General features: G+C 38.5%; 211 protein-coding genes, 1 other RNA gene, 3 pseudogenes and 1 riboswitch (2 of these 216 only partly in view). Of the genes and pseudogenes, 92 read left to right on the top strand and 123 right to left on the bottom strand.

The window, feature by feature from the left end; all coding sequences use genetic code 11:
• The 5 genes in view from IGJ95_RS07490 to IGJ95_RS07470 are tightly spaced (at most 22 nt apart) and all read left to right on the top strand, a layout consistent with a single transcriptional unit that may run on beyond the window.
• Positions 1-196: the end of a carbohydrate ABC transporter permease gene (locus IGJ95_RS07490; protein WP_041684204.1), read on the top strand. It extends 692 nt beyond the left edge of the window; 196 of the gene's 888 nt are visible here — the last part of the coding sequence; its start codon lies off the left edge, out of view; its stop codon occupies positions 194-196.
• Positions 193-1,011: a carbohydrate ABC transporter permease gene (locus IGJ95_RS07485; RefSeq protein ID WP_010735390.1), complete on the top strand. Its 819-nt coding sequence runs from the start codon at positions 193-195 to the stop codon at positions 1,009-1,011. The genes IGJ95_RS07490 and IGJ95_RS07485 overlap by 4 nt, the downstream gene beginning before the upstream one ends.
• Entirely contained in the window at positions 995-2,275 is a 1,281-nt protein-coding gene (locus IGJ95_RS07480) for an MBL fold metallo-hydrolase (RefSeq protein ID WP_438761663.1), read from the top strand. Before IGJ95_RS07485 ends, IGJ95_RS07480 begins: the two co-directional genes overlap by 17 nt.
• Before the next feature lie 17 nt (positions 2,276-2,292).
• On the top strand, positions 2,293-3,576 hold the full coding sequence (locus IGJ95_RS07475; RefSeq protein ID WP_153829810.1) for an extracellular solute-binding protein: 1,284 nt from the start codon (positions 2,293-2,295) through the stop codon (positions 3,574-3,576).
• Positions 3,577-3,598: 22 nt separating this feature from the next.
• Positions 3,599-5,152 carry a bifunctional metallophosphatase/5'-nucleotidase gene (locus IGJ95_RS07470; RefSeq protein ID WP_153829811.1) on the top strand — a complete coding sequence of 518 codons (1,554 nt, stop codon included), beginning with the start codon at positions 3,599-3,601 and terminating at the stop codon, positions 5,150-5,152.
• A gap of 74 nt (positions 5,153-5,226) precedes the next feature.
• Here IGJ95_RS07470 and IGJ95_RS07465 read toward each other — a convergent pair whose 3' ends face one another.
• Complete coding sequence (locus tag IGJ95_RS07465; RefSeq protein ID WP_010735394.1) at positions 5,227-5,994, bottom strand: ankyrin repeat domain-containing protein; 768 nt, start codon at positions 5,992-5,994, stop codon at positions 5,227-5,229.
• A 463-nt stretch (positions 5,995-6,457) separates the two neighbouring features.
• Here IGJ95_RS07465 and IGJ95_RS07460 point away from each other — a divergent pair.
• The 6 genes and pseudogenes from IGJ95_RS07460 to IGJ95_RS07435 form a co-directional block, all read left to right on the top strand.
• A pseudogene (locus IGJ95_RS07460) lies at positions 6,458-7,270 on the top strand (lytic polysaccharide monooxygenase); the annotation flags it as partial.
• Positions 7,271-7,300: 30 nt separating this feature from the next.
• Complete coding sequence (locus tag IGJ95_RS07455) at positions 7,301-7,777, top strand: fibronectin type III domain-containing protein (protein WP_438762195.1); 477 nt, start codon at positions 7,301-7,303, stop codon at positions 7,775-7,777.
• Positions 7,778-7,926: 149 nt separating this feature from the next.
• Positions 7,927-8,541, top strand: a complete 615-nt coding sequence (locus tag IGJ95_RS07450) for a flavin reductase family protein (RefSeq protein WP_010735396.1) — start codon at positions 7,927-7,929, stop codon at positions 8,539-8,541.
• Between the two features lie 163 nt (positions 8,542-8,704).
• Positions 8,705-8,871: riboswitch (M-box (ykoK) riboswitch) on the top strand.
• Positions 8,872-9,190: 319 nt separating this feature from the next.
• The gene (locus tag IGJ95_RS07445) at positions 9,191-10,072 is read left to right on the top strand and encodes an LCP family protein (RefSeq protein WP_077151305.1); all 882 of its coding nucleotides are present in this window, start codon (positions 9,191-9,193) and stop codon (positions 10,070-10,072) included.
• A gap of 175 nt (positions 10,073-10,247) precedes the next feature.
• On the top strand, positions 10,248-12,281 hold the full coding sequence (pbp4, locus tag IGJ95_RS07440; protein WP_153829812.1) for a penicillin-binding protein PBP4(5): 2,034 nt from the start codon (positions 10,248-10,250) through the stop codon (positions 12,279-12,281).
• A gap of 228 nt (positions 12,282-12,509) precedes the next feature.
• The gene (locus IGJ95_RS07435) at positions 12,510-12,668 is read left to right on the top strand and encodes a hypothetical protein (protein WP_023519711.1); all 159 of its coding nucleotides are present in this window, start codon (positions 12,510-12,512) and stop codon (positions 12,666-12,668) included.
• A gap of 68 nt (positions 12,669-12,736) precedes the next feature.
• Here the strand turns inward: IGJ95_RS07435 and IGJ95_RS07430 are convergent, their stop codons facing one another.
• The 4 genes from IGJ95_RS07430 to IGJ95_RS07415 form a co-directional block, all read right to left on the bottom strand.
• Positions 12,737-13,888, bottom strand: a complete 1,152-nt coding sequence (locus IGJ95_RS07430) for a cation:proton antiporter (RefSeq protein ID WP_153829813.1) — start codon at positions 13,886-13,888, stop codon at positions 12,737-12,739.
• A gap of 175 nt (positions 13,889-14,063) precedes the next feature.
• Entirely contained in the window at positions 14,064-14,591 is a 528-nt protein-coding gene (locus IGJ95_RS07425) for a DUF308 domain-containing protein (RefSeq protein ID WP_023519710.1), read from the bottom strand.
• 69 nt (positions 14,592-14,660) lie between these two features.
• Positions 14,661-15,011: a DUF2200 domain-containing protein gene (locus IGJ95_RS07420; protein ID WP_153829814.1), complete on the bottom strand. Its 351-nt coding sequence runs from the start codon at positions 15,009-15,011 to the stop codon at positions 14,661-14,663.
• A gap of 141 nt (positions 15,012-15,152) precedes the next feature.
• Positions 15,153-16,685, bottom strand: a complete 1,533-nt coding sequence (locus tag IGJ95_RS07415; RefSeq protein WP_153829815.1) for a helix-turn-helix domain-containing protein — start codon at positions 16,683-16,685, stop codon at positions 15,153-15,155.
• 129 nt (positions 16,686-16,814) lie between these two features.
• On the opposite strand from IGJ95_RS07415, the gene IGJ95_RS07410 reads away from it, so the two are divergent.
• A complete protein-coding gene (locus IGJ95_RS07410; RefSeq protein WP_438761659.1) occupies positions 16,815-18,083 on the top strand; it encodes an LPXTG cell wall anchor domain-containing protein in 1,269 nt (422 codons plus the stop codon).
• 71 nt (positions 18,084-18,154) lie between these two features.
• Here IGJ95_RS07410 and bsh read toward each other — a convergent pair.
• From bsh to IGJ95_RS07375, 7 genes and pseudogenes are all read right to left on the bottom strand, one after another.
• Positions 18,155-19,130 (bottom strand): annotated as a pseudogene (bsh, locus tag IGJ95_RS07405) (choloylglycine hydrolase).
• A gap of 116 nt (positions 19,131-19,246) precedes the next feature.
• Complete coding sequence (locus IGJ95_RS07400; RefSeq protein WP_010735405.1) at positions 19,247-19,687, bottom strand: MarR family winged helix-turn-helix transcriptional regulator; 441 nt, start codon at positions 19,685-19,687, stop codon at positions 19,247-19,249.
• A gap of 55 nt (positions 19,688-19,742) precedes the next feature.
• Positions 19,743-20,153, bottom strand: coding sequence for an organic hydroperoxide resistance protein (locus IGJ95_RS07395; protein WP_010735406.1), 411 nt, complete (start codon positions 20,151-20,153; stop codon positions 19,743-19,745).
• A gap of 162 nt (positions 20,154-20,315) precedes the next feature.
• The gene (locus IGJ95_RS07390) at positions 20,316-21,164 is read right to left on the bottom strand and encodes a YitT family protein (protein ID WP_023519705.1); all 849 of its coding nucleotides are present in this window, start codon (positions 21,162-21,164) and stop codon (positions 20,316-20,318) included.
• Positions 21,165-21,401: 237 nt separating this feature from the next.
• Positions 21,402-21,761, bottom strand: a complete 360-nt coding sequence (locus IGJ95_RS07385) for a PaaI family thioesterase (RefSeq protein WP_010735408.1) — start codon at positions 21,759-21,761, stop codon at positions 21,402-21,404.
• 203 nt (positions 21,762-21,964) lie between these two features.
• Positions 21,965-22,156: a hypothetical protein gene (locus IGJ95_RS07380; RefSeq protein ID WP_023519704.1), complete on the bottom strand. Its 192-nt coding sequence runs from the start codon at positions 22,154-22,156 to the stop codon at positions 21,965-21,967.
• A 97-nt stretch (positions 22,157-22,253) separates the two neighbouring features.
• A complete protein-coding gene (locus IGJ95_RS07375) occupies positions 22,254-22,700 on the bottom strand; it encodes a helix-turn-helix domain-containing protein (protein WP_023519703.1) in 447 nt (148 codons plus the stop codon).
• A 135-nt stretch (positions 22,701-22,835) separates the two neighbouring features.
• Between IGJ95_RS07375 and IGJ95_RS07370 the strand changes: the two genes are divergently transcribed.
• The 26 genes from IGJ95_RS07370 to IGJ95_RS07245 all read left to right on the top strand — a co-directional run bounded on the left by IGJ95_RS07370 (position 22,836) and on the right by IGJ95_RS07245 (position 48,915).
• Complete coding sequence (locus IGJ95_RS07370; RefSeq protein WP_066025029.1) at positions 22,836-23,096, top strand: helix-turn-helix domain-containing protein; 261 nt, start codon at positions 22,836-22,838, stop codon at positions 23,094-23,096.
• A 641-nt stretch (positions 23,097-23,737) separates the two neighbouring features.
• Complete coding sequence (locus tag IGJ95_RS07365; RefSeq protein WP_194179961.1) at positions 23,738-24,151, top strand: ArpU family phage packaging/lysis transcriptional regulator; 414 nt, start codon at positions 23,738-23,740, stop codon at positions 24,149-24,151.
• 287 nt (positions 24,152-24,438) lie between these two features.
• Positions 24,439-24,672, top strand: coding sequence for a hypothetical protein (locus IGJ95_RS07360; RefSeq protein WP_023519700.1), 234 nt, complete (start codon positions 24,439-24,441; stop codon positions 24,670-24,672).
• Position 24,673: 1 nt separating this feature from the next.
• Entirely contained in the window at positions 24,674-24,946 is a 273-nt protein-coding gene (locus tag IGJ95_RS07355) for a holin (protein ID WP_010735413.1), read from the top strand.
• Positions 24,947-24,976: 30 nt separating this feature from the next.
• The gene (locus IGJ95_RS07350) at positions 24,977-25,876 is read left to right on the top strand and encodes a peptidoglycan recognition protein family protein (RefSeq protein ID WP_224434735.1); all 900 of its coding nucleotides are present in this window, start codon (positions 24,977-24,979) and stop codon (positions 25,874-25,876) included.
• 122 nt (positions 25,877-25,998) lie between these two features.
• Positions 25,999-27,000, top strand: a complete 1,002-nt coding sequence (locus IGJ95_RS07345) for an N-acetylmuramoyl-L-alanine amidase (RefSeq protein WP_010735415.1) — start codon at positions 25,999-26,001, stop codon at positions 26,998-27,000.
• A gap of 280 nt (positions 27,001-27,280) precedes the next feature.
• A complete protein-coding gene (locus IGJ95_RS07340) occupies positions 27,281-27,568 on the top strand; it encodes a transposase (RefSeq protein WP_023519698.1) in 288 nt (95 codons plus the stop codon).
• Positions 27,569-28,007: 439 nt separating this feature from the next.
• A complete protein-coding gene (gene menB, locus IGJ95_RS07335) occupies positions 28,008-28,823 on the top strand; it encodes a 1,4-dihydroxy-2-naphthoyl-CoA synthase (RefSeq protein WP_010735416.1) in 816 nt (271 codons plus the stop codon).
• Entirely contained in the window at positions 28,798-30,282 is a 1,485-nt protein-coding gene (gene menE, locus IGJ95_RS07330; RefSeq protein ID WP_438761657.1) for an o-succinylbenzoate--CoA ligase, read from the top strand. Before menB ends, menE begins: the two co-directional genes overlap by 26 nt.
• The gene (locus IGJ95_RS07325) at positions 30,263-30,577 is read left to right on the top strand and encodes a hypothetical protein (RefSeq protein ID WP_438761655.1); all 315 of its coding nucleotides are present in this window, start codon (positions 30,263-30,265) and stop codon (positions 30,575-30,577) included. The genes menE and IGJ95_RS07325 overlap by 20 nt, the downstream gene beginning before the upstream one ends.
• Positions 30,552-31,616, top strand: a complete 1,065-nt coding sequence (locus IGJ95_RS07320) for an isochorismate synthase (RefSeq protein WP_375148445.1) — start codon at positions 30,552-30,554, stop codon at positions 31,614-31,616. Before IGJ95_RS07325 ends, IGJ95_RS07320 begins: the two co-directional genes overlap by 26 nt.
• Complete coding sequence (menD, locus tag IGJ95_RS07315; protein ID WP_153829819.1) at positions 31,613-33,322, top strand: 2-succinyl-5-enolpyruvyl-6-hydroxy-3-cyclohexene-1-carboxylic-acid synthase; 1,710 nt, start codon at positions 31,613-31,615, stop codon at positions 33,320-33,322. Before IGJ95_RS07320 ends, menD begins: the two co-directional genes overlap by 4 nt.
• Positions 33,322-34,158, top strand: a complete 837-nt coding sequence (gene menH / locus IGJ95_RS07310) for a 2-succinyl-6-hydroxy-2,4-cyclohexadiene-1-carboxylate synthase (protein WP_153829820.1) — start codon at positions 33,322-33,324, stop codon at positions 34,156-34,158. The genes menD and menH overlap by 1 nt, the downstream gene beginning before the upstream one ends.
• Positions 34,149-35,261: an o-succinylbenzoate synthase gene (gene menC / locus IGJ95_RS07305; RefSeq protein WP_034691740.1), complete on the top strand. Its 1,113-nt coding sequence runs from the start codon at positions 34,149-34,151 to the stop codon at positions 35,259-35,261. Before menH ends, menC begins: the two co-directional genes overlap by 10 nt.
• 158 nt (positions 35,262-35,419) lie before the next feature.
• Positions 35,420-37,186 carry a glycoside hydrolase family 13 protein gene (locus tag IGJ95_RS07300; protein WP_438761652.1) on the top strand — a complete coding sequence of 589 codons (1,767 nt, stop codon included), beginning with the start codon at positions 35,420-35,422 and terminating at the stop codon, positions 37,184-37,186.
• 98 nt (positions 37,187-37,284) lie between these two features.
• Positions 37,285-38,544, top strand: coding sequence for an extracellular solute-binding protein (locus IGJ95_RS07295; RefSeq protein WP_438761650.1), 1,260 nt, complete (start codon positions 37,285-37,287; stop codon positions 38,542-38,544).
• A 144-nt stretch (positions 38,545-38,688) separates the two neighbouring features.
• Positions 38,689-39,987 (top strand): carbohydrate ABC transporter permease, encoded by a 1,299-nt coding sequence (locus IGJ95_RS07290; RefSeq protein WP_010735424.1) that lies wholly within the window; start codon positions 38,689-38,691, stop codon positions 39,985-39,987.
• 2 nt (positions 39,988-39,989) lie between these two features.
• The gene (locus IGJ95_RS07285; protein ID WP_010735425.1) at positions 39,990-40,841 is read left to right on the top strand and encodes a sugar ABC transporter permease; all 852 of its coding nucleotides are present in this window, start codon (positions 39,990-39,992) and stop codon (positions 40,839-40,841) included.
• A 12-nt stretch (positions 40,842-40,853) separates the two neighbouring features.
• On the top strand, positions 40,854-41,675 hold the full coding sequence (locus IGJ95_RS07280) for an integral membrane protein (RefSeq protein ID WP_023519690.1): 822 nt from the start codon (positions 40,854-40,856) through the stop codon (positions 41,673-41,675).
• A 177-nt stretch (positions 41,676-41,852) separates the two neighbouring features.
• Positions 41,853-43,019 carry an SAM-dependent methyltransferase gene (locus tag IGJ95_RS07275; protein ID WP_023519689.1) on the top strand — a complete coding sequence of 389 codons (1,167 nt, stop codon included), beginning with the start codon at positions 41,853-41,855 and terminating at the stop codon, positions 43,017-43,019.
• Positions 43,020-43,199: 180 nt separating this feature from the next.
• Positions 43,200-43,841 carry a PepSY domain-containing protein gene (locus tag IGJ95_RS07270; RefSeq protein WP_023519688.1) on the top strand — a complete coding sequence of 214 codons (642 nt, stop codon included), beginning with the start codon at positions 43,200-43,202 and terminating at the stop codon, positions 43,839-43,841.
• An 83-nt stretch (positions 43,842-43,924) separates the two neighbouring features.
• Positions 43,925-44,866, top strand: a complete 942-nt coding sequence (locus IGJ95_RS07265) for a dihydroorotate oxidase (RefSeq protein ID WP_071867076.1) — start codon at positions 43,925-43,927, stop codon at positions 44,864-44,866.
• A gap of 146 nt (positions 44,867-45,012) precedes the next feature.
• The gene (locus IGJ95_RS07260) at positions 45,013-46,470 is read left to right on the top strand and encodes an amidase (RefSeq protein ID WP_023519686.1); all 1,458 of its coding nucleotides are present in this window, start codon (positions 45,013-45,015) and stop codon (positions 46,468-46,470) included.
• A 265-nt stretch (positions 46,471-46,735) separates the two neighbouring features.
• Positions 46,736-47,425, top strand: coding sequence for a hypothetical protein (locus tag IGJ95_RS07255; protein ID WP_062805222.1), 690 nt, complete (start codon positions 46,736-46,738; stop codon positions 47,423-47,425).
• 7 nt (positions 47,426-47,432) lie between these two features.
• Positions 47,433-48,395, top strand: a complete 963-nt coding sequence (locus IGJ95_RS07250; protein ID WP_438761648.1) for a sce7725 family protein — start codon at positions 47,433-47,435, stop codon at positions 48,393-48,395.
• A 13-nt stretch (positions 48,396-48,408) separates the two neighbouring features.
• Positions 48,409-48,915, top strand: a complete 507-nt coding sequence (locus IGJ95_RS07245; RefSeq protein WP_010735433.1) for a GNAT family N-acetyltransferase — start codon at positions 48,409-48,411, stop codon at positions 48,913-48,915.
• 30 nt (positions 48,916-48,945) lie between these two features.
• Here IGJ95_RS07245 and IGJ95_RS07240 read toward each other — a convergent pair whose 3' ends face one another.
• The 3 genes from IGJ95_RS07240 to IGJ95_RS07230 form a co-directional block, all read right to left on the bottom strand.
• On the bottom strand, positions 48,946-49,506 hold the full coding sequence (locus IGJ95_RS07240) for a guanylate kinase (RefSeq protein WP_023519683.1): 561 nt from the start codon (positions 49,504-49,506) through the stop codon (positions 48,946-48,948).
• Between the two features lie 169 nt (positions 49,507-49,675).
• On the bottom strand, positions 49,676-50,857 hold the full coding sequence (locus IGJ95_RS07235; RefSeq protein ID WP_096081545.1) for a NupC/NupG family nucleoside CNT transporter: 1,182 nt from the start codon (positions 50,855-50,857) through the stop codon (positions 49,676-49,678).
• A 418-nt stretch (positions 50,858-51,275) separates the two neighbouring features.
• Positions 51,276-52,778, bottom strand: a complete 1,503-nt coding sequence (locus tag IGJ95_RS07230) for a DUF1846 domain-containing protein (RefSeq protein WP_010735436.1) — start codon at positions 52,776-52,778, stop codon at positions 51,276-51,278.
• A gap of 159 nt (positions 52,779-52,937) precedes the next feature.
• Here IGJ95_RS07230 and IGJ95_RS07225 point away from each other — a divergent pair, with 159 nt between their 5' ends.
• The 12 genes from IGJ95_RS07225 (at position 52,938) to IGJ95_RS07170 (ending at position 65,690) form a co-directional block, all read left to right on the top strand.
• Positions 52,938-53,129, top strand: coding sequence for a hypothetical protein (locus IGJ95_RS07225; RefSeq protein ID WP_010735437.1), 192 nt, complete (start codon positions 52,938-52,940; stop codon positions 53,127-53,129).
• Between the two features lie 191 nt (positions 53,130-53,320).
• A complete protein-coding gene (locus IGJ95_RS07220) occupies positions 53,321-54,199 on the top strand; it encodes a hypothetical protein (RefSeq protein WP_010735438.1) in 879 nt (292 codons plus the stop codon).
• Positions 54,199-55,275, top strand: a complete 1,077-nt coding sequence (locus IGJ95_RS07215; RefSeq protein ID WP_010735439.1) for a hypothetical protein — start codon at positions 54,199-54,201, stop codon at positions 55,273-55,275. Before IGJ95_RS07220 ends, IGJ95_RS07215 begins: the two co-directional genes overlap by 1 nt.
• Before the next feature lie 116 nt (positions 55,276-55,391).
• Positions 55,392-55,784, top strand: a complete 393-nt coding sequence (locus IGJ95_RS07210; RefSeq protein WP_153829825.1) for a DUF4430 domain-containing protein — start codon at positions 55,392-55,394, stop codon at positions 55,782-55,784.
• A 30-nt stretch (positions 55,785-55,814) separates the two neighbouring features.
• A complete protein-coding gene (locus IGJ95_RS07205) occupies positions 55,815-56,789 on the top strand; it encodes a cation diffusion facilitator family transporter (protein WP_023519677.1) in 975 nt (324 codons plus the stop codon).
• 266 nt (positions 56,790-57,055) lie between these two features.
• Entirely contained in the window at positions 57,056-57,835 is a 780-nt protein-coding gene (locus IGJ95_RS07200; RefSeq protein ID WP_010735444.1) for an AzlC family ABC transporter permease, read from the top strand.
• A complete protein-coding gene (locus IGJ95_RS07195) occupies positions 57,828-58,145 on the top strand; it encodes an AzlD domain-containing protein (protein WP_010735445.1) in 318 nt (105 codons plus the stop codon). Before IGJ95_RS07200 ends, IGJ95_RS07195 begins: the two co-directional genes overlap by 8 nt.
• A 128-nt stretch (positions 58,146-58,273) precedes the next feature.
• A complete protein-coding gene (locus IGJ95_RS07190) occupies positions 58,274-59,866 on the top strand; it encodes a polysaccharide biosynthesis protein (protein ID WP_010735446.1) in 1,593 nt (530 codons plus the stop codon).
• A gap of 263 nt (positions 59,867-60,129) precedes the next feature.
• On the top strand, positions 60,130-60,978 hold the full coding sequence (locus IGJ95_RS07185; protein ID WP_010735447.1) for a DegV family protein: 849 nt from the start codon (positions 60,130-60,132) through the stop codon (positions 60,976-60,978).
• 155 nt (positions 60,979-61,133) lie between these two features.
• A complete protein-coding gene (locus IGJ95_RS07180) occupies positions 61,134-61,613 on the top strand; it encodes a DUF6530 family protein (RefSeq protein ID WP_010735448.1) in 480 nt (159 codons plus the stop codon).
• 22 nt (positions 61,614-61,635) lie between these two features.
• Complete coding sequence (locus IGJ95_RS07175) at positions 61,636-63,873, top strand: AAA family ATPase (RefSeq protein WP_153829826.1); 2,238 nt, start codon at positions 61,636-61,638, stop codon at positions 63,871-63,873.
• 176 nt (positions 63,874-64,049) lie between these two features.
• Positions 64,050-65,690, top strand: coding sequence for a glycoside hydrolase family 13 protein (locus IGJ95_RS07170; protein WP_194179843.1), 1,641 nt, complete (start codon positions 64,050-64,052; stop codon positions 65,688-65,690).
• 64 nt (positions 65,691-65,754) lie between these two features.
• Here IGJ95_RS07170 and IGJ95_RS07165 read toward each other — a convergent pair whose 3' ends face one another.
• The 7 genes from IGJ95_RS07165 to IGJ95_RS07135 form a co-directional block, all read right to left on the bottom strand.
• A complete protein-coding gene (locus IGJ95_RS07165) occupies positions 65,755-66,303 on the bottom strand; it encodes a TIGR01440 family protein (protein WP_077151324.1) in 549 nt (182 codons plus the stop codon).
• Positions 66,304-66,319: 16 nt separating this feature from the next.
• Entirely contained in the window at positions 66,320-66,817 is a 498-nt protein-coding gene (locus IGJ95_RS07160; protein ID WP_153829828.1) for an ECF transporter S component, read from the bottom strand.
• The gene (locus tag IGJ95_RS07155; RefSeq protein ID WP_023519672.1) at positions 66,807-67,613 is read right to left on the bottom strand and encodes a bifunctional hydroxymethylpyrimidine kinase/phosphomethylpyrimidine kinase; all 807 of its coding nucleotides are present in this window, start codon (positions 67,611-67,613) and stop codon (positions 66,807-66,809) included. Before IGJ95_RS07155 ends, IGJ95_RS07160 begins: the two co-directional genes overlap by 11 nt.
• A gap of 175 nt (positions 67,614-67,788) precedes the next feature.
• A complete protein-coding gene (locus tag IGJ95_RS07150; protein ID WP_153829829.1) occupies positions 67,789-69,318 on the bottom strand; it encodes an AMP-binding protein in 1,530 nt (509 codons plus the stop codon).
• Positions 69,319-69,938: 620 nt separating this feature from the next.
• Positions 69,939-70,937 carry a tyrosine-type recombinase/integrase gene (locus IGJ95_RS07145; RefSeq protein WP_153829830.1) on the bottom strand — a complete coding sequence of 333 codons (999 nt, stop codon included), beginning with the start codon at positions 70,935-70,937 and terminating at the stop codon, positions 69,939-69,941.
• 247 nt (positions 70,938-71,184) lie between these two features.
• Positions 71,185-72,495 (bottom strand): sensor histidine kinase, encoded by a 1,311-nt coding sequence (locus IGJ95_RS07140; RefSeq protein WP_153829831.1) that lies wholly within the window; start codon positions 72,493-72,495, stop codon positions 71,185-71,187.
• 4 nt (positions 72,496-72,499) lie between these two features.
• Entirely contained in the window at positions 72,500-73,174 is a 675-nt protein-coding gene (locus tag IGJ95_RS07135; protein WP_010735458.1) for a response regulator transcription factor, read from the bottom strand.
• Positions 73,175-73,315: 141 nt separating this feature from the next.
• Here IGJ95_RS07135 and IGJ95_RS07130 point away from each other — a divergent pair, with 141 nt between their 5' ends.
• The 7 genes from IGJ95_RS07130 (at position 73,316) to IGJ95_RS07100 (ending at position 80,075) form a co-directional block, all read left to right on the top strand.
• Positions 73,316-74,041 carry a polyphosphate polymerase domain-containing protein gene (locus IGJ95_RS07130; RefSeq protein WP_194179844.1) on the top strand — a complete coding sequence of 242 codons (726 nt, stop codon included), beginning with the start codon at positions 73,316-73,318 and terminating at the stop codon, positions 74,039-74,041.
• Positions 74,031-74,705, top strand: a complete 675-nt coding sequence (locus tag IGJ95_RS07125) for a DUF4956 domain-containing protein (protein WP_438761643.1) — start codon at positions 74,031-74,033, stop codon at positions 74,703-74,705. The genes IGJ95_RS07130 and IGJ95_RS07125 overlap by 11 nt, the downstream gene beginning before the upstream one ends.
• Positions 74,706-74,718: 13 nt before the next feature.
• Complete coding sequence (locus tag IGJ95_RS07120) at positions 74,719-76,563, top strand: carbohydrate-binding domain-containing protein (RefSeq protein WP_153829834.1); 1,845 nt, start codon at positions 74,719-74,721, stop codon at positions 76,561-76,563.
• A 282-nt stretch (positions 76,564-76,845) separates the two neighbouring features.
• Entirely contained in the window at positions 76,846-77,919 is a 1,074-nt protein-coding gene (locus IGJ95_RS07115; RefSeq protein WP_010735463.1) for an ABC transporter permease, read from the top strand.
• Positions 77,920-77,926: 7 nt separating this feature from the next.
• A complete protein-coding gene (locus tag IGJ95_RS07110) occupies positions 77,927-78,607 on the top strand; it encodes an ABC transporter ATP-binding protein (protein WP_010735464.1) in 681 nt (226 codons plus the stop codon).
• An 18-nt stretch (positions 78,608-78,625) separates the two neighbouring features.
• Complete coding sequence (locus IGJ95_RS07105; RefSeq protein ID WP_010735465.1) at positions 78,626-79,237, top strand: TetR family transcriptional regulator; 612 nt, start codon at positions 78,626-78,628, stop codon at positions 79,235-79,237.
• 259 nt (positions 79,238-79,496) lie between these two features.
• On the top strand, positions 79,497-80,075 hold the full coding sequence (locus IGJ95_RS07100; protein ID WP_010735466.1) for a histidine phosphatase family protein: 579 nt from the start codon (positions 79,497-79,499) through the stop codon (positions 80,073-80,075).
• Between the two features lie 97 nt (positions 80,076-80,172).
• On the opposite strand, the gene IGJ95_RS07095 is transcribed toward IGJ95_RS07100, so the two are convergent.
• Positions 80,173-81,045, bottom strand: coding sequence for a MurR/RpiR family transcriptional regulator (locus tag IGJ95_RS07095; RefSeq protein WP_010735467.1), 873 nt, complete (start codon positions 81,043-81,045; stop codon positions 80,173-80,175).
• Positions 81,046-81,257: 212 nt separating this feature from the next.
• On the opposite strand from IGJ95_RS07095, the gene IGJ95_RS07090 reads away from it, so the two are divergent.
• The 12 genes from IGJ95_RS07090 to IGJ95_RS07035 all read left to right on the top strand — a co-directional run bounded on the left by IGJ95_RS07090 (position 81,258) and on the right by IGJ95_RS07035 (position 92,916).
• The gene (locus tag IGJ95_RS07090) at positions 81,258-82,295 is read left to right on the top strand and encodes a Gfo/Idh/MocA family oxidoreductase (RefSeq protein ID WP_010735468.1); all 1,038 of its coding nucleotides are present in this window, start codon (positions 81,258-81,260) and stop codon (positions 82,293-82,295) included.
• A gap of 215 nt (positions 82,296-82,510) precedes the next feature.
• Entirely contained in the window at positions 82,511-83,554 is a 1,044-nt protein-coding gene (locus IGJ95_RS07085; protein ID WP_023519663.1) for a LacI family DNA-binding transcriptional regulator, read from the top strand.
• A gap of 147 nt (positions 83,555-83,701) precedes the next feature.
• Complete coding sequence (locus tag IGJ95_RS07080; protein WP_010735470.1) at positions 83,702-85,036, top strand: PTS sugar transporter subunit IIC; 1,335 nt, start codon at positions 83,702-83,704, stop codon at positions 85,034-85,036.
• Positions 85,037-85,048: 12 nt separating this feature from the next.
• Positions 85,049-85,486, top strand: a complete 438-nt coding sequence (locus tag IGJ95_RS07075) for a DUF3284 domain-containing protein (protein ID WP_153829836.1) — start codon at positions 85,049-85,051, stop codon at positions 85,484-85,486.
• A 92-nt stretch (positions 85,487-85,578) separates the two neighbouring features.
• Positions 85,579-87,825 (top strand): alpha-galactosidase, encoded by a 2,247-nt coding sequence (locus IGJ95_RS07070; RefSeq protein ID WP_153829837.1) that lies wholly within the window; start codon positions 85,579-85,581, stop codon positions 87,823-87,825.
• Positions 87,822-89,870 carry a beta-galactosidase gene (locus IGJ95_RS07065; RefSeq protein ID WP_244063030.1) on the top strand — a complete coding sequence of 683 codons (2,049 nt, stop codon included), beginning with the start codon at positions 87,822-87,824 and terminating at the stop codon, positions 89,868-89,870. The genes IGJ95_RS07070 and IGJ95_RS07065 overlap by 4 nt, the downstream gene beginning before the upstream one ends.
• Before the next feature lie 83 nt (positions 89,871-89,953).
• Positions 89,954-90,247, top strand: coding sequence for a hypothetical protein (locus IGJ95_RS07060; RefSeq protein ID WP_010735475.1), 294 nt, complete (start codon positions 89,954-89,956; stop codon positions 90,245-90,247).
• Positions 90,248-90,409: 162 nt separating this feature from the next.
• Entirely contained in the window at positions 90,410-90,601 is a 192-nt protein-coding gene (locus tag IGJ95_RS07055) for a hypothetical protein (RefSeq protein WP_019724541.1), read from the top strand.
• Between the two features lie 35 nt (positions 90,602-90,636).
• Positions 90,637-90,981, top strand: a complete 345-nt coding sequence (locus IGJ95_RS07050) for a hypothetical protein (RefSeq protein ID WP_023519656.1) — start codon at positions 90,637-90,639, stop codon at positions 90,979-90,981.
• Positions 90,978-91,502: a hypothetical protein gene (locus IGJ95_RS07045; RefSeq protein ID WP_438761640.1), complete on the top strand. Its 525-nt coding sequence runs from the start codon at positions 90,978-90,980 to the stop codon at positions 91,500-91,502. Before IGJ95_RS07050 ends, IGJ95_RS07045 begins: the two co-directional genes overlap by 4 nt.
• 114 nt (positions 91,503-91,616) lie before the next feature.
• Positions 91,617-92,561, top strand: coding sequence for an L-lactate dehydrogenase (locus tag IGJ95_RS07040; protein WP_034688252.1), 945 nt, complete (start codon positions 91,617-91,619; stop codon positions 92,559-92,561).
• A gap of 115 nt (positions 92,562-92,676) precedes the next feature.
• The gene (locus IGJ95_RS07035; protein WP_023519653.1) at positions 92,677-92,916 is read left to right on the top strand and encodes a hypothetical protein; all 240 of its coding nucleotides are present in this window, start codon (positions 92,677-92,679) and stop codon (positions 92,914-92,916) included.
• Between the two features lie 75 nt (positions 92,917-92,991).
• Here the strand turns inward: IGJ95_RS07035 and IGJ95_RS07030 are convergent, their stop codons facing one another.
• Entirely contained in the window at positions 92,992-93,165 is a 174-nt protein-coding gene (locus tag IGJ95_RS07030; protein ID WP_010735481.1) for a hypothetical protein, read from the bottom strand.
• Between the two features lie 536 nt (positions 93,166-93,701).
• Positions 93,702-94,064, bottom strand: a complete 363-nt coding sequence (locus tag IGJ95_RS07025) for a helix-turn-helix domain-containing protein (protein ID WP_438761638.1) — start codon at positions 94,062-94,064, stop codon at positions 93,702-93,704.
• Positions 94,065-94,371: 307 nt separating this feature from the next.
• Between IGJ95_RS07025 and IGJ95_RS07020 the strand changes: the two genes are divergently transcribed.
• The 8 genes from IGJ95_RS07020 (at position 94,372) to IGJ95_RS06985 (ending at position 99,670) form a co-directional block, all read left to right on the top strand.
• Positions 94,372-94,614: a hypothetical protein gene (locus tag IGJ95_RS07020; protein ID WP_438761636.1), complete on the top strand. Its 243-nt coding sequence runs from the start codon at positions 94,372-94,374 to the stop codon at positions 94,612-94,614.
• A 17-nt stretch (positions 94,615-94,631) separates the two neighbouring features.
• Entirely contained in the window at positions 94,632-95,231 is a 600-nt protein-coding gene (locus tag IGJ95_RS07015; RefSeq protein WP_438761634.1) for a hypothetical protein, read from the top strand.
• Positions 95,232-95,249: 18 nt separating this feature from the next.
• A complete protein-coding gene (locus tag IGJ95_RS07010; protein ID WP_438761632.1) occupies positions 95,250-95,546 on the top strand; it encodes a hypothetical protein in 297 nt (98 codons plus the stop codon).
• Between the two features lie 56 nt (positions 95,547-95,602).
• Positions 95,603-97,021: a hypothetical protein gene (locus IGJ95_RS07005; protein WP_438761630.1), complete on the top strand. Its 1,419-nt coding sequence runs from the start codon at positions 95,603-95,605 to the stop codon at positions 97,019-97,021.
• Complete coding sequence (locus IGJ95_RS07000) at positions 97,011-97,262, top strand: hypothetical protein (RefSeq protein WP_438761628.1); 252 nt, start codon at positions 97,011-97,013, stop codon at positions 97,260-97,262. Before IGJ95_RS07005 ends, IGJ95_RS07000 begins: the two co-directional genes overlap by 11 nt.
• A gap of 102 nt (positions 97,263-97,364) precedes the next feature.
• Positions 97,365-98,054: a hypothetical protein gene (locus tag IGJ95_RS06995; protein WP_438761626.1), complete on the top strand. Its 690-nt coding sequence runs from the start codon at positions 97,365-97,367 to the stop codon at positions 98,052-98,054.
• Between the two features lie 163 nt (positions 98,055-98,217).
• Entirely contained in the window at positions 98,218-98,505 is a 288-nt protein-coding gene (locus IGJ95_RS06990; RefSeq protein ID WP_438761624.1) for a hypothetical protein, read from the top strand.
• Positions 98,506-98,509: 4 nt separating this feature from the next.
• Positions 98,510-99,670 (top strand): replication initiation factor domain-containing protein, encoded by a 1,161-nt coding sequence (locus IGJ95_RS06985; RefSeq protein ID WP_438761622.1) that lies wholly within the window; start codon positions 98,510-98,512, stop codon positions 99,668-99,670.
• Between the two features lie 370 nt (positions 99,671-100,040).
• Here IGJ95_RS06985 and IGJ95_RS06980 read toward each other — a convergent pair whose 3' ends face one another.
• Positions 100,041-102,581, bottom strand: a complete 2,541-nt coding sequence (locus tag IGJ95_RS06980; RefSeq protein WP_153829841.1) for a cation-translocating P-type ATPase — start codon at positions 102,579-102,581, stop codon at positions 100,041-100,043.
• Between the two features lie 262 nt (positions 102,582-102,843).
• Here IGJ95_RS06980 and IGJ95_RS06975 point away from each other — a divergent pair, with 262 nt between their 5' ends.
• The gene (locus tag IGJ95_RS06975; RefSeq protein ID WP_438761620.1) at positions 102,844-103,332 is read left to right on the top strand and encodes a GNAT family N-acetyltransferase; all 489 of its coding nucleotides are present in this window, start codon (positions 102,844-102,846) and stop codon (positions 103,330-103,332) included.
• 36 nt (positions 103,333-103,368) lie between these two features.
• Here IGJ95_RS06975 and IGJ95_RS06970 read toward each other — a convergent pair whose 3' ends face one another.
• Positions 103,369-103,683 carry a hypothetical protein gene (locus IGJ95_RS06970; RefSeq protein ID WP_010735484.1) on the bottom strand — a complete coding sequence of 105 codons (315 nt, stop codon included), beginning with the start codon at positions 103,681-103,683 and terminating at the stop codon, positions 103,369-103,371.
• A gap of 76 nt (positions 103,684-103,759) precedes the next feature.
• A complete protein-coding gene (locus tag IGJ95_RS06965; protein WP_023519649.1) occupies positions 103,760-105,931 on the bottom strand; it encodes a type IA DNA topoisomerase in 2,172 nt (723 codons plus the stop codon).
• A 415-nt stretch (positions 105,932-106,346) separates the two neighbouring features.
• On the opposite strand from IGJ95_RS06965, the gene IGJ95_RS06960 reads away from it, so the two are divergent.
• Positions 106,347-108,386 (top strand): RNase A-like domain-containing protein, encoded by a 2,040-nt coding sequence (locus IGJ95_RS06960; protein ID WP_438761617.1) that lies wholly within the window; start codon positions 106,347-106,349, stop codon positions 108,384-108,386.
• Here the strand turns inward: IGJ95_RS06960 and IGJ95_RS06955 are convergent.
• The 3 genes from IGJ95_RS06955 to IGJ95_RS06945 all read right to left on the bottom strand — a co-directional run bounded on the left by IGJ95_RS06955 (position 108,365) and on the right by IGJ95_RS06945 (position 109,691).
• Entirely contained in the window at positions 108,365-108,988 is a 624-nt protein-coding gene (locus tag IGJ95_RS06955) for a hypothetical protein (RefSeq protein ID WP_438761615.1), read from the bottom strand. The two genes, IGJ95_RS06960 and IGJ95_RS06955, sit on opposite strands and share 22 nt — an antisense overlap.
• An 88-nt stretch (positions 108,989-109,076) precedes the next feature.
• Positions 109,077-109,370 carry a hypothetical protein gene (locus IGJ95_RS06950; protein WP_438761613.1) on the bottom strand — a complete coding sequence of 98 codons (294 nt, stop codon included), beginning with the start codon at positions 109,368-109,370 and terminating at the stop codon, positions 109,077-109,079.
• A gap of 192 nt (positions 109,371-109,562) precedes the next feature.
• Entirely contained in the window at positions 109,563-109,691 is a 129-nt protein-coding gene (locus tag IGJ95_RS06945; RefSeq protein WP_375148437.1) for a hypothetical protein, read from the bottom strand.
• A gap of 1,458 nt (positions 109,692-111,149) precedes the next feature.
• On the opposite strand from IGJ95_RS06945, the gene IGJ95_RS06940 reads away from it, so the two are divergent.
• Positions 111,150-111,767, top strand: coding sequence for a hypothetical protein (locus IGJ95_RS06940; RefSeq protein ID WP_153829844.1), 618 nt, complete (start codon positions 111,150-111,152; stop codon positions 111,765-111,767).
• Positions 111,768-111,878: 111 nt separating this feature from the next.
• Here IGJ95_RS06940 and IGJ95_RS06935 read toward each other — a convergent pair whose 3' ends face one another.
• The 15 genes and pseudogenes from IGJ95_RS06935 to IGJ95_RS06865 all read right to left on the bottom strand — a co-directional run bounded on the left by IGJ95_RS06935 (position 111,879) and on the right by IGJ95_RS06865 (position 123,738).
• Positions 111,879-112,460: a hypothetical protein gene (locus IGJ95_RS06935; protein WP_438761611.1), complete on the bottom strand. Its 582-nt coding sequence runs from the start codon at positions 112,458-112,460 to the stop codon at positions 111,879-111,881.
• A gap of 18 nt (positions 112,461-112,478) precedes the next feature.
• Positions 112,479-113,033 carry a hypothetical protein gene (locus tag IGJ95_RS06930; protein WP_153829846.1) on the bottom strand — a complete coding sequence of 185 codons (555 nt, stop codon included), beginning with the start codon at positions 113,031-113,033 and terminating at the stop codon, positions 112,479-112,481.
• Between the two features lie 128 nt (positions 113,034-113,161).
• Entirely contained in the window at positions 113,162-113,665 is a 504-nt protein-coding gene (locus tag IGJ95_RS06925) for a hypothetical protein (protein WP_010735490.1), read from the bottom strand.
• A gap of 20 nt (positions 113,666-113,685) precedes the next feature.
• Positions 113,686-114,228, bottom strand: coding sequence for a hypothetical protein (locus tag IGJ95_RS06920; RefSeq protein ID WP_023519642.1), 543 nt, complete (start codon positions 114,226-114,228; stop codon positions 113,686-113,688).
• Between the two features lie 342 nt (positions 114,229-114,570).
• Complete coding sequence (locus IGJ95_RS06915; protein ID WP_438761609.1) at positions 114,571-115,191, bottom strand: hypothetical protein; 621 nt, start codon at positions 115,189-115,191, stop codon at positions 114,571-114,573.
• 38 nt (positions 115,192-115,229) lie between these two features.
• Positions 115,230-115,811, bottom strand: coding sequence for a hypothetical protein (locus IGJ95_RS06910; protein ID WP_153829849.1), 582 nt, complete (start codon positions 115,809-115,811; stop codon positions 115,230-115,232).
• 270 nt (positions 115,812-116,081) lie between these two features.
• Positions 116,082-116,390, bottom strand: coding sequence for a hypothetical protein (locus IGJ95_RS06905; RefSeq protein ID WP_224434721.1), 309 nt, complete (start codon positions 116,388-116,390; stop codon positions 116,082-116,084).
• Between the two features lie 623 nt (positions 116,391-117,013).
• A pseudogene (locus IGJ95_RS06900) lies at positions 117,014-117,281 on the bottom strand (Txe/YoeB family addiction module toxin).
• Entirely contained in the window at positions 117,281-117,544 is a 264-nt protein-coding gene (locus tag IGJ95_RS06895; RefSeq protein WP_010735497.1) for a type II toxin-antitoxin system Phd/YefM family antitoxin, read from the bottom strand. Before IGJ95_RS06895 ends, IGJ95_RS06900 begins: the two are co-directional and overlap by 1 nt.
• Before the next feature lie 163 nt (positions 117,545-117,707).
• Positions 117,708-118,856, bottom strand: coding sequence for an LCP family protein (locus tag IGJ95_RS06890; RefSeq protein ID WP_153829850.1), 1,149 nt, complete (start codon positions 118,854-118,856; stop codon positions 117,708-117,710).
• A gap of 114 nt (positions 118,857-118,970) precedes the next feature.
• Entirely contained in the window at positions 118,971-119,831 is an 861-nt protein-coding gene (locus IGJ95_RS06885; protein WP_153829851.1) for a shikimate dehydrogenase, read from the bottom strand.
• Positions 119,832-120,012: 181 nt separating this feature from the next.
• Entirely contained in the window at positions 120,013-120,783 is a 771-nt protein-coding gene (locus IGJ95_RS06880) for an ABC transporter ATP-binding protein (RefSeq protein ID WP_153829852.1), read from the bottom strand.
• A gap of 2 nt (positions 120,784-120,785) precedes the next feature.
• On the bottom strand, positions 120,786-121,667 hold the full coding sequence (locus IGJ95_RS06875; protein WP_019722826.1) for an ABC transporter permease: 882 nt from the start codon (positions 121,665-121,667) through the stop codon (positions 120,786-120,788).
• A complete protein-coding gene (gene trpX / locus IGJ95_RS06870; RefSeq protein ID WP_153829853.1) occupies positions 121,664-122,689 on the bottom strand; it encodes a tryptophan ABC transporter substrate-binding protein in 1,026 nt (341 codons plus the stop codon). Before trpX ends, IGJ95_RS06875 begins: the two co-directional genes overlap by 4 nt.
• Positions 122,690-123,111: 422 nt before the next feature.
• Complete coding sequence (locus tag IGJ95_RS06865) at positions 123,112-123,738, bottom strand: hypothetical protein (RefSeq protein WP_153829854.1); 627 nt, start codon at positions 123,736-123,738, stop codon at positions 123,112-123,114.
• Positions 123,739-123,930: 192 nt separating this feature from the next.
• Between IGJ95_RS06865 and efbA the strand changes: the two genes are divergently transcribed.
• Positions 123,931-125,631, top strand: a complete 1,701-nt coding sequence (efbA, locus tag IGJ95_RS06860) for a fibronectin-binding protein EfbA (protein WP_438761605.1) — start codon at positions 123,931-123,933, stop codon at positions 125,629-125,631.
• 77 nt (positions 125,632-125,708) lie between these two features.
• On the opposite strand, the gene IGJ95_RS06855 is transcribed toward efbA, so the two are convergent.
• The 24 genes from IGJ95_RS06855 to IGJ95_RS06740 form a co-directional block, all read right to left on the bottom strand.
• Positions 125,709-126,644: an ETX/MTX2 family pore-forming toxin gene (locus tag IGJ95_RS06855; RefSeq protein WP_153829856.1), complete on the bottom strand. Its 936-nt coding sequence runs from the start codon at positions 126,642-126,644 to the stop codon at positions 125,709-125,711.
• A 208-nt stretch (positions 126,645-126,852) separates the two neighbouring features.
• Positions 126,853-127,755, bottom strand: a complete 903-nt coding sequence (locus IGJ95_RS06850) for a LysR family transcriptional regulator (RefSeq protein ID WP_010735506.1) — start codon at positions 127,753-127,755, stop codon at positions 126,853-126,855.
• Positions 127,752-128,453: a carbonic anhydrase family protein gene (locus IGJ95_RS06845; RefSeq protein WP_010735507.1), complete on the bottom strand. Its 702-nt coding sequence runs from the start codon at positions 128,451-128,453 to the stop codon at positions 127,752-127,754. The genes IGJ95_RS06850 and IGJ95_RS06845 overlap by 4 nt, the downstream gene beginning before the upstream one ends.
• Positions 128,454-128,494: 41 nt before the next feature.
• A complete protein-coding gene (locus IGJ95_RS06840; protein WP_010735508.1) occupies positions 128,495-129,136 on the bottom strand; it encodes a YfbR-like 5'-deoxynucleotidase in 642 nt (213 codons plus the stop codon).
• A gap of 196 nt (positions 129,137-129,332) precedes the next feature.
• The gene (gene pyrE, locus IGJ95_RS06835; RefSeq protein ID WP_010735509.1) at positions 129,333-129,965 is read right to left on the bottom strand and encodes an orotate phosphoribosyltransferase; all 633 of its coding nucleotides are present in this window, start codon (positions 129,963-129,965) and stop codon (positions 129,333-129,335) included.
• Positions 129,966-129,968: 3 nt separating this feature from the next.
• Entirely contained in the window at positions 129,969-130,679 is a 711-nt protein-coding gene (gene pyrF / locus IGJ95_RS06830; RefSeq protein WP_010735510.1) for an orotidine-5'-phosphate decarboxylase, read from the bottom strand.
• A complete protein-coding gene (locus IGJ95_RS06825) occupies positions 130,676-131,605 on the bottom strand; it encodes a dihydroorotate dehydrogenase (protein WP_010735511.1) in 930 nt (309 codons plus the stop codon). Before IGJ95_RS06825 ends, pyrF begins: the two co-directional genes overlap by 4 nt.
• Positions 131,602-132,378 carry a dihydroorotate dehydrogenase electron transfer subunit gene (locus IGJ95_RS06820; protein ID WP_062805262.1) on the bottom strand — a complete coding sequence of 259 codons (777 nt, stop codon included), beginning with the start codon at positions 132,376-132,378 and terminating at the stop codon, positions 131,602-131,604. Before IGJ95_RS06820 ends, IGJ95_RS06825 begins: the two co-directional genes overlap by 4 nt.
• 85 nt (positions 132,379-132,463) lie before the next feature.
• Entirely contained in the window at positions 132,464-135,649 is a 3,186-nt protein-coding gene (gene carB / locus IGJ95_RS06815) for a carbamoyl-phosphate synthase large subunit (RefSeq protein ID WP_438761602.1), read from the bottom strand.
• Positions 135,649-136,728 carry a carbamoyl phosphate synthase small subunit gene (locus tag IGJ95_RS06810; protein ID WP_010735514.1) on the bottom strand — a complete coding sequence of 360 codons (1,080 nt, stop codon included), beginning with the start codon at positions 136,726-136,728 and terminating at the stop codon, positions 135,649-135,651. Before IGJ95_RS06810 ends, carB begins: the two co-directional genes overlap by 1 nt.
• A 4-nt stretch (positions 136,729-136,732) precedes the next feature.
• Entirely contained in the window at positions 136,733-138,013 is a 1,281-nt protein-coding gene (locus tag IGJ95_RS06805; RefSeq protein ID WP_010735515.1) for a dihydroorotase, read from the bottom strand.
• A 20-nt stretch (positions 138,014-138,033) separates the two neighbouring features.
• Positions 138,034-138,960: an aspartate carbamoyltransferase catalytic subunit gene (locus IGJ95_RS06800; protein ID WP_010735516.1), complete on the bottom strand. Its 927-nt coding sequence runs from the start codon at positions 138,958-138,960 to the stop codon at positions 138,034-138,036.
• Positions 138,961-138,972: 12 nt separating this feature from the next.
• Positions 138,973-140,256, bottom strand: coding sequence for a solute carrier family 23 protein (locus IGJ95_RS06795; RefSeq protein WP_010735517.1), 1,284 nt, complete (start codon positions 140,254-140,256; stop codon positions 138,973-138,975).
• Between the two features lie 14 nt (positions 140,257-140,270).
• Positions 140,271-140,810 (bottom strand): bifunctional pyr operon transcriptional regulator/uracil phosphoribosyltransferase PyrR, encoded by a 540-nt coding sequence (pyrR, locus tag IGJ95_RS06790; RefSeq protein ID WP_029594119.1) that lies wholly within the window; start codon positions 140,808-140,810, stop codon positions 140,271-140,273.
• A 240-nt stretch (positions 140,811-141,050) separates the two neighbouring features.
• Positions 141,051-141,962: an RluA family pseudouridine synthase gene (locus IGJ95_RS06785; RefSeq protein WP_077151345.1), complete on the bottom strand. Its 912-nt coding sequence runs from the start codon at positions 141,960-141,962 to the stop codon at positions 141,051-141,053.
• On the bottom strand, positions 141,959-142,423 hold the full coding sequence (gene lspA / locus IGJ95_RS06780; protein WP_153829859.1) for a signal peptidase II: 465 nt from the start codon (positions 142,421-142,423) through the stop codon (positions 141,959-141,961). Before lspA ends, IGJ95_RS06785 begins: the two co-directional genes overlap by 4 nt.
• 4 nt (positions 142,424-142,427) lie before the next feature.
• Positions 142,428-143,126: a CBS domain-containing protein gene (locus IGJ95_RS06775; RefSeq protein WP_023519620.1), complete on the bottom strand. Its 699-nt coding sequence runs from the start codon at positions 143,124-143,126 to the stop codon at positions 142,428-142,430.
• Positions 143,113-143,496, bottom strand: a complete 384-nt coding sequence (locus tag IGJ95_RS06770) for a hypothetical protein (protein ID WP_096081520.1) — start codon at positions 143,494-143,496, stop codon at positions 143,113-143,115. Before IGJ95_RS06770 ends, IGJ95_RS06775 begins: the two co-directional genes overlap by 14 nt.
• A 96-nt stretch (positions 143,497-143,592) precedes the next feature.
• On the bottom strand, positions 143,593-144,084 hold the full coding sequence (locus IGJ95_RS06765; RefSeq protein WP_438761599.1) for a DUF6773 family protein: 492 nt from the start codon (positions 144,082-144,084) through the stop codon (positions 143,593-143,595).
• Complete coding sequence (locus IGJ95_RS06760) at positions 144,071-144,265, bottom strand: helix-turn-helix transcriptional regulator (protein WP_196768995.1); 195 nt, start codon at positions 144,263-144,265, stop codon at positions 144,071-144,073. The genes IGJ95_RS06765 and IGJ95_RS06760 overlap by 14 nt, the downstream gene beginning before the upstream one ends.
• A 336-nt stretch (positions 144,266-144,601) precedes the next feature.
• A complete protein-coding gene (locus tag IGJ95_RS06755) occupies positions 144,602-145,459 on the bottom strand; it encodes a hypothetical protein (protein ID WP_010735525.1) in 858 nt (285 codons plus the stop codon).
• Positions 145,446-146,621: a hypothetical protein gene (locus IGJ95_RS06750; RefSeq protein WP_153829860.1), complete on the bottom strand. Its 1,176-nt coding sequence runs from the start codon at positions 146,619-146,621 to the stop codon at positions 145,446-145,448. Before IGJ95_RS06750 ends, IGJ95_RS06755 begins: the two co-directional genes overlap by 14 nt.
• Before the next feature lie 259 nt (positions 146,622-146,880).
• On the bottom strand, positions 146,881-154,119 hold the full coding sequence (locus tag IGJ95_RS06745; protein ID WP_438761597.1) for a QWxxN domain: 7,239 nt from the start codon (positions 154,117-154,119) through the stop codon (positions 146,881-146,883).
• Between the two features lie 257 nt (positions 154,120-154,376).
• Positions 154,377-156,047, bottom strand: coding sequence for a formate--tetrahydrofolate ligase (locus IGJ95_RS06740; RefSeq protein WP_438761595.1), 1,671 nt, complete (start codon positions 156,045-156,047; stop codon positions 154,377-154,379).
• 180 nt (positions 156,048-156,227) lie between these two features.
• Between IGJ95_RS06740 and IGJ95_RS06735 the strand changes: the two genes are divergently transcribed.
• Positions 156,228-156,440, top strand: a complete 213-nt coding sequence (locus IGJ95_RS06735) for a cold-shock protein (RefSeq protein ID WP_062805278.1) — start codon at positions 156,228-156,230, stop codon at positions 156,438-156,440.
• 108 nt (positions 156,441-156,548) lie between these two features.
• Here the strand turns inward: IGJ95_RS06735 and IGJ95_RS06730 are convergent, their stop codons facing one another.
• On the bottom strand, positions 156,549-156,986 hold the full coding sequence (locus IGJ95_RS06730; protein ID WP_010735532.1) for an EbsA family protein: 438 nt from the start codon (positions 156,984-156,986) through the stop codon (positions 156,549-156,551).
• 75 nt (positions 156,987-157,061) lie between these two features.
• Here IGJ95_RS06730 and IGJ95_RS06725 point away from each other — a divergent pair, with 75 nt between their 5' ends.
• Entirely contained in the window at positions 157,062-157,457 is a 396-nt protein-coding gene (locus IGJ95_RS06725) for a ribonuclease HI family protein (protein ID WP_010735533.1), read from the top strand.
• Between the two features lie 931 nt (positions 157,458-158,388).
• Here the strand turns inward: IGJ95_RS06725 and IGJ95_RS06720 are convergent.
• The 3 genes from IGJ95_RS06720 to alaS form a co-directional block, all read right to left on the bottom strand.
• A complete protein-coding gene (locus tag IGJ95_RS06720) occupies positions 158,389-159,528 on the bottom strand; it encodes a cation diffusion facilitator family transporter (RefSeq protein WP_010735534.1) in 1,140 nt (379 codons plus the stop codon).
• A gap of 38 nt (positions 159,529-159,566) precedes the next feature.
• On the bottom strand, positions 159,567-160,163 hold the full coding sequence (locus IGJ95_RS06715) for an ECF transporter S component (protein ID WP_065095763.1): 597 nt from the start codon (positions 160,161-160,163) through the stop codon (positions 159,567-159,569).
• Positions 160,164-160,331: 168 nt separating this feature from the next.
• Positions 160,332-162,974, bottom strand: coding sequence for an alanine--tRNA ligase (gene alaS / locus IGJ95_RS06710; RefSeq protein WP_023519610.1), 2,643 nt, complete (start codon positions 162,972-162,974; stop codon positions 160,332-160,334).
• Positions 162,975-163,333: 359 nt separating this feature from the next.
• Here alaS and IGJ95_RS06705 point away from each other — a divergent pair, with 359 nt between their 5' ends.
• A complete protein-coding gene (locus tag IGJ95_RS06705; RefSeq protein WP_153829866.1) occupies positions 163,334-163,762 on the top strand; it encodes a GNAT family N-acetyltransferase in 429 nt (142 codons plus the stop codon).
• Between the two features lie 107 nt (positions 163,763-163,869).
• Here the strand turns inward: IGJ95_RS06705 and IGJ95_RS06700 are convergent, their stop codons facing one another.
• A complete protein-coding gene (locus tag IGJ95_RS06700; RefSeq protein ID WP_010735538.1) occupies positions 163,870-165,219 on the bottom strand; it encodes a DEAD/DEAH box helicase in 1,350 nt (449 codons plus the stop codon).
• 75 nt (positions 165,220-165,294) lie between these two features.
• Positions 165,295-166,440, bottom strand: a complete 1,146-nt coding sequence (locus IGJ95_RS06695) for a VanZ family protein (protein WP_153829867.1) — start codon at positions 166,438-166,440, stop codon at positions 165,295-165,297.
• Between the two features lie 127 nt (positions 166,441-166,567).
• Here IGJ95_RS06695 and IGJ95_RS06690 point away from each other — a divergent pair, with 127 nt between their 5' ends.
• Complete coding sequence (locus IGJ95_RS06690) at positions 166,568-166,891, top strand: hypothetical protein (protein ID WP_010735540.1); 324 nt, start codon at positions 166,568-166,570, stop codon at positions 166,889-166,891.
• Between the two features lie 176 nt (positions 166,892-167,067).
• Here the strand turns inward: IGJ95_RS06690 and IGJ95_RS06685 are convergent, their stop codons facing one another.
• The 7 genes from IGJ95_RS06685 to IGJ95_RS06655 form a co-directional block, all read right to left on the bottom strand.
• Complete coding sequence (locus tag IGJ95_RS06685; RefSeq protein ID WP_077151359.1) at positions 167,068-167,742, bottom strand: HD domain-containing protein; 675 nt, start codon at positions 167,740-167,742, stop codon at positions 167,068-167,070.
• A gap of 30 nt (positions 167,743-167,772) precedes the next feature.
• Positions 167,773-169,275, bottom strand: a complete 1,503-nt coding sequence (locus IGJ95_RS06680) for a carboxypeptidase M32 (protein WP_153829868.1) — start codon at positions 169,273-169,275, stop codon at positions 167,773-167,775.
• A gap of 63 nt (positions 169,276-169,338) precedes the next feature.
• Positions 169,339-169,704, bottom strand: coding sequence for an ASCH domain-containing protein (locus tag IGJ95_RS06675; RefSeq protein WP_438761591.1), 366 nt, complete (start codon positions 169,702-169,704; stop codon positions 169,339-169,341).
• Positions 169,705-169,884: 180 nt separating this feature from the next.
• The gene (locus tag IGJ95_RS06670) at positions 169,885-171,054 is read right to left on the bottom strand and encodes a THUMP domain-containing class I SAM-dependent RNA methyltransferase (RefSeq protein WP_010735544.1); all 1,170 of its coding nucleotides are present in this window, start codon (positions 171,052-171,054) and stop codon (positions 169,885-169,887) included.
• A gap of 297 nt (positions 171,055-171,351) precedes the next feature.
• An RNA gene (gene rnpB, locus IGJ95_RS06665) (RNase P RNA component class B) lies at positions 171,352-171,723 on the bottom strand.
• An 18-nt stretch (positions 171,724-171,741) separates the two neighbouring features.
• Entirely contained in the window at positions 171,742-172,155 is a 414-nt protein-coding gene (gpsB, locus tag IGJ95_RS06660; RefSeq protein WP_010735545.1) for a cell division regulator GpsB, read from the bottom strand.
• Between the two features lie 89 nt (positions 172,156-172,244).
• Positions 172,245-172,784, bottom strand: coding sequence for a DUF1273 domain-containing protein (locus tag IGJ95_RS06655; RefSeq protein ID WP_010735546.1), 540 nt, complete (start codon positions 172,782-172,784; stop codon positions 172,245-172,247).
• Between the two features lie 64 nt (positions 172,785-172,848).
• Between IGJ95_RS06655 and recU the strand changes: the two genes are divergently transcribed.
• Positions 172,849-173,490 carry a Holliday junction resolvase RecU gene (gene recU, locus IGJ95_RS06650; RefSeq protein WP_010735547.1) on the top strand — a complete coding sequence of 214 codons (642 nt, stop codon included), beginning with the start codon at positions 172,849-172,851 and terminating at the stop codon, positions 173,488-173,490.
• Complete coding sequence (locus IGJ95_RS06645; RefSeq protein WP_096081515.1) at positions 173,480-175,870, top strand: PBP1A family penicillin-binding protein; 2,391 nt, start codon at positions 173,480-173,482, stop codon at positions 175,868-175,870. Before recU ends, IGJ95_RS06645 begins: the two co-directional genes overlap by 11 nt.
• Positions 175,871-175,957: 87 nt before the next feature.
• On the opposite strand, the gene IGJ95_RS06640 is transcribed toward IGJ95_RS06645, so the two are convergent.
• The 29 genes from IGJ95_RS06640 to IGJ95_RS06500 all read right to left on the bottom strand — a co-directional run bounded on the left by IGJ95_RS06640 (position 175,958) and on the right by IGJ95_RS06500 (position 214,763).
• Positions 175,958-176,329, bottom strand: a complete 372-nt coding sequence (locus tag IGJ95_RS06640; protein ID WP_438761589.1) for a hypothetical protein — start codon at positions 176,327-176,329, stop codon at positions 175,958-175,960.
• Positions 176,330-176,334: 5 nt separating this feature from the next.
• The gene (locus IGJ95_RS06635) at positions 176,335-176,898 is read right to left on the bottom strand and encodes a hypothetical protein (protein WP_153829870.1); all 564 of its coding nucleotides are present in this window, start codon (positions 176,896-176,898) and stop codon (positions 176,335-176,337) included.
• 24 nt (positions 176,899-176,922) lie between these two features.
• Positions 176,923-177,372, bottom strand: a complete 450-nt coding sequence (locus tag IGJ95_RS06630) for a hypothetical protein (RefSeq protein WP_371740692.1) — start codon at positions 177,370-177,372, stop codon at positions 176,923-176,925.
• Positions 177,373-177,501: 129 nt separating this feature from the next.
• Complete coding sequence (locus IGJ95_RS06625) at positions 177,502-180,462, bottom strand: InlB B-repeat-containing protein (protein WP_438761587.1); 2,961 nt, start codon at positions 180,460-180,462, stop codon at positions 177,502-177,504.
• A gap of 147 nt (positions 180,463-180,609) precedes the next feature.
• Positions 180,610-181,800 (bottom strand): hypothetical protein, encoded by a 1,191-nt coding sequence (locus tag IGJ95_RS06620; protein ID WP_153829872.1) that lies wholly within the window; start codon positions 181,798-181,800, stop codon positions 180,610-180,612.
• A gap of 74 nt (positions 181,801-181,874) precedes the next feature.
• Entirely contained in the window at positions 181,875-182,048 is a 174-nt protein-coding gene (locus IGJ95_RS06615; protein ID WP_023519596.1) for a hypothetical protein, read from the bottom strand.
• A gap of 46 nt (positions 182,049-182,094) precedes the next feature.
• Positions 182,095-182,655, bottom strand: coding sequence for a hypothetical protein (locus IGJ95_RS06610; RefSeq protein WP_023519595.1), 561 nt, complete (start codon positions 182,653-182,655; stop codon positions 182,095-182,097).
• 30 nt (positions 182,656-182,685) lie between these two features.
• Complete coding sequence (locus tag IGJ95_RS06605; protein WP_438761585.1) at positions 182,686-185,262, bottom strand: MucBP domain-containing protein; 2,577 nt, start codon at positions 185,260-185,262, stop codon at positions 182,686-182,688.
• Positions 185,263-185,282: 20 nt separating this feature from the next.
• Positions 185,283-189,647: a hypothetical protein gene (locus IGJ95_RS06600; RefSeq protein ID WP_438761583.1), complete on the bottom strand. Its 4,365-nt coding sequence runs from the start codon at positions 189,645-189,647 to the stop codon at positions 185,283-185,285.
• A 39-nt stretch (positions 189,648-189,686) separates the two neighbouring features.
• Positions 189,687-190,616 carry a hypothetical protein gene (locus IGJ95_RS06595; RefSeq protein WP_062805300.1) on the bottom strand — a complete coding sequence of 310 codons (930 nt, stop codon included), beginning with the start codon at positions 190,614-190,616 and terminating at the stop codon, positions 189,687-189,689.
• Between the two features lie 19 nt (positions 190,617-190,635).
• Positions 190,636-193,776, bottom strand: coding sequence for a lysozyme family protein (locus tag IGJ95_RS06590; RefSeq protein ID WP_438761581.1), 3,141 nt, complete (start codon positions 193,774-193,776; stop codon positions 190,636-190,638).
• Complete coding sequence (locus IGJ95_RS06585) at positions 193,769-196,078, bottom strand: VirB4-like conjugal transfer ATPase, CD1110 family (RefSeq protein WP_077151368.1); 2,310 nt, start codon at positions 196,076-196,078, stop codon at positions 193,769-193,771. Before IGJ95_RS06585 ends, IGJ95_RS06590 begins: the two co-directional genes overlap by 8 nt.
• Positions 196,020-196,370, bottom strand: coding sequence for a PrgI family protein (locus IGJ95_RS06580; protein ID WP_010735552.1), 351 nt, complete (start codon positions 196,368-196,370; stop codon positions 196,020-196,022). The genes IGJ95_RS06585 and IGJ95_RS06580 overlap by 59 nt, the downstream gene beginning before the upstream one ends.
• 15 nt (positions 196,371-196,385) lie before the next feature.
• The gene (locus IGJ95_RS06575; protein ID WP_062805304.1) at positions 196,386-197,210 is read right to left on the bottom strand and encodes a hypothetical protein; all 825 of its coding nucleotides are present in this window, start codon (positions 197,208-197,210) and stop codon (positions 196,386-196,388) included.
• Between the two features lie 29 nt (positions 197,211-197,239).
• Complete coding sequence (locus tag IGJ95_RS06570) at positions 197,240-197,476, bottom strand: hypothetical protein (protein ID WP_010735554.1); 237 nt, start codon at positions 197,474-197,476, stop codon at positions 197,240-197,242.
• Positions 197,477-197,478: 2 nt separating this feature from the next.
• Complete coding sequence (locus tag IGJ95_RS06565; protein ID WP_371740662.1) at positions 197,479-199,218, bottom strand: VirD4-like conjugal transfer protein, CD1115 family; 1,740 nt, start codon at positions 199,216-199,218, stop codon at positions 197,479-197,481.
• A gap of 35 nt (positions 199,219-199,253) precedes the next feature.
• On the bottom strand, positions 199,254-200,714 hold the full coding sequence (locus IGJ95_RS06560; RefSeq protein ID WP_096081506.1) for an HTH domain-containing protein: 1,461 nt from the start codon (positions 200,712-200,714) through the stop codon (positions 199,254-199,256).
• A gap of 324 nt (positions 200,715-201,038) precedes the next feature.
• Positions 201,039-202,391, bottom strand: a complete 1,353-nt coding sequence (locus IGJ95_RS06555; RefSeq protein ID WP_137072376.1) for a lytic polysaccharide monooxygenase — start codon at positions 202,389-202,391, stop codon at positions 201,039-201,041.
• Positions 202,392-202,652: 261 nt separating this feature from the next.
• Complete coding sequence (locus tag IGJ95_RS06550; protein ID WP_153829877.1) at positions 202,653-204,149, bottom strand: helix-turn-helix domain-containing protein; 1,497 nt, start codon at positions 204,147-204,149, stop codon at positions 202,653-202,655.
• Between the two features lie 540 nt (positions 204,150-204,689).
• The gene (locus tag IGJ95_RS06545) at positions 204,690-205,265 is read right to left on the bottom strand and encodes a hypothetical protein (RefSeq protein WP_010735561.1); all 576 of its coding nucleotides are present in this window, start codon (positions 205,263-205,265) and stop codon (positions 204,690-204,692) included.
• A 472-nt stretch (positions 205,266-205,737) separates the two neighbouring features.
• Positions 205,738-206,403, bottom strand: coding sequence for an endonuclease III (gene nth, locus IGJ95_RS06540; RefSeq protein ID WP_153829878.1), 666 nt, complete (start codon positions 206,401-206,403; stop codon positions 205,738-205,740).
• Position 206,404: 1 nt separating this feature from the next.
• On the bottom strand, positions 206,405-207,109 hold the full coding sequence (locus IGJ95_RS06535) for a DnaD domain-containing protein (RefSeq protein ID WP_153829879.1): 705 nt from the start codon (positions 207,107-207,109) through the stop codon (positions 206,405-206,407).
• Between the two features lie 237 nt (positions 207,110-207,346).
• Complete coding sequence (locus IGJ95_RS06530; protein ID WP_023519579.1) at positions 207,347-207,637, bottom strand: DUF5960 family protein; 291 nt, start codon at positions 207,635-207,637, stop codon at positions 207,347-207,349.
• 260 nt (positions 207,638-207,897) lie between these two features.
• Positions 207,898-209,250: an NADH oxidase gene (locus IGJ95_RS06525; RefSeq protein WP_010735565.1), complete on the bottom strand. Its 1,353-nt coding sequence runs from the start codon at positions 209,248-209,250 to the stop codon at positions 207,898-207,900.
• A 373-nt stretch (positions 209,251-209,623) separates the two neighbouring features.
• Positions 209,624-210,049, bottom strand: a complete 426-nt coding sequence (locus IGJ95_RS06520) for a Fur family transcriptional regulator (RefSeq protein ID WP_019724202.1) — start codon at positions 210,047-210,049, stop codon at positions 209,624-209,626.
• A 182-nt stretch (positions 210,050-210,231) separates the two neighbouring features.
• On the bottom strand, positions 210,232-211,158 hold the full coding sequence (gene cysK / locus IGJ95_RS06515) for a cysteine synthase A (RefSeq protein ID WP_010735567.1): 927 nt from the start codon (positions 211,156-211,158) through the stop codon (positions 210,232-210,234).
• 133 nt (positions 211,159-211,291) lie between these two features.
• The gene (locus tag IGJ95_RS06510; protein ID WP_019724201.1) at positions 211,292-212,161 is read right to left on the bottom strand and encodes a glucosaminidase domain-containing protein; all 870 of its coding nucleotides are present in this window, start codon (positions 212,159-212,161) and stop codon (positions 211,292-211,294) included.
• A 257-nt stretch (positions 212,162-212,418) separates the two neighbouring features.
• On the bottom strand, positions 212,419-214,413 hold the full coding sequence (gene tkt, locus IGJ95_RS06505; RefSeq protein WP_023519577.1) for a transketolase: 1,995 nt from the start codon (positions 214,411-214,413) through the stop codon (positions 212,419-212,421).
• A gap of 98 nt (positions 214,414-214,511) precedes the next feature.
• Positions 214,512-214,763, bottom strand: a complete 252-nt coding sequence (locus tag IGJ95_RS06500) for a DUF896 family protein (RefSeq protein WP_010735570.1) — start codon at positions 214,761-214,763, stop codon at positions 214,512-214,514.
• A gap of 151 nt (positions 214,764-214,914) precedes the next feature.
• Between IGJ95_RS06500 and lexA the strand changes: the two genes are divergently transcribed.
• Together lexA and IGJ95_RS06490 are read left to right on the top strand one after the other, a co-directional pair.
• Positions 214,915-215,538 carry a transcriptional repressor LexA gene (gene lexA / locus IGJ95_RS06495; RefSeq protein ID WP_010735571.1) on the top strand — a complete coding sequence of 208 codons (624 nt, stop codon included), beginning with the start codon at positions 214,915-214,917 and terminating at the stop codon, positions 215,536-215,538.
• A 176-nt stretch (positions 215,539-215,714) separates the two neighbouring features.
• Entirely contained in the window at positions 215,715-215,933 is a 219-nt protein-coding gene (locus IGJ95_RS06490; RefSeq protein WP_023519576.1) for a hypothetical protein, read from the top strand.
• 204 nt (positions 215,934-216,137) lie between these two features.
• On the opposite strand, the gene IGJ95_RS06485 is transcribed toward IGJ95_RS06490, so the two are convergent.
• The 9 genes from IGJ95_RS06485 to IGJ95_RS06445 all read right to left on the bottom strand — a co-directional run bounded on the left by IGJ95_RS06485 (position 216,138) and on the right by IGJ95_RS06445 (position 226,114).
• Positions 216,138-216,650: an adenine phosphoribosyltransferase gene (locus tag IGJ95_RS06485; protein ID WP_010735573.1), complete on the bottom strand. Its 513-nt coding sequence runs from the start codon at positions 216,648-216,650 to the stop codon at positions 216,138-216,140.
• A gap of 14 nt (positions 216,651-216,664) precedes the next feature.
• Complete coding sequence (gene recJ, locus IGJ95_RS06480) at positions 216,665-218,962, bottom strand: single-stranded-DNA-specific exonuclease RecJ (RefSeq protein ID WP_438761578.1); 2,298 nt, start codon at positions 218,960-218,962, stop codon at positions 216,665-216,667.
• Between the two features lie 234 nt (positions 218,963-219,196).
• Positions 219,197-219,631: a LapA family protein gene (locus tag IGJ95_RS06475; RefSeq protein ID WP_023519574.1), complete on the bottom strand. Its 435-nt coding sequence runs from the start codon at positions 219,629-219,631 to the stop codon at positions 219,197-219,199.
• Positions 219,632-219,640: 9 nt separating this feature from the next.
• On the bottom strand, positions 219,641-220,429 hold the full coding sequence (locus tag IGJ95_RS06470) for an SDR family NAD(P)-dependent oxidoreductase (RefSeq protein ID WP_438761576.1): 789 nt from the start codon (positions 220,427-220,429) through the stop codon (positions 219,641-219,643).
• The gene (rnz, locus tag IGJ95_RS06465) at positions 220,426-221,367 is read right to left on the bottom strand and encodes a ribonuclease Z (protein WP_023519573.1); all 942 of its coding nucleotides are present in this window, start codon (positions 221,365-221,367) and stop codon (positions 220,426-220,428) included. Before rnz ends, IGJ95_RS06470 begins: the two co-directional genes overlap by 4 nt.
• Positions 221,368-221,518: 151 nt before the next feature.
• A complete protein-coding gene (locus IGJ95_RS06460) occupies positions 221,519-222,106 on the bottom strand; it encodes a hypothetical protein (protein ID WP_062806239.1) in 588 nt (195 codons plus the stop codon).
• 264 nt (positions 222,107-222,370) lie between these two features.
• Positions 222,371-223,684, bottom strand: coding sequence for a GTPase ObgE (obgE, locus tag IGJ95_RS06455; protein ID WP_034689254.1), 1,314 nt, complete (start codon positions 223,682-223,684; stop codon positions 222,371-222,373).
• Between the two features lie 251 nt (positions 223,685-223,935).
• A complete protein-coding gene (locus IGJ95_RS06450; RefSeq protein ID WP_153830414.1) occupies positions 223,936-224,868 on the bottom strand; it encodes an alpha/beta hydrolase in 933 nt (310 codons plus the stop codon).
• A gap of 154 nt (positions 224,869-225,022) precedes the next feature.
• The gene (locus IGJ95_RS06445; protein WP_153830413.1) at positions 225,023-226,114 is read right to left on the bottom strand and encodes a DUF871 domain-containing protein; all 1,092 of its coding nucleotides are present in this window, start codon (positions 226,112-226,114) and stop codon (positions 225,023-225,025) included.
• A gap of 186 nt (positions 226,115-226,300) precedes the next feature.
• Between IGJ95_RS06445 and IGJ95_RS06440 the strand changes: the two genes are divergently transcribed.
• A complete protein-coding gene (locus IGJ95_RS06440) occupies positions 226,301-227,053 on the top strand; it encodes a peptidylprolyl isomerase (RefSeq protein ID WP_019723747.1) in 753 nt (250 codons plus the stop codon).
• A 444-nt stretch (positions 227,054-227,497) separates the two neighbouring features.
• Here the strand turns inward: IGJ95_RS06440 and fabZ are convergent, their stop codons facing one another.
• The gene (fabZ, locus tag IGJ95_RS06435; RefSeq protein ID WP_010735583.1) at positions 227,498-227,938 is read right to left on the bottom strand and encodes a 3-hydroxyacyl-ACP dehydratase FabZ; all 441 of its coding nucleotides are present in this window, start codon (positions 227,936-227,938) and stop codon (positions 227,498-227,500) included.
• 210 nt (positions 227,939-228,148) lie between these two features.
• Between fabZ and fabI the strand changes: the two genes are divergently transcribed.
• Positions 228,149-228,904: an enoyl-ACP reductase FabI gene (gene fabI / locus IGJ95_RS06430; protein WP_153830412.1), complete on the top strand. Its 756-nt coding sequence runs from the start codon at positions 228,149-228,151 to the stop codon at positions 228,902-228,904.
• Positions 228,905-228,970: 66 nt separating this feature from the next.
• On the opposite strand, the gene IGJ95_RS06425 is transcribed toward fabI, so the two are convergent.
• Positions 228,971-229,984: a branched-chain amino acid aminotransferase gene (locus IGJ95_RS06425; protein ID WP_153830411.1), complete on the bottom strand. Its 1,014-nt coding sequence runs from the start codon at positions 229,982-229,984 to the stop codon at positions 228,971-228,973.
• Between the two features lie 177 nt (positions 229,985-230,161).
• Between IGJ95_RS06425 and IGJ95_RS06420 the strand changes: the two genes are divergently transcribed.
• Positions 230,162-230,686, top strand: partial view of a mechanosensitive ion channel family protein gene (locus tag IGJ95_RS06420; protein WP_010735586.1) — the 5' portion only. 393 nt of this gene lie beyond the right edge of the window; the window shows 525 of its 918 coding nt (coding positions 1-525); it begins with the start codon at positions 230,162-230,164; its stop codon lies beyond the right edge, outside the window.

The raw sequence follows: 230,686 nt of genomic DNA, 5'->3' as shown, positions 1-230,686 counted from the left end.
AGTTTATGCACTGTTTGGTGGTCAAGCTGGAATTGCAAAAAGTGCGATGACCGCAGTATTTTACATTTATGATAAGTTCCACGTTGCAGGTAGACCAGGTCTAGCTATGGCAGCAACACTTGTTTTATTCTTGCTTATTCTAAGTATTACTTTTTTCCAACAGTTGATTTTGAAGAAAGTGGGGAGACAAAGATGAAAAAAATCGTTACATTGCTCTCACTCTTATTTTTGACACTCCTAGGAATCATTACTGTTTTTCCATTTATCTATATGATACTCGGTGGATTGATGACGTATCGGGAAGCGACAAGTATTCCACCAACTGTTATACCTGATTCCTTTCAATGGGTGAATTATTTCGCGGTATTTGAAAAAGCGCCATTTATTCAATACTTCATCAACACGTCATTTGTATCGTTAGTAACCACATTGGCAACCATTATCACTTCACTGTTGGCAGCATTTGCTTTAGCAACTTTGGAATTTCGCTACAAGAAAGTAGTGATGGTAGGATTGATTTCTCTGTTGATGATTCCATACGAGTCGATCATATTTACGAATTATAATACAATCGCACGTTTAGGCTTGTTGAACTCTTATACTGCCTTGATTTTACCGTTTTTGACGAGTATTTTTTATATTTATTATTTGACTAATTACTTGAAAAGTATTTCACGTTCCTTTTATCAAGCAGCTAAGATCGATGGCGCATCTGATATGGAATATATAAAAAAGATCCTTGTTCCTATGTCTAAGCCAGCGCTGGTCACAGTAGGAATTTTGACTTTCATTTCGAGTTGGAACTCCTTTTTATGGCCGTTATTGGTCACAAATGACAAAAGGTTTCGATTATTGAACAATGGCTTATCTGCATTTACGAGCGAAAGTGGCAGTGATGTCCACTTACAATTAGCAGCAGCCACCTTAACGGTATTACCAATTGTGCTTATTTACTTTATTTTTAGAAAAGAAATCATCCGAGGAGTGGCAAAAAATGGGATCAAAGGCTAATCAAAAAACAAGTATTACCTTTCATAGTGGGCTCATGACGATCGGTGGAACAGTCATTGAAGTTGCTTACGGGGACGATAGAATCTTTTTTGACTTTGGGACAGAATATCACCCTGAGATCAACTTACCAAATGAAGAGCTACCAACTTTACTAGATGTAGGATTTATTCCAGCAATTGGTATTTATGATCCTCGATTGACCACACAAAAGCAAGAGACTAAGTTTAAAAATACTGCAGTATTTTTATCGCATGTTCACTTGGATCATACAAAAATGATCAATTATCTTGATCCAAAAATCCCCTTATATACATTAGAGCCGACCAAAGATTTATTGGAAAGCTTAAATCGTAACGGGACATTCTTGTTGCCTTCACCTTATATAGAAGGAAATACACGAATGATCAAAACGATTGCGCCTGATCAAGATATTCGCATTGGCGAAATAACGATACGTTTGTTTCCTGTGGATCATGATGCATATGGGGCAGCAGCCTTTCTTATCGAAACACCAACTGCTTTGATTGCTTATTCAGGTGACCTTCGTCTTCATGGATTTGACCGACATTTGACAGAAGAGTTTTGTGAAGCGGCACAGAAGGTCGATGTATTGATGCTGGAAGGAGTGAGCATTAGTTTCCCAGAGAAAGAAAAGAAACATGTGACATCACCAGATAGCGAAAGAGGACTGACGGAGCAACTGGTGAAGTTGATCCAAGAAAACGAGAATCGTCAATTGACCTTCAATTTTTATCCAGCGAACATCAAACGCTGGGAAGCTTTGATCGATGCCTCCCCACGACAAGTAGTTGTGGAAGCAGAAATGGCTTTACTCTTACAAAAAGTCGCAAAACGAGAAGTCCCTTATTACTACGCTGAGAAGAAAGAGCGGATCGATACATTAGATCCACAACTTGAGTATTCTTACGATACTTTATTAGCAGATTCGACAGATTATTTTTGGCAATTTGTTGGTAAGGTTGACTCATTACAAAAAGGAGGTCTGTATATACACAGTGATGCCCAACCATTAGGCGAGTTTGATCCCCAGTACGCGATTTTTATAGCATCTTTTGAAAAGCAACAAGTGGAGTTTAAGCAGTTATCATTATCAGGTCATGCAAAACCTGCGGATCTAGCAGAAATCATCGATCGGATAAAACCAGCTATGTTGGTCCCAATCCATACGTTAAAACCTGAGAGTATGCATAATCCATATGGAAGCAGAGTATTAGTACAAAGAGGCGAAACCATTCAACTATAATTGGAGGAAAATGAAAAATGAAATGGACAACTATTAGTAAGTTTTTGGTAGCATCAGCAGCTGTAATGACTTTAGGCGCCTGTGGGAACACTGGCTCGAACGCATCTTCGTCAAGTGAAGAAATTGTCACTGATTTAACAAAAGACACGACGATCACCTTTTGGCATGCAATGAACGGTGCGCAAGAAACAGCGTTACAAAAGATGACTGATGATTTTGTTAAAGCAAACCCAACTATCAAAGTCGAATTACAAAACCAAGCCCAATATTCTGATCTACAAGCAAAGATCAACTCCACTCTTCCGTCACCAGGAGATCTACCAACCATTACTCAAGCTTATCCTGGTTGGTTATACGATGCTGCACAAGACGAGATGCTCGTTGATCTCCAACCATTGATCGATAATGACACGATTGGTTGGCAAGACCAAGAAGCGATTCGTACCTCTTTGCTGGATGGCGCCAAGATCAATGATGTCCAGTACGGTATTCCTTTTAATAAATCGACTGAAATGCTCTTTTATAACAAAGATATGTTGGAAAAATATGATGTCGCTGTACCAACGACATTCGCTGAACTCAAAGAAGCATCCCAAAAGATTTATGAAGCAACGGATGGCGAAGTTGTAGGTGCCGGCTTTGATTCTTTGAACAACTATTATACGATTGGTATGGAAAACAAAGGGGTTGAATTTAACAAAGAGTTAGATTTGACCAGTGACAAATCAAAAGAATTGATCAACTATTACGCGGAGGGTGTCAAAGATGGATACTTCCGGATGGCGGGATCAGACAACTATTTATCAGGGCCTTTTGCCAATCAAAAAGTAGCTATGTTTATCGGATCGATTGCAGGGGAAGGATATGTGAAGAAAGATACGGAAGGTGTATTTACGTATGATGTTGCTCCACGTCCTGAAAAAATCAATTTACAACAAGGAACGGATCTCTACATGTTCAGTAGTGCCACACCAGAAGAACGGACAGCAGCGTTTTTATATATGAAATTCTTATCAGAGCCAGAAAACCAATTGTATTGGGCAACCATGACTGGCTATATGCCAACGATCGAATCAGTATTAGAAAGTGATGACTACAAAAATTCATCGGAAACAAAAGTCCCACGACAGTTAGAAGAGGCAACGAAAGAATTGTTCTCGATTCCAGTCGTGGAGAATAGTGACAATGCGTTCAACGAAATACGTACGATCATGGAGAATATATTAGCTAACACAAATCAAGATACAGATCAATTGATCACAGATTCAGTACCGCAGTTAGAAGATGCTTGGAACCAATAAAAACGACTGAGAGGGTGAAATAATGGACGTGACGATCCTTGCAACAAGTGACATGCACGGCTACGTTCTGCCGACGAATTATGCCAGTGACCTAGAACAACCATTTGGTGTGGCGAAGGTAGCTGGAAAACTGAAGGAATTAAGACAAGCAGCGAGCGGTCCGGTATTCATGATTGAGAACGGTGACTTTATCCAAGGTTCGCCACTTAGTTATTTTGTTGCAAAACAACCGGAGTATTCTGTCTCGACGTTAACAAAGCTTCTAAACGGCATGAACTATGATGTAGGTGTGTTAGGTAATCATGAATTTAATTATGGCTGGAACTATTTGAATGAAGCAATCCAATCCTATGATTTCCCAATAGTCGTAGCCAATATGTTAAGGAAGAATCAACAGGAATCGGTTTTACCTCCGTATCAGATCATTGAGAAACAAGGGATCAAAGTGGCGGTCTTGGGACTAGTGACCCAGTATATCCCAAACTGGGAAAATCCTGAAACAATCAAGGATCTTCACTTTGTGTCGGCTGTGGAAACGGCCAAAAAGTACGTGCCACTATTACGTGAGTTAGCAGATTTAGTCGTCGTTGGATACCATGGTGGTTTTGAAAAAGATCTAACAACAAACGAGCCGACTGAAGCAATGACTGGTGAAAACGAAGGAAGTCAATTATTACAAGAAGTACCTGGGATCGATGCGTTAGTCACAGGGCATCAACATCGTGAAATTGCTGAAGTCGTCAATGGTGTACCAGTGATCCAACCAGGATATCGTGGGGCTTTTGTAGGAGCAATCAAACTAACTGTCAAAAAGCAAGATAATAAGTTTATCGTCTTAGACCACTCGTGTCAACTTTATCCGACGAACGAGGCATCTCCAGATCCTAGTGTTCTTGAACAAGTTGGACTAGTCTCAAAAGCATTAGATGTGTGGCTAGACCAACCAGTGGGAGAAGTGCTGGGCGATCTACGGATTATTGATCCAATGGCAGCTAGAGTCAATGAGCATCCATATATTGAATTGATCAATCGAATACAGATGGATGCGACTGGAGCAGAGATTTCAGGAACAGCCTTATTCAATAATGAAGTGACTGGTTTGCCACAATCTGTCAGTATGCGTCATATTCTTACGAATTATATTTACCCGAATACTCTGGCTGTTGTACGTGTGACGGGACAAGAACTGAAAGCAGCACTCGAACAAACGGCTGGTTACTTAATGGCAACCGATGAAGGAATTACGTTTGATCCGAAGTATATCCAGCCCAAACCTCAATATTATAACTATGATATGTATGAAGGTATCAATTACACAATTGATTTAAATCACCCCATCGGGCATCGTGTAACGCGCTTTGAAAAAGAAGGGGAACCGATTCCCTTAGATAAACCACTAGAAGTGGTGATCAATCAATATCGAGCAGTTGGTGGTGGAAATTATAAGATGTTTTCAGCGGAGAAGATCGTAAAAGAATATCCAATCGATATGACCGAATTGATTGCCGACTATTTCAAACGAAAAAAAGTGATAGATGCAAAAGTGAATCATAATTTCAACGTGATCGGCAAATAAAAATAGGATGAAAAAACTCCCTCAAATGCGTGTACACCGCATTTGAGGGAGTTTTTTCAGCGTTTATATTTATATTATGATTGAGATAGTTGTGCCAATAGCTCAGTATATCCCAGTTCTCTTGCGTAATCTTCCGCAGTTTTCCCTTGATTGTCACGTAACGTTTTGTCTGCGCCATGATTCAACAGTTCTTGAACGATTTGTTGATAGATTTCAGAACCATCACGTAAAGCAACTGCTTCAATCAACGCGGTATAACCATAATTATTTTGATGGTCGATGTCCACACGTGCGTCGGTTAACAGGAGTTTCACATTGTCTAAATGGCCCTTTTCAGCTGCTGGAATCAAGGCATTACCGCCAAAACGATTGACGATTGCTTGATTTGGTTCACGCTGTTCCAACATATAAGATAGGATCTCTGTTTTTCCTTGTGCTCCAGCGTAAAGGTAAGGGCTGTCTTGAATCGCATCTTGGATATCGATTGACGCACCATGATCGATCAGAAGTTTGGCGATCTCGACAAAATCATGATGTGTGGCAATTAGTAAAGGTGTTTCGCCTTTGTCATTTTGTTCATCGATTGAATACTCTGTTTGTAAAATATCCTCAACTTTCTTTCGATCGTTGTCTTCGACTGCGGCTAATAAACTGCCAGATGGGTAACTCACAAGCGATTCCTCCGTTTCTTCGATTAAATGATCGGTTTGTTCAGTGGTTATTTGTTCGACAGTAGAACTAGTGCTTTTCGTTTGATCAGGAACAGTCATCTGCTGTGGCTCTTCACAACCCGTTAATGAAAACAATAAAACGGCAAAGGGCACGATCAGCCAAGCTTTCATAAATACTCCCCCTTTGTATCATCATATGATGAAGCAATCGATACCGCAAATGAATGAACTTACACTAGCAAAAGAGTAAGGGGTTAGTTGTTATTATAGTTAGAGTTATAGTTTTTTTCATAAATAAGAAATAACGAAATTTTAATAGTTAAAAATTTGCTGATTTATAATAAAAAATCAAGAATATAGACGATCAATATTTTTTTCAATTATTCCAATACTAAAATACATCCATAAAATCTTGTTTAAAGAACGTTTTGTACGGTGATTCAACATTTTTTTTGTAATTTATTATTACCTTGCTTGCGGTAATAACTGGTTAGATTTAAACATATTTGTCTGTTATTCTTAGTTTAAGATAACAAAAACAAATACATAATATGAAATTTTTGAAAAAAGTTGAAGTTATCTATATTAATCGTTAATTACGGAGGGAAACATGAAAAAATAAATTTTAGGAACCATTTTATGCTCAAGTATTTTATTTGGAGCAAGTCTAGCAATTGGTGGGAATGAAGCATCTGCACACGGATATGTACAGTCTCCTATCAGTCGTGGGTACCAAGGACATTTAGACAGAGACACAAACTGGAATGTTGCTTTCCAAAAATATGGAGCGGTTATCAACGAACCTCAATCTTTAGAAGCCTTAAAAGGATACCCACAAGCTGGACCAGCTGATGGACAAATTGCATCAGCAGGTGGTTCACTTGGTGATTTCAATCTTGATCAACAAACTTCATCACTTTGGACAAAACAATCGATCGATCAAGGAGCAAACTTATTTACATGGCGCTATACTGTTGGACATGCAACAACAAAATGGCATTATTACATGACAAAAGCAGATTGGAATCCAAACGATAAATTAGAACGTTCTGATTTTGAATTGATTGGTACGATCAACAATAATGGCACACCAGCAACAACGACATCACACGCAATCAACGTACCAAGTGATCGTTTAGGTTACCATGTGATTTTAGCTGTTTGGGATGTAGCGGATACAGCTAATGCATTCTAAAACGTGATTGATGTTGATGTGAAAGGTGATTCAGCTATTCCTGTGAAACCACAAGCACCACAAAATGTACGTGCTGCAAATGTGACTGCTTCTTCTGTAGAATTAGCATGGAATGGCCAAGCCAATACTGTATCATACAACGTTTACCGTGACGGTGAATTAGTTGGTAATACAAATGATCCAGAATTTAAAGATGCAGGACTAAATGAAGAAACAACATACAACTATGAGATCGAAGCAGTTAGCCAAACTGGATTGACATCTGACAAAACAGCGATTTCAGTGACAACTAGAGCGACAACTGCTGAAGAAAAACCAACTGCTCCTAAAAACTTACATTCAATGGGCGAAACGACTTCAAGCGTGTCATTGATGTGGGGAGCTTCAACCCATACACAAGGTATCAAACAATATGATATCTATCGCAATGGTCAGTTAGTGGCTTCAACGCCATCTACTAGCTACACAGATGAAAACTTGGCTTCTGGCACAACATACTCATACGTGGTACGTGCAATCAGTACAACAGACGAAGTTTCAGATGCAAGTAACACTTTATCAGTGACAACGAAACAAGATGAAACAATCGAAGGAATCCGTGAATGGAAAGTAGGTTCAATGGCTTCACCAGAACGTTATTCTATGAATGAAGAAGTAAGACACAATGGAAGAGTCTACATAACTATTGTTCCACATTTCAACTTTGGTGATGTTACTTGGGCACCTGACCAAGCACCAACATTATTCCGATTGAAATAATCAATTTGACACTCAGCGCATGAAACTGCGCTGGGTGTTTTTTTGTGAATAAAGGTTGCAATAAGAACGTTTAGTTGACAATGAAGGAGATTGTCCGATACCATGACTATCATCAGGAATGATCATTCAACCAGAAAGTAGGAAAGCAAATGTTCAAACGAGTACCTTCAGAGTTAACAGAAAGAGAAAATTATAAACTGTTGATTGGCTCAGTTATCCCTCGCCCAGTGGCAGTGGTTGCGACAAGGTCTTCAAAAGGAGTGACCAATGTAGCACCATTTAGTTACTTCAATATCGTCAGTTCCAATCCGCCGATACTTTCTTTAGCTATCCAAAGAAAAAATGGGGAGTGGAAAGATACAGCAAAGCATCTTATCGATACAAAAGAAGCGGTGATCCATGTTCTTGACGAAAGAATACTTGTAGATGCGAATCAGACAGCTGCTAGCTTATCAAGCGAAGAAAGTGAATTGTCGTTGACCTCTTTCACTACTTCCGAATCCGATACGATCAGCGTCCCAAGAATCAATGAAGCAAGTATTGCCTTTGAAACGACACTATACCAACATGTGCCGATCAAAAAAGGCCAAGAAACAACCGCTGATTTATTTTTACTGCAAATTTCTACTTATCAAATAAGTGAAGCTGTTTATGATGAACAAACAGGCTATATCGATCCGAAACAGTTACAACCAATCAGCCGCTTAGCAGGAAACGACTACGGTAAATTAGGTGAGATCATTCGCTTGTTACGTCCGGAATAAATATCCGGCTGATAACGCAGTTTTTTCTAGTGTAAAAATGATTTAAGAATCAAACGTTAGCTCTACATTTATTAAATAAAGTTTAATTTAGTTATTTTATTCTTTTTTTTATTGATTATCAATGGGAAGAGGAATATGATAAATTTTGTGAAAATCAAATAAGTACTAACCTTGTTAGGTGAGGCTCCTATACAAACATAGGCTATTGCCCAGAAACGTCGAAAGACGCCAATGGGTCAAACAGGAATTGTCGGATTAAGGCTTTTTCCAATAGCTAAGAATACGTTCTTTACGTTGTATAGTGCTAAAACTCGGACGATGAGATGATGCTAGGTCAGAAATCTTGTTCGAAAAGGTTTCTGACCTTTTCTTATGCTTTCTTTTCCTTTTTTGCTCGCTTTGCCTAACTTGTGTCTGGACAAGAAAGGGGATGCGCTGGAACAAGCTATTTGATTTTATCAATAAAGGTATTCGTCTCACTCCAAAGAATACCGAACGAAATAAAACAGAGAGACAAACAAAAAAGGTCGACGAGTTGCAGCTCAATCGACCCAAAGACATGTAAGAGAATAAACTCTTTACTTGATTCATCATAATAGACAAAGGTCCTCGTTTCAAGTAGAAGAGTTTGAAAGGAAGAGGCAACTGAATGAAACCATTTCAGAAAATCATATTAAGTATCTTGTTAGTACTTGCAATGGTCATTGGCTTTTTTTCTTTTGAATTTATCCAAGGGTTCTCCTCAGTGAAACAATCTGCAACAGTTGAGAAAGTCAATGCACAAGATGTCCCATCGATCATCAATGTAGCATTGATTGGTTCTGATGCACGATCAAAAGAAGAAAATGGTCGTTCGGATTCTTTGATGGTCGCCCAATATGATCAAAAGACCAAACAAGCCAAATTGATTTCTATCATGAGAGATTCTTACGTCTCTATTCCTGGTTATGGAATGAATAAGATCAATGCCGCCTATTCATATGGAGGTATCGACTTATTAAACCAAACCTTACAAGATAATTTCAAATTAGAGACCCCTTACTATGCAAGTATTACGTTTCAAGATTTTATTGATTGTATCGATGAATTGTTTCCAGATGGCGTCACGATCGATGCAGAAAAAGATTTGGATTTAGATGGGGTAGCTATCAAAAAAGGAAAGCAAACAATGGACGGAAATACCTTGCTGCAATATGCTCGTTTTCGTGAAGACGAAGAAGGTGATTTTGGACGGATCCGTAGACAACAACAAGTCGTTGAGGCGGTAGCCAGTCAATTGAAAGATGTCACATCGATCATCAAATTACCCAAGGCGATCGGCAAACTTTTAGGTAGTATCCAAACCAATCTACCGGAAAGTGTACTGTTAGATTGTGGGTTAGATTTCCTAGATGACGAGAAGAAAATCGATACATTGTCCGTGCCCGTTGATAAAAGTTGGGACTTCAATGATAATACACCAGCTGGTAGTGTCTTGGAAATCGACTTGACTAAAAATCAGCAAGCGATACACGAGTTTTTGGACAAATAACCATATAACCATATTGATAAACCAGTTCCTAAAACGAACTGGTTTATTTTGATTAAAAAAAAGTTAACATAAGAACAGTACTGGTTAAGAATCATTTGGGCTGCTGTTCTATTTCCTCTTCTATGTGTTAGAATATCTTTGATTCGTACTTTTAATAAAGAGAGGTATTCAAAACATGAAGAGGAGTGGCAGACAAAAGAAAAAATCGACCGGCATCTATATCGGAGCGGGAATCGTCGTCTTGCTTGCAGCAGCTGGTGGTGGCTTCTTTTATTATCAACACGTTCAGGAACAACAAGCAGTAAAAGCTGGAGAACAAACGATTGAAGGATTTATTGACTCCCTGAATCAGGAAAATTATGAAGAAGCGGTAAAATCACTTCAAGTAGAGAAAGATAGTGATCTTACTGAACAAGATATTTTGGAAAAATATCAAAACATTTACGGTGCAGCAGAGATCAGAGGGATCAAACTCTCAGACTTATCCGTGACAAAAAAAGAGAATGATACGTATGAGTTTACGTATAAAGCTAAAATGAATACGACGCTAGGTGAATTGAAAGACTTAGCATATGAAGGAACCTTGTCCAAAGAGGGAGACCAAACCAAAATCAATTGGCAACCTAATTTGATTTTTCCGCAAATGGAAGGACAAGATAAAGTCAGCTTGAGTACAGATATAGCGTCGCGTGGCGAAATCTTGGACCGTAATAAACAGCCGTTAGCGACAACTGGGAAATTAAAACAATTAGGTGTCGTACCTGCGAAATTAGGTGAGGGTGAGGAAAAATCAGCGAATATCAAAGCAATCGCTGAAGCATTCGATTTGACGGAAGCCAGTATAGAACAAGCGATTTCTCAAGGTTGGGTCCAACCGGATTACTTTGTTCCTTTAAAAATCATTGATGGGGAAACACCAGAACTTCCCAATGGAGCAACGATCCAAGAAGTTGACGGTCGTTATTATCCACTAGGGGAAGCCGCTGCCCAATTGATTGGCTATGTAGGAGATATCACCGCAGAAGACATTGAGAAAAATCCTGAGTTGAGTAGCACAGGAAAAATCGGGCGTTCAGGCTTAGAAATGGCTTACGACAAAGAATTAAGAGGTACGAACGGCGGGAAATTAAGTGTCACAGATGAAGAAGGAAATGAAAAAGCGGTCTTACTCCAACATGAAGTAAAAAATGGACAGGATATCCAGTTGACGATCGATGCTAATGCGCAAAAAACGGCATTCGATAGCTTAGATGGAAAACCAGGTTCTACTGTGGCGACAGCCCCTAAAACTGGAGATTTGTTGGCCCTTGTCAGTTCACCTAGTTATGACCCAAATAAAATGACGAACGGTATTTCCCAAGATGATTACAAAGTATATGAAGAAGACCCAAATCGTCCATTTATCAGTCGTTTTGCGACAGGTTATGCGCCGGGTTCAACATTCAAAATGATCACCGCAGCCATCGGCTTAGATAATGGAACATTGAATCCAGATGAAGTCTTAACGATCAATGGATTGAAGTGGCAAAAAGATAGCTCTTGGGGTTCTTACCAAGTGACACGTGTCAGTGATGTACCACAAGTCAACTTGAAAAATGCTTTAGTTTATTCTGATAATATCTATATGGCACAAGAAACATTGAAAATGGGGGAAGAAGCCTTTAGAAAAGGACTGAATCAATTTATTTTTGGTGAAGATCTTGATTTACCGATCCAAATGAATCCTGCGCAGATCTCAAATGAAGACTCATTCAATTCGGAGATTTTGTTGGCAGATACAGGCTATGGGCAAGGACAATTATTGATCAATCCGATCCAACAAGCTGCGATGTATAGTGTTTTTGCAAATAATGGCAGTTTAGTTTATCCACGATTAGTTATGGATCAGGAAACTAAAGATAAGAAAAATGTGATCAGTGAATCAAGTGTCCAAACGATTTTGCCAGATTTAGTCGACGTTGTGCAAGATCCTAACGGAACTGCACATTCTTTAGCTGCTCTTGGCATTCCGCTTGCAGCAAAAACTGGCACAGCTGAAATCAAAGAAAAGCAGGATGAAAAAGGACAAGAAAACAGTTTCCTTTATGCGATCAATCCTGAAACAAATGGCTACTTGGTGATCAGCATGTTAGAAAACAGAGAAGAAGGCGATTCTGCTACTAATCGAGCGCCTGCTTTATTGCAGTATTTGAACCAAACTTACCAATAAACATAGAGTGTGAAATCGGATACAAAACCATTGGCTATTTTCCTTTTCTAGTGATCCACTAGTCTATAGAAACGAGTGTAAATAACAAGAGGAGGAGATAAGATGACTGATGTCCCAAGAGCAGTAAAAGCGGAGATGGCAGCAAGCATGTTGAAGATCTAATTTGATAATGGGGAAACAAGATATTTAAAATCACATTTAGCCAAAGAACATGCAGAAGCTTTTTCGATGAAAAATGGCAAGAGAAAGAATAGTTTATTGGCTTCACAAACAACCTGGGTAGGATCGACCATTGAAATTCAACCAGATGGCACTCTTGTTCTGAATGAAAATGATTATTACTCGCCAGAAGAGTTATGGAACGATAGCAAAGAGCATATTATTTGATCAAAAATAGAGCCTTTCTATTAGATTCGAGAAATCTAGTAGAAAGGCTCTATTTATCTGAGAACGAATCACCCATGATACACTTTTCTAGTAAAGTATTTAAGAATCAATGGAGAGATCAAAGTACTTAATAAGATTACGATCACAAGTGGAGAATAATATTTTGCTTCAATCAATTGGCTTTGTTGTCCAATTTGCAAGATGATCAGTGCCATTTCACCACGTGATATCATGCCAGCTCCTACCATAAAGGCACTATTCGTTGAGAAACCGGCTACTTTCGCCCCTAGATAACCACCACCAAGTTTAGTCAAGACTGCAACAGTTGTTAGGATCAAGATAAAAATCAATTGTTCTCCAAAGTTAGAGAAATCTACTTCTAGTCCAACACTGACAAAAAAGACTGGAATAAATACGGCATAACCTAATGCCTCGACATTATGATACACTTCTTCTTTGACCGATGTTTGACTCACCGCGATTCCTGCAAAAAATGCACCAATAACTGAACTTAGTCCGATCAAATCAGCGATGTAGGACATACCTAGACATAAAACCAAGGAAACAATGATAATCGCAGAGTTGGCATAGATTTTTCCAGCTAGTGACATCAAAAATGGGGCAATCCATTTGACTAATAAAAATATAAAAATAAAGTAGATCACTTGCTCCAATAAAAGAAGCGGTAAAGGGAGGCTGCTACCAGATTCTCCTGTCAAAAATGATAAGCTGAAACTTAACACCAACACGACAAGAATGTCATCAACTACTGAAGCACCTAAGATAGTCGAACCTTCTTTTGTGTTGACTACATGAAGTTCTTTCAATACCTCAACAGAGATACTAACAGAAGTTGCTGCGAGGATGATTCCAAAGAAGATAGCTTCATTCCTTGTGACTTGGAAAATTTCACCCGTCAACCAACCAAATAATACGGGGAGTATGATCCCTAATAAAGCAACGAACATTCCTGGTCGAAAGTATTTTTTCAAAAGAGAAAGATCGCTTTCCAGTCCAGCTAAAAACATCAATAAAATGACACCTATTTCTGAAAAATCGTGGACGAGAATATTTGGATGCACCCATCCCAGACCCGCATCACCAAGCAAGACGCCAACGAGTAGTTGACCGATCACCGCAGGTACACCAAACCTCCGTGAAAGGTGAGAGCCAATGGTTGTCGCTAACAAGATCAAACAGAGAATACCTATAAATTCCATTCTTTTCATCCTTCCTTTCTCAAAAAAGAATTTATTTTATTCGTGTCAAATGACCTACTAAACAGGATAACATAAATAACGTTATTTATGTAGTATCGTCCATTGTATGGATATATGAAAGCGCATGACAAAAAAGGCTAGGCAATTAAGCCCAACCTCGAATTTAAATAACTAATCAATTGACATACATATTTCTTACTTTAAAGTAGTTGATGATTTCAGAAATCCCCATAAAGATCAAGATACCACCAAAGATTTGGAAAAGTACCATCAAGCTTTGGAATGGATTAAATAATAAAATCAATCCGCCAATCAGTAAAATCACGCTGTATAATGACCATCCTTTTGATTTCGTATTCAAACTGATGAACAATTGAAATGCGCCATTTGCTAAAATCATCAAGCCTAAAAGAATTGGTAAGATCGAAACGATTGCTGATGCAAATAAGAACACGATCAGTCCGAAAATCAGAAAAGCAATTGCGCTGAAAAGTCCAAATCCCCAAGCACCCGTTTTTTGCTTGTTTTTATAGGCTTCAAATAAATTGATCAGACCTAATAAAACAAAATAAGCAGTGATAAGATAGCCGACAAAATTAAATACGGCAGTTGGATTGATGACTATGGCGATACCAGCAATGATATAAATAGCTGCTCGTAAAATAGCATATCTTTGAAAATTACTTCGAATAAGTTCATACATTATTATAACCTCCTTTTTTTTATTTTAACGGTTATTGTTGTTTAAACCAACTAAAAACTAGTGATTCCATTATTTTCTTAGAATTTTTTCTATTTTCTTTCCTTTAGCTAACTCATCGATCAACTTATCCAAATAACGAATTTCTTGCATCAATGGCTCTTCAATATTTTCTACTCTAACACTACAAATGACGCCAGTGATCAATTTACGGTCAGGATTCAATCTCGGTGCCTCAGCAAAGAAAGTTTTGAAGTCCTTTTCCAGTTTGATCTGTTCCTCTAATTCAGCTTGTTTATAGCCGGTCAACCAATAAACGATTTGGTCAACTTCCTCTTTTGTACGATTTTTTCGTTCTGCTTTTTTTAGATAAAGAGGATAGACAGAAGAAAAGGGCATAGTAAAAATTCGATGTTCAGTCATAAAGAAGCTCCTTTTTCCATTATTATATAATGAACTGTTCGAAAAGAATAGCTATAGTGTCAAGTCTCATGAAAGTTCAGTGAACAGGGGGATAGATAGTAAGAACGCTACAGGATACTAAGCTAATTGTTTCTGTGATGATCAATCAAAATCAGCGTAGTCACGTTCTTGTTTAATCTCAAAAATATAGGTAGCTAACTGAGCAATCATCTTTTTCCAATCATCTGGACGAACGATGCCGTTTAACAAATAAATCTTTTTGATACGCTCGGGTAGCTGGTTTAGTGGACAATCACTAATGACGATATCGCAACGCTCCATATAGTAACGTTGGATGACGATCGCTTCTTTTGAAAAGATTTGTTCAATTTTAACAATTAAATCTTTGCTGATATAAAAGTCTTTCGTGTGATTCACACCGATAATGATCGGCGGTTGCTTTTTGAATCGGTCGTAGAAATGTAGTAATTCTTCGACTACCCATGAAATATTTTCTTTTTCTAGAAAATCTGGTAAGTAATGCCAATTTTCTTGCCGGAAGTTCTCATAAAATTCAGCGACCACGGTTCTTAAGTGTTCATAGTTTTTCTGATCCTTATAAAGCAAAAAAGTTGGTAAAGGTGTATTCGGCTGTTCGCTATCCAAAAAGGTATTGTGAAGTTTATTGATCGTAAAGGACAGTGCATATAACTTTTTTTGTTTTTCAGGTAGCTCTAAAGCGAAATGCTGACTGAATGTTTCGACTAAGTTCTTGGAATAAATCAAATAAGGAAAATCGATCGCTAACAGTCTTTGATAGTGCGTCAAACTTTGTTCTTCACTATCCAATTGAGAAATCGTTAGGCGTGCTAATAAATTGAGTATGATTCGTTGTTCCCGACAAATCGGTAAATCAGGATTTAAAATATCCACATCAGGTTCAATTAGAAGATCAATATACTTAAACTGACTTAATTCTTTTTGAACATTTTCTAAAGAAGTCATGGGAAAATTATCCTGGCAAAGTTTTAAAAGAAGATACAACTTATCCAAGACGCCACCATTCATCTCATCCAATAACTCTTTCTTGAAGAAGACATGAAGAGTGTAATCGATTTTTTTTGGCTCTTCCTTGTGATAGGGAAGGGACGTATTAGCAAAAATCGTCCAATAAACATCTAGAAAACAATATTGGATTTGAACTTCACTACCAGTGATTATTTTTTTTCCTTTACTTGAAAACTTGAAGGAGATTCCATATAGAGCTAAAAATTGGTTGATTGCTTTCATTTTAGAATAGAGATATGAAGGGCTGTAATTTGTCATTTGGCTGATCGTGACCATTGAGTTGACTTTTTGTCGAAGTAAGGCAGCGATGATTTGAAAATTAGTTGATTCAAAACAATATTTACCAAATAATTCGTAATAACACTTCGCAAGGTCAGCATCGTTCAAAGAAATTTTGACAAACTTTTTGTTTTTCACTACTTCCAGATTATTTATGCCCAAAGCATGGAAGTCCTGTTCGATTTCATGAAGATATAAAAGAAAATTTGAATCAGACATCTTAAAATGGTCGGCTAGATAGTGCGTGGTGATAAAGAACTGATGCTCTGTTAAAAAAAGAAAAATCTCAAGCTTTGTTACATTTTTCTTCTTTAATAAAAACTTTTTGATTGCTTCTTGTGTTTGCATTGAAATTCCTCCGGTTGAAATTTTTACTGAAAATTTCTTTATTTTCAACAAAAAAACAGTAAATCTTCCGTCTCAATCTATATTATCTTATGTTTAACATGATAATGATATTAAATAGGAGGAATTCTCATGAAATATTTAAGTCTTCTCTTTGCTTCAGTTTTACTGAGTAGTGTTTCTGTACCAGTCGAAGCTGCACAGACAGATGAACAACCTAGCAATGATGTCGCTCAACTAGCTTCTCATTCCGTCTGGGCAAATGTGAATCAAATCAAATTTTTAGAAGAACATGTTTCAGCAAACTCTGGTATTATGAGACTTAAACTAGGAGAGACGATCACGGTGAAGGCACTGGTGACTTATTCAGGGGATATTCAACCGATTTTACAGTCTGTTGTCCAATTTGAAAACGTTGATCCAGCGTTGAAGATCGAACACGATCCAGCTTCACTTGTATTCCACAACAAACTAGCAACTTTTACGTTTAATATTACACTGACACAACCAATCAATAGACCTGCTTTATTTACCGTAAAAGTAGCAGATGGTCAACCTGAGGACAGTCATCATTTGACACAATATAGTCAACGTCAAACAGTTGAACAAAAAGCTGGAGGAACAGGGGGCTTGACTGAGCCAGATCCTAATCCAGATCCTAATCCAGATCCTAATCCTAAACCGGATAATCCAGATGAAAATCCAGACGAGACACCGGATAATCCGGATAAAAATCCCGATGTGACACCAGATAATCCCGATGAAAATCCCGATGTGACACCAGATAATCCCGATGAAAATCCCGATGTGACACCAGATAATACAGATGAAAATCCAGACGAGACACCGGATAATCCGGATGAAAATCCCGATGTGACACCAGATAATCCGGACGAGAACCCAGATGAGACACCGGATAATCCAGATGAAAATCCCGATGTGACACCAGATAATCCAGATGAGAATCCAGATGCAAAACCGGATAAACCAGAGGGGAACAATGGAAACTATGAAGGGGATAACGAGGAAGATGGAAATGGTGGACATGGTGGTGAAGAAGTGATTAAACCACAAATCCACCCTGAAGGCAGCAATCCAACGATCACAATACCTGAGCAAGTAAAACCATTGTCCCAAATTCGAAAACAATCAATTCCACATATTGATACGACAGATGTACTGGTAAATAAACAATCGTCTGAAATTGCGAAAGAAATTCTGCCAATGACAAAAATAGTTCACTCTTCAAATCAAGCAGCTAATGATAAGAACTCTGCAACAGCCACAGAGGAAGCAACGAAGCAATTACCTAAAACAGGAGAGCACAATCGCTTCTTTACATGGATGTTTGGTCTGCTGATCACAGGAATGAGTATGGTTACTTTTAGAAAAATCAACTAATGATTGTAATAGGTAAAAACGCCTTGAAACGGAATGTTTCAAGGCATTTTTGCGTAGAAAATGATTAATAATCAGTTAACATAGTGGACTTGTTCTTCTTCAATCAATGGATAGGTAAGTAATTCTGTACTATCTAAATCTTCTTTCGTCATATCGACTGCATTAATTTGGCTATTTGTGTAAGTCGTGTAGTAATAGATTCCTTTATCCACATTGCAACAAGAAGAATAGATCGTATACTCAAATTTACCATTCCCAACGTCACATAGTCCTTTTTGTTGTTCGACCGATTTTAGGATATGGAAGAATTGACTAACGCTTTCCTGTTCAGTCGTTGCTTTGACAGAATTTAATTTTGTAAATGCAACTTTGACAAAACGAGAAGCAGATGATAAATCTCCAGGTAAACCTAATCCGCCCATACCGCGAGAATAGACCGATAAATCAAGTTCATCGGAGAAATGGTTTTTAAGGGTAGTCGGTGAGACTGACCGATAGTTGTTCAAATTAAATAATTGATAGTCAAAGGTTGGATTATTTGTTAGTACACCGATTGGATTATCATAAATTTTTAATCCTTCGGCAACTGATTCAATAACAATCGATGTTTTTTGATCTGCTAATATCCAATGAAGAGGAGATAACGGTAGTTCTTCACTGAAATTGATGTTGACTAAATTGATATCCACTAATAACGTACGAGCTTCTTCCACGTTTTTACATTGACTCAATATCCAAGGAATAAATTCAAATGGTGTGATATTGGTCTTTTCGGCATCTTCGTCAAAAAAAATGGGCATTTCCAGGGAAATTCAAACCAGCCATACTCAAACCTTTTTCATTTGTTGCATCATAATAGAGGGGGTAGTTATCTACAACTGCTGCCATACCGATGATCGCATAGTGAGACTCTTGTTTTGGTGCTTTCCGATAAACAAAAGGAAAATTTCTTGGAGTGATCGTCACCTGTTCATTATAAGAAATCTCTAAATCCAAATTCCGTCCAAAATAATGATCGTTTGTTGTGTAAGTAATAGATGTACACATTATAATAACCTCCTTTGTTTAATTCTATATTAAGACGATAAAGGAAAAATTACTAATAAAATGATTCTCTTTTATTATAAACTGGTCAATCAAGCGAAAAAAACTCGGTAATGTGATTACCGAGCGTGTTGTTCTTTATTAAAATTTTTAAGCATTTTTTTAGTCAAGTAAAGTAGCATAGATAATTCTTCTTCATCTAAAGGTAAAAAATCAAGGATCTTTTCTGGAATGTCTTTTGCTTGTTCTTGCAACAAAAGTCCTTGTTCAGTTAGAGATAGGATAGATACTCGTTCATCTGAATCATCTCTTTTACGAGTGATATACTGCTTACTAGTTAATTTCTTTATTACAGGAGTCAAAGTTCCTGAATCCAAACACAAGATCTTTCCTAATTCCTTCATGGTGATTTGTTTTCTCTCCCATAAAACAAGTAAAACAAGATACTGCGTATAAGTAAGATCCAGTGGCCTCAACAAGGGCGTATAGTAACGAGTAATTTCTTTAGAGGTGGCATATAAAGGAAAGCATAATTGATTTTTTAGTAATAACTCCTCCAAATAGACCACCTCCTAATGTGCTACTTTATAGCATACTTGTTTTTTCTAAAAAAATCTAGTTCTCTACGGCTGTCAAAGTAACTTCAATATTGCCAGCTGTTGCTTTTGAATAAGGACAAACTTTATGTGCAGCTTCTAGTAATTCTTGTGTTTCTTCGATTGATAAACCTTCAACTGAACCTTCGATCTCAACGCCTAACACAAAACTCATTTCACTTTCTGCATATAGAGACACTTGAGCGCTGATTGTTGATGCACCGTCAATATTTTTTTGTGTTTTGATCAAGTCTAATGCGCTATTGAAACATGCACTGAAGCCAGCGGCAAACAATTGTTCCGGATTTGTTGCATCTTCTACACGTTTACCTGGAGCTGCAATGTTAAGCTCGAATGAGTGATCTGGACTGTGTACTTCCCCAGAACGTCCGCCAGTATTGATCATTTTTGTTGAATACATTTTTTTCATTAAAAATCACTCCTCTTTTTATATTTGATACAATTAAATTGTACACAATTTAATTAGGTAGAGCAACTAACTTGCTTTGAAAAAAGTCTACTCCTGGTTTATGAATAAAAACTAAGAGTAGACTTTTTTATAGGAATAGGTCCGTTCATTTTAATTGTGACATCATTCGATCGGATGGTACGTAAATCCACTACCCATGACTTCTGCTACACTATTGACGATGACAAAAGCATTCGGATCGATTTCTTCAATTATCGGTTTGACTTTAGAAAATTCTTGGTCAGTTACAACCATCAACAACACTTCTTTTGATAGATTACTATAACCGCCTCTAGCTTCTAGGATCGTGAACCCACGTCCAATCTCCTGACTTAAACGTGTATGGATTTCTAAAAGATGATTCTCGCTTAGAACCATGATCGATTTTTGACGATTTGTTCCTGTTTCAATGTAATTCATCACGATGGATGTAATTACGATCGACAGAATCGCATAGAGAAATTCATCAAATCCAAAAACAAATAAGGTTAAGGAAACAACGACAGCATCGGTCATCAAAAGTCCAATGGAAGTACTTAAATTGAAGTATTTTTTGAAGATAAGGGGAGGAATCGTGGTACCGCCACTAGATGAATTATTTTTGTATAAGATAGCTACACCCAAAGCAAAGATCGCACTACCGAAAATGACTGATAAGAGACGATCAGGCGTGATCATATACTCTGGGACGATCTCAATGATCGCTGGGAAGACTAAACTACCAAATAATACTTTAAAGAAAGGTTTCTTGCCTAAAAAAATCAAGGCCAAAATCAACATGATGATATTCAAAACTAGTATAACTGTTGCTCGGTTCAAACCTAAAGCTGACTCAAGTAAAATACCAAGTCCACTTACGCCACCAGCTGCAATGTGATGCGGACCTAAAAACATGTTGATACTGATAGCTAAAATAGTTAAAGCAAATACTATTTTAATGTATGTCCAAATTATATTTCTACCGTGTTTCATTTATCCACTTCCTACTATACATCTATTTCCAACTATTCTCATTATACATTAATTTTGTATAAAAGTTAACAAAGTTGAAAAAGAAAGTTAGATAAACCTAAATTTATAATGAATCGTTCAAAGCTAAAATGGGTCGAAATATTGGACACCAATCAATAAAAACAATTATGAAATGGAACAAAGCGTGTATTTTTTGATTTATGCTGACTCGTTATTTATAGAAACTATTTACAAAAGCTAATTGACCATCAAGGTGCATTGCCCTGTAGCGATTTTTAAATCATTATCTAAATAAATCGTTGCCTGCCAAAAATGAATATTTTTCCCGATTTTTTCAGGTTGTGCAACCACTCTCAAGTTACCTGTAGAGGCTTTATTCAAATGTTGGACTTGCAGATCGATACCTACAGCAAAGTGGGGGGCTTGTAAATATTCGTTAGCCCCAATGCTACAAGCCGTTTCGATCAATACAGCATTGATTCCTCCATGCAAATAGCCATAAGGTTGGTGATGCTTTTCGTCAATTGCTAAAGTCAATTGGACTTCTTTAGGTGAAACAATACACGTTTCAATCCCTAGATGATCTAATAAATTCATCCTGTTACTCCTTATTTCTTATTCTTTATTGCTACTGTCATAATTAAACTCTATTTTTATCATTCAAACACTGTTTGCGAACTATTAGGGTATTCAATTAAAAATTTTTTACTGATGAATGGAAGAACTGTCAGTTAAAATTTAATCATTTAGTTTGAATGAAACACTTGTTCTAAATCTTTTACCAGAAAAAATGCCAAAGTTCATAAAAACAAATAATGGTCTGCTTTTTTTAGTTTTTTCATTAATTTCCGGATTTCTTTTATTTCATTAGGCGTATAGCCACCAATTATCCCTTTAACCAATGCTTTTTCTTTTTCTACTCCTGCCTTTTTATGATGAAGTCTTTTTTCAAAATCAACTATTTCTTTTGAAAATTTATTTTTTTTAGGCAATCAGAAAAAAAACACCCCCTATATATACGGTTATATAACAATTATATTATTATTATTCTAAAATTGTAACCGTTCGTTTAAAAAGGGGGAGAGGGATTTAGCTGATATTTTTATTTTGTTCTTTTTGCCTTTTACTGGTAATTACTTTATGTAAATTTTCAAAGGCCTCGAATCCATATTCTTCTACGAATTCATCAATTTCTTTGAGAAGTTCTTCATTATCAAGCTTTGTTTCTAACTGTTGTTCTTCTAATTTTTTTCCTGCAAAAGAGATTACTGACTGTTGTCTTTCGCTATTAAGTTTTTCAAAGATAGAGAGTAGACGACGAGAATTTTCTTCCTCACCTTCAATAATATAACCTTTTGTCACATGAAATAACTCAGCAATTTTTTGAATAGCACCCATACGAGGTGTTTTTAATCCAGTTTCCCAATTAGAAATAGTTTGCTTGCTAACACCGACTTTTATTGCCAATTCTTCTTGCGTCATTTGTTGTTTATGCCTTAGTTCACTAATCTTCTGTCCAATAATATTTTTATCCATAATAATCCTCCGAGTTCTTACTCCAATAATATACCAGAAACTGGTCTAAATCAACATTAAGTTATACATAGTTATATAAAATTATTTACTATAACTTTAAGTTATATTAAAATATATAAATAGGAGGTGTTTTATATGTTGCAAATATCTTTGAAAGCAGCAAGAGTAAATTCAGATTTGAATCAGACTGAAGTAATTGACATTCTGCAAAATAGTTATGGTCTAAATCTTACTAAGGAACAGCTTGCTGAGTACGAGGATGATGCCACTGATGTGCCGATTTCTTTAGCAAAGAAATTTTCGGAAATTTATGGTATTTCCGATGACTATATATTTTTCGGTAACAAATCAACTTTAAGTTATATTTCGCGTGGATTAAACCAAAATAATCTTTAGTGATTCATGTGATAAACATCAATATAACCACTTAAAATTGATGAACAGCATATGACCTATTATTTGATGTGACGAATAAAATCATTTAAACCAAACGATGGTCTTTCAACATTTTAGCGTCCTTGTAATAGGTACTAATATAAACAGACACATTTAATTTTTATTAAGGAGTGAGTAAGAATGCCATTGAACTGTCGGTCTAGAAAAAAAGAAAAAACTCGGACATACAAATCTTCGGTTTATCCAACCAGATTCTGAAGGAATAAAAGCAGTAATGAGGTAATTGAAGGGAAAACCACGTTGGAAAAGAGGAGTAAAAATGGAGTCTGGATTACGTAATCTCAAAAATCCGGTCAAACAGGTCAATCATCCTAAATAGACACGAAAAGAAATAGAAAAGTATTGTGTATCCAATGATATTGGTTATGAAGATTTAATGATTGGCTAATTCGAACAATCATTAGTTTAAGTATAGTATGACAAAAAAATACTTCATACCTTACGAAACGTCTATTTATATATGAGTTGGAAAAGAAATAAAATGAAAACTCTGTGCAATTTAGTTTGTGGTTTGACTAGTAGAAGCCAAATACTTTATATCAGTAGATCTAAAAGATGAATTTTTAAAGGAGTGATTTTTTGTGATGTACCCCAAAAGAATAGATATGAAACAAACAAGATGTAATGTGAGAGAAGTTTTAAAAAATTTTCGTAAACTTGATCGGCTGGTAGGACGTGTCACAGTCGACATTCAATCTCCTCATGGAATCAATAGCTTAAAAGCAACTCTTTCTGATCAATCTTCAGAAAGGGCATCTATGCAAATGATAGCGATTGAAGCAGAAAGGAATGCAATCTTAAATGCTTTGATGGTTTTGAGTCTAACGAATCGAATGATCCTTTATTATTCTTATTTTGTTCCTGAAAGTTTTTCGAATTATAAGATTAGTCTTGAAATCGGTTATTCCGAAAGAACGATTCAGAGAAAAAAAGCAGAAGCATTGATTGAATTCGCTGAAGCATATAAGACTGGAAAACTGATTGCGTATAAATAATTTGGCGTTTTTTTGGCAGATGATTGGCGGTTCCCATCTCTTCTTTGATGCTAGTATGAATGTAAGCTTAGGAAATGGCAGAAAATAATAAGTATTTGTTTTTCTATGTAATAACAGGTGATAGATAGGTGTATCTACATTTTCAAGATGAACATGGCACATATAGTGGAATAAAGAAAATAGAGCAATCAACTTAAGTCACTATATGAAACGAAAGAAGAATCAAATGATGAAAGATACAAATACTCTCACAGAAACAAAAACGTCAAAGATAACGGAGGTAGAGAATGACGGAAGTATCAATTGGTGAATGGATGGCTGTCATAACACTTGGTGGAACGTTGATTGTAGGCGTAGCAAAATTCTATGCAATGTTTACAAAGCTCGATCATACATTGGGGAAATTAGAGAATACTATTGTTCGAGTAGAAAAAAGCCAAATCGAGTATGGCAATCGTCTCTCAATTATTGAAGAACAAATCAAATCTATTTTCAAACAAATTGGAAAGGAGGTGAAGTAGGTTGACCGAAATCTTAACGATTTCAAGTATTATCACACCACTGGTCGTCGGTGTGACAGAACTGGTGAAAGGACAAATAGGACGCAGTAAACTTTTGCCTATCAGCAACGTGGTTACTGGAATTTTGCTTAGTGGGCTGTATTCCTTCTCATTCGTTCCACAGGATCTCATTCTTTATTTATGGGCAGGAGCGATTGCTGGTTTGGCCGCAGGTGGATTATTTGATTTAGGAGATCATGTAATGAAGTTACAGGAGTCTAATAAAAGCAATTGATCGTCCAAGTTTCTTTTACCAGTAAAGGAGGTGAGGAAGATAAGACTGGAGGATCTACGAGGAGATGGACGTATTTTAGGACCGACCAATGCCAAAAGAAAGGCATCAGAAATAACTAAAATTGCGCGTCATCATTCGGCAACAACCACAGGAGATGTATGGGCGTTTCAAAACTATTGGAAGAACACATTGGGGTGGGGAACTGGTGGCTATCATGAGATTATCCTAAGAGATGGCACGGTACAATGGTGTTACTTTGATGAAGATATCACAAATGGTGTGGGGGGACATAACATACCAACCTACCATATTTGTCTTGTTGGAAATGGCTCGTTCACTAAAGAACAGGAAAAAGCATTTGACACGCGAGCAAAAGCGGCGATGCAACGTTTTGACCTATCAGTGAAGGATGTTTTGGGGCACAATGAGTTCATTGGACACTCTTCGACTATCTGTCCGGGTATTAACATGAGGATGATTCGTGATCGCTTAGGTGATGCTGAGGACTTGACACATGATGAAATCATTTTAGCTAGTCCACCCAAGGTAGTCGGAAACTATCGAGGAAAATTAGAAATATTTAATGAGCTATCTTTAGGTATATTTCGGATAGCAGGATGGTTAATACCCCAAAATGGAGCAGCCTTTTTGGATCTAGGCTATGTTTTTTGGATAGATGCCGATAATCCCTCTGTAGAAATTGGTCGTTGTCGGTCAGCAGGCATTATACGAGACGATGTGAATGTTGCTTACGGCTTACCAACTGGTTTACGGTTTGGTTTGGACGGCACACTTGACATTCAAAAACATGCAGGAAAAAAAGTATTTCCGATGTTAAGACGGACGAATGAACCAAACGGAAATATGATCAGTGGACAAACAGTTGATGTTTCTTTTCCAGAATATACTTTGACCATTCCTAAACGATAATAAAGTTTGTTTCATTGTTCATATTATAATCAAACAAAAACAATACAACAATAAATAAAATATCAAAATTTAATGAGAAAATGATTTTGTAAAATAATAAAATCAGAGAAAGGAAGATTATTATGACAATCAAAATTGAGGATTTACGAGGAGATTCACGGATTTTAGGACCAACTAATGCGAAACGAGACGTTTCAGTGGTCAAAAACATTGCACGTCACCATTCAGCAACTGAAACAGGAGATGTTTTTATCTTTCAACAATATTGGAATGGAGAACTAGGCTGGGGAACTGGCGGTTATCATGAGATTATCTTACGTGACGGAACTGTACAATGGTGCTACTTTGATGAAGATGTAACTAATGGTGTTGGTGGGCACAATACACCAACCTATCATATCTGTTTAGTAGGAAATGGTTCATTTACGGAAGCTCAAGAAGAAGCTTTCAATCAGCGTGCGAAAGCCGCAATGGAACGATTTGGTTTATCCGTTGAAAACGTCTTAGGTCATAATGAGTTTAGTGGACATGCGTCAAATATTTGTCCAGGGACAAATATGGATGCTGTCAGAGATATCCTTAATGGTGGGGATGGCAACGTTCCAGAACCGGACTATATCATGCATGATTGGAATAAAGAAATGGTCGTAGCAGCAGATGTTTTAAATGTACGCCAAGAGCCAAACACACGATCAGCAATCTTACGTCAATTAACTAGAAGTCAAGTTTTCCATTCTGCACGAGTGACGATCAACGGGGAGTTAGTGAATGGTATCAGACACTGGTATGAAGTGGATGGTAACGGCTGGGTTTCAGGATCATTAGTAGCAGAAGCATCTTCTGATAATGAATGGATTGAAAGAAAAGGCGAGGTGACTGTCGCTATTTCAGGAGGGATCAACTTACGAGGACCTTCAAGTGACAATGTAACCAATCCAACTAGTCTGCCAATACTACGTCGCGTGGATCTGGGGGAAACGTTCGAATATGACAAAATACTCGTACAAAAGAATGGCCATGCCTTTGTAAGACAGTCAATTAGTGAAGGTTATACTTGGTTGGCTATTGGTTCAACTGCTAATGGAATCGTTACTTCATACTGGGTTACTGGCATTGAAATCTAATTGCTATAATTAATAATTACGCACAGTTTTGAGAAAAGCCGAAAACTAACAGAAACAAGTAAAAAAACGAGAATTTGAAAATAAATTTTCGTTTTTTTACTTGTTTTCGAAAGATTTGCCTTTGAAACTACATCGATAACCACTATTTCTCTTATTCAAGTATAGTGAGAGTTAAGGGAAGCTCGAACATACTCTAATGGACCTCGAGTCCGTGTAAAGAAAAGTCGAATCGGAATGAATGAGTGAAAGATGTTCAATCAAATAATAAAGGAGAAGTCGCATGACCTTTATTTTTGCTTTTGACGTATCTAAAGGTAAAAGTTACAAAGTACTTTACCATAATCAACAATGTCTAACAGAAGGGAAAGTCTGTCATAATCAAGAAGAGTTCCGCCAGTTACTTGAAGAAATCACCGTACTGCCAGAAACGCCTGAAATTATTTTTGAAGCAACCGGTGTCTCCTCTCGTCCATTAGAAAAATTCTGTCAAAATAACCGGTTAGCCTATTGTCTATTAAACTTTTTGGAGAGAGATATTAGCCCTCTCATACCACCTGAAACTGAATAAGCGGTGAGAACAGAATCAACCTCTTCATTATTTATATAAAAGAGCTGTACTGCTGTGAAAGTATGTCTATCTAGGAAATAGCGATTAAAATAGTAAACGAAATAGAGGATTTTGAAAACATTCATTTGCTTGCGTAGCAATTGTTTATTATGAGTATGAATGGTAAAAGCAAAAAAATTACGTATTAGGTATATGCTAGATTATGAATATAGCCAGGGACTAATAAGAGAAGATATTTGAAGTAATCAATTACAATGAAAAATAGAAACAATAAATTCACTGAAAAAATCTAAAATCATTTATTTGAAAGTTAGATTATAAAGCTTTTCTTGCGCTTAACTCATTCAATATTCTTTGTACAGTAATTTATAAAGAAATTATCATTAAATGCTTAAAACTTGTGTATAATAAATTTAATGAATTTTAGGAGGAGATAGAAATGAGAGAATGGAAAACGATCAAGGAATACGACGAAATCTTATTTGAACAATATGGGAAGATTGCTAAGATAACAATCAATCGTCCGGAGGTCCATAATGCTTTTACACCAAAAACAGTTTTTGAGATGATCGAAGCTTTTACAATCAGTCGTGATCGTCAAGATATCGGTGTTATCATTTTGACAGGGGCTGGTGACAAAGCATTTTGTTCAGGTGGCGATCAGAAAGTTCGAGGAAATGGTGGGTATGTTGGTGAAGACCAAATTCCGCGTCTGAATGTACTAGATTTGCAACGATTGATCCGAGTCATTCCTAAGCCAGTGATTGCGATGGTAAAAGGTTGGTCGATCGGTGGTGGAAATGTCTTACAACTTGTGTGTGATATCACAATCGCAGCCGAAAATGCGAAATTCGGTCAAACAGGGCCTAACGTTGGGAGCTTCGATGGTGGCTATGGTTCTGGCTACTTGGCTCGTGTCGTAGGGCATAAAAAAGCGAAAGAAGTTTGGTTCATGACGAAGCAGTATAGTGCTGAAGAAGCGTTGGCAATGAATTGGATCAATACGGTCGTACCGCTCGAACAAGTAGAAGATGTGACGATCGAGTGGGCAGAAGAGATGTTGAAGAAAAGCCCACTAGCTCTACGAATGATCAAAGCTGCAATGAACGCAGATACAGATGGCTTAGCAGGTATCCAACAATTGGCAGGGGATGCGACGCTTTTATATTACACCATGGATGAAGCACAAGAAGGACGCGACGCATTTAAAGAAAAAAGAGAACCTGATTTTGACCAATTTCCTAAGTTCCCTTAAACCTCAACCTAATAGCTGGTTGCAAAAACAAGCAATGCTTCATCCAAATGCACCAGCCTGTCAGTGGAACGATCATCATTTGTCTTTTCGCGAGCTGACATCACACGTTCAAAGTTTTGCAGAGTATTATCATCGAATATTACCCAAAGCGAGTGAACAAGTTGCCTTGTATTGTGAAAATGATTTAGATGCCTATTTATCGATCTTGGCATTATGGGAGTTAGGAAAAGAAATCCAGTTTGTCAATACACGCTTGACGACGAATGAGATCAGTGAACAGATGGCAGATGCTGGGACATCCACTCTTATTTCTGCCAATAAATTAGCAGTCAACGAGCGCATCACTTGGTATTCATTTCCCGATCCTTCGGAATTACACGTCCTACAGCCGAAGGATTGGTTTGATGAAGGGTACGGAGAAAAGGCAATCGCGTCAATCATGTATACGTCTGGAACGACAGGTAAACCGAAAGGCGTACCGCAAACATTTGCCAATCACTATGCGAGTAGCCAAGCGACTGCGCTAAGTTTAGAAGTAGATCGTTCAGATAGCTGGATCTGCTGTGTGCCACTCTATCACATTAGTGGCTTGTCTATTTTATTACGCTCACTTGCTTTAGGCATCCAAGTGATTCTGTTGCAGGGATTCTCTCCTCAACAAGTCCATCAACTTTTAGCAAATGGAAGTGGCAACTATATTTCTTTGGTCAGCAAAATGTTGAAAGACCTTGAACCATTGATCCCAGAAAGTGGTTATGCTCCCTCATTCAAAAAAGTATTATTAGGGGGAGGGCCGGGAGAAGGACGAGTCATGCAAGCATGTATGGAAAAACAGGTGCCTGTGATGCTTTCTTATGGCATGACAGAAACCTGTTCACAGATCGTCGCCCTTTCTCCGGAGTCATTCGAAGCAAAAACCGGTTCTTCTGGTAAAGCTTTGTCTGAGGTATCGATCCGTATTCAAAAAGATAAGAAGTCAGATCAAATGGGAGAGATTTTAGTCAAAGGACCATCGATCATCGACCACTATTTGAATTGCGTCAATCCGGATTCTTGGACAGAGGATGGTTGGTTTCACACTGGCGATTGGGGGTACCTTGATGAAGAGGATTATCTTTATATTGTCAGTCGCATGAGTGAACGCATCATTTCGGGGGGAGAGAATATTTTCCCAGTTGAAATCGAGCGAGTACTTTTAACTTGCAATAAAATTGCGGAGGTCGCTGTCGTAGGGGCTTGGGATAAAACATGGGGGCAAACACCTGTTGCTTATGTGCGATTAGATGAACCACTTACTGATAGAGAAATCACTGATCTACTATCGCCATTAGCACGTTACAAGCATCCAACTAAAATCTACTGTGTCTCGGAAATTCCTAAAACGGCGACTGGAAAACCAATCAAACGTCTTTTAATCACAGAAGAAAGAGTGAATTACATTGAATATCAAATTAGATAGCTCAGTCGATGATCAGCTTTTAAAAAATCATCTTTATTTTACTTATAGCTACGAGCTTGGTGAACAAACGGTAAAAAAACTCTTGCCTCTTGTCCCATCTAAAGGAGATCGCTTTTATTGGTGTCCTCCTGATGAGGATTGTGAGCTATTAGGAATAGGAGAAAATTTATTTGATGGACAACAGGATGATATGCCCAGTGCTATCAAAAGATTTTCTCTTGAGTTTTCTAAAAGTTTTTTTAAACGTATCGAGCCAGAAGGGGAGACCTTTGCTTTTTGGAGGCTTTCCCTTTGATCCAAACAACTTAAAAGAAAAGATTTGGAGTGAGCTTGAATCTGGCTATTTCATTCTACCAAGTATTCTTTTCAAGCGAATAGGTTCAAAGACTCAAGTTGTTTTGACAATCAGAAAAGAAGCTGCAACAACCAGGAGTCTTTTAAAAGATTTTTCGTATTTAGATAGTCTTGTGAGTGAATTGTTAGAAGGCAAAGAACAATCAGCAAATGTTCTTGTGTCGTCCGAAGAGCTGGCAGTTCCAACTTTTCTACACAATGTAGATGATGCGCGCAAGGAAATCATACACAAAGCTACTTCGCTTAAAAAGGTCGTCTTAGCAAGACAATTGGCAATACACGGATCTTTCCAGTCGATCACTCAAATTCTTCATCGTTTAGCTGAACAACAACCACAGACTTATTTATTTCTTTTAGCATCGAATCAACTTGCTTTCATTGGTGCAACTCCAGAACGATTGATTCAAGGAACTAAAAGTCATTTTATGACTGCTGGGATAGCAGGTTCGGCACCTAGAGGATCTACTATGCAGGAAGACGATGAAATCGGCAAAGAACTTTTAAAAGACTCTAAAAATACACAAGAACACGGAATTGTTGCGCAACGATTAGAGGATCAATTAGCAAATATTGTCGCAGGGGATGTCGCTGTTTCTTCCCGTCGATTATTGAAAAACCGTGATATTCAACATTTAGCGATGACTTTCTCTGGAGAACGTAAACAGGGAGTCTCATTGATCGATGCGGTTGAACTGATCCATCCTTCACCGGCTTTAGGTGGTGAACCTCAAAGATTAGCGTTGCAATGGATCAAAGATCATGAACCTTTCGGTAGAGGGTTATACGGGGCACCAATCGGGTGGGTGGACCCGATCGAGGATGTCGGTGAGTTTGCTGTAGGCATCCGCTCAGGCATCTTGACTGAAACCGAAGGAATATTATATGCAGGTTGTGGTATTGTTGCGGATTCTGATTCTGAGGCAGAACGCCAAGAAACATTGCTGAAATTCCAACCAATGCTTAGAGGAGTGAAAGGATGACGAGACAACAAGAGATGACCGCTTATTTATTGGCATTCATCAAAGGAATGAAAGAAGGCGGGCTTAAAAATGTCGTGATCAGTCCTGGATCACGATCGACCCCACTTGCCTTGTTACTTCATAGAGACCCAGAGATCAATACAACAGTCAATGTTGATGAGCGATCGGCGGCATTCTTTGCATTAGGTATGGCAAAAGCATTGAAACAACCAGTCGGGGTTCTTAGTACGTCTGGTACTGCCGCAGCGAACTTCTTTCCAGCGGTTTGTGAAGCAAAAGCAACAAACATTCCTTTACTATTGCTAACAGCAGATCGTCCACCAGAAGCACGTGGCGTTGGTTCGCCACAAACGATGGACCAACAAAAGTTATTTGGTTCGCATATCAAAAAGTTTATTGAATTAGCACTTCCTGAAGCCAGTTCGGAAATGATACGGTATAGCTACTGGCATGGTGCCAATAGTGCCTATGAAGCAACACGCGTGCCTGCTGGCCCTATTCAGATCAATTTGCCTTTTAGAGAGCCATTATTGCCTGATTTAACTTTTTCTCTTGATGGATCTTTTCATCCAAAAAAACTGGTTACTCAAATTGTGTCGAAGCAAGTACCGGAGCTTGTTCCTTGGCTATCAAAAAAAGGGTTGATGATCGTCGGTAAAGAATTGACACCTGATGAGGCAAAAGCGTTACTTACTTTAGCAACAGCTTTACAATGGCCAATCATTGGCGATCCATTGGCAAATCTAGGTGCTTGTCAACAAATGAGCGATGTCTATCTTCCGCACGCAGATTTGATTTTTTCTGGACCGGTTCCTGAAACTCCTGAAGTCATTTGGCAATTTGGTAATCTTCCTGTAGCTAAAAATGTGATGCTTTATTTAAAAAAACATCACGAAACTATTTCTGACTATGTCTTGATCGATGAGGAAGAATGGCGTGATCCATTACATTTAGGAACAAGTTTTATCCAAATCGGTGTACTTGATTTCTGTAAACTAGTATCGGAAACTTTGGATGCAATACCTACGCCACCCCCTGACGAATGGTTGGTGCAATGGAAAAGAGCTTATCAAAAAGCGAGAGAAGTTATCACTAAAGAATTGTCTATCGATGAATGGAGCGAAAGCAATGCTAGTTGCCAGTTATTGCAAGCGATAAAATCAGAGGAAGCTTTATTTTTGGCAAATAGTAACGCGATCCGCTTTGTTGATCGTTTTGCTTCGCCTACTACAGAGTCATTTCCGATCTATGGGAATCGAGGGATCAACGGGATCGACGGGTTGATTTCTACTGCGGCAGGAATCGCTTTGGTAAGGAACAAGCGGATGTTTGTCTTGATCGGCGATCTTGCGCTGTTTCATGACATGAACGCGTTGGAGCTAATTCGACGTTATCACTTACCTGTTACTTTAGTCGTATTGAACAACAATGGTGGTGGAATTTTTTCTTTTCTTCCTCAAAATCAACTTTCAGAGACTGATTTTGAACCATTGTTTGGTACACCACTTGATTTAGAATTAGAGAAAGTAGCAGATTTATATAATGGTCATTATATACAACCACCTTCAAGTAAAGAGTTTGAGCAAGCGATTGAAAAAAGCCGGAATCAAGGGGATTGGACAATGATTGAAATCAGAGGGCAACAACAAGAACCTGTCCAATTATGGGAGCAGATGAAGCGTCGTTATCAGGAGGAAATAGACTGATGCCAGTTAAGACTGTACGTGGGGTGGCTTACCATTACCGTTGGTTACACCAAACTGATCCAAAACAGCCAACGGTTATTTGTTTGCATGGCTTTACCGGTAGTACACAAACGTTTATGTTTGAGAATCCTCAGTTTAATTACTTAGCCATCGATTTGATCGGTCATGGAAAAACAGCGGTTTACCTTCATCCTTACCGCTACCAACTTTCGTCACTAGTTGCTGACTTGGCGAGTTTAGTCTCATTATTAAAAATTCCTTCTTTTTATGTATTAGGCTACTCGATGGGGGCTCGAGTAGCACTTGCTTGGGCGCTCGAACGGCCACAAGGGATCAAAGGCCTCATTTTAGAAGGTGGAACTGCAGGAATTGCAGATGAACAGCAACGAAACCATCGTAAAAAAGCTGATCGAAAACTTGCTTTACGTTTATTGAGAGAGCCTTTGAGTGATTTTGTTGATGATTGGGAGAAGTTGCCACTATTCGCTTCACAACAGGCGTTATCCTTGGAACAAAAAAGCAGAGTAAGAAACGAGCGCCTTGCTCAAAATAAGCTAGGTTTAGCATTAAGTCTTTACTATATGGGAACTGGCGCGCAAAAAAATTATTGGCCAGATTTAGCGAGTATCGAATGCCCACTATTGTATCTTGTTGGTCAAAAGGATGAGAAGTTCCAAAAGATCGGTAAACAAATAACAAACATTAAAGAGATTTTTCGTTGCCAGATCCTTACGGAATGCGGGCACTGTTGTCACATCGAGCAACCTAGGCTATTTGAGACAACTGTCACTACTTGGATCAGTGAAATGGAAAGGGAGTGGACGCCATCAAAATAGTCAACATCCAACAGTACTGTTTGCGATTCCCCTTAGTGACACCTTTCAGAACGAGTTATGGTCGATTGGATACAAAGGCTTTTGATTTGTTGATCGTGGAAGATGAGTTAGGGAATCAGGGGATCGGCGAGTTAGTCGCTTTTGAACGTGCAGATTACATCGAAGAAACGATTGATATGAGTCGATCGGTATTACAAAAAGAGCTGATTCCTTGTTTATTCGAACTTGACTTCTCACATCCAGAAGAAATTTGGTCAGCTTTCAAACATACGCAAGGGAATTTTATGGCAAAATCAGCGGTCGAAACAGCGGTTTGGGATCTTTATGCTCGTCGAATAGGGCGCCCATTACAAAAGTTGTTTTCTGCCGAACAATCAGCGATTCCCGTAGGTGTCAGTATTGGTGTCCATGACAACCCGATAGATTTACTTGCGACTGCAAAAACTTATGTTGATCAAGGATACCAACGAATCAAGTTGAAAATCACTCCTGGCAATGACTTAGTGCCACTGCAAGTGTTGCGTGAACAATATCCAGAGATCCAATTGATGGCTGATGCGAATTCTGCTTATACGATCAGCGATCTGCCGTTATTCAAGAAAATGGATGCCTTGAAGCTTGCGATGATCGAACAACCTTTTCACCCTCGTGACTATGTTGACCATGCCATACTTCAAAAGGAAATCAAAACAGCAGTTTGTCTTGATGAGAATATTCGAACACTGGAAGACGTAAAAACAGCTCATGCACTGGGAAGTTGTCGAGCAATCAATTTAAAGATTCCCAGAGTCGGAGGAATCACTGAGGCTTTAAGAATCGTCGATTTTTGTCAGGAAAATGACTTGCTCGTTTGGTTAGGTGGGATGTTTGAATCCGGAGTCGGTCGAGCGATGAATCTGCATTTTGCAAGTCAAGATTGCTTTACTTTTCCAGGAGACTTGTCTGCTTTTGATCGCTATTTCTATGATGATATCGTCGAACCCAAAGCACGAATCACAAATGGACATTTGAGGATTCCTGGTCAATCAGGGATTGGTGTCACATGGCAAGAAGAGCAGTTGTTAAAGTATGCATATGATCAGAAAACCTATGTAAATAAATAGCGTCAAGAAGATGAATCACGCATGTTTTGTAAACAGTGTGCTATTCATCTTTTTTTTGCTAAAAATCTTGTTACCGATAACAACAATGTAAGCGTTGTCTTTCAGTTAGTTATCTTTTATAGTTGTTTTTGTTAACTGAAAGACAAGGGAGGACTGAAATGAATACTGCAGCAATTTATCATCGACCCGAAAGTGAATTTGCTTATTTATACAGTGATACAACGATGCGGATTCGCTTACGTACAAGTAAAGATGATGTCAAACAAGTTTCTGTGATCAGCGGAGATCCATATACGATTTTCTCAGAAAATTGGTATTTAAAAGAACAACCAATGAAAAAAGGATTAAGTACACTTCTTCATGATTACTGGGAAATCGAGTTGACGAGTGATACTAGACGATTGCAATACGGTTTTCACATCGTGGGAATTGATGGGATGGATTGTTTTTACGGAGACCAAGGAATATTCCCTTATCAAGAAGAAACATTGGCGAATGCAAACTATTATTTCCGTATGCCATATTTTCAACAAATCGATCGCTTCAAAGTACCTGAATGGGCAAAACAAACGATTTGGTATCAAATATTTCCTGAACGCTTTGCGAATGGTGATTCAACAAATGATCCTAAAGGTACGTTGCCTTGGGGAAGTAAAGACCCGGATCGAGAAGATTTCTTTGGCGGAGATCTTCAAGGGGTGATCGATCATCTCGATTACCTAGCTGATTTAGGGATCACAGGGATTTATTTCTGTCCTGTTTTTGAAGCAACCTCGAATCACAAATATGACACGATCGATTACTATGCGGTCGATCCACAATTTGGTGATAAAGAGTTATTGAAAGAGTTAATCACAAAAGCGCATGATAAAAGAATCCGAATCATGCTGGATGCTGTGTTCAATCATATGGGTAGTCATGCCCCACAATGGCAAGATGTGATCGAAAATGGCGAGAAATCCCGCTACAAAGACTGGTTCCACATCCATTCATTTCCAGTGGATGCCTATCAAATGACAGATGTTCCTGAAACAGCCGAAAATCTGGCATATGATACGTTTGCTTTTACGCCATTTATGCCTAAGCTCAATACAGCAAATCAAGAAGTACAAGATTATTTATTAGATATTGCCACGTATTGGGTCAAGGAATTTGATATCGATGGGTGGCGGTTAGATGTAGCAAATGAAGTGGATCATCATTTTTGGAAGAAATTCAGAGAAGCGGTCACTACGATCAAACCTGATATTTATATTTTAGGCGAAATCTGGCATTCTTCTCAAGCTTGGTTACAGGGCGATGAATTCCATGCGGTGATGAACTACGCCTTTATGGATTCGATCAAAGACTATTTCGTCCATAAAAAAATCACACCCACTCAAATGGTCAGTGGCATGAATCATCAGCAAATGCTTTATCGTGATCAAGTCAATGAAGGGACATTCAATTTATTGGATTCTCATGATACAGCCAGAATCTTGACTTTGTGTAAAGAGGACAAGGAACTGATGAAATCAGTGTTAGCTTTCATGTTCTTACAAAAAGGGGCGCCTTGTATCTACTACGGAACAGAAATCGGCATGACAGGTCATGATGATCCTGACTGTCGAAAATGTATGGTCTGGGAAAAGGACCAGCAAGATCTTGAATTGAAGGGGTTCGTCAAAGAATTGATCTGTGTGCGTAAACAAGTGCAACAAGTGTTGATTGAAGGGGATCTGACTTGGCGATTGGTCGACGACAAAAACGAACAAATTCACTTGACTCGTCATCTCGATCAGCAAACCATTCATGCTTATTTCAATCAAGGAACAGAATCGTATTTGGTCGATTTAGAAAATGATGTTTTGTTCAGCCAAAATTGTGACATCTTAAAAGACGGCAAAGCTGAAGTCCAAACGAATGGATTTTTGATCCTTTGTTAAGTTGTTATCGGTAACACAGAGAAAGCGTTTGCAAATCGAGCTTTTGTAAACATATAATCAAATTGTAAGAGGAATAGAATAGAATCGGAGGAAAAAAAATGAGTAAACAGTTGCTAAAAAAATTCGGGTTAGGCGCATTATCTTTAGGGTTTATCGGGGGACTTGCTGCCTGTGGTAATGGTGGTTCATCAACTGCAGCAAATGAAGAAGATGGAAAAACATTAACGATTTCTGTCGATTCTGGTTACAAAGATTATGTCAATGAGATTAAAACAAAATTTGAAGAAGACAATGACGTTAAAATCAAGTTAGTCGAAAAAGACATGTTCGAACAATTGGAATCGCTTGCGTTGGACGGTCCCGCAGGAAAAGCACCAGATGTCATGATGGCAGCTTATGACCGGATCGGAGCATTAGGACAACAAGGGCATTTGGCAGAAGTGAAATTGGGGAACGAAGCAGATTACAATGATACGGATAAAGCTCAAGTAACGTATGAGGATAAAATCTATGGGGCACCGGCAGTTATCGAGACACTAGTTTTATACTATGACAAAGATCTAGTTGACACTGCACCGACAACTTTCAAAGATTTGGAAGCGTTAGCAAAAGATGAACGTTTCAATTTTGAATCTGAAGAAGGAACGAATACAGGATTTTTAGCAAAATGGACTGATTTTTATTATTCATATGGCTTGATTTCTGGTTACGGTGGCTATGTATTTGGTGAAGATGGAACAGACCCATCTGAAATTGGGTTAAACAATGCAGGAGCAGTAGAAGGAATCACTTATGCTACAGATTGGTTCCAAAATGTTTGGCCTAAAGGAATGCAAGATATCAAGAGTGCTGGCGACTTTGTCAACCAACAGTTCATGTCAAACAAGGCAGCAGCGATTATCGATGGCCCATGGCAAGCACAAACTTATCAAGAAAACAACATCAATTATGGCGTATCAAAAATCCCAACATTGAATAATGGTGAATCTTATCAACCATTTGGTGGAGGAAAAGGTTGGGTGGTAAGTAACTACTCTAAGAATAAAGAAGTGGCTCAAAAATGGTTAGATTATGTAACCAATACAGAAAATCAAGAAAAATTCTTTGAAATGGTCAACGAAGTACCAGCCAATCAAGTGGCTCGTGAAACAGCAAAAGGCACAAATGATGAATTGACGACTGCAGTTATTGAACAATATGAAACAGCACAAGCAATGCCAAATATTCCAGAGATGGCAGAAGTTTGGACAGGCGCAGAAAACTTGATGTTTGATGCTGGTTCAGGCAGAAAAACACCAAAAGAATCGGCTGACGACGCGGTGAAGACGATCAGCGAAGCAATTGAGCAAAAATATTAATTAGATCATCAAAAAGGTTGGAGCTGTGAAGGAAATTGCTTCTCAGCTCCATGTTTTACCTTTGATGAACGTGAGATGATTTTATAGAAAAGGCGCTTCAACATACAGCACCTGTTTTTAGTATCAAGAGGGGGGAACAACACCATGCAACAAGAAGATACAGCGGTCAATGTCAAAGGCACGATGTTACGTTCGATCATTCCAGGACTGGGTCAATTTGCAAATGGTCAAGTATTTAAAGGAGTCGTATTTTTAGCACTATTTATCGGATTTATCATCCAAATGGTTTTAGGTGGTTTTCAATCCTTAATAGGTTTAGTTACCTTAGGGAGTGTCCCAATGGAAGATCACTCATTATTTATGTTGATCCAAGGAACTTTGCAATTGATTGTGACAGCCTTGTTTTTATTTTTTTATTTCATCAATCTAGTAGATGCAAAACGTGTCGCAGTCATGAGAAAAGAAGGGAAAAAGATCAATCGAACAATGAAGGAAGTCATACATAATGTGGGTGATGAAGGCTTTCCTTATCTCTTGACGCTTCCAGCGTATCTATTGATGATTTTCACGATCATCTTTCCGGTTCTAGTGACATTATTTACAGCATTTACAAACTATGATTTCCAACACATCCCACCAGCAAGTTTGATCGACTGGGTGGGAGCAGAAAACTTCTTCAGTATTTTCTTTTTAAGTTCTTATCGAAATACATTTGTTGCCGTGTTCTCTTGGACCGTCATCTGGACGCTTTGTGCAACTACTTTACAAATCACGTTAGGCGTATTTACAGCAGTGATCGCGCACCAGAAATTTATCAAATTCAAACGTGTTTTTGGAATTATTTTCCTTTTACCATGGGCAGTCCCAGCATTTATCACGATCATGAGTTTTTCAAACATCTTTAACGATAGTGTGGGAGCGATCAACACGCAAGTTATTCCATTCTTGAATAATATCCCCTTTGTAGATATTGCCTCCGTTCCTTGGAAAACTGATCCGAACTGGACAAAAGTCGCAATCATCTTGATACAAGGCTGGTTAGGTTTTCCTTACATCTATGTGATGGTCACAGGGATCTTACAATCGATTTCTGAAGATCTTTACGAAGCAGCAAAAATCGACGGTGCGAATGCTTGGCAGCGCTTCTCAAGTATCACGTTGCCAGCAATCTTTCTTGTAGCAGCACCAACGTTTATCACACAGTATACAGGGAACTTCAATAACTTCTCCATGATCTACCTCTTCAATAATGGGGGACCGGGAAGTGTCGGTGGTGGTGCAGGATCAACGGATATCTTGATTTCGTGGATCTATAAATTGACCACGGGGACCTCGCCACAGTATTCGATGGCTTCTGCGATCACGCTGATCATTTCGATGATCGTCATTGCCGTTTCTCTGTTGGTATTCAAGAAAACTAATGCGTTCAAAATGGAGGACTAGTCATGAAAAAATTTAGTACGAGTGCTAAGTTCCAACGGAGACTTTCGCATTTCTTCACTTATGTGTTTTTGATCCTATTGTCGATCATTATCATCTATCCGTTATTGATCACAGCTAGTACTGCTTTCAAACCAGGCAATATTGCTGCTTTTAGTTTGGATTTCTCCGGTGATTGGACCTTAAATAATTTTTCTCGCTTATTCAATGAAACCTTGTATGGCACGTGGTATAAAAATACGTTGATCATTTCTGTTTTAACGATGGTCATTCAAGTAACTGTTGTGACACTTGCTGGTTATACGTATAGTCGTTATCGTTTCATCGGAAGAAAATCAAGTTTGATGTTCTTTCTAGTGATCCAGATGGTACCAACGATGGCAGCATTGACCGCTTTTTATGTGATGGCCTTTCTATTAGGTGCATTGGATCGTTATTGGTTCCTGACAATGATCTATATCGGTGGGGGAATCCCAATGAACACTTGGCTGATGAAAGGATACTTCGATACAGTCCCAATCGATTTAGATGAATCAGCTAAATTGGATGGTGCAGGACACTTTAGGATTTTCTTGCAAATCGTCTTGCCATTAGTCAAACCAATGATCGCAGTCCAAGCGCTTTGGGCATTTATGGGACCATTTGGTGACTTCATGTTGGCACGTTTCCTACTTCGTACGCCTGAAAATCAAACAGTTGCAGTTGGATTACAAACCTTTATTTCTGATGTAACCAACCAACGCGTTTCTCTGTTTGCGGCGGGAGCAATCTTGATTGCTGTACCAATATGTTTATTGTTCTTCTTTTTACAAAAAAACTTTGTGACCGGACTGACATCAGGCGGGACCAAAGGTTAGGAGTCGTTTGCTATGGATAAATTCCCACTCAATTACTTTTCAAGCTTAAGAAGTCCAAAACAGTTGTTTTTAGGTAGAAAACAACTCACTTGGCCAAAATTTATCGTGATCTTTCTGTTTCTAATTTCTTTTATGGTCATGCCGATTACTTTATTTTATACGAATCAAGTCTCGGCGATCCCGATGGAACAATTCTTATCGGTGAATACGTTGATCGATCAGGAAGGGGTGGCACGCTTACGTGAACTACAACTTACGAACGGTCGCTTAACAGCTGACTCTGAGATCATTAGTGTAACAAACGATGTCATCATCGGAACAGCACTGACGCCAGAAGAAATGGCAGAAAGAGGAGCCGCAATCAATTTTGAAGAGACCAGCTGGACGATCCGTCAAGAAGAGGATGGACAAAAACGAGAATACAATATGTCATATCCCTCCTCATTTGATTTTATGAGAATGACAAGTCCAAAAGAGTTTGAACAGTTTTTAGAGAATGAATTTTATGCGAGTAATCGACCGATGATCATTTTATCTTACAGTTTGACGTTAGGTATTTTATTGTTTATCATGACTGGCTTGATTTTGTTCGGCGCTGCCTTCTTTTTATGGCTAACAAGAAAAAGCAAATTCTCTTCTATAAAAAACTTTAAAGAGAGCGCAAATTTGATGTTGAATGTTCTAGGTGTGAGTTCGATAATTGCTGGTTTTGTCGGTTTTATCCATTTTGATTTTGTCTTGATGATGGGCATCCAGTCGACCATAGCCGTTTTATTGTTACTATGGATTTTCGCTAAAACTGGCTTCAAAGATTCAAAAGCGATCCAAGTCTGATCGAATCAAAAAAATGAAGAATGTAAGAGGGAAAGCAGAAATGTCTTCCTCCTTACACTCTTTATTTTTGTGTTTCTGAAATTTTCAAAAAGCTTTTATTTATTGCCTGTAATCTGTTGATTCTTTGACGAAATAGGTATAACGTAATAGTGTAATTTTTGTTTTAGGAGGATCATTATGTTAGAAAAAACAATTTATCATCAACTATTTTCGCACTCTTTTTCACTTCCAGTAGAAGTCACGTATTGGGATGGAACGACGAAGCAGTATGGGGATACCGATAACCCTCCACAAATCAAAATCACGCTCAATGAAGAGATCCCAATCAAAGAGTTGACGAAAAATGCTTCTCTTTCTTTAGGGGAAGCTTATATGGATCATCGCATTGAAATCGAAGGGAATATCCAATCATTGATCAACGATGCTTATAGTCATACCGATAGTTTCTTGCGTAGCAAAGATTATCTGAAGTGGTTACCAAAAAAAGAGAAACACACAAAGCAACAAAATAAAGCGGATATCCATGCTCATTATGACTTAGGCAATGATTTTTATCGCTTATGGCTTGATTCAACGTTGACGTATTCTTGTGCTTATTTCAAAACTCCAGAAGATAGTCTGGAGCAAGCGCAGATCAATAAAGTCCATCATATTTTAGATAAGCTATTTATCAAAGAAGGGGAATCCCTCTTGGATATTGGTTGTGGCTGGGGAACGTTACTATTTACTGCTGCAAAAGAATATCATGTCAAAGCGACTGGTATTACTCTCAGTGAAGAACAATACAACTTCATCACCAATAAAATCAAAGAAGAGCATCTAGAAGACCAATGTCGTGTGTTTCTAATGGATTACCGTGAGTTGAAAGAGGAGACTTTCGATCATATCACCAGTGTGGGGATGTTCGAACACGTAGGGTCAGAAAATCTACCTGAATATTTCAAAGTAGTCAAAGATTTGTTGAAACCTAAAGGAACTGCTTTGATCCATGGAATCAGCCGACAACAAGGTGGTGCAACGAATGCGTGGATCAATAAATATATTTTCCCTGGCGGTTATGTACCAGGTGTGACGGAACTGATTAAGGATATCACGGAAAACGATCTACAAGTGATCGACTTAGAAAGTTTACGTCGTGATTACCAATGGACATTACAACATTGGACGCAACGTTTCCATGCGGTTCAAGAGCAGGTGACTCAGGAGATGGGTGATCGGTTCTATCGTATGTGGGATCTTTATTTACAAGCCTGTGCCGCATCTTTTGAATCGAGCAATATCGATGTGATCCAGTACTTGTTAGTCCATCCAGGGAACAATTCGATCCCAATGCATCGGAAATAATTTATTGAGTTTTGTTTTTTTATTTAAATGAAAAGAACCTGTTTTTACTTTTTTACGTAAAAACAGGTTCTTTTTTAGTTGTAAAATCAGACTATAGACTGATTTTTCATGGTATCGGCTGACAGTATTCACTCTTTTCGTTATACTGAAAATAAATACCTAATAAAAAGGAGAATTGTTATGAAATCAAAAGTTATTTTTACAGGCTTATTTTCTTTACTACTTTTGGCGGGGTGCCAGCCAAACCAAACAACTACCCCATCAAGTACGACCAATCAGTCGTCAGAAACAACTGTAACCTCTACGAACAAGTCAGAAGACTCTAGCACATCCGCTGGTTCTACTGATTCATCCTCTTCACAAACAGCAAACCCTGATATTCAAGTTTCTGCGGATCGTGCGATTGAATTATTCCAAAACAAATACCCAGATGCAGCAATCACTAGCTTAGAACTCGATAGTGATTGGGGAAGCTACTTCTACAAAATTGAAGGTGTCGATGATCAAAACGAATATTCAGTGAAAATCAATGCGATGGACGAAAAACTTGAGGCAGAGAATCCAGAGCAATTAGATCGTGACGAACAAAACGGCAAGAAAAAATCAGAAGACGGCTTAGATGTCAGCAATCTGATCTCAATCGAAGAAGCTGGGAAAATCGCGGTTGAAAAAGTTGGCGCTGGAACTGCTACAGATTGGGACCTTGATAAAGAATTAGGAACTACTTACTGGGATGTCAAAGTGAAAAATGGCAACCAAACAACAAATGTAAAAATCAATAGTCAAACAGGAGAAGTATTGTCTTCAGAAATCGATGATTGATCGAACATTCGATAAATTTTTGTTGATTTTGTTCGCTTAAATGATACACTAGAAAAAACGCTTTATTAAAAGGAGAGAATAACTTGAGCTTAACGACTACTTTCTTAAATCATTCTTTTGAAAATCCCTTGATGAACGCTTCTGGTGTCCATTGCATGACTACAGCGGAATTAGATGAACTTGCACATTCGAATGCGGGGGCGTTCATTACAAAAAGCTGTACCATCAATGAGCGAGCAGGAAACCCTGAACCTCGTTATTATGATGTGCCACTGGGGAGTATCAATTCAATGGGCTTACCAAACTTAGGTTTTTCCTATTATCTGGATTATGCATTGGCCTACGAGAAAGAGCATGGACAAGAACAACCATTGTTTTTCTCGATTGCCGGTATGAGTGCAGAGGAAAATCTGGAAATGTTGAAGTTGATCGAAGAAAGTGATTACCAAGGGATCACTGAGCTGAATCTTTCATGCCCAAATGTTCCAGGAAAACCGCAGCTAGCTTACGATTTCGAGGCAACAGCAGCTTTATTGAAAGAAGTCTTTCAAGTGTTCTCAAAACCGTTGGGAATCAAACTTCCTCCTTATTTTGATTTCGCCCACTTTGATCAAATGGCGGAAATCTTGAATCAGTACCCGATCGCCTATGTGAACTCGATCAACAGTGTGGGAAATGGCCTTTATATCGATACTGAGAGTGAAACAGTCGTCATCAAACCAAAAGATGGTTTTGGTGGACTTGGAGGCGAATATATCAAACCTACTGCGTTAGCGAATGTCCGGGCATTTTATACCCGCTTGAAACCAGAGATCAAAATCATCGGTACTGGCGGTATCCGCAATGGACAAGATGCTTTTGAACATTTATTATGCGGCGCAAGCATGTTACAGATCGGTACGGAACTTCACAAAGAGGGAGTAGCTATTTTTGATCGTATCAGTAAAGAATTAGAGACGATCATGGCGGAAAAAGGCTACCATTCAATCGACGAATTTAGAGGGAAATTACGCTCGATGTCGTAATACCTCTTTCATTCTTATAACTAGAGAAAAACACTTGAAGCATTCAGTTGCTTCAAGTGTTTTTCTATTTAGAATAAGAGACTAAGCGTAAACATTGTTGCTTTTTCTGTCATATGAGAAAATAACCGTAACTGAGGAGGGAGAGCATGAAAGATGCAACATATCTTGCGAATGGTTTAAGAACAAAGCAATTCAGCTTGGAAGAACTTTTTACAGAAACAAAGCGGAAAATCGAAAAGTTCAATCCAGAAATCAACGCATTTGTCACACTTGAAGCACTTGATTTCCAATCAAATGTAAAACGACCACAACTGGATAGTGATTCGCTACTAGCAGGAATACCATTTCCTTTAAAAATGCTAGGACAAGAAAAAAAAGGCTGGTTGGCAACTTCTGGTTCAAGGATTTTCGAAGAACACCGAGCATCCAAAAATTCAAATTATGTTCAGGCGGTAGAAAAAGCTGGCCTAGTTTCATTTGGTCAAACGAATGCACCTGAGTTTGGCTTTAAGAATATTACCGATCCACAATTATATGGCCCAGCACGAAATCCATGGAACTTGGCATACTCTCCAGGAGGATCAAGTGGCGGAGCTGCGGCGGCTGTTGCGGCTGGGATCGTTCCTATGGCAGGTGCCAGTGACGGGGGTGGTTCGATCCGTATTCCAGCCTCATTTTCTGGCTTGATCGGTTTGAAGCCATCAAGAGGAACAATGCCTGTTGGTCCAAATGCTTGGCGAGGCTGGCAAGGAGCGGCAATTGATTTCGGACTAACGATTTCCATGAGAGATACAAAAGCGTTGTTCCAAGCATTACAAGGAATCAATAGTGGGGCACCTTATCAAGTGACACCAGCCTTTTGGCAACAGCATCCAGTGAAGGAACGGTTGAAAATCGCTGTCTGTGTTGATTCACCAATCGGGTCGAAGGTAAGTGTAGATGCTCAAATTGCTGTTCAAAAAGCACTGCATTTTCTAGAACAATCAGGACATGAAACCGTTGAGATTCCTTATCCTTTAGATGGACGTACATTGATCAACTCGTATTATCAAATGAATGGTGCTGAAACGGCAGCAATGATCGAGTCGATCGAAAATGGGTTGCAGCGGAGGATAGAAAGCAACGAGCTAGAACCAATCTCATGGACATTATGGCAATACGGTAAAAAACTTACAGCAGCAGACTATGTGCATTCCTTGCACGTATGGGATCATGCAGCTGTCACGATGGAAAGCTTATTTGAGTCCTTTGATTTGTTCCTTTCGCCAACCACTGCGGATACTGCGCCTAAAATCACAGCTGACTTACAAAGTGACTTGATCCGTCAGCAGATGGCTGATGTCTCTCATTTATCGGCAGATGAAGGGTTGGCAGTCGTGTCAGCGATGTTTGAAGAGAGCTTGACGATCACTCCTTATACACAACTAGCGAACTTAACTGGGCAACCTGCAATAAGTCTACCTACACATGTCAGTGAACAAGGATTGCCACTAGGAATTCAGTTTATGGCTGCCAGAGGAAGAGAAGACTTACTCTTTCAGATTGGTGAATTATTTGAAAAACATGGTTTGTTTTATCTTCCGCCAGGAATCGAGCAAGCGTAAGAGATCAACAGAACAAATGAATCGTGCGATTTTTAATACGGAATAGCAAACAGGTAGAAGAATTTACCGTTAAGTCGATCGATCAATAAAAAACGAGTGCAATTGAAAAGACGAAAAATGTGATGTTTGAGCTGCATTTTTCGTCTTTTCTATGTTGCTTTTTTTATTGTTAGACAAGTAGCATACAAAAAAATAAAATGGTTGTTGGATTATCTTGGCTTTTCAGGTAGAATGAAAAGCGAAAGTATGTTCGGAGGTGAAGTGTATGAAAACTCCTTTAACGATCGAGCTGGAATCATCGTTGTATCATTATTGTATCGAACAGGGAGGGATCGTGGTCGAGGAAGTAACAATGCCTGAGGATCATGGAATCGTGGATACTTTAAGTTGTCTGATGAAATTTGACGGAACAAGAGAATGGCGCTGTTATGAATTGAAAGTCACAAAAGCTGATTTTCGCTCAACTGCTAAATTGTCCTTTGTCGGTCACTATAATTATTTTGTTTTACCAAAAAATTTATATGAAGAAGTTAAAAGTGAGATCCCACCAGAGATTGGTGTATTAGTTTATCGTTCGTATGCACTAGAAGAGGAAATGCCTGTTCCTGGAACTTTTATTATTGCAAAAAAAGCAATGCGCCGTGAATTAGGTGTAGCAGAAGAGGCATTGACTAATCGTTTTATGGCTTCATTGTTTAGAGAAGTCAGAAAGGCCAAACAAATGGAACGGGGAGTAAAATATTTCCCTTCAGATCAGCTGTACAAAGAATTAAAAAAACGCTCAGAAACGCAAGATCCCTTCTCAAAAGAACGCTACTATGAAAGGTTTATTGATGAAATTGAAAGTCAAGCAATCCATGATCTGCAAGAAGAAAATCGTGCCTTGCGACAAGAACAGGACTGGTTGCGCCAGCAACGTCATATTCGACGTCTGCCAACTGAACCATTGGAGTGAATAATATATGTATTATCCTTATTTACGTGGCAAACAATTCGATCTACTTGCATTAAAGGAAAGTTTGAATCGTGGACTTTTATCCACTAAGATTCAGCCAATCATCGAGCCAGTACGTGATTCGGCGACGCTAAAAAATGTTGTCGAGTTGTTTCAAAAAAAGAATCATCCGCTGATTATCATAAAGAATCCGCAAGTAGGTCAGTTCAAACTGTTCGATCAACCGATTCACACATGGGTGACCAGTGAAGATAGCTCGTTAGCAGAGGCAGAGATCATTACGCCGAGCAATTATGAAAGAATGATTGAATCACCCCCGCCATTCATTATTTTTGATAGACAACATCAACCTAGAGAAAATGCGATTTGGCAAGCTTTGATCAAAACTAATGCGACATTTTTCATTCCTGATTCTAGTCGCTTACGCATGCAATTGCCTGAGAATAAAATCATTGTCCGTGATCAATTTCAAACGAGACGGCATGTGGAAAATTATGCAGAAAAAAATGATGATTTTTTTAGCGATGATCATCTGTTCTTTCAAATGGATGGCTATCATGGGTTTTCCAATTTTACGATCGAAGGCAGTCGTTACTTCGATAAAGGATTTCCCAGTCGAGCGTTGGCCTTGCATATTACATACGTCGATGCTTATGGGAATATGCGAATCAAACACTTCGTTTCAGATACCAATGATTCCGCAAAAGATCAAGCATTGAAATTTATGGAAGCAGCCAATAAAATGTATGGTTGGTTGATGAGGAACCATCAACAAATTTATATCACGGAAGGATTACTTGAGCTTGTCAGCTTGTATCGCCAACAAAAATTCCCTGGTCTGGGAGTTTTGAAGAAATGGACATTGTTACATCATCTTGAATTAGTTAGTCAGCTCTTAGATCATCCGACAGACTGGTTACGCAGTGGTTCAAGAATAGACAAGCTATACAAATTGATCACAGATCAATAAAAGGAGCAGAGATATGTACCTTAGAAAAACTACATTAGATGATTTGCCGAGAGTGCTACAAATCATTGATCAAGCTGCAGCATACCTTGCTGAGCAAGGATTGCCTCAATGGCAAGGAGATCAAAAACCATCAAAAGAACGATTCATCGAAGACATTGAAAGGCAGGAAAGCTTCGTCTTGATTGACGAAGAAGACATCGTTGGCACTGCGGCGCTTGTTGCAGGCATTGATCCGGTCTATACAGCAATTGCCGGAAATTGGGAGGGGAGAGAGCCGTATCTTTCCATCCATCGAGTTGCTCTTGATCAAAACGTAAGAGGGAAAAGACTTGGAAAACAATTATTAGATCATTTATTGACCGTTGCCACATGTCAAGGAATCAAGGACGTTCGGATCGATACGTTTCCCACTAATCACCCAATGGAAAAAACGATATACTCGGCAGGTTTTCATTATTGTGGCATGATTGAATTTCCATTCCCACACGGAGAAAGAAAAGCCTATCAAAAATTATTGTGAAGTGCTCAAAACTAAAAGCAAGCCAACTGTTCAGCGATGATCCGCTGCATGGATGGCTTGCTTTAAATTTTCTGTTTCGATTTCTAACGTCTGATTATTTTCAAATGAGATCAAGGTAGGAATAAGTGTTAATTTTTCAAGTTCTTTTTGATCTTTTTCAAAGAGAGCAAGCCGTTGCCTGATTTTATCTGGTGAGTCTCCGCGAAGTACAAATCGTTCATACAACTTTTCTTTTGCTACTATGATGAAGACAGGGACGATACAACGACCAAATTGTTCATACAAGTGCCAAAAACCTGGGGCTGTAAGGACCGTGAAGCAGTCACCCTGTGCAAGCTTCGTTGAGATCTCTTGTTTACTTGAGCCATAATAGTGATCGGCGTACCGATCCCATTCGGCAAATTCCTGATGGACGATCATTTCTTCAAAGGTCTCTTGAGAAACAAAATGGTAATCAAGGTGATTTTTTTCATTTTTTCGTGGGGGGCGGGTCGTATACGTAATGATCTTTTGTTGTGAAGAAAAAATTGCATGAGCTAGTGTCGTCTTTCCGGAACCAGAAGGCCCAATAAATACATAACATTTATTCATAGGAAATATTCCTTTCTATAGTGACATGATCAAAGACATGTTTATAACTAATATATACCGAAAAGTGGAAATCTGTCATTTAAAATAAAAAAACTTAACCAATTTAAACAGGTCATCTGTTCAAACCAGCCAAGTTCAGTATACTTAAGACGCTAGATAAAAGATAGCTTTACAACAGTATTCCGGTAACAATTGCGCTTAAAAAGCTGACTAATGAAGCGGTGAACAAAATTTTCAATCCATGTTTTGCTACAAGATTACCTTTTTCTTCATTCAACCCTTTCATTGCCCCTGAAATGATCCCAATTGAAGAGAAGTTCGCAAATGATACTAAGAAGACTGATAAGATAGCGGTGGTACGTTCTGTAAATTCAAAAGTTCCAGTCGATAATTCAGTCATTGCTACAAACTCATTTGTCACAAGTTTTGTTGCCATGATACTACCGGCATCAACCGCTTCTTTCCAAGGAATCCCACTGATAAATGCAAATGGCGCAAAAATATACCCTAAAATCTGTTGGAATGTAATCCCAAAAATCCCGCTGAACAAGGCATTGATCATAGCAATCAAAGCAACAAAACCGATCAACATTGCAGCCACTGTGATTGCGACATGGAAACCATCTAAAATATATTCGCCTAACATTTGGAAAAATGTTTGTTCTTTGTCTTCTTCAATCACTAATTCATCTTCTTTTTCGTCTAACTCATAAGGATTGACGATCGAGGCAAGAATATATCCACCAAAAAGATTCAAAACTAAAGCAGTGATCACGTATTTTGAATCAATCAATGCCATATAGGAACCAACGATGGACATCGAAACCGTGGACATTGCGGAAACACTCATCGAGAACAGACGCTTTTCGGTTAAGAAAGGCAGTTCCTTTTTGATGGAGATAAAAACTTCTGATTGACCTAAAATCGCTGAAGCAACACCATTATAAGATTCTAATTTTCCCATTCCGTTGATTTTACTCAATCCTAAACCGACTGCTTTCATAAATAAAGGAAGAATCTTGATGTAACGCAAAATCCCAATAATTGCAGAAATAAAGACGATTGGCATCAACACATTCAAGAAGAATGGGGCACTTCCAACGTTTGCTACACCCCCAAAGACGAAATTGACACCTTCACCGGCAAATGCCAATAAGTGATCAAATAGCTTGGCTAGCATCGCAACAACCGCTGTACCAAAAGTCGTACGCAGTAAAACAAACCCAAACGCAAATTGCAAAACGAGCATGATGATCAATGGTTTGCGTTTGATGGCTTTTCGATCGCTACTGATCAAAACCGCCAACCCAAAAATCAAAAGTAAACCTATTATTCCAATAAACTGACTCAAAAAAATCACTCCTTACCAAATTCCGTTTAATTCTACATGTTATTTTTAAAGAATACGAATCTTTTGAGAGAAATTTCATGAGATTTTTAGACTAAAGCGTATACATGTAAGAGAACGGAAAGATAGATGTCTTTTAATGAATAGAAGTCACTTTGGGAAACCTAAATTGTTGATTTATCTAGCGGTTGTGGCATATACGTATATTACTTGGTAGACGAAGGTAGATGAATATTATCAGGACTTGTTAGACGAGCAACAACTTTACTTTATTTATTTTTAAAACAGGAAAGTCTGACACAGAAGCTGCTTCTCCAAAAAACAAAGGGTACCCACAAAAATTTGAGCAATTTTCATGGATACCACCTTATTTATCGAGGTAACTTCTATTTTTCTATTTTAGCCATCATCGAAGAATTATTTATTGATAATACAAGTTTTCTGAAGGGTAAACAGGCGCACTAGTGATGTCGATACCTAATTGTTTCAGGTTTTGTTCATCATTCTTATTGATCATCACAGTTGAATGTGCTTGCGCACCTTCAAGTTCTGCTAATTTTTCATAAGCAACTTGTGCTATTGGATTAGTCACTGCACTGATTGATAAAGCAATCAACACCTCATTGAGATTGAGTGTATCGATCGAAGAGTGCAATGCCTTGCTTTTAAGTCCTTGGATCGTTTCCAAGACAAGAGGCGATAACAACGGAATATCATCAGAGATATGGGCGAGATATTTGATCGCATTCAAGACAACAGCAGCCGAAGCATCCATTAATTGACTTGTCCGACCTGTAAGGATCACTTGATCAGGAAGTTCGATCGCGATCACTGCCATCGGTTCAGTACTTGCCGCTTGACTAGTTTTTGCATACTCATGAGCAGGGGTCACGACTTTACGGTCTTCTGGACGTAAACCGACTTCCTCCATGATCAATTTGATACGATTGACGGCATCTTCATCTGTCAAACCTTTTTTAAAGTCACAAGCCGTTTGGAAATAGCGTCTGATGATCTCTTGTTTCGAGGCTTCCTGTACGACTTCATCATCCGTGATACCGAAGCCTACGCGGTTGACGCCCATATCAGTAGGAGACTGGTAGACCGATTCCTTACCAGTGATTTTTTCGATGATCCGTTTAATGACTGGGAAAGTCTCTACATCACGATTGTAGTTGACTGCCACCTTATTATAGGCATCAAAATGAAAAGAATCGATCATATTGACATCTTTCAAATCGACTGTTGCTGCTTCATAAGCAATGTTCAAGGGATGTTTCAATGGAACATTCCAAACAGGGAAAGTCTCAAATTTAGAGTAACCTGCTGCATTGCCTTTTTGGCTCTCGTGATACAGTTGGTTCAAGCAGGTAGCTAATTTCCCACTACCTGGACCAGGAGCTGTCACGACAACGATTGGTTTCGTTGTTTCGATGTATTCGTTCTTGCCGAAACCATCCTCTGAAACGATTTTTTCGACATTGATCGGATAATCCTCGATTTCAGCGTGTTTATAGACTTTGATATTCCGACGCTCCAATTTATTGATAAATACTTTAGTTGCTGGTTGTCCGTTATACCGGGTGATCACTACACTATTGATCGATAATCCATATCCTCGTAATTCATCGATCAAGCGCAAGATATCCATATCATATGTGATCCCATAATCACCACGAATCTTATTCCGCTCGATGTCACCAGCATACACACAAATCAAAATCTCCGCTTGGTCACGCAACTTTTGCAATAATTTGATTTTAGCATCTTCTTCAAATCCTGGTAAGACACGTTTGGCATGCTTATCATCGACTAATTTCCCACCAAATTCCAGATACAACTTATCATAATGATGAACGCGTTCAAGGATATACGCAGATTGCTCTTCGATATACTTTTCTGAGTCAAAACCTATTTTTTTCACTTGTTTCCCTCCTTAGCTACTCTCGCATTTTTTCATTTTTTGAAGGTTTCGTCAACTATCAATTAAGTATATAAAGAAATTTCAAAGAAAAAACAAAAGAAACATGCTTGTCTCAGAAGGCATTCATTGGTATGATAGGTTTGATAAGGAAGGTGTCCTATGAAAAAAAGACAAAAAAAGAAAAACGCGTACAAACAGTATATACGCTCAATTTTTACAGGATATGAGCATATGCTAGAAGATAGTGAACTAAATGAATTAAAGTTCTCTTACTTAAATGAAGAAACATTACTTACACGAGATGAAAACCAACGCATCCATTTTACAACAAGAGATTTACCCAAAAAATAAAGCTAAGAGCGGGGAATCGCTGACCCGCTCTTTTATGTTCTCTAACTTTCAATTAATACAAGTAAAAGTAATTTTTGTTCTAAGTCAGCGCATACTTAGTAACACTTTTTTCTTAGAAAATGATACTATTGGATTACATAGAATAATTGATGGAAAATTGATGCGTTCAAAAGCAAGAGGAGGCCAGTAAGATGATAGACCCACAGACGAACGAACATTATGATGAAAACGAACAAGAGGAAGCATCTTCGTTTTACGATATCAAAGAAAAAGCAAGTATGAATCTTTCACAATTATTAGAAGATCTGCAAGCTTTTGAACAAGCTGTCCGCGAGGAGAATATTCCCGCAATCTATCAGTTATACAATGGACGCTTGAACGATGAGCTTAAAAAAAGCTCAAATGAAAATCATGAGATCGATCAGCTGTTGATGCGGAAGATCCATGACCGTTTCTTGCAAGAATTTCCCTTTATGAAACATACAGAGACCATCTCTCCGACGATGAGTTATTACCAGATCGGCACCTATTTTCATGAACGAGCAACGATTGGGATCGATGCCAGCTTACCTGAAATCTTTGTATTACCGCAAATCGATGAAGAATGGGAGAACTATGCGACGCAACAAACCCATGATTTTGATAAAAAAATCAATGAGTTAGAGGCAAAAGTGATCACTGCAAAAACAGAGATCGAGCGTTTAGAAGAGGCCATCAAAGAGATCGATCAGCAAATCACTGACTTAGATGATACGAAAGGTTTCTTGAATCGTAAAAAAATAGACGAAGAAATCCAAGCGTTAGAACAAAAGAAACAAGCACTTGAAAATGAAAAATTAGGTTGGTTGCCTTATATCGAAGAACCAGAAAAAATCCAAAAACAAAAGCAAACCTTATTACATGAAGAAAAAGCGGACCAGCTACGCGCTGCGATCGTTGAAAAAGAACAACGTCAAATCAAAAAATATTTTGGTGACATGGAAGGTTTCAGACAGTCGATCCATCGTTTCTTGATGTCGTACCTTGGCAGTGAAAACCCTGAAATAGTAGAAGAGGGAGGAGACGAGTGATGACAAAACAAGAAGATTTAGACCTACAAGAAGTAACAGCTGAAAATCATGGAACGACTGACCCAGTAGAAGAAGCATCCAGCATCGACAAAGAGTTGGCGAATGAAGTAGAAGAAATTCGCGAAGAAGCCAAAATCCACGAAAAAGAAAAAGTCGTCCCAAACTCGACGAATCAAACAGATAATGAACGTTCAACGATCGAGCAAGCGGTCAATGAAAACCAAGCATATCTTTCTGGTAAACAAAATGATCACGAAGACATCGTTGACTTGATTGCAGCCGCAGAAGAAGAGTTGGCCGATTTACGATTACGTAAATATTTGATCGAAGCGGATTTCAATGAGTTATTGGTCGCATATCATCGCTATGTGTTAGAAGATACACCGATTTCTGCCATTGCTAAGACAAGTTTGATCGAATACTTTGCCTACGAGATATTAAAACCATTGAATGATATTGGCTTGGAGTTATCCAAACAAGCATATGATGTATGGGAAACAAGATATTTTTCAATCAATTATAGTTTGACCCCACAAAAAGAATTGTTGTTCTCCTTTGTGTTACCAACGATCGACCAACGATACCAAGTAGAATCCATCAATTTGATGCGAGTATCCCCAGAACAAATGACGATCGAGATCGATGATGACCGAGTGTTAGCATTGATTCGTCATTGGTCTGTTGAACGCGTGTTTTCGGCTAGTCAGATCACGATTTTCAATCACAAGTTGAATCAATTATTTGCTTATGCACGTAAATTAGGTTTTACGGTGGATCAAACCTTGTTGGACAATACGAAGCCACTAAGATTAGATATTTCAAGTAAGTTTCCAGCTACGCAAGAAGTATTAGATGATATTTTTATTGTCACAATGAAAAATCCGCAGTATGATATGGAAAAATTGGATGACACGACTTATAAGGTGTTGCTGGATAAAGGTCAGTCGCTCCAAATTTCTCTTAAAGACACAACACAGACAGATCTAGCGATTTCTTCTGGTGACTATCATCGTTCAGTGATCGATTTCTTTATCAATTATGAATTTTTAGTACCTTTGATGGTCCGCAAAAATTGATGAAAAAGAGCAATCATGCCTTATATGCTTCAGAATGATCCATTCAGATGATTGATGAAAAAAGAGCCAAGGAATCGGGTTTCTCCTTGGCTTTTTTTATACTTAGGAGGAGTAAAATGAAAAGGATAGGAACCAGTTTACTCATTGTCTGTTCGATGTTGCTTTTCTTTACCGGTTGTACAAATCAAGAGACAAAAAAAGCTGACCCAAAACCGTCATCCATGGTGACGAATGAAACAGCAACTATCACCTTGCAAGAAGATGGGGTTGATACCTTAGTAAAAAAAGTGACGTTCCATACAGGAGAAAATTTACTGGACGTGTTGGAACAAAACTTTAGTGTGGAAGAAGACAAAGGATTTATCACCTCGATCAATGGTCAGAGCCAAAATACCGAAGAGAAAAAATATTGGATGTTCAGTGTGGATGGTAAAAATACAAAAGTAGGCGCAAAAGAAACTATATTAAAAAATAATCAAACCGTCATCTTTAATTTAGATACTCTTTGATGTTGTTAAGAATGAAGGGAAGAAAAAGCAATGGAGAATTTGAAGAAGAGCGGAATGTTTTCTGTATTGGCAGCGTTAGGTGCCAACCTCTTAGTTGCGTTTAGTAAATTTGTCGGTTATGCCATCAGTGGCAGTGCCGCTATGTTGAATGAAAGTATCCATAGTATCGTTGACTGTAGCAATCAAGTATTACTACTAGTCGGTGACAAACGTGCGAATCGTGGTCAAAGCGAATTACATCAATTTGGCGAAGGACGAGCAAAGTATTTTTTCAGTACGATTGTTGCCATGATGTTGTTTTTTGGTGGGGGCGCGCTAGGTGTGATGGAAGCTTTTGAAAAACTTACCCATCCCGCCCACGAAGTTGGTAATCCTTGGATCGTCATCCTGATTCTATTATTTGGTCTAGCTGTAGAAGGGAGTTCATTACGAATCGCGATGAAAGAAATCCGCGAATTGAACACTGAAAACCTTTCAATCATGCGCTTTTTACGCGAAAGTCGCCACAGTGAGATCCTCGTGATCTTCACCGAAGATCTCTGTGCTGTAATTGGTCTTGTTCTTGCTTTAGTCGGCACCGGATTGACTATGGTGACAGGGATTGCAGCTTTTGATGCCATCAGTGGACTATTGATCGGCTTTCTATTGATGGGTGCTGCTATCTTTCTGGCAAAAGAATTTTATAGTTTGATTATTGGCGAGAGCGTGACTACAACAGATTTGAAAAAGATCAAATTTGCTTTTGAGCGAAATGAAGTGAATCGCGTCATTGATATCAAAACTGTGCATTTAAGTCCGACAGAGATTTTAGTTGCGGCAAAAATCGATCTATTTGAGAGTAAAGAATATCAAGTACACATGATCATCAATGATATTGAACGGACGATCCGTGAACAATTAAAGGATAAAAAAATCTATATTTACATTGAAACAGATAAATATGATCCAAATTATTCGCAAATAAAGAAAACACAAGAAAATATGATAGAGAACGTCGAGAAATAATTTAGAAACTAGTGTTATTTTTTACTTATAAAAAAGTTTGATGTCAAAAAAATAACTCGTTTATTTATAGTGTAAAATCATCTGAAAGGTAGGAGGAAAATGAATTTCATCTTATCTTTTTCGATGATTTTTATTTTTTTTAATCGTTCTCCTTTGAAAATGAGAAAAATATCATGTTGTTTAACGATAAAACGGCTACATTTTTATTTATTTATGTTACAATTAGTCCGCTATTTATTTGTTGTAAATTGAAGGAGATATCGTTAATGAATAAACAGAAACGGGCGCCTTGGCAGGATTCGCTACATGCTTCGTTGCCACTTTGCCTTAGTTATATCCCAGTTGGGTTAGCTTGCGGAGTATTACTGCAGCAAGTTGGCTTTGATCCACTCTTAGCTGGTCTATTATCTATCTTAGTATTTTCTGGTGGCGCACAATTCTTAGTTGCCTCTATGTTAGCCACACAAGCGCCATTTTCAACTACACTTTTGATGGTTTTTTTCTTAGAACTACGGTATATTTTGCTAGGGTCGAGTCTTTCAGGCTTTATGAAGAAAGAAAAGCGATTCTTTTTAGCTGTGTTCTCTCAATCATTGAATGACGAAAATTATGCCGTCAACTATTTGAAGTATTCTACTGATCCCACTTGGGACAAGCGAAAAGCTTTATATGTCAATTGGTTTTCAATGGGGGCTTGGGCGATTAGCAACATGGTCGGAAATATTTTTGGATCAGTGATCCGAGTGGATACGGATTTGGTGCATTTTGCCTTAACTGCTATGTTTATTTTTATGTTCATCATGCAAATGAAAAATGCTTTACTCATCTTCACAGGGATCTTTTCTGGGATACTCAGTGTCATATTCATGGTACTTTTCCAAAACACTTTCGGTTTGATCGTTGCAACATTGATTGCTTCTTCAGCAGGTTTTGTATTAGAAAGAGCCTTCAAGAAGGAAAAAGAAAAGAAATCCAGCAAAGAGACCCAACCTTTGAATGAGCCATTGTTCCATTTCCCAGAACAGGAGGTGCAACATCATGACTGAGTGGTACTTGTTGTTATTGGTGATCAGCTTATTTGTCGTTGCCTACATTCCACGAGTTTTTCCTATGCTTTATTTTACACATCGAAAAGTGCCTAAATGGTTTAGCGAATGGATGAAATATGTACCAGTTGCTTTGTTTGCAGCGTTGGCCTTCAAAGATGTTTTTATCACGCATGAACATTTAGATATTGCGTGGAACATCAAAATCGTTGCGATGCTATTTGTCGCAGGTGTTGCTTATAAAACCCGCTCAATGGCTTTGTCTGTCATTACAGGACTTGCTTCTTTGTTTTTATTATCAATGTTATAGAATTTCTTAAGCTTCTCCAAAAAATTGGGAAGCTTATTTTTTTGTTTTCCTCAACGAGTTGTCCTCCAAGTTTTTTTTGTTATAATAGGGAAGATGTTTATTCTAATAGAGATAGATGAGGTTGACATATGAATAAGAAATTGATGCAAGGGACATTTTGGCTTACCTTTGCCAATCTACTTTGTAAAGTTTTAGGTGTCGTTTATTTGATTCCTTGGTTAAGTATGATGGGGAACAATCAAGATGGCATGTTAGCAACTACCCTTTATAATGTGGGCTATTTACCATATGGCCTTTTCCTGATGTTAGGTACAGTCGGGTTTCCAAATGCGATAGCAAAAAAAGTGGCGGTGGCGACGAAAAAAGGGGATGAACAAGCTTGTCGGGTCATTTTTCGCAGTACGATCAATATCATGTTCGTTATCGGGATCATATCTGCTTTATTGATGTATTTGTTTGCTCCCGCTTTGGCAAAAATCAGTCCGATCTCGAATGTCGATAACGGTATTTTGGCGATTCGTAGTCTCTGTCCTTCCTTAGTAGCGATCCCAGTATTAAGTGCGATGCGAGGTTACTTCCAAGGGAAAAATCATCTTCGCCCTTACGGTACTTCCTTGATCATTGAACAGGTAGTCCGTGTAATCGTGATCTTAGCTGGTACGTATTATTTGCGTGTGTTGACAGATGGCACGATTGTGCAAGCGGTATTGATCAGTACTGTTGCTTCTTTCTTCGGTGGACTAGCAGCTATTGGTCATATGTTTGTTATTGGACGGCAAAACGATTATTTCCGTTTAAAAGATTTCTGGATCTCAAGTCGCTATTTCCAAAAAGACAATCGTTCTGCGTCTGTTTCGATCATTCGAGAAACCTTACCGTTCATCTATGTTGGTTCGGTGATCACGATTGTACAAATGATCGATCAGGTGACGATGAAACCATTCTTACATTTGTTCAGACCAGAAATTGCAGACCAGCAACTCGAATTTTTGTTTAGTCGTGCATCAGTCAATCCGAACAAATTGACACTGATCTTGATTTCAATGGTCGGAACGGTCGCAATCAGTAGTCTGCCGATCCTGAGTACATTAGGAAAAAAAGACCGACTACAGATTGAAAAAACAGTCGGGGACAGCTTCTCGATTGCTTTATTGATCCTTTTGCCTTCGTTAGCAGGGATGTCCTTATTAGCAGGACCATTATACACCTTGTTTTTTGGCTATGATCCAGAGAGTGTCGGGTACTTCCAAATGGCGCTTCTAGCTTCCTTGTTCTTCTCGTTGTTTACGATTTTATCGACGATGCTCCAATCATTGAATCATCATTTGGTTGCTATCAAACTGACAACAGAAGCCATTATTTTAAAAGTCGTATTCCAAGCGATTGGGTTAGCTTTATTTGGCGGATACGGAATGAGTTTATCTAATACAGTGGCTTTTGCTTTTGTGTTTGTTCGTGGATATCTTTATTTATCAAAAGAATACCGCATCTCGCCATTCGCAAAGATCAGTCATTTCTTCTTGAAGACGTTTCGTTCGACAATGGCCATGTTGCTTCTGTGCTGCATTCTTTTCTTCGTTTTGAGTCTTTCCCTATCCATGACATCAAAAACGCATGCAGTCATTTATTGTGTGGTGATTGGCGGTGTCGGTGGCTTGACGTTTGCCTTTGCCCAGTTTGGTAGAAACGCCATGCAGATGGTCAAGAATTTCAGACGATAAGGGGATGCTTTGGCAAGCACCAGTGGTTCTATAGCTAACTAAGAGTGCAAGCTAATTTCGGATAATAAGTCAGGACTTGAGAAAAATTTTCTAGTCCTGGCTTTTATTCATTCTAATAAATAATGAAAGTGATAAAAACCTTAGATTTTAATAAAAAACATGGGTTGCTTTTTCTATAATCTGGACAAAGGTTCAAATCTTTTCTTACTTATGATATAGTATTAAGGACTGGTAAAATTCTTTGAAACGAGGAACTTAAATAAATGAAATTAGCAATCGTAACTGACAGTACAGCTTTCCTGCCAACACGTATCAAAAACCATCCTGATTTATATGTGATTCCTATTCCTGTGATCTTGGATGGAAAAATTTATAACGAAGGCATTGACATCGAAGCAGACGAATATTACGGACTATTGAAAAACAGTAAAGATTTTCCAACAACTTCCCAACCTGCTGTAGGTGAAGTTTTGGCACTATATGAAGAACTGAAAACCAAAGGCTATGATACGATCTTAAGCATACACTTATCAAGTGGGATTTCTGGATTCGTCAATACATTATTCGCGATGAAAGACGACGTCAAAGAGATGACGATTATTCCTTATGATTCGAAAATCACCAGTATGCCAATGGGGCATATGGTCGAATCTGCTTTAGACTTGAATGATAAAGGTTATTCACTTGAAGCCATTTTAGCTCACATCGATCGAATTAGAGACAATACATACGCCTATTTGATCGTTGATGACTTGAACAACTTAGTCCGCGGAGGTCGCTTGACTAATGGGGCTGCGCTGATCGGGGGACTATTGAAAATCAAACCGATCCTTACTTTTTCAGAAGGTAAGATCATCTTATTCGAGAAGATCCGTTCAAGTAAAAAAGCTTTTGCCCGTGCAGAGCAAATCATTGGCAAACGAAATGAAGAAATTAAGCCACCAGTAAAATTATATGTGATCCATGCAAACAATTTAGAAGTTGCCGAAGAAGAAAAAGCAAAACTTCAAAAACAATACCCACAAGCAGAAATCGAGATCGGCCATTTTGGTCCAGTGATCGGTAGTCACTTGGGTGAAAAAGCGATCGGTATTGCGATCTCTGCACAATAAATAGGGCAGAAAGCAAAAACACAAAGAAAAGAAACAGTTTGAGCAATGACTTGCTTGGACTGTTTTTTTGCATTTCTACCCTAATTAATTTATACTATCTTTAATTATCTAGTAATTTACTAAATCACTAAATTACTAAAAAGGAGTAGAGAAGGATGGAAATACCAACAAATTTGAAACATAAACCAGTGATCGTCGTTGAAGATTATGATAAAGTTGATGGCAGAAATGCCTTGCATACAGATGCAAAAGGACTGTCTTTAGGATTAGCTCAGTGGAATGATCGAGGCAAAGTCGATATCTCAGGAAAAGTGTGGCGTCATACAGGTGAAAAGTGGTCACGTCAATCGGAAGAATTACCGATCACTCGTATCCTTGACTTAGCGATCTTAGTGGCGCAAGGAAGTGTATACTTCCAAGATGCTTACCGCCATGAAAAATTTTACGACCCTGAAAATCCTGTCGTTGATATCATCGGTTTGCAAGGAAACCGGATGACGGTGGAAGTGGACACGAAAAACCCTAAAATCGATGAAGATATCATGTTATACTACGATGCTTTACAAAAAGATGGCGAATTACTTGGTGAACGTTTTCGTATCTTGAAACGTCTATTAGATGATCTAGGGTATTAATGTTATAAGGAAGTGTTTAATCATGGAAAACTTTTCACTCACCGATCAACGAACGTTTACGCCGATCGAAAAACAAATGATCTGGAAAAAACCGACAAGTCATCAAACAAGTGCTGAAGAGCTGCGTATTGCAACTGAAATCAAAGCAAACTGGCTAGATCCGGAAATGAAAATCAGCAATGTGCTATTGGAAGGAGATGCAGGTTCTGGGAAAACGCAATTAGCCAAAGCATTATCCTGTGATCTGCAGTTACCTTATACGAAAGTAACATGCTTTGCTGATATGGATAAATCAGATGTCTTTGGTGCGTTACTACCTGTCATTGATTCAGACCAAGAAGAGGATCAAGAGTTATTGACCGCTATTTATCAAACGGATACATTATCTGCGGTATTGACGTTGATCGAACAATATTACTCCGTCGATCAACAAACAGCCAAACAGAAATTAGCCGATCTCGTGCAACGAATCGAAAACAACGAAGAAAGTACGATCCACTACAAATACTATCCGTCAGAAATCGTTCGTGCGATCGAAAAGGGTTATCTTTTAGAAATCCAAGAACCAACGGTGATACGTGATGCTTCGGTTCTTGTTGCCTTGAACTCTGCCTTAGAAACGAACGGTTTGTTGAACTTACCTACTGGTGTGATCAAACGCCACCCTGATTGTATCATCATCATTACAACCAATCGCAACTACCAAGGAAACCGACCGTTGAATGAATCGCTTCGAGATCGTATGCAACATGCTGAGAAAATGGACCTGCCAGAGCTTTCAGTCATGGTGGAACGCGCTATCAGCAAGACACAAGTCAAAGAGCCGACACTTTTTTTGAAAATGGCAGAAGTGATCCGTTTGTTAGATGAAACTGCCAAAGCAAATGCTATCAAAGGTGTGGCAGGTATGCGTTCTTATTTTTATTGGGTCAATACAATGAAACAAAATCAAGACATTTTCGTATCGCTCTATCCTAAAGTCTTATATAAACTGACGACTGATCCAGATGAATTACACATTTTGACGACTGCACTAACTGATAGTGGGCTTTTAGATGAACTCAGAGAATTGCTTCGACAAAAGAAATGGGGGGACTTATCAGACGAATCCCCACGAACCAAAGGACGGACAATTCGTGCAGAAGAAGCGATAGAACGTCAAATCGATCAGTTGGCAGAAGAAACAACATCCCTTGCTGAACAACCCTCAGAAAAAGAGGAAGTGTTACCAGAAGAGCAGACAAAGGAAGCAGCGGCGAAAGAAGAAACCCCGATAGACACGTTACCTTTATCGGAAGAGCGGAGCCAGGAAGTCGAAGGACGAAGTCAACAACAAAACCAAGCAGATGATGAATCCCAAGAGATGTCAGCTTCAGATATGGAAGCCTTAGACAAGCAACTCAAGCGTGAACTCAATAAAGAAGCGCGGCAGCTGATGAAAGGTACGATCCATGAAAAAGAAGGAATGATCGTTCATCGCCCTAAGTTTGCTGTCATAAATCCTGAAGTAGCGACTATCCGACAAGAAATCGATCCGATCGTGGATTCATTGAGTCGGCAAATCCTTGATCTTTTGGAAAATGAACAAAGCGAAACTTATCAAAAAGGAAAGTACGAAGGCCAACGTTTTAATGCTAGTCGAGTAGCTTATGGTGATTTACGGCAATTTGATAAAAAAAATCCCCCTCACGAACAACCTTCTTTGGCAGTGGCTCTACGAATCGATGAATCTGGTTCGATGGTTCGTGAAGACCGCATGTTAGCTGCAAAAAAAGCCGCATTTGCTATTTCCGCATTTGCTAAAAAAGTACGTATTCCTTTATTGATCTACGGGGATACAGCAGATGTTTCGACAAGAGAAAAGACATCTGTCTTTTCGTACAAAGAATTTTCAGATTCATTTGAGTGGTTGGAACAGAAATTAGTGACTATGAAGCCAAGACAAAATAATCGTGATGGTGCAGTGTTGCGTCTGATCGCTGGAAAGCTGACAGAACAACCTGCGACAACCAAACTGATCGTCAACATCAGTGATGGCCAACCAAAAGCGTTACCTGATTATACAGGCGCTAAAGCAAAAAAAGATATCCAAGAAGTCTTGACCGAATATGAACGCCAAGGTATCGTCTTTATTTCTGCGGCAATTGGACAAGATAAGGAAGAAATCAAAGAAATCTATGGCGCAAGTCGCTTCGTCGATATTACCGATTTATCGACATTTCCTAAACAATTGATCCAATTGATTTCTCGTTATTTATAAATATTAAGCGAATATCAAAGATGATGCGTCACTCATGGTCTTTGATGTTCGCTTTTTTGAGTTCTTTCATTTATGATAAGCACTACTCCAACTGATGTAAGCATGAAAAAAGTTAACGGTAACAAATATGTAACCGTTTGAAATTGAGCTATAATAAAGAAAAAAGGGGGATAAGCATGAAGCAGTCAGAAAAGTGGTGGAAAGAAGCAGTTGGGTATCAAATCTACCCAGCGAGCTTTAAAGATAGCGACAACGACGGTATCGGTGATATCAACGGCATTCGCGAAAAACTTAGCTATTTGAAAGAGTTAGGGATCGACTTTATTTGGATCAACCCTATTTATCAGTCACCATTTGTCGATAACGGCTATGATATCAGCGATTATCAAGCAATCCTTGAGAAGTTTGGTACAATGGATGAGTTTGATGCCTTATTAGCTGAAGCCCATCAGATGGGGATAAAGATCATCATGGATCTCGTCATCAATCATAGTTCTGATCAGCATGAATGGTTTATTGAATCTCGCCAGTCAGTCGATAACCCTTACCGTGATTACTACATTTGGATCGATGGCACACCTGATCAAGCCCCAAATGAATGGCAGTCGATCTTTGGCGGTTCAGCTTGGCAATACGATGAACAAACTGGTCAATACTACTTACACATTTTTGCAAAAGAACAACCTGACTTGAACTGGGAAAGTGACAAGTTAAAAGCTGAACTCTTCACGATGATCCGCTGGTGGTTAGATAAAGGGATCGATGGTTTCCGCTTAGATGCCATTTCTCATGTAAAAAAAGATGAATACTCCGTCAAGGCAACTGAGAACCCATTTTCTCCTTTTCAAAATGTCTCCGGTATTGAAGATCATTTGACAGAATTAAAAAATGTCTTTGATGAATACGATATTATGACGGTAGGAGAAGCAAGTGGGGTATCTGCAAACGAAGGACCTGAGTGGGTAGGCGAAAATGGCTATTTTGATATGATTTTTGAGTTTGACCATATTTCGATCTGGAAACATGAAAAAGACGGTGATCTAGATGTATTGAGTTTGAAACAATCATTGAGCGCTTGGCAACGAGCACTGGATGGTAAAGGTTGGAATGCTCTTTATATGGAAAACCATGACGTGCCAAGATGTGTGTCTGTCTTTGGAGATACGTCTCCTGCGTATTGGCAAGTTTCTGCAAAAGCAATCGCCATGATGTATTTCTTTTTACAAGGTACGCCATTTATTTATCAAGGACAAGAAATCGGTATGACGAATCTACCATTTTCCTCTATTGATGAGATCGATGCAGTGGATTCGAAAAGACTCTATCAACAATTGCTTGATGAAGGACGTTCTGAAGAAGAAGCATTGGATATCGTAGCCAATACCACAAGAGATAATAGTCGTACACCGATGCAATGGGATGATCATTCGTATGCTGGTTTTTCTAAGGTTGCCCCTTGGTTACTGGTCAATCCGAATTATCAAATGATCAACGTCGCTGATCAAACCAATGACCCAGAATCGATTTTATCTTTTTACAAAAAAATGATTACCCTACGTCGAGAAAACAAAGGGTTGATTTATGGTAGTTTCAATGAATATCTTCCTGAAAATGAACAGCTCTTTGTATACGAACGAGTCCTAGATGAAGAACGTTATCTGATCATCGTCAACTTGACTGATGAAGCAGCGACTTATACCTTACCAACGGAAATCGAAACAAATTGGGAAGTATTATTGGAAAATCAACCCGGTCAAGAATTTCAATCAAGTGGTACATTCGCCCCTTATGAAGCGCGCCTTTATCGAAAAATTTAGCTCACATGAAAAAACTACGAACGTAAGAAAGGGAACAATTCTCTTATTCGTTCGTAGTTTTTTCTTATTCGTATTGCGCGCGAGGTCCGCCAATGTATTTAGGACGAGACCGTAAAGCAGTGACATGTGCATGACCCAATGTGTTAGAACGAGGACGTACAGGCACTTGAACATGTTTGATGTGCATCCCGATCGCAGTATCACCGATGTCGATTCCTGCTTGAGCAACGACATGTTCCACTTCGACAGGATCGCTGAATTGTTCAAATGCTGCAACTGAGCAGGCACCTCCTGCATGGAGTGCCGGAATGACAGAGACGATCTCAAATTGTTTCTTTTCCGCTACTGGACGTTCGACGACTAATGCTCGATTAAGGTGTTCGCAGCCTTGGACTGCTAACGAAATGTCCAGAGGGTCTAATTGTTCTTTCAATGTTTCGATGACCCATTGTCCGATTTCTGCATTTGAGTTTTTACCAATATGTCCACCAACAATTTCACTGGTACTGCATCCTACAACGAATAGATCGCCTGCTTTAAGATTGGCTTCATTGAGAACGTCCGAAACCATTTCAGATAATTGCTGTTTGAAACTGTCTTTTGATACTTCCATTTTCAATTCATCCTTTTTACTTATTTTTTACCGTTGATTGTTGCAGAGGTAAACGCATCAATGCCTTTGTAAGTGGGATCGCCACCACGATACCGACAATGTTTTGGACCAAATTACTTGGTAGCGATGCGACACCGACTGGCCAGTCATAAAGCAACCAACTGGCAAAGAAGTAGCCAGCAACCATGATGATCGTTCCAAGTGATAAACCAAAGCCCCAACGCACAGAACCTTTACCCGCAAAATAGCCAGCAACCAGTCCTTGTAAGCCATGGATCAATAAAGAGAAAATCGCCCATTGGGGATAGCCGGATAATAAATCAATAAACAAACCACTTCCTGCACCAACAATCAATCCACCCATCGGCCCGAACAGAGCAGCTGCCGTATAAATGCCAACTTCACATAAGGTGACAAATCCGTTGGTTCCAGGTATTGGAATCAAGATGACCAAAGAAACCCCCACAGTTAAAGCCATCAGCATGGCATAAATCGCAATTTTTTTAGTATTCATTCGTTATTTCCACTCCTTTTCCTTTTGACCAAACACTTCCTGTTTGATCATTCATCATGACACCATTCAAGATACAGTCATAAACAAAATCCTTACTCCGGGCAACAGCATCCGCCAAAGGATAATCTAAGACCAGATTTGCGGCAATCGCGGAAGCAAATGTACATCCTGCACCGTTGACAGTCTGTTCATCTAACTTTTCCCGTCTAAATGAGATTGTTTCATTTCCGTTGAATAAAACATCCAATGCTTTGTTACCGATAATCCCAGTACCACCTTTGATCACTACGTTCCTAGCACCTAGTGAATGGATATATTTTGCACAATCGGTCATTTGGAGAAAAGTTTGAACGGGTTGGCCATAAAGCAGGGAGGCTTCTTTCAAATTCGGGGTCAATACATCCGCAAAAGGAAATAACTCCTGTATCATTTTTTGCATATAAGCTTGATTCAAGGTATTTGCTGTTTCCTTAAAGGCAAACACAGGATCGATCACAATGGGAACATCCTCAAAATATGTAAGGAAATCCTTCACAACGTCAATGGCTTCCAATGAATGTAATAAGCCAATTTTTATGCCATCTAAATCTGTCATACGTCGAATCGAATCTAGCTGCTTGGCTAACCATTCAGGCGGGATCGTCTCTAATATAAACGAACCATCTGAGTCAAGCATTCCGATACAGGTCAATGCACTCATCCCAAAAATATGATGGTTTTCAAATGTCTTTAAATCGGACTGTATGCCGCCACCAGCAAACGGATCAGATCCTCCAATCGTTACTATTTTTTTCACTTTTATCCCTCCACAAAAAGAGTATACCTTGTTCGAATAAAAAGAAAAACAGCCAATTGGCAGATTATCAAGTCAGCCACTTTATATAGAAAAAAGAAAAGAAATCTATATACAAAAAAACAAGCACTTTCCTAACTACAGGAAAAGTACTTGTCTGGACTATTGGAGGAGATAATTATTGATTTGCTTCTTTAAATTCCTTTTCAATTTGTAACCGTTGGACTTTCATGGTTGCTGTTCTTGGAATATCTTCGTAAGCACGAATGATCGGTGTGTTCAAACGTGGCAATTCATGGACTTGGTTCCACCAACGATCCCAATCCATCTCTTGATTCGGCGCTAAAGCAATGATTGGTTGTGGTGAATTATCTTTATCACGAACGATGACGACTTCAGCTAAAAATTCCAATGAATCCAACAAATAATCTTCGATCGCTAATGTACTATTGATCGTATCGATCAAGTCAACTTGACGATCTTTCAGATGTAGATGGCCATTTTCATCGATACAACCATAATCGCCGCTATCCCACCAAACACCATACACATTTTCTTGAAATCGAGCATCTTCTTTATAATAAGTCAATGCACGGCCTTTTGATAACAAGTGGATGTGACCATCTGTGTTCGCCGGTAGTTCATTGCCTTCTTCATCAGTGATCCTTGCTTTGGTCAAGTCACCTAACCCGACACCCATATCACGTGCGTCACTTGTTTTTAAGCTCTCCAAAGTATGAGCTTTCAAAATCATCGGTCCACATTCACTTTGTCCGTAGACTTGCAAAAAGATTGCTTCTTTTGTTGCTGACGTTTGAAGGAATACTTCCATTGTCTGATTGTTGATGGCATCAAATGTAGAGTGGTAGTAGCGAATACCTGAAAAAGCTTCTGGATGCTCTCTAGCAGTGAAACTCCACTGAACAAAGTTATTTGGATGTGTCTCTAAAGCAATTGGCGGATTCTCTAATAACAGTTTTACCACATGTTCACCTTGAGGATCTGCGATTGGCATCATCGGAAAGCCCATTGCCATAAGAGAAGAGATGCCGATGTTGAATCGTGAATGAACCGGCGAAATATGAAAAGCGACTAATTTCTTCTCGGTGATCTTAGTAAATACCATTTTTTGCCACTTTGTCCGCCAGCCCATTGAATGTGCAGAGTGGCAAATCAATTTAGGAATGCCGGTCGTGCCTGAAGTGTGAGTCATATAAGAGATTTCATCATTATCTAATTTCTTTTGTGCCACAGGAGTTGCGGGTTGTTTGAGCAAATCAGCGACAGCCAATTGTTTGCTCTTCGTGCCGTTAGTGATACCTGCAACGCGTTCACTTGTAACTTCGTCAAATAAGATAAAAGGATCTTCCAAACGATCAACAAATACTTCTAAAGTACTTGTTGGTAAATGGTAGGAAGGCATGACAGGAATTGCACCTAGATAAGAGGCAGCAACGGCCATCAAGTAGGTATCAAAAGCAGAGCTTTTGTAGATCATGATCTTGTCACCAAGTGTCACACCTAAACTAGCCAGTTGGTAGGCACGTGTTACTACTAATTCATGACATTCGCTGTAAGTGCTTTTAAAACCAAGCTCCGGAAAAGCCACTAATATCTGATCAAAAATCATTGGGACATCAGGTGTGCGTTCAGCAGCTTCTTGAAAATTCGTATAAAGATTAAGTGGGGTATAGTCGATTGTTTCCATCTTTCACGCTCCATAAATAAATTTGTTAATAAATGTACAAAGTCTTAAAATATGATAGCATATCCACAATCTAAATAACAGAAAAACCTAGATGTAAAGTTATCTTTTGGATTGAGAGGGCAGATTGGATGAAAAATGCACAATATCCATATGAGGTGACGTAAGGTTTTTTTGAGAAAATGCTTGACCACTCGCTTTTTATAAAGGATTTATCAATCATTTTTTTGTTTTTTTCAAAAAAATGTACTTATAATCAGTTATTTTTTTAATAAGATAAACGAAAATAATAGATATACTATTTGAATTAATCAGCTGTATTGAAAAGGAATGAAAAAATGTAAATCGAAGAACATCGTAAAGCAGTCGGTACATTTGAGAATAAGCGCAATAAAAATTCTGAACAAAATGCTAAGCAAGAATCAGTCAATGTAAAATGAACAGTTACGATAACCTTATTTCAAGAAAGAAGACAAAAGCAACTTGATCGTTTTTAAAAACTTTAAGTGAGGATACTTGTCAGTTAATAAATTCTTCAACAAGAAATAGATCGCATAGAAAGTGAAGAAACAGAGCGATGTAGCGAACTTTCTATGCGATGATTTCATAGATCATTGAACGATTCAACGATAGGAGAAGTCACGCATTTTCTCGTAGATTTCTTCAAATGAGTGTGGACGTACATAGCGATTGCCACAGAGATAATTCACTGCATCTTTGTCGCCTAAGTATAATTCAGTATAGTAACGGAAAGTTTTCCGACACAATTCCGGTGAAACGTTTTTGTACACCGTGATCCGATCAAGGATTTGGCGAATCGTGCGAGGCGAGATTTGTTCATCGTGTGAAGAGCGGAAAACATAGGATTCTCCAGATGCACCATTTTTATGTTGGTTGGCATAATTCGCAAGTATCGGAAGGGCTTCATTTGGAATAGGTACTCGCTCCAAACGATTCGCTTTCCGATCTACAACCAGAATCTGTTTCTTCATATCTATATTTTTCCATTTTAATTCAACGACTTCATGGATTTTCAAGCCACAATAGAGGAGAACAGCCACGATTGCCAGATTTCTTGCACGATTTTTTTGTTCAAAAAGTGCTTCCCGTGGAGAATTAAAACCTTTTTCAGGAACGAAAAGCGAGTCAAAATTACTTAATAAAGAAGCGTCGATGTAACGGGGAGCGGCAGAGGTAGTTTCTGGTAAACTATCCCCTAATAAGGAAATCTCTTTTTCAACAAGGCCTTTTTCATACAAAAAGCGTAGAAAATGATTCAAAGCATATTGCTTACGAGAGATCCCGTAGTAACCATTTTTGAATTGCTGTTGTGTTTCTTGTGAAGCAGCTGTATGAAAAGCTCGCGTGTGAAGGTAAACTTCACTTAAAAAATTAAGATAGACTTGTTTTTCCAATTGGATGATCAACTGATCATTTATTTCTTGTTTATGCGTTTTTCGTAAGTAATCTGTAAATAAATGGAAATCTTTTGCATATTCATAGCGACTAGCTAATGATAATTTTTTTGAGTTCGCCTGCAAAAATTCATTGAAGATCGGTGGTAACTGGAGCATTCGTTGTTTCAACTTTTCTTGTATCTGTTTTCTTGTTTTGACATCCATGCAAAAAACCTCCATTTCGTATCTAAAGTCATGGGAACAGGAACTAGTGTATTTCTGGAAAGATTGCTTCTGCCTCCCAAAATGTATTAGCCTGATAGGGGAGCGATGAAGGGCAACTGTTACTTGTGATCCTCGTCTTATTTTACTACAATCATTCACTGAATACTAAAAACTAAATCAATAAAAAAGACACTCTGACGTAGCATCAGCTATGGTTCAAAGTGTCTTTTCGCGTGTCACTAAATGATTATTTGATGGGTAACTGGATCTTGAAATCCACACCTACAGGCAAGTGATCTGACACAGTCAATTGTCCCTTGTGTTGCTCGATCAATTGTTTTGCGATTGCTAAGCCAAGTCCATAGCCACCCGTTTCCTTTGATCTAGCTTGGTCTTCACGGTAAAAGCGATCAAAAATCCGGTTTTTGTCTTCATCACTGATCGCAGAACCTGTATTTTTGACATGGATCACCCAGTCTTTATTGGTGCTAGCTGATGTGACAATGATCTCGTCGTGTTCACTCGTGTACTTGAGTGCGTTATCTAGCAAAATGACTAATACTTGATGGATTTTTTTCGGATCAACTAAAACACTCATGTCTGCTTGGTTATCGACTATAAATTCTTTTTGATCAATCGTTGCCATCTCTTGGAAAGGTTTGATCAATTCAGCGATAAATCCTTTTGTTTGTAGTTCTTGCTTTGCAAGCGTATCTTGACTCGAATCGCTTCGTGCTAAGGTCAATAAATCAGAGGTCAAGCCAGTCAGGCGTCTTGTTTCAGACAATGCTTGCGCAATACTTTCAGATTCTTCGATGATCGTATGATTTGGTTTAGTAAAGAGGTGTTCCAAACTGTTTTGGATGATTGTTAAAGGTGTTCGCAATTCATGGGAAGCATTTTCCACAAATTCTCTTTGTCGGCGCCATGATGCTAAGATCGGACGCATGTTGAGCTTAGACAAATAATAGCTGACGCCAATGGAACCTAGCCAAAAGAAAATCATACAAAGGATCAAAATCGTTTGGAATGTTCGCAGAGAAGAGTTGATTTGATTGGTATTTTCTAATACTTGGACGTAGGCAACTTCTCCTTGATTTGTTGCTTTTTTAGTAATCGATCGAAAATAAAGGGGCGTTCCTTGGTCAGCTTGTGCAAGCTCAATGTCTTGGATCCTATCTAACTGACTCGTATCCAGCTTGATCCCTTCGATTTGATTAAAACGACCACCAATGGTTTCTTTATTCAAGACTTCACCTGATGCAGACCACAAGATCACTTGAGTATTGAAACGATCGCCTTCAGGTAGTGACTCTGTTTGACGTGGGGGGATCTGGGCGTTGAAAAAAGGGTTTCCCTGTTGATAACGTTCGATTTCTAATTGCACCATACGCGAGTTCATTGAGACATTCTTCAACATCAGGTTGGTCTCACGATAGGCTGACTGATTCAATAAATGTAGAATGATTCCTCCAAGCAAAAGAAAAATCAAGGCAAAGGCGGTCACATTGGCTGCAAAAAGTTTTGTACGTTGTTTATTGAAAATACTGTCTGTCATCGCCTCACTCTCCCTGTAAGATGTAGCCGACATTACGCAACGTTTTGATTTCTTTATCCAAGCCGGTCTCTCGAAGATGTTTTCTAAGATTGCTCATATAAACTTCAACGACAGTGATCGTCGTGTCAGAATCAAAGCCCCAGATACGGTCGAAAATCTGCTCTTTCGTCAAGATAATCCCTTTATTTTGCAAGAAATAAACAAGCAACTCAAATTCTTTTCCTTGAATCGGAAGTAGTTGTTTCTTGTATTCGACGGTATTTTGTTGCAAATCACAGATGATTCCTTGATACTCCAACGTATGTTCACTGAAGAGTCCGAGTGAACGTTTCAATAATGCTTTGATCCGCATCAGTAATTCTTCACGATAAAATGGTTTGGTCAAATAGTCATCCGCACCACGTTCAAATCCTTCAATTTTGTCTTCTAAACCATCTTTTGCGGTCAAGATCAGTACCGGCGTCAAGATGTTCTTTTTCCGAAGATGCGCTAATACTTCATATCCATTCATTTCAGGGATCATCAAATCAAGAACTGCTAGATCATAAACACCAGATTCCAATTCATATAAGCCTTCGCTGCCATCATAGACTTGGGTCACTTCACCGATTTCAGAAATGATCTCTTTGATATTATCCGACAATACGTGATCATCTTCGACCACTAATAATTTAATCATACATTCCACCTCTATTGCTTTCACCATATAAGTTAATTTTACCATGATTAGCATAAACAAAACTTAAATTTCGGATTAAGTTCCGTTTAAGCTAACCTTTGTATGATAGATGACATCACTTGATACGACAGGAGGAAAAAAATGAAATTAAAAAATGTATTCCAACGCAAAGAAACAAAATATCTGATCCCAACGGCACAGTTCCATTCTTTTTTAAAAGACTTGAAAAAACAGATGCAGATCGACGAATATGGGCTGCATACTATTTTATCCTTGTACTTTGATACACCAGACGATCGTTTCATTACCAATTCTATGACGAAACCAAAATACAAAGAAAAATTCAGAGTAAGAAGCTATGGCATATCACAGGAGACATCAATGGTCTTTCTAGAAATAAAAAAGAAGGTCAACGGAATTGTCTATAAAAGAAGAATGCCACTCACTTATGCTGAGTATCTGCAATGGCTTGATCAAAAATATTTTCTCAAGAATGAAGCCGAACAAATCTCACAGGAAGTGAATTGGTTGTTCAAAAGAAATCCAGATTTGTCGCCTAAAACAATGATCATTTATGAACGAATTTCACTATTTGGCACGTCAGATCCAGATTTTCGTGTGACGTTTGATCAGAACATCCGTTTTCGCAGTACCAATTTGGATCTATCAATCACAGGGAAAGAAACTTTGGTTACTCCTGAGATTGGCATACTGATGGAAGTGAAAGCGCTAGGGGCGTATCCCTTGTGGTTTGTGGAGCTGTTGAACGATTATCAGCTAAGAAAAGGGAGCTTTTCAAAATACGCAGAAACGTATCAGCGACATTTATTCATTCAGACAAAGGAGAGAAAGAACCATGCTATCTAGTTTAATCGAATCAGGGACAACCATTCAACCTAAAGAATTATTGATTTGTATCGCCACTTCATTAGTTTTAGGGTTATTAGTTGCAATTATCCATATGCAACGTAACATCTATACGAAAAGTTTTGTTGTTACCGTCGCTGTTTTGCCGATACTAGTTCAATCAGTCATCATGTTGGTCAATGGCAATCTTGGAACAGGCTTGGCGGTCGTCGGTGCCTTCAGTCTGATTCGCTTTCGTTCGGTTGCCGGTGGTTCAAGAGAAATCACTAGTATTTTTTGGTCGATGGGTATCGGGATTGCCACAGGGATGGGCTACGTTACATACGTGGTGATATTCTCAGCTATCGTCGCACTCTTTTTACTACTGCTTTATCTTTCACCTTTTGCCAATCAGAATAATGTAGCCGAGCGAGAATTGAAGGTAACGATTCCAGAAGATTTGGACTACCCTGAACTGTTTACCGATATTTTTGAGGAGTATACGTATACGCATCATCTCAGTTCTGTGCGAACAACGACAATGGGGAGCTTGTACGAGTTACGCTATATTCTTCTCTTGAAAAATCAACAGCAGGAAAAAGAAATCATTGATCAAATACGTGTTCGCAATGGTAATTTACCAGTCGTACTCGGTAAAGTAGCCACGAATCGTGAAGAATTATAAAGGAGGAACTCGCATGAAAAAATTCTATTCATTGATTACTACCAGTCTCTTATTAACAGCCTGTTCCTCAGCAAATTCAGCTTCTTCGGGTAAGACTAGCACAGAGGAAACAGATACAAGTACAGTGACAAATCTCTCGACAGATACGACATCTACGGAATCAGAAACGACGTTCGGTAATTATGAGACAGAAGATCTAACAACTAGCTATGAGGAAAGTTCCGCTGTCGACATCCAATTAGGGGAGAAGACAGAAGTGACAGGAGAAGGTGTCGAAGTTTCTGATAAACAAGTAACGATCACGCAAGGAGGGACTTATGTTCTCAGCGGAACATTGACTAATGGGCAATTGATCGTGAACGTGCCGAAAGAAGAAAACGTCCACCTGATTTTCAACGGTGTAACGATCACCAACTCTAACGGACCGGCTGTTGATATCCAACAAACAGAAAAAGCGATAGTGACTTTAGCAGACAACACTGAAAATCACTTAGCTGATGGAAAGACATATACACTTACTGAAAATGAGACTGAGCCAGATGCCACATTGTACAGCAAAGAAGATTTGACGATCAATGGTACTGGCGCATTGACTGTCGATGGCAATTATAGTAACGGGATTCGTAGCAAAGATGACTTAGTCTTGATCTCTGGAACCTATAAGATCAATGCAAAAAATAACGGATTGAAAGGAAAAGATGCGGTATCGGTCAAAGGTGGAAGCTATCAGATCACCACCGAAGAAGGGGATGGCATCCAAGCAAATGGAACAGAGGACGAGACAAAAGGTGCTGTTGCGATCGACGGCGGGACTTTCAATATAAACAGTGGAAGAGACGGCATCCAAGCAGAAACATCCATCCGTAGCCAAGGAGCAGAAATCACGATCCAGACGGCCGACGGAGCCGATAGCACGAACTTAGATACAAATGAAAGTTACAAAGGCCTAAAAGCCGGGAGTAATGTGTTGATCAGTAGCGGAAACTATACCATCAATAGCGCCGATGACAGTATCCATACCAATAACAGTGCGGAAATAACAGGCGGGACACTCACATTAAGCTCTGGAGATGATGGGATTCATACAGACAACGAATTGACCTTCAATGGCGGCACAATTGACATCCAGCAATCCTATGAAGGAATTGAATCAGCAGTCATCACCTTCAATGACGGAGAGATACATGTTACTGCTAGTGATGACGGGATCAATGCTGGTGGTGGCAGTGACACAGAAACGACCACTGGACAGTTTGGCGCTGACAGCTTTGGTGGTCCACCGGATGAGGCGGATGAGAGCAAAGAAGTCACGATCAATGATGGGACAATCTACGTTGATTCAAAAGGCGACGGTTTAGACAGCAACGGGAACATTGAGATGTCTGGCGGTACGATGCTGATTGACGGCCCCGTAAATGGTGGTAATGGTGCATTGGATTATGGTGGGACATTTACTCTAACAGGCGGGACATTTGTCGCTGCTGGTTCAAGTGGGATGGCGCAAACCGTCAGTGATAGTTCTACTCAAGCGACAGTAGCGATCAGCTATGACACTGTTCAACAAGCAGATACACTCATGAGTTTGCAAACAACCGCAGGGGAAGCAGTGATTGCGTATCAACCTGCTAAAAATTATCAAACAATCGTAGTCTCGTCACCACAGCTTGCAGTTGGGGAAACGTATACGATTGCTACCGGTGGCACGACTCAAGCTGAACTTACGAATGGCTTTAGTGAACAACTATCAATCAGTGATGCAGAAGATTTAGGCACGTTCAGCTTCGCAGATACGTCAATGACGATTTCTCAATCTGGGGAAGAAGTTTCCTTTGGTCAAATGGGGCCAGGAGGTTTTTAGTTCCATCACCGAAGAGAACGAAGGATAGTGATCCCAAGAATAGCGTGCGAACAAGCGCCATTTTTGGGATCATTTTTTTGTTCATCACTACTTTCGTAACAGATTGCAAACGCTTGTGTCACATAGAATATGGCTATCTAGTGTGTTTTTTTCTTAAAAATACTAATATTATGAACGAATTTATCAGACGAAGCAATTGACTTATTGGATGCACAAGCGCTATACTTTTATCCAGTGACACTTTGTCACTCATGAAGAAATCGAAATGGAGGAATCAAAAAAATGTTTTTAGCGATAAAAGAAATGCGCTATGCCAAACTACGCTATGGGCTGATTATTGGAATCATGTTCTTGATCGCTTATGTTGTGTTTATGTTAACTGGTTTAGCAAGTGGACTCTCCGAAGAGTTCAAAAAAGCAATTGTTGACTGGCAAGCACAAGAAATCGTGCTATCAGAAGATGCCAATAAAGTCTTTGCTGCCTCTCAATTGACGAGAGAAGATCTGGATCAAGTAGACGCAAAAGACAAAGCGCCTATTGGCTTATTCAGCGGAGCAGTCAAAGCAGAAGAAAAGGAAAATATCACTGTATTTGGGACGACACGCGATGCGTTCTTATTGCCTGATTTATTAGAAGGCGAGATGTTCAAACAAAAAAATGAAATCATTATTTCCAAAAATATGGCAGATCTAGGTTTTTCGATTGGCAAAAAAATCAAAATCGGTAGCTATGATGAAGAACTAACAATCGTTGGGATCTTCCCTGAAACTTATTACACGGTGGGGCCGGTCGTTTATACAGACCTTGATACATGGACACAGTTGAAATTTGGCGATCAGCCTTTTGCTTCGGATGAGAAGAAGCCGATCAATGCCATTGTCACGAAACAAGCTGCCACTATCCAATCGGATGGGGCATCAAAAACATTACAAAAATTGTCGATTGACGACTTTATTCAAAGTCTCCCAGGTTATTCTGCACAAAACATGACATTGAATGCGATGATTTATTTCTTGTTTGTCGTTGTTGCAGCAGTTGTAGGCATCTTTATGTATGTGATCACCTTACAAAAAACAGCGATTTTCGGTGTGATGAAAGCACAAGGGATCAGAAATTCATTTATCGCCCGTTCCTTACTAGCACAAGCATTCATCGTAGGAGTGGTTGGTGTAGCATTCGCAGTAGGGCTTGCTTTCTTGACTAGTTTGATCTTACCGACTGCCATGCCTTTCGCGATCATGTGGCCTCAGTGGCTTTTATATAGTGGGATATTGATACTCGTAGCAATGATCGGTGGGCTATTCTCCATTCGGACAGTCGCTAAAGTTGATCCAGTTATTGCGATAGGAGGGTAATAGAAAAATGAAAGAAATCTTGACAATGAAAAATATCGTCAAAAAATTCGGCAACGGCCGAACAGAAGTGACTGCACTAAAAGAAATCAATTTTTCAGTGAAACAAGGAGAATTTGTCAGCATCATCGGCCCTTCTGGTTCAGGGAAAAGTACATTTTTAACCATCTCTGGTGGTCTTCAAACACCTACTTCAGGTGAAATTCACATTAACGGTCATTCGTTTTCTGAATTAAATGAAAAAAAACGAGCAGACTTACGCTTTAAAGAAATTGGCTTCATTTTACAAAGTTCAAATTTGATCCCTTTCCTAAAAGTCAAAGAACAGTTTTACTTAGTCGATCGTGTCGCTAAGAAAAAAGCAGGGGATGAGCGAATCGACGAATTGCTGAAATCATTGGATATCTATGAGTTAAAAGACAGTTATCCAAAAGATTTATCTGGTGGAGAAAGACAACGAGTAGCGATCGCAAGAGCATTATTCAATGACCCAAGCTTGATTTTAGCGGATGAACCCACAGCAAGCTTAGATACGGATCATGCCTATGAAGTTGTCAAATTGTTAGTCAAGGAAGCCCATGAGAAGCAAAAAGCGACCGTCATGGTCACGCATGATTCTCGGATGATCCAGTGGAGCGACCGTGTCTATCGCATGGAAGACGGCTATTTAAAAGAACAAGCTAAAGCTTAAGCAGTAAGGAGAGTGTTTATGCCAAAAGAAACATTTTTCAATATTTCCAAAGAAAAACAGCAATGGATCTTAGAGATTTTATTAGATACATTTTATGATCAGCACATCAGCCAAGTCAAAGTTTCAGAAATCGTTGAAGCAATGGGGATGTCTCGTGGTGCATTTTACAAATATTTTCAGGATTTAGAAGATGCGTATACGTTTACTGTCCGAAACTATTCCAATCAAGTCCATGGAGATATCATCGCTTCGATCAATCGAAATCGAGATCATTTTTTCTTAGGAATCGAAGAATATCTCGCCTGGTGTGGACAGCTAAGTAAAGATAGTTCTTATTGGCGATCCATCAAATTACTCACACGTGCAAACGATCTAGGTTCAGCGAAGCGTTCAAATGATCAAGGTGACACATCGATGGTTGAACAATGGCTTGATTTGTTAAAAATCAACCAGATCGTCATGGCTACGACAGAAGAAGCCATCAGCTTTTTATATTTCGTGATGGCTCTTGTCATGAATTCTTTGACAGATTATATGATCAACCAATGGACAGCTGAAGAACTAGTAGAGGATTTCCGCTATAAAGTCAAATGGCTAGAGATAGGGGTAAAGAGTAAGGCTAATAGTTAGACAAGTCTATAAATAAAAAGAAGCATCTACTTCCGCATCATTCTTTGTAATTGGGAGTAGGCGCTTCTTTTTTATACAATACCTGAATAACCATGATTAAAGCTTGATGGTAAACATCTGGAGCATTGATCATCTCAAGTCAAGACAACTTTTATCCCCACCTCATCGAAAAAAATAGGTTTTCTATTGACTTGGAGTTTACTCCAGAGACTATACTAAATAATGAAGATACATATACAAACCAACAGGAGGTCTTTAAATGAAAAAACTTTATCTCATGCGTCATGGTCAAACCTTGTTCAATCAATTAGGGAAAATCCAAGGGGCTTGTGACTCTCCATTGACAGAAGCTGGGATCAGACAAGCAGAGGTGGCAAGAGACTATTTTGAAACCAATCAAATCACCTTTGATGCGTATTATTCATCCACACAAGAACGAGCTTCTGATACGCTAGAAATCATTATCGGGGAAAAAGAATATCAGCGATGTAAAGGGTTAAAAGAATGGAACTTTGGCCGATTTGAGGGAGAAAGTGAAGCATTGAATCCTAAACGACCAGTTGGCGAAACTTCCTATGGTGATTCATTTGTTCCTTATGGCGGTGAGTCGGCAAAAGAACTCCAACAAAGAATGAACACGACCTTGATCGACATCATGGAAAAAGAGCACCAAAGCGTGTTAGCAGTTAGCCATGGTGGTGCCATGTATTTATTCATTCAAAAATGGTTGCCTTATGAGCAAGTGGCCAAGATAAAATTTTCAAATTGTTGTATTTTAGAATTCGAGTATAGCGATCGTCAATTTTCATTCATCCAGGCGATCAATCATCAATTTTAAGTTTTTTTGATGAATGAAGTTTTATACGCCCATACTAATAGCCCAAAGACGAAACGAAGGATTCAGTCTTTGGGCTATTATTTTGTTACTATAACGCTTACTTCTTGTATTCCTTTAACAATCCTTTTTGGATCAGCTCTTGTTTTTCTTTCAAATTCAATAAATTTTCTTGGTAGTTTTGCGTATACATCAAGGAGTATAAGGTATTCAAGACATAGTCGAAGGCAATTTGAGAAGAGAATGTAGCAACTTTCGCAAAATCATACTCTTCTTGAGACACGACCAACCGCATGGCTGCTTTCTTTGCCATTTCAGACTGTTCATTTCCTGTGATCAATAAACTAGGTGCGCCAATATGTGCTAGATAGGTAAGAATACGTTCGTAATGATGGATGCGTCCACTATAGCTAATAAAAATCCCGCAGTCATTTTCCGTCAAATTAGCCGCATTCCAGGACGAATCGCTATATTCTTCGGCTAAGATCAAGAACTTATTTAGTTTAACTAATTTATTTTGGAATTTCCGAGCAGTTGTTTGCGAATCACCTTTTGCAAATAAGAAAATGCGCTCTGCTTTGTTTAAAACAGTCGCGATGGTTTCTAACGATTGATCTTCCATTTGAAATTGCGCTTTTTTGATAGCTTGAATGGATAGATCTGCCATTTTTTTGGCAATCATCTTCGCATCATCATCAACGGTAAAAGGAAAATTAGGATCGATGACTTGATTGAACTGAGCAACCAGTTGGTGGACTTCTCGTCCTAATTCAAAGCGAAATTCTTTAAATCCGCTATAGCCGATTTTTTTACAGAATCGGATAATGGCGGAATGGGAGGTATAGGTCTCCTTTGCCAGCTCTTCAATCGTCATATAAACTGCTGCTTCCAAATTCATCCGCAGATAATCGGCGATCCGTTTTTCATTTGTAGTAAATGTTTCTTGTTGGGTTAATTTTTCTTCGATAAGCATCCATCACACACCTCCAAATCTATCTTACTGAATAACTAGAAAAATAACCACTTCTTTTTACAGTAGTCTAAGATTGAACATCTTTTTCAAAAATATCGACATTCTTTCAATTTCTTTGAACATTTCTACCAAAAAAACTAGAGTCGGCTTTCTTTTACCTATTGTGCGCTATACTCAAGAAAAGAAATCATTCGAAAGTAGGAGGAAACGACATGTTAACAATCGCATATTTAGGTAATGGTAAAAGTACCAATCGCTATCATTTACCCTTCTCAAGAAGGCTACCAGACAAAATCAACGTCAAAAAAATCTACTCTCCATCAGCACCAATTTGGGAAACTTTTGATGAGATCGAATATACCGATCAATTGTCTGATCTGTGGAATGATCCTGAAATCCAATTAGTAGTCATCACGACACCAAGCCAATTTCATGCAGAATACGCCAAACTTGCTTTGGAAAATGGCAAGAACGTGTTAGTCGAAAAACCTTTTGCAGAAACTTCAAAAGAAGCAAAAGAATTATTCGATTTAGCAGCGGAAAAAGGACTATTTATCCAATGTTATCAAAATCGCCGCTTTGATTCGGACTTTTTGACTGTCCAAAAAGTGATCGAAAGTGGAAAGCTTGGTGATATTTTAGAAGTGGAAATGCACTATGACTACTTCCGTCCAGAAATCCCAGAGGGTACAAAGGAATTTTCAGTTGCCAACAGCTACTTATATGGCCATGCTTGTCATACAGTGGATCAGGTCCTTTCTTATTTTGGTGAACCAGATGATATCCATTACGATGTCCGTCAATTACTAGGAACCGGCCGAATGAATGATTACTTTGACTTAGACTTTTACTACGGTCGAATGAAAGTTTCGATCAAATCAAGTTATTTCCGTATCAAAGAACGTCCTAGTTTTGTTGCCTATGGCAAAAAAGGGATGTTTGTCAAACAAACAAAAGACCGACAAGAAGAACACTTGAAAATGTTCTATATGCCTGAAAACGCGGACTTCGGGATTGATCAACCGGAACACTATGGTGTATTGACCTATATTGATAAAGAAGGAACTTATCATGAAGAGAAAGTTGTTTCTGAAGTCGGAGATTATCGCCGAGTGTACGAAGGAATCTACGAAACGTTGATCAATGGTGCAGAAAAAATCGTAAAAGATGAAGAAACGTTATTACAAATGAAAATATTAGAAACAGGTATCCAACAGATTGAAGAAGCAAAAACTGCATTTGAAAATTAAGGATATTGTTACATCCAAAAGGGGATACTCTTTTTCCAAGTAATGAAAGAATCGAGCCGTAAATCCAAAGGATGATTTACGGTTTTTTCGTTTATCCTGCCCACTGATTCACACAATGCAACAACAAATTCTCAAAGAGCAAATGCTAAATTTTCATTCGCCTTTTGTTTGATTTTCTGTTACTATTTAGTAAACAGTAAACAAGAGGTGAGTAAATGGCATCTATACGTGATATCGCAAAAATCGCTGGGGTTTCAGCAGCGAGTGTTTCCCGTATCCTGAATGAAGATCCCACATTTAGCATCAACGAACAAACGAGGATACGTGTGATTGAAATTGCCAATCAATTAAATTATTCTGTTGATAAAAATAAACGCGGCAGTCGAAGTTTAGGAGATGAAATGACGATTGCCTTGATCGTTCGACATCAAGAAGAAGCAGAATTAGATGATCCCTATTTTCGCAAAATCCGTGGTGGCATTGAAAAAGAAGCAGCAAAGTGGCGTTTTCGCACGATCCGTGCTTTCCATATGAGAGATGCCCATAAAGAATGGAAAGAGTTAGCGAAATATGGTGCAGTGATCATGATCAGTGAAATGACGATTGAAGCAACGAAAAAAATCGCTACAATCAATCCCAACTTGATCTTGGTGGATAATTACTCGAACTCTGAGGAATTTGATTGTATCCAAACCGACTTCCAACAAAAAACCGTTGAAGTATTAGAAGTTCTCTATAAGAAAGGCCATCGAAACATCGCATTTATCGGTGGATACAGCAGTCAAGTAGCTGAAAACGGTGAAGTTCATAAAAACAAAGAAGAGATCCGAGCGGAATCTTACCTTAAATGGATGAAATTAAATGGCCTGCCACATTATGCCAACACCTATCAAGGAAACTGGAAACCTGAAGATGGCCTTCGTTTAGGCAAAGAGTTATTGGCGCAATCCTCACCGCCCACAGCAGTTATCGTCGCCAGTGATCCGATGGCAGTAGGTGTCTATAAAGCAATCAGTGAAGCAAATAAAAAAATCCCTGATGATATTGCTGTCGTGAGCTTTGATGATATCGAAATGGCTCAATTCATGACACCAAGCTTATCAAGTATCAAGGCAAATCCGGAAGAAATGGGGCGTTTAGCTGTACGCTTAGCGAAGGAACGCATGTTAAAAGAACGAACGATGCCGATTCGTGTGATCTGTCACAGTGAACTCGTCTTACGAGATTCCATCGGACAGGACAGTCCGCTTTTAGATTAACTCATTTTGCACATTTAACCCTTGAAAAAGTTCGAGAATCTCTCTTTCTCGAACTTTTTTTGTGTTCTCTCTTGTGTAAACATTAAGTAAACAATTATACTCGCCAAGTAAACGTTTGCACATATTAAATAAAAGGAGTTATCCCACATGAAATTTGTCGATAAATTAGCTGAAAAAATGGTGCCCGCTGCAACGCTGATCGCAAATAATAAATATCTACTCAGTCTCCGAGATGGTTTTATGATGGCTTTTCCCGCAACAATGTTTGCTTCCATCATGATCATTATCCAAAATTTGCCAACAACATTTGGCTTCGCTACTTTTCTGCCAGAAGCATTCAATACCTTTTTAAATGAGTTCTTTGGTCCTGTTGGCAATGCGACAATGAGTATTTCTGCACTTTTTATTGTATTTGGGATTGGTTATCAATTGGCTGGGCACTACAAACAACCACAAATCTTTGCTGGTGCCATTTCACTTTCTTGTTTCATCATGCTGTTACCGTTTGGGAGCGATGAAACCATGGGTACGTTTATTCCTTTATCGAAGCTAGGCGCTGAAGGGATGTTCGTGGGTATCTTGACAGCGATCGTCGCTACAGAAATCTATAGCCGGATCAGTCGCTCAGGGTTTACGATCAAAATGCCAGAATCTGTACCGCCGATGATTGCTGAATCTTTTGTGGCCATCATCCCTGGAGCTGCTCCTTTGTTTTTATTCAACATCATCCGCTATCTATTTACTTTTACCACCTGGGGAAATGCAGTCGATTTCGTTTATCAGATGTTGCAACAACCTTTGATGGGACTTGGCGGAACTTTACCAGCTGTATTGATCGCTGTTTTCTTTACGCAACTTTTCTGGTGGTTCGGTATCCATGGCACGTTAGTCATCAATGCAGTGATTGATCCAATCATGGGTGCTTTAGCCATCGAAAACTTTGAAGCATATAAAAATGGCGTTGAGCAGTTGCCACATATCATCAATACGACCTTTATGGGGGTGTTCGTCAATCAAGGAATGCAACTTGGTATTTCGATCACGATGGCGTTCTTTATTGCTCGCTCCATCCGAATGAAGAAAACGATGAAAACGATCATGGCGCCAGCGATCTTTAATGTATCAGAACCAATGACTTTTGGACTGCCCGTCGTGCTGAACCCTATAGCATTCATCCCTTGGATTCTAGCGCCACTAGCTTCTACCACGATTTCATACTTTGCGATTTACTTCGGCTTCGTTCCTCGTCCAATCGGGGCAACGGTTGTCTGGACGACGCCGATTTTACTGTCAGGGTGGTTAGGAACTGGTTCGATCACCGGCGCACTTTTACAAATCGTAACAGTAGTTGTGATGACACTGATCTGGGTGCCTTTCTTAGTTGCAATGGACCGTGAATATTTGAAGGAAGAACGCCAACAAGTGAAACAAGAAAAAGAAAACCAACTGATGGATGGAAAAATCACCATAGAAGAACAGTAGGGAGTGATTCGTATGCGGATCGATACCTTGAACTACCGAAAGAAAATACCGACACACTCCGCACATTTTTACCAAGTACTTCTTGAAGAACAATTAAACTATTTTCACAGCAAGGACTCTTCAATTACCGAGCTGACAGAAGGAGCAGCCGTCACGACTGCGCTTCAAACAAAACTAGGGCAAGCAACTGTCGAAAGTACGCTAACGATCCAACGTTTAGTCAAAGATGAACTACTTGAAATGACTACTGATTACTCCGGTGGAAAAATCATTCAAACCTACCAACTGAAACGTCATGATGAGCAGCAGTTCACATTGTATTATTCTGAAAGAAATGAACTGGTTGATGCCAAAACGCAGCTGAGTTTGCTTTTTGTCCTGCCATTTTATAAATTCTTTTACAATCGTCAGTTAGCCAAAAGAGTCAATTATTTGATACAAAAGCTCTGATTTCTCCATAAACAAGGAATGGAGGAACAAAACGTCGTTCTCTTCATTCCTTGTCTGTTTTACTAACTAAAAATTAAGAGGTGTTGCCTTCCATGATTGAACAATTAAATAACCGCATATTTCACATGAATAATTCGCAAGTTAGCTTTATTCTCCATGTCATGCAAAATGGACAGATCGAGCAGATTTATTACGGGAAACCTTTACATGGCTTATCTGTCGAAGAAATCGACTACTTGGTCACAGATCAAAATAAATCTGCTGGAACAGTCAAGTTTTTTGAAGATGACCCTAACTTTACGTTGACTGATCATCCACAAGCATATCCTGTGTATGGTTCTTCTGATTTCAAAGAAGGCGCGATCGAACTTTCAAGCAACCAAACGCCTTACTACACAGATTTCCGCTTTGTCGAAGCCACGACTAAAAAAGGCAAGAAAAGAACCTTAAACTGTCCCGCTACCTATGGGAATGAGGAAGAAACTGAAACACTCTCATTGCGATTAATGGATCAGGAGCGTCAGTTAGAACTAATACTTCATTACACATTATTTTACGATTCCACCGCCATTGTACAAAGTCAGACGCTGATCAATCAATCTGAGGCAGAGTTACAGATCCATCGCATGCTTTCAGGGGTCTTGAATCTTTCTACCAAAGCATATGATTTCACTCATTTTTCAGGTGCTTGGTTAAAAGAACGGCATGAAAAGAAACGACCGCTTGAACAAGGAGTCGTAGCAATTGGCTCACTAAAAGGTGCAAGTAGCCATCAGCATAATCCCTTTATCCGGCTAGAACATCAAAATTCAACGCTTGATCAAGGAGAGGTCTATGGAATGAATCTCGTTTATTCCGGTAATTTTCTCGCTCAAGCAGAAGTGGATGAATGGGATAAAACGCGAGTGATGATCGGTATCCATCCGACACAATTTACTTGGGCATTAGCGCCTAAGGAAAGCTTTACGACACCCGAAGCAGTCTTGATGTATAGCGCTGCAGGTACGAATGGTCTTGCCAAACAATTGACACATTTTATCGAAAACTATCTGATTGATCGTCAATGGCAAGACACGCCACGGCCAATCGTCTTCAACAACTGGGAAGCAACGTATTTCGATTTTACTGAGGAAAAACTCTTGTCCCTTGCGACCATTGGAAAAGAATTAGGGATGGAATGTTTTGTCTTAGATGATGGCTGGTTCGGCAAACGAAACAATGATCGTTCCTCATTAGGTGACTGGACGCCTGATAAGCAAAAATTCCCACACGGTTTGGCTTCCTTTGCAACAAAGCTCAAAAACATGGGTCTTCAATTCGGCATGTGGTTCGAGCCTGAAATGATCTCTCCTGATAGTCAGTTATTGGAAAAACATCCAGATTGGGTGGTGAAACATCCCTATTCACGTATCTCGGTGGGACGTGGACAATATGTGCTTGATTTTGCGAATCCGGCGGTTGTTGAAGGAATCTATGAGCAAATGGCAAAGATCATCGAAGAAACGAATTTAACTTATATCAAATGGGATATGAACCGCAATATTACTGAAGCCTATTCCGCTTATTTAGAAAAACAAGGGATGCATCAACAGGAGTTTTTCCATCGCTATGTCCAAGGCGTCTACACGCTTTACGGTAAATTATTGACCAGCTATCCTGATCTTTTGATTGAAGGTTGTGCTGGCGGGGGAGGGAGATATGATTTAGGTATCTTATTTTATAGTCCGCAAATCTGGCCTAGTGATACCAGTGATGGGTTGGAACGCTTAAGTATTCTTAGCGGAACAATGGCAGGATACCCCCTTTCTAGCTTTAGTAATCACGTCTCTGCTTCTCCGAATCATCAAGTATTACGTGAGACCTCTTTATCATTCCGCCAAGATGTAGCCATGTTTGGGCCTTTAGGCTATGAATTAGACCTATTGACTTTGACAGAAGCAGAAAAACAACAGATCAGCGACCGGATCACTTTTTACAAAGCCCATCGTCAGTTGCTGACTCATGGTGAATTTCTCCAGATCTTGCCAAATCATCCGTATGATAATGAAATTTGTTGGGGGGTATTTAATCACGATCGGTCAGAAGCAATCATTGGTTTTTATCAAAAATTAGGACGTGCAAATCCAGCTGCACAGGCATATTTACCACTTCCAGAATGCCTGAATAAGGATAGTTATTATCAAATCAATGAAAAAGAAACGATTAGCGGTCATTTCCTGATGAATGTTGGTCTGAAAAAACCACATTTGTTCAATGGAGCCAACCATACGACGTACCAACTTGCAGGAGACTGTCAATCATTCGTCTATCATTTGGTAGAAAGGAGGGAAATGAAGTGAAGACTTATAATGACACACGTTTACTCCATGGTGGGGATTATAATCCGGAACAATGGTTGAATCACCCTGAAGTTTTGAAAAAAGATTTTGAGTTGATGGACAAAGCACATGTCAATACCGTAACTGTCGGGATCTTTTCATGGAGTACATTAGAACCAGAAGAAGGGGTTTATCACTTTGACTGGTTGGATAAAGTGTTTGAAGAGATGCACAAACGTCAAGGACGTGTGATCTTGGCCACACCAAGTGGCGGACGACCGCAATGGCTGAGTGAAAAATATCCAGAGGTGAATCGAACGAATGCAAAAGGACAAAAGCATCATCATGGCTTTCGCCATAACCATTGCTACACATCCCCTATTTATCGAAAAAAAGTCCAGCAAATCAATCGGCGTTTAGCTGAACGATATGGTGTCCATCCGGCATTATTGCTGTGGCATATCAGTAATGAATACTCAGGAGAATGCTACTGTCCACTTTGTGCAGCCAAATGGCGTGAGTGGGTCAAAGCGAAATATCAAACCTTAGAAGCGGTGAATGACGCTTGGTGGATGACATTTTGGAGTAATGATTATTCCAGTTGGTCACAAGTTGTACCACCGTCGCCTCTTGGAGAACATAAAGTACATGGCATGGACTTAGACTGGAAACGATTTGTGACAGATCGGACGATCGATTTCTTTTTACATGAAATCGAACCGATCAGAGAACTCACACCAGCAATCCCAGTAACGACTAATTTTATGGCAGAAGGCCATGATCAACATGACTTTATTCCCTTGGAAGGACTTGATTATTCCCGATTTGCTGAAGTTGTAGATATCGTCAGTTGGGATAGCTACCCCGACTGGCATAACCCGTACGAATCCTTACATGTGACCGCCATGAAATCAGCTTACGTCCACGATCAATATCGTTCATTGAAGAAACAACCGTTTCTCGTGATGGAATCGACGCCTAGTTACGTGAATTGGCACGCATTCAACAAGGCGAAGAAGCCAGGGATGCACCTGCTCAGTGGGATGCAACAACTGGCACATGGGTCAGATAGCACACTCTATTTTCAATGGCGGCAATCACTAGGAAATTCCGAAAAATTCCACGGGGCGGTGATCGAACATGACAATTCAGAAAACAATCGAGTCTTCCAAGAAGTAGCGGCTTACGGAAAACGATTAGACACTTTGTCTTCGATCAAAGGTACACAAACAGAGGCAAAAGTCGCTATTTTATTTGACTGGGAAAGCAATTGGGCATTAAAAAGAGGCGGTGGTTTTGGTCGTCCAACTCGTCGTTATATCCAAACACTACAAGAACATTACCGATTCTTTTGGGAAAGAGATATCGCTGTTGATATTTTGACGCCAAATCAAGACTTCTCTAATTATGCTTTAGTCGTTGCACCAATGCTCTATTTGATGCGGGAAGAAACAATGGTTGCACTCTCAGAGTATGTCAAAAATGGTGGTACGTTGATTGGTAGCTATTTTACCGGAATGGTCAATGAACACGATCGGTTACATCTTGGAGAATGGTCACAAGTATTGCAAACACTTTTTGGTGTCTTGCCAAAAGAGCTTGATACGCTTTATCCAGGTGAACACAATCAAATCCTTTACAAGGAACAAACGTATCAAACAAAAGACTACTGTGGTATCGTCAAAGAAACGACAGGGAAGGTGAGGGCTACTTACCAAAAGGACTTTTATACTGGTACGCCAGCTTTAGTTGAAAATCGCTTAGGGAAGGGGACTGCTTATTATTTAGCGGCTCGTACCAATCTCGATTTTTTAGAAGTATTTTACCAACCGATCATCGAAAAATTAGCGTTGCAACAAGGAATCGTTAAGGCATCACATCCAAAAGTATCGATTCAATCGCGAACAGATGGGACACAGAGTTATTACTTTCTAATGAACTTTTCTGATGAGATGCAACAACTTGAGTTACTTGATCCTCACTTGGCTATCGAAACAAATCAAACGCTTACTGGTATACTAACGTTTGCACCTTACGAAGTGAAAATTCTAAGGAAAGAAAATTAATACGAATGAATACGCCTTTATGTTTTGACAGTTATTTTATTCTTGTTGTAGGATAGAGACAGAGCAACAAGGAGGACGAGAACATGACAAATTATGATGGAGAAAAAGAAAAACGCTTAAGAGGGTCAATGGCGCCTAAAACAGATGATGAAGTTGCATTAGCCGGAACTAATTCAGGTGAAACAACAAATAAAGAAGAGGCGTTAGCTGGGACCAACTCCGGGGAAGAAAAAGAAGTCGCGATGTCTGGTTCAAATGCTGTGGAAGAAGAGTCTGAGCATCCTACAAAGAAACATCATTTGAAGGACGAACTAGAAGAAGTGGTAGAAGAAGCGAAAGAAAAATTTGACGCTTTTAAAACGAAACACAAAGAATAAGTAATCAAAAAAAGAACTTGTATCCACATGAGCCATGTTGAAGGCTTACGGATGCAAGTTCTTTTCTATTTTTTCAAAATAAGTCAAAAAGAGTTTTTTTCGGACCAGCCTTTCATTATAAACTATGATTGCTTATTGTATGTCTAAAGGAGGTGAAACATAGTGGTTGGTCAAACAGACATCATTCAATTATTGACAAAATATTTTATCAATAACACATCTATGATCATCGGTATCACAAGTTTTGTTATTGTTTTGTGTGTTTTTATTTCTGTAAAAATGGTTGCACAACCTAAAATGGAGAAACCATCTAAACAAGCACTCGCCAAAAGTCGGTATAAAAAGAGTAAGTAATCACTGGAACAAAGAGGAGTAGGGGGAAAAAGAAAATGGGCATGTTCTGGGTTTCAACATTTATTGCGCAACAGCAGGAAAATTTTTCACCATCTAGACAAGCAGGTAAGCTTGCTGCTTTTGTTATGGCGTTTATTATTCAGTTTGGTTTTTCTGGCTTTTTTACGGTTTACTTACTTGTCGTAATTATTTGGCAAATATTCAAATATATAAAAAGAGTGACTCGTAAAGATCGCAGGCATTTTAAAAAAGAAGTTGCGGCTTCATATAAAGTCCAAGAAGAAAGAGTTAAAAGCAATATAGAAAAAGAAAAGGCCCGAGCAAGTAGACAAAGTGATGTCTTTGAGCCATGGAACCAGAATGAGGAGCAAAAAGATTGAGGAACTTTATACTGTATCAGTTTCATCGATTATTCAATACAAATACATATCGGGAAATGTTATTCCAACGAATCAACGAAGCCATCTATTCGACTTATCATGCTGCAAACTATCCTAAATCTACTGGTGAAAATGAAATGGAGCGGTTAGCTAAGAAGCTCAAGCGCAGCGAAAGAAGAAAAAACTTGCTCCCTAAACTTGGTGATCCACTCTATAAAAAACCTTCTTCAAGAATTTATGTCGAAGATTTACAACTAAAAATTTCTCCTACTCGTTTGGAAGAAGATCCTAATTTTAGTTATATTTCACGACAATCCAGTACCAATTCTTTACCTGATGAACATCAAACTTATCAACCAACAAAACCTGAACTTATTTCTTTACGATCTAAAGTTAAAAACCTTTCTCCGCAAATGACTGCTTTAGCAAAAGCAAATGATCCTTCAACTAAAGAATTGCCCACTTCTCGTAAAGAAATACCAAGAGTGAGAAGAACACAATCTGACTATAAACGTTATTGACTTTCTATAAAAAAAAATTATAGTATATATAATTTCTATATTATTGAAAAATGATGGTAATCGATTTATAATTTTCATGAAAATAACAAAGAACGGATGAAAGGTGTGTTAGACATGAAAAAAACAAGTCGTAAAGTTGTAATCGTAGGTACAGGATTTGTCGGTACAAGTATTGCTTATGCGATGATCAATCAAGGTGTTGCCAATGAACTTGTCTTAATCGATGTCAACCAAGAAAAAGCAGAAGGAGAAGCTTTAGACTTACTAGATGGAATGGCATGGGGCGAAAAGAACGTTTCCGTATGGTCTGGCACGTATGAAGAATGTCAAGATGCAAATTTAGTGATCTTAACTGCTGGCGTGAACCAAAAACCTGGTCAAACTCGCTTAGATCTAGTGAAAACAAATGCAACAATCACTCGTCAAATCGTTAAAGAAGTAATGGCTTCAGGATTTGATGGTATCTTCGTTGTTGCTTCAAACCCAGTCGATATTTTAACTTACTTAACATGGCAAGAATCTGGTTTACCAGCTTCAAGAGTGGTAGGAACTGGAACAACTTTAGATACAACTCGATTCAGAAAAGAAATTGCTTTGAAACTTGCAGTTGATCCACGTAGCGTACACGGTTATATCTTAGGTGAGCATGGGGATTCAGAAGTAGCTGCTTGGTCACATACTACAGTCGGTGGTAAACCAATCATGGAATATGTTGAGAAAGATCATCGTTTAGAAGAAAATGATTTAACCGTACTTGCTGACAAAGTAAAAAATGCAGCTTATGAAATCATTGACCGTAAAAAAGCAACTTATTACGGTATTGGTATGAGTACGACTCGAATCGTCAAAGCCATCCTAAATAATGAACAAGCTGTACTACCAGTTTCAGCTTACTTAAATGGCGAGTATGGTGAAGAAGATATCTTTACTGGTGTGCCATCGATCGTTGATGAAAATGGGGTAAGAGAAATCATTGATCTATCGATCACACCTCAAGAAAAAGCAATGTTCCATCAATCAGTCAGTGAATTAAAAGCCGTACTTGATACTGTACGCTAACATCAGCAATGAAATGAACAAAAAACGGGAACAATCGGAATAGCAAAAAAATTATTTCCGATTATTCCCGTTTTTTTTGATGATAGAAGAGTATATAGAAAAGAAAGGAGTATTTATGGGTATAGCTATTATTAATGAAAAAATAATGCCTTTAGTTGGTATTGCGTTTCTATTATGGATCGTGATTCTCAGTTTATTACTTATCTCTTTACTATGGAAGAATAAGAAAGCAAAGTACAGCTGGGATAAAAAAGGAGCCAAGGTTGTTCCGTTAGTTTTGGCTGTTGTTTTACATATTCTATTTGGAGTATTTATTGGGATTATTTTTTATCATATTTCTGTGATCCGTTTTTAGTGAATTATAAGAACATTTGAACGGAGAAGAGGGCATTCGTAGATAGAGAAAAAAGAGGCTATAGGGCTTAGACTCTTACAATTTGTTGAATTTATCAACGATTTTCTTCTTCTCCATTGCGATTTTTTCTAAGTCTAAAATCGCTTTCTTTGCACGCATCAGCTCGATCATTTCAATCATATCTTGTTCATTGGCTTCATTTAATATGTACTGTTTGATTTTTTCTTTCTCCAGTTTGACAATTTTCATTTTTTATCACCACAGTGATTATTCTATAGATAACATATCACATTAAACTTGGCCTAAGAGAACCAAAAAAGTGATTTTCGAGGAAAATAAGGAACTTAAATAGCTAAGTTATTTAAAGTAATGATAATAGAAAAAGATCGTTAAGATACGATTCATGAATAAACATATGAAATTAGCAAAACATATTATTAAAATGGCTGATATAGATTAGTTGATGATAAATACATAAATTGACGAAGTCATAAAAAATTCTTGAGACCAACTGAAATCTGATGCAAGAATGTCAATCTGATATTTTGTAGATTGTAGGAATATAGATTTAAAATCTAAGTTTTCTGTAAACAGATGGTTGGTAAGTAATAGAAAATAAACAAATCAAGTGCAAAATAATTTTAAAATTTTGCAGAAGGGCCAAAAATCGGTTTTGTGGTAAAATTCGGATTAATTCAGATTGATAATGGTTTATACTTCATTTGAATCTACTTTGTATAATATATAGAATGTTTGTTTTATAAAGCGCAAAAAAAGAGCGACTATTATTTTAGTTGCTCTTTTTTCATTTCTTCAAGTAATTCTTTTTTTAAGTCTTCTTTTATTAGTTCTCTCAGCTCGTTTATTTGATTTTGTTCATTGATTTCTTCTGTTTGTTTTCTCTTTGATTTTCTTTCGTTAAAAGGGTAGAAGTCGAAAAATTCAGCTACAGACATATCTAGTCCATTTGCAACACCTTCAATCGTTTTTATTGTTGGATTTTTACTTGTACCATTCATGAAGCTTTGTAACGATGAAGGCTTTATCTCTCCTTCGATTGCTAGTGCGTTGATAGTCATGTGTTGCTTGTCTTTTAATTCATTTATTCTGTTTCTTATTAATTCTGTTGTGTCTATTTTTTTGTTCACGATTTATAAAACTCCTTTCGTATTTTTTTATTAACAGATTACATGTTAAAGTGTTCGATCTATAAAAACAATTAAAAAAAATCCTAAAAAACTACATTTTATCGTTGACTATACATTATATATAGTATATTATAAAAAATGTAATGAACGATAAATAGTTAATTATTTGCGTTTTATTGTTCATTCTTTAGTGTAAAAAAATGATAAAAAAATTTTTTAAACTACTAGAAAAGGGAACGCAAGTTCGATATAATTTAAGTGTAGCGAACGTATGTTCTGTAAAAGAATTAAAAGGAGAGTGTCATTTATGTTTGTGTCAAATGGAAATTATATTTTTAGAGGTGTCGAAGAAAGAACGAGTAATAAAACAGGGAATATCTATAGAATTGTAAAAATTGCTGACGCTGATAATTATCAACAGTTAGAGTTTTTTCCTTCGGAAAATTTTACTGTTGATTGTAGTGAAAATTCAAAATGTAAGTTAGTTCTTGAAGCGACACGAAATGGTTATTCAACTTCAATGAACTGCCTTTCAGTTTCTGCTTTATAGAATTATGAGTGATTATAATGACTGATTCTGTTGAAAAAATTATTCAAATTCCTGAGTTAAAAGATACTAGGGCGAGCTTTCAAGTTGATACGACAGATTTTGACAATTTATTAAAACAGGAAGGGTTGTCGAATGATACAAAAGCGATTATTCAGTCGCAAAAGTATAATTATATAGCTCTAGTTGATTTTTCTAAGAATTATGATTATTGGTTGAGAAGTTATATATATCCTTATATTTACCAATCTTCGAATTTTATGGATATGATTTACTCTGATCAATTAACTAAGTTAAAAGAGTATTTTATCTCTTTTGACGAATTTAAAACTGAATATCTTAAGGAGGTGAAATCTTCTGAACAATCTAGAAATGACTTGTTAGAAAAAGTTTCGAACGTGTCTTTGAATACTGAGAAAATTTCGGGTGAAAATTTCAGTATCTTAGATCAAAAAATAGGATCAATACAAGCCCAAACTTATACTGATCCTGAGGTCCAACAAATTGAAATCGGCTTTCAAAGTGCTGGCTATATTTTGATTGTTTTTATTATACCACTTTTGATCGCAGGTTTCTCTATTTATAAAATTTATCAATCAATTTTAAGATTAATTTTTTAATTAATGGAGGAATATTTTATGGGAAATTTAAAAGAAAAAGTTATGAATGCAAGTTTTAAAACACGGTTATTTGTTACTGGTGCGGTTGCTTCCGTTGTGACCGCAGGTCCTGCGGTATTTGCTGACGAAGCAGCGACAAGGCAAGTTCGAGAAGCTTCTTCTAGTGCTATTACTACTACGTTGAATGAAATTAAAACAGGCGTTTCTTCAGCTATTAATGAAGGTTTGCCGATCATTTTTAGTATTGCTGGAATTATCGTTGTTGCTTTCGCTTCGTTTAAAATTGCAAAACGTTTCTTCAACAAAGCAGTTTAATCTAAAAATTGAATATAGACATTCTTCGGAATGTCTATTTTTTTAGGAGAATTTTTATGAGAATTAAAATTTTTGCTTTGGTTACTGCTTTTTTTTGTTTCTTTAGTTTTGAAAAGGTTCATGCGGATATTTTGGATTTTAAAACAGCTCCTTCCATTTCAGAGTATAAGGAAAAACGTGGTTCTGATAATTTGAAATATGTCCTTTTTGGTCTTTCTCAGCTTTATAGTGGGGGTTCTTCTGTTAAGAATTGGAATGAATTAGAAGCAATTGGGCAAAATGCTTTGAAGAATATTGATTTTGATTCTATAGCTGAATTTATTGCAGAAACACAATATTCTTATCGTTTTACTTTGCTCGGCTATAACTTGATTATGGAGAGTTTACGAGAAGGCTATACGATTGAAAATAAAAATTATTTTGATTCTTCTGGTTATTATAAGCCTTTGAATGGTGCGAGCATAAAAGCAAATGAAGGGTTTTATATTGATATTGCGAACTTATTTAAGGCTAAAGTGGTTTATTTAACTGCTATGCCTGTCGATAATGGCTATCGTTTGGAGCCGGACGGTAGTTTATATGTTAATGAAATTCGATTAACTGTAGAATCTTCTGATTATGCTAAGTATAAACCTTCGGTTTCTTATGTAAGTTCTCCGACTTCTGAAAACTTCCAAGCCCTTCCAGTTTTGAGTAGTGATTCTAGTTCTGTTGTTTATTCACTGACCACTAAAGGGGCCGCAAAAGATATTTCTTATTTGAAAGTTTCTAAAAAATACGACGGAAGTGATTTTCCTTTAAGTGCTCTTTCACAATTAAAAATTACTGTTCTTTTAGGGAATGATTCTAGAACACAAAGTATCTCAGGTTCTGGGGTGGTCTCTGACGTTTCTGAGGGCGGTGTTTTGTATTTTGATCCTAAGTTTAAGTTTGATTCTGAAAATGGAGTTGTTGACGGAAATCTAGTAAAAAAATCTACTGTTAACTCTCCTGTTGTTGACGATTCTGAGAATGGTTCTGGTGATAGTGGTGGTGGAATATTAGATTTTTTAAGTAAATTACTTGAATTGCTTGGTGAATTATTTGGTGGCTTTTTTGATAAGTTAATTGATTTCCTTGCAAATAATTTTATTACTGACCTTCTTAAAAAGTTATTTGACGGGCTTTTTAGTTTCATTATTCCTGATTTCGATGGAATACAAAATAGTTTTAGTGATTTTGTTGATAATTTTAAGGGCAAATTTCAATTTGTTTTTCAGATTAAAGATTATTTGGATTCTCTTTTTTCTAGTGAGAAATCGTTGTATGACTTTTACATTGTCTATCGTGGAGAAAAGTTATATCCATTTCCGAAGTCAAGGTTTGAAACGATTGTTCCTGTTTTTAGAAATGTAGCGAACATTTTTGTGTTTTTGTGGACGTGTATCATAATCTATAAACGTTTTGTAGGGGAGAGTGACGTTATTGCTACTTAAAGCGATCATTGATTTTTTATTGGGGATTTTGAACTTTATTATTAGTTTATTTCCTACAATGAAATTCCCTGAAAGTGATAGTTTAGATTTTACTTCTTTTGGTAATGTTTTGGCTTATTTTGATACGATTGTTAGTTTTAAACTTATTCTTTCTTGTATTGCCGCTGTTTTTGTCGTTGATAATTTAAGCTTTCTTACACGTATTCTAAGATTTATTTTGAGTAAATTTTCGCTTGGTTAATATTTTTTTTCGCGGGGCGCATGGGAGCGACGCACCCCGCGCACGCGAAAAAAATATAACCTGCGAAATTATTCAAATAATTTTGAAAGGTGGATAAGGAAATTGAAACGTGAATTTGAAATTTTATCGAATCAAAATATATTTTTTAAGTTGTTTCGATTTTTAAAATGCAAGATTAAAGATTTATTTGATCGTGAAGAGCGAAAGAGATTTAAAATGTACGGTTTGACGATTTTTGCAGGTATGCAAGGTAGTGGGAAAACAATGAGTTTAGTTGAACAATTAGAAAGAATTAGGAAGAAGTATCCTGACGTTCTTATCTGCACGAATTTTGGTTATATCCATGAAGACGTTTCTCTCGATTCTTGGGAACAGATTTTAACTCTGCGAAACGAAGCTGGCGTGGTGTTTGCGATTGACGAGATACAGAATGAATTTGACATTTATGATACACGCAATTTTAGCTCTCGTGTTCTTTCTGTTGCTACGCAACAACGCAAACAACAAATAAAGATTTTTGGTACAAGCCAACACTTTAGTCGTGTGACGAAGCCTTTACGTGAACAGACCTTTGAAGTGGTTGAATGTTACACAGTAGGCGGTTGGTGGACATTTCAACGTTGCTTTAATGCAAAAGACTATGAAGACACCATAGGGCGCCCAGAAGCTCGTATGAAGCTTCACAGGAAATGGAGACGAAATTTTGTTCAATCGAAAAAGATACGTGAATTATACGACAGTTATGCAGTGATTAATAAAATGATTGCGGTCGAAAAAGAGAATAAAAAATGATAGATATCTTTGTTTTTTGCTTTTAGTTTTCTCTATAGCTTTATTAATGCTGGATAATGACGTTTCAAAGTGATTAAAAAGCTTGCTTTTTAGTCGCTTTGAAATGTTTCAATGCAGTCGGCGGAATTGTGGGCCGATTAGCTCGCAGAGCTAAAGAAGGGGAGTGCTGTCAGTTTATACAAGTATTGAGTGTGTGATTGTTCATAAAGTGAACATTTATGAAGTGAATCGCTTTGGTAGAAAATGGCGTACTCAAACACTTATTTTTCGTATGCCTGGAGATAGAAAACGTTTGTTTTCTTATCATGTTACAAATAAGATCGATATTTCTCATTTGAAAAAAGGGGATAAGATTATGTTAAATTTACACGTTTTTGGAAAAGGTCGTTCTGCGTATTTTAAACCAGAGTTTTGCGTTGACGGTGTACTTTTATTGTCGGAAGGAGAGTAAAAAAATGACCGATAAAAAAATGAAAACCCCCGTTACTAACAGGGGGGTTATAAATACATCTAAACCTACTCTAATCTCTACAGTAGACTGGTTTTCTTGCACTTTTAAAAATGCAAAAAATTGGAAAGAAGTTTGTGGGGTTTTTCTTCTTGATTCAACTTTATTTACAGTTCAAGACAAGGGGAGAAATGGTTATAAGAAAAGTGCTGTATTTCAATCTATTTCCATTTTTTTTGACGGTACTCCTGAAATGGGTATCTTTGTTGATTTAAGCGGTCAGGCTTGTCGGGAATATGAATTGACATTTGAACAGACGGGGTTTAGTTGGCAATCATTTTTCCAATATCTTTTGGGGTTTGAAATCAATATAACTCGTTTGGATTTAGCTATAGACGATTTCAAAGGTCACTTTACTTTAAAACAAATTGAGAATTGTATTAAGAAAGGTTGCGTTGTTTCTAAGTTCCGAACAGGTCGTAATTTTGAAGAACATTTACTCGCCACAGGCGAGACCTTAGGTCAAACGATTTATTTTGGTAAGTCAGACGTTATGATTCGCTTTTATGACAAGTTAGAAGAGCGAGAAGCGAAGAATTACGCTTTAAAACACGATTTAGATTTCTGGCAACGAACTGAGTTACAGATTAGAAAAGAAAGAGCTATGGAAGCTTGTAAAATCATATCTCAAGGTGGTGCTTTAGGAAGTTATATTTGTGGTATACTTCGCAATTATTTAACTTTTAAGATCAAAGGTACAGATTCTAATCGCTCTCGTTGGTCAGACTGTAAATGGTGGCTTAAATTTCTAAACTCTGCTGAACCAATTAAATTAACGTCAGTCCATCCGTATCCTTCAATAATCAGGAAGAAAGAATGGATTGATAGTCAAGTCGTAGGAAGTCTTGCAACAGTTTATACGGCATTAGACGACGACGAACTATTTTTTGATTATATTAAGATTTTGGGTAAACAACGAATGTCGAAAGAACAAATTATGATTGCTAACGAATTTAGTAAGAATGATATTTCGAAGAACTTTTTACGTGCTGAAATGCGGAAACTTATTTTAGGGATATCTGATAAAACAAAAGATTACGATACGTTAACTGAATTTTGGTACGATCATGAACGAAGAAATGGTTTGTATAACTCTGGTCAAGAGTAATTTAGTATGAAATGATCGTGCAAAATTTTTTTATAATTTTGTATTGGCTCGAAAGAGCCATTTTTGTTTTAATTTGGTTTGATAGAGGTTTGATTTCACTTTGAATCTACTTTGTATAATATATATTATGTAAACTAGAATAAATAAAAAATGATTACGTTCATAATTCCTCGTTCTAACCTCTCTCACTAATCGTAAATTTCCATAATTCTCTAGTTTTTTTGTTATCTGTATTTATTTTTATCATTTGCGCTTTTTTAAGTCATTTTAAGAAAAGTTCGTCCGTAGCTTCGGGAAAAATAAATTACAGACGAACATAATTAAACTTAACTAAGAGAAAATCCTTCAGGTAATTCTTTAAAATAATTCTTTAAAACAGATGTGTCCATTTTTTCACTTCGATATAGGCTACTGGAATAAAAGATAAACCAAGAACCCATAGCCAGTTGGAAAGTCCAATCGTAACAAATCCAAAGATATGTTGTGTCAGAGGGATTGTCACTAATAAGACAATGATCAATGCACCAATTGCTGTAGTTAAGACTAGCAATGGATTGCCCAAAAATTTCAATCGTAAAATAGATACTTCACTGCGACAATTATACATATGGCTGATCGTGGATAACCCTAAGACAATAAATGTCATTGTTTCAGCAATCGCTACTGATTGTGTACGACCAATAACTATAGCCAATAATGTGACGACGGTAAACACGACAGAGATTTCCAGGATCTTAAAGGTCAATCCTCGTGAAAAAATGCTATCGTATTTATGGATCGGTTGTTTTTCCATATTTTTTTCCTCTGCAGGTTCGACACTTAAACTAAAACCAGGGATGCCATCTGCGACTACTTTGATGATCAATAATTGGATCGCTGTGACTGGCGCCCCCCAACCTAAGATCAAAGAAATCAATACGATCGTTAAAGCTGAAATATTACAACCTAACATGGCATATAGAGATTTACGGATATTTTGATACACCCTGCGCCCCTCTTCTACCGCTTGGACGATCGTTGCAAAATGATCGTCTACTAAAACCATATCAGAAGCTTCCTTCGCCACTTCCGTTCCACTCCCCATAGCAATGCCGACGTCCGCTGCTTTTAATGCCGGAGCGTCGTTCACTCCGTCCCCTGTCATGGCGACGATTTCGTCATTTTGTTGAAAAGCTTTAACGATTCGTATCTTGTCCTCAGGTGACGTTCGAGCAAACAATCGACATCTATCGATAGTTTCGGCTAACTGTTTGTCACCCATTCTTTTCAGTTCCGCCCCTGTCATTGCCTGATCTCCTTCTCCCATTATCCCTACTTCTTTAGCAATACGTGAAGCTGTTAATAAATGATCGCCAGTGATCATAACGGTTTTTATCCCTGCTTTTTTGGCTATTTCCACTGCCTTTGCTGCTTCTTTCCTCGCTGGATCGATAATGCCGATAAAGCCGGCAAATGACAACTCCTCCTCTAGTTCTTCCTCTGATAATTCTTCAATCGGTTGCTGGAATACCTTGTACGCTACTCCTAATACACGGTACGCTTGATCAGCAAGTTGATCATGTTCTGCTTGGTAATGTTCGCTTGGATTCACCAAGTGCAGCCGATCGAATGCTCCTTTTGTGACTGAAAAATATTCTTGACCCATACGATAGACGACTGTCATACGTTTTCTTTTTGAATCAAAGGGCAATTCTTTGATTTTTTTCAAATCAGAAAGAGATTCCTGTAATTCTTTCTCCGAAAATCGATCTTTTACAGCTTTTTGAATCGCTAATTCCGTTGGATTGCCCCCTCCTTCGTTCTCAGAAGAACCACTCGCAAGATAAAACAGTAAAAGTAGATTTTTTTCCTTGTCTTTAGTGAAGTCTATAAGAATAGGTAATTCTGTTAGAGGAACGATTTTTTTTAACGTCATTTTATTTTCAGTGATCGTACCCGTTTTATCTGAACAAATCACAGAGACGCCGCCTACTGTTTCAACAGTTGAAGGTGTTCGAACAATGGTTTTCTTAATTGCCATATTCCCCATTCCCACAGCTAAAGAGATGGTTACGACAACCGGTAATACTTCTGGTATTGCTGCAACTGCCATTGAAATTGCAGTCATGATACTTGATTCCACACTCAAACTTTTTACTAAACCAATTACAATTGCTAAGAAACCAGCAGTGATTGCGACTATTCCTAGTACTTTACCCAGTCTTTGCATTTTGATTTGCAGTGGTGCGACATGCGTTCCTTCATTCGTGATTAAATGAGAGATTTTTCCGATTTCTGTAGCATTACCAGTTTTTTCTACTAAAATCGTTGCTTTACCTGTCACAACCAATGAACCTGAAAATACTAGGTCTTTACGATCACTCAATGCTTCAATATCACTAGCACGATAAGAAGCGTCCTTTTCACTCGGTTCACTTTCTCCAGTCAAAAATGATTCGTCAACAAAGAAATTAGTACTTGTAATTACTTTCGCGTCAGCAGGGACACGATCACCCAATTTAAGTTGTACGATATCACCAGGAACGATCTCAGAGCTGTTGATTTCTTTAACGGAACTTTCTCTCAAGACACGGCTAGATGGCGTACTCATTTTTTTCAGTTGATCCATTGATTTTTCCGCACTTTTTTGTTGCCGTATCGACAAATAAAGATTTAATAGGACAATTGAAAAGATGACAATTGGTTCTGTAAAATCATCCGGATGTGTTTGATAAGCAATAAACGTAGATAGTCCTGTGGCAACAAGTAAAATCAAAATCGTGATATCTTTCATTGCTTCTTTGAAATAAACAATAAAAGATTTAGTTGACTGAGTGTCAATCGAGTTTACACCGTAGTATTCTAATCGATCATTTGCTTCTTGTTCCGTCAATCCTTTTTGTCTATCTGTCTGTAAGTTTTCTATTTTCATTCTGCCTATTCCCTCCCAAAACAAAAAGGAGCCAGGCAAACGAACCATTAAAGCCTACGGTTCGTTTGTCTGACTCCTACAAGATCGTTCCGGCGAACGCTCTTAAGTCATAAATTTTTTATGAAGTTATTATTTCACAGTTCAAGCAATGGGTCAAGGGAGAAGTTGATAAAAGAATGTTCCTCTGAGTACAAAGTAAATTGACCCTTCCGTTCATTTGTATTACGATAAAATAAACACGATAGAAAAGGAGCCTTGTCCGATGCTGATACGAGAAATCAAACCACGAGATGATCCAATCATCAAAGAAATTATTCAAACTTCCCTAGAATCACTCGATTTAGCGATTGAAGGAACTGCCTATTTCGACCCACAATTAGACCATTTAACAGACTACTACCATGCTCTCCCCTGTGCTGCTTATTGGGTGGTGGAATTAAAAAATAAAGTAGTTGGCGGAATCGGAATCACACCTTTTGACGAGCAAAAGCAGATATGTGAATTACAAAAATTGTACTTAGCCCCAGAAGCAAAAGGTTTAGGAATTGCCAACCAATTGATGGAAACAGCATTGTCTTATGCCACTCAACATTACCGTCAATGCTATTTAGAAACGATGCATTTATTAAAGCCTGCTTGTAAACTATATGAAAAGTTCGGCTTTCACTTGATAGCTGATCCACTAGCAGGTTCTGAACACTCGACGATGGACGCTTGGTATATTAAAGAGTTAAAAAAAGACGGCGAATAAGGAAATTTTTCTCTTATCGTCGTCTTTTTTATCTATTTATATGAACTGTTGAATAAATTGCGTAATCACCGGTAAGAAATAAACAACACCCGCCGCAGCTAATACGAAAAGCAACTGTTTCCGCTGTTTCTTTCTTTTCAGTAGACTACTCGTTGTATGCAACAAGTAAGTGCCACTTTTGGCTGCTGCGGTCAAAGTTGTCAAAATGACCGTCGGTGAGTAGCCAGTCGGATGTTTTGTAATAGCTAATAATTTGGTTCCGTATTCTGGATATGCAATAACTGCTTGATATAGCGCAACCAGCGTTAACAACCCCATTGCATAATTCAAAAGCGAATTGATTTTTTTCACGTACAAGTACTCCTCTAATAATGATTACTTTAGTATTTTTTGGTTTAGGTATTTTTACTTTTCGGAATATATATACCTACTCTTGTTTTTCCATCCAAGGAAATGAAAAGCCGATCGTTAAATCTTCTTTCAAAATAAGGACAGCATCAAACTTTCCTTTTTTCCCCGTGAATCCTTTGACCACTTTTCTGGTCTTTCCCTTTGAGAGTAACTCTCTAAGATTTGTTTTAGTCAATTTCTTCTTAGCAATCGTAGGCCATAATTTAAAATCACATTCCTTGTTCGTACATGTCGCGATTTTTGGATACAACATCACAATGCCTTTTTTACATTTCGGACAACGCCCGACTTGGTCATTCTTCTTCTCCATTGCTTCGATTTGCATCAAGCCGCTTTGCTCTTCCGACAAGTCGACTGTTTTTACTTGTTCTGGGACGACTTCTAATAAATGCAGAATAAATTTTTTGATATTTTCTAAAAAGACTTCCGGTGTTCCTTGCCGTTCACCGATTTTTTTTAGATAACTTTCCCACCGCGCCGTCATCTCAGCACTTGTCAGTAAAGATTCTCCTGCTACTGCTTTACACAAAGTGATACCTTTGGCAGTCACTTGAATATCATTTTTATTGACTTCGATATAGTGCCTTTGTTTCAAGTTTTCAATAATGCTCGCGCGGGTAGCTTCCGTTCCGATTCCTTCCACTTCTTTCAGAATCTCTTGCGCTTCTTCATCATCTAAGGTCTTTCCTGCGGTTTTCATCGCAGTGATCAGCGTTCCCTCATTGTAGGGCTTAGGCGGTTGAGTCTCTTTCTCAAGCCTTCTCAGATCAACAGCCACTACCTCTTGTTCACTAACTTTAGGCAAAAGCTGACCATCTGATTTTTTCTTGCTTTTTACGGTCAAGATTTGTTGCCAGCCTTCTGCAATCGGACGTTTCCCGACACTTTTTAAACGCAATCGTTCCACTCCTGTAAGGATCACGGTTTCTTCATAGCGATAATTTTCTGCAAACATTGCTAAAGTCGTACGCATCACCTGCAAATAGATCGCTTGCTCTAGTCGGGAAAGCTTCGCAAAACGTTCCTTCGTCGGTATCGTTTTTGTGGGAATGATCGCATGATGCTCTTGGACTTTTTTTGCATCCACATATCGTTTTTTAGGAAATGTTTCTGGTGTCGCTACCTCTGTGATCCCTAAAAACGCTTTATAGCGATCAAGATTTTGGACAAGATACTGGTGTTCGCTTTCTGTAATGTAAAAAGAATCTGTTCGAGGATAACTCAAAAACTTACTTTCGTACAAACCTTGAACTGCATCAAGTGTGGCTTTCGCACTGACTTTCATCAGTTGATTCATTTTCGATTGTAAACTTGACAAAGAAAACAAACGTGGACTACTTTGTTGTTTTTCTTTTTTCGTTACTTGTAAGATCGTTCCTTGTTGTTTTCCTAAATGCGCTCCTTTTCCCTCAATCGCAGTAACTAATTCGTTCGCAGTCTTAAAAGTTTGTTTCGGCTCGATTTTACCGACAAACTGCCCATGTTGACTTTTGATCTGCGCTTCTCCTTCGAAATAAGGCTCTTTTTTAAACTTCCTGATTTCTTCTTGTAACTGGTAGATCATATAAAGCGTTGGTGTTTGCACGCGCCCTAAGGAGAAGCTCCCTGAGATTCCTTTTTGTTGCAGCAGCAAACTATACAGTGGACTGCCATTCATCCCGATCAGCCAATCCGCATGTTGACGTGCTTGTGCTTCTTTGTATTTTGGATAAAATTGCTCCGCCGGTTTCAGTTGTTTGAACCCTTGATAGATGGCTTCTTTTTCCAATGAATTGATCCATAAACGTAAGTACTGCTTTTGCTTCGTAAAGGCTTTTGCTTGCTGGATGATCGACCAAGCAATCGCTTCACCTTCACGGTCACTATCTGTTGCGATAATGATCGTATTAGCTGCTTGCAATTGTCGTTTGACAATGGCGAATTGGCTCCGTTTCTCTGGAGGCACCGTATATTTGAATTGGTCAGGAAATATCGGCAAGTTGGGCAATGACCACTTCGCCCAGCGTTCTTCATATTCTCCAGGAGGAACCATTTCCACTAAATGACCAAATCCATAAGTGATCGTTACTTCACCTGTGAATAGTGGATCGCTGACTTCAAAATAACCTTCCTGCTTTTTCTTTTTTTTGAACGTTTCCGCATACGCTTTTGCTTGAGAAGGCTTTTCAGCAAGTATCACTGTTTTCATGTTTTTCCTCCTCTTGATAAAATAAGAATTCTTTAACAGTTTACCAAATGGTTTTCAAAAAGAATAGCGAAAAAATTGAAGATGTTTTTGTTGAATGGAAAAAAGCGTTACAAAAAAATAACTATAAGCACCTAAAGAAGAACATTCATCTTTTTATTATTATCTTATTGTTATTTTTAAATAAGAAGATGAACATTGATAAAAGAACAGCAAGAATTGACATATAATTAGTATTTGCAAAGAAAATAACTATATAAAAAAATGAGTTTTTTTATAATTATAATTTTAAATAAACTTGAAGTTTGTTGTTATATTTTGGAAAATATAATTAAGCAACCTACGACACAAATAAGGAGGTTTTTGGTAGTTGAACTGTTGGTAGTCACTCAAGCCATTTGATAAAAAGGAGTAAAAAATGAAAAAATTTTATCGCCTATTACTTGTTGGTCTGTTGCTCGCACCTTTTGCCACTTTGCCGCTTGATGTCCACGCCCAAGAAGCGATCGCTAGCGAAATCCCCCAACCTGACGAAGCCATCGTTCCGATCGATACCACCTCACCGATCCCTTCGTCCGCAGAACCACAAAATGCAGCAGTTGCCTTAAACGTTTTTAATGGAATCAGCATGTCTGCTTATGCATCTGGTTTATCAGGTAGTACACTTAGCGCTGGCTTACTGTCGACCGCAGCCTCCGCTGTTCTTGCCCCCGCTCTACTAGGAATTGGTCTAGGGGTCGGTTTTTATCAGCTCGGTGCCTCTTTAGGCGTCGCAACAGCTGATTTAGCGAAAACAAACAGTGGCTTATTTGAATCGATCGGTAGCAGTGCCTCCACTCAAAATGAACTGAGCGCTTTTGCAATGTCTGGAATCGATTCGACAACAAATACCTACAATTTCTCCGCAGCCTTACAAAACCGCTACGCACAAGATGTAACAAGCAATGCGTTGATGCGTGAGTACTTGACTGGCGAGAGCGACCACGGAATCTTTACTTTCAGCGTCAGTGACCGTGTTGAACTCTATCGTCGCTACATCAACTACACCATCCCTTGGACACTACGAGAGCAAGCAGCGGTGGTCGGACGTAACACGTCACTAGCCGATTCTCTCTCCCAGAATGAGTTTTTCGTTTTAGAAAGCATCCAGTATGGCGAATCCGTTCGTGGTGCAGATAATGCCATCTTGAACATCACCGGTTCTTCTTACTACGGCTATGATTTCCCAGAACCTTTTAATTATCAAGTCAAGCTTGATACGAGCATCTCTACGCTCTTAACAGAGATCACAACAAAAGAACAATTGCTCGACTACGTCCAAGCAACCACACCATTTGAATTCGGGGTCGTCAATGAACCTTCTAAAGCCTTAGCTATTGAAACTGCCCAAGAAATGGCTGTCGCATATGATGAACGAACCAGCCAAATCAGCCAAAGTTTAAGCGAAGCCTTGGATCCAAACAACAATGGGTTAGACTTTGACCCATCAGGAATGATCGCTACATTATATGGTGCCGCAGTTGTATTGGATCACGCTGGGAACTTTATCTATGCTCAAACGCAACAAGCCGTTCCAGCGCATTTAGTTGGAGCGATTGAGTTTTCTTATAGTGATGAGGCACTACCAAATGATGATTCGATCACTATTGATGGAAAACGTGGGGTGTTGGATGAAGAGACTGGAAATATTATAGATGATAAGACAAAAGAAATTTTAGTCCTAGGCGCAATGGGAGCTAGTTGGCTCTCTGAAAGTTTAGAGAAAATTTATCAAAAGATTAAGGAATTAGCAGATGTTGATGTTGAAGATGAAGAAATTGAGTGGTACACTCCTGTTGATTTATATTACGATGAACATTTTGCAGATGGAGGGAAGGGGCATACGATTGCTAGTCATATAGGGAAAAATCATGGAGAATTAAAAGGACGTTTAGACCAAAACTCTAGATTAAATTATACTTCAACTTTTAATGATCCCATTCAAGCACTGATCTATATCAACACTGCTATTTTTACTGCGAATCAAAATTACTTAGACGGAAAAATCAAGCTTCCTTTAGGAGAATGTCATTTACAGACATCAAATGATCGTGTAATTTATCAATCCCATGCCTATATTTCTGGAATAGTTCCGAATGGCTGGGGACTTTGGAGAATAGTAGAAGGAAAAAATGATTATTTACCTGTAAGTAATATTACCTACTCTTGCGTAGTAATCCAGCGTACTCGTAATGTGATACGAAAAAAAAGAAAGTATTATATTCTCACTGCCTATCCAGATCTAAAAAAAATGATAGAAATGAACCCGCTAATAGCGGGTTCTATTTATAAAAATACTAATCTACATAGTCATTTTTTTAGATTAACGCAATTATTTAAAATTTTTAATTCAATAATCTGTAAGTATGAACCTATATTATCTCATGATACCTTATATTACGCCGGTTCTGCTAAATAAATACTGATGATCGTAAATATTTGGGTTCTAGAATCATAAACACTCCAAAGATAGGCGCCCCAGCCCACACGCGCATAATTGAAATAATTTGTAAACTCTGTATTCCATGAATAGATGATCAATTTATCTTTTAAAGGAAAGAAACGTTCATTTACCAGATTAAAGTCTTTCTTAGATAACCTTGTACCATGAAATTCATTAAAAAAAGCTTCCTCATATACCCCACCATCCATAAACAATTCTTCCGCAGTAAGTTCAGTACCTTCCATCATCTCTTCGTTGACTTCAATGGGATAGCCATCTAAATTTAACGTAGTAGGATCAATTTCTGTATATATAATTGAATCAGAATTCAGTTCACGAAATTTCGCTACATACATTTCACAGTCAACAGGTTTTCCTGTTTCTTCGCGTTTTTTTGATGACCAAATATTTGTTTTTGTTAAACGACTTAAATAATTTAGGTAGGCTAAGATTGCCTCTTTATGGGTGACCTTTCCTTGGTAATCACTTTCCTTAAAGAACGTATAACCAACGTAATACGGGAAAAGTATATCCCTTTTTTCCCCTAATGCTAATGTTTCTTTTACCAATAATTCCATGTCTTTTCCTCCTATAAAAATAGTGTATGTACTTAATAGCTATTTTTCACATGCTTAAACAATAGATGTAACCAAAAATTGTCCTTCCCTAACCCTGAATTACCAGAGCTATACTTATCACTGTAAATTTATTTCTTTCGCTATCATAGATGCTCCACAAATATGCACCATGTCCTTCACGGACAAAATTATAGTAGTTGGTAAAATCTGTATTCCAGGAATAGATGATCAACTTATCTTTCAATAGAAAGAAAAATTGATTTAGTGCTTCAAAGTCTAGTTTTGATAATTCTGTTTCTTGAGAATTATCAAAAAAAGCCTGTTCGTAAATTCCTCCGTCCATAAAGAATTGTTTTGGACTTATTTCAGTTGATTCCATCATTTTTTTATTTACAAGCGTTGGGTATCGATTATTTGTTAGTGAAACTTTGATCTGAATAAATGATTGTCTCATCTACGCTAGAAAAGAATTGCTGTTCCAACATATTAACAGTGATAACTTCATGTGTATTATTACGATGTTTTATTGCCCAAATATCGCATTTCCAAATGCGATTGGTAAAATTTAAAAACTCTAGAACCGCCTCCTGATGGCTTTTTTCCCTTTGTAAGTCTTCTCTTCAATAAATGCATAATCTACATAATAAGGGACGATATCCTCCCTCCATTGTAGCTGCAAGCTTTCTTTTCCCAATAATTTCAATCTCTTACCTCCCAGTCTTAGTTACCCATAATTAATAAATTAAAATGACAGTTGTATGTAGTTTATTTTTCGATTGTCTATTCGTAAAAAAATATCAGTAAATACCGTTATTTCTATATTGTTCATCTCTACTTTTTTATAAAAATTACTCTTATTTTTGGTTTTTAAATATTATTATGTATTGAATCACTTTTTCTTCTGATCATCGTTTTCTATATTTTAATAGTGATAACTATACCTGTTCTTGTTTGCACATCCATCTCCCAAAATACCCATGATTTAATTACATCTATTAGAAGAACTATTACTTCCTATTTCAGTATGATCGTTTTTACGTACTCATTTAGATACGTCAATAGTAAATCTATATCAATAACTATCCTTCAAAAGTGTTGTTTGCTTTTATTCTGAAAGTTTTTTATTACCAGTCCTGACTAAAGAAAGGCCATGGTAATGTTTAATGTTTATCCAAATTTGTAATTGCACTTAATAATTGCTATTGAAAACGTACATCATATACATTGTCTTTCTAATGTAGCCAAAATTTTCTCTTTAGGATAGTTTCATTCTATACCTCCAAACCTCTTTAAAAATTAGCAGCAATTCTATGTCAGTATTTTTTAATCGTTATTTAAAATTAAGGAAAATATAGAAATATAATTATAAATTTATATTATGTCATGTTTATTCAAACAACAAGATGTTTCGATTTATTATGATCATTCTTATGAAACAATAATTTATTTTTTTAGAAATAAAAGTATAAAAAGCCAATTAAGAAAGAAGATAATAATTAATGAGTTGAATATGAATTCTAAGCTAGTTTCTTTGAGGAGTTAAATAGATGGAACTACTAGAAAAAGATACGATAACTTTATGGACTCGAGCAAGAGCAACTATCCCAATTTATGTAAAGTATAGTTTTTTTGTGAAAAAAGTTATCAAGATGCCGTACTAGGACACCTTGAGTATTTAAATAGAATCGTGCAGTGAAGCTATTGGTCTGTGAGACGAAAGGAAAAACTGGTCATACAGTGACCTGGGAAGAATATGAAGAATACTTTCTTTCAATAAATGCAAATCCACTCATCTATATTCATAGAGATCCTGATTACTTAAGTTGGAATACAGCACCAATTTATGTCAATAAATAATGATGAAGGCTGAAGAAGTCAATCCCGATATTCTATTAAAAAATAGAGGAATCTATGAAAAAACTTTTTTCCATGAAACTCAAACAATCAAAGTGACTAAAGAGCAATTTTTAGCTCTCAATCAACGACTCTTTCCTGAAAAAAACCAATTAAAAGTTTACGAATGGAATACATCCTTCTCCAATCATTATAATCGTGCACATGATTGTTTCGGTGCCTATCTATGGAGTATTTATGATGAAAAAAGGCACCGTTTTACAGTTATCAGTATACTTTTGGAAACTTAGTAAAAGGAGACAAATAGATGGAACTATTAGAAAAAGAAACACTAGCATGTTGGGATTGGAGTGGTGAAAATATACCAATTTATGTTAATTATGCCTTCTTTATTGAAAATAATAATCAAGGCATTCACAGTCACCAACAAGCCATTCTAGGATATCTAGAATTTTCGAATCGAATTGTACAATGTAATCATTGGGCATTCGACCAAAGAGAAAAAACTGGGAAGCCTACAAGCATAGAACAATTTAACGAATATTTTTGTTCAATTAAAGCTAACCCACTCATCTATATCAAGCGAGATCCTGATTACTTAGGTTGGGAAACATACCCAATTTATGTAAATAAAAAAATGATGAAGGCAGAAGAAATCAAACCCGATAGTCTATTTAAAAATAGAGGAGCCTATGAAAAAGCCTTTTTCCATGAAACTCAAACAACTACAGTGAGTAAAGAACAATTTTTAGTGCTTAATCAACGGTTCTTTCCTGAAAGAGAGCATTTAAAAATCTACGAGTGGGATACATCCTTCTCCAATCGCTTTAATCGTGCGCGTGATTGTTACGGTGCCTATCTATGGAGTATTTACGATGAAAAAAGAAAACGATTTACAGTTATCAGTGTATTTTTGAATCCTTAGTAATGAACCCGTATTTGAAAAAATGCTTTTTCTTCACTTATTTACATATGCAACTGAGAGTCATCACATGACTTTCAGTTGCATATTATTATACTTGATCAATTGTGTCATTCAATCAGCTATTGAAATTCCGATCACTGTAAATTTATGTTGCGCTTTGTCATAAATCGTCCATAAAAATCCATCATATAATTCTCTTCCAAAAGAAAAGTAATTTGACCATTCGCTGTTCCATTCATACACCGTTAGCGTTTTTTTATTAGGAAACAACCAATCATTAAGTTGTATAAAGTGGTCTTTTTTACCACCATAGCTGTACGGAGGATGAAGAAAAAGAAAGGTATACATAGATTGATAACCACCTGCACTTTTGTTGTCTATTGATATTAACTCCTCGATCGTTGAGAGTTTCCCATACATTAAGTCTGGATTCACGGCATATCTATACTGGAGTTGATTGCCATATCTAGGTAAACAATCAAAATAAAGTAATTCAGTATAGTAAATTCCCGGAACATCCCTTTTTTCATTCATCACTTTAATAAATTCAAGTGCTACTTTTCGATGACTAGAGCGCCCTTTATACTCGCTCTCCTCGAAAAAAACATAATCTATCAAAAGACCCTGCACTGGAATGTTTCTCTTGTGGGCATTTTGTTTAAACTCGAATATTTCTTTTCTCAATAATCTCATGGTCGACCTCCTTCTTTCTCAAGTTCCTAAAACTGTGAACTTCTTACTTTCTTCATCGTAAACTGTCCATAAGTAAGCAGCTCCACTCATCTTCTTTATGTAAGAAAAATAATCTGACCAAGTATTGTTCCATTGATAAATAATCAGTTTGGCTCTATTTTCAAAGATATGATTGTTCAATTGAATAAAATCTTTCTCCTCTCCTTTATAAGATGAAGATAATTTAAAGAAAGCAGTGGCATAATCGGAAGTATATTTCTTGTCCGAATCATAGGCTGTAGAAAAGAAAACATTCCCTTCGATTATAAACCCTTGCATCAGTAGTTGATTGATGGAATAAGTTTTTCTCAGATTGACAGGGAAATTTACTCTATCCGTATACTCAATTTTTGTATGTCCTCTCTTTTGATTGATTGCTGTCACAAAGGCAAGTGCTGCTTTTTTGTGACTTTCTTCCCCTTTGTAATTTTCTTCATGGAAGAAGCCGTAAGTAAGTACGAGCTCTTTCATACAGATATTTTTTTCAACCATAGTCAGTACAAATCGATCTGTTTCCTTTTCCAAAAATTTCATCTTTCCCTCCTCTAGAAATGTTGTATGTACTCGATAGTATTTTTCACGTAGTATTCAGTACCTCATCGAAGCACCTATCACTGTAAATTTTTCAGTTTCCCTCTCATAAATCGTTCATAAATAAGCCCCTACTCCTCTCTCCCTATTGAAAAATAGTTTGACCAATCATTATTCCATTGGTAGATTATTAGGTTCTCTTGTACAGGAAATAGATACTCATTGGCTTTTAAAAAAATCTCTTCTCGCTGAGGTTTATATATCTGTGAGAGTATGGAATAAGCATAGGAAGATTCATATTTACCATTCTCACATTTAGTAGAGAAAAAGGCAGGAGGCAATACTGATTTCGCATACATCAACTCTGGGTTCACTGCATAAGGATAAGCCAAAGACTTAATAAAAATAGGTAAATCATCAAAACAATGTAATTCTGTTGAATGAACACATGAGTACCCTACTCTTTTTTTGTTCATCACCTTTATAAATTCAATCGCTGCTTGTTGATGACTCTCCACATTTCGGTAATTCTTCTCTTTAAAGTAAACAAAGTCTAAATTTAAACGTCTTGTAAATAATGCTTTCTCCTCTAATTTTTGGCTCAATACTTCTGTTTCCTGTAGTAAAAACTCCATATTATATTTTTCTCCTAATCTCATAAAATGCTTGCATTGATCACCGTAAACTTATTTCTTTTAGAATCATAGATCGTCCATATAAAAGCTCCTCTATGCTGTCTGCCATAATGAAAATAATCTGACCAAGTATTATTCCACTCATAAATAATCAGTTGCTCTTTATCTGGAAAAAGAATATCGTTCATTTGAATAAAATGGTCTACTTTTCCGAGATAGTATGAAGACATCTGGAAGAATGCATAAGCATAATTTGAAAGAAACGGTTGTTTAGGTTTCCGAGAAATTGAGAAAAAAACCTCGTGACTTAAACGTCGAGCGGTCATGAGCGTAGGATTTATTGTATATTCTTGTATTCGGTTATCTAAATGTTCCTGCTTATTCCAAGTAATCATAGGATATCTTTTTTTCTGGTTCGCAAACTTAACAAGCTGAATTGCTGCTTGTTGATGACTGCTATCTTCCTCGTAATCTTTCTCATGAAAGAATAGAAAAAGAATCGGGATATTATTCTCCATCATAGTCAAAGGGAATCGATACGTCTCTCCATCTAATAATTTCAAATTGATTTTTCCTTTCTTTTATGTGATGTTTTCTTTTCTATTATGTAGTCAATAAAGCACCAAGCACTGAAAATTGAGTCAAAATCCGATGAATGAAATTTCTCTGCATACATTTCATAATGATCAGTTTTCGGTTTCCCTATGTTTTTATTACCCAATTATTTACTTTTACTAAATGATTCAATTGTTTAACCTAATTATAGGTTTGTTATCCTCTTACCCCTGTTCTGCTAAAAAAATCTCGATGATCGTAAAGATTTGGGTTCTAGGATCATAAACACTCCAAAGATAGGCGCCCCAGCCCACACGCGTATAATTGAAATAATTTTTAAGTTCTAAATTTTATTCATAGCCTAAATAAATATCAATGACTGTAAATCTCTTTGTATTCGTATCGTAAATACTCCATAAATAGGCACCGATGCATACTCTAGGATAGTTGAAGTAATTTGTAAACTCTGAATTCCATGAATAGATGATTAATTTGTCTTTTAAAGGAAAGAACCGTTGATTTACCAGATTAAAGTCTGTCTTAGATAACTTTGTACCATGAAATTCATCAAAAAAAGCTTCCTCATATACCCCGCCATCCATAAAAAATTCCTCCGAAGTTAGTTCAATGCCTTCTATCATCTCTTCATTGACTTCAATGGGGTAGCCATCTAAGTTTAACGTAGTAGGATCAATTGCTGTGTATATAATTGAATCAGAATTTAGTCCAAGAAATTTCGCTACATACATTTCATGGGTAACAGATTTTCCAGCTTCTTTGCGTTTTTTTGATGACCAAAGATTTGTTCTTATTATGCGACTTGTATAATTTAAGTAAGCCAAAATTGCCTCTTTATGGGTGACCTTTCCTTGGTAATCACTTTCCTTAAAGAATGTATAACCAACGTAATGCGGAAAAAGTACATCCCCTTTTTTTCTTAATTCTAACGTTTCTTTTACCAATAATTCCATGTCTTTTCCTCCTCGAAGTTTAAAAGTCTTAATTAAACTCAATCTGTCATAGAAGACCCTATGACCGTCAACTTATTCGATGCAGTATCGTAAATCGTCCAAAGAAAGGCATCCATCCATTCTCTCCCGGCAGAGAAGTAATTCGACCAATTGTTATTCCAAGCATAAATGATCAACGCACTTTTCTTAGGGAATAATAATTTATTCAAGGAAATAAAATCTTCTTCCTTCCCACTATATGAATATGGTGGGAAAAGAAATGTTTGTGCATACCAATTTAAATAGCTTCCAGAAGCTGTTTTTTCAACAGAAAAGAAAACATCTGACTTTATCCGTTTTCCATACATTAACTCTGGATTTACAGCATAACTCAATCTAATTGGGCTACATACTATGGGTAAGTGATCGAAATAATGCAAATCTGTATATAAAAGCCCTTGAATATTTCTTTTTTCATTCATTACTTTGATAAATTCAAGGGCGGCTTTACGATGACTGGAGTATCCACGATAACCTGTTTCTTCAAAAAATACATAATCGAGTAAAAGTCCATTGATTGGAAATTTTCTTAAATAGAGTTTTTGTTTAAATTGATACGTATCTTCTTTTAATAACTTCATTCTGTCCTCCTCATTCAACTCAATGTTGATGCCCCACATACCGTAAATCTTTTTCTTGTTGGATTATAAATCGTCCAAAGGTACGCTCCTTTTCGGGAATGTTTTCCATAAGCGAAATAATCTGACCACGTGTTGTTCCATTGATAAATGACTAATGTTTCCTTCTCAGAAAACAAGTAATTATTCAGTTCAATGAAATCTTTCTTACTTCCTCTATAAAAAAAGGAATTTTAAAAAAAACGTAGGCATAAACTGAAATATAATGACCTTCTAAGTCGCTGTGTGTAGAAAAAAAGTATCGACTGGAATTCTTGCTGCATCCATTAAATTTAAGTTTATGGAATAGATTACTGAAATATTGACTGGAAATTCAAGTTTATTCGTATACTCAATTTGATCATGCCCTCGTCTCTGATTGATGAACGTAACAAATGCCAAAGCTGCTTTTCTATGGCTTTCGTATTCTTGATGTTTTTTTTCTTGGAAGAATGCATAGTTGATTGCTAAATCTTTCATCCAGATATTTTTTTCAACCATAGTCAGAACAAATCGATCTGTTTCCTTTTCCAAAAATTTCATCTTTACCTCCTTTAGAAATGTTGTATGTACTTAACTATTATTCATATACTTTTTATAAAGATTTATTTTATCCCTAAATTACCAGACTTTTACTTAAAATTCATATTGATCTTTCGAACCTCTAAAAAATCAAATCGACAATCTGAAAACTAATTTATATTCGTTATTTTATGTAAATCAAAATAGCGGTAAGATCATTATAAATTTATATTATAGCATGATAAATAAATCGACAAGTTCTTTTGTTTAAACCATGTTGTTTTTTTATTACCTTATACCTACGAAACAAACATTTATTTTTAAGAAATAAAAGCAAAAATAAGCACATAAAAAAAGCACAAAATAATTGATGAAATCATTGTGAATGATAAGTTGATTTGTTAGGTAAATAATATGGAAATGTTGAAATCGGCATCGATCTATGAAGTATGTATAATAAAAAAAAGCACTGATTGACAGTAATCAGTATACTTTTAGAACCATAGAGATAAGTACGTTTTTAAGGAAATAGCATGCGTTTGAAACCAGTAAAAAAGGAAACACAAAAAGACTCTTCTAGAAGTAAATCCTTCTAGAAAAGCCATAAAAAAATCTTTGATGACAAGTTATTCCTGTGTGATCGATTATTCATAGTGAGTCCATGCAGAGTAAATCTCAACAATTTTTTCTTTGTCATTTATTTTATACACCACTCGATGTTGGCGATTCAATCTTCTTGAATACCTTCCTTCATGAGTTGGCTTTAGCTTTTCAAATGCTTGTTTAGGGCAATAAGGATCAGTTTTTAATGTTTCGATAATAGCAAGAAATTGATTTTTTAAATTAGAGCTCTTTAGCTTTTTTAAAATCTGTTTCAGCTGAGTTTTTAACTACTACCTCATAACTCCCCATCAAAGGTCATCCCAATCAATATCGTCTACATTTATAAATCCCGTATCGTCTTGTTCTCTTTTCTTTACGATGTCAAGTGTACCAATTTGTTCCAAAAATAGCGTTTCTTTGATTGCTCGCCAATCTTCTAAACCAATCAAGACCGCGTTATTCTCATTACGCTCACTAATAATCTCGATTTCTGTATGATTTTCATTCACTTCTTTTAACAATTGATAAAATTTTTTTCGTGCAGTACTCGGATTTAAAGTAGTATTAGACATTTTCCTTCTCCTTTTTGCATTTATTACCTATATTTTGACGTACTCAATTAAGTAAATCAATTATAAAACTATTCTTATAGCAAGCAAAATAAATTAACATCACAAAAAGACTCTTCTAGAACTAAATACTTCTAGAAAAGCCTTTTTAACAAAACATCAACGATCATTTACTCAAAAATTGTTCAATCTTTTCACGGTTCATTTGTTTATCTAATACGAGGATACTACCCGCATAATCACTTTGACCATAGCTCCAAGTATTATCAGCTGGGACGCTTAAACGGTCGATTCCGCCAGCACCACGTAAGATAGAGAAACTATTTCTGACTAAAAAAGTCATCGGTACATCGGTGGATGTATAACCGATTGCTTTTCCGGCAGCATATGGCGCGCGGATCAAGTTCAATGGATTTTTTAGTTGTCCAAAAATCGCATCCATTACTTGTTGCTGTCTGCGGACGCGACCGAAGTCGCCTTCTTCATCCATCCGGAAACGCGCATATTGCAACAGCACATGACCGTCCATCCGTTGTTTGCCTTTAGCGATATCAACACCGTCTAGATTCAAGTCTTTTTCAGCATCGATCGACACGCCATTCATGAACATGGCATCAATCACTTTTTCGAATGATTTGAAATCGACTTTCATGTAGTATTGACAGTTCAGCCCAAAGTTTTCTAACAAGGTTTGTCGGACTAACTCAGCGCCACCATAAGCATAAGCTGCATTGATTTTATTATCTCCGACCCCAGGGATCGTCACGAAGCTATCCCGCATGAATGAGATCAATTTGGGTTTACGTGCAGGTCCATCTAATTGCAGAACCATGATCGTATCTGCTCGTCCCGCATCTTCACCCCTTGTATCGCTTCCTAAAATCAAAATATTGTGTGCGCCGCTTGTTGATTGGGTGCCATTGAATGTTTCTGAAGTCGCTGGTTCCAGTGACTGATCATTTTCAGCCACGAACTTGCCGACGAAAAATGAAATCAGTGAAAAGACAAACAAGACTAGTAAAATTCCTAAAATGATTTTCCACCAAGACCGCTTCTTACGTGGATCTTTGGGCTGTTTCTTTTTAAAGAGTCCTTTTTTCTGGGGTGGTTGTTCTGAATGAACGTGTTCTTCGTAAGGCGTTGAGTATCGAGAATCACTTGGACGTTCTTCATAAGTTTGTTCGTAAGAAGGGATTGCTTCCTCTTCAGGCTCTGCCTGTTTCTTACTTGCGCGTCGCCAAGATAGCGGCGATGACTTTTCTTTGATTGGTTTTGCTTTTTTATGGATGTTCTGATAGCGATCCATCCGACTCATTTGATTTCCTCCCTTTGTTCAACTCAGTAAAATCATACGATACTTCTTAATGAAAAACAGTAAGATCGTTGTAAATTTAACTAAAAGCTAACGAATCCTTTGATATCACTCGTTTCATCCCTTTGAAACGAGTAAAGGTTGGATCTCTTCAATCGGCATGGTCTCGCCTGTCCAAAGCTCAAAGGCAATTGCTCCTTGGTACATCAGCATCCCTAGCCCATTTCGTGTGAGACAACCGATTGCTTTGGCTTCTTTTAGAAAGCGTGTTTCTTTAGGGGAATAAATCAAATCAAAAACTGCGAGTTTCTTATGGAGAAACTGAGGATCAATTGGCATCAACTCTTTTTTTGCGCCCATGCCCATATCGGTACCATTGATCAAAAGGTCCGTATCTTCTAGATCTTTTTTCAACTGCTCAGTATCTGCATAATCTTTGACGATGATGGAACAGTTGGTTTGTTCCGCAACTCTCTCAAAATCCGCAACGACACTCGCAAAAGTAGCATTCCTCCGTTTATAGATGACGATTTCTTTTGCTTGATCTAACGCCGCTTGAACAACGATTGCTTTCGCTGCGCCACCTGCACCTAGCATGATTATTTTTTTGTTTTTGATTGCGACACCCGCTTCGTGTACTGAACGCATGAAGCCCATGCCATCCGTATTATAGCCGATCAAGCGGTTGTCTCGATGAACGATTGTATTAACAGCACCTATCAACTGCGCTTCTTGACTTAATTCATCTAAATAAGGAATAACTGCTGTTTTGTTAGGCATGGAAAGATTGACACCTAACATATTGAATGTACGAATGCTTTCAACCGCCTGCATAAGATTCGACTGATCGACTGTGAATGCCAAGTAAACAGCATCGATCGAACGAGCTTGAAAGGCTGTATTATGCATCAATGGAGATAAACTATGGGTAACGGGAGATGCAAAAATCCCTGCTAATCTTGTTTTTCCTGAAATCATGGAACGCCTCCTATAATACGCTAAAAATGCCGCGTCCATTCGTAGAACCTACGAAGGAACAAGCGGCATCAATCATTTTTCTGATATGAATCGTATTGATTTTGATTGTTATTATACCTGCTATCACAAGTATAAATTGAAGGAAACAAACTTGTCAAACGGAGATAGCGTTCTCGAATGACTAATCGATGACTTCTTCGAAGAAGTGTAAGAGATCGTTCATGGATAATGCTTGTTTTTCTTCTTTCGCTAAGTCTTTGACGATCCGGCCTTTTTGTAAGACGATCAAGCGATTCCCATAGTTCAAAGCATCTTCCATACGGTGCGTGATCATCAAGCATGTTAACTTTTGCTCTGTGATGCGTTGGTTGGTCAATTCCATCAGCAGCTTGGCTGTCTTAGGATCTAGTGCTGCGGTATGTTCATCCAATAAAAGTAATTCTGGCGCTTTGATCGTTGCCATCAATAAACTTAAGGCTTGTCGTTGCCCCCCTGACAATTCGCCAGCAGGTGTATCTAAATGTTGCTCTAATCCATTGCCTACTTCTTGGCATATTTTATAGAACGCTTCTTTTTGGTTTTTCAATTGACGCAAACGAAGCGTCCGTTTTTCACCTCGTTTTTGGGCTAACAATAGATTTTCTGCCACGGTCATCCGTGGTGCAGTCCCCATTTTTGGGTCTTGGAATACGCGTGATAGAAATAAAGCTCGTGCTTCTTCTGATAACTTAGTGATTGGCTGGTCTTTGAAATAAACCCCACCTTGACTTAATTGTAATGTTCCGGCAATCGTATTGAACAAAGTACTTTTGCCCGCCCCATTACCGCCAAGAACAGTGATAAAATCTCCTTCATTGATGGTCAATTGGATATCATCCAATAATACTTTTTCTTCGTGCATCCCATTGTTGACTACTTTTCTACCATTTTTGATCGTTAAGATAGCTGTCATCGTTAGACCTCCTTTTCAAAGCCAGTTTTTAATTTCAATGCTTGTTTTACTTGTGGGATCATCAGGCAAGCCGCTAAGATGATCGCTGAGAATAATTTCAGATAAGTCGTATCAAAACCTAATTTGATAACAGCTAAAATCAATAGTTGATAGATGATGCTTCCGACAACGATTGCTAGTAAACGCTCGATCAATGTCAACTCTTGGAAAATGACTTCCCCGATGATGATTGAAGCTAGTCCGATCACGATCACGCCGATTCCTTTATTGACATCCGCATAGCCATCGTTTTGAGCGATCAATGCGCCTGATAAAGCAATTACTCCGTTAGATAAAGTCAAACCTAAGATTTTCATGCGGTCGGTTTTGATTCCTAATGAACGTGCCATTGTCTCATTATCCCCAGTGGCAATATAGCCTTGCCCTAAATCTGTATTGAAGAAGAAGATCAATACGCTGATCAATAAGCCCAGCGATAATAATCCTAATAAGACAGTGTCAAAATAATTCGGTAAATGTAGTGCGTGGAACACATCTTGTAAGACTGGATGATTCAACAATGAAAGGTTGGGTGTGCGCATCACGAACAAGATAACTGAGTTTAAACCTGACATTACTAAGATACCGGCTAAGATGACTGGAATCTTTCCTTTTGTATAAAGTAAGCCTGTAACAAGTCCAGCTGCCATTCCGGCCAAAACCCCTAGAATCGTTGCCAATAATGGACTAACGCCATGCGTGATCGCTGTTACACAGACAGCCCCACCAAGCGGGAATGAACCTTCTGTTGTCATATCAGGGAAATCTAAAATGCGGTAAGTCATAAAAATCCCTAAACCTAATATGGCCCATAACATACCTTGTGAAATTGCGGATACGATCATTGTTCTTCCTCCTTGATCTCTGTCAGTACTTTTGCATCTTGTTTGATGGATTCAGGAATCGTGATTCCTAACAGTTCTGCTTGTTTTTCATTGACGATGATATCGCCTTTATCAAACACATAGACAGGGGTGGTGGCTGGTTCTTTCCCATTTGCTAAAGCGGCTGCCATTTTACCTGTTTGTACACCTAATTCGTATTGATTGATCCCGATTGTCGCTAATCCGCCTTGTTCGACCATCGTATCGACAGAAGGAATTACTGGGATATCTGCTTTATTTGCTTCTTTGATGACCGTTTGCATCGCATTAGCAATCGTGTTATCTAAAGGAACATAGATAAAATCAACTGATTGGCTCATGACTTGGACGGTTTGTGCAATTTCATTCGTTGAAGGGACGGCATACTTCACTGGTGTTAGTCCTTTGGCTTTTGCCGCTTCTTCTGCTTGACTGACTTGATAACGTGAATTGTCTTCTGATGATGCATAAAGAATCCCGACCGTTTTTGCTTTTGGTAATAGTTCTGTCGCTAACTGGATCTGCGCTTCCACAGGCGGTTGGTCAGAAACTCCTGTGATGTTGCCCCCTGGTACTTCTAAACTTTTTACTAGCCCTGCCCCTACAGGATCAGTCACTGCGCCCAAGACAAGTGGGATATCTTTTGTGGTGTTTGCGATGGCTTGTGCTGCTGGTGTCGCAATGCCTACGAGAACGTCTGGATTATTTTGAACCAATTGTTGACTCATGGTTGCTAACTTACTTTGGTCGGCTTGACCATTTTGGAAATTGATTTCTAGGTTTCGTCCTTCTTCCAAACCTGACTCTTTTAATCCATCTTTGATCCCTCGATAGATTTCATCTAACGCAGGGTGACTAACGAACTGTAAGACCCCAACAACTTTCTTATCACCTGTTCGATTTCCTTCAACAGGTGGCTGATCCTTGATCGTTTCGTAGATAAATGTACCGGTCAAATAGATAAGTATCAGTGCGATTACTGCGATCAATCGTTTATTTTTCATTTTTATTTCCCCTTTTTGTTATGTATTTTTTTAAATAAATCGGCTACGTTCGTAACTTTGAGCGAATGAACAAAAAAAGACAATCACCGCTGGTACGGTCATTGTCTTTTACCAACAAAAAACCGCATAGAGCCATCTATGCGGTCGTCAAATTCTTGTCCAGCATAGATACAAACTTTAGAATCGTACATTGTTGTACTCTAAAAAGTTGTATCTACGAAAAAGTTCGCCCTTGATACAACTTATCTACGCCAGTTACGCCAATTATTTTTATGTTCTGATAAAAATTGAATTGATAAGTTCATCTTGGACCATCCTTTCCTTTAAGTGTTATCCTAAGTCTAATCGAATTTTATTTATCCGTCAACTAATTTTTTATTTTTTTGACTTTTTGTTATTTATCACTAAGTATTTCGCTACAATTACTCCAAGGTACTCTCTGTTGTTTCTTCCGCTTGTTCGCCGTTTGCTAATTCTTTTTCAAGTTGTTTGATTTTGATCAGTGGCAATCGATTCAATGCAGGAACCAAGGTTTTCTCAAGTTCCTCTTTACTTTGGTCAGAAAGGACTAAGCGATTTCTCTCTTTTCCGCCATCAAAGAAAATAATAGTGATTTTATCTTTTTCGATCCCATAACGTTGTTCTAATTCTTGGGTATCATAAACGAGTGGATAGAAGAAAATCGTTCGATTCAATTCACTACTTTGTTGCGGATCTTCAAATATATCCACCACTTGCTTGTAAAGTTCACCCTTCGGCAGACTAAACATGACAGAGATGGCTCGACTATCAGTGATCTCTTGATGCGCGGAAGAAAATGGCAAAGGCTGTAACTTTTCGGAGTGTATCGAGGAATAGATCAATGAATCCACCTGTGCTTCTTTGATTTTACTCGGCAAGAAAAACATCGCGACCGTCAACAAAAATGAACAGCTCAAAAGAAGACCGATCCGTCTGAAATATTTTTGAGGATGTTGCTCAAAATCCTTTGATAAATTCGTGTAGCTCATTATGATTTTATCCTTTATATCTACCATTAATCGCTGCATCTTCTTTTCCCCCACCTGTTCTTTCTCTAATTATACCTAAAATCAAGCGAAAGAACGAAATAAAACACTAGTTTTTCATGTAATTTCTTTCTTTATTCCCTCTTTTACAGAAGAAATCATCCGGTCCATTGGTCTTTCCTTTCTTTTTTCGTTATAATAAGTGTACTTATGAATAGAAATGAGGAATGAATCATGTCCTTTGATGGTGTATTTACCCATGCAATGATCCATGAATTGCGCGAAACACTATTATCTGGTCGGGTCTCAAAGATCCACCAACCGTATGAAAATGAAATCATTTTGGTGATTCGTTCTCGTGGAAAGAACCACCGATTGTTGTTATCTGCTCATCCAAGCTATGCCCGTGTCCAGATCACAGAGATCGATTATCAAAATCCAGAAAATCCACCGAACTTCGTGATGATGTTGCGTAAACATTTAGATGGTGCGATTTTAGAAAATATCAAGCAAATCAAAAATGACCGAGTGATCCACTTCCATTTTTCAAAGCGGGATGAACTAGGCGACTTACAAAATATTGTTTTGATCGTTGAATTGATGGGACGACACAGTACCATCGTTTTAGTGAATCAACAAACACAAAAGATCCTAGACGCGATCAAACATATCGGCAGCTCACAAAACACGTATCGTTCGTTACTCCCTGGTGTCGAATATGTCGCACCACCTGAACAAGCGGTACTTGATCCTTTTGAAGCAACAAAAGAACAAGTATTTGAACGCCTATCAAAAATCGAGCCAAATGCAAAAGCACTACAACAAGCATTTCAAGGATTAGGTCACGACACTGCATTAGAATTAGTCGAACGGATCAATCAGCGACCGAATGAAAAAATGGCTGTCTGGGAAGAATTCTTTACTGCGATCAATCAACCTACACCCACACACTATGAAGTCGGCACAAAAGAATACTTTACGCCGATCGCTTATCAAGAATTGGCAAAACAAGCCGATTCAGCACAAGAATACGCCACATTAAGCGCGTTGTTAGATGCGTTTTACCAGGAAAAAGCGGAAAAAGATCGAGCAAAACAACAAGGCGGCGAACTGATCCGTAAAATCGAAAATGAACTGAAACGTAATCGCAATAAATTGAAAAAGCGCGAGCAGACCTTGCTTGATTCAGAAAATGCGGAAGAGTTTCGTCGTGATGGCGAACTATTGACGACTTTCATGACTCAAGTTCCTCGTGGCGCGACTGAAGTGACCTTGGCGAATTATTATGAAGAGAATCAACCAATCCGGATTGCTCTTGATCCCGCCTTAACACCTAATCAGAATGCGCAAAAGTACTTTCATCGCTACCAAAAACTTAAAAATGCGGTCAAATTGATCGGGAAACAAATCGAAGAAGCGAAAAGCGAGATCCAGTACCTTGAATCTGTCCTTTCGCAATTGGAGATTGCTGGACCGATGGATATCGAAGTGATCAAAGAAGAGCTATTATCAGAGGGCTACTTGAAAAAGAAAACAAACAAAAAACAAAGGAAAGCAAAACCTTCTCAACCTGATCGCTACTTCTCTTCTGACGGCACTGAGATTTTAGTTGGTAAAAACAATCTGCAAAATGATCAATTAACCATGAAAACTGCAAGAAAAACGGATCACTGGTTGCACGCGCAAAACATTCCAGGGTCTCACGTGATCATCAAGAGTGATCAGCCTTCTGATGAAACCATTACGGAAGCTGCTGAACTAGCTGCGTATTACTCCAAATATCGCCACTCTGCACAAGTGCCTGTGGATCTAGTGCAAGTCAAACATATTCGCAAACCGAATGGCGCTAAACCAGGATATGTGATTTACGAAAACCAAAAAACGATCATTGTGACGCCAGAAGAAGAAAAAATCCAAGCAATGACGAAAGATTGATTTTGCTAAAAAAACCGACGTCAAGAAGTCATGACTTCTGACGATCGGTTTTTTTGTGTGTTTAAAACTATCTTCAATTAAAATTGGTAGCCTGTCGCAATGATTTCTTTTGTGCCAGTTGTACGGTCAAAGGCTTCTAAGACAAATCCTGAACCATAATCGACACGATAGGTACCAGCACCAATTTTATGTCCTGCCACATTTGCATCGACTTTCTTCCAGTTATTACGAGTTTCTGTGATATAGCGATACCAATAACTATCTGACAGCACTTGGCGGTCGCCAACTACCATTCCAAGTCCATATGTATGGATGCGCCCAGCAGCATCTTTTTTGTATGGGATATCTGCTCGGATGCGTTCTTGCAAATCAACCGTTCCTGTTGCTTCACCCGTATAAAATACCCAATTGACTTCGACTGTATGTCCCGGTCGAACATTGATGGCTTGACCAGGAACAGTCCAGCCTTTTTGTGTCTCCCGTGTATGCGAAGTGGTTGTACTAAAATTGTAACTTAATTCAAGACCCATACTTGCCGAGCCAAACATTGGTACACTGATTTCAGTACTCGCTGATGTAGAAATACCTGCAGAATGTGTGGTTGATGTCGTAATCGAATCTATATAAGTTTCGGTATAAGAAGGTGTGGTAAACGTTTGATCTTGATTTGTTTGATTATGAAAAACACTTGTATTCACAGTTTTTGACGTTTGTTTCGTTCCCATATCACTATTGACTCCTACTGAATAGGATTGACTGGACACATTTTTTGGATTGTATTCATTGCCAGTGAGTCTTTCATTCACACCAATATCTCCCCATTGATACATTTGGTAGGATAAAGCATAGGCCATCGTACTCATGCGATCGATCGTGCTTTGATTGACCGATTTCAAATACCCTTCTCCGATTTGTGGAAGCGAATCATCCGCACAAGCAACAGACTCCCCTTTAAATAGTCCTACACTCGTCGCTCCCAGTACTCCTAACATTAATTTAATTACTTTTTTCATTTTGCTGATCCCCTTTATCATTATTGATAAACCGATGATGAAATCGTTACCGATCGTTTTATTAATGATATTATGTACTTTACTGCAACAATACAGTCAGACTTGAAAGAACAAAAAAATAAGCCTGAAATCAACATTCACTGATTTCACGACTTATCTTTTGCTTTACCTTCTTTTCCAATGAAAGGATTGATTCGATTTTAAACGTTCACTTCACCTGTTTCATCACCTGTTGGATACTTGTGATAAACTTCTTGGCGATATCACTTAATGGCTGCTTTCCAGAATAAATGACATATAACTCATTCATCGGACTATCCGCTAAAGGAATCAAGCGTAAATATTCTTTGATCTCCCCGATCACGATGCCAGAGCCTGAAGCATAGGCATCTGTTTCTAACACAATGTTCATCAACGTGCCACGGTCACTCGTATAGATCACCGATTCTTGTTCAGGGATCTCAATTAGATCTTCATAAAAGTAAGGAAAATTATTGCCATCTTGTGTAAACCGAACTTGTGGAAATGCTGCTAACTCTTCTACCTTTATTTCTTCTTGCTGGGCAAGTGGATGGCGCTGTCTAAGAAAGATATGGGTCTTAAATGTTCCTAAAGACTGCGCGACTAATTCCCCTTGTTCTAAGTAACGCTTGATCCCAGTGCGATTATGGTCATTCATATAAAGGATACCTAACTCGCTTTGCTGCTGTTGGACTTCTTCGATCACGTTTGCTGTTGTCGTTTCCATGATCCGAAACTGCTTCACTTCTGCTTTAAACGTCTCGATCAGTTGCGCAGTCAATGGTCCTAGAAAATCATAGTGTTGTGAAGCAATCGAAAAGCTTTCTCGCTTTTCACTTTTTTGGTAATAGTTTTCCAAAGAATCTAATTGTACTAAAATCCGTTCCGCCCGTTTTAAAAAGGCTTGACCATCTTCTGTTAGATAGGCACCTCGATTCGTGCGGGTAAATAAAGTGATACTTAATTCATTTTCCAATTCTTTGATCGCTGCAGAAAGGCTTGGTTGAGAAACAAACAATTTTTTTGCTGCTTCTCGAAAACTTCCATTATTCGCTACCGCAGTGACATATTTCAATTGTTGGATGTTCATTTCGTCCCCTTGTAATAATAAATTTTTCGTTCCTTTAGTGGTTGTAATGGACGATTATTTGGTTGCGCATATTGTCCTTTGAATGGGATCAAAAAATCACGGTTCAATTGACCGACTTGATCCATGACGAACCATTGGATCGGCCCACTCGTTGGCGGAGTGGTCAATGAGCCAACGTAATGATAATGACTTTTCTGCTCAGGGAAAAAGACAGAGGCATCGGTCCAATGCTCATGGGCATCGAGATCCCATTTGTCGCCATTTTGGCGATCGTACAACCAACCCTCATCATTTGATAGATGGTACATCGCACCAACCACTAAGTTTTCTTGTCGTTCGTTCGTATGGACAAAGTGAAACTCGATATCTTCTTGTTTCCCATTGATGACGTGTTCTGACGGCATATGAAAATGGATGTCGGTCAAATAGTATTTGTCTTCATTGAAAAGAACGTAACTGATTTGATCGTATGGCACAAGATGGATCGTGTTCTTGAACTCCTTATCCGTGAAGCGTTGCTTCTGATAATGAAAAGACAGTGTTTCTTTCGTGTCACTGCTTTCTTCACATGTAACTAGAGAAATGGGCGATTGCCACTCAAATTCGGCTCCTTTTGCAAACCAATCGCACAATCCTGCCCAATGTTCCGGTCCTCTTTCACCAGAATAACCCCACTCAACATCCATATTCTTCTTCAACTAAAATTCCTCCTGAATCAGTTACCTACAAGGCACTTCGACTATTCTTTTTCTTTTTTGACAATGTTTGAAACAGCTGCTAAGAAATCCTCTTTTCCATAGAATTCTTGATTGAGCAACTCCGGAAAGATCTCCTTGAAAAAATATTGGACGGAAGGTCGATGGTCGAAGCCTTTGATCGTTGTGACTGCCTCAATAAACATCTCTTTATAGACTTTCTCCGGATTATTTTTACTGATCTCATCAAATGATTCGTACAACAAATCGATTTTATCTGAAACTGCTAATAATTCGCCTTCGACCGTATCGTCTTTTCCTTCGAACAAGCGGCGACGATAGACGTCTTGTAACGCTTCGGGAATTTCTTGATTGATGAACTCATCCGTCATTTTTTCTTCGACAGTCTGTAGCATCCCCCGCAACTCTTTACTTGCATATTTTACTGGAGTTTTGATGTCGCCGATAAAACGTTCAGTGTAATCATGGTTCAAAGCTTTTTCATACAAGAGTTTCCAATCGATTGATTGCCCATGGAGTTCTTCAATATCACCTAAGACTTGCGCAATTGAAGCCACACGATAGGAATGAGCCGCAACAGTATGTTCAGTGTGTTTGAAGAAACCTGGCGCCCGTGTGATTCTTTCTAAGTTATTTAGTCCTAAAATAAATTCATTCAATCCCATAAAGATTCCTCCTCCTTGAGATGACTTTTCCGATAATCTTATCATTAAATAACTTGAATTCGCAAATTTTCAGCTTATTATCTTTAGAGGTTTTCATTTATAAAAGAATAGTTTTTACTATGTATCATCAGGATTTAGCTATTCCACAAATAGAAAAAGGGCTGAAACAACAAATGTTTTCCGCCCATTTTTCAACTTAATCCGTCACCCAGTTCTCAGGATCTTTTTTCCATTCTTTTAGTAAAGCTAATTCTGTTTCGTCGATGGTTTTATTTTCTAAAGCAAATTCGATCAGCACAGAATAATTCGTCAAAGTAACCAATGGTAGACCCGCTGCTTCAAAGTTAGCTTTTCCTTTTGGCAACTCGTAAGTAAAGATAGCTGCGACACCTAAAACATCCGCACCTTCTCGTTTCGCTGCTTCAGCGGCTTCTAGTACACTTCCACCTGTTGAGATCAAATCTTCAATGACCACCATTTTTTGTCCTTCGAAGATCCGTCCTTCGATTTGGTTCCCTTTGCCATGAGCTTTCGCTTTGCTGCGAATATAGACCATTGGTAAGTCTAAGATCTCAGCTACCCATGCTGCATGAGGGATTCCTGCAGTTGCCGTTCCAGCAATCACTTCGACTTCTGGAAATTCTTGCTTGATTTTTTCAGCTAATCCTTGAGCGATTTCTTTTCTTACTTTTGGATAACTCATCGTGATGCGATTGTCACAATAGATGGGGCTTTTGATGCCACTTGCCCAAGTAAATGGTTGGTTTGGGCTTAAGAAAACAGCTTCGATTTCTAAAAGGTCTTTGGCAATAGTTTGTTCGATATTCATAGATCAACGACTCCATTCTTCTTTGATTGTTTGATAGGCTTGGTAAGGATCTTCTGCTTGTGTGATAGGTCGACCGACAACGATAAAGGTTGAGCCGATTTCTTTTGCACGGGCTGGTGTCACGATTCTGGTTTGGTCACCAGCAACTGTTCCTTCCGGTCGGATGCCAGGGGTTAGACACGTAAATGTGTCACCTGCTTTTGCTTTGATCGATGCCACTTCAAGTGCTGAAGATACGACCCCATCTAAACCTGCTTCTTTTGCACAAGCTGCGTAGTGGATCACACTTTCTTCTAAGGGTACTTCGATCAGTTGATCATGGTGCATTTCTTCTTCACTTGTGGAAGTCAGTTGCGTGATTGCTAAAAGTAAAGGTCGTTTCTTACCTTCGGGTGTTCCATCTGTCAAGCCACGCATCGCCGCTTCCATCATACGGATACCGCCGGCAGCATGGACACAAGTAATGTCTACGCCTAATTTTGCTAGGCCTTGCATCGCTTTTTCCACGGTATTTGGGATATCATGTAATTTCAAATCTAAGAAAACGTCATGTCCAGCGTCTTTTAACCAACGAACGATGATTGGTCCTTCTTGATAAAAGAGCTCCATACCGATTTTAACGAATAACTTTTCGTCTTCTGGGAAACGTTGCATAAAGGTTTCTACTTCTTGCCAAGATGAAAAATCTAAAGCAATAATTGGTCGTTGATTCATTGATTTCTACCTTCTTTCACTTCTTTGATCAATTGCTCTAAAGACTCAATGCCTAACTCGCTCATTCTCGCTGGTAGGTCTGCAATCAGTTTTGGACAGATATAAGGGTCGGTAAAGTTGGCTGTCCCAACAGCAACTGCACTTGCACCTGCCATATACATCTCCAGTACATCATCAACGGTTTGCACACCGCCCATCCCAATGATCGGCAAGTTTGAGACACTTGCCACCTGATGGATCAAACGAATAGCCACCGGTTTGATTGCTGGTCCTGAGAGACCGCCTGTTTGATTGGCAAGAATCGGTTTTCTAGTTTTCAGATCGATACGCATCCCCAGCAAGGTATTGATCATCGTAAACCCATCGGCCCCGCCAGCTTCAATAGCCTGTGCCACTGGCACGATATCCGTAACATTAGGAGATAATTTGACATAGACAGGGACATTCGCCACTTTTTTCACCGCTTGTGTCAGTTGGAACGCCACATCTGGGTCAGTACCAAAAGCAATTCCGCCATGTTTGACATTTGGACACGAGATATTAAGTTCGATGGCATGGACATTCGGTGCATCACCGATCTTGCCACAAACTTCAACATAGTCTTCTTCACAGGCACCAGCGACATTTGCTATGATCGGCAAATCTTTATAGGTGGCTAATTCAGGTAGCGATTTTTCCATGACCACTTCCATTCCAGGATTTTGCAACCCGATCGCATTGAGCATACCAGAAGGTGTTTCTGCTACTCGCGGCGTGGGATTACCAAAGCGCGCTTTAGGTGTCGACGCCTTGACCATGATTGCGCCAAGTTGGTTCAAATCGTAGTATTTGCCATATTCTTTGCCAAATCCAAAGCAGCCACTTGCTGGCATGATTGGATTCTTCAAGTTTAGTCCTGGAAGTTTAACTGCTAAAGGGTTACTCATAAAATCACCTCTCCTGCTTGGAAAATCGGTCCTTCATCACAGACTTTCAAGCTTTTCGTTCCTGTTTCATCGCCTGGGACATGACAGACACATGCGTAACATGCACCGACACCACAGGCCATGCGAGACTCTAACGACAATTGGACGTTAGGATGACCGGCGAAAAGCTGTTCCACTGTCTTTAGTAATCCATTTGAACCGCATGCAAAAATAGCAGCAGGCTTATCTTTTGCCGCAAGTAATAGATTACCGACATTCCCATGGAGTCCATAGGTGCCGTCATCCGTTGCGATCCTTGTATCACCTAGCTTTAGAAATTCTTCTTCATAATACATTACTTCTTGTGAAGCAAAGCCTAGAAAGTGAATCGCTTTGACGCCTCGTTCCTTCAGCTGTTTCGATAGTTCGTATAAAGGAGGAACACCGATCCCTCCACCGACAATGAAGACCTCATCTTTGTTCGTTAATCCTGAAAGATCGAAGCCATTCCCTAAAGGCCCTAAGACGTCTAAAGAATCACCAGCAGTCAATTCTGCGAAATGCTTTGTTCCGTCTCCTTCTACACGGTAGATGATACGACAAGTTTTTTGTGATTGATCGATCTGGTTGATACTGATTGGTCGGCGCAACAACAAATCTGCTCGGGGTACGCGAATATGAAGGAATTGTCCAGGGCGTGTCATTTCTTGGACTAATTCCCCAGTCAGTGTCATTTCATAGATTCGTGGTGCTAGTTGCCGTTGGTGAACGATTTTCATTACTTCTTGTTTCATCTTAACACTCCTATGTTTTGGGACTTTTCGCTAGACTGCTTTGCTTTTTTCATTTTTTAAATAGGAGGGCAATTGCCCTCCACGATTAGATTGCTTGTGTTGAAAATGCTCGGGATTCCATCACGCGGACGATCGCATCCGCAGTATCAAGGGAAGTAAACAATGGCGTGCCATGCTCTACTGCTTCACGTCGAATGATAAAACCATCTTTTGACGCATTCCCACGATCTTTATCAATGGTATTGACGACCACTTGTGCTTTGCCCGCACGAATCAGGTCAACGACATTTTTCTCTTTTGTTTCCTCAGAGATTTTAGCTACTGGTGTCACCACAAGTCCGTGTTGTTCAAAGAACGCTGCGGTATTTTTCGTTGCCAATAAGCTATAGCCGATTTCTGCAAAGCGTTTTGCTAGACCTAAGGCTTCTTCTTTCGTTTCATCGGCGATCGTAAACAAGACAGCACCATAATCAGGCAAGCGTAAACCAGATGCTTCGAACGCTTTATACAGCGCTTTGTCTAAGTTTTGATCCGAACCCATGACTTCACCTGTCGACTTCATCTCTGGGCCTAAATAAGTGTCCACTTTATGCAACTTCGTAAATGAGAAAACTGGCGCTTTGACATGGACGTTGGCAGTTTCAGGGTACAAACCATCTTCATAGCCTAAGTCTTTCAATTTTTCTCCTAAGATGGCTTTTGTCGCGATCTGTGCCATCGGGATATTCGTCACTTTGCTCAAGAAAGGAACCGTTCGACTCGCACGTGGGTTCACTTCGATGACATATACTTGGTTGTCATGGATCACGAATTGGATGTTCATCATCCCGATACAATTCAACCCTCGTGCTAAACGGATCGTGTAATCTTCGATTGTTTGTTTAATTTCCTCTGACAGCGCTTGTGGTGGATAAACCGCCATAGAATCGCCTGAATGGACCCCTGCACGTTCGATATGTTCCATGATTCCTGGGATCAAGACGGTTTCGCCATCACAGATCGCATCGACTTCGCACTCACTACCGATCAAGTAACGATCGACTAAGACTGGATGTTCTGGTGAAGCTTTGACCGCATGTTCCATATAATCTTCTAGATCGCGTCGGTTCTCAACGATCTCCATTGCCCGACCTCCCAAGACATAGCTTGGACGAACAAGTACTGGATAGCCGATTTTATTGGCAACTGCAACTGCTTCTTCTTTACTTGTCGCAGTATCTCCTAGTGGCTGAGGCACCCCTAATTCTTGTAACGCTTGTTCGAATAGATCACGGTTCTCCGCACGATCAAGGTCTTCGATCGTTGTGCCTAGGATTTTTACACCTGCTTTTGCTAATGGTTCAGCTAGATTGATCGCTGTTTGTCCTCCAAATTGGACGATGACACCGATTGGTTGTTCCAACTCGATGACATTCATCACATCTTCAAAAGTCAAAGGCTCAAAGTAAAGTTTATCAGAAATCGAGAAATCTGTCGAAACGGTTTCAGGATTACTATTCATGATGATTGCTTCATAGCCTGCTTGTTGAATGGCTTTGACTGAATGAACTGTTGCATAATCAAATTCTACCCCTTGTCCGATACGGATCGGTCCAGAACCAAGTACTAGAACAGACGGTTTTTCTGAACGATGGCTTTCATTTTCGATTTCATACGTACTATAGAAGTAAGGTGTGTGGGATTCAAATTCGGCAGCACACGTATCGACCATTTTGTAAACAGGTTGAATGTTCTTTTCCGTACGTAATTGGCGAATCGCTTCCGTCGTCGTTTTCCACAATTCCGCAATTTTGCGATCTGTGAAGCCATTTTGTTTCACAACAAGAAGTAGATCCAGCTGATTCGGTTGTGCCGAAAGCTCCTCTTCTAATTCAATGATATGCAACAATTTATCCAAGAAGAATAAATCGATTTTCGTCAAGTCTGCCAATTCTTGGATCGGATAGCCACGACGGATCGCTTCGGCTAAGTAGAATAAACGATCATCTTGTGCTCGGACGATTTTCTCCATCAAACGTTCTTCACTGACTGTCTTTAGTTCTGGCAATTCAAGGTGGTGCGCCCCGATTTCTAATGAACGAACGGCTTTTAATAAAGATTCTTCGATGTTACGACCGATCGCCATCACTTCGCCGGTTGCTTTCATTTGCGTGCCTAAGACACGTTCACCGTTTTCGAATTTGTCGAAAGGCCAACGTGGGATTTTTGCTACTACATAATCCAATGCGGGCTCAAATTCTGCATAAGTCGTTCCTGTTACTGGATTTTTCATTTCATCCAAGGTCAAGCCTAACGCGATTTTAGCTGCTAATTTTGCGATCGGATAGCCGGTCGCTTTACTTGCTAAAGCAGAGGAGCGTGAAACACGAGGGTTCACTTCGATGACATAGTAGTTGAAACTATGAGGGTCTAATGCTAACTGAACGTTACAGCCACCTTCGATTTTCAATGCACGGATGATCGATAGTGACGCATCTCTTAACATTTGATATTCATGGTCTGCTAATGTTTGACTCGGTGCAAAGACGATTGAATCCCCTGTATGGATACCGACTGGATCGAAATTTTCCATGTTGCAGACAACGATGGCATTATCGGCAGAGTCACGCATCACTTCATATTCGATTTCCTTGAAGCCTGCAATACTACGTTCAATCAAACATTGTGTGACGGGCGACAAGCTCAAGCCATTTTCCGCGATTTGTCGTAGTTCGGCTTCATTCTCACACATACCACCACCAGTACCCCCTAATGTGAAGGCTGGTCGAACGATGATCGGGTAACCGATTTTATTGGCAAAGGCGACTGCTTCTTCCACCGTTGTCACGATTTCTGATTCTGGGATCGGTTGATTTAATTCTTCCATCAACTTTTTGAACAAGTCACGATCTTCTGCTTGGTCGATCGCACTTAATTTCGTCCCTAATAATTCGATGCCTAATTCGTCCAAGATTCCTGATTCAGCTAATTCCATCGCCATATTCAAACCTGTTTGCCCACCTAATGTCGGTAAGATCGCATCAGGACGTTCTTTTCGCAAAATTCGTGAGACAAATTCTAATGTGATTGGTTCTAGGTAGACTTGATCGGCAATTTCTTTATCAGTCATGATCGTTGCTGGATTGGAGTTGACTAAGACGACTTCGTAGCCTTCTTCTTTTAAAGCAAGACAAGCCTGTGTACCTGCATAGTCAAACTCAGCGGCTTGACCAATGATGATCGGACCAGAACCGATCACCATGATTTTATTGATATCTGTGCGTTTTGGCATTAGAATTGCTCCTTTCCAGCGTCCATCATTTCCATAAATTCATCAAATAAATGTAGTGCATCATGTGGGCCAGGTGCTGCATCTGGATGGAATTGCACACTGAAGGCAGGATAGCGACGGTGACGGACACCTTCGACTGTGCCATCATTGACTTCCACATGAGTGACAATTAATTTTTCCGGATCGATCGTTTGTTCATTTACCGCATAGCCATGGTTTTGTGACGTAAAATCGATTCTTCCTGTTGCAACTTCACGCACAGGATGATTCAGTCCACGATGACCAAATTTCATCTTGTACGTATCTGCACCATTTGCTAGTGCAAAAAGTTGATGCCCCAAGCAGATGCCGAAAATCGGGATTTTTCCTTGGATTTGTTTGATCATCTCGATCGCTTCTGGTACATCTTTCGGATCCCCTGGTCCATTCGTCAGCATCACGCCGTCTGGCGATAATGAAAGGATCGTTTCCGCATCCGTATTGTACGGTAAGACTGTTAAATTACAGTCACGCTTACTCAATTCACGTAAGATGCTATGTTTCAATCCAAAATCAATGACTGCCACATTTCTTCCTGTTCCTGGGCTAGGATAAGGTTTATTGGTTGAAACTTGTTGGACTTGGTTCGTTGCCAAGACGGTTGCTTTTAGTTGGTCAAACGCATGTTCAAATGTGTCGCCTGCATCCACAATACTGGCTTTCATCGTCCCAACTTCACGGATTTTTCGTGTCAACGCCCGTGTATCGATGCCAGAGATACCAGGGATTCCTTTTTGTTTCAAGAACTCGTCTAATGTCATTTGGTTACGCCAATTTGACGCAACACGTGCATGCTCTTTGACCACTACACCTTTACACGTTGGTGCAATCGATTCATAATCATCACGGTTGACGCCATAATTCCCTACCATCGGGTACGTAAATGTAATGATCTGTCCATTAAAACTTTGGTCTGTGATCGTTTCTTGATATCCTGTCATACTTGTCGTAAAGACGATTTCTCCAAACACATTGGCTGTCGCACCAAATGATTTCCCTTTAAATACTGTGCCATCTTCTAAAATCAGCAACCGTTCCATCCAATTATTCCCCCTTATGCCAAACAAGTTTTCCGTTGACAAATGTCATCAATGTTTCTCCTTTGATTTCCCAACCGACGAAAGGTGTGTTCTCGCCTTTTGATAAGAAATCTTTTTTATCGATTACTGCAGAATGCGCAATATCGTAAACTGCCAAGTCTGCTGATGCGCCGATCGTCAAGGTGCCAGCTTCCAAACCAAAGATGGCTGCTGGTTTGACTGCCATCCAGTCAATCACTTGCTCTAGTGTGAATTTTCCTGTTTCAACAAAATGTGTATACACGAGTTGGAAGGCTGTTTCACTTCCAACGATCCCGAAAGGTGATTGCAAGAAACTTTGACTTTTTTCTTCTAATCCGTGTGGGGCATGGTCGGTGGCAATACAATCGATCGTGCCATCAAGCAAGCCTTCGATCAATGCCTCGCGATCGGCTTTGCCTCTCAACGGTGGATTCATTTTCCAAAAACCAAAATCTTCTGGGATATCTTCATCGATCAAGATCAGATGATGCGGTGAAACCTCTGCAGTCACGTGAATCCCGGCTTTTTTCGCATCGCGGATCACCCGCACACTTTCTTTTGTTGAAACATGGCAGACATGATAGTGAACGCCTGTTGCTTCCGCTAATAGGAGATCACGAGCAATTTGAGAAGACTCAGTCACACTCAAAATACCTGGCAACCCTAGCTCTTCTGCTTTTTCTCCTGCGTGCATCACACCGCCAAATAATAATGATTCATCTTCTGTGTGAGCAACGAGTGCTTTATTGTTTTTCGCAGCTTCTTTCATCGCTAAGTACATCGTGCCTGCTGTTTGCACGCCGACACCATCATTGGTAAAAGCAAATGCGCCTTCATTGATCAATGCTTCTTGATCGACCAGTTCTTCACTTCGAAGATTCTCAGTGATCGGTGCATACTGTAATACTTTGACGACAGCATCACGTTTGATGATGTCATAGACTTGTTTTAATTTTTCTGCTGTATCAGGTACTGGGTCAAGATTTGGCATCGCACAAACAGTGGTGAACCCACCTCGAGCAGCTGCTTTCGTGCCAGCTTCGATCGTTTCCTTGTAAGTAAAGCCAGGCTCTCTCAGATGGACATGGACATCCACTAATCCAGGTGTGATCAACTGCCCTTGTGCATCAAACACTTCATCAAATTCAGCCTCAGGAAAGCCTGTACCGATTGCTTTGATCTTTCCTTCTTCGATCCAAATTTCTGCTGGTGTTGTTTCATTTCTTTTTGTATTGATTTGACCGTTTTTAATGAGTGTTTTCATGTTTCTTCCTCCTCTTATGTTTATGCTTTTCCACTTAATACAGCTTCTAAGATCGCCATTCTGACAAATACACCATTGCTCATTTGTTGAATGATCCGTGACTGTAACCCTTCAACCAGTGAATCCGCCAATTCGACATCTCGATTGACTGGTGCCGGGTGCATGATGATTGCATGTTTTTGCATTTTTTTAGCGCGTTCGACTGTCAAGCCGTACTCTTGATGATAGGCTTCTTTTGAAAAACTTTCTTTTCCATCGTGGCGTTCATGTTGCACACGTAACATCATCATGACATCGACTTGATCCAGCAAGTCATCTAGTGGTAAGTAATGACCGTAAACTTCAAATTCATCGTCATACCATTCTCTTGGACCTGAGAAGAAAACCTGTGCGCCAAGACGTTTCAACATCTGCATATTCGATTTTGCGACACGAGAATGTGTGATATCTCCGACGATCGCCACTTTCAAGCCTTCAAAATAGCCAAATTCTTCATAGATCGTCATCAAATCAAGTAAGCACTGCGTTGGATGTTGCCCGCTACCGTCACCGCCATTGATGATCGAGCATTGGATCGTTTTACTTTGGATCAATTCGTCATAGTAATTTTCATCTCCATGACGGATAACAGCTACATCCACCCCAAGTGCAGACATCGTTAGAACGGTATCGTATAATGTTTCACCTTTTGTAACTGAACTTGTACTTGCTTCAAATTCGATCACTTCAAGACCAAGTTTCTTTTCTGCTACATCAAAACTTTTATGCGTTCGTGTACTGTTTTCAAAGAACAAGTTCGTTGCAAAATATTGGGATTTTTGTGGTGACCAAGTTGCGCCCTGTTTGAACTCTTGTCCTCGTCGGATCAACCCCATTACTTCTTGGTCTGTTAATGCTTCTACCGTTAATAAGTGTTTTAAACTGATGCGTTCTGATTTGATGATCATGCGATGTCCTCCTTAATTTTCTTCGCTGCGTGAAGTTTCTGGTAAGATAAGATTTAAAATGATTCCTAAAACTGTTGCTAGTGCCATGGCAGATAAAGTGAATGTCCCGACTTCTAGGACTAATCCCCCGATACCTACGACTAAGATGACTGAAGCAATCAATAGATTTTTCTTTTTATCAAAATCGATTTTGTTTTCGACTAAGATTTTCATCCCACTTGCCGCAATCACTCCGAATAGGATGAAACTGATACCTGAAATGACTGGGCCAGGAATACTTAATATCAAAGCACTTAGTTTGCCAATGAAGCCAAGGATCACTGCGAAGACCGCTGCGCCTCCGATCACGAACACGCTGTGTACGCGAGTGATTGCCAAGACGCCGATATTTTCACCATAACTTGTCACTGGCGGCCCACCAACAAAAGCTGCCACTAATTGAGCCAAGCCATCTCCTGTCAATGTACGGTGTAAGCCTGGATCTTCAAAGAAATTTCGTTTGGTCAATTTGTTCAAGACCATCAAATGGCCGATGTGTTCGGTCATTGTGACAAAGGCGATCGGTGCCATCGTAGTGATTGCCCCTATATATAACTTCGGTTGATATTGCACAAATGGAATCTCAAAGTTAGGCAGCGCGAACCATGGCGCATCGATGATTGGTTGGGTGTCAACGATCCCGAAAAGCAAAGCCACGATGTAACCAGAGATGATGCCAAGCAAGATCGGTAATAATCCTAGAAACCCGCGTAAGAACATATTGAAGAAAATCGTCAATCCTAAAGTGATCAACGCAACTGATAGATATTTGAAATCGTAATGGTCTTGATTGAACATCGCGTTGTTTGCTGCGTTGGCAGCTAAACCTAAACCGATGACCATGATGACTGGGCCAACCACGATCGGTGGCAAGATTTTGTCTAACCAAGCCGAACCGATTTTCTTGATGATCAACGCAACGATCAGATAGACAAGTGCTGTTGTCATCGCGCCTTGTGCGATCGCCGGGAAGCCGTCGGTTTTCATCAACATCTGCATAGCGGCGATGAACGCAAAGCTACTGCCTAGATATGCTGGAATCTTCCCTTTTGTTGTAATCAAGTAAACGATCGTTCCTAATCCTGAACTGACCAAGGCAATCCCAGGGTCGATTCCGACTAAGATCGGTACTAAGACAGTTGCACCGAACATCGTGAATAAATGCTGTAAACTTAAACCCACCCAGTGTCCAATGGTTGGTCGATCATGGATGTCTAATACCACACTATCGTTGTGGAACTTTTTTTCTTCTGCCATCTTGCCTTACTCCTCTACTTTTCCTCGTTTAAGATCATGATGCGATCTTGTCCATCTAATTCTTGCATCTCTACTAAGATTTCTTCTTTTTTTGCTGTAGGGATATTTTTTCCTACGTAATCTGCGCGGATCGGTAATTCTCGGTGTCCCCGATCAACTAGAACTGCTAGTGAAATTTTTCTTGGACGACCAAAGTCCATGACTGCATCCATTGCAGCGCGGATCGTCCGTCCTGTGTATAACACATCATCGATCAAGATAACTTCTTTTCCTTCTAAACTGACTGGAATATCTGAAGAATGCAATTCTGGTTCTTGAGCGATCTCTTTTTTATCGTCACGGTACAATGTGATATCAAGTTCCCCTACAGGTACTTCGATATTTTCGAGTTGTTTCAGACGTTCGGCAATTCGAGCAGCGATGTAGATCCCTCTCGTTTTGATTCCGACTAAGACGATCTCTTCGATACTTTGATTTCTTTCGATGATTTCGTAAGTGATACGTGTTAGCGCTCGTTTCATCGTTACTTGATCCACTACTTCTTTTGCTTGCATCATTTTTCCCCTCCATTTTTTACACAAAAAAAACTCCTGCCCTAAGAGAACAGGAGGAATGTTTAGACTGAGTGTATACTACCACACCGGTCGCTTTGTGTATGCGACGTCATTGAGCAAGTCTCGCTATGGCGCACCACAGGAATTCTTACTCACACCCTTCTTAGCCTCACGGGACTAAACTTAAAGGACTGCTATTAAGTTTTTCTTTTATTGTTTATTACTATACCGTTAAGTACTTTAAAAAGCAATATCTTTTCTCAACTTCTCTAAAGTTTTTTCAAAAACTTCTGGCAATGGTGCCTCAAAGGTCATTCGTTCATTCGTTTGAGGATGAGTGAAACCTAATAATTTCGCATGTAAAAATTGGCCATTGCCTTTGAGGGTTTTCTTTGGTCCATATACGGGATCACCTGCTAAAGGATAACCAATATACTTCATATGCACACGGATCTGATGCGTACGCCCTGTTTCTAATTGTAACTCTACTAAAGTGAAATTCTCAAAACGTTCTAGTACAGTAAAATGCGTCACAGCTGGTTTTCCATCTTCGCGGATCGCTTGCATTTTTCGATCGACTTTTGAGCGCCCGATAGGTGCATTGATCGTCCCTTTTTCATGAGGAATAACGCCATGGACTAAAGCAATATATTTTCTTAGGGAAGTTTTATCTTTCAATTGCTGCGCCAACGCTTCATGGGCTTGATCATTTTTGGCGATCATCAATAATCCAGACGTGTCTTTATCGATTCGATGGACGATCCCTGGACGGATCACGCCATTGATCGATGATAGATTTTTCATATGGTACATCAACGCATTGACTAGTGTTCCTTGGGCATGACCAGCAGAAGGATGAACGACCATGCCTTGTGGTTTATTGACCACAGCTACGTCGTCATCTTCATAGACGATTTCTATTGGTAAGTCTTCTGCTACGATCTCAAGTTCTTCAGGCTCTGGTACTTCCACGACGATTGCATCAGCCGATTTTACTTTGTAATTCGCTTTTACTGGTTCCCCATTTACGGAAACGGCACCGTCTTTCAACCATTGTTGAACTTGTGAACGACTATGATCCGCAAATAATGCTGTCAGAACTTTATCGATCCGTCCTTTTTCTTCTTTGATAGTTGCTTTTAATTGTGTCATTTTTTTCGTTGTTCCTTTTCATCTAAAATAATATAAATCAATACGCAGATCACACCGATCACTAGAGAAATGTCTGCCACATTAAAAATCGGGAAATTCACGAAATCAGTTTGGAACATATCGATCACATACCCTAAACGGACACGATCGATAAAGTTACCGATTGCTCCAGCTAGAATCAATGTCAGACCGATCATGAACCAACGATTTCCGTCGCTACGATTTTTGATCATCAACGTCAAGATCACTACAACTGCAATGATCGTCACGACAGTAAAAAACCACATTTTTCCTTCTAGTAAACTCCAAGCTGCTCCGAAATTACGGATATGATTCAAGGACAAGATCCCTGGAATCACTGATTTCGTTTCTCCTAAAGCAAAGTTATCGACGATCAACCATTTTACCCATTGATCTAAGCCGATGATCAACGCACTTATAATCCAATATATCGCTAACAAACAATCATTCCTTTTCTACTTCATGATAAATATCTCTTGGTCTGATGATCCCTAATAAATTTCCGTTAGGGTCGCCGTTTTTGGTGATCAACACAGCCTCAAGCGTACCCTGCTCGCCAAACATTTTTTCTACTTCAGCAATCGTTGTCTGAGCGGATACAAAATGATAATTGGTGTACTTACCATCTTGAGTGATCAGATCGGCAGCTATTTTTCCTTGAAGATCGATCACACCATGATGACTTTCTTTGGCTAACCAAAAACCTAACATCCGCAACGTCACTAATCCTTTGAATGTTCCTTTATGATAAAGCGGGAACTGAGAATAACGCTTTTGAGCAACAGTCTCCAACAAACTAGGTAATGGGATGTCCCATTCAAACCCAGTTACATGCTTTGCGAAACGCGGTAACACTGTTTCTGGACGAATCAGTTCTTGCTCGATTCTTTGGATACGCTTCGTCGCCCATTCATTAGGTTCAGCGATAATAAAATCGACGGCGATCCGATCATGCACGATCGCATTACGTAATTGAGCCAACTGTAGTAAGTCATCCTCATATTTTTTGATACTTTGGTGTTGCTTTTGTGCTAAACGACGAACGAGTTCAGTGAACCCCATATTTCGTGGATTCCCCATCTCTTCTTGCATCCATTTTTCGATCCGATTAAAGCTACTCAAAAAAAGATCAGAATTCTTCATCACTAGCCTCCTTGATGACATATGCTTTATTTTTTATAAATAGAAAGAAACCAATCATTACGACGACGATCAGTAAACTATAAAGGATACTTTGAATAGCAACAGCACTGATCCCTGTAAATAAGAAAAGTACGGGATATAACTGTAATAGCAATAAATTCATCGTAATCCGATAGTTTTTAGTTGGTTCTGTTATCGTATAGACTGGACTTTTGAGCCAAAAAAAGGTGACTTGCATCTGAAACGGGGCGTCTACATCTAGAGTAACAGATTGGTTTTGCCCCAAACTGATTTTCCGATCATCCACCCGTAATGTGATTGGACTACCCATTCCGTAAAATCCCGTATCTCTAGTAACATTCACTTCCATTTTCGCTCCTCCTATTATGCGTTAGTCTCTATCAAAACACAAGCGGAATCTCTGTTATCCCTAATGGATCGATCCTTATATCATCTTTTTCAGCAATCATTTTTCCTCATTTTCATCCTCTAATTTACTTTCCAGTCTTTTCTGCCCAAATCGATTGACAGAAGAAACCAAAAACACTAAGGCAGACATAAATAAAGCCGAAGATATAAATGTAATCCCTAAAATCGCTAAAAAATGAGGATCGAAATAACCAGTGTATAACTCATGATATAAGCTATAATTTCTCACCCCAGTAACTGCAGAAACGAATACACTTCCAACAATGACTGCTAACACTCGTAATTTCTTTGCATGTTTGGATTGATCGATAAGGTCGTGACCAATCAGTGAGCCACGGATCAATAAATAGATGAACGCTACTCCTAGCAACAATAATTCGGTAAACACTTCAGAAACTGGTTGCTCCAACAAATAACTTTTTACAAAGATCGAAGTCCCTAATAATACCAATAATAACAAAAAGGCTTCACTTTGTATTTGATTATTGACCTGTACGATACGTTCATCTTTAAGTTTATTCTTTTTCATCTTTATCCTCCCAAAATAGATCATCTAATGTTTGATTTAATTCATGGCAGATGGCCTGACACAACTTGAGTGTGGGATTATACTTCCCTGCTTCAATCAATCCAATCGTTTGCCTTGTCACTCCTACACGTTGGGCCAATTCTTCTTGGCTTAAATCATTTGCTAAACGCGCGAGTTTCATTCGGATGTTTTTCAACTTGATGGTTAACCTCCATTCTTCTCAGTCATCCTGATTGTAAACTATATCTTACTAAATGTAAAATATATATTGCTTAAATGAGAGAAAAGTAAAAAAAGGTCTGGCCATTCGTCCACCCCATATAAACGGCGAAAAAAAACTCTGCGATAAATAAGGCGTCATCCACAAAAAGTTGAAGAACCATTTTCGTGGATGACGCCTTATTTATCGAGATGACACGCTGTTGTCCCGACCTCCGTAGGTATTGATCATTTATTCTTGGATCGTTGCTCCACATTAAATTGCTAAACAAAAAGTGTATAACTTTTACTAGTCTCATTACTTTTGAAGATTTAAGTCGCTCTTTTTTTTGGCTGTGGTGTTTACTTGTCCTTCATTCACAAAACCACTGATTTTCGTGCTAAATCCAACCAGTTTATTTATTCCCGGCTTTTTTTGATTCTTTTTACTTTGTTTCGCCTTATCTTGTCCAGAGCCTTGCTGATTGGTATTCTCTTTATTAGACGTACTGGTTGGCAAGGGACTTGCAGTAGTCTGGACTATTGGTTTTTTTGTAACTCCCAATTCTAGATTTCTTTCAGCCATATTGAACTGTCCTGAATTCATTAATGCAAGAGAGACTAGCATTTCACCATTTACTTTTGGTTTGTTCTGTTGATTGCTGAGGTCTCGTTTAAAGAGTTTTGGTCGTTGATTGATTGGACGTTTATTGAAAGGATTTCCTAATGCAATATCTCTAATGATTATCGTTAGGGTTTCTGCATCAAGACTTTGAATATTCATACTCATCATCGCGTCAGTTTTTTCTGCAAGTATAACCGCTTCTTCTGATAACATCGGAGAGTTCTGGTAATCTGCTAACTGATCAACAAAGCGAGTAAACTCCTCCGTTTTGAAAAAACCTGGATACCTTCTGAAATATTGGTTGCGAACATCTGCTCCAGATTTCGAATATCCTGACACCATATACGGATAGCTAGAAATAACGTCGTATGTCATGGACACGATATGTGTTGTTTCATGGATAAGAGTTTCCTTTGGATCTACAGATATCTGTAGTTTTGGCATATAATCTGGATCAATATGATTCATATCAGCAATAAATATGATTCGACACTCCGGATCATGACTCATCATAAACGCATATGCCTCTGGGATCGCTTCAACCTTTGACAAGTTTTTCCGCCAATTTGTTCGTGAGTTCCCATAAAGGTGATATCGCTTCTGCCACCACTTCCTTTACAGCTGGCTCGGCCATTGAAGCTTGTGTCTGGGATTGATCAGGTAAAACTGACGCTAGAGGAATATTCGAATTCTGATTTATTTTGCTATCCACCGTATCATAGGACGAATGATTGACTGAGAACGTCTGGGTCAGCCACTCAACCAAATGATCCATCACTGAGTATCCATTCGTGTCTGCTGGTTGCTCGGTATATGTAGCATTTTCAGGTTTACCGAAAAATGTCGTAAAGAGCTCGGTCAATTCTCCCCAAAAAGCATCAACGATTGGCGCTTCAGGAATAGGAGTTCCATGCTTTTTTGTTTTTTCTGTCGTTCTTCTATTTTTTGTTTGATAGAATTCTTCCACCGTTGATTCAAATACCGTTTTCATTTTTTTGGCTTCCTCTTCGGCAGTGAATCTGTGTGTTGTCTTCTCTATTGTTTGCTTTTTAAAAGAAAATTTTTGAATACTCGCAGGCATACTTTTTCGTTCTTCATTGGTTGTTTGTGATTTTGTAATAGCTGTCTGACAAATAGTTTTAAAATGAGCTTGTGTATGATTGGCGCCATTCCAAAGTCCAAGAGGGTTTTGGTGAAAGATCTCGCTCGTAGTCGTGCAATTTTCGACTTGCGCAATTCGATGCGCCATTTTGTGCAGTCCTATGCTCCACTGATGAGCCTTCTCTACTAAATAAATGAGCGAATTCGAAGGCAGTGCAACCTCAATCGTCGAATTGGTAGGTATAGACGAATGATTCGGCGTAAATGGAGTAAATCGCTGGGGAGCCGCAGTAGAACTTGACACTAAAGAATGTAAAGAGGTCTCATTCCCTTGTTGTCGTGCTTCTACAAATGTATCCACTTCAAATGCAGCAGTCGTTTCTTGTACTGCACGCTGTCGATTCGGTAGATTTGCTTCCGATATCCGAAGATTTTGACCAACACTTAATAAGTACAATATTCCTGTCGGCGACCAGACTCCTCTACCGACAGGATAATGCCCAAAGCTGTCTGCAAGTGAGCTTAGATTTCTTTTTAGGTTATCTTCCGTCATATATTTCTGTGATTTGTTGTTGAATTGACCGATTTTTTCTCGATGTTGTTCAATAGGCATCTTCATACTCCTTTGTTTATTAGGTATTTGTACGCATCTGATAAGAGATAGATCGTGTGAACAACTAAACCAAAATTTGTCTAATTAATATGAATACTTGACTAAGTAAAACAAAATTTATTGCATCGAAATGTAGTCAAAAAATAAAATACTAATACCTAAAGACAGCCAGATAATCATTAAACCACTGTTGTCTTTATCCCCAGTGTCAACGTATTTTACAATCGTTGACCTGCATGACCATTTCAGGATCTCAATTTTATAAATTCATTCCTACCAATTTATTCTTATTTTGTCTCCTTGTTGAAGTTCTATTTAGCGCCTCACTCTTTCCAACTCCTCTATTTATGAGAGCGGAGAATTTATTATAAATTGTTGGGTTGGCGCTTACAGGCTGGGAAACCTTAGATAAGGTACCATTTTGTTCGACGGAGCTAGATTGAGAAGTTCTTTGATTGATTTTTTCTTCCGAAACATTCAAATCACTTCGCTTCACTCTTATTCGTTGTGCGGGAATCTCTCCATTTTGTGATTGACTATTTGGTATCTTTCCATCTATCACCGAAGCAGAACCAGCTTGTTTTGAATCCATTGAGGTAGAAAATTCTGTTGTAGGACTTACATCGCTAAGTGTGCTTCCTAAAGGGGGTTCCTTCGTCACTTCTAAGCCAATACTTCTTTCTTCTGTCGCATACTCACCGATTGACATCAATGACAGATTGATAAGGATATTGCCACTTCCAATTTCCGCAGTTGGCTCTTGAGTTGGTTCATCCACAGAACGTTTAGGTCGCAGGAGCGGTTGATCATACCTGTACCCATTGGCAACATCTCTAAGAAGCGTACCGACCATTTCCGCATCATTCAACATATAATTAGCCAACAACATAGAATCTGTACCGAAATTCCGAAAAACAGCCATTCGTGATAGCTTATCCATACGGAAATAATTTGCTATCATTCGAACAAAATTAGAAAAACCAGTGGTTCTGAAATTCTTATGATACCGAGAAACGAAATCGATTTGTGCATCTTTTCCGCGCCTTAAAAAACCACGGTGCACCTCATCATAAACGACGATATCATCAGTCATTGAAACTAAATGAGACGTTTCATGAAGTAAAGTTTCTGAGACAGGAGGTGCAATTTCAACTTCTGGCCAATAATTAGGGTTCTTATTAAAAGAATCAGCCATAAGTATGATTCGATTTTCGGCATCCGTCCGAATCACAAATCCATATGGCGAAGTACGTTCTTTACTTAAGGAATAGAATTTCTTCGTTATCGGATCTTTTTGGAAATCGGTGGAAGCAATCCAAATATTCTTAAATCCCCAATCTGCTGATTGCTTAAGAAATGCTTTGCTTTTTTCTGCGATTGTCTGAAGCCTTTTGACCACTTCTTTTAAGACTGCCTGTTCCTCTGGTTTGCCATATACATTAAACATATTGGCTAAATAGGTTCCTCTCGTCGTCGAACTTATTTTCTCAAACCTCAGCAGATATTTACATTCTTCGATAACAAGATCTACAATATTCACCGCTTCATTATATTCTTTTGCTACTACTTTCCGAAATTCTTTTAAATGTTCCGGCATTTTTGCGGCATCTAAACCAGCAAATACACGATATTTATTTTTCAATTCGGGTGGTAAACAATGCTGAATACCCAGCTTGATTTTTTTTATGGTCAGCGCTTCATCGGTTATTATCTCTTTTGGTGGTTCTGGTATAAGCTTAGTTAATCGTGGGAGTACCACTTGACTATTCTCCAGTACAGGGACATTATTAGGGCGATCAATCTCGATTGCATTCATACGTGCTTTCCATTCTGGCCATTTCTGTGGTATTTTAGGCACCCACATATAGGGTGGATAATTAGGGTTGCTAAGAGTTACAGAGGTCAGCTGATTTTGTGTAGAGGCTGGTTGACCTTTTGATGTGCTTGCTCCCTCATCGAAGCCGCCAGCGAATAATAGATCATCCGGACGTTCAACAACGCTTTTCTCCAACTGAGTTTCAAAACGGAACTGATTGATTCCCGGATCCAATCGTAAGACAGTCATAGGTTCTAGTATATCTTTTTTCACTAAATGATATCGGTTGATTTCCTTATCTAATAAGGCCAAAGGAATATAGCGTTCTTGGATCTTAATATAGGTTCTACCTTCTGCACTCCACATCAAACCATTTCCATCTGGTGCTGACAGAGTACTAGGGTCCCATACAGCTTCAAACTGATTGATACGATTCGTCACTTCGATTTTTACTGCTCTCGAAATTAGCGGGGATGTATCTTGTTCGAAATACCATTCAATACCATTAAAGTTCACAGGTAATACTTTATCTCCATCCATTACATCATAGCGCACACCGTATTTCTTTATCGCTTGGATCCTAACAGGAACAAGTTGACCGTCCATTTCGATCACATCCATTTTTTTCTGACCATTTTTATAGATTTCCATGACCGTTCCTTCACCATAACCTTTAGGATAATAATTTATCTTTTCGATAAACATCTCATCTGGCTGGATATTGATTTTTAAAGATTGGATGATTTCCTTTTGTTTTTGAGAAAAAAATACGGGGCCTTCAAATTCTCTCAGTTCTTCTCCTCTTAAAGTAAAAACTTTTCCATAGACATCTCCTTTTTTAAAATCGGAAACTTTGACATATAGATTGTTTTTCATTTTTTTCACAAGAACTTGCGGACCATTTCTTGGTAAACGAGCGGTAACAGTCATTTTTGATATCACTGGTGCAGGCAAATCTTTTTCATGTTTTTCAAGTTTTGTTAAGACTGGTTTAAAGTGGATATTTCTCGTAAGAATTGGCTGGTTTTTTAATTTTAATAGGTTCTTGATTACAAAGCGTCCACCACTAATTGCTGCCTCAATCCCTGGATCGATATACCGCACCACACTAGCCAAGAGACTTCTGAGTTCGGAAATTTTTGGTACTATTTTTGAGGTATTTTTCACTAATCCTGTTATTCCACCACGTGCAATCACTCGTGCTGCGCCTAGAGCAAATCGGATATTGATAGAACTAATCTGACCTAATATAGGCACCAAGAGAAGCGTATCAATCAGACAATTAGGCATCGCGCTTGCTGTATCCTTATTAACAATCCCCACGACACAATCATAAAATGGAATGAAATGGCTAACCACATCCCATACTTGACTAGTTATTGTCTTATCGTTTCCTGATTCATATAATTGGTGATACAGGATATTTTTATGCTTGAGACTGATTGTATTAAATAAAGTTTCCTTCTCATTACCATGCGATAACAACTTATCTAAATGGATTTCCGTTGAAAACGAATAATAGTATCGACCAATTTGAATTTTATCCCCTACTTTTTTTGGCTTCCTCCACCAGAGGGATTTTAGATCAACTAAATCATATTCTAACAATAGAAACGGATCTTTATCTACACGATAAAAGGCATATCCACCTTCCTTCTCCAATCTTTTCAATGCATACCGTCTTTCTTCGTTGTCACGAATCGCAATGAGTATATCTGTTTCCTTAAGTGGCAAGATCAGGTCGTCTCTTTCTTGTCGATTACCGGAAAAAACGATCGATGGTGAAGGTCCCACTGTTTTTGAAGGACCATCTGTATCTATAAACTTAGCAGATCCTTCATAGATATGAGTTTCAGGGGAAAACATAAAATCTAATTCTGATTGATTACTTGAATGAATGGATAAGCCAATCAGTTTCCGATTCAATAAATGATAGGATTCTGCTACTTCTGTTGTTAATTCTGTGTACCATTTTTCGAGATCACGAGGAATCCATGGCCCTGGGCAAGGATTTCCTCCAGCTAAATACACTTGACTTGCTAATTTAGTGACTCTTATGCCGAGTCTTTCACACTCATTGATCACTTCAGTCACTAGTGCTTGTTTTCTTCGAAAGTTAATCACTGCTGTCTGATAGTTCCCATAGAGGCGATTGATTTCTTCTTGATGTGCCATGATCGCAAAGTAGCCTCTCTGGAAATAACCAATAAATGTACTGATTGCGACTTCTTTATAATTACCTTCTTCCATAGATTTTCGCAAAAGGGAAGCATCCAATTGTGCAGTAGTAAATAATGCAGGAAACAGAAGGTGATCCAATTCTTCCATATCTTGGATTCCTTGATTACTAACAGATTCGAAGAAAAGTTCGCCAAGTGTACGAATTTCCTCTTGATTAAACTGATTAAGTAAACCTGAAGCGGCTAATATTCTTGATCCTGTCATTTGCATCAATGAACGATAATCCGAGATCAGCAAATTATCTGACAAATCACTCGATTTAAGAAAATAATTGGGAAGCATATAGTTCAGACAAATATTCCACAACAAACGTACATTATTCTCTAATTCATTTTGTTTTTGTGGATTGTCTTCTTTCACAAGCTTAAGTTGTCCGCTTTTTACGAATTCATCTAGTTTAAAAAAATTCCTAAGCTCGCCAATCGTAAAGTTATCTGGATTGGGATGATCAAGGATTTTTTTTGTTGCAAATACTTCAATAGTGCTTTCTAAGACATTCTCAATGACCCATTTCATTACTGTTTTTATCGCGCTTTTGTCAGAAACTAACTCACCTTCTGCTCCACCATATAACTTTAGTTCTTTCAATATAACTGTCGCAATACCTTGTATCTTCTCTGGACTGACCTCGCCATTTACGCTGCCTTGCCTAAACCATCCTCCTATTCCACTCAAAATATCCTCTTTTGTTACCTCACCTTTGATCAAGTACTTTTCTCGTAAAAATAACTCTACTTTATCAAGTACTTCTTGACTTCTCCATTGCGTTTCACTATTTTCCAAAACAGACTTGCTTGTTTTTGTTTGACTATTAGATACAGTTGAAGAGTCGTCTTTCTCCAATTTTCCCCATAACCATTTCGTAAACGTTAGTTCTGCTTCTTTATTGGAGATCAGACCGTTGTCCTCTTGCCCCAAGATTGCTTGCGAGAATTGCTTGAGTTTGACGGGATCAATTATTTTTTGATTCGCCCCTTCAATCAATACCCAATTTGATACTGTTTCAGCAAGCCGCTCAGAATTAGACGTATCACAAACGATACCCTTTTTCTTCAAAAAAGCAACAATCCGTTGATCGATGACTTCCTCTCGTTCATTGAAAAGAAATGGTTTTTGATCTTCTTCGAGTACATAAGTGGAACCGGTCATAGGAATAATGCCATTTTCTCGAAGAAACGATAGTACTCTTTGTTTTTCTAATTGTTCTGTCTTCTTTTCCTTATCCGTCGCTTGTCCGATTACATTAATCTCATCTTTTTTATAAGTATATCCCATCTGCGCATTATTATTTTCCCATTGTTGGATAACCGCCCTTGAGTCGTTCGGAGAACTAATTTTCATTTTAGAACCATATGCTTTTAGCAACTCTTTCGCTGCAAGTTCCTCTCTATTCACAATTTCCGCATAATTCTTCCCTCTAAGTATCCATTTTTGCATCCATCTAATTAAATGGCTCGCTGAGGGATTTTTTAGCCTAGTTCCCTGTTTATAGGCAAAGCAGACAAGCCCTTGATTCACTATTTTTGTTTTCTCTCGTTGGTTGAAAAGATCGCGATGATAGACTACCGCAGTGATTGTCTGATTTATTGAAATAGAAGCAGGTCGATCATGAATGAAGTCTGAAAAAATTTGATTACTCACCTCTGTTTCTGCTTGAACATTCGTAACATCAGGTGTTTCCTTTGGCGACAATTGAATAGGATACGTATTCTGCTGGAAGGTGTACCCTATTAAACCTACATTTATTTTCAATTGCATAAAAGTCGATTGCAATTGGTTAGCCGATGATATGTCCCCTGCTCTTGCATCTTCTAACCCATAGGAGTACCGGATGAAAAAATTCAAAAATTGTATTTTATCTGATTCTTCTGAAAGATCATGGAGCGATTTTATCTCTGCCCATTTCTCAAGTTCTTTAAGCACTAGTCCTGCATGGGCAGTTTTACTTACAATTTTTTGTTTCACTAAAAATTCTTTCAACTGTGTGATTGCCTTATCCGTCGTATCCTTTCGCTCAAACAGCTTTTTATCATAAAAAAATGCCGGAATAGGTTCCTCGTAACGCTCAGCAGGCTTTCGATTTTGTTCAATATCTTCAATGATTTTACCGACTACCACTAAGTCAGAAGTATTCGTCGATTCAGTGGTGGCTATTTTTTGCTGATTTTCTATCGCCGTTTTTTCATCGCCCGTTTCACTTGCCGATACACTATCTTCATTGTCAGAAAAAGGATGGTTGATCGCCCTTGCTTCAGCTCCTCGAACTACGAATAAATCCCATTTTTTTATAAAGTTGGTCAGTGTTTCATCCATTTTACTAAACAATGTCCAAAATTGTGTCGCAAATCCTTCCTCTTCTTTTTTCAAAGTTGGAATTCCACTTGAGAAGTCATAGGATCGAAAAGCATGAGGAACATTTTTATCTTTTGAAGGTGTAGCTGTCTGATGGATCTCATCTTGGTATGAAATACTTTGAGCCATCATTGATAAAAAGCGAGTGATCAGCGAATCTCCTTTTAAACTTTCATGTTTTTCTGTATAGATTGGTTGATCAAAATCATTAAAAAATGTGACGAAAGCCTCAGTTAGTCCCTTAAAGAAATTAGCTGTCCCAGAAGTATCGTTTGTCGCATTTCCTGTTGTCTGTTGATCCGTCTGATGGCTGGTTTTGTTAAATGATTGTTTAAAAATATTTTTTAGTTTTTCCGCCGAATCTTCAAATAAAAATTGTTGTTTGGAACTCCCATCGCCTCCTTTCTTGAAGGAAAAATGATGTAGCTCTGTGGGTTGATCTGTTGGTTGTTGATTTATCTTTTGAGACTCAGCAATCGCACTCTGACAAACGGTTTTAAAGTGGACTTGGGTGTGTTTGAACGGATTAGATTCTTCCTCTAAAATTGGGCGCGTTATGCTCGTCTTATTTGTTGTGCATCCATATGTTTCTGCAATGCCGTGTGCTATTTTATGTACATTTAAACTCCAATGATGAGCAAAATCTGTCAAATTGTAAGTAGTATTATCATAAAAAGTTCGAAAAAATGGTGCATTCACAGTAGCAATAGCCGTCGAGTTCTCTGTCAAAGCTGGTGTGAGCAACGTCGTGTTCACCGTCGAATGAGAGGTGAGCGAATTCAATACTTCTGATTGATTTGCATGTTGTGTGACTTCAACAAAAGTATCTGCTTCAAAAACAGTGCCACTATTCCGCTTAACTCGTTGTTGTTTGGGACCCTCTCCTCTAACGACCACATTTCCTAAGATGCTCGAGACATATAGTGACAATAATAATGGCGAGTGAAAAATCGCTGGCGTTGGGGCATGGCCGACGCCAGAAGAAATTGCTTTTACTGCATCTTCAAAAGCCTGCTTATCTTCTTTATTATTCTTTTCATTGTTGAATTGTCCATTTCGTTTTCGATTACTTTGATTATCGATTGGCATAGCTTTCTCTCCTTGTTTTTTTGATGAGATACTAATTTAACAGTACAATTTTATGCCCCAATTATATATATCCGTCCATTTGAACTCGTGACTAGTTTTTTTTTAATAATAAAAACTTGAACTTTTTTTGTCATTTAGGTATAAATTAATCAATATAAAAAAACGCATAAGTAAAAAATAGATCAACTATTTTTTACTTATACGCCTAAATATTAAAAAGAGTCAGTGAAGACTACTTAAAATCTTACGTTTTTCGATTAGAATAAACCGATTACTTCTCCTTGATTCGTTACGTTCATATTCAAGGCGGCTGGTTTTTTTGGTAATCCAGGCATCGTCATCACTTCGCCTGTCAAAGCGACTAAAAATCCGGCACCTAACTTAGGTACAAATTCACGGATCGTGATTGTGAAATCCTCTGGTGCACCTAATAATGTTGGATCATCAGAAAAAGAGTACTGGGTTTTTGCCATACAAACCGGTAAGTCAGACCAACCATTTTTCTCAAATTCAATGATTTGATTTTCTGCTTTTTTACTAAAAGAGACTTCTTTGCCACCGTAGATTTTTTGAACAACCGCTTGGACTTTTGTTTTGATCGGATCACTGGATTGGTACAATGAAACGTAATCCGCCCTTTCTGTATCGATCAATTCTACGACTGCCTTTGCTAAGTCCACGCCACCTTCCGCACCATTTTCCCAAACACTTGCGCGTTTTGCTACGACTCCTTCTTTTTCACACAATTCTTTCAGTAATTCTAATTCAGCGTCTGTATCAGTCACAAACTCATTGATTGCGACGATCACTGGAATCTGGTAACTTTTCATATTACGAATATGCCGTTTTAAGTTCGCATATCCAGTTTGCAACGCCTTGAGATTTTCATTTTGTAATTCTGCCTTATCCAATCCCCCGTGCATTTTTAACGCACGGACAGTTGCTACGATCACAATCGCATCTGGTGCTTTCTGCAAATTAGGAACTTTGATATCTAGGAATTTTTCTCCTCCTAAATCAGCACCAAAACCAGCTTCAGTCACTACATAATCCGCAATTTTCAAAGCAGTTTTAGTTGCTAGTACACTATTACAGCCATGAGCAATATTTGCAAATGGTCCACCATGGATAAATGCTGGTGTACCATAGATCGTTTGTACGAGATTCGGTTTAATTGCATCTTTTAATAACAAAGCAAGGGAACCCTCTGCTTTTAGATCCCCTGCTGTTACAGGGCGACGATCATAGGTGTAGCCAATCACGATTCGTGCTAACCGAGCTTTTAAATCATCTAAATCAGCAGCTAAACACAAAATTGCCATGATTTCACTAGCCACAGTAATGTCGAATCCATCTTCTCTTGGTACCCCTTGCATCGGTCCGCCCAGCCCAACGATCACATTTCGCAATGCTCGGTCGTTTAAATCCACCACACGTTTCCAAATGACACGTCGAGGATCGATCCCCAGCTCATTTCCTTGATGGATATGATTATCTAATAGAGCTGACAATGCATTGTTTGCAGAAGTGATGGCATGCATATCGCCAGTAAAATGCAAATTGATATCTTCCATTGGTAATACTTGTGCGTAGCCACCTCCTGTCGCTCCGCCCTTGATTCCCATAACCGGACCTAATGAGGGCTCACGCAATGCAATCACTGCTTTTTTGTCTATTTGGTTCAACGCGTCACCTAATCCGACTGTAACTGTTGATTTTCCTTCTCCCGCTGGTGTTGGATTGATAGAAGTTACCAATATGAGGCGACCATCCTCTTTTTCCGAAAAATCATTTATTGCGGTAAAGTTTATTTTTGCTTTGTATTTTCCATATAATTCCAAATCATCTTCATTGATTCCAATGCTATCCGCAACTCTAACTATCGGTTTTAGCTGTGTTTCTTGTGAAATTTCTAAATCATTCTTCATTAAAACGCCCCTTTTCACGAACTATATATAAAAATAATTATATTTTGTTAAGTTAAATCCATTATACCTGTTTTCCTTGTAAAAAAAAACAAAAAAAACTGACTTTTAATTTATTTGACGTACCTATTAATTCTCTTTATAATATAGGCTATGATCAGACATAGAAAGGTCGTGAGTGTTTTGACCACAGGAATGGTGAAATGGTTCGATAACAAAAAAGGATATGGCTTTATTAGTTATGATGAAACAGAAGAGATCTTCGTACATTTTACTGCAATCGAAGAAGAAGGATTCAAAACACTTGAAGAAAACCAAGTGGTAGAATTTACCGTCATTGAAGGTAATCGAGGCATTCAGGCGGCCCATGTCAAAAAGATCAATGATCAAGCTTAGTCCAATCAAACAAAATAAGCTATTCCGGTGTTTTTCGGAATAGCTTTTTTATTATTATAGACGACTCTCTGTGCAGTTAAAAATAGCTAAAGTCTCTATTGTTATTTTTTACTCAACTAAATCATTCGTATTCTTTAACAGTGAAGAAGTGTTGATCGTTTGTTTATGTGGATGTTTCAAGTGATCAAGCAATTTTCCTTGTGCCTTCTGATTGACGAAAATCACGAATGGCTCTTTGCCTTTTACAAGAGATAAAGATACTTTACGTTTTTGTACGTGGACTTCCTTGATTTCATTGATAGGTATGTCGCGATCTCTCCAAAAAGCAGCATATTTTATTTTTATTGCCTCTTTCTTTAAAACTAGTGAGCGTCGAAATCCTAGCAAAAGAAAAATAAAGAAAATTCCCATTAAAATATTACTTTTCCAATAAGGCCTTGTATTTTCTAACGATAAAATCAAACTCAAAAATAATAGAATAAATGTTGATGACCAATAAATGATCGACTGTGCCGTTTCGGGCTGCCAGCGAATATTTTTTTTCATTCTTCAACCTCGTGTCTTTATCTGTAGTGGTATAATAAGTCAAACCGACAATTTTTGAAGGGCGTGTTTTTCCTTATGTTAAAAGTATACATTGACGCATCAACAAAAGGCAACCCTGGACCTAGTGGTGGAGGAATATTAATAATCGCTGATCAACAACAAGAACAGTTGTCTATCCCTTTGTCCTTTGGTTCAAACCATCAAGCCGAGTTTGAAGTCTTTTTAAAAACTTTAGAAATTCTAAAGAATAGACAGATGACCGAAGAAATCATTCTCTGCTATTCCGATAGTAAAGTACTTGTATCAACTATCGATAAAAATCATACGAACAACAAAGATTTTTTACCTTATTTAGAAAAAATACAAAGTCTATTAAAAGATTTTTCAATGTTGATCCTTCAGTGGGTACCTGAAAGTAAAAATAAAGGCGCTGATAATCTAGCTAGACAAGCTTTACAAAAATTTTTATAAAATATTGGAACAAAGCAATTAGTAATCGTACCTTGATTTGCAAGCACTTTATACGGTCAACTTCTTCTTTTGTCTCGGTCTATAAAAGAACATATTCATAATAATAGATCAACAAATGTTGAGACACGATTCTTTCAAACATTTGCTAAATATTCAGAATTTTATGTCGCTGTTATTTGGACTAACTCAAAGATTGTAAGGGCAAAATAAATGTTTATTGTTTCCAGTTATCGATTAGAATAAATAAGTCCTAATAGCTAGATTCCGACAAAATTTTTGACTGCTTTATTTTGGTCAACTATTAACATACGCCGAATTCAGCTAACATGACCTCATAATCTCCAAGGTATTTTCTGAAAAAGTCTGACTATCCATATATGTATCGATCATTCTGTTTATTTTATCAACGCTGTCTTTATGGGTCATGATAAGATATAAAAGCTATCATTGAAGTCTGTTCCAAAAGAGGATTCGTTTTTAGTTTTCTGCCAAATTTTTCACTTCCTTTTATTATCCCTCGGATGTACTATTTGTCCATGTCTAAATCCGACGAGAAGTTGCCTCTTCTGATTCTTTCACCATCAAAATTCGATTTAGCGTGACGAACAAATCCGCGAAAACTTTCATCTAGGTTCAGTCAAACATTTGTAGGTACAACGAAGAAGCAGCCATTGTCTGTTTTGGTTATCCTATTTTGTCCTAGAAAACACATACGTCTTTCAGAACAATATAACGTAAAAGTCTACTGTCATCCATTATAGTATTTCTAATAACCAAAATGAAAGGCTAAAAGATTTGTTTTAAAATAAGCAAAAAACCTGAAATCTTAAATAATCGGGTTTTTTGCTTATTTTAAGTTTAGTCAAAATCTCATCGCGACAGATAGGTCATATAGATATTTAAACATCGCGTATTATTTTTTGTCAACAATTTAGAAAAGTAAATAATTATGATCAAAGGTGATATCTAATTGATACTGCCCGACTCTCTTTTCTATTTGGATACGCATCATTCGTTCTAATTCCTCGTCAGACAATCGCGTACCTTCAGGGACAACGACATCAAATTGTAGGATCTGTCCTTTATGGATCATGCGGAAATCATGGATTTTCAGACCTTCTGCTGTCTCATTGATGATTTTTTTCAACTCATTAAGAATCTCTTGATAATTCTCATTGTTGACTGGTACAGGATCTAGATGACAGACTAATTCTACACCTAATGATCGTTTAAAATCCTTTTCGATAATGTCCATGATCTTGTGTGCTTCATTCAAATCTAGCCGATCATCGACTTCCACGTGAACTGAAGCAAAACGTTGATTTGGTCCGTAATTATGCACTAACAAGTCATGATAACCGAGTATTTTTGTATAGCCATTTAGCTGCTCCTCCATCGCCTGGATCTGTTCAACAGTAGGACGGCTCCCTAATAATTCATATACGAATTCTCTTAACATCATTACGCCGCTGTACAAAATGTAAAGTGCTAACAAGAAGCCAATATAGCCATCCACGCGCCACTCTGTCAACCATTCGACAGAAGCTGAGAGTAAAACAGCAAAGGTCGTATATACATCATTATAACTGTCTTTGGCAGTGGCATGTAACGTTTCCGAATCGATCATTTTTGCGGTTTTCTTGTACATACGTCCCTGAATAACTTTTAAAGCAATCGAAAAGACTAAAACTAAAAAGATGATCGGTGATAAGGCAATATTTTCCGGATCGATGATTTTTTCAATTGAGGAGTGTAAGAACTGGAATCCGACATACGTGATGATGAGAGATACGAATAGTCCACTAATATATTCAAAACGTTCGTGTCCATAAGGATGTTCCGGATCTGCTGGTTTTGCCGCGATTTTGAAGCCAACCAAAGTCAAAACAGAAGAAGCGGTATCCGACAAACTGTTGATGGCATCCGCCATGATCGACACACTTCCAGAGAGTAGTCCGATCATCAATTTCGCAACGAATAGGATCACATTAGTTAACAGTCCCCATACTCCTGCCATCAATGCTTTTTTTGTTCGTTCTTTTGCTGTTAGTGTTTCTTGTTTCTTTGCCAAATTTGTGACTCCTTTTATCTGTGATTGCTGGTCTTATATCATTCAGGTTTTAAAGGTGTTGCTGCAAATAATGCTTTGGCGAGTAATGGTGTGATGATCCCCGCGCCGATAGCTTCTGGAATCCCATTGATTGCAGCAATCCCAGCAAGTGTCTTGAACAAGACCGAAGCATCGACACCATAAGCTTGAGCTGTGGCATTCGTATAAAATAAGCCCATAAATCCTAAAACAAGGATCGTATTGACTAGAGAGCCTAGAATCCCAGCTACAACAGCCGGTACGACGATCGTAGAGGAACGCTTATACAACCAATGGAATACTAAGCCAGCCACTAGTCCCACTAAAACTCTGGGTACAACTGAGATGATTGGATTGGTAAAAACCAATGTATCGAACGGTGTAGTTGGCATCGCGTAGGCTCGGATGATCGTCGCAATTCCCCAGAACAAGCCGATCAACATGCCATCTTTCGGTCCTAATACTACGGCCGCTACGATTACTGTGATATGGATGATCGTCAAGCTAATAAAACCTAATGGGATAAAGCCTAACCATGGAATCATTGATTGAACGATAATGATGGCTAACAAAATGGCACGAAGTACTAATCGAAATGTTTTATTTTTGCTATTCATTGAATCTCCCCCTGTTTGCTTTACTCTAATCCTATAGCGTTTTGTTGATTTGTCAATAAATTTGTACATAGCAACAACCGTTGAGCCAATGAAAATAAAGCAACGAGCTTGGGAAATCATCCCAAACTCGCTTGCCATTTATTTGTAGTAAAAAAACTACGCTTGCTTCTATTTATTTTCTAACCATGTTTTTGCTTCTGTCAATGCGTCTGAGATACCAGCTGGGTTTTTTCCACCTGCTTGCGCCATATCTGGACGACCACCGCCACCACCGCCAACTTTCGGTGCGATTGCTTTGATCAAATCGCCAGCTTTTAAACCTGCTTCATTTGCTTCAGGCGTCATTGCTGCTAACAAGCTGACTTTACCTTCTTGTTCGTTTGCCAAGACAAGAATATCTGAAACTGCTTTTTGTTTCCATTGATCGGCTAATTGACGTAATTGATTTATGTCTTTTACTTTAACTTGTGCAGTGATGATCGTTTTACCATTGATCGTCTCTGCATTTTTGAAAATATCTCCTGCTTGTTGGTTGGCTAACTTACTTGCCAATTGTTCATTTTCTTTTTGTAGTTCTCTTAATTGTTGTTGCAATTGTTCTGCTTTAGCTACGACTTCTTTCAATTGTGGTGATTTCACGATTGCCGCAACTTCTTTTAGTTGTTGTTCTTCGCTTTCCAACAATTCATAAGCTTCTTTACTTGTCACCGCTTCGATCCGACGAACCCCTGCACCGATCCCTGATTCAGAAACGATTTTAAAGATTCCGATGTTTTCGGTATTACCAACATGCGTACCACCACATAACTCGATCGACCAACCGCCGATATTGACCACGCGGACTTCGTTGCCATATTTTTCGCCAAACAATGCCATTGCGCCCATATTTTTCGCTGTATCGATGTCTGTTTCGATCGTTTCAACAGGAATGGCTTCCCAGATTTTTTCGTTTACGATTTGTTCCATTTTCGCTAATTCTTCACTTGTGATTTGACCAAAATGTGTGAAGTCAAAACGCAAATGACCTGGTGCAACCAATGAACCTGCTTGGTTGGCATGATCGCCTAATACTTCTTTTAATGCTTTGTGCAATAAGTGAGTAGCCGTATGGTTTTTGATGATTCGGTTACGTCTTGGTTCATCAATCAATAAATGATAGGTGTTTCCTTCTTTGATCTCAGAAAGGACTTCTACTTTATGCAAGAATTGTCCATTTGGTGCTTTACGAACATCAGTCACATTTGCTACTGTTTCACCAGAGGCATCAATGATCCAACCTTGATCGGCTACTTGTCCACCCATTTCAGCATAAAATGGTGTTTGATCAAAGATCAATTGCGCTTCCCCATCTGATAGTTCACTGACGATTGTTTCGTCTTGGACTATCACTAGTAATTCACTGTCAGATTCAATATGGTCATAACCGATGAATGTGCTATCTACTTTGATATCTGTCAATAAAGCAGATTGAACACCCATAGATGTTTCTGTATTACGAGCCGCACGCGCGCGATCACGTTGCGCCTGCATTTCTGTTTCAAAGCCTGCGTGATCGACATTCAATCCTTCATCTTCCGCCACTTCTTCTGTCAATTCAACTGGGAATCCATACGTATCGTAAAGTTTAAAGATATCTTTTCCGGCAAGCGTTGTTCCGTTTGCTTGTTTTACCTCTTTGATCACTTGGTTCAAGATCTCAAGCCCTTCGTTGATCGTTTCATTGAAACGTTCTTCTTCCATACGAACGACTTTTTCGATGAATTCTTTTTGTTCCAAAACTTCAGGGTAGTAGCTCTCCATGATTTCGCCAACAACAGGCACTAAACGGTATAAGAAAGCTTGCTCGATCCCTAATTTTTTCCCGTGCATGACTGCTCGACGTAACAAACGACGCAAGACATAGCCACGACCTTCATTTGAAGGCAATGCCCCGTCACCGATTGCAAAGGATAATGCTCGGATATGGTCAGCGATTACTTTATATGAAATATCAGTTAAGGCATCCTCACCGTATTTTACTTTGTTGCTCAATTGCTCAACTGCATGGATGATCGGCATAAATAAATCTGTTTCAAAGTTGGTTGGTGCATCTTGAACGATTGAAACCATTCGTTCCAAGCCCATGCCCGTATCAATGTTTTTATGTGGAAGAGGTTCAAACGTATTATCTGGTTTGTGGTTGAACTCTGAAAATACTAAGTTCCAGATTTCAAGATAACGTTCATTTTCGCCACCAGGGTAGTTTTCAGGATCATCTTCTTCCAAGTCATTATAGGCTTCGCCACGATCATAAAAAATCTCTGTATCTGGCCCACATGGTCCAGCACCGATATCCCAAAAGTTATCTTCTACATCCACGATATGGTCAAGAGATAATCCTACTTCTTCGTGCCAGATACGTTTTGCTTCTGTATCTTTTGGATAAACAGTGACATATAATTTCTCAGGATCAAACGCCATCCATTTTGGACTTGTTAAAAATTCCCATGCCCAGTGGATTGCCTCTTCTTTGAAATAATCGCCGATCGAGAAGTTCCCTAACATTTCAAACATCGTATGATGACGTGCAGTTTTCCCTACATTTTCGATGTCGTTCGTACGAATCGATTTTTGCGCATTCGTGATTCTTGGATTGTCTGGTACAACAGATCCATCAAAATATTTCTTTAGTGTCGCCACTCCTGAGTTGATCCATAATAAGGTTGGATCATTGACCGGTACTAGTGAAGCACTAGGTTCGATCGTATGTCCTTTTTCTTGGAAAAAGTCTAAAAACATTTGACGTACTTCTGCACTGCTTAATTTTTTCATTGTTTTACCTTCTTTCTACATAATAAACGACAAAAAACACCATTACAGCCAAGGACGAAAACTCGCGGTACCACCTTGATTGCAATGATGTTTACTCATTACCTCTTAAACTCGTTAACGCTGAGTCGCGTTGATATTTCTATCAAATTGAAAAAGGGAGCAGTTTGAACAGTGACTATTCTTTTTTCAGCCGAGAAAGAATTTTCTGTGAGTCAGTCTAAAACAAACTATGTCCTTTTTGTACTTTATCAGTATACGTATTCTTAGCGATGCTGTCAATCCTACTTTTTGATTTTTCATTGTTTGCGGTCTACGTTTTCCTTGCTATAATCAGGAAAGAACCCTAGGGAGGCAAAACAATGGAAACGTATTTTGGAACCGAAGAATGGATAAAAGCCAGCAGTTACGTTTTACGTTATGACGTATTCGTGTTAGAGCAAGAAATACCTGCTCATTTAGAATTTGACGGTAAGGATGCCTATTACCCAAACCTTGTCATGATCCATAACGAACAGCCAATTGCTACCTTACGTTACCAAAAACAAAGTGACGAACAAATCCAATTTGATCGTTTTTGTATCGCAAAAGATTGGCGCAAACGTGGGATTGGCAGAGAAATGCTTCAATTGGCAGAAAAGCGAGCACTAAATGAAGCATTCAAAGAAATTTATTTGATTGCAGAAATTCCCGCCGTTCCTTTCTACGAAAAGCAGGGCTATCAGAGTTTTTCAGACCCACTGATCGAAGACGGCATTCTTTGTCAACAGATGCGAAAACAGCTCTCCTAATATCAACTGTTTAATCAAAAAAATCAGCCCCAAAACCCAAAATAGATTTCCTATTTAGGTTTTTGGGGCTAAAAGTCAAGGGCAGCGTGATTCGCTCATGACTGCTCTTATTGGTTGGAATTCTTTTTATTTTTTCTGGCTGTACGCGTTTGTTGACGTCTTTCGATCTTGCGGTCTTTTTTATTTTTCTCCGCAATCGCCCAGTCAATTTTTTTCTTGTAACCAGGTTTGATTTTTTTCTTTTTCTTTTTGACTAAACCAATCAGCGTTGGGTCAAGACTATCTTTTGATTTTTCACGTTTCGTCCGACGGTTACGGTCATAGGTTTTAACGATTTCACCATTTTTGATTTCCATTGGCTCAAAAACAACACCGATTTTTTCGATGCCTTCGATCAATGGCTCATCACTTGGTGCATATAAAGTGATCGCGGTTCCTTTTAAGCCATTTCTACCAGTACGACCGACACGGTGGATAAAGAAATCTAGATCTTCTGGAACCTCCGCATTGATGACATGAGAAACGCCTTCGATATCGATACCACGAGCAGCTAAGTCTGTCGCAACTACATATTGATACTCTAAGTTTTGCACTTGACGCATCACACGCTTACGCTCACGAGGAGTGATATCTCCATGGATCTTCGCTACTTTCAAGCCTTGGTTTTTCAAGTAATCAGCGATTTCGTCTACATGTTGTTTCGTATTTGCAAAGACAATTGCTAAATAAGGATGCCCGATCGTCAATAATTGATAGATCGTTTGATTCTTATCCTTTCCTTTTGTTGAAACTAACCAATTCTCGATATCTTCTGAGATCACTGCTTTTGGTTTGATTTCTTCGATGATTGGATTTTCCATATATTTACGCAAGAATGGGCGTAGTTTTTCTGGAATCGTTGCTGAGAAAACTAAAAATTGTAATTTTTCTGGCAAGCGGCTAGCGATTTGATCAACTTCATTCAAGAATCCCATATCTAAGGTCATATCTGCTTCATCCACGATGAACGCAAAGGCTGTATGGATCTTTAAAGCTTGCTCATTCATCATGTCAAGGATACGCCCTGGTGTACCGACAACGATTTGCGGTTGTTGGTGATTCAAGCGATTTAATTGACGTTGTTTGTCTGTTCCGCCGACAAAATTCGATACGCGAATCTCCGGATCGGAAAACTTAGCGATTTGAACAGCAGCTTCATAGATCTGCGTCGCCAGTTCACGACTTGGTGCTGTGATCACCACTTGGACTTCTTCTTTATTGGCATTGATTTTTTGAAATAGAGGCAAAAGAAACGTATGCGTTTTTCCTGAACCAGTTTGTGATTGTCCGATGATATTTTTCCCTTTTAAAATCAAAGGAATCAATCGTTCTTGCACTTCTGTTGGTTGTTGGAACCCTTTTTCTGCTAACGCTTCGTTGATAAACGGATGAAAATTGAATTGTTTAAAATGACTCATTTCGACACCTCTTCTCTTTGTATTTTTCACGACTTTGGAATTATACCATAAATTTGCTTATTTTGCTTGAAAAGGTCAGGCTTTTCTATCTTTGATCGTACTGATCGTATAAGTATGACTCGCTTTCTCATAGAATAAAACTCTCTTTTTGCGAATAAAAGATAAGAATAGATTCAGGCCGAAGATGAACTGTGCAACCAAGGTACATAAGAAAATGAATACTGCACTCATCTGTGTGACACCAGTCGCTTGATTGATGACTGGACCAACTAATTGGCTCAACCAGCCTAGCTCATAAAATAAGAAATAGAGATACGCATATCGAATGAACAATGCACGAAATCTGATTCGTTCCCTCCCATCTTCAACAAGCTTGATCCGGACGATTTTTTTCCCAAGTGTTCGACCATTTGTAAAGACAGGAAGAAGCATGAAATAGAGAAAGACTTGCACGAACAACCACCAACTATAGGAGGTGAACTCGCTACTTCCAATCGACAATCCGGCAACCACTCCGATGATCGACGTACAAATAGATAAGAAAAACCAATCGATCAAATAGGCAACCAGACGGCGTGTCAAAGAGACTGTCTTGCCTTTTTCATAAGATACTTCATCCATTCTCGCTCTTGTTGGCAACATAAACGTAAAGATTGGCGTCACAAGATAGCCAAGCATTCCGCCAAATGTATTGGTCAGTAAATCATTGACATCGAATAATCGATACGGATGTGGATAGATAAAGTAAAGACCGGTTAATTGTGTCAACTCAAAAAATAGGGAGAGACAGAAACTTGCAATGACCGTTTTGACGAAGGATAGTCGGAAATAATACCTTAAATAGATGCCAAAAGGTAAGAGTAAAAAGACATTGAATAATGGCTCTAAAAAAACACTTTGTCGCATCGCAGGTAAATAAGTACTCGGATCGGACAACACGAGGACTGTATTCGCTCTGAAGTTCTCCCAAGACGCAAATAGGTGTAATTCCATTTTTGGACCTGTCATTTTCGCAACAGCATCCTTAGTAGGTAAAGGTAAAATCACTAAAAAGTAAGCACATAATAGATAAAAGACAAATGAATATAAAATGACCGCTCTAGTTAGGAGAAACGTTCCATACTTTCGGTATTCATAAATAAAAAAGATAGCAGAAATCGCCAATGCAAGAAAAGGAAAGACAATCAACGCAAAACGAATCGGCTCGATATAACTTGCCATAAAACAAAAAGACCTCCTTTGAATACAGTTATCTTAGCAATATTGGTGAAAAGAATGCAAGTAATGACTAAATTATTTTTAAATTCCTATCAATTGAAGTATGATTATTATGAGGAGGCGATTCATTTTGCTTAATATTTATTTTGTATTTGGTGTTCCAGCATTTTTACTTATTCTCTATTTAGTCTTTGCATTGATTCGTAAGCGGACATCGATCCATTACTTAGGCTTTATTCTATTGATCATCGCAGGCTTTATGCTTGTTTTCAACTTACAGACATGGCAACAAGCAGTCTCTGAGCTTTCACATTCTTCAAGTGCAGAACTTTCTGCAGAACTTGGCTATTCTGTCTATTTGATCTGGGTACCGATTGGAATTGCTACTTTATTATTTTTGTTGAATATCTTCCGAGCATTGTTAAGGATCAAGCAAATTCGAAAAAACAAATAGAAAGACGAGATCGAAACAGAAGTGTTTAACCTCAAAAAATAAGGCGTCATCCACGAAAATTGTTTTTCAACTTTTTGTGGATGACGCCTTATTTTACGAAGAACTTCCTTCTGTTTCCGCCGTTTATTTGTTTTAGATGGCGCGAGAGGTCGAATGGCTCAGACATGTCGATTTAATTATCGGTTACGCCAAGTTTGTGCAGCAAGTGAATCATCGCCGACAAACCATTCTTTGTAGAACTCCTCTAGAAATTCACGCATAAACGCTTCACGTCGTTTTGCTTCTTGTTTCGCATACTCCGTATTCATTTGATCTGGCAATAACAACAATTTTTCATAAAAATGATTGATAACTGTCGAGCCTTTACGATACTCTTGTTTGTTCGTATAATTGATTGGCTGGATAACTGGGTCAAAAATCGGATGCCCCTTATGTCCTCCATAATATGCCGTACGTAAGATACCCATCGCACCTAACGCCTCTAAGCGATCTGCATCCTGTACGATCTTACCTTCTAAGGACAATTTGACGTTATCAGACAAACTTTTTGAAAAAGACATATTTTCGATGATATGAAAGATTTGATGAATCTCTGATTCTGCAACTCTGATGTTTGCCAAAAAGACTCTGAGTCCTTCTTTCGCTTGCTCTTCATCTTCGACCACTTTATCATCGATCGTATCATGTAGATATGCCGCTGCCAGCGTGATAAAAGAATCGGCTTGTGGTAGTGTCTCAAGGACTTGTCGGGAAAGTTCGACTACCCGATTCGTATGGTCCACCCCATGTCCTGAACGATCCAAAGACAATTGTGCCATGCTGTAGTTAGCAATCTCATTTAATTTATCCACTGCCGCTTTCACCTTCTATTTGAGAATTTTTTAGACTTCTTCAACACCATAAACGCTAAAGTAAAGTTTTCGCATAAAATCGATCAAGTACTGCGGATTCAATGCTTCTCCTGTCGCATCTTGAATCAATTGATTTGGTTTTCTTGATGCGCCGTACTGATGGATTTTTTCTGTCATCCACTCTTTGATCGGTGAGTAATCATCAGAAGCCAAAATCTCATCAATAGCGATATCTTTTTTCATTGCATGTAATAATTGTGCAGCATACATGAATCCTAACGCATAAGATGGGAAGTAACCAAAACTTGCACCTGACCAATGGACATCTTGTAAGATTCCTTCTAAATCGTTTGTTGGACGGATACCTAAATACTCTTCATATTTTTGGTTCCATACTTCTGGTAATTTCTCAACTTCTAACCCTTCATTGAACATCATTTTTTCGATCTCATAACGTATAATGATGTGTAATGGATACGTCAAACTGTCTGCTTCGATCCGAATCAAGCTTGCTTTTGTATACTGTAATGAACGATAGAAATCATCAAAAGAAATATCATCAAAGGTTCCTTCAGCACACTCTTGGAAGAATGGGTACTGTTTTTCCCAGAAACTACGGTTGCTGCCGACAATGATTTCATTGAAAAGTGATTGCGACTCATGGATGCCCATCGAAGTACCTTCACCAACTGGTGTATACGTATATTTTTCATCAATATTTTGTTCATACATCCCGTGTCCGGCTTCATGGATCACTCCAAACGTTGCCATTTTGAAGTCCTCTTCATTCCAACGTGTCGTGATGCGGACATCATTACGATTGATCCCGATCATAAATGGATGGATCGTGTCATCTAAGCGACCTCTAGAAAAATCATATCCTAACTGTTTGATCACACCGACTACAAAACGTTTTTGTTGTTCCTTCGTCATTTTACGTGAAAGAAAATCCGTCTCAGGTGCTGTTCCTTTTTCGACTAAGGCTTGACGGATGGACATAATACCTTCTTTGACTTGATCAAATACTTGATCTAAGATCTCTACGGTCATGCCTGGTTCGTATTGATTCAACAGCACATCATAGTCTGTTTTCTCCTCTTTACGCCAATATGGAATCAATTGTTTTGTGATCTTGATGTTTTCAGATAACGCGGATTCAAAATCAGCAAATTGTTTTGATTCACGCGATTCTTGCCATTTTGTGTGGGCTTTAGAAGTCGCAGAAGTTAAAGCAATCATCAAGTCTTCCGGAACTTTATGCTCTAATTCATAGTCTTCTTTGACTTTCTCAAAAACCGTTTTTCCAAGTTCAGACAACTCGTCAGGGTGCGCAGAGAAGTATTCGATTGCTTCTGCGATTTTCGGTCCGACTTTTTTTGAGAAATATAGCCCATATAAATAACTGTTGACTTCACTGCGTTCTTCACTTGATTTTTCTGGCATACCTGTTTGGATATCCCAGTCCAATACTGTTAACGCTTGACTCATTAAATCGATTTCTTTGACTTCTTTCAAAAATTCCTTTTCATTCATCCAAAAATCCTCCAACTTATCCTAGTTATCATTTATCCAATAGTTATCGCTCACTTACTTTTACTACATTTCCTTTGCGTTGATTAATTCAAACCGTTCAACAGCCAGGGGCATCTCTTCATAAAATTCTTTTCCAATTTGGGGCATTAACTCCCTAAAAAATTTTTTATGAACTTTATACCAGTAATCATAACTCAAATCACCCTCACCCTCAGCACGGGCAATTTCTTCTGTTACTTCATTCATTGGCATTATCGTCATATCTGTATATTTTATGATGCCTACAGGTTCGTCTTTACTATTTAAAACAATGGTATAACTGCCGATTTTAGACAACGGGGATTCATCGTAATACAGGCATTCATCGTATGATGAACATGACGCCGTTTTGATCCCCTTTAAAATCAAGTCCGCCAATTCATCTGCCATCGGTGTCCCTTCCTAACCCCACTGCTCTGCCGTAACATTTGTTGGAGGGAATTCACCTTGCCAAAACTCTTTCCAATACTTTTTTGCTTGTTCATTCATTTTGAATTCCTCCAAAAATCATAGGGTCAAAGGTCTTAAAGTCCCAACCATGGTTTTTAGGTGTCCATACTTATATCCTAGTTATTCGTTTTCAGTCCGTTCTTTTCTTGGTGGCCGAGTTCCCCAATATTGGAACAGATCTGTGCGCAATGCACCATTGTATAATTTACGTTTTTTTGTTGCTTTTTGTCCGTAAAATTCTTCAAATGCCAAATCACTTGTCAAGATGTACTTACTCCACGTTTTCAATGGTCGGAAGACCTCACCCATTTCTTTGTAGAGACGACGAACAGACTCTTCTTCACCTAAGCGTTCACCATAAGGGGGATTAGCAACGATCACGCCGTATTCTTTTTCCGTTTTGAAGTCCTTCACTGCCCGTTGTTGGAAAGTGATGGAATCTCCTAAACCGATCTCTTCCGCATTGGCTCTGGCGATACCGATCAATTGACCATTGATATCAGATCCAGTGATATCTAATTCGATATCATAATCTGCCTGTTCTTCTGCTGCTGCACGAACTTTTTCCATGATAGCCGGATCGAACCAATCCCACGTCTCACACACAAATTCACGATTGAAACCAGGGGCGATATTATGACCGATCAGTGCAGCTTCGATACACAGTGTTCCTGAACCACAAACGGGATCATAAAACGGACGATCTTTTCGCCAGTTCGTCAACATCACTAAAGCTGCTGCCATATTTTCTTTTAATGGGGCACCACCTTTTTCTAAGCGATAACCGCGTTTGAACAAACTTGGACCAGTTGTATCAAGGGTCACTAACACATGATCTTTTAGTAAAGCAACTTCTAGTTGGAAATGTGCACCGGTTTCTGTCAATGGCACAGTAGACGGACGATGATAATACGTACGTAGTCTTTCAACAATTGCTTTCTTAGTGATGGCTTGACAGTCTGGTGTACTATAAAGCGTCGATTTGATCGATTTTCCTGCAACCGGGAAAGAGGCGTCTAATGGAAGGTAATCTTCCCATGGTAACGCTTTGACTTGCTCGAATAATTCATCAAACGTACGGGCATCAAATTCACCCACGACGATCTTGATACGATCTGCTGTACGTAACCATAGATTGGTTGTAGCAATCGTTTCCATCGTCCCTTTGAAACGCGCACGACCATTTTCGACTTGGCACTCGATGCCAAGATCTCTCAGTTCTTTTCCTACTAATGCTTCTAGCCCGCTTGCCGCTGTCGCTATTAAATTGAATTCTCTATTTTTATCCATTGTATTCTCCTTATCAATCAAAAAAGAGGCATGATGATCTTCGTCCTCTATAATCAAACAAATGGTGTGGCAGAAGCAGCCCTTAGAAAATAAGCAACAACACCCAAAAATACGATAAGCTATTTTCGTATGTTGCTGCTTAATTCTTGGAGCTGTGCGCTTCCGTCACACCCTCTTCTAAATCCCCTACATCCGATCTTTTCTATGTGAAAAGGCTTGACGTAGGAAAAAGCTATTGTTAGTACTGATTTTGTAGGCTGTTATTCGCCTAACGATTTATTCCCTGAAGATGTGGTTTTCTATAAGCCATGTTCTGTACTTTGTTTTTCCAGGGAGAAAAAACAAAGCGGTAACCATCTATCTGCAGATCAACTGCCCTTTTGTCTCGTTCTGATTCCCCGACAAAAAGCGCCCCTACCGTTGTTTGGGTTGCTCGCTCGAGGGGTTTACCGCGTTCCACCGAACAAGTTTCCTCGTTCGCTTCGTCACTGTGGCACTTTCAAGGATACTGAAGCATAGCCGAAACCTTAGCTTGTTTTCCTGCCGTTACTCTAAAAAGAGTACCTTAGCTTATTTTTTCGCTAAGCACGAACACTACAGGCATCACAGCCTGTGCGAGCATGGACTTTCCTCAGTCTGGTCAAAGCCAGACCGCGATTACCCGAAAACCACAAATCGATTCATTGCTTAAAACTGACGTGTTGCTTCATTGTCATGTTCGTTTGTTGTTGTATAGTTGTTTGGATTAGGTGTTACTGGTGGTACATTTCCTGCTTGTGCATCTAATTTTTTACCAAATACTTCACGTTCAAGATTTGATAGACGTTTTAAAATATCAAAATTTGTTACTGCCGCACTTTTCGGAGTTTCTGTTTGTTGTGCACGACTTGGAGCTGCTCCTTGGTTTTTCGATAATTGAGCGACTTTTGCACTTAATTTATCGTTTTCTTCTTGTAAAGCAAGGAGTTGTTTGCTGTAATTCTCATAATCTTTGATAATATTGTCTAAGAATTCGTCCACTTCGATCGGATCATATCCGCGCATTTTTGTTTTGAATTCTTGTTGTAAAATGTCTTTAGGACTATAAATCAAATTCGCCATATTTACACCTCTAGTTCTCATTTACGTATTAACGTTTCTACTTTTTTATTGTATCGGAAAAGACTTGATAAATCAAACAATATATTATTTTATTCACTAAAATTTTGCAAATCATCCATGCTGACGGTTCGAATCTCATAAGGATGACTCCCTTGATATTTTTGTGCATCCTTAAAAAAATAGTCTGTTTTTCCAGGATATTCTGGATCATAAATCAATAGGGTCCCGTCTGTGTGTTGTAGAATAAATTGGGTATGATTCCTTAGTTGACTTGGTGATTGATAGGGTTGATGACTCACCGACTCACGATAGTCAGAAAGCTGTTCTACCAGTCTTTTCTTTTCCTGATTGTTCTCATTCCAACCATTGCCAAACTCTGCAAACGGATAAATGATCCCAAGCTTCAATTCTGGATAATCCGTCTTCATTTCAGCGACGACTTCACCTGCCCATAATTCGACACCTAAGTTACCGCTGATGATCACCCATTCCAATCCTTCTTCCACTAATTGAGTCAATTCATTTTTTAAAACTTTTTTAATAACTGTCATTTTAGGGTCATTATCTTTGAATATGCCTAATTCAAAACTGCGATAACCAGAGATATACATTACTTTTATTGTATCCATTCCAGTTTCCTTTTCTTTCTCTGTGCTTTTTTGCTATAATGTGGCCTAGGAGAGTGATTCGATCATGGTTTTACGCTATCCAAATGGCCGTCCTTATATCAAGGATGCCTCGTCCAAAGAAAAAAAACAAGTAAAAAGGAACCCAAATACGGAGTTTGGCAATCGCGGGATGCGATTTGAAGAAGCCATCAATGAAAGCAACGAGTATTACCTGGCACATCAAATGGCCGTTATCCATAAAAAGCCAACACCGGTTCAAATCGTAAAAGTTGACTACCCTCGACGTAGTGCCGCTGTCATTAAAGAAGCTTATTTTACACAAGCTTCCACAACTGATTATAACGGTGTCTATCGAGGTTTCTATTTGGATTTTGAAGCAAAAGAGACAAAAAACAAAACTTCATTTCCATTTAAAAATTTTCATCCCCATCAAATCTCACATATGGAAGCTTGTCAAAAACAAGGAGGAATCTGTTTTGTCCTTTTATGGTTTTCTACCTTACAGCGTTGTTTTTATTTAGATAGTACACATTTAATCCACTATTGGCACGAACAACAGACACAAGGAAGAAAATCCTTGCCGCTTTCATTGATCGAAGAATTAGGAATCGAGATTCCAAGTGGCTTTGCCCCTCGTGTTCCATACTTGCAAGCAATCGACCAGTACTTAGAATCTAATGAAGGAGAACCAAAGAATGCCAACTAATCAAACGAGATCTTCTAAAAGAAGCACCTCCTCTTCTTCTCCAAAGAAAAGAGGAAAACAATCAACGAAAAAAGGCACTGGAAAAGATCGAAAAGGATTGATCACACGTATTCTTTTAATTGGTCTTTCCTTGATCTGTGTCGCTTTTCTCGCAGGGGTCGGACTTTTTTGGTTTTATGCCAAAGATGCTCCTGCTTTGACCGACGAAAAACTGGATGCAACAGTTTCGTCAAAACTTTATACAAAAGATGGCGAGTTGTTTGAGGATCTAGGGGCGGAAAAAAGAGAGAAAATTTCTGCCAACGAACTGCCAAAGACACTTGAAGATGCCATCGTTTCAGTCGAAGACCGAAGATTTTACAAACATATCGGTGTCGATCCTGTTCGGATCATCGGTGCCGCATTATCCAACTTTACATCTGGTGGTTTACAGGGTGGTAGTACGTTGACTCAGCAGCTGATCAAGCTCTCTTTCTTCTCAACTAGTACCGAAGACCAAACAATCAGACGTAAAGCCCAAGAAGCTTGGATGGCTGTCAGACTGGAACAAACGAAATCAAAACAAGAGATATTGACCTATTATGTCAATAAAGTCTATATGTCTAACGGTCTTTATGGCATGGAAACAGCGGCTCAATCTTACTTTGGAAAAACATTAAGCGAATTGAATTTACCGCAAACCGCGCTTTTAGCAGGAATGCCTCAAGCACCGTCAGCTTATGATCCTTACCAGTTTCCAGAGCAAGCAAAAAAACGTCGTGACACTGTCTTGTACACGATGCTCCAAAACGAAAAAATCTCTCAAACAGAGTACAATACAGCGATCAACACACCGATCACGGATGGGTTACAAGAATTAACCCAAGAAGACACTAACACACGGATCGTCGACAATTATGTCAAAGAGGTCATCAATGAAGTCCATGCTAAGACAGACAAGAATGTCTATACCGATGGCTTAGATATTTATACGAACTTAGACTTGAATGCCCAAAAACACTTATATGATGTAGTGAATACAGATCAATACGTTGCATATCCAGATGATCAAATGCAAGTTGCCACTACGTTGATCGATGTCAATACTGGACAAGTCACCGCGCAGATCGGTGGAAGAAACATTCCGGATGATGTCGCTTTAGGTAATAACTTGGCTGTTAATACCTCTCGTGACTTTGGTTCAACCATGAAACCGATCACTGACTACGCGCCAGCATTTGAAGAATTGAACTATTCTACTGGCAAATTGATCGCCGATGCACCTTACAATTATGAAGGAACTTCTATTCCTGTTTCGAACTGGGACAACCGTTACATGGGAATGGTCACCTTGCGCCAAGCGTTATACCTTTCAAGAAACGTCCCGGCAGTCAAGCTCTTCAATGAAGTTGGCGCAGATAAAGTCGCAGAATTCTTGAGTAGCTTAGGGATCGAATATAGCACGATCCATCAGTCAAATGCGATTTCAAGTAATACTGAACAACAAGATGGTACAAAATACGGTGCTTCTTCTGAAAAAATGGCCGCAGCATACGCTGCCTTAGCAAACGGTGGTACTTACTATAAACCACAATACGTTAATCGGATCGTTTTCCAAGATGGCACTGAAGAAACGTTTGAACCAGAAGGAACAAGAGCGATGTCTGAAGAGACAGCGTATATGGTTACTGACATCTTGAAAGATACGATTACTCGCGGAACCGGTACGAATGCCGCAATCCCAGGGTTGATCCAAGCAGGTAAAACAGGAACATCTAATTATACGGACGAGGAATATGCTAAGTTAGGTACCTCAACGGGCGTTTATCCAGATATTTTATTTGCTGGTTACACACCGAATTATGCAATTTCTGTGTGGACGGGATACAATGATAAAATGACTCCGATCACTTCCACTGGAACAGATGTAGCCTCAGATGTTTATCGCGAATTGATGAAATTTGTCTCTGCAAATGTGACAAATACGGATTGGACGATGCCTAACGGACTGTACCGTTCTGGTGGTGAATTATTCTTTAGAAATGCATCATCATCTGGCAATTCAAACGCTACGGTGCCGTCAACGACGATTCCTTCTTCATCTGCGGTCGTCCCTGTAACTCCTGTTCCAGATTCTTCAACGAGCGAAACTGTTCCTGAGACTTCTACAAGCTCAACGACTGAACCTAGTACCTCTGAACAGTCGACGCCACCAAGTAGTGAACCAACTGAACCAAGCAGTGAGCCTTCTACAGAACCACCAGCATCTTCTAGCGAGGAAGCACCACCTGAATCCTCTGCTACGCCGCCAAGTTCTGAAGATACAAATGCTGCTGGTGGTGACAGCGGGACACGAACTGCACCTTCTACTCGAACTTCGTCTAGAAACAGTAGTGATTGACCATAGAAAAAAGCCATCCTCTGCGGATGGCTTTTTTGTTTACTCGTTTTCTGTCATTTTTCAACGCTCATTTCCCTACTAGATCGATCATTTTAAGTATTCAATAGGATAGTTTGGTTTTCTAGAAAACCAAACTACTCCCCCAGAAATACCAATCAACAGATAACCTAAGAAAACAATTCGTTGATTTACTACTGTTCCTGTTTCGGGTAGCTTTTTTTGAGTGATCGCAGAAAGATCAGCGACTAGTGTCTGATGCTTGTTTGCTTCTTTTATTTCTTCAACAGTCGATCCAATCGTACCAGATACTCTGATATTGTGAGTGGATTGCACCTCTTCTGCCTTGACTATGGTGGAAAAGGATAAGCTAATAATAAGAAGTATGTGTAGCACCGATAAAATTTGCCATTTTTTACTTCTAGACTTCCTCATCTTACTATCTGATAGTAGATTTTCCATTTACTTTATTCCTCTACTGCAAAATTTAATACTAGTTTAAAACTCGGATTACTTTCTACGGAAGCATTTTTCGGTGCCGCATCCCCACTAAATCGGAAGTTACCAACCGTATGATTCCCCTCATTACCAGATAAGGTGAATAAAGGCGTAGCTGCAACTGTCGAAACTCCGTCTTTAAATAATTCGATCGTATTGATCATTAGTCGATCCACTTCGCTCATTTCTTTGACTTCTGTCACATTTGAAACGGAAGCTCGCACACTTAGCGCAGAATGGTTCGTCACGTGATAAGCCGGAGAAGTAATCTTTTTATGCTCAGATTCTTCTGTTGTCCGGAAAATAGCTGTCGTCGGTAGGGTCACATTGATCCATTGATCGAGATTTTCTGGATTTGGACCAGGCTTTGTATTATCAAATTCACCGATGATCCCCTTTATAGTGATATCTCCAGAAGTTGCGCCTTCTCGCCCATCGATGGTTTGGACTGGACTAGCAAAAGCGGTAATTCCACTAATACATACTCCTGTAATTGTTAGAATGCTTAATACTAATTTTGTTGCTTTTTTCATTTAGGTAGCCTCACTTAAATTGGATTAATTTTTTATCAATATGCTAATTTCTGCTTCGGTTACGCCTTGTTTTTCTTTGGTTTCTGGATCATAGATACTGACTGTCGCTGTTGCAGGATATTCTCCTTTTTCTAAAGGTCGCTTCAAATACACCTCTTCAATCAATTGATTGGGATAAATCGCGCCAGAAGAATAAATCACTTCTTTCGTATCATTGATCGTGATATCGACCGCAATCGGATAAACATTCGTGCCAGGATTGACGATTTCGATCGATCCACGACTTCTGCCATTTTCGAAAACTGCTTCTGGGTTGATCTGCAAGGTGAAATAATTTGCATCTGCTAGTTCTTGCGCACGCTCAGAAATCCGTAGATCACTCGCATCACCGATTTCAGGTAACAAATCCGCGCTGATAACTGGAGTGGGTCCTTCGTGACTAAACCAATACCAACTAGCAACAGCCATCACCATTAAAAAAACAAACAATAATAAGACGCCGTTCTTCCGTCGTTTCTTTTGTTGATTCCTTCGTTTTGTTTTACTCATTGGTTGAACGTCTCCTAGTTATTATCATTCTTTTATCTCGTACATTTATGCCCTCTATCTGGGAACAAATCGTAAAATCATACGATAGGTAGGAACTAATGAATCTTGATAATAGCCCCCTTGTTCATTGTCACTTTCCGAGATCCACTTAGGATAGGGCCCATAAAATCGACCGGTCAAATGGAAAGGGACACTTGAGTATGGTGCAACTTGTGCCAAGCGTTGTTCACTTCTTCGTCCATATAAAGAAATTTTGGTTTCATTAGACATCAACTGTAATTCCAATAGTGGTTGTTTGATATCAGAGAAGTTTTTCGGTTGTCCTTCTTGCAATGGCGCGTGATCTAAAGGATTTTCATCCTCTCTTAACAAGGTGACCCCTGCATCATCTTCAACAATGAACTGATTCACATACGTATCAACAGAAAGATCTGAATGATTACGGATCTCGTAATCTGGACTAACAAATTCACGATTAGTTTCCTCGCCTTGGTAGAGGGATTCGAACACCATTTTCGTCGGTATGGAAACTTTTAGATGATGGATCTTCGAGCTAACATCAAAGCCTATTGTAAACTGATAGGCTTTGTTTCCTACTTGAAATGTAGCAAAATACGTGCCATCGTCCACTTCATCCTTGGTTAAATCCGTAGCTACGATTTTAATTTCCTGACTGCGATCGTCCTGTGTCAAAACATCGTGTGCTGTTGCCTGACTTTCCTTCAGAATCAATTCATGGAGTTCTGCTTCACTGGTTAATCCCTCTAACTTCTTACGTTCTAATGTGAAGTGTTTTGCAGTGTAGTCGATCCCTTTAATTACCTTTTCGTCAATCGTCAAATCACCAGTTGTTTCGACGGATGGTTTAGCAACAGTGAGCGTTACCTCTGTGTCTGTTGCTAAACGCTCATTTTCTGCCAAGGGTATCTCAAACTGTCGTATTCGTTGATCTGCATCTTGGTAATCTCCCCACTTGATCCTCGGTGATTCTTTAGTTACACTGACTGTTTGTCCCGCTGTATTTTGGTAAGTGATTGTTCGACTATCCGTTACTTCTGTCATCCAGCCAGTGATTGCTGTTGATTGGTCACTTAATGGCTCTAATGCTGCCACTAATTCTTCCGGACGAGAACGTTCCCATACATAAGTTCCTGGATGATTTCCGTCATAATTTGCCATAAATTCGTTTGAATTCTCAAACGTGATTGTTCGAACTGAACTATCCAAGCTTTCTTCAAGCACCCATCGTCCTGTATATTCCGCTGTCGGAACGATAGTTCGTAAGCTGGTATTTCCGATAACTGTTTCTTTTCCTAATTTAAGGGATGAAAGTCTTGATGCAAGATAGAACATGCCCCTGATATCTTTATTTCTTGTGTCCCAATTGCTCAAGTCTAATTCAGTTAGCGAAAAGGAAGACATAAATAAATTGCTCATGCTAGAAACCTTACCAACATTCCATTGACTAACATCTATATCAACAAGGTTGGATGTCCACGCAAATGCATGAGTCAACGTTGTCACATTTGACACATCCCATTGACTGACATCTAGCTTTCTTAAATTGGTCATCCAAGCAAATGTGTGACTCATGCTAGTTACATTAGACACATCCCATTGACTAATATCTAGCTCTTTTAGTGCCGAAGTACGTGCAAACATCTCATCCATATTCGTGACCTTAGATGTATTAAAATTCCCTACACCTTCAATACTTTCTAACTGTCTTGCCCCGTTAAAAAGAGATGCGCTATTTTCCGGTAAAAATACCTCGTTGGTGACAATGATCGTTTCAACTTCGGAATGGCTTTTCCATGGCGCTTCTGGGACCGATCCACCGATTCCACCATACAAATGGATCGTTTTCGTTGCCTCGTCGTATTCCCAAGGGACAGTTCCCCATAACTGCTGGTTCTTCCGATAAGTATAGGTGACTATTTGCTCAACATTCGTGAAAACCCCTGTTGCATTTTCCGGTGCAACAAGCAATTCCCACCCTTCGATTTCTTTTGCTTCTGTACGATATGCTTCTCCGCTAAATCCCGTTAAAATATCGCTTTGAGCTATCTCATTACCCTCTTCGTCCACATACCTTACGACGACACTGCCTTGTTGCAAGCGTTCATAATTGGCTTGAACGCTCACAGGTCCCGTACCCATTCGTAAACTGGTATTCGCAAGATTACTGTTTGTAATCGTCGCTCCGTTTTGGGTTAGAAACTGCCAATTGTCAAACCGATATCCGACAGCTGGATTCGCATTCAAATTGATGGTTGCTCCTTGGGCAGCGGATGAAGCTGAAACCGTAGGATTGCCACCAATCGTTGGATTGGTCTGCACACTCACACTATGAGTGATTTGTTCATAGACTGCTCGAATGGACGAATCCCCTGCCCCCATCGTAATGAATGTACTTTGACTCGTTCGGTTTGCGATAGTCGTGTTTCCAGAAACAAGTTCCCATTGAACAAAGCGATATCCATTCGAAACGTTGGCATGGATCGTGGTCGTTTCACCTTGTGCCAGTATTGTTTGATCCGCTCTTGGATTTCCTCCAGCATTTGGAGAAGATTGGAAAGTTAAATTGTAAACCCTCTCATATATTGCTCGTATCGTTATCGTCTCATGCACTGGTGGTCCTATAGGGCCACCAGTTGAGATAGTAAGACTTGTTGTTTCTGCATTTAGATTGCCTATCGAAGCATTCCATCCGTTGATTAGCTCCCATCGAACAAAACGAAACCCTTGGTTCGGATTTGCACTGATAGTGTATAATAAACTTCCCCCTGGCGGAGTTATATGAGGTATAGAACTAGGTCTACCACCTTCTGAAGGGCTTGTTTCAAATGTGATTGTTGCATTTCTCTCTACTCCTAAACTTGGATCATTTTGGCTTTCGGGTGCAAGTTCACTAGTTTCTGATCCATAGGCAAAATGAAAAGGTAGATGGGTCAAAAGAATCACTAATACAGTCATTAAGATGATTATTTTTTTACTATTTATTTTGCTTTTCATTGGTACTCCTTAACTTTTAGCTGTTGCAACAAGCGAATATTCTTTCTTTGTTAGAGTTCTTATAAATTAACAACGTGACTATTCATCAGACAATTAATCATTGATATCTCTAATCGATAAAATTTTTAGCGATTAGAGATACTTTTTTTATGCGCGTTGCTCTTTAGGGGAAGAACTACGCAATTTCTCTGAACTTTTGCGTTGCATGATTTCTGCTGATTTGTTTACGCTTGCTTCCATTTTGTTTTGTAGCTTACTGGGACCGGCGATATTTGTCGCTAAGGAAGGTGTTAATGTTTTTTGCGTCAGTCTTCGTTGCTTCACTTCATGAGACGTCCCCGTGCGATCACTCACATTGAATAAAGCCTCTGCCTTTGAATAATCGCCTTTCATGGCTAGTAATCGAGCTTTTTGTGCGATATTTAAGTCATTTTTCAATTCACTGATCTGATTTTTTAATTGACGATATTTTGCGCGGTTAAAAATATACTTACTAAAAAAATTGATTCGCTGTTTTTTACTTTGTAATTCGGTTAATTCATTTTGTTTCGTGATGACTTTCATACTGTATTTCTCTAAACTATGATTTTTTATAATTGTTTCTTTTAATTCATGGATGTTTTCAAAAACGGAATGAGTATCTCGATAGTATCCTTGATTTTCTTTCCAGTTTTCAATGAAATTACCAAGTGCTAATTCACTTTGTGTTTGATGTTGTTTAAACCTGCCATAAAAATCCGAATCCTTGAAACTAGCATCCATCTTCAAGTCATATCTTTTTTTATGCATTGCGATTTTATCACCTAACTCATTGATATTTTTTTCATCTTTTGCTGAATCATACTGAAATTTATATTGATCAAAAAAAACAGATAATTTTTCAAATTGATCGTCAAGTTCATGATGGATCATTTTTTTGGCTTGTTTTAAATCTGCTTGAACGATTGGTGCCGTCTCTTTCATTTGGTTAGATACGTCTATTCTTTTTGTCGATTTACTACCCTGATCTGATTTAAGTCTTTCTGCTTCTCTTTCTTGAATCAACTGTGCTTTCTCCGCTTCATATTGTTCATAGCGAGGATCACTCAAATCTTTGAGGCGGTCTATTTGGGCTTGTTTCCGTGAGATTTTTTCCGTTAATTGCTCAATCTTCTCAGGGTCTGATTTTACCTCAGTAGCTATAGAGGTACTAGATGTAGCGGTTGACTGTCTTTCATTCTGTGCAGTGATTTGTTGTCGCAGCTTATTTCTCTCTGCTACTAAGCGATCATATTCAGGATCATTGATATCTTTTATACGTGCAATTTTTTGGTTTAATTTTGCGAGTTGTGCATCCATTATCATTCCCACTTTCTTAAAGAAATCCTTTATCTGTCTTTGCGAAATTATTTATGAACAAAATGACTTATTTCCTATTTTTTATTTTTCTTTAGTAACGAACGTTTGAATCCCTCTGACGATCGAACACTCTCCAAATAAACGCGTTCTTGCTCTCTCTTGTTTTCTTCTATCCTTTTCATTGTTTGGATTCGCTTAGTTTCGCGGCCGATTCTTCGTTGTTCATCACTCATACGCTCATGTTCCATTCTTTCTCCTCCAATCAGTATGGTTCAAATTGATCATGAAAATTCCTTATGATCTTTGCAATGATGGTCTTCTTGTTAACTGATTATTTTTTGATAATTGATTGATTTTATTACTTTTACTGATCGCCTCTTTTTTTACTGTAGCAAAACTTAATTTTTTGACTTTAGCAACGGATTGTTGTTTTACCGCTTTTTCTGACTTGACTTCGGCTGATTTAATTCTTCGTTGTGAAGATGTAGCTCCGATTCCGAGTGTTTTTATACTCTTTAATAGATCAAACTTCATGAAGTTCGCTCCTAATTTGTATAAAAACTGAAAAAGATTCCGATTGGTTTTTGTTGCGATATTTTTTACAACAGGCGCTTTTTCTTTCGTAGCTTCCAGCTTGACAGGTTGTTTTTTAGTTGCCTTTGTCGTGTTAGCAGATGCTTCTAAAGGTGATTGCTCTTTTTCTTTCTTTTTTGTGATTCTATTTTTGATCATCTTCGTCACCTTGACGACAAATCTTCCTAAATATTTTAGTCCCATAAAACCATATTTAGGTGTTTTCAACGATGTTTTTTGCAGCGATTTTACCTCTGGATCAGGCTGTTCATTGGTGATCATTAAATTCCTCCTTTAAGCCAATGATTGGTATCATTTGTTTTTACATTTAGTTCGCTTGTTTAGTTGTTTCCAAAAGACAAATGCAACGATTGACGTCCCTCCTACAGTTAAGGAAATTCCTGCTTGACTATTCAATCTTGGTAGCGAACGCTTCTCTTCTTTTCTTCTGATTGCGACCCCATCATTCTTTTTAGTTGAAGTTTTTTTGTCAGTTGTTTGGTCCACCGGTTTTGTTTCAGGGTGCTTTTCCTTATTATCATTAGGTTTGTCTTCCTCTGGTATCGGCTGCTCCTCATTTCTAACATAGATGAAATTTATCTCTTGCTCCTCATCTGTAAATACACCTGTAGGTTGGCCGATGGTTTCTTTCACTTCCCAACCAGCTATTTGCATTGGCTCCGCCTTAAAAGCTTCTCCCCAACGTCCAAGTAGAATGTCCATTCGATTTTTTTCAGGTGCTTCCTCAAAAATGTGGTTGACGACTACTTGACCGCCAACTTTACGCTCGTATTGGATCGTTACCGTTTGTGCTTGTTCCGTCACTGTCACTTGTGGCAATTCACCTTTTACTCGCCAACCGGATTCCGTTCTAGGTGTCAACTCAAAGCGATCGCCCACATTTCCTACGTCTGTGAATCGCTCACTGCTATTCATAGTCGGATCACCGATATATTCGTGGTTCACTGTGATCGCTCCGCCGGTTTGACGTTCATATTGGATCGTTACCGTTTGTGCTTGTTCTTTCACTGTTACTTGTGGCAATTCACCTTTTACTTGCCAACCGGTTTCCGTTCTAGGTGTCAAGTCAAATCGATCGCCCACATTTCCTACGTCTGTGAATCGCTCACTGCTATTCATAGTCGGATCACCGATATATTCGTGGTTCACTGTGATCGCTCCGCCGGTTTGACGTTCATATTGGATGGTTACTGTTTGTGCTTGTTCCGTCACTGTCACTTGTGGCAATTCACCTTTTACTCGCCACCCGGCTTCTATTCTAGGTTTCAAGTCAAATCGATCGCCCACATAGCCAACATCTGTGATTCGCTCACTGCTATTCATAGTCGAATCACCGATAAATTCATGGTTCACTGTGATTGCTCCGCCGGTTTGACGTTCATATTGGATGGTTACTGTTTGTGCTTGTTCCGTCACTGTCACTTGTGGCAACTCACCTTTTACTTGCCAGCCAACTTCTGTTCTAGGCGTCAAATCAAATCGATCGCCTACATTACCGACATCTGTGAATCGCTCACTCGTATTCTTAGTCGGATCACCGATAAATTCATGGTTCACTGTGATTGCTCCGCCGGTTTGACGTTCATATTGGATGGTTACTGTTTGTGCTTGTTCCGTCACTGTTACTTGTGGCAATTCACCTTTTACTTGCCAACCGGTTTCCGTTCTAGGTGTCAACTCAAATCGATCGCCCACATTTCCTACGTCTGTGAATCGCTCACTGCTATTCATAGTCGGATCACCGATATATTCGTGGTTCACTGTGATCGCTCCGCCGGTTTGACGTTCATATTGGATCGTTACCGTTTGTGCTTGTTCTTTCACTGTTACTTGTGGCAATTCACCTTTTACTTGCCAACCGGTTTCCGTTCTAGGTGTCAACTCAAATCGATCGCCCACATTTCCTACGTCTGTGAATCGCTCACTGCTGTTCATAGTCGGATCACCGATAAATTCGTGGTTCACTGTGATCGTTCCACCTACCGTTGGATTCTTTGTATAGATAAATTCAACAAGTCTTTCCGGACCAGCTGTCATCTGACCAGAATTACTTGCACTTCCAGAAGATAATCTGCTATAGGTATATCCCGGAATGGCTGGTGGTGTATACGCATAGTTTTGTCCAACATCCATTTGTTCCACTAACGGATCTCGGAGTTCATTCCCTGCCTCATCGATATATCTCACTCTGATTGAATTTTTTGTTCGCAATGACAATGTGCCCAAATTAAGATTAGTAAGTGTAATACCCCCTACATTAATCGGTTTATTTCCAAAAAAATCAGCAGTTGTTGGATCAATTGCCCATGTATCTAAATAAAGCGAACTCAAGTTAAGATTGATTGAGTTAGTATGACCATTTGTAGCACTCACCTGAGTCCTAGTAACTGTCACATCAACTCTTGTAAGATTTCCCGTAGTCGGGCCAACTACCCTGCTAATGGTCACTCCCGAAGGAAGATTTGTCGCGGTCACATCACCTATACTAAAATTACCTGTCAGATTAGGTGCGTTTCCATAATGCATCTGAGTATAAAAGTAATTGGGTACAGGTGTATTTCCACTCTTGCCTCCCGTCAGTGCTGGAATCCAGCCACCTCGATCTGTTACCAGGGCATAGGTTGGAATATTAATCGGAAAACTCACACTATCTCCCACATCAACCCCTAAAGAACCATCTATTTGTGGTATAGCAATGATTTGTTGAGAGATTGCGTTTTCTCCTTCGTCATACAACCATGCTCGTAAGCTCTTTCCTTGATGGATTTCATCGAGCATATAATCGTTAAAAGCAGCATAAACACTCACTGGAAAATGCAAGAGCAATAAGATGACGCTAAATATGCTCATTAGTTTGATTTTATTCATTGGATCTCTCTCCGTATTCTTTATTTTTCAAAAGATATTTGACCTTTCAGTAGGGGCTTGCCACTGACATTATTACTCTTTGAAATTGCTTTTTGTTTGATTGAATCAAATGCCTCTTTGACGGCTGGCTGACGATTGTTTCCTTTATTCTGTTCAGCAATCTGTGGATTACTTTCAGATTTCATAGTATTCACCCGATGTCTTGCAGCTTCACTTAATTGATTCGTCGCACGGTTTTCACGAGCTGACTGTGATGGTGGCTCATGAATATCCGCTTTCACATGAAGTGTTTCATGGGTATTGAAGGAATTCGACCGACTTGAACGATTCGATTCATTTTGGGTTTTATTTTCTGTCTCTTGACCATAGACCCATGCATACGGACTTTTATCCGTTGACTTCGTTTCGGCATTAGCCACTTTCATTCCATCTTCTTTCGATTCAGCACTTTTTATTGAAGAATTATCATGAACAGGTGCAAGATCATTTTTATCCACTGTTTCATAGGCTTTATCAAAATTCTTATCTACCTCTAAAGAATTTTTTTCGATTGTTTCTTTTTGTGTCGTGGTTTCTAATGTTTGATCTTCTTTTTTATAAAACTTTCTTTGTAGTGCATGCAGTCCTTTACTCAAGGCAGTCACACCAAAGGAAACCGCAAGTGCCATTGCAATAACTGAAGTTACTTTGTACATAAATAAAGGAGTTGAAGTGGCTATCGCAAATATATATGGTGCTACTACTGGTGTCAGTGCGATACCAATTCCTGCTACAACTATCCCAACACCAAAGATGATGGCGAGAGATTTCCAATTTCTTTTAAAATAACCCTTTACAGATTTGTCTTTTTCTGAATTTTCAGGACTGCCTTTTTCTGATGAGTGATTCTGTTGTTTTGTTTTTGCTGTTTCTTTCTCATGAGCGGCAGTTTCTCTTTGAATCGATTTTTCTTTTGGATCAATCACTCGATCTTCTAAGTTTCTCTGGCGACTTCGTTCTGACTGGCGATAGTTTTGTATTCTAGAACGAAGTTTACGAATATAGTTGATGAGTTTTGGCCCATAAACGGCAGTCAAAATAGTACCATAAATAAACAGAGTTAGTGGTAGTCCATACATAGCAAGGTAAGCTGGAACGATACCTAAAATGCCAGTTACCCACATACTGATTAACGGCCAAGATGCTAATGGTAGTAAGTTCAACAAAAGTCTTCCGATTTGAATGGCTCGGCTTTTTTTTGTGTGGATTTTCTTTTTTTGTGTATGCGGTCCTGACTCTGGCAATTCTATATCGTCATCCATAAAATCGGTTTCTGTAGTTTTATCCGTTTTTTCTGAAGCATTCTCATTTAAACCAAGAGTACTACTACTAGCGTCTATTCCATGTTTATCTAAAGGATCAGTTATGTTTTCCGACTGTTTTTTATCCATTCCTCGAGTGGCTATGCTCGCTTCATCCAGTTTCGTTGGTTTCGGTTCCCCACCTTCACTCATCTGATTTCTCATTTGGCTGTTTTGAGTGTCTGAGGAAGATTCCTCTACTGGCACGTTGGAACTATCTGTTTGAGTGTTTGTTTCAGGTGGTTCTTTCTCTATTGGATTAAATTTGAGTTTATCAGCTAACAATTCACGGATTTTTTTTGTGTTACCATCAACAATACCTGTTTGATCAGCAGAGAGAGCAGTAGGTTGGTTGCTTGATTCTTTTCTACGATCTAGTTGATCGGATGTAACACTTTCTTCCGATTTTTGTCCATCACTACTTTTTACAGCAGGATTTTCAAATTGGCCCCGATGTTGGCGAAATGTCTCGTTAGCCAAGCCATTTTGTTGCTGTAATGTTTCATTAGATACACTAGCTTCAGTTTCTCTCCCAGTTCTGGACTCGTACTGTCTTCGCATCGCTTCAACTCGACCCGTGGATTCTGGAGCAAGGCGGTCGTTAGAAAACTCATTCGCTTTTTCAAACCGATCTCTCGCTGCTTTCACTTGTCCCGTGGGTTCTGGAACTGGGCGGTCGTTGGAAAACTCATTCGCTTTTTCAAACCGGTCTCTCGCTGCTCTCACTTGACCCGTGGATTCTGGAACTGGGCGGTTGTTAGAAAACTCATTTGCTTTTTCAAACCTGTCTCTCGCTGCTCTCACTTGACCCGTGGATTCTGGAACTGGTCGCTCATCACGAAGGACATTCGCTTTTTCGAACCGTTCTCTCGCTGCTCTCACTCGTCCCGTGGATTCTGGAGCTGGTCGCTCATCACGAAGGGCATTCACTTTTTCGAACCGTTCTCTCGCTACTCTCACTCGTCCCGTGGATTCTGGAGCTGGTCGCTCATTAGGATGATCGTTCGCTTTTGCAAACTGATCGCTCGCTGCCTTCACTCGTCCCGTGGATTCTGGAGCTGGTCGCTCATCACGAAGGACATTCGGTTTTTCGAACCGTTCTCTCGCTGCTCTCACTTGACCCGTGGATTCTGGAACTGGGCGGTCGTTGGAAAACTCATTCGCTTTTTCAAACCGTTCTCTCGCTGCTCTCACTTGACCCGTGGGTTCTGGAATTGATCGTTCATTGCTAAAGGCGTTCGGATTTTCAAACTGATCTCTCACTGCTTTCACTCGACCCGTGGATTCTGATGCAAGGTGGTTATCACTTTTTACACTGGAATTTTCGAATCGAGTGCGACGGTTTTGAAATTCTTCGTTCGTCATGTCGTTTTGATTCGATTTTGTTTCGTTTGCAGATGCTGAATCATTCGTATGAACTGCACTTCCGTTTCCTTTACGTACGATTTCGCTACTGCCATGCAGGGTGGTAGCTCTTTGATAAGAAGTTCCTTGATGTTCACTTTCTCCACGACCCTTTTTCTTGGAAAACGCTGGTTCATTGCTTGTACTAGTCAGGTTTACGAATCGAGCACGACGATTTTGAAATTCTTTGTCAGTCCTACCAGCTCGACTCCATTCTACATTGTTTGTCCTTAATGAGTCATTGTTATCTATCCTACTAGTTTGACCTTCATGTACTAGCTCACTACTTCGTTGCTGCCTAGGTGGATTTTGATAAGCAACTGTCTGATAATCATACGGTTCGCTTTGGGTTGTTCTCTCTATGACTGGTGGTTCATTACTTGGTCCAGGCATATTGCCAAATCGGTCTCGATATCTTTGAAATTCTTCGTTCGCCCTACCAGTTTGACTCCATTCTGCATTGTTTGTCCTCAATGAATCATTGTTATCTATCCTACTAGCTTGACCTTTTTGCACTAGCTCACTACTTCGTTGCTGCCTAGGTGGATTTTGATAAGTAGCTGTCTGATAATTATCCGGTTCGCTTTGGGTTGTTCTCTTTATGACTGGTGGTTCGTTACTTGGTCCAGGCATATTGCCAAACCGGTCTCGTCGTCTTTGAAGTTCTTCGTTTGTCATGCCGGTTTGATCCGGCTCTGCTTTATTTATGGGTGATGATTCATTCGTATAGACTGTACGTTCGTATCCTCTACGCACAAACTCGCTAGTACCTTTTAATGGAGGAGATTTTTGATAAGATGATGTTCCTTCATTTCTTTGGTTCTGTCGATCTGTCGGTTGATTTTGCCTATTTTGAACATTCGGTGAATCATTCGTTTGCGAGGTTCTCCATCTAGACGACTTTCGACTTTCTAATGGTGAATGATCATTTGTTGAATGATTCAGACCTTCATAGTATTGGCGCAATCGGTTGACTGTCCCTGATGGTACTTCAGCTGAATGGGGTTCTTTATTATAAGAACGTTCTTTTTCAAATCGTTCTTTTAAATCACTCACTTTAGGTCTTTGGTGCTGTTCTTCTTTTGTAGATTGATTCGTAGTATGGGCCAAATTTACGTACGTCGCGACATTCTCTTTTATCTGCTCATTGGATAAAGCTTCTTGCTTTCCGTTGTCTCTTTTATTGAGTGTTGCTTGTTCTGCAAATCTTTTTTCCTGTTCCGCCACTAATTTAGGACTTACCAATTCATCAGATGCTTGTAATGATGTGTTCGACGTAAAAGTAGGTGGCACTTCTTTTGAACTTGTTTCTCGCTCACGTATATTTTCTTTTAAGACCATCATCCGCGATTTATATATGGAGAATCTCAGCGCATTATAGTCTGATGGATCAATGCCTTGGATCATTCTTTCAAATGATTTTTTTAAATCATTTGTCTTTTCTTCATTCACTTCTTTTCGTGAAGAAATCAAGTCTAGAACGAAGTGGAATTCTTCTCTCAAAGTTTCAGAGTTGCTATCCAATATTGCTTTTGCTTGAAACTCATTGAATATTTTTTCTTCATGAGGTTTTACTGATTTTATTGAAATATCTTTGTTTAGATATTCTTTAAGATAGTCTTCATATTTTTTATAAAACATCGGTCTCCTCCATTCAACGAAGAATTTTTTAAGAGTCGATTAACCATTTAAGCGATGTTCAAGCAACTGTTCTAAAGATGTATTTTCTTCCCTATATACACCTGTTTGAGTTAATCGCACTGCTTGATGTGGTTTTTCGTAATTATTTACCCATAAAAACATTCCTGGGAGGGAATTCATGCGATACCCAAATTCTGTTTCTTCTAATGTGATTTCAAATTTTTTAACTGCTGAATTTTCATCGGTGACTGACAGTTCTAACACACATGACGTCTCAGAAATATCTTCAGAAATGACTCGATAGTAAAAAGTTCGACTTATTTCGTCTCCGTCATCCACTTTTCGTTGAACAAATGTATCTTCTGTGAAATCAATCAACACTTGACTATTCATCGTTGTACCTGTCCAACTACCTTGAAGTAACACGTCATTCCATTTCTGACTAATCATCTCGTTCACTTCATCACCACCAGAATCCATCATTTCTTTTGCTTTCTCCATCAATTCAACACTTGGATAGAAATAGGTAATGTCCCCCTCATTGTCTTTATAAAAGAAGATCGTTTCCCCTAGCCTGGTCATCAGCTCAAAAGTAACTTCCTTCTCGTCTTTGTCGGTCAACACAAGTTTTGTATCCACCAAGCGATAATTACCGGTTGAGAGCCAATCAGTACTCTGATAGGTCCCATCATTTTTTAATTCTAAGACCATGCCATCCGCTCGATCAGAGTACCAAATCCCTCTATAGACTAAGGCTTCGTTTTTTTCCACTAAATTTAGGTCCTCTTTTTTTTGCTCATTTACAGACAAGGGTTCACTATTTGTAGTAGATCCTGCGTTTTCATCCGTATTGCGATGAAAAAATAGCGAGTAAAAAATAAAACTGAACATTGCGATGAAAATACCGACAGCTATAAACACGATTCTTTTACCTTCTTTTGACTCAACTATATTTTTTATTTGTTTCATTGTTCATCCTTTTCTTTCTTTATTGAAGAATACCGTAACCTGAAATACTTGGATCATTGACGAAATAGGTCCTTCTAGCTACTTTGTTGGCAGTATTCCCTTCGATGGTCTGAATGATATTTCCATCTGAAAACTCTACGATTCCCACATGATCTTTTCCTGTACCACCTCCATTCCAATCAAAGAAAATCAAATCACCTGGTTGTGGATGATAGTTCTCTGAAGCTTTCTTATAGTTTCCCTTTTCTGTTAACCAGTTGATCATTTCTAAACAGTTAGCAGACTTGATTATTTTTTCTTGATTGAGATAACCTACTTGATCTGCTACCCAGCTTACAAAGATCGCACACCATTCTACTCTTCCTTCAAATCCATACCATTGCCAGTATTTCTCACCTTGAATCGTGCCAATCTCGTTGATTGCGGCCTCAAGGAAATCTGAGTTTTCGAACCATAGATAGTTAGTTACTATAGGTACATAGAACATATTTCCGTAAGCATATCGCCATGAAAATCCATGTGCTAAAGCTACTGGATGGGTATAACGAACGGTTTGTCTATTGCTTTTTTCTCTTGCATATAACTCTGCATGAAAGAAGCTATATTGCTTATTGGTATTTGCTAACCAATTTAAAAAGTCTTCTCCGTAGTTATAGGCTTGAAGTGCCGCACGGTCATCCAGATGTAATTCTCTCGCTTTACTTAATAATTGGGCAAAATAGTGGGTGCCTCGATCAATTGATAGTTCTGGATCATCGATCGTATTAGGAGACAAACCTTGTGACTCACTGGCCTGCATGATGTCAGGGAATCTTTCTGCATCACCACCTGATTCTACTTGGATGATTGCCAAGATCATGTTGACATACTCTGGAATCCCATACTTTTCACAGGCTTCTCGAACAAGATGTTCCCATTGTAAAATCATTTGTCCAGGATTTTTAAGACTTCCTGAGATCGATCTTGAAGAATTATGTGTAAACCCTTCTATCTCAGATGGATATTGAAATTCCAGATCAAAAATATAAGCAGATGGATAAATGTGTCTGTTTGGCCAGAATGTTCGACGTTCAATGACTTCAACCTTCAAATTCCCGGTCGTTTCTCCAACTAGGGTATCGGCATCTACCCATTCTCCATTTCTCACTCGGACATTTTTTAATGGAGACAAAACAACTCTTTTACTCAAAGAAGTATTGATAGTTACATAATCATTCCCAGCAGCATGAACTCTTCCTGATCCAGAATTATCGATCCCATAGACAGGGGTACCAGGCTGAGCCAACAGCTCAATGTGGTTATGTCTATTTCTGTCATCTGATCCACGATAGCCATATTTTTGAACAACGATGGCATCTTGATTCATACCAAAAGGACTTTGCAAAAACAATTTATTTTCAAATCGGTCCAATTCCTGAATTGGTCCGAATTTATCTAGTTCTTCCTCCGACATCGTGTCTGAATTTTCATCAATGAATTGACTGATTGTTTTGATTTCAATATTGATCAATGCCACTTTTATCGTGCGATGGGTTGGACGATCTTCTTCATTATAAGGGGGAACGTGTCGGTCCCCAGTCGGGCCTTCATTCGTTTGATTTGCTTCAGATTCTTCTTCCAGCTCCTCTGGGTCTTCTTCAGGCTCGTGATCTTCATTTAGATCATCAATTTCTTCTAGTTCCTTGTCTCCTTCTATATAAGCAGGCTTTTCTTCTGGTTCCACATTTTCTTCTAAATCATCAGATTCTTCAGGTTCTTCTTCTAGTTCCTCATCTTCTTCTGAATCATCAGGGTCTTCCGATTCATCCTCTTCTGGATTAGGCTCATCAGGATAAATGATTGGTACTTCTCTTGTTTCGATTTCTGTCGTGTAATTAAAGGTATACCCATGGATTCCTTCTACTTCTCCACGAACTCTAGTTGCACCAAAGATATTGCTACTCGCTGAAATACGTTTACTGATGTTATAATCTTCATATTTTGCATTCAGGTAATAGAGGTACGTATCTGCATCAGAGCTATAGATAAAATTGTTATCTGGTCTTGCAACACCATTTACAACAAAATAAACTTCTTCAATTTCAGAATTTTCTGAAAAATCTTCAAAAACCCGTTGTACTTCTTTGTTCTTTCTGGCATCCAAAAGTGTGATATGCTCATATGCCTCTGCTAATGCCATATCTTCCGTTTTTATAGTAAATATACTAGCGATAAAATTAAAGATGGCGATAATAACGACGATGACGACGATGACGACCGCCAAGATCATCATTACTTTGACAGACAACAACATGAGGATTAGTTTGAGAATAATAAATAAGACTAAAAGCACTCCAAGAATATTTAATTCGCCATCTTTGTTCCTGCCAACTGTGTCTATGGCTGTTTGTGCCAGATTTTTTTTTAGTTTGGGTTTGAATTTTTTTTTCGATGGAATTTTTGTTTGCTTTTTTAATCGTTTGATTTTGTTGGAGTTACTTAATACTTGATGTTTACGTTCAAGTTTGTCTTTGATGCCGAATAGTTTCTCTTCAAGCTTCTTAGTTCTGGTCTGTTTAGTCGCAGTAAGTGTATTCTTTATTCCAGCTAGATTGAGAATATTTTTGTCAAGCTTTTCTTGTTTCTTATGATAAAATTTTTTTGATCCTAGTTTTTGTTTATTGATTTTATCAGTAGAAAGCTGACTTCGCTGATTCGTCCCTATATTATTGGATGAAGTTTGTCTCTTTTTTATTCCTAAAAGCGCATGATCGATTTCTTTAGGTGAGCGATGTTTATTCTTTATGAAATAGGCCTTTTCTCTAGTGGTACTATGTTTTTTATTTCTGTTTATTTTGTTTAACTTTTTTTTATTTGTCATAAGATAGCGCTTTTTAAAACCACTGTCGTTTGTTTTTGTGCTTGTTACGCCTTTATTTAATGGATCTTTTCTTGACTGGCTCTTCACCATATGTTGTTTGAAATCAACGATATTTCTGTTTTTCAGCTGTAAGTTGCCTCTTTTTTTTCTTGCTAATTGTTGTTGACGTTTTTTTAATCGGAGGCGCTTCTTCAATGCTTTCTTTTTTTGCTCTTTCGTACTGACACGGTTCAATTTGATTGATAACAAATCTTGCGGCTTGTTGTTTTCTTGTTTATTCCCGTCATATGTTTCACTCATAATCTTGCTTTGTCTTTACCTCTTCACCAGGTTTAGTTGTCATAATTTGATAGAGACTTGTTTCTTTAGGAAGTCGGTCTTCAAATGGGATGATCGTGTCCCCAAACACCATCAATCCAGTACCTTCACTTCCATTCAATACATACTTTTCCTGCTCTTCCGATATATCGAATAAACGAGTCAACTCTGAGCGGTCAGATTTTGCTTGATTGAACATAACAACGAAGTCACTATTTGAAAGCATTCTTCTAGCTAGATCCGAAAGCAATAACGTCTCTACATTTTGGGTGATCCCCGTCGGTATAGCGCCCCACTTTCTTGCCCTACTCCACAATTCAAAGAAATAATTTTCTGAGTATTCATTTGTAAAGAGTAACTGTAATTCATCAATATATAACCATGTACGAATTCCTGATTCTCGATTCAACGTGATTCGGTTCCAAATTTGATCTAACACAACTAACATTCCAAACGGCTTGAGTTGTTTTCCTAAATCTTTGATGTCAAAAATAATCAAACGTTTATTCAGATCCACATTTGTTTTTTTAGAAAATAGTGCTAGACTACCTTCTGTGTAAAGTTCTAATTCAATCGCCAATTGCTTTGCTTCTTCTTCTGGCTGTACATTTAGCGCCATATAAAACTCTTTTAATGTCGGTAACTGCGTCTGTTCTTGGTAAATTTTTCGGCATACTCGGTCGATGATTGTTTTTTGTTGGGAAGATAATCCTAAAATACCTCCAGTGATCAGCTCACAAAGTGAAATCAAAAACTGGGTTTTTAAAGCGATTGGGTCTGCATCATCGCCATAGTTACTATTGATATCCATTGGATTGATGCAGGTGTTTGAATTACCAGCCAATCGAACCATTTGGCCATCAAATTCTGAACAAATATGCTGATATTCTGATTCAGGATCAATGACGATCACTTCATCTTCAGCGTTTCTTAATAAAACATTGACAATTTCCCGTTTGACAGAAAAACTCTTACCTGATCCTGGTGTACCTAAGACAAACCCATTGGGCGCCATTAGTTTTTTCCGATCAAGAATCGTCAGATTTTTTGTCACAGAATTGATCCCATAATAATTTCCATTCTCATGGAGCATTTCAGCGATCGAAAATGGCATCAACGCCGAAACTGCAGAAGTTGCCAATAAGCGATTTAAAGGAATATGATTTTTTCCTATTGGTAACACTGTATTTAAAGCAAACTTCTGTAAATAGGCTAATCCAATGATCGTACAGCCAAATCTTCGGCCTACCGACTTGATTTTACTTGCAATTTTATTTAACTTTTCCTGATTATCTGCATAGAAATTGATCAATACGGTCACTTCAAATAGTTTCTGACTTTTGCTTTGTAATGAATCTAAAAGCTCTTTTGCTTCATCCATGGAATAAGATAAGTCATACGGTAGCATGTCATAATCGTACCCACTATTTAAGGCTTTTCGCTGTTCATCCACTTTTTGCTGATCCATATACGCCATTTTAGTCTTTACTAAGTCGAAACTGTTTGCCATTGGTATTGGTTTGCAACTAACCGTAAGAGTGATTTCTTCATCGATTTCCATAAGGCCTGTCAAACATTCATCTGATAGTTCAGCCGGATAGCCATCCAAATAGAGCGTCTGATTTAGTTTGTCATCCACCTTGATCAAGCGCTTATCAGATTTAAGCTCGATTCGCTTTGGTAGCAATTCGTGATTCTCATTGTTTAATATTTGACCAATCAATTTTTTGCGTTCTTCTCCTTTTAAAATATGGATCGTCGAGCCAATTTTTCGAGCGAATAGATCCACTTGATCGGCAACCAAGAATAACTCTCTTTCAGCAAATGACTGATTCTCGTGTTTTTGAGTAAAGGTGATAAAAATTTTCTTTTCAAACGCATTTTTCTTTTCGTTGATCTTCAACTTTAAATAGTCATTCATTTCTTGGCGGTATTTATCATCATATCGTTCATTTTTTTCTTTAAAAAGCACATGGTTCAATTCTTCAACTGTTTTTTTCTTTTTTACTAACGTGACTTTGTAATCTATGGAAGCATCTAAAGAATTTAGAAACTCACAATATTTAATGAATATCTGCATACGTTGTTCTTCGGAACAAAGCTGATAACTGATATCGTCAATATTGATCGTTAGAGAGTATTCTTTCTCAGCAATTAAACAAATACCGTTATCGTAGATTTCTTCAAAAAGTAAAAAAGATTTTTTTTCTTCTTGCGTATTTTTCTTATTCTTGTTTTGTCTGAAGTTCACCTTCATTAAATTGGGGCCGATCAGATTCTTCATACACAACTACTCCTTGATCAAAATGGTAAATAAAAAAGTATTTCAAATAGCGTTCAAAAGGCAGTCCCTCTTTTTTTAGCCACCCAAAAGCGACGATTGGCATTGAAACGAGAATCATCAGCCAACTGATCACGTCCATGGAGTAACCAAAAAAGCGAACAAAGACAAAACTGATCACGATATTAATCAGTACCGCGACGGAAAGAAACCCTAGTTGTCTGACACTCATACCTGCTACGATCCGCTCTTTATATTCACGTACATCTTTATGGACTTTGACTTCAATTGCCATTACTTTTATTCCTTTCTATGAGGCGGATACAATCATTTTCGCCCATCCTTTTGTCTTATTTATTGCAAACATCAAAGCAATCATGTAAATCGTCAAACCAAAAATCAGCGACCACATGCCACTCCTATGACTATTTAAGAAATTCACAAAAATCAAAGGATAAATGGTCAATACTAATGCGATCATTACAGCATGTAAGGAGGAAGCTGCAAAATTCTTGAAAAATCCTTTTGCCATCGATGAAAATTCTTGGTGGGGTAATGCCGCCATCGAAATAGGAGCAATCGCACTAAATATATATAATTCAAAAAATCTTATATAGACAATGACATTGATAAAGACCCCTACCACTAAAGAAACTAAAAATAGAACAACAAAAATCATTAATACGACCATTACTTCCCACCACGAAAGACTTCTTACTGCTGAATCGACTACATTGCGATAAGAACTTAAAAAATCATCTCTATTTAGGGCCATTATTTGCCCTGCTAACATCGCCCCTAATGCGACAATGGCATCGAGAATCACTTGGATTCTTAAGATGACAATATAACAAATAATAAATTTTACAAATGCTTTCATGATCATTTCAAATCCCAAAGTTGGAGCACCACCTGCATTCTCAACTTTTAAAGAAATTTTTTGAAATTCAAATAAGATGAATATCGCTAGTATTGAAAATGCAACTGGAGCTATAATCGTTTGTTGGATGATTCCTGCTACTCGATAGGCATCTGCCATGTAATCTTGCAAACCACGGCTTAAGGTTTCTGCAATATTGTCCCCATTTAAATATTCCATCATTCGATCAAATAGCATCATTATCGCTGAGCGCACTGATTAACCTTCTTTCTATAAAAAATTTTTTACCTACTTAAAAGTGAGCCGACATCAAATGCGGTCACGAACCAAACTGCGGCAACTAAAATCAATGCACCGCCGACGACTTGCCAGATCCCTTGTTGTAGCTGTGGTCCATTTTTATCTTTTAATGCTCCGGCTAAGATAACAGTTCCCCAAATAATCCATAATCCTCCGCCAACCATCGTAAATCTTGAAATCAAGTTAAATACATCCTGTAATAATTGTTGGTTATTGTTCATTTCTATTTATTCTCCTCTTCATTTTCTGGTGATTGATTTCGTTCGTACCAATTCTTTGGAGTCACATCTCCGAGTTTTTTATAATTTTTATGTTTCGTAATATCATATTTTTCTGAGATAAACGGAACTATTCCACGAATCTTCAAAATCGCTTTTGTTCCACTAAGATTCGCCACTTCATCTACATCTAATAAATTCCGACCCATTTTTTGATAATTTTCACTGTAGTTCCCATTACTACCTTTGGTGATGCTAACGTTCTTGTGCTGGATCGTTTTCTTTCCTAGTAATTTAGAGATATACTCATGGGTGCTTAACTCCATTCCACCTAAATAAAGAAAAACGTCACTGGTCCCGATGATTGTTTCCCAAGTATCTTTGTACAAATTTTTAAGCTGACTAATGTTTTGTAAGATCACATTGACTGATATCTCACGACTTCGAATCACTGAAATCACTTTTTCAAAGTCTGGAATCTGTCCTATATTGGCAAATTCATCTAAGACACATCGCACATGATGTGGTAGACGACCTTTGTAGACATTGTCTGCTTTGTAAACTAAGCTATCGAATAATTGTTGGTACAGCATACTTGCTAAGAAATTGAAACTTGTATCTGTATCTGATAATAAAATATAGATAATCGTTTTCTTGTCCCCAACCGTGTCTAATGCTAACGTATCTTTACTCACGATTTTTTTGATATTCGGAATATCAAAAGGTGATAATCGTACTCCTAAGCTGACTAAAATACTTTTTGCGGTGCGATCCCCCGCTAATTTGAAAATTTTGTATTGCGCGACTGCAAAGTTGGTAGGATCTTTTTCTTCAAGTTCATTGAAAATCACATCTAGTGGGGAAACATAATCTGGCACATCCTCTGGACAGTTTGCTAAGCGGACCATTTCAACGACATTCGTCAATGTTTGATCTTCTTCATCAACTTCTTGCAAAAGATAACTGAATGTAGCCATCAATAAGGCTGTCTCAGCTTTCTCCCAAAAATCATCGCCACCCTTTTTTTCTGGATCTGAAGTGTTTTTGATCAAGTTGTTGACGACTTTTAAAATATCGTCTTCAGTACGGATGTAAGTAAAAGGATTATAGTAGTCTGTATTTTCCCGCGTGATCAAGTCAAAAACCTTGATTTCATATCCGGCCTCTTTAAACATCGTTGCTGTTTCGCTTAACAAGAGTCCTTTAGAATCACTGACGACATAGGAAGAATGTAGTTGCATCAAATTAGGTTTTACATAGAACCTTGTTTTCCCTGATCCAGCTCCTCCTACTACGATAACATTCTTATTCCGATTAAAGTTATTAGACTTAGTGATCTTCATACGACCAGACATAGACAGCGATTCACTTTTTGTGAGAATGATATTGTTGTCTTTTTTTTTATCCATCATCGGCTTTATGTCTTTTTTGTTGCCCCATCTGGCACTTCCGTATTCAAACTCTGTATGTTTCGGCATGCCTGAGTGATACAAGATACCAAGAGCAAGCCCCCCCACGATTGTAAATGTACCAATGATACTTGCTATACTATAGCTAAAATCAAACTCAAAGCGACTAACTTCTAGTCCCAATTGGTCGATTGTGCGAACCAAGACTTGTGCGATATCTTCTGTCTGTTGTCGGAAATTCTCGTAAATTAGGATGGTCCGATTTGCCGTATACGCGAATACAAGAAATAAAAATAGTAAAAGTAATTTATAATACCAAGTCTTTGAGTTTTTCAACTTGTCCTCCTAAACGACATAAGTTATCTTTTTTATTATCTAAAATCCGTAACAAGCAAATCTGAAACGACGTCCATCGTTCGATCAATATCTGCTTTTTCTGGTAGATAAAACATTTTGGTTTTATCCCCAACTTGATACGGAAATGGTAGAATATTTGTCACTAAGATATCTACATCAAGTGGATTTTCAATGGTTTCCAATTGTTCCTGGTACATGATACTTGCTCTGGTGTGTAGATATCTTTCAATAATTTCATTTAATGCAAAATCCGTTAAAAATCCTCGTTTCAATGCAACAACAACTGTACTTAAAACTTCACATGCCTTGTTCGTATATAAGAAAAGTAATAAGTCAGAAGTAAATGACGAAGCACATCTTTTTTGAAGGAAATTCTTTTGGATCGCTTTATTTTTTTTGATGACTGTATTCATTTCTTTATATAGTCGCCGGTTGATTGAATCAATCAACATCGCCGATTCTTCATCGTTATATGAAAAATCAATTTCAAGTTCCTGTTTGATTTTCTCTTGAAATAAAAAGCAATTGACAATTGAATACAGTTGCTCATTATCAACTTGGATCCGATTCCCGAGAACACTCTTGAGATCTAAAACTAAATGTTTGACTGTCTCGGAAAAACCAAAGTATTCTGCAAATCCTTTATTGTGTTTTTCTATCTCTGTGTAATAACATTCATGTAAATGGATCATACAAGCTATAAAACAACATTCTTCAAAAATGACTTCTTTAGAATAGGTCTTGAAACAATCTAATTGAATAAATTCAACGAATAATTGATTCGTTAAGGGATTGTTTCTAAACCAATCTAACAATCGCGACTGGATATATAATTTATCTTTTCCAAACCGGATAAAAGTTAAAGCAAGTATTTTCTTTGTGATTGATTGGGAAACATCCGAACATAACGCCAAAACGATTTTGGTTATTTCTTCCATTTCATTTTTATAGGGGCAATAATCTTCGATCTCTAGATAAGCTGATTTAATGTAAAGATCAATAAACAGTTTTCTGATTCTGATCTCCTTCCCTAAAAATTCAACCGGTGAAAGTTTTAAATTCAAACCATATTGATGGCAGATTTTCTTTAGCTTTCGCATTTTTTGGATCACTGTTTTCTCACAGTAATGTAATTCCCAGCTCCAATCGATCACCTGCTTCAGTTCACCTGTAAGGATACTTGTTGTCACTTTTACTAAGTCTTCATTCATGTAATAAGATTTTTTTTTCTCGAATAATTTAAAATGGTTCAATACAAACATGCTGACCCCTTTATAGGAAGTCAATATTTCAATTGTGTCGGAAAATTCATCTTGAATCGTTTTTAAATCATTGGTAATCGTTCTTCTAGTTACTTTGAGACTTTTTGCAAGATATTGAACGGTCACATTTTTTCTTCTTTCTAAAGTATTCAAGATAAATACGACACGTTTTTTGTAATCATTCGATATTAATCGTTCAAGAATCTCTTCCACTTACCTTCCCCCTTTCACATAACAACTTCACTATAAACAATCTGTTTTTTTATTTCGAGGTATTGTATTTCCCGACTTAGAGAAAAAAAATTCTTTAGAAGACGAAGTTTTTTTAAAGTTTTTTTATAGATTTCAGATTCGAGAGATAACAATAAAAAAGAGACTATACAAATTGTATAGCCTCTTTAAGGCGTAATTAATAACACTAACCCACTATTTTTATTTATCTACAATAAATGGCCCTCTGAGATTTTAAGCTTTCTATAAAAAAGTTATTCTATTGGAATCCTAAATTAATTCAAAAGACTAAAAGACTTTTAAAAGTTATTTAATTCTAAATAAACTAGCGGCACTATCTGGCGCCCAAGATGGGTCCCCATAATTATCATGAGTAACTAGTGTCGTATAAAGTTTTCCCTCATGAAAAATAATTTCATCCTTAGTATATCTCACAGGATTAAACAAACTTCCTAACTCAAATTGACGATGTTCACTTGGTGGTGCAATTTCATTTGTTTTTGTTGAAATCACTAAGCGATTGCTTGCCTCTGATCGAATAGAATCATTGCTCACTGCTTTGATCGTATACGTATACTGAGCCCCCGCATTCAACCCAGTATCTAGATAAGTGGTATTTGCAGTTTTACCAACTAATTGGCCATCTCTATAGATTTCATATGTTTTGATTCCTGCAGAGTGGCTCGAAGGATTCCACATCAATGAGATTGAGTTCATCGTTTCCCCCATTGAATGTAAGTTACCTGGTCTTGTTGGCACTTCTACTTCGTTATCTGCTAACGTTGTTACCTGAAGCGCATCACTTTTTTCAGATACTTGTCCGGTAAACGATACTGCTTCGATTTCGTACTTATACGTGGTATTTGCTGTTAATTGATTATCTTGATAGTTGTTCGCAGAAGTTGTAGTAATCAGTTGACCATCACGATACACATTGTATTTTTCAACAGCTGCTTGTGCATCCCAAGAAAGTGAGACTGACTGTTTTGTCGTATTCACTGCTCTGACATTCGTTGGTTTATTTGGTACGACTGGTATTGCTCCATTACTCTTGATATTCGCATCAATCACATTGTAAAAAGCATTCGCAGTATCACTAATATCCCAAATTGCTAAAATAACGTGATACCCCATTCGGTCTTCTGGAATATTGACTGTGTGCGTTGCGCTAATATTCGCAGAAGATTGTCCGCCACCATCGATTTCCGATAATAACTCTAGATCCTCTCTCGCAAGTGGTTTGTTTTGATCCCAACCATTTTTCGTGATGTAGTAATGATATTTCGCGGTCCGGTGATTTGCCGTAAAATGCCAAGTGAAATTATTAGGACCAGTACTGATATCTTGCTTTGTCCATAAAGTTGCTGTTTGTTGATCTAACTCAAAACCTAATGCACCATTTGCAGAAGCAATTCGTCCATCCGCTGGTCCTGCTGCTGGGAAGCCTTTCAATGCTTCTAAAGATTGTGGCTCATTGATCACTGCCCCATATTTCTGAAATGCTGCAGTCCAGTTGGTGCGAGCATCTAATGACCCTTGGTATCCTCGACTAATTGGTTCCCTTACATACCCATGTGCAGAAACATCTTTTGTCGCACCAAAAATTATTCCTCCTAGACTTAAAACCAAAACAACACTACCCAATAATCTTTTTTTCATATCATACCTTCCTTCCAATATTTTTTTGTTACATTATTTTTATAACATAATAACTTATTTAAAAATAGCACGCTTTTATTGTTCAATCAATCACAAATTAACATATAAAATAAATAAAAACCTTTATAAATAAGTGTTTATTTATTGTGAAAATAAAAACTATTATTCATTTATTGTTCATTTAAACCAAGAGATGATAAACAGATTTAGCAAATAACTTCGATTTGTCATATCTGATTATGTTATTTAGTCAATCGGTGGTCAAAATTTGTACGTATTTACGATGACTTTATTAAAATACGATCCCAACCTCGTCCATGAATCCTTATCTGAGATATGCTTAAAATAAAATAAATCTTTATCTTCGTATCCATGGGTATCCGAAATAACGATATCAGCATGATCATACGATTCTACGATTTTTATTCGTTTATTATTGTAGTAATGAGTAATAACATTTTCGACTATATTTTTAGATTCTGGAAGGTTAAAAAATTCCACATAAACTTTATGTTCAGATTTAAGACTGTTGGAGGCCAAGCTTCCTAAGATGACTTGCACAAAACTATTTTTGATGTGATGGTAAGAAGGATCATTTTGGTAAGATTTTAAGTTTTTATCGATGCAACGCTCTATATAGGCTCCATAACGATTTGTTGGTAATGCATCATGATATATAGGCATAAATTTATATAATTCCAAATGATGGATAGTGACTAATTTGTTTGTCAAATAATAGAGTAGTTGGTAAAAAATCGTTTCTGGTATATGAAAGTAATCAATCATGCACGTGAGTAATTTTTTACATTTGGTGACGATTGAATTCTTCTTTAGCTCCCCTAGCTTTCTTCCCAGTTCTTCTTTTTCTTCTTTCTTATTTAAATCTTGTGCAAAATAGTTGGATAGAAAGGCGAAATGGATACATTCATTTCGTGCATTTGTGCCATCTATCATCTTTTTGACAGTCAGCTTTTCTAAACACGCATCCATCTCCTCCTTATAGACTGTTTCTCCCAGCTCCACGAGTTCTGAGGATAGATCCTGGATTTGGTACCCATTTTTCAATGATATCAAACTAACCGCTAATAAATAGTTGATACGCTTTTTCCCTAGCGGAGATAAATTTTGGTAATGATCAAAGTTGATGGATAAGCGTAAGTTGATTACTTCTTCTTGTGTAATCGTTTTGAACAACCAATAGTTTCCTTTTGAAATGACTGCAATTCCCAGATAATGCAACATACGTATAGTAGATTCACTACCTGTTAACTCAATCAATGTTTCATTGACCTTCATCAATCGAATATCAATTTTTAGTAATTGAAACAATTCTTTCAACTTTCCTAAAAGTTTGTATACATGTGACTCACTATAGATTAGATATTTTGCGATATCTGAAACACTGAATTTCCTTTTTTCCAACACATATAACAATGTCTGATACAAATTTGACTCTGCAAAATATCTTTCTTGAAAAATATTGATCAATTCGAGATATTCCGTATCGGTTAGTTGTGGCATACAGCGCAATTCATCTTTATCTAGAATCAAAGAGGTGTGCGTTTTTTTTGAAATTTCACTTTCATCATACTCTCTCATCAAATTTTGAAGTATCTTCCTTGCTTGTCTTTTTGTTAGATCCATTTCATCTTCCAGCTTTTTTATTGAGACTGCTCCATGTTTCATTTCTTTTAATACCTTCATTTGTAAAAATTGTGTTTTTGTAATGAATAATAATATTAATTTATCTGGCAGCATATTTATTTTCTCCTCAATCTATAGTTGAAATGTAAAAATTCAAATAGTATAACATCACCTCAATCTTTTTCTGTCATTTTTAAATAGCAAAAATATTCTTACTATTTAGAAAACAAAAGATACTTGTTGTTTTATAGTAATTATTTGACATGAAAACAGAGTAAAATTTCGTTCTCTTTAAAGATAACCTAAAATAACTATTATAAAAATACAAGTACAATCTAATATTAGAATATTTATGCGTAAAATTCCAATAATTATATTCTTGAATTTATTTTATACCAATAAATTTAAAAGAAATTTATTGATTTTTTACATACGATACCTAGCAAAAAAAACTGAAGAACCAATGAGTTACCTCGTTTGATCCTCCAATTGTTTTACAAATATTGCTTAAAATCATTTCAGTTGGTGCCTATAATTTATTTCGATGATTTGTTTGACTACCCTACATTATGTATCACTCTTACATGGTGGAAGCGTTAGAAGATCAAGCAGGATAGTCAGCCATTTTTGTTGATTTAGCCATACATCTTTTTCTTATCCGAATGGCACACTTGAGTGATGTAACTGGATTTTCAAGTCGCCATCCTCATCCATGATATAACCAAATGTGTATTCAACTTTGACTTCTTGGTTGGTCTCCCCTGAAGTAAAGTAATATACACCTGAAGAAATCGCTGTATCACCGTTCAAGATCGTATCGTGATTATCAAAGCGGATATCTGTCCAAGGCTCTAAGGCAAATCCACCATCTTCTGCGATGTCCCCACCAACAAAATAAGATAGTGCTTCATCTTTTGTTCCACGAAATGGTACTTCCGCAGCTTTCGTTGGTTTGAAGAGCACTTGACCGTCATCGTATGCATATAGATTTTCCAGTGTCTCAAGCGCTTTTTCTTCGGCTTTTTCGTCACTTTCCAAACTAGCTTCACCAATCGCAATAATATTCTCTGCCCATTCTTGTTGTGCTTCTTCTACATCCGAAAGAGTAATGACCGGTGTTTCCTTCTGTGTCTCATTTGTTGTACTAGTTGAGTCTTCTCCTTGGGCAGATGTAGCGCATCCAGCCATCGTTAAAACTAAAGTTGATAAAAGCAATGTTTTTTTAATCATATAATTCCTCCTCTATAATTAAATTCTAACAGAAAACTCTTTTATTTAAAACTAAAAATATAACATACTTAAAACAAAATAAATAAATTAAATGTGTTATAATTGCCTAATTTAAACATACATATTTTATAAAAACATCATAATAAAATAACTGATTTATTTTATTATCCTGATAATCCTTTATTATTTATTTTGTCGAAATAATTCTCGTTTGTATCATTCAGCAAATTTGCTCGTAATGTTATAAACAATTATTTATTCTTTTACTCTCATGTGTTTTTCTCAACATTTTTTTCTTTACAAAAAAAAGTGGGATTTTCCTCCGCTCACATATTCAAAAATCGAATAAATGGCAAGAATAAAAGTAACTAATTCAGAAATAAGGCACCATCCACAAAAATTGGACGAACAATTTTCGTGGATGGTGCCTTATTGATTGAGGCTAAACACTTCTGTCATGACCTCTTCTTTCTTATTTTAAGTGTTTGTTTGCAGGATTTTTCATTCGCATTTTGCCATCCTGGCACATATCCAGTAAAGGACATACTTCACAGCGGGGACTTCTAGCAGTACAGTGATACCGTCCAAAGAAAATCAATGTATGATGCGTTTTTACCCATAAATTTTCCGGCACCTTTTTCATCAATGTTTGTTCAACTTCTTGTACTGACGCATCCAATTTACAGATTCTTAGTCGTTTCGTCACACGTTCTACGTGAGTATCAACTGCTATAGCTGGCACCCCAAATGCATCCCCAAGCACCACATTTGCTGTTTTTCTACCCACACCAGATAATGAGACCAACTCTTCTCTTGTCTGAGGGACCTGTCCTTCAAAATGATCAATCAGCTGTTGCGCACATGCTTTAATGTTTTTCGCTTTATTCCGATACAATCCAATTGTTTTTATTTTAGGAATGATCTCTTCTAGTGGGGCTTTAGCTAACGCCTCAGGAGTTGGAAAAGCCTGAAATAGAGCAGGTGTTGCCTTATTGACCGAAACATCTGTAGCTTGTGCACTTAAAATGACGGCAATCAATAATTCATAAGGATTCTTATGTTGTAATTCTCCATGCGCTTCTGGAAACATCTCATACATTTTCTCAAAAGCTTCCATTGTACGTTGTTTACCTAACATATTACTCCCATTCTTCCAGCCAATTCTTTAATGATACTTTTGGCAGCTCTTCTTGTTGGGCTGGCTGATCGATTTCTTTTTGAAGCAGTTGCTGCTTTCTGCGTTTTTGATCTTCTTCTACTTGCTGTTTGGTTTTTAAATTTTTCCGTTCCCAAGATAATAAGATACGGTCGATATAATTGAAACTATACGCTTGGTTCAATACAGCCTCCCGTAAAGCTAATTTCAAAATCTCCGGATGATAATGGTCCTCTTCCAACCACTGTCCGATCCGTTGGAATTCAATAGAGGATAAGGGCCGTCCAAACTCTTGTTCAAATAATTGATAGACTGAACGTGTCGTTTTTTCTTGGACTTCTTCTTCTTGCTTTAGAGAGTCTTTTTCTAATAATCTTTCTAAATGCATATACGTTGGTGTCAAATCATAGCGATCCGCTTTACGTCCATCAATAAGTGTAGTTTCGATCGCTATGAAATGACCACTGACCAATCGATTCAAAATTTGAAAAACTTTTTCTTGCTTAACGCCCATATTCTGGGAAATATTCATCAGATCCGGGAATGAATCTCCTTCTGATTGTGCCATATGCAACTGTAATATAAATAAAAATTCATCTGCTTGTAAGCCGATACGATGATAATTTTTAAGCAAAAGATTGGAAACGATCGTTTGACCAGCTTTTAAATAGTTTTCTAAATTCAACATTATTATCCCTCTCTTTAAAATTAGTATACGTAAAAACAAGAATTGAAGCAAGAAAGGATTATTTGAATTTTTTTTAAATGTTTTAGTGGTTTTTATATTTAGTTTTCACTTTTCGGAATATATGTATGCTAGAAAAAAAGGCTGCTTGTATTAGTATATGCTCTCCTCTATGAAAAGGTCTCATATCTAATCTACAAGCAGCTTAGAGAATGACGCTCACGCTCGATAGAACGTTTATTATTGTACTTCGTCATCCGTTCGTAGCTCGTATGGTTGTCCTTCATACGTATACTCTGTATTCAATGTTCCATCATTTTCATCGGTATAGATCCGTCGACTAAACGGAAATTGATGGTCCTCACCATCTGTTGTCTCATCTCCAGATAAAACGAATTCTTCTGCTTGAGTTTCATTTAATTGATTGATCACTTCTTCTGCTAAAGAATCGATATCGATCGTTTCATTCCCTGTCACTTTTTTATAATCTTCAATAAAATTATCCTGTTGTACAAAATATTCTTTTTCCATAATGATCCTCCTCTAGTCCAACTCACTACATCTGCTTTGTTGGAAATTAATTACATCTATTATTTTGACAAAAAAAACAAAGGAAAACAACTAATTGCAACTGGTGAAGTCTGCAACAAACCATTCCTGTCTCGTGAGAAATAAAACAAAAAGTGTCAATAAAAAATTTTGACCTTTAAATAGCCAGTTGAGTTCCAAAAAAAAGAACCAACTGGAAACAATATTGCTTCCAGATGGCTCGTCTATGACGCTTTGACCAATTATTGAGCTGTCTCGATTTCTCCTAGAGCTGCTTGTGCAAGAAGATTCAAGTAGTTCCAAGGTCGATCAAAATGAGGTTGGAAGAAGAAGTCAGAAAGAGCTAAGTCTTCAACAGTCATTTTATTTTGAACCGCTAATGACATCGTATTAGCAGATTGAGTGATGTCGTATTTAGACATGAATTGTGCGCCTACGATACGATTTGTTCCTTTTTCATATACTAATTCCATCATGACTTTTTCAGTCGTTGGCATGAATTCTGGACGATAGTTATCTTCAAATAGTGTTGCTTGGACATCCAAGTTATTCATTGGGGCACTTTCTGTTGTTACACCTGTTGAACCGATCGTCCAACCGAATAAGTACAAACCAGAAGTTCCTTGTGTTCCACGATAAGCCATTTTTTGCTCTGTTAAATTGTTTCCTACTAACAATCCTTGACGGACCGCATTTGTTGCTAAAGGAATGTAGTTTTGCGTACCACTTGGGTTATAATTGACAACTGCTGAATCGCCCGCTGCAAAAATATCTGGATTGCTTGTTTGCATGTACTCATTTACTTTGATTGCGCCGTTTGGCAATGTTTCTACTTTACCTTCTACTAATTTTGTATTTGGTCTGAAACCAACACACAAAATAACCATGTCCGCATCAAATGTTTGGCTAGCTGTAGTTACTTGTTTTACTTTACCATTCTCATCTGGAATGAACTCAGAAACGTTTTCACCTAAAGCTAAAGTAACTCCACGATCAACCAATTCTTTTTCTAACACATCCGTAAATGGTTTATCAAGATATTTATTCAAGATACGATCTAAACCATCGATCAATGTCACTTCTTTGCCAGACTCGACAAACGCTTCGACTAATTCGATCCCAATATAACCACCACCAACGATCACTACTTTCTTCGCTTCTTCTGCTTTAGCAATGATTTCGTTTGCTTGATTATAGTTTTTACATAAAAGAATATTTTCAGATTCGATCCCTTTGATTGGCGGGATGATTGGCCATGAACCAGTAGTCATTACTAATTTGTCATAAGAAACTGTTTCAGTTTCGCCAGTTTTTAAATCTTTCGCTGTGACTTGTTTGTTTTCTGTGTCAACATCAGTGACATCATGTTCCATTTTCACTTTCGCACCTAACGAAGCTAACTCTTCAGGGTTTGAATAGAACAAGCCTGCTGGGTCTTTCACGACGCCTCCAACATACAATGCGATCCCACAAGATAAAAATGAAACATTGTCGTTACGTTCATAAACTGTAACATCTGCTTCTGGGTTGTTTTTTAAGATGCTTTTTACTGCTGCTGTTCCTGCATGGGTACAGCCGATTACTACTACTTTCATGTGTGTCCCTCCGATAAACGATTTGTCCTTTGACAATTTTTACTATAGCAAAATTAAAACGTATCCAACAGTTTTATGCTTGTGAATTCACAAGTGCTTACTTATCATATTTTGCGCATTTTCGATTTAAAACACTGATAAACAAACGTTCTTTTTGTGATGTTTTAAACTAACACCTCTATGCTTGTGAATGAATACGAAATCGCATAAAAAATCGCATAAATATTTTCACCTTTCTTAAAACTGTTAGTGTGTTTTCCTCTTAGTTTCATAGGAGTAGGTATTCCATGTTTTTCTACACGTCACAAATAAAAGACAAAAAAACATCAACAAAGTCATTTGACCTTATCGATGTTTCAGATGTTCGCACGATTTATTTTTTGCAATTCGGACATAGCCCATATAATTCTAAACGATGATCATGGATTTCAAAATCAGTTAAGCGCCCCGCCGCCATTTCAATATCTTCTAGCCCTGGATAATGAAAATCGACGATCGTCTCACAATTTTGGCAAATCACATGATAATGTCTTTGTGAACTAAAATCAAATCGGCTTGATGCATCACCATATTTCATTTCTTGAACAAACCCGATCGATGTGAACAATCGTAAATTATTGTAAACTGTAGCAACACTCATATTAGGAAAGCGATGCTCAAGCGCCTTGTAGATTTCATCTGCAGTTGGATGCGAACGATGCTCAATCAGATACTCTAAAACTGCGTATCTTTGCGGCGTAATCCGAATATTTTCTTTTTTCAGCTGCTCGATCGCCGCTTCTACTTTTTTATTTTCCATATAAACAAAACCCCACCTTATTGTTCTTTTATTATCATACTATTTTTATTTTTTTAAATCTACATATTATGGAAAGAAAAAGAAAAGAATTTTATAATTTTGCCTATTTTATGCAAAAAAAGTGTAAAATAACAGATGTTTCACCATTATTTCACACTTTTTATTCAGATTTTCACGTAGACTTACATATCCTGATACAAAGGAGTAGACAAATAACGTTCTCCGTTATCAGGAATAATCGCAAGAACTTTTTTTCCAGCACCTAGTTCTTTAGCTACATTAAGTGCAGCTTCAACTGCAGCTCCTCCAGAAACACCCACTAAGATACCTTCTTCTTGCCCCATACGGCGAGCTGTGATCATTGCTTGCTCACTAGATACTGATAAGACTTGATCATATACATTCGTATCTAACGTATCCGGAACAAACCCTGTTCCGATGCCTTGGATTTTGTGTGGACCAGGTTCTTTTCCTTCTAAAACGGCAGATTCGGCTGGTTCAACCCCAACGATCTTAAGCGCTGGATTGATCCGTTTTAATTCGTGTCCCGCACCGGTGATCGTTCCACCAGTACCGATTCCTGCGACAAACGCATCCAACCCATTCACACCAAACGCCGCTTGGATTTCTGGACCAGTCGTTTTTTCATGAACTAATGGATTAGCTGGGTTTTCAAATTGCAGAGGCAAGAAATACCCATTTTCTTCAGCCAGACGTTTTGCTTCTTTGATTGAACCACTGATGCCTTCTGTCCCTGGAGTCAAAATTAGTTCTGCTCCGTAGCCCTTCATCAATAAGCGACGCTCGATACTCATCGTTTCAGGCATGACAAGTTTCACATGATATCCTTTTGCTACACCGACCATCGCTAAACCAATACCAGTGTTCCCTGAAGTTGGTTCAATGATTGTATCACCCGGTTTCAATATTCCATCATGTTCTGCTTTTTCAATCATATTCAAGGCAATACGGTCTTTCACGCTTCCACCTGGATTGAAGAATTCCAATTTAACAAAAACATCCGCAGCTCCTTCTGGAACCATCTTATTTAATCGAACGATAGGTGTTTTACCGATCAATTCTGTGATCGACTGATAAATCTGTGTCATGTTTTTTCCCCCTTCATTTGCTTCTCTATTAATCATAATACAAAAGAGGTACTTCTGCGAGTGATTCTTACTGGAGAAGCAAAAAATAGAGGCATATCCAATGATATGCCTCTATTTTTAAGTTGATATAAAGTTAGACATTGATTTCTTGTCCAACCAATAATGAATAATTTGACATCGTCATGCCATTTTTTGCCATCAGATCATCGACGGACATACCAAATTTTTGAGCAATATCCCAAAGTGTATCTCCAGAGACGACAGTATAAGTTTGGTTACTACTTGTCGTAGTCGTTGTAGAGGTTGTCGTACTGGTCGTTGTGGTACTTGTCGTACTAGTTGTTGTTGAACCAGTTGATGGTGTATCAAAGCGAGTCAGATTATATGTGCTGATCAATTCATTTAATTTGTATGCGTAATTAGGATCTGTTGCATAACGTCCAGTTAAATAAGCTGTTGCATCATAATAGCTGGTTGTATTACTTTTCCATACACCTGAATAATGATAATCGCCTGTCGAAAAACTAGTAGATCGTAAAACATTCGCATGATCTTGGAATGATTCCCAATAAGATGAATAGCGACGGAAAGGTTCGTTCATCGTTACCCATTGACCATTCAAATATTCTTGCGTATTCATATATACCACAGATTGACCTGCGCTACCTTTGACTCCAAATAAGTTGTAATATGGTGCACTTGATAATCCAGATGTACCATAAGCACTTTCAAGTAATGCTTGTGCAATCATGACAGATGCATATAAGTCATTGCTTGCTGCAACTTCAGAAGCAGCCCATCCGATTTGATTGATAAATGCTTGCGGATCGGCAGAAGATGCGACATCTAACTCATCCGCACGTACAGTTTGTGGTGTTGCTGTGACCAACATTGGCCCAACTAATAGGCTTGTCCCCACTAAAGGTGCAATGGCTTTTTTATTGATGGTCATTTTCCTTTTGGGCCTATGGTGTCGAGCGCTACGGGTTCTCAGCTCTTGCATTCAAATTCCTCCTCAAATGAAACAGTAAATAAAACTTCCTCTTAAACGAAACTTAATCATTTAAATTATACGTTTTATTTTATTGAAACTCAAACGAATCTTCAATTATTTACTTTTTGTAATCTTCACGTAATCAAAAAGTAACACAAAAGTAACGACAATTATCCCTTTTTACTAATTTGTACCTAAAAAAATAGAAAATTGGAGGCTTGGAAAAAATCTCCAAGCACTCCAATCGAACTGCTTTCAGTATTTGTCTATAATTGATTGAAGACGTTAACTACATTATCTACTGTAAAACCAAATTCTTCAAGTATTTTGTTTCCAGGAGCAGAAGCACCAAAGTGATCGATCGTGATCGTTTGACCTTCGATTCCTACATAACGTTCCCATCCAAATGAAGCAGCCGCTTCAATCGCAACACGCTTCGTCACTGATTTTGGCAAGACACTTTCTTGATATTCTGCAGATTGTTGTTCAAACAAATCAAAACTTGGCATAGAAACCACTGAGACATCTTTTCCTTGTTCCGCTAATACTTTTTGCGCTTTGACCGCTAGATCCACTTCTGAACCTGTCGCGATCAAGATTCCTTCTGGTTGTTCCCCTTTAGCTGGAGACAAGACATAGGCACCTTTTTTAACCATATCATCCGCCACTTCTTTTGTTGTTGGAAGAACTGGTAGATTTTGACGACTCAAGACTAAGATCGTTGGTGTATCTGTCGATTCCATCGCAACTTTCCACGCCGCACGAGTTTCGTTCCCGTCCGCCGGACGTAAGACATGGACACCTGGCATACTTCTAACCGAAGCCAATTGTTCCACTGGCTCATGCGTCGGGCCATCTTCACCAACTGCCACAGAGTCATGGGTCAAGACGAAAATAACTGGCGTGTTTTGGATCGCTGCTAAACGCACAGCTGGTCGCAAGTAATCGACAAAGACAAAGAATGTTCCCCCATAGATCCGGGTACCACCATGCAATTGGATCCCGTTCATCGCTGATGCCATCGCAAACTCACGAACACCAAACCAAATATTGCGGCCTTCATAGTGTTCAGGCGTGAAATCTTTGTCTGCTGTCACCATCGTATTGTTTGATCCAGATAGATCGGCAGAACCACCCCAGAAGCTTGGGATCGCTTTTGATAATTCTTGGATAACTTCTTTACTTGAGACACGACTCGCTTGGCTTTCACCTTCGTCGTACGTTGGAAGTTCGGCATCCCAATTCTCTGGTAACTTCCCAGCAAAAGCATCTTCGAATTGTTGCGCTAATTCTGGATACGCTGCTTTGTATGCTGCGAACATCTCACGCCAAGCATTTTCAGCTTTTTCGCCTTCTTCAACCATCGTTTGACGGAAGCGTTCCGCCACTTCTTCTGGTACGGTAAAGTCAGGGTATTCCCAACCATAGATCTCTTTAGCTTTTTGAATGCCTTCTAAGCCAAGTGGTGCGCCGTGAACCGCAGAAGTTCCTTGGTTTGGTGCACCAAATCCGATGACCGTTTTCACTTCGATCAATGTCGGTTTGTCTGTTTCGGCTTTCGCTTCTTCAATTGCTTTTGAGATAGCTTCCAAATCATTGCCGTCTTTGACCAAGATATGTTGCCAACCATAAGCTTCATAGCGTGCGCCAACATTTTCAGTGAAGGCTTTTGAGGTTGGTCCATCTAAAGAAATATCGTTTGAATCGTATAAAACGATTAATTTTCCTAATTTCATATGTCCAGCCATCGAACTTGCTTCTTGAGACACACCTTCCATCAGGTCGCCATCGCCACATAACGCATAGGTATAATGATCAACGACGTTGAATTGATCTTTGTTGTAGGTCGCTGCTAGATGCGCTTCTGCCATTGCCATCCCCACAGCCATTGCGATCCCTTGTCCTAACGGACCAGTCGTTGCTTCGACGCCGTCCGTATGGTTGACCTCAGGGTGTCCTGGTGTTTTTGATTCCCATTGACGGAATTGTTTCAAGTCATCAATCGTCACTTGGTACCCGGCTAAGTGCAACAAGCTGTACAACATCGCTGAACCATGTCCCGCAGATAAGACAAAACGGTCACGGTCTGCCCAGTTTTTAGAAGTTTTCGGATTCACTTTCAAGTGTTTCGTCCAAAGGGCATAAGCCATTGGCGCGGCACCCATTGGTAACCCGGGATGTCCTGAATTTGCTTTTTGTACTGCATCGACACTCAATGTACGGATCGTATTCACACCAAGCTGATCAATTTTATCAAACAATGTAACCCCTCCTGTAATTTAGGTTTTTTTTACCTATATTTCTACTTCTAATTTTATAGTATCTCCTCTGAAAAAGCAACGACTTTTAGTTTTTTTTACTAAAACTTGCTATTTCGATCGTGGAGGCCTTTTTTCTTCTGGATTTCTTTCAATTTATCTGGTGTGACATCATTTCCATCGGGATCAACCACTTTCATCCCTTCAATATGATGTCTCATGCCAGAACGAAAGGCTGTCAGATATGCTTCTCGTAATTCCTTTTGCTCTTTGACTTCAGCTGGTGTCAATCCTTCTGCTTTTTTCTTTTTAGCTAACTGATTGATACGTTCGATTTTTTCAGGCGATAACACAACTATTCCTCCTCGCTTTTGCTTCTCCTACATCTTATATAAAAAACGAAAAAAAAACAACTACATCAATAGTCTTTAATGCGAACATTTGTTTGAAATCATGTGTTTTCTATGGTACTATTTAGTTATCAAGTGAAAGAAGGTGTACCTTGTGGCCCGACAAACTGAAACAAGACAAATCGAAGTCTTACGATATATTCACGAACAAGTGACCCAAAAAGGCTATCCACCGACTGTCCGTGAGATCGGAGAAGCTGTTCAGCTTTCTTCCACATCGACAGTCCATGGTCATCTTGCCCGATTAGAGAAAAAAGGCTTTATTCAAAGAGACCCTACGAAACCACGTGCAATCGAATTGACGCAACAAGGATTATCAAAAATTGGGATTCGCCCAACGACGATCCCTGTTCTCGGCGTTGTTACTGCCGGAGAGCCGATACTAGCTGTCGAGGAAGCTTCTGACTTCTTTCCAGTCCCACCAAACCTTTCCTCAGAAGAAGGCAGTCTGTTCATGTTGACGATCCGAGGAGAAAGTATGATCAATGCTGGGATATTGGATGGCGATAATGTCATTGTCCGTAAACAAGAAACTGCACAAAATGGTGATATCGTGATTGCGATGACTGCAGAAGACGAAGCAACTTGCAAACGGTTCTATAAAGAAAGAGATCATTTCCGTTTGCAACCCGAGAATGATTTACTGGAACCGATCATTTTAGATGAGGTGTCGATCTTAGGTCGTGTCGTTGGTCTGTACCGTAGTCATATTTATTGATAAAAAAGAAAATTCAGTTATTTATTTACGAGCTTGAGATCATGATCTCAAGCTCGTCTTTTCCTCTTTTAGTAGATATCTTTGTTCTTTTTGAACTTCCCTCTTTACAAACCGAACAAAAGTTCGTATACTAATGATACGAACTTTTGTTCGCATTCTATAAAGAGGTGAAAATCATGAAATCAATGAGACGTTTTGGTTTAGTATTGATCGTTTTGTTTTTAGGTATTATTATTGGTAATTTTGGTCTACGTACAGCGCTGTTGGTTTTTGTTCCTTTGTTTACATTGTGGTTTATGTTGTGGGATGAAAAAAAATACCGTCAATCACAACGTCGTCAATCCCATGAAGACTCCTTCTATCACGAAACCTATTACAGCTCCAGGCACTCGTAAAAGTAAATAAGATCGCTTCTATGAAAAATCCGTCCAAGCAAACGATGATCGCTCGTTTGCTTTTTTTAACGACAAACTGACTACCTACTCCTTGCACACATTTGTTCCATCAATAAATTGAGGCTACTCATCCAACGAAAATCCCCTTCCGCAAACGATTCATCCGTTTGTGGAAGGGGGTTTTCTGTTCAATATTTTATTTGATTAATACTCCATCAAAGTAATCATGTCGTAGCCTTCGATTTTGTCACGACCATGCAGATCCATCAACTCGATCAAAAAGGCACAACCCACAACAACTCCGCCAAGTTCTTCGATCAATTCGATCGTTGCTTTGATCGTTCCACCTGTTGCTAATAAGTCATCACAGATCAAGACTCTTTGTCCTGGTTGAATTGCATCTTTGTGCAACGTCAAGGTATCTGTACCGTATTCAAGCCCGTAAGTGACTTCGATCGTTTCGCGAGGTAATTTTCCTTTTTTACGCACAGGAGCAAAGCCCACGCCTAATTCGTAAGCCACTGGACACCCTACGATAAATCCACGTGCTTCTGGTCCAACGACCATATCGATACGTTTTTCTTTCGCATAATCAACGATTTGCTTCGTTGCTTCACGATAAGCATCTCCATCAGCCATCAATGGCGAGATATCTCTAAATATAATTCCTTTGGACGGATAGTCAGGAATACTGGCAATATAATTTTTTAAATCCACTTTATTGTTTCCTCCTAGGTTGTTAACCATTTTTTTATTGTGGGAATGTCACTTAATAGTAAGAATTCCTCTGATTTGATTTTTTTCAATCGCTCCTGATAGCGGTCACTTGCAGTCAATAGATGACTCGCCGGATCTGCGACTTTCTCCAAAACACCATTGTTTATTGTAACAAACTTCAACTCAAAAAACACCTGTATCATAAAAATTAATAATTTTTGTGGAATTTTTAAATAGTTGGCCATTGCACCTAATTTATGTCTGATATCGATCCGTTCTTGCGCATGGATCAATTTGAAGAGTCGAGCATATTGTTCTCTTGTTCCTACACCGTTCAAGTATGCTTCATCAACAGAAATACCTAAAAAGTAAACTCGGCTAAAGGACCCAAATGATAAGATCTCTTTCAAGTCGTTCAAATCGGTTGGACAGTCGATCACAACTAATGCGTTTGGGTCATTTTCCTGAATCCATGATTGAATCATTTCTTTATCTGTCCAATGAATGATGTGTTTTTGTATCGACTCATTTAGTTCTTTGATCGATGCTTCATCAAACGCTAAATAGAACGGACTTTCGATTTCATTTGCTAATGTTCGGTAACGTTTCGCCCGCCAATCAAATACTTGCAATCCTTCTACTGCAAAGTCAGAAACCATCAGCTGCGGTTTTTTGCGCCCATTCCATTCATTGATCGATAATTGTCCTACAATATCAAGCGAATCATCTACAAATTCATTTTCTTGTGGGCCAAAACCAAACGCGACAGCATCTAATTGACTATCTTCATCCACTAAAGAAAGCTTCAAGTGCTGTTGGTTCGAACCGATTCGTTTTACATTTTCGACAGCAACCTGTTTGAATAAAAAGTTAGGTACAGGATTATCTGTTCCGAATGGTGCCAGTAATTTCAATGTAGCGATTTGTTCGACCGTTACATCCTTTGGGGAGACGATTTCATCGATCACCAACACAGGACCTTTAGACAAGTCGATTTGCTTTTCTTCTATATAGGCATTCATCCGGTCTTGTAACTCAGGGATATTTTCCGCTGGCATTGTTAATCCGACTGCTGCGTGATGGCCGCCAAAAAATGTAAACAATTCACGCATCTCATTCAGCATATCGAAAAGATTCAACGCTTCGATACTTCGACCTGATCCTTTTGCAACGGACTGGTCTTTGATGCCTAGCACGATTGTTGGTTTGCCTGTTTGATTCATGATTTTTCCTGCAACGATCCCTAGTACCCCTTCATGCCAGCCTGGATGTGCTAATAAATGGATCTGGTTCTCTTCATTGATCATCGCCAATGCTTCTGAGGTGATTTGCTCAACGATCGCTTTACGTTCTTCATTGACCGTTTGTAACTGCTCGGCTAATGTCTGAGCTTGACTTTCGTCGAATGTGGCTAGTAATTCAACCGCTGGATTAGGGTCTCCCATCCGGCCGATGGCATTCAAGCGCGGGGCAATCAAAAAACCGATCATCGGTTCATCCGCTTCATTCATACGTACACTACTTTTCGCAAACAGTGCCTGTAAGCCTACTCGCTCGGTATGACGAATTGCCTCTAAACCTAACGCCACTAGCGTCCGATTCTCATCAGTCATAGAGACAAGGTCAGCGATTGTGCCAATTGCGACTAAATCTAAAAATTCTGCTGGTGGTTCTTCCAACAAAGCGGTCGCTACTTTAAACGCGACACCGACACCTGCTAATTCTCCAAAAGGATAATTGCCTTGTGGATGGCGGGGATGGATGATTGCATAAGCCGCCGGTAATTCACTAGGCAACTCATGATGATCTGTCACGATCACATCTACTCCCTGCTGTTGTGCATAAGCAATTGCTTCATGCCCAGCTACCCCATTATCGACAGTCACGATCAATTGAGTCCCTGCGGCTATTTTCTCTTGATAAACGGTTAGATTAGGTCCATACCCATGTTCAAATCGATTAGGTAAAAAGACTTCCACTTGGGCACCAAGCAATTCTAACGTTTCTTTCATGACGGTCGCACTGGTGATGCCATCTGCATCATAATCTCCGTAAACTAAGATTTGTTCACCATTGATCACGGCTTCTTGGATACGGCTGATTGCCTTGTCCATATCAAACATCAAATATGGATCATGCAACTTTTGCTCTTTTGGATGTAAAAACCGATGGATACTTTCTTCCTCTCGGTATCCTCTTTGCCATAGCAATTGCCCGATCAGAGGAGACAATCCTTGTTGTTTGATTATTTGGATAAAAGATTCAGAAGGTGTTGTTTCATTGACCTTCCAATCAAAATTTGCTCGTCTCACATACTCACCCCTAACTTAGTCATTATAGCAAACGTCTTCTCTAAAAAAAAGAATTTCAGAAGATTAGATTCTGACATCTCCAACTTAAATAAACCAAAGTAGACAAAACAGATTCGTTTGCCTACTTTGGTTGCCTTTTAGAAATTGAGTAATAAATCCTCTATTTGATTTTTGATACAGTGATTTCTACCACTTTATTCTATTTACTTTCAAAAAAACATCAGCTATCCATGATCAATCAAAGTAATTGACGCTTTGCTTTGGTGTTTGAGAAGGTGATTCAGAAGGTGTTTGCATTTGTTCGATCTGTATTTGCTTTGCTTGTAATTCTGCTTGATAGGCCGCTTCAAGTTCCGCACGTTCATTTCGAAATTGTCTTTGTTGTTCTTCTGTCGCCTCTTCGATTTTCTTTTGGATATCTGCTTGGTTCTCTGCTAATTCTTTTGTTAATTGTTTTAATTGTTTCTTCTGTTGCCATAGTGTCGTAAAGGCTGTTAAAAATACAATCAATGCACCAATTAATGCTGAACCAATGATCACTAGAATCAATGGCGCATTAAAAGAAGCAAATCCAAAGCTTACAGGAACATTTTGATTGTTCAATACAGCGAACACGACAATGACAAGTACAAGTAAAAAACCAACGATCACACTACCTTGCTTTTTCATTTACTTCACCTACTTTTTATTAAAAATTCCACCTGCAAAATAATCCCCAATGGTTGGGAAAAGTGCATAAAATTTAGACGCGATTTCTAGCAATACCGGCTGATTGATCTCACGTTTAGGATGCTTCATCGCTCGCACGATCGTTTGTGCTAATTTAGTTGAATCCAAAACTAAATGACCGACTTTTTCCAAATAACTACCACTTGGATCAGCCTTATCAAAAAATTCCGTTTCGATTGGTCCGGGATTTACCGTAGTGACCGCGACTCCTAGTGGCTTCAACTCTAAACGTAACGCATTTGAAAAGCCCAAAACAGCAAATTTAGTAGCAGAATAGATCGTAGATTTAGCTGTCGCCATTTTTCCTGCCATGGATGCCACATTGATGATATGTCCTTGACGTCTTTCTGCCATATCGATCGCAAATTTTTGTGTCAATACCATCATCCCCAAGACATTGACTTCGAACATATCGTAGGCTTTTCCTAAGTCAAAGGATAAGAAATCCTCAAAGATACCAAATCCAGCATTATTGACTAAGATATCAACACGACCGACCTCAGTTATCACCTTGTCGTACAATTCATCTACGCTGTCAGGATTACTAACATCTAGTTGAAACGCATATGCTGGTTTTCCACTTAGTTCTTGACAAACCGCCTTCACTTCGCCGATTTGTTGGATTCTTCTCGCACACGTGACAACGATTGCTCCTTGTTTTGCTGCTTCATAACAGATTTGTGCACCTAAACCACCAGAGCCACCAGTGACTAAAACGACTTTATTTTCTAAATTCAACTTTTTTCCTCCTCTTGAAACGGAACATCCACAACCTCAAAATCTTTCATGACTTTTGTATTTGGAAAGATTTCTTGTGCTTCTTGTTCAAGTTCTTGTGTTGCTTTTCCTAGATATCTCGCACTGATATGGGTCAGTAATAATCTTTGGACATTTGCTTCTTTTGCCACTTCTGCGGCTTGATGAGTCGTTGAATGGAAATAATTATGGGCCATTCTCGCCTCGTTTTTATTAAACGTACTTTCATGCACCAAGACATCTGCGTTTTTTGCTAATATAACAGAATTGGTCGTTTTTCGAGTATCTCCTAAAATGGTCACGATTCGGCCTTTTTTATCTGGACCGACAAAATCACGTCCATTGATGAGCTGGCCATTGTCTAATTGGACCGTCTCCCCTTTTTTTAGTTTTCCATAGATGGGACCAGCTGGAATATTCAGTTCTTTAAGCTTATCCACTTGTAATTCGCCTTTGTGATCATGCTCAACGATCCGATATCCGTAGCTATCGATGCCATGGCTTAATTTTTTTGCATACACAGAAAAGTGTGCGTCTTCAAAAATAGCTTGATCTTCTGATAAATCAATAAAAACAAGGGGATAGCCTAGTTTGGTTTGAGAAATCGTCAGCGCATTGCGTACAAATGCTTCCGTTCCTTTAGGGCCATAGATTTCTAATGGTGTTTCGCCACCCTGAAAAGAGCGACTACTGATTAAACCTGGCAAACCAAAAATATGATCCCCATGGAGATGAGTGATAAATATTTTTTCTATTTTTCTTGGACGGATATTTGTTCGTAGAATCTGCATTTGCGTGCCTTCCCCACAATCAAACAACCAAATCTCATTTCGCTCGTCCAAAAGTTTCAATGCGATACTTGAGACATTTCGATGTTTAGCAGGAACCCCTGCGCCTGTACCTAAAAATTCTAGTTCCATAATTTACCTAACTTTCTATTCATTCTTATTAATTCTAGGGTAAAATCAGCCGACAATCAACTGAAATTCGCAGGATAATTTTTAGAAGACTGTCCCTATAAATGAAAAGAGTGAATAAGTACCACTATTCTTACATCCATTCTTTTTATCGTTATTCAGAAGGCGTAGTATCCTCTGAGCTATCGGTTGGCTTTTTGTGCTTTTCATCCCAATTTTTCTGCGCTGTTTCTTTTGCATGTTTTTCTACCTCAGTTGCATCATGAACGTCTTGTTCTACTTCTTCATAATCCAATCGAGTGATTTCTCCACCTAATTCCATCATCACAAGTTGGTTCAATGGTCGGTTGTCCTCTTCTTCTGCGATCAAGATCAGACCTGTTGTGCCTTCGCCGATCTTATTTCCAACAAAATCAAACACCGTTTGTGCATCTTTGATTTCCTTGGCATCTTGGCTCGCACCGATCATTCCGCCCGCAAACCATCCTAGCAAGATCCCTAATGGGCCACCTAAAACGCCAACTAGCATTCCGATCAAACCACCTTTAGAGGATTTATTGTTCCCAGTAAAATCTAAGAAGTCTTCGATTTTGAATTGATGGGCGCCATTAGACTGATGGCTGATGACCGCCATTTGTTCGCCTTTGATCGCTCTCGTCATGTGAAGCTTCTTGATTTCGGAAAATGCTTGGTAAGCTTGACTTTCTAACTCAAAATTCAATATGATCACTCGTTTGCTCATGGAGATCGCCTCTTTCTCATTTTCTTTTAGTGTACCTTGGAATAAACAAAAATAAAAGGGAAAACCTTTAAAAAATAACGCAGTATACAAAAAAAGGAGTTTGACATTCGTCAACTCCTCAAATCCGATAAAGGTTCTACGAAAGCCTGCTCCTAAGAGAGTAAGTCAAAACCCAAAAAAATGAACGATCATTTTCTCAAATTTTGCCTTACTACTTGGAACTGAACGGCTATCTAGTCACTTAAATATGTGGTGTATCTAATATTATTCGACAAATTCAAACTCAAACTCACCAATACGCACCAAGTCACCATCTTTTGCACCTCTGGCACGCAAGGCTTCATCGACACCCATCCCACGTAATTGGCGAGCAAAACGCATCACCGTTTCATCGTGGTCAAAGTTAGTCATTTGGAACAACTTCTCGATTTTCTCACCTGACAATACCCATGTCGCATCTGGTTCACGATCGATCGTAAATTCAGGACCTTCTGGATTGAAGCCATAATGAACGGTTTCTTCTTCGATCTCTTCCTCGTATAATGGGAATTCTGGTGTTACTTCCAACAGATCAGCTGTCGCATTCAGTAAGGCATCCAGTCCTTTACGAGTCACACCAGAGATTGGGAATACTGGGATGTCATCGGCAAATTCATCTTCTTTGTTTTTATTTAGTTGTTCTTTGAATTTCACTAGATTTTCTTCTGCATCCGGCATATCCATCTTATTTGCTACAATGATCTGTGGACGCTCTAACAAGCGCAAGTTATGAGAAGACAACTCATGGTTGATCGCCAAGTAATCTTCGTAAGGATCGCGCCCTTCCATTCCACTCATATCGATCACATGCAAAATGACACGAGTACGTTCGATATGACGCAAAAATTGTGTGCCTAATCCGACGCCTTGTGAAGCTCCTTCGATTAGTCCTGGAAGATCCGCCGCCGCAAAACTACGTCCGTCACTTGTAGTGACCATCCCTAGATTTGGTACAAGGGTAGTAAAGTGATACGCCCCGATTTTTGGTCTTGCCGAAGAGATCACAGAAAGCAAGGTCGATTTCCCAACCGAAGGAAAACCTACGAGACCTACGTCTGCTAGTACTTTTAATTCTAATTCGATTTTACGTTCTTGGCCGGGTTCGCCGTTTTCAGCAATTTCCGGCGCAGGGTTTCTTGGAGAAGCAAAACGGATATTTCCGCGACCGCCGCGGCCACCTTTTGCTACTACTAAAGTCTGACCATCTTCGATCAAATCTCCTAAGAGTGCCCCTGTTTCTGCATCACGTACAGTTGTTCCTTGAGGGACTTTGACATACGTATCATCAGAACCACGTCCATGCATCCCTTTACTCATGCCATTTTCACCGGGCTGAGCCTTAAAGTGACGGTTGAAACGGAAGTCCATCAACGTGCGTAAGCCTTCATCAACGACTAAGATCACATCGCCTCCTTGACCGCCATCACCACCAGCCGGTCCTCCATCAGGTACATATTTTTCTCTACGAAACGCAACCATCCCGTCTCCGCCTTTACCAGCCTTCACGTCGATTGTTACTTGATCTAAAAACATGGACATATTATCGTCCTCCTATTTCCTTTTATCTATTCTAACTATACTGACTACCTGAATTTCCACAATAAACACAAGTCCTGTCTATTTTATCGGTGAATGGCCCGTTTGTCCATCATTAAACTGAAAGTTTCACGGAAATACCTGACTCTTTCTTTATTTTACTGCAAGAACGAATGGAGACAAAATAAAACGTTGTGACCAAAAGTTTCAAGAAAGTTCTTAAAGTTCTTTAAGAAACACTTTGGTCACAACAGTTATTTTACATATTTTTCTAGGAAACTACTTACAGTCTTTTGATAATTCTCAGGATCGATCGAATATGCTTTGGCATGCTCTGCTCCTGGGACGATATATTTTTCTTTTGGTCCGTTCGTCGCTTGGTAGACTTTGTCCAACATTTCGTAAGGAACAAATGTATCCGCATCCCCATGGATAAACAGCATCGGTAATTGGTTTTTTTCTAATTGTTTGATCGCATCAGCTTCCCCAAAGAAATAGCCGGCTCTGATTTTTGTCATCAAGCTGGTTACTTGGATCAGTGGGAACGGCGGTAAGCTAAATAATTCATTGAGCTGATAAGCCAATTCTTCGTTAACAGAGGAATAACCGCAATCTTCGATGATCGCTTTAACATTTGTAGACAGTGATTCTCCGCTAGTCATCATCACCGTCGCTGCCCCCATACTAATACCGTATAGAACGATTTCTTCCGATTGACCGTTTGTTTCAAGCACTTGATCGATCCATTTCACATAATCTTTCCGTTCGTGCCAGCCAAAGCCGATATAATCCCCTTCACTTTTTCCGTGTCCACGCGCATCAGGTACTAATACGTTATAGCCAAGATCATGGAACATCTTTGCGTAATTTGCCATCGTTTCTGCATTGCCCATATATCCATGAGCCACAATCGCCGTCTTATGACTGTCTGTTGCTGGTAGATAAATGGCTGATAGCTTCAACCCATCCGTAGATATCTGTTGCCACTCTTTACGATTGTCAGGATTCGCAAACCAAGATTGTGCACTCGATTCTTCATTTGTTTTTGTTGTGCCAGGAGTATCGCCTTCTAAAAAGTCTTTTTCTGAAGGAACAACGGCATAGTTATAAAAATAATTACCCGCAAAGACTAATACGACTGTCACGAGTAATGTCACGCCGATTAAAATTTTGATCCAAAGTTTCATCTTATACCTTCCTTGCTTTTACATTGATGTACTGTCTAAAATTAGTATAAACAAAGAGGACGTGTGATGCAATCTAGAATAAATAATAATCGTCATTGAAAGACCCGTAAAGCGATCAAAGCTTTACGGGTCCTTTCAATATTTAATTGTATAATTATTTACTTTCAATCAACTTGAAGTTTGACCATGGTTTCAAGAAATCAAGTAAGAATAACTCATCGTCTGAGATACGTCCGACGACATTCACTCGCCCATCATTTTTCATTTCCTTTAAAGCAATTTGTGTTTCGCCTTTATATTGACCATAACCAACGTTATCGATCAATACATCCCCACGGGTCATATCTTTCGTATTATGCGCTGGGAATGGTTTGTCTTTGTAATAGATGCGTGTCATCGTGGAACGCAAGATATACTCTGAGCGATCTCCACGATAACTATGAAGGTTGTCGAATAGACAAATACGTTCGTCTTCTGTGATATCGTCTGCTACATTCACTTTTAATGTAGGATAACTTGCAAAGAAGGCTTCAGACATTGCGCGTAATTCCTCTTCACTCGCATAAGCATTTCCTACTGAGATATCATCGATCAAACCTGTCAACATCAAGTGTTTGACTTGCGTCGCGATTTCAAGATCACGATGGTCTTCTAGTGAACAAAGTCCGTCTTGTGTCGGCCATGGGCCAAAGTCGGCTGTTTGTGAATTTACGAATGCCATCGTATTCAAATTATATTTGCGGAATTTCTCCGAACAAGCGACAAAATGATCATATCCTAAACCAGAATAACGATGAGGGTAAAAGTTATGTGAACCTAGTAAGTTATCTGTGTTCGGCGAATAGCTCATGATATTGTCAACATAATTCGTGCCTGAACTCATGTTGATCTCAATTTTGATATTGTATGGATTGCGAGTCATTTTTGCTTCTTCAGCTCCAGTAAATCCAATATCAAGACGAATGCCGTCAGCGCCCATCTCATCAAAGAACGATAGATCATCATAAGAGATCTCTAACTGTTCAAATAAAGCTGGATTGATATCCACCATGACTTCCATCTCTAATTGATTGGCATAATCGACTACCTTTTTAAAGTCTGCTAAGACTTTTTCTTTATCGTCTGCAATTTGTAATAAACTTGTGAATACACGTTTAAATCCGTATTTATGTGCTAAATCTAAATATTCTTTGTCCTTTTCAAACGTTGAACGTTCTGGATAAATTGAAATTCCTAATTTTCCCATGTGTTGATACCCTCCTGGATGTGCGTTTTTGTATCCACTTACATTATAACAAACCGCTTTCAAATGGTCTACACCTTTTGCTATTTATTAAATAATTTCGCTTATTGTTCGAAAAAGTGTAGGTATTTATCTGATAATTTGCTATCATTAAAGATAACAACGAACTAAAAAAGAAAGGAATTACTTATGAAACACAAAAAATTATTTTTAACTATGAGTATGGCTGCAACGCTATTATTTGCAGCTGGTTGTACGTCGAACGGTTCAGATACCGCGTCTTCAAGTACAAAAGAATCTACAGAAAAAACAACAGAGACTAGCACTGTAGAAAGCATCGATTTAAACTCTTTAGAGTTACCTCAATTGAATACAGAAGTCGCTGATAACGAAGATCTAGTTGAAATGGTCACAACTAAAGGAACGATCAAGATCAAACTATTCCCAGAGCTTGCACCAAAAGCTGTGGAGAACTTTATGACTCATGCTAAAGATGGCTATTACGATGGCGTCACTTTCCATCGTGTCATCCAAGACTTTATGATCCAAGGTGGCGATCCTGAAGGGAACGGAACTGGCGGAGAAAGTATTTGGGGAGAAGGTTTCGAAACGGAGATCTCAAACCAACTGTATAACATCCGCGGCGCCCTTTCAATGGCTCGTACACAAGACCCGAATAGTAATGGCAGCCAATTCTTCATCGTACAAAACTCTGATGACATGCATGATGGTTTATTGAAAGATGATTACCCACAAGCTATCATTGACGCTTATAAAAATGGCGGCTACCCTAGCTTAGATGGTGAATACACTGTCTTTGGTCAAGTCGTTGAAGGTATGGACGTCGTTGATGCGATCGCTGCTGTCGAAACAGATAGCTCAGATAAGCCAAAAGAAGATGTGAAGATCGAAAAAATCAACATCTTACAGGAAGCAAAATAAACACACATTTGATCACTTTGAGGTCGTGACAGAAGTGTTCAGCCTCGAGAAATAAGGCGCCATCCACGAAAATTGTTTTTCAAATTTTTGTGGATGGCGCCTTATTTTTCGAAGAGGTTACTTTTGTTCCCGCCGTTTATTCGGTTATAGGTGGGTGAGATGAACGAATGTCCCACTCCCTTTTTTACTAAAAAAACTTTTGATGGCTGAGACTTTACAACTATTTTTTATATTTTCGCTAAAAAATAATTTTTTTATTTTCATCTTTAGTAAAACTTAACATTTTCAAAACAGTCTTAAATAGACAAAAAAAGATCATCTAAGAATAGAAAACTATTCAGAAGATGATTCTTTTTTGCGGAAAGCTACTTTCCACTCCCCTATTGCCATATCTATTGATATTTTTAGAACCTCTCTATGGGTTCCTAAAGTTTATTTTTATCTTTATGCTTGCTCATTGACAATAAATGTAAATTCACATTCACACACTTTTTTATCGTCAACAAAAGCTTCAGAAATCGCAGTCCCTACAGGCCCTTTCATTTTGATGATCTCAAAATGACACTTCATCACATCCCCAGGAACGACTTTTTGACGGAATTTTGCTTTGTTGATCCCACCGATATACGCACGTTTCCCTAGGAACTCTTCTGATTTTAAAATCAAGATCGAACCTGCTTGTGCAAGGGTTTCTAGGATCAACGCTCCGGGCATGACAGGATTGTCAGGGAAATGACCTTGGAAAAAATCTTCATTGATCGTTACATTTTTTGTTGCAATGATCTTCTTTCCTGAATCGATCGAATCCACGTAATCGATGTAACAAATTGGGTAACGGTTTGGAATAAGATCCATTACTTCCGTTGCTGATAATGCGTATGACATAGTTTACTCCTTCTTTCGGGCAATTGCCGTAATTAATACTTTGATTATCAAAGTATCATATTCTTGATTATTTGGCAATCATTTTTTATTCATCAAAAAAATAGTTTGACAATCAAAGCATTTTGCTGAATAATAAGAAATCAAGAAGTTATTTTTTTGCACTTATATTATCGTCAAACAAAACTTTTATTGAATCAAAGGAGTGTCTATATGTCTTTTTTAGAAGGAAAAAAAATCGTGATCATGGGTGTTGCGAATAAACGCAGTATTGCTTGGGGTTGTGCAGAAGCAATGATGCAACAAGGCGCTGAGATCATCTATACGTACCAAAATGAACGTATGAAAAAATCGCTAGTCAAATTAGTCGGTGAAGATGCCTTCACTGTAGAGTGTGATGTTGCTAGCGATGAGAGCATCGAAAAAGCGATGGATACGATTGGTGAATATGCCGGTGAAATCCATGGTTTGGTCCATGCTGTTGCTTATGCCAACAAAGAAGAGCTTTCAGGTAACGTTTCTGATATTTCAAGAGAGGGTTATCAATTAGCACAAGACATCAGCAGCTATTCATTGATCGCTGTATCGAAGTATGCCCAAAAATACTTAGCTCCCAACAGCGGCATCGTAACTATGTCTTATCTTGGTTCACAACGAGCGATCCCTAATTATAATATGATGGGAATCGCAAAAGCTTCACTAGAAGCTGCCATTCGCTACTTAGCCGCTGAATTCTCACCTAAAGGAATCCGTGTCAATGGGATCTCTGCTGGTGCGATCAAAACGTTAGCAGTTACTGGTGTGAAGGATTACCAAAAATTGATCGAGTTATCCGAATCACGCACCCCCGATCAACAAGGTGTGACGATCGAAGAAGTCGGAAATACTTGTGCTTTCTTGATCAGCCCCCTATCTAGCGGGATCATCGGTGATATCATTTACGTAGATAAAGGTGTTCACTTATCTTGATCCAATAAAAAATCAGCCCTCAAATGTGAGAGCTGATTTTTTTGTAGTTATTTTTAAAGCCAGTCATTATTCGACGACTTCGATCCAACCTTCTGGTGCTTCGATATCCCCAAACTGGATACCCGTCAATTCATCATATAAACGCTTAGTTACTGGTCCTACTTCTGTCTCACTGTAAAAGACATGTAAATCATTTTTATAGTAGATTCCACCAATCGGTGAAATCACCGCTGCGGTTCCACACGCACCTGCTTCTGCAAATTGATCAAGTTGATCGATGTAGATGTCTCCCTCAACTGCTTTAAGCCCCAAACGTTCTTCCGCAATCTGCAACAAGGAATACTTCGTAATACTTGGTAAAATCGAAGGCGATTGCGGTGTGATGAACTGGTTGTCTTTAGTGATACCAAAGAAATTCGCCGCGCCGACTTCTTCAATTTTTGTGTGCGTCGCTGGATCTAGGTAAACGCAATCTGAATAATTTAATTCTTTCGCTTCAGTCCCCGGTAATAGACTTGATGCGTAGTTACCTCCTACTTTGGCAGCTCCTGTTCCATTAGGTGCCGCTCGGTCATAGTCAGAAACGATAAAGTTCGTTGGTTTCAATCCACCTTTGAAATAGGCTCCTACAGGCGTACAGAAAACAACAAACAAATACTCAGGCGCTGGATGAACACCAATGTTTTCTCCAACCCCGATCAGGAAAGGCCGTAAATACAACGTTGCTCCTGAACCATAAGGTGGCACAAAGGCTTCATTTGCTTTTACGACTTCTTTCACTGCATCAACAAACATTTTTTCTGGAACCATGGGCATCAATAAACGTCTGGCACTCTGGTTCAAGCGACGACTGTTTTGCTCTGGACGGAATAAATTGACCTTTCCATCTTTTCTGCGATAAGCCTTTAATCCTTCAAAGCACTGTTGGCCATAGTGAAGTGCGGGCGATCCTTCATGAAGTGACAGATAATTATCCTCGGTCAATTCGCCTTTTTCCCACTCTCCATCTTTCCATTTGGCAACGTAGCGCCAAGGTGTTTTGATGTAAGAAAATCCTAAGTTATCCCAATCTATTTGCATGTTCATACCACCAATCGTCAGTTTTGAAATATTTTAGCACTATCTCTCCCATTTGTCATCGTTTATTTTAACCACTTGTTATTGCAAGTGTGATTGGTAGCTTATCTAATGATTTATTTTGATTTTTATGCTGTTCTTGTTACAATACAAAAGAGACTAATTAGAAAAGGGGATTTTATGTTTTCATTCATTGCAACAGCAGAAACAACAAGCTCAACTGGAGAAAATTTGACTGATCAAGCGGTTAGTCAACTCAATGCGTTCCAACGTTTTTGGAATAATATTGATTGGGATGGGATTTTTTCTACAATGATCCAAAAAGGATTATTCCTTATTTTTTTGATTATTCTTTTTGGCCTCATTAATCGAATCGGTAAATACTTGATCGACAAATCTTTTAAACAATATTCAAAAAAAACCGTTCTTAACGGTAGCCGCTTAAAAACGTTACAAAGTCTTTTAAATACCATTTTCAATTATACGATTGGCTTTTTCTTTATTTATGCCATCCTATCCGTGATCGGTGTGCCGATTGGTTCACTATTAGCCGGAGCAGGGATTGCCGGAGTAGCCATCGGTTTAGGCGCACAAGGCTTTATGAGTGATGTGATCACTGGCTTCTTTATTATCATGGAACAACAAATGGACGTTGGCGACTATGTCAAATTAACGAATCTTACGATCGAAGGAACCGTGGTATCC

The organism is Enterococcus sp. AZ156 (assembly GCF_051714165.1).
Classification (GTDB): Bacteria; Bacillota; Bacilli; order Lactobacillales; family Enterococcaceae; genus Enterococcus_B; species Enterococcus_B pernyi.
This window is presented reverse-complemented; position numbering and strand designations above follow the sequence as displayed.

What these genes read in the sequence shown, in the direction of transcription:
- IGJ95_RS06875 (WP_019722826.1), bottom strand. Translation starts at nt 121,667, where the DNA reads ATGATCGTATCCGCAATTTCACAAGGTATGTTATGGGCCATATTAGGT.
- IGJ95_RS07375 (WP_023519703.1), bottom strand. Translation starts at nt 22,700, where the DNA reads ATGGATAAAAATATTATTGGACAGAAGATTAGTGAACTAAGGCATAAA.
- IGJ95_RS06930 (WP_153829846.1), bottom strand. Translation starts at nt 113,033, where the DNA reads ATGAAATTTTTGGAAAAGGAAACAGATCGATTTGTACTGACTATGGTT.
- IGJ95_RS07070 (WP_153829837.1), top strand. Translation starts at nt 85,579, where the DNA reads ATGATTGAACAATTAAATAACCGCATATTTCACATGAATAATTCGCAA.
- IGJ95_RS06490 (WP_023519576.1), top strand. Translation starts at nt 215,715, where the DNA reads ATGAAATCAATGAGACGTTTTGGTTTAGTATTGATCGTTTTGTTTTTA.
- carB (WP_438761602.1), bottom strand. Translation starts at nt 135,649, where the DNA reads ATGCCAAAACGCACAGATATCAATAAAATCATGGTGATCGGTTCTGGT.
- IGJ95_RS07020 (WP_438761636.1), top strand. Translation starts at nt 94,372, where the DNA reads ATGTTTGTGTCAAATGGAAATTATATTTTTAGAGGTGTCGAAGAAAGA.
- IGJ95_RS06640 (WP_438761589.1), bottom strand. Translation starts at nt 176,329, where the DNA reads ATGGAAAATCTACTATCAGATAGTAAGATGAGGAAGTCTAGAAGTAAA.
- IGJ95_RS06445 (WP_153830413.1), bottom strand. Translation starts at nt 226,114, where the DNA reads ATGGGAAAATTAGGAATTTCAATTTATCCAGAACGTTCAACGTTTGAA.
- IGJ95_RS07255 (WP_062805222.1), top strand. Translation starts at nt 46,736, where the DNA reads ATGAAAACTCCTTTAACGATCGAGCTGGAATCATCGTTGTATCATTAT.
- IGJ95_RS06855 (WP_153829856.1), bottom strand. Translation starts at nt 126,644, where the DNA reads ATGAAAAAAGTAATTAAATTAATGTTAGGAGTACTGGGAGCGACGAGT.
- IGJ95_RS06980 (WP_153829841.1), bottom strand. Translation starts at nt 102,581, where the DNA reads ATGAAAATAGAAAACTTACAGACAGATAGACAAAAAGGATTGACGGAA.
- IGJ95_RS06510 (WP_019724201.1), bottom strand. Translation starts at nt 212,161, where the DNA reads ATGCAAGAGCTGAGAACCCGTAGCGCTCGACACCATAGGCCCAAAAGG.
- IGJ95_RS06885 (WP_153829851.1), bottom strand. Translation starts at nt 119,831, where the DNA reads ATGATTTCAGGAAAAACAAGATTAGCAGGGATTTTTGCATCTCCCGTT.
- IGJ95_RS06895 (WP_010735497.1), bottom strand. Translation starts at nt 117,544, where the DNA reads ATGTCTAATACTACTTTAAATCCGAGTACTGCACGAAAAAAATTTTAT.
- efbA (WP_438761605.1), top strand. Translation starts at nt 123,931, where the DNA reads ATGTCCTTTGATGGTGTATTTACCCATGCAATGATCCATGAATTGCGC.
- IGJ95_RS07105 (WP_010735465.1), top strand. Translation starts at nt 78,626, where the DNA reads ATGCCAAAAGAAACATTTTTCAATATTTCCAAAGAAAAACAGCAATGG.
- IGJ95_RS06825 (WP_010735511.1), bottom strand. Translation starts at nt 131,605, where the DNA reads ATGAGTAACCCTTTAGCAGTTAAACTTCCAGGACTAAACTTGAAGAAT.
- IGJ95_RS07040 (WP_034688252.1), top strand. Translation starts at nt 91,617, where the DNA reads ATGAAAAAAACAAGTCGTAAAGTTGTAATCGTAGGTACAGGATTTGTC.
- IGJ95_RS06725 (WP_010735533.1), top strand. Translation starts at nt 157,062, where the DNA reads ATGTTAAAAGTATACATTGACGCATCAACAAAAGGCAACCCTGGACCT.
- IGJ95_RS07140 (WP_153829831.1), bottom strand. Translation starts at nt 72,495, where the DNA reads ATGACAGACAGTATTTTCAATAAACAACGTACAAAACTTTTTGCAGCC.
- IGJ95_RS07450 (WP_010735396.1), top strand. Translation starts at nt 7,927, where the DNA reads ATGTTCAAACGAGTACCTTCAGAGTTAACAGAAAGAGAAAATTATAAA.
- fabZ (WP_010735583.1), bottom strand. Translation starts at nt 227,938, where the DNA reads ATGTCATACGCATTATCAGCAACGGAAGTAATGGATCTTATTCCAAAC.
- menB (WP_010735416.1), top strand. Translation starts at nt 28,008, where the DNA reads ATGAGAGAATGGAAAACGATCAAGGAATACGACGAAATCTTATTTGAA.
- IGJ95_RS07125 (WP_438761643.1), top strand. Translation starts at nt 74,031, where the DNA reads ATGCTATCTAGTTTAATCGAATCAGGGACAACCATTCAACCTAAAGAA.
- IGJ95_RS06925 (WP_010735490.1), bottom strand. Translation starts at nt 113,665, where the DNA reads ATGGAGTTTTTACTACAGGAAACAGAAGTATTGAGCCAAAAATTAGAG.
- IGJ95_RS07470 (WP_153829811.1), top strand. Translation starts at nt 3,599, where the DNA reads ATGGACGTGACGATCCTTGCAACAAGTGACATGCACGGCTACGTTCTG.
- IGJ95_RS06760 (WP_196768995.1), bottom strand. Translation starts at nt 144,265, where the DNA reads ATGAAACTCGCGCGTTTAGCAAATGATTTAAGCCAAGAAGAATTGGCC.
- IGJ95_RS07465 (WP_010735394.1), bottom strand. Translation starts at nt 5,994, where the DNA reads ATGAAAGCTTGGCTGATCGTGCCCTTTGCCGTTTTATTGTTTTCATTA.
- IGJ95_RS07130 (WP_194179844.1), top strand. Translation starts at nt 73,316, where the DNA reads ATGAAATTAAAAAATGTATTCCAACGCAAAGAAACAAAATATCTGATC.
- IGJ95_RS06805 (WP_010735515.1), bottom strand. Translation starts at nt 138,013, where the DNA reads ATGAAAACACTCATTAAAAACGGTCAAATCAATACAAAAAGAAATGAA.
- IGJ95_RS06695 (WP_153829867.1), bottom strand. Translation starts at nt 166,440, where the DNA reads ATGGCAAGTTATATCGAGCCGATTCGTTTTGCGTTGATTGTCTTTCCT.
- IGJ95_RS07280 (WP_023519690.1), top strand. Translation starts at nt 40,854, where the DNA reads ATGGATAAATTCCCACTCAATTACTTTTCAAGCTTAAGAAGTCCAAAA.
- IGJ95_RS06740 (WP_438761595.1), bottom strand. Translation starts at nt 156,047, where the DNA reads ATGAAGAATGATTTAGAAATTTCACAAGAAACACAGCTAAAACCGATA.
- pyrE (WP_010735509.1), bottom strand. Translation starts at nt 129,965, where the DNA reads ATGAATATCGAACAAACTATTGCCAAAGACCTTTTAGAAATCGAAGCT.
- IGJ95_RS07060 (WP_010735475.1), top strand. Translation starts at nt 89,954, where the DNA reads ATGACAAATTATGATGGAGAAAAAGAAAAACGCTTAAGAGGGTCAATG.
- IGJ95_RS07425 (WP_023519710.1), bottom strand. Translation starts at nt 14,591, where the DNA reads ATGTATGAACTTATTCGAAGTAATTTTCAAAGATATGCTATTTTACGA.
- IGJ95_RS06730 (WP_010735532.1), bottom strand. Translation starts at nt 156,986, where the DNA reads ATGAAAAAAAATATTCGCTGGCAGCCCGAAACGGCACAGTCGATCATT.
- IGJ95_RS06975 (WP_438761620.1), top strand. Translation starts at nt 102,844, where the DNA reads ATGCTGATACGAGAAATCAAACCACGAGATGATCCAATCATCAAAGAA.
- IGJ95_RS07085 (WP_023519663.1), top strand. Translation starts at nt 82,511, where the DNA reads ATGGCATCTATACGTGATATCGCAAAAATCGCTGGGGTTTCAGCAGCG.
- IGJ95_RS06590 (WP_438761581.1), bottom strand. Translation starts at nt 193,776, where the DNA reads ATGAGTGAAACATATGACGGGAATAAACAAGAAAACAACAAGCCGCAA.
- IGJ95_RS07250 (WP_438761648.1), top strand. Translation starts at nt 47,433, where the DNA reads ATGTATTATCCTTATTTACGTGGCAAACAATTCGATCTACTTGCATTA.
- IGJ95_RS07145 (WP_153829830.1), bottom strand. Translation starts at nt 70,937, where the DNA reads ATGGATGTCAAAACAAGAAAACAGATACAAGAAAAGTTGAAACAACGA.
- IGJ95_RS07220 (WP_010735438.1), top strand. Translation starts at nt 53,321, where the DNA reads ATGATAGACCCACAGACGAACGAACATTATGATGAAAACGAACAAGAG.
- IGJ95_RS07110 (WP_010735464.1), top strand. Translation starts at nt 77,927, where the DNA reads ATGAAAGAAATCTTGACAATGAAAAATATCGTCAAAAAATTCGGCAAC.
- pyrR (WP_029594119.1), bottom strand. Translation starts at nt 140,810, where the DNA reads ATGCAAGCAAAAGAAGTAGTGGATCAAGTAACGATGAAACGAGCGCTA.
- IGJ95_RS07090 (WP_010735468.1), top strand. Translation starts at nt 81,258, where the DNA reads ATGTTAACAATCGCATATTTAGGTAATGGTAAAAGTACCAATCGCTAT.
- IGJ95_RS07370 (WP_066025029.1), top strand. Translation starts at nt 22,836, where the DNA reads ATGTTGCAAATATCTTTGAAAGCAGCAAGAGTAAATTCAGATTTGAAT.
- IGJ95_RS07075 (WP_153829836.1), top strand. Translation starts at nt 85,049, where the DNA reads ATGCGGATCGATACCTTGAACTACCGAAAGAAAATACCGACACACTCC.
- IGJ95_RS06655 (WP_010735546.1), bottom strand. Translation starts at nt 172,784, where the DNA reads ATGGATACAATAAAAGTAATGTATATCTCTGGTTATCGCAGTTTTGAA.
- IGJ95_RS07175 (WP_153829826.1), top strand. Translation starts at nt 61,636, where the DNA reads ATGGAAAACTTTTCACTCACCGATCAACGAACGTTTACGCCGATCGAA.
- IGJ95_RS06950 (WP_438761613.1), bottom strand. Translation starts at nt 109,370, where the DNA reads ATGATGGAATCAACTGAAATAAGTCCAAAACAATTCTTTATGGACGGA.
- IGJ95_RS06670 (WP_010735544.1), bottom strand. Translation starts at nt 171,054, where the DNA reads ATGGATAAAAATAGAGAATTCAATTTAATAGCGACAGCGGCAAGCGGG.
- IGJ95_RS06520 (WP_019724202.1), bottom strand. Translation starts at nt 210,049, where the DNA reads ATGGAAAATAAAAAAGTAGAAGCGGCGATCGAGCAGCTGAAAAAAGAA.
- IGJ95_RS07410 (WP_438761659.1), top strand. Translation starts at nt 16,815, where the DNA reads ATGAAATATTTAAGTCTTCTCTTTGCTTCAGTTTTACTGAGTAGTGTT.
- IGJ95_RS07005 (WP_438761630.1), top strand. Translation starts at nt 95,603, where the DNA reads ATGAGAATTAAAATTTTTGCTTTGGTTACTGCTTTTTTTTGTTTCTTT.
- IGJ95_RS07135 (WP_010735458.1), bottom strand. Translation starts at nt 73,174, where the DNA reads ATGATTAAATTATTAGTGGTCGAAGATGATCACGTATTGTCGGATAAT.
- IGJ95_RS07270 (WP_023519688.1), top strand. Translation starts at nt 43,200, where the DNA reads ATGAAATCAAAAGTTATTTTTACAGGCTTATTTTCTTTACTACTTTTG.
- IGJ95_RS06785 (WP_077151345.1), bottom strand. Translation starts at nt 141,962, where the DNA reads ATGACACAATTAAAAGCAACTATCAAAGAAGAAAAAGGACGGATCGAT.
- IGJ95_RS07050 (WP_023519656.1), top strand. Translation starts at nt 90,637, where the DNA reads ATGGGCATGTTCTGGGTTTCAACATTTATTGCGCAACAGCAGGAAAAT.
- IGJ95_RS06955 (WP_438761615.1), bottom strand. Translation starts at nt 108,988, where the DNA reads ATGGAATTATTGGTAAAAGAAACATTAGCATTAGGGGAAAAAAGGGAT.
- IGJ95_RS07345 (WP_010735415.1), top strand. Translation starts at nt 25,999, where the DNA reads ATGACAATCAAAATTGAGGATTTACGAGGAGATTCACGGATTTTAGGA.
- IGJ95_RS06525 (WP_010735565.1), bottom strand. Translation starts at nt 209,250, where the DNA reads ATGAAAGTAGTAGTAATCGGCTGTACCCATGCAGGAACAGCAGCAGTA.
- IGJ95_RS06585 (WP_077151368.1), bottom strand. Translation starts at nt 196,078, where the DNA reads ATGAAGAATCTGATCGGCCCCAATTTAATGAAGGTGAACTTCAGACAA.
- IGJ95_RS06765 (WP_438761599.1), bottom strand. Translation starts at nt 144,084, where the DNA reads ATGAAAAAGAATAAACTTAAAGATGAACGTATCGTACAGGTCAATAAT.
- IGJ95_RS07120 (WP_153829834.1), top strand. Translation starts at nt 74,719, where the DNA reads ATGAAAAAATTCTATTCATTGATTACTACCAGTCTCTTATTAACAGCC.
- IGJ95_RS06475 (WP_023519574.1), bottom strand. Translation starts at nt 219,631, where the DNA reads ATGAAAAAGCAAGGTAGTGTGATCGTTGGTTTTTTACTTGTACTTGTC.
- IGJ95_RS07205 (WP_023519677.1), top strand. Translation starts at nt 55,815, where the DNA reads ATGGAGAATTTGAAGAAGAGCGGAATGTTTTCTGTATTGGCAGCGTTA.
- IGJ95_RS07340 (WP_023519698.1), top strand. Translation starts at nt 27,281, where the DNA reads ATGACCTTTATTTTTGCTTTTGACGTATCTAAAGGTAAAAGTTACAAA.
- IGJ95_RS07435 (WP_023519711.1), top strand. Translation starts at nt 12,510, where the DNA reads ATGAAAAATGGCAAGAGAAAGAATAGTTTATTGGCTTCACAAACAACC.
- IGJ95_RS06800 (WP_010735516.1), bottom strand. Translation starts at nt 138,960, where the DNA reads ATGATCATCAAATCAGAACGCATCAGTTTAAAACACTTATTAACGGTA.
- IGJ95_RS07080 (WP_010735470.1), top strand. Translation starts at nt 83,702, where the DNA reads ATGAAATTTGTCGATAAATTAGCTGAAAAAATGGTGCCCGCTGCAACG.
- IGJ95_RS07275 (WP_023519689.1), top strand. Translation starts at nt 41,853, where the DNA reads ATGTTAGAAAAAACAATTTATCATCAACTATTTTCGCACTCTTTTTCA.
- IGJ95_RS07215 (WP_010735439.1), top strand. Translation starts at nt 54,199, where the DNA reads ATGACAAAACAAGAAGATTTAGACCTACAAGAAGTAACAGCTGAAAAT.
- IGJ95_RS07285 (WP_010735425.1), top strand. Translation starts at nt 39,990, where the DNA reads ATGAAAAAATTTAGTACGAGTGCTAAGTTCCAACGGAGACTTTCGCAT.
- IGJ95_RS07160 (WP_153829828.1), bottom strand. Translation starts at nt 66,817, where the DNA reads ATGAATACTAAAAAAATTGCGATTTATGCCATGCTGATGGCTTTAACT.
- menH (WP_153829820.1), top strand. Translation starts at nt 33,322, where the DNA reads ATGCCAGTTAAGACTGTACGTGGGGTGGCTTACCATTACCGTTGGTTA.
- IGJ95_RS06530 (WP_023519579.1), bottom strand. Translation starts at nt 207,637, where the DNA reads ATGGAAAAAGAATATTTTGTACAACAGGATAATTTTATTGAAGATTAT.
- IGJ95_RS07430 (WP_153829813.1), bottom strand. Translation starts at nt 13,888, where the DNA reads ATGGAATTTATAGGTATTCTCTGTTTGATCTTGTTAGCGACAACCATT.
- pyrF (WP_010735510.1), bottom strand. Translation starts at nt 130,679, where the DNA reads ATGAATCAACGACCAATTATTGCTTTAGATTTTTCATCTTGGCAAGAA.
- IGJ95_RS07190 (WP_010735446.1), top strand. Translation starts at nt 58,274, where the DNA reads ATGAATAAGAAATTGATGCAAGGGACATTTTGGCTTACCTTTGCCAAT.
- IGJ95_RS07445 (WP_077151305.1), top strand. Translation starts at nt 9,191, where the DNA reads ATGAAACCATTTCAGAAAATCATATTAAGTATCTTGTTAGTACTTGCA.
- IGJ95_RS06440 (WP_019723747.1), top strand. Translation starts at nt 226,301, where the DNA reads ATGAAACACAAAAAATTATTTTTAACTATGAGTATGGCTGCAACGCTA.
- IGJ95_RS06700 (WP_010735538.1), bottom strand. Translation starts at nt 165,219, where the DNA reads ATGAGTCATTTTAAACAATTCAATTTTCATCCGTTTATCAACGAAGCG.
- IGJ95_RS07015 (WP_438761634.1), top strand. Translation starts at nt 94,632, where the DNA reads ATGACTGATTCTGTTGAAAAAATTATTCAAATTCCTGAGTTAAAAGAT.
- IGJ95_RS06645 (WP_096081515.1), top strand. Translation starts at nt 173,480, where the DNA reads ATGCCAACTAATCAAACGAGATCTTCTAAAAGAAGCACCTCCTCTTCT.
- IGJ95_RS06680 (WP_153829868.1), bottom strand. Translation starts at nt 169,275, where the DNA reads ATGAATGAAAAGGAATTTTTGAAAGAAGTCAAAGAAATCGATTTAATG.
- IGJ95_RS06865 (WP_153829854.1), bottom strand. Translation starts at nt 123,738, where the DNA reads ATGCAGCGATTAATGGTAGATATAAAGGATAAAATCATAATGAGCTAC.
- gpsB (WP_010735545.1), bottom strand. Translation starts at nt 172,155, where the DNA reads ATGGCGAATTTGATTTATAGTCCTAAAGACATTTTACAACAAGAATTC.
- IGJ95_RS07290 (WP_010735424.1), top strand. Translation starts at nt 38,689, where the DNA reads ATGCAACAAGAAGATACAGCGGTCAATGTCAAAGGCACGATGTTACGT.
- IGJ95_RS07200 (WP_010735444.1), top strand. Translation starts at nt 57,056, where the DNA reads ATGAATAAACAGAAACGGGCGCCTTGGCAGGATTCGCTACATGCTTCG.
- fabI (WP_153830412.1), top strand. Translation starts at nt 228,149, where the DNA reads ATGTCTTTTTTAGAAGGAAAAAAAATCGTGATCATGGGTGTTGCGAAT.
- IGJ95_RS06425 (WP_153830411.1), bottom strand. Translation starts at nt 229,984, where the DNA reads ATGCAAATAGATTGGGATAACTTAGGATTTTCTTACATCAAAACACCT.
- IGJ95_RS06880 (WP_153829852.1), bottom strand. Translation starts at nt 120,783, where the DNA reads ATGACAGCTATCTTAACGATCAAAAATGGTAGAAAAGTAGTCAACAAT.
- IGJ95_RS06605 (WP_438761585.1), bottom strand. Translation starts at nt 185,262, where the DNA reads ATGAATAAAATCAAACTAATGAGCATATTTAGCGTCATCTTATTGCTC.
- IGJ95_RS06770 (WP_096081520.1), bottom strand. Translation starts at nt 143,496, where the DNA reads ATGGAAGTGAATGTTACTAGAGATACGGGATTTTACGGAATGGGTAGT.
- IGJ95_RS07395 (WP_010735406.1), bottom strand. Translation starts at nt 20,153, where the DNA reads ATGAAAAAAATGTATTCAACAAAAATGATCAATACTGGCGGACGTTCT.
- IGJ95_RS06940 (WP_153829844.1), top strand. Translation starts at nt 111,150, where the DNA reads ATGGAACTATTAGAAAAAGAAACACTAGCATGTTGGGATTGGAGTGGT.
- IGJ95_RS06545 (WP_010735561.1), bottom strand. Translation starts at nt 205,265, where the DNA reads ATGATTAAAAAAACATTGCTTTTATCAACTTTAGTTTTAACGATGGCT.
- IGJ95_RS06550 (WP_153829877.1), bottom strand. Translation starts at nt 204,149, where the DNA reads ATGCTGCCAGATAAATTAATATTATTATTCATTACAAAAACACAATTT.
- IGJ95_RS06960 (WP_438761617.1), top strand. Translation starts at nt 106,347, where the DNA reads ATGAAAAAATTTTATCGCCTATTACTTGTTGGTCTGTTGCTCGCACCT.
- IGJ95_RS07480 (WP_438761663.1), top strand. Translation starts at nt 995, where the DNA reads ATGGGATCAAAGGCTAATCAAAAAACAAGTATTACCTTTCATAGTGGG.
- IGJ95_RS07150 (WP_153829829.1), bottom strand. Translation starts at nt 69,318, where the DNA reads ATGGAAACAATCGACTATACCCCACTTAATCTTTATACGAATTTTCAA.
- menD (WP_153829819.1), top strand. Translation starts at nt 31,613, where the DNA reads ATGACGAGACAACAAGAGATGACCGCTTATTTATTGGCATTCATCAAA.
- IGJ95_RS06460 (WP_062806239.1), bottom strand. Translation starts at nt 222,106, where the DNA reads ATGAGCAAACGAGTGATCATATTGAATTTTGAGTTAGAAAGTCAAGCT.
- IGJ95_RS06985 (WP_438761622.1), top strand. Translation starts at nt 98,510, where the DNA reads ATGACCGATAAAAAAATGAAAACCCCCGTTACTAACAGGGGGGTTATA.
- IGJ95_RS07185 (WP_010735447.1), top strand. Translation starts at nt 60,130, where the DNA reads ATGAAATTAGCAATCGTAACTGACAGTACAGCTTTCCTGCCAACACGT.
- IGJ95_RS07420 (WP_153829814.1), bottom strand. Translation starts at nt 15,011, where the DNA reads ATGACTGAACATCGAATTTTTACTATGCCCTTTTCTTCTGTCTATCCT.
- IGJ95_RS06905 (WP_224434721.1), bottom strand. Translation starts at nt 116,390, where the DNA reads ATGAAATTTTTGGAAAAGGAAACAGATCGATTTGTTCTGACTATGGTT.
- IGJ95_RS06715 (WP_065095763.1), bottom strand. Translation starts at nt 160,163, where the DNA reads ATGAATAGCAAAAATAAAACATTTCGATTAGTACTTCGTGCCATTTTG.
- IGJ95_RS06745 (WP_438761597.1), bottom strand. Translation starts at nt 154,119, where the DNA reads ATGCCAATCGATAATCAAAGTAATCGAAAACGAAATGGACAATTCAAC.
- IGJ95_RS07260 (WP_023519686.1), top strand. Translation starts at nt 45,013, where the DNA reads ATGAAAGATGCAACATATCTTGCGAATGGTTTAAGAACAAAGCAATTC.
- IGJ95_RS06580 (WP_010735552.1), bottom strand. Translation starts at nt 196,370, where the DNA reads ATGGCAATTGAAGTCAAAGTCCATAAAGATGTACGTGAATATAAAGAG.
- IGJ95_RS07360 (WP_023519700.1), top strand. Translation starts at nt 24,439, where the DNA reads ATGACGGAAGTATCAATTGGTGAATGGATGGCTGTCATAACACTTGGT.
- IGJ95_RS07240 (WP_023519683.1), bottom strand. Translation starts at nt 49,506, where the DNA reads ATGAATAAATGTTATGTATTTATTGGGCCTTCTGGTTCCGGAAAGACG.
- IGJ95_RS07475 (WP_153829810.1), top strand. Translation starts at nt 2,293, where the DNA reads ATGAAATGGACAACTATTAGTAAGTTTTTGGTAGCATCAGCAGCTGTA.
- trpX (WP_153829853.1), bottom strand. Translation starts at nt 122,689, where the DNA reads ATGAAAAATAAACGATTGATCGCAGTAATCGCACTGATACTTATCTAT.
- IGJ95_RS06775 (WP_023519620.1), bottom strand. Translation starts at nt 143,126, where the DNA reads ATGAAGAATTCTGATCTTTTTTTGAGTAGCTTTAATCGGATCGAAAAA.
- obgE (WP_034689254.1), bottom strand. Translation starts at nt 223,684, where the DNA reads ATGTCCATGTTTTTAGATCAAGTAACAATCGACGTGAAGGCTGGTAAA.
- IGJ95_RS07210 (WP_153829825.1), top strand. Translation starts at nt 55,392, where the DNA reads ATGAAAAGGATAGGAACCAGTTTACTCATTGTCTGTTCGATGTTGCTT.
- IGJ95_RS07245 (WP_010735433.1), top strand. Translation starts at nt 48,409, where the DNA reads ATGTACCTTAGAAAAACTACATTAGATGATTTGCCGAGAGTGCTACAA.
- IGJ95_RS06450 (WP_153830414.1), bottom strand. Translation starts at nt 224,868, where the DNA reads ATGAAACTTTGGATCAAAATTTTAATCGGCGTGACATTACTCGTGACA.
- alaS (WP_023519610.1), bottom strand. Translation starts at nt 162,974, where the DNA reads ATGAAAAAATTAAGCAGTGCAGAAGTACGTCAAATGTTTTTAGACTTT.
- IGJ95_RS06890 (WP_153829850.1), bottom strand. Translation starts at nt 118,856, where the DNA reads ATGAGTCGGATGGATCGCTATCAGAACATCCATAAAAAAGCAAAACCA.
- IGJ95_RS07010 (WP_438761632.1), top strand. Translation starts at nt 95,250, where the DNA reads ATGGGAAATTTAAAAGAAAAAGTTATGAATGCAAGTTTTAAAACACGG.
- IGJ95_RS06630 (WP_371740692.1), bottom strand. Translation starts at nt 177,372, where the DNA reads ATGGTGATGGCTGTTGCTAGTTGGTATTGGTTTAGTCACGAAGGACCC.
- IGJ95_RS07095 (WP_010735467.1), bottom strand. Translation starts at nt 81,045, where the DNA reads ATGCTTATCGAAGAAAAATTAACCCAACAAGAAACATTTACTACAAAT.
- pbp4 (WP_153829812.1), top strand. Translation starts at nt 10,248, where the DNA reads ATGAAGAGGAGTGGCAGACAAAAGAAAAAATCGACCGGCATCTATATC.
- IGJ95_RS06570 (WP_010735554.1), bottom strand. Translation starts at nt 197,476, where the DNA reads ATGAACAATAACCAACAATTATTACAGGATGTATTTAACTTGATTTCA.
- IGJ95_RS07195 (WP_010735445.1), top strand. Translation starts at nt 57,828, where the DNA reads ATGACTGAGTGGTACTTGTTGTTATTGGTGATCAGCTTATTTGTCGTT.
- IGJ95_RS06935 (WP_438761611.1), bottom strand. Translation starts at nt 112,460, where the DNA reads ATGAGATTATTGAGAAAAGAAATATTCGAGTTTAAACAAAATGCCCAC.
- IGJ95_RS06615 (WP_023519596.1), bottom strand. Translation starts at nt 182,048, where the DNA reads ATGGAACATGAGCGTATGAGTGATGAACAACGAAGAATCGGCCGCGAA.
- IGJ95_RS06705 (WP_153829866.1), top strand. Translation starts at nt 163,334, where the DNA reads ATGGAAACGTATTTTGGAACCGAAGAATGGATAAAAGCCAGCAGTTAC.
- rnz (WP_023519573.1), bottom strand. Translation starts at nt 221,367, where the DNA reads ATGGAACTAGAATTTTTAGGTACAGGCGCAGGGGTTCCTGCTAAACAT.
- IGJ95_RS06750 (WP_153829860.1), bottom strand. Translation starts at nt 146,621, where the DNA reads ATGCCTATTGAACAACATCGAGAAAAAATCGGTCAATTCAACAACAAA.
- IGJ95_RS07115 (WP_010735463.1), top strand. Translation starts at nt 76,846, where the DNA reads ATGTTTTTAGCGATAAAAGAAATGCGCTATGCCAAACTACGCTATGGG.
- IGJ95_RS06810 (WP_010735514.1), bottom strand. Translation starts at nt 136,728, where the DNA reads ATGGAACGGTTGCTGATTTTAGAAGATGGCACAGTATTTAAAGGGAAA.
- nth (WP_153829878.1), bottom strand. Translation starts at nt 206,403, where the DNA reads ATGTTAGGTAAACAACGTACAATGGAAGCTTTTGAGAAAATGTATGAG.
- IGJ95_RS07225 (WP_010735437.1), top strand. Translation starts at nt 52,938, where the DNA reads ATGAAAAAAAGACAAAAAAAGAAAAACGCGTACAAACAGTATATACGC.
- IGJ95_RS06675 (WP_438761591.1), bottom strand. Translation starts at nt 169,704, where the DNA reads ATGGCAGATGAATTGGCGGACTTGATTTTAAAGGGGATCAAAACGGCG.
- IGJ95_RS06635 (WP_153829870.1), bottom strand. Translation starts at nt 176,898, where the DNA reads ATGAAAAAAGCAACAAAATTAGTATTAAGCATTCTAACAATTACAGGA.
- cysK (WP_010735567.1), bottom strand. Translation starts at nt 211,158, where the DNA reads ATGACACAGATTTATCAGTCGATCACAGAATTGATCGGTAAAACACCT.
- IGJ95_RS06840 (WP_010735508.1), bottom strand. Translation starts at nt 129,136, where the DNA reads ATGGGATTGAATGAATTTATTTTAGGACTAAATAACTTAGAAAGAATC.
- IGJ95_RS06535 (WP_153829879.1), bottom strand. Translation starts at nt 207,109, where the DNA reads ATGTTGAATTTAGAAAACTATTTAAAAGCTGGTCAAACGATCGTTTCC.
- IGJ95_RS07100 (WP_010735466.1), top strand. Translation starts at nt 79,497, where the DNA reads ATGAAAAAACTTTATCTCATGCGTCATGGTCAAACCTTGTTCAATCAA.
- IGJ95_RS07295 (WP_438761650.1), top strand. Translation starts at nt 37,285, where the DNA reads ATGAGTAAACAGTTGCTAAAAAAATTCGGGTTAGGCGCATTATCTTTA.
- IGJ95_RS06625 (WP_438761587.1), bottom strand. Translation starts at nt 180,462, where the DNA reads ATGAAAAGCAAAATAAATAGTAAAAAAATAATCATCTTAATGACTGTA.
- IGJ95_RS06915 (WP_438761609.1), bottom strand. Translation starts at nt 115,191, where the DNA reads ATGGAATTATTGGTAAAAGAAACGTTAGAATTAAGAAAAAAAGGGGAT.
- IGJ95_RS07485 (WP_010735390.1), top strand. Translation starts at nt 193, where the DNA reads ATGAAAAAAATCGTTACATTGCTCTCACTCTTATTTTTGACACTCCTA.
- IGJ95_RS06555 (WP_137072376.1), bottom strand. Translation starts at nt 202,391, where the DNA reads ATGAAAAAAAGATTATTGGGTAGTGTTGTTTTGGTTTTAAGTCTAGGA.
- IGJ95_RS06600 (WP_438761583.1), bottom strand. Translation starts at nt 189,647, where the DNA reads ATGTTTTATAAAAAATATGAAGACTATCTTAAAGAATATCTAAACAAA.
- IGJ95_RS07030 (WP_010735481.1), bottom strand. Translation starts at nt 93,165, where the DNA reads ATGAAAATTGTCAAACTGGAGAAAGAAAAAATCAAACAGTACATATTA.
- IGJ95_RS07415 (WP_153829815.1), bottom strand. Translation starts at nt 16,685, where the DNA reads ATGCAAACACAAGAAGCAATCAAAAAGTTTTTATTAAAGAAGAAAAAT.
- IGJ95_RS07035 (WP_023519653.1), top strand. Translation starts at nt 92,677, where the DNA reads ATGGGTATAGCTATTATTAATGAAAAAATAATGCCTTTAGTTGGTATT.
- IGJ95_RS06850 (WP_010735506.1), bottom strand. Translation starts at nt 127,755, where the DNA reads ATGAACATCCAACAATTGAAATATGTCACTGCGGTAGCGAATAATGGA.
- IGJ95_RS06595 (WP_062805300.1), bottom strand. Translation starts at nt 190,616, where the DNA reads ATGAAACAAATAAAAAATATAGTTGAGTCAAAAGAAGGTAAAAGAATC.
- IGJ95_RS06620 (WP_153829872.1), bottom strand. Translation starts at nt 181,800, where the DNA reads ATGGATGCACAACTCGCAAAATTAAACCAAAAAATTGCACGTATAAAA.
- IGJ95_RS06610 (WP_023519595.1), bottom strand. Translation starts at nt 182,655, where the DNA reads ATGATCACCAATGAACAGCCTGATCCAGAGGTAAAATCGCTGCAAAAA.
- IGJ95_RS07385 (WP_010735408.1), bottom strand. Translation starts at nt 21,761, where the DNA reads ATGAATTTATTAGATCATCTAGGGATTGAAACGTGTATTGTTTCACCT.
- recU (WP_010735547.1), top strand. Translation starts at nt 172,849, where the DNA reads ATGGTTTTACGCTATCCAAATGGCCGTCCTTATATCAAGGATGCCTCG.
- IGJ95_RS06795 (WP_010735517.1), bottom strand. Translation starts at nt 140,256, where the DNA reads ATGGCAGAAGAAAAAAAGTTCCACAACGATAGTGTGGTATTAGACATC.
- IGJ95_RS07170 (WP_194179843.1), top strand. Translation starts at nt 64,050, where the DNA reads ATGAAGCAGTCAGAAAAGTGGTGGAAAGAAGCAGTTGGGTATCAAATC.
- IGJ95_RS07180 (WP_010735448.1), top strand. Translation starts at nt 61,134, where the DNA reads ATGGAAATACCAACAAATTTGAAACATAAACCAGTGATCGTCGTTGAA.
- IGJ95_RS07165 (WP_077151324.1), bottom strand. Translation starts at nt 66,303, where the DNA reads ATGGAAGTATCAAAAGACAGTTTCAAACAGCAATTATCTGAAATGGTT.
- IGJ95_RS07390 (WP_023519705.1), bottom strand. Translation starts at nt 21,164, where the DNA reads ATGAAACACGGTAGAAATATAATTTGGACATACATTAAAATAGTATTT.
- IGJ95_RS06965 (WP_023519649.1), bottom strand. Translation starts at nt 105,931, where the DNA reads ATGAAAACAGTGATACTTGCTGAAAAGCCTTCTCAAGCAAAAGCGTAT.
- IGJ95_RS06820 (WP_062805262.1), bottom strand. Translation starts at nt 132,378, where the DNA reads ATGAAACAAGAAGTAATGAAAATCGTTCACCAACGGCAACTAGCACCA.
- IGJ95_RS07300 (WP_438761652.1), top strand. Translation starts at nt 35,420, where the DNA reads ATGAATACTGCAGCAATTTATCATCGACCCGAAAGTGAATTTGCTTAT.
- IGJ95_RS06910 (WP_153829849.1), bottom strand. Translation starts at nt 115,811, where the DNA reads ATGAAGTTATTAAAAGAAGATACGTATCAATTTAAACAAAAACTCTAT.